This is a genomic window from Oxalobacter formigenes (assembly GCF_002127965.1).
Lineage (GTDB): Bacteria > Pseudomonadota > Gammaproteobacteria > Burkholderiales > Burkholderiaceae_D > Oxalobacter > Oxalobacter formigenes.
The window spans coordinates 1,670,008-1,900,693 of record NZ_CP018787.1; the positions used below are offsets into that span (position 1 = coordinate 1,670,008).

General features: G+C 50.3%; 183 protein-coding genes, 2 pseudogenes and 1 CRISPR repeat array (2 of these 186 running past the window's edge). Of the genes and pseudogenes, 104 read left to right on the forward strand and 81 right to left on the reverse strand.

Annotated elements, in window-relative coordinates; genetic code table 11:
• From BRW83_RS08065 to BRW83_RS08095, 6 genes are all read right to left on the reverse strand, one after another.
• Positions 1–370, reverse strand: the 5' end (the start) of a protein-coding gene (locus tag BRW83_RS08065) for a pesticin C-terminus-like muramidase (protein WP_005880207.1). It extends 1,745 nt beyond the left edge of the window; only the first 370 of its 2,115 coding nucleotides appear in the window; it begins with the start codon at positions 368–370; the stop codon falls past the left edge of the window.
• A gap of 297 nt (positions 371–667) precedes the next feature.
• The gene (locus BRW83_RS08070) at positions 668–4,537 is read right to left on the reverse strand and encodes a PAS domain-containing protein (protein ID WP_005880206.1); all 3,870 of its coding nucleotides are present in this window, start codon (positions 4,535–4,537) and stop codon (positions 668–670) included.
• Positions 4,538–4,895: 358 nt separating this feature from the next.
• The gene (locus tag BRW83_RS08080; protein ID WP_005880204.1) at positions 4,896–5,564 is read right to left on the reverse strand and encodes a RusA family crossover junction endodeoxyribonuclease; all 669 of its coding nucleotides are present in this window, start codon (positions 5,562–5,564) and stop codon (positions 4,896–4,898) included.
• Positions 5,561–6,031 (reverse strand): hypothetical protein, encoded by a 471-nt coding sequence (locus tag BRW83_RS08085; protein ID WP_231284469.1) that lies wholly within the window; start codon positions 6,029–6,031, stop codon positions 5,561–5,563. Before BRW83_RS08085 ends, BRW83_RS08080 begins: the two co-directional genes overlap by 4 nt.
• A gap of 411 nt (positions 6,032–6,442) precedes the next feature.
• On the reverse strand, positions 6,443–7,039 hold the full coding sequence (locus BRW83_RS08090) for a hypothetical protein (protein ID WP_005880200.1): 597 nt from the start codon (positions 7,037–7,039) through the stop codon (positions 6,443–6,445).
• Between the two features lie 97 nt (positions 7,040–7,136).
• The gene (locus BRW83_RS08095) at positions 7,137–8,384 is read right to left on the reverse strand and encodes a YdaU family protein (protein ID WP_005880197.1); all 1,248 of its coding nucleotides are present in this window, start codon (positions 8,382–8,384) and stop codon (positions 7,137–7,139) included.
• A gap of 505 nt (positions 8,385–8,889) precedes the next feature.
• Between BRW83_RS08095 and BRW83_RS08100 the strand changes: the two genes are divergently transcribed.
• From BRW83_RS08100 to BRW83_RS08120, 3 genes are all read left to right on the forward strand, one after another.
• Complete coding sequence (locus BRW83_RS08100) at positions 8,890–9,627, forward strand: LexA family protein (protein WP_036602748.1); 738 nt, start codon at positions 8,890–8,892, stop codon at positions 9,625–9,627.
• A 1,074-nt stretch (positions 9,628–10,701) separates the two neighbouring features.
• Positions 10,702–10,956, forward strand: a complete 255-nt coding sequence (locus BRW83_RS08115; protein ID WP_036602743.1) for a hypothetical protein — start codon at positions 10,702–10,704, stop codon at positions 10,954–10,956.
• A 4-nt stretch (positions 10,957–10,960) separates the two neighbouring features.
• Positions 10,961–11,218: a hypothetical protein gene (locus tag BRW83_RS08120; RefSeq protein WP_036602741.1), complete on the forward strand. Its 258-nt coding sequence runs from the start codon at positions 10,961–10,963 to the stop codon at positions 11,216–11,218.
• A 216-nt stretch (positions 11,219–11,434) separates the two neighbouring features.
• Here the strand turns inward: BRW83_RS08120 and BRW83_RS08125 are convergent, their stop codons facing one another.
• Positions 11,435–12,619, reverse strand: a complete 1,185-nt coding sequence (locus BRW83_RS08125) for a phage tail protein (RefSeq protein ID WP_145814944.1) — start codon at positions 12,617–12,619, stop codon at positions 11,435–11,437.
• Between the two features lie 43 nt (positions 12,620–12,662).
• Complete coding sequence (locus BRW83_RS08130; RefSeq protein WP_005880186.1) at positions 12,663–12,842, reverse strand: hypothetical protein; 180 nt, start codon at positions 12,840–12,842, stop codon at positions 12,663–12,665.
• Positions 12,843–13,015: 173 nt separating this feature from the next.
• Here BRW83_RS08130 and BRW83_RS08135 point away from each other — a divergent pair, with 173 nt between their 5' ends.
• Positions 13,016–14,170 carry an RCC1 domain-containing protein gene (locus tag BRW83_RS08135; protein WP_145814943.1) on the forward strand — a complete coding sequence of 385 codons (1,155 nt, stop codon included), beginning with the start codon at positions 13,016–13,018 and terminating at the stop codon, positions 14,168–14,170.
• A 109-nt stretch (positions 14,171–14,279) separates the two neighbouring features.
• On the opposite strand, the gene BRW83_RS08140 is transcribed toward BRW83_RS08135, so the two are convergent.
• On the reverse strand, positions 14,280–14,801 hold the full coding sequence (locus BRW83_RS08140; protein ID WP_050757774.1) for a GNAT family N-acetyltransferase: 522 nt from the start codon (positions 14,799–14,801) through the stop codon (positions 14,280–14,282).
• Between the two features lie 191 nt (positions 14,802–14,992).
• Between BRW83_RS08140 and BRW83_RS08145 the strand changes: the two genes are divergently transcribed.
• Positions 14,993–15,583 (forward strand): HD domain-containing protein, encoded by a 591-nt coding sequence (locus BRW83_RS08145; protein WP_005880179.1) that lies wholly within the window; start codon positions 14,993–14,995, stop codon positions 15,581–15,583.
• 323 nt (positions 15,584–15,906) lie between these two features.
• Here the strand turns inward: BRW83_RS08145 and BRW83_RS08155 are convergent, their stop codons facing one another.
• Complete coding sequence (locus BRW83_RS08155) at positions 15,907–18,894, reverse strand: autotransporter domain-containing protein (protein ID WP_005880177.1); 2,988 nt, start codon at positions 18,892–18,894, stop codon at positions 15,907–15,909.
• Between the two features lie 455 nt (positions 18,895–19,349).
• On the opposite strand from BRW83_RS08155, the gene BRW83_RS08160 reads away from it, so the two are divergent.
• Entirely contained in the window at positions 19,350–20,804 is a 1,455-nt protein-coding gene (locus BRW83_RS08160) for a phage tail protein (RefSeq protein ID WP_050757700.1), read from the forward strand.
• Positions 20,805–20,982: 178 nt separating this feature from the next.
• Here the strand turns inward: BRW83_RS08160 and BRW83_RS08165 are convergent, their stop codons facing one another.
• Together BRW83_RS08165 and BRW83_RS08170 are read right to left on the reverse strand one after the other, a co-directional pair.
• A complete protein-coding gene (locus BRW83_RS08165; protein ID WP_005880173.1) occupies positions 20,983–21,753 on the reverse strand; it encodes a class I SAM-dependent methyltransferase in 771 nt (256 codons plus the stop codon).
• Between the two features lie 66 nt (positions 21,754–21,819).
• A complete protein-coding gene (locus tag BRW83_RS08170) occupies positions 21,820–22,572 on the reverse strand; it encodes a class I SAM-dependent methyltransferase (RefSeq protein ID WP_005880171.1) in 753 nt (250 codons plus the stop codon).
• A gap of 251 nt (positions 22,573–22,823) precedes the next feature.
• Here BRW83_RS08170 and BRW83_RS08175 point away from each other — a divergent pair, with 251 nt between their 5' ends.
• The 3 genes from BRW83_RS08175 to lnt all read left to right on the forward strand — a co-directional run bounded on the left by BRW83_RS08175 (position 22,824) and on the right by lnt (position 25,810).
• Positions 22,824–23,708 (forward strand): HlyC/CorC family transporter, encoded by an 885-nt coding sequence (locus tag BRW83_RS08175; RefSeq protein ID WP_005880168.1) that lies wholly within the window; start codon positions 22,824–22,826, stop codon positions 23,706–23,708.
• A gap of 132 nt (positions 23,709–23,840) precedes the next feature.
• Positions 23,841–24,164 carry a hypothetical protein gene (locus BRW83_RS08180; protein WP_005880165.1) on the forward strand — a complete coding sequence of 108 codons (324 nt, stop codon included), beginning with the start codon at positions 23,841–23,843 and terminating at the stop codon, positions 24,162–24,164.
• Positions 24,165–24,259: 95 nt separating this feature from the next.
• A complete protein-coding gene (gene lnt / locus BRW83_RS08185) occupies positions 24,260–25,810 on the forward strand; it encodes an apolipoprotein N-acyltransferase (protein WP_145814942.1) in 1,551 nt (516 codons plus the stop codon).
• A gap of 105 nt (positions 25,811–25,915) precedes the next feature.
• On the opposite strand, the gene BRW83_RS08190 is transcribed toward lnt, so the two are convergent.
• Complete coding sequence (locus tag BRW83_RS08190) at positions 25,916–26,185, reverse strand: Txe/YoeB family addiction module toxin (protein WP_005880161.1); 270 nt, start codon at positions 26,183–26,185, stop codon at positions 25,916–25,918.
• Entirely contained in the window at positions 26,182–26,385 is a 204-nt protein-coding gene (locus BRW83_RS08195) for a type II toxin-antitoxin system Phd/YefM family antitoxin (protein ID WP_198341923.1), read from the reverse strand. The genes BRW83_RS08190 and BRW83_RS08195 overlap by 4 nt, the downstream gene beginning before the upstream one ends.
• Before the next feature lie 381 nt (positions 26,386–26,766).
• On the opposite strand from BRW83_RS08195, the gene BRW83_RS08200 reads away from it, so the two are divergent.
• Both BRW83_RS08200 and ric read left to right on the forward strand, forming a co-directional pair.
• Positions 26,767–27,414, forward strand: coding sequence for a Crp/Fnr family transcriptional regulator (locus BRW83_RS08200; protein ID WP_005880157.1), 648 nt, complete (start codon positions 26,767–26,769; stop codon positions 27,412–27,414).
• A gap of 15 nt (positions 27,415–27,429) precedes the next feature.
• On the forward strand, positions 27,430–28,155 hold the full coding sequence (gene ric / locus BRW83_RS08205) for an iron-sulfur cluster repair di-iron protein (RefSeq protein WP_005880155.1): 726 nt from the start codon (positions 27,430–27,432) through the stop codon (positions 28,153–28,155).
• Between the two features lie 73 nt (positions 28,156–28,228).
• Here ric and cycA read toward each other — a convergent pair whose 3' ends face one another.
• Complete coding sequence (cycA, locus tag BRW83_RS08210; protein WP_005880153.1) at positions 28,229–29,677, reverse strand: D-serine/D-alanine/glycine transporter; 1,449 nt, start codon at positions 29,675–29,677, stop codon at positions 28,229–28,231.
• 294 nt (positions 29,678–29,971) lie between these two features.
• Between cycA and BRW83_RS08215 the strand changes: the two genes are divergently transcribed.
• Both BRW83_RS08215 and BRW83_RS08220 read left to right on the forward strand, forming a co-directional pair.
• The gene (locus BRW83_RS08215) at positions 29,972–32,155 is read left to right on the forward strand and encodes a hypothetical protein (protein ID WP_036602736.1); all 2,184 of its coding nucleotides are present in this window, start codon (positions 29,972–29,974) and stop codon (positions 32,153–32,155) included.
• Positions 32,152–32,679, forward strand: a complete 528-nt coding sequence (locus BRW83_RS08220; protein ID WP_005880148.1) for a hypothetical protein — start codon at positions 32,152–32,154, stop codon at positions 32,677–32,679. The genes BRW83_RS08215 and BRW83_RS08220 overlap by 4 nt, the downstream gene beginning before the upstream one ends.
• 131 nt (positions 32,680–32,810) lie before the next feature.
• Here the strand turns inward: BRW83_RS08220 and BRW83_RS08225 are convergent, their stop codons facing one another.
• The 3 genes from BRW83_RS08225 to BRW83_RS08235 are packed head-to-tail and all read right to left on the reverse strand — an operon-like array spanning position 32,811 to position 34,056.
• On the reverse strand, positions 32,811–33,080 hold the full coding sequence (locus BRW83_RS08225; RefSeq protein WP_145814941.1) for a hypothetical protein: 270 nt from the start codon (positions 33,078–33,080) through the stop codon (positions 32,811–32,813).
• A 29-nt stretch (positions 33,081–33,109) separates the two neighbouring features.
• Positions 33,110–33,406, reverse strand: a complete 297-nt coding sequence (locus tag BRW83_RS08230; protein ID WP_005880146.1) for an AzlD family protein — start codon at positions 33,404–33,406, stop codon at positions 33,110–33,112.
• Positions 33,403–34,056, reverse strand: a complete 654-nt coding sequence (locus tag BRW83_RS08235) for an AzlC family ABC transporter permease (RefSeq protein WP_231284536.1) — start codon at positions 34,054–34,056, stop codon at positions 33,403–33,405. The genes BRW83_RS08230 and BRW83_RS08235 overlap by 4 nt, the downstream gene beginning before the upstream one ends.
• Positions 34,057–34,491: 435 nt before the next feature.
• Between BRW83_RS08235 and BRW83_RS08240 the strand changes: the two genes are divergently transcribed.
• On the forward strand, positions 34,492–34,764 hold the full coding sequence (locus BRW83_RS08240) for a CD3324 family protein (protein ID WP_005880142.1): 273 nt from the start codon (positions 34,492–34,494) through the stop codon (positions 34,762–34,764).
• A gap of 124 nt (positions 34,765–34,888) precedes the next feature.
• On the forward strand, positions 34,889–35,596 hold the full coding sequence (locus BRW83_RS08245) for an SAM-dependent methyltransferase (RefSeq protein WP_005880140.1): 708 nt from the start codon (positions 34,889–34,891) through the stop codon (positions 35,594–35,596).
• A 191-nt stretch (positions 35,597–35,787) separates the two neighbouring features.
• Here BRW83_RS08245 and BRW83_RS08250 read toward each other — a convergent pair whose 3' ends face one another.
• The gene (locus BRW83_RS08250; RefSeq protein ID WP_081442187.1) at positions 35,788–36,762 is read right to left on the reverse strand and encodes an Abi family protein; all 975 of its coding nucleotides are present in this window, start codon (positions 36,760–36,762) and stop codon (positions 35,788–35,790) included.
• Between the two features lie 516 nt (positions 36,763–37,278).
• On the opposite strand from BRW83_RS08250, the gene BRW83_RS08255 reads away from it, so the two are divergent.
• Both BRW83_RS08255 and rhuM read left to right on the forward strand, forming a co-directional pair.
• Entirely contained in the window at positions 37,279–38,634 is a 1,356-nt protein-coding gene (locus BRW83_RS08255) for a deoxyguanosinetriphosphate triphosphohydrolase (RefSeq protein WP_196793295.1), read from the forward strand.
• A gap of 313 nt (positions 38,635–38,947) precedes the next feature.
• The gene (gene rhuM / locus BRW83_RS08260) at positions 38,948–40,249 is read left to right on the forward strand and encodes a RhuM family protein (protein ID WP_231284467.1); all 1,302 of its coding nucleotides are present in this window, start codon (positions 38,948–38,950) and stop codon (positions 40,247–40,249) included.
• A 144-nt stretch (positions 40,250–40,393) separates the two neighbouring features.
• Here the strand turns inward: rhuM and BRW83_RS08265 are convergent, their stop codons facing one another.
• Positions 40,394–40,606, reverse strand: a complete 213-nt coding sequence (locus BRW83_RS08265; protein WP_036602728.1) for a hypothetical protein — start codon at positions 40,604–40,606, stop codon at positions 40,394–40,396.
• Between the two features lie 104 nt (positions 40,607–40,710).
• Here BRW83_RS08265 and BRW83_RS08270 point away from each other — a divergent pair, with 104 nt between their 5' ends.
• Positions 40,711–41,901: an iron-containing alcohol dehydrogenase gene (locus tag BRW83_RS08270; RefSeq protein WP_005880133.1), complete on the forward strand. Its 1,191-nt coding sequence runs from the start codon at positions 40,711–40,713 to the stop codon at positions 41,899–41,901.
• A gap of 111 nt (positions 41,902–42,012) precedes the next feature.
• A complete protein-coding gene (locus tag BRW83_RS08275) occupies positions 42,013–42,258 on the forward strand; it encodes a type II toxin-antitoxin system CcdA family antitoxin (RefSeq protein WP_036602725.1) in 246 nt (81 codons plus the stop codon).
• 51 nt (positions 42,259–42,309) lie between these two features.
• On the opposite strand, the gene BRW83_RS11745 is transcribed toward BRW83_RS08275, so the two are convergent.
• Positions 42,310–42,459: a hypothetical protein gene (locus BRW83_RS11745; RefSeq protein WP_155811806.1), complete on the reverse strand. Its 150-nt coding sequence runs from the start codon at positions 42,457–42,459 to the stop codon at positions 42,310–42,312.
• Between BRW83_RS11745 and BRW83_RS08280 the strand changes: the two genes are divergently transcribed.
• A complete protein-coding gene (locus BRW83_RS08280; RefSeq protein ID WP_391561035.1) occupies positions 42,443–42,562 on the forward strand; it encodes a CcdB family protein in 120 nt (39 codons plus the stop codon). The two genes, BRW83_RS11745 and BRW83_RS08280, sit on opposite strands and share 17 nt — an antisense overlap.
• Positions 42,563–42,965: 403 nt before the next feature.
• Here BRW83_RS08280 and BRW83_RS08285 read toward each other — a convergent pair whose 3' ends face one another.
• Positions 42,966–44,495 carry a serine hydrolase gene (locus BRW83_RS08285; protein WP_005880129.1) on the reverse strand — a complete coding sequence of 510 codons (1,530 nt, stop codon included), beginning with the start codon at positions 44,493–44,495 and terminating at the stop codon, positions 42,966–42,968.
• A gap of 580 nt (positions 44,496–45,075) precedes the next feature.
• Between BRW83_RS08285 and BRW83_RS11750 the strand changes: the two genes are divergently transcribed.
• Positions 45,076–45,270, forward strand: coding sequence for a hypothetical protein (locus tag BRW83_RS11750; protein WP_157661016.1), 195 nt, complete (start codon positions 45,076–45,078; stop codon positions 45,268–45,270).
• Between the two features lie 37 nt (positions 45,271–45,307).
• Complete coding sequence (locus BRW83_RS08295; RefSeq protein WP_036603626.1) at positions 45,308–45,733, forward strand: RrF2 family transcriptional regulator; 426 nt, start codon at positions 45,308–45,310, stop codon at positions 45,731–45,733.
• Between the two features lie 102 nt (positions 45,734–45,835).
• Here BRW83_RS08295 and BRW83_RS08300 read toward each other — a convergent pair whose 3' ends face one another.
• Positions 45,836–46,549: an FkbM family methyltransferase gene (locus tag BRW83_RS08300; RefSeq protein WP_005880126.1), complete on the reverse strand. Its 714-nt coding sequence runs from the start codon at positions 46,547–46,549 to the stop codon at positions 45,836–45,838.
• A gap of 169 nt (positions 46,550–46,718) precedes the next feature.
• On the opposite strand from BRW83_RS08300, the gene BRW83_RS08305 reads away from it, so the two are divergent.
• Positions 46,719–47,618: a tetratricopeptide repeat protein gene (locus tag BRW83_RS08305; protein WP_005880125.1), complete on the forward strand. Its 900-nt coding sequence runs from the start codon at positions 46,719–46,721 to the stop codon at positions 47,616–47,618.
• Between the two features lie 87 nt (positions 47,619–47,705).
• On the opposite strand, the gene BRW83_RS08310 is transcribed toward BRW83_RS08305, so the two are convergent.
• The 3 genes from BRW83_RS08310 to BRW83_RS08320 form a co-directional block, all read right to left on the reverse strand.
• On the reverse strand, positions 47,706–48,722 hold the full coding sequence (locus BRW83_RS08310; RefSeq protein ID WP_145814939.1) for a DUF2806 domain-containing protein: 1,017 nt from the start codon (positions 48,720–48,722) through the stop codon (positions 47,706–47,708).
• Positions 48,723–48,851: 129 nt separating this feature from the next.
• The gene (locus tag BRW83_RS08315; protein WP_005880122.1) at positions 48,852–49,751 is read right to left on the reverse strand and encodes a tetratricopeptide repeat protein; all 900 of its coding nucleotides are present in this window, start codon (positions 49,749–49,751) and stop codon (positions 48,852–48,854) included.
• Positions 49,752–49,781: 30 nt separating this feature from the next.
• Positions 49,782–50,645, reverse strand: coding sequence for a hypothetical protein (locus BRW83_RS08320; RefSeq protein WP_145814938.1), 864 nt, complete (start codon positions 50,643–50,645; stop codon positions 49,782–49,784).
• A 519-nt stretch (positions 50,646–51,164) separates the two neighbouring features.
• Between BRW83_RS08320 and BRW83_RS08330 the strand changes: the two genes are divergently transcribed.
• Complete coding sequence (locus BRW83_RS08330) at positions 51,165–53,213, forward strand: immunity protein Imm33 domain-containing protein (RefSeq protein ID WP_005880119.1); 2,049 nt, start codon at positions 51,165–51,167, stop codon at positions 53,211–53,213.
• Between the two features lie 48 nt (positions 53,214–53,261).
• On the opposite strand, the gene BRW83_RS08335 is transcribed toward BRW83_RS08330, so the two are convergent.
• Positions 53,262–56,468 (reverse strand): PAS domain-containing hybrid sensor histidine kinase/response regulator, encoded by a 3,207-nt coding sequence (locus BRW83_RS08335; protein WP_005880118.1) that lies wholly within the window; start codon positions 56,466–56,468, stop codon positions 53,262–53,264.
• 529 nt (positions 56,469–56,997) lie between these two features.
• Between BRW83_RS08335 and BRW83_RS08340 the strand changes: the two genes are divergently transcribed.
• The 4 genes from BRW83_RS08340 (at position 56,998) to BRW83_RS08350 (ending at position 63,527) form a co-directional block, all read left to right on the forward strand.
• Positions 56,998–57,213, forward strand: coding sequence for a hypothetical protein (locus tag BRW83_RS08340; protein ID WP_086131806.1), 216 nt, complete (start codon positions 56,998–57,000; stop codon positions 57,211–57,213).
• A gap of 195 nt (positions 57,214–57,408) precedes the next feature.
• Entirely contained in the window at positions 57,409–58,077 is a 669-nt protein-coding gene (locus tag BRW83_RS08345) for a tetratricopeptide repeat protein (protein WP_145814937.1), read from the forward strand.
• 124 nt (positions 58,078–58,201) lie between these two features.
• Complete coding sequence (locus tag BRW83_RS11755; protein ID WP_005880115.1) at positions 58,202–58,360, forward strand: hypothetical protein; 159 nt, start codon at positions 58,202–58,204, stop codon at positions 58,358–58,360.
• Positions 58,361–58,601: 241 nt separating this feature from the next.
• Positions 58,602–63,527 carry an AIDA repeat-containing protein gene (locus tag BRW83_RS08350; protein ID WP_005880114.1) on the forward strand — a complete coding sequence of 1,642 codons (4,926 nt, stop codon included), beginning with the start codon at positions 58,602–58,604 and terminating at the stop codon, positions 63,525–63,527.
• A gap of 93 nt (positions 63,528–63,620) precedes the next feature.
• On the opposite strand, the gene BRW83_RS08355 is transcribed toward BRW83_RS08350, so the two are convergent.
• The 5 genes from BRW83_RS08355 to BRW83_RS08375 form a co-directional block, all read right to left on the reverse strand.
• Positions 63,621–64,205, reverse strand: coding sequence for a manganese efflux pump MntP (locus tag BRW83_RS08355; RefSeq protein WP_005880113.1), 585 nt, complete (start codon positions 64,203–64,205; stop codon positions 63,621–63,623).
• A 169-nt stretch (positions 64,206–64,374) separates the two neighbouring features.
• Positions 64,375–64,590 carry a hypothetical protein gene (locus BRW83_RS08360; protein WP_005880112.1) on the reverse strand — a complete coding sequence of 72 codons (216 nt, stop codon included), beginning with the start codon at positions 64,588–64,590 and terminating at the stop codon, positions 64,375–64,377.
• A 158-nt stretch (positions 64,591–64,748) separates the two neighbouring features.
• Entirely contained in the window at positions 64,749–65,690 is a 942-nt protein-coding gene (locus BRW83_RS08365; RefSeq protein ID WP_005880111.1) for a tetratricopeptide repeat protein, read from the reverse strand.
• The gene (locus tag BRW83_RS08370; protein ID WP_086131830.1) at positions 65,632–67,341 is read right to left on the reverse strand and encodes a hypothetical protein; all 1,710 of its coding nucleotides are present in this window, start codon (positions 67,339–67,341) and stop codon (positions 65,632–65,634) included. The genes BRW83_RS08365 and BRW83_RS08370 overlap by 59 nt, the downstream gene beginning before the upstream one ends.
• 240 nt (positions 67,342–67,581) lie before the next feature.
• The gene (locus tag BRW83_RS08375; protein ID WP_005880109.1) at positions 67,582–68,775 is read right to left on the reverse strand and encodes an MFS transporter; all 1,194 of its coding nucleotides are present in this window, start codon (positions 68,773–68,775) and stop codon (positions 67,582–67,584) included.
• A 472-nt stretch (positions 68,776–69,247) separates the two neighbouring features.
• Between BRW83_RS08375 and BRW83_RS08385 the strand changes: the two genes are divergently transcribed.
• Both BRW83_RS08385 and BRW83_RS08390 read left to right on the forward strand, forming a co-directional pair.
• Complete coding sequence (locus BRW83_RS08385) at positions 69,248–69,526, forward strand: type II toxin-antitoxin system RelE/ParE family toxin (RefSeq protein ID WP_005880108.1); 279 nt, start codon at positions 69,248–69,250, stop codon at positions 69,524–69,526.
• 11 nt (positions 69,527–69,537) lie between these two features.
• Positions 69,538–69,837, forward strand: a complete 300-nt coding sequence (locus BRW83_RS08390) for a HigA family addiction module antitoxin (RefSeq protein ID WP_005880107.1) — start codon at positions 69,538–69,540, stop codon at positions 69,835–69,837.
• A gap of 145 nt (positions 69,838–69,982) precedes the next feature.
• On the opposite strand, the gene BRW83_RS08395 is transcribed toward BRW83_RS08390, so the two are convergent.
• The 3 genes from BRW83_RS08395 to rfaD all read right to left on the reverse strand — a co-directional run bounded on the left by BRW83_RS08395 (position 69,983) and on the right by rfaD (position 73,723).
• Entirely contained in the window at positions 69,983–71,050 is a 1,068-nt protein-coding gene (locus BRW83_RS08395; protein WP_005880106.1) for a porin, read from the reverse strand.
• Between the two features lie 323 nt (positions 71,051–71,373).
• Positions 71,374–72,453, reverse strand: coding sequence for a porin (locus BRW83_RS08405; RefSeq protein WP_036602709.1), 1,080 nt, complete (start codon positions 72,451–72,453; stop codon positions 71,374–71,376).
• A gap of 259 nt (positions 72,454–72,712) precedes the next feature.
• Complete coding sequence (gene rfaD / locus BRW83_RS08415; protein WP_005880103.1) at positions 72,713–73,723, reverse strand: ADP-glyceromanno-heptose 6-epimerase; 1,011 nt, start codon at positions 73,721–73,723, stop codon at positions 72,713–72,715.
• A gap of 395 nt (positions 73,724–74,118) precedes the next feature.
• Between rfaD and BRW83_RS08420 the strand changes: the two genes are divergently transcribed.
• Positions 74,119–74,508, forward strand: coding sequence for a YgiW/YdeI family stress tolerance OB fold protein (locus BRW83_RS08420; RefSeq protein WP_005880102.1), 390 nt, complete (start codon positions 74,119–74,121; stop codon positions 74,506–74,508).
• A 278-nt stretch (positions 74,509–74,786) separates the two neighbouring features.
• Complete coding sequence (locus tag BRW83_RS08425; RefSeq protein WP_005880101.1) at positions 74,787–75,434, forward strand: hypothetical protein; 648 nt, start codon at positions 74,787–74,789, stop codon at positions 75,432–75,434.
• A gap of 1 nt (position 75,435) precedes the next feature.
• On the opposite strand, the gene BRW83_RS11760 is transcribed toward BRW83_RS08425, so the two are convergent.
• Entirely contained in the window at positions 75,436–75,582 is a 147-nt protein-coding gene (locus tag BRW83_RS11760) for a hypothetical protein (protein ID WP_155811805.1), read from the reverse strand.
• Positions 75,583–75,777: 195 nt separating this feature from the next.
• On the opposite strand from BRW83_RS11760, the gene BRW83_RS08430 reads away from it, so the two are divergent.
• Both BRW83_RS08430 and BRW83_RS12080 read left to right on the forward strand, forming a co-directional pair.
• Complete coding sequence (locus tag BRW83_RS08430) at positions 75,778–76,158, forward strand: YgiW/YdeI family stress tolerance OB fold protein (protein ID WP_005880100.1); 381 nt, start codon at positions 75,778–75,780, stop codon at positions 76,156–76,158.
• Positions 76,159–76,238: 80 nt separating this feature from the next.
• Positions 76,239–76,373, forward strand: coding sequence for a hypothetical protein (locus BRW83_RS12080; RefSeq protein WP_257789310.1), 135 nt, complete (start codon positions 76,239–76,241; stop codon positions 76,371–76,373).
• A gap of 70 nt (positions 76,374–76,443) precedes the next feature.
• On the opposite strand, the gene BRW83_RS11765 is transcribed toward BRW83_RS12080, so the two are convergent.
• Positions 76,444–76,614, reverse strand: a complete 171-nt coding sequence (locus BRW83_RS11765; protein WP_155811804.1) for a hypothetical protein — start codon at positions 76,612–76,614, stop codon at positions 76,444–76,446.
• A 94-nt stretch (positions 76,615–76,708) separates the two neighbouring features.
• Positions 76,709–78,409 carry an ABC transporter ATP-binding protein gene (locus BRW83_RS08435; RefSeq protein ID WP_232451483.1) on the reverse strand — a complete coding sequence of 567 codons (1,701 nt, stop codon included), beginning with the start codon at positions 78,407–78,409 and terminating at the stop codon, positions 76,709–76,711.
• Between the two features lie 206 nt (positions 78,410–78,615).
• Between BRW83_RS08435 and BRW83_RS08440 the strand changes: the two genes are divergently transcribed.
• A complete protein-coding gene (locus BRW83_RS08440; protein ID WP_005880098.1) occupies positions 78,616–79,524 on the forward strand; it encodes a hypothetical protein in 909 nt (302 codons plus the stop codon).
• A 499-nt stretch (positions 79,525–80,023) separates the two neighbouring features.
• On the opposite strand, the gene BRW83_RS08445 is transcribed toward BRW83_RS08440, so the two are convergent.
• The 13 genes from BRW83_RS08445 to BRW83_RS08500 all read right to left on the reverse strand — a co-directional run bounded on the left by BRW83_RS08445 (position 80,024) and on the right by BRW83_RS08500 (position 91,715).
• Positions 80,024–81,313, reverse strand: coding sequence for an FkbM family methyltransferase (locus BRW83_RS08445; protein ID WP_005880097.1), 1,290 nt, complete (start codon positions 81,311–81,313; stop codon positions 80,024–80,026).
• A gap of 84 nt (positions 81,314–81,397) precedes the next feature.
• Entirely contained in the window at positions 81,398–82,621 is a 1,224-nt protein-coding gene (locus tag BRW83_RS08450) for a hypothetical protein (protein ID WP_050757698.1), read from the reverse strand.
• Positions 82,622–82,648: 27 nt separating this feature from the next.
• A complete protein-coding gene (locus BRW83_RS08455) occupies positions 82,649–83,779 on the reverse strand; it encodes a Gfo/Idh/MocA family protein (protein WP_157661017.1) in 1,131 nt (376 codons plus the stop codon).
• Between the two features lie 37 nt (positions 83,780–83,816).
• Positions 83,817–84,965 (reverse strand): ATP-grasp domain-containing protein, encoded by a 1,149-nt coding sequence (locus BRW83_RS08460; RefSeq protein WP_005880093.1) that lies wholly within the window; start codon positions 84,963–84,965, stop codon positions 83,817–83,819.
• A gap of 112 nt (positions 84,966–85,077) precedes the next feature.
• Complete coding sequence (locus tag BRW83_RS12040; protein WP_196793274.1) at positions 85,078–85,533, reverse strand: DegT/DnrJ/EryC1/StrS family aminotransferase; 456 nt, start codon at positions 85,531–85,533, stop codon at positions 85,078–85,080.
• Between the two features lie 29 nt (positions 85,534–85,562).
• The gene (locus BRW83_RS12045; RefSeq protein WP_005880092.1) at positions 85,563–86,141 is read right to left on the reverse strand and encodes a DegT/DnrJ/EryC1/StrS family aminotransferase; all 579 of its coding nucleotides are present in this window, start codon (positions 86,139–86,141) and stop codon (positions 85,563–85,565) included.
• A gap of 7 nt (positions 86,142–86,148) precedes the next feature.
• Complete coding sequence (locus BRW83_RS12135; RefSeq protein ID WP_406616389.1) at positions 86,149–86,604, reverse strand: GDP-mannose 4,6-dehydratase; 456 nt, start codon at positions 86,602–86,604, stop codon at positions 86,149–86,151.
• A 16-nt stretch (positions 86,605–86,620) separates the two neighbouring features.
• Positions 86,621–86,884, reverse strand: coding sequence for a GDP-mannose 4,6-dehydratase (locus BRW83_RS08475; RefSeq protein ID WP_257789326.1), 264 nt, complete (start codon positions 86,882–86,884; stop codon positions 86,621–86,623).
• A 785-nt stretch (positions 86,885–87,669) separates the two neighbouring features.
• Positions 87,670–88,578, reverse strand: coding sequence for a tetratricopeptide repeat protein (locus BRW83_RS12015; RefSeq protein ID WP_005880089.1), 909 nt, complete (start codon positions 88,576–88,578; stop codon positions 87,670–87,672).
• A gap of 46 nt (positions 88,579–88,624) precedes the next feature.
• Positions 88,625–88,891, reverse strand: a complete 267-nt coding sequence (locus tag BRW83_RS08485) for a hypothetical protein (RefSeq protein WP_186447505.1) — start codon at positions 88,889–88,891, stop codon at positions 88,625–88,627.
• A gap of 160 nt (positions 88,892–89,051) precedes the next feature.
• A complete protein-coding gene (locus tag BRW83_RS08490) occupies positions 89,052–89,840 on the reverse strand; it encodes a tetratricopeptide repeat protein (RefSeq protein WP_231284466.1) in 789 nt (262 codons plus the stop codon).
• A 167-nt stretch (positions 89,841–90,007) separates the two neighbouring features.
• Positions 90,008–90,289 (reverse strand): hypothetical protein, encoded by a 282-nt coding sequence (locus BRW83_RS12025; protein ID WP_231284465.1) that lies wholly within the window; start codon positions 90,287–90,289, stop codon positions 90,008–90,010.
• A 22-nt stretch (positions 90,290–90,311) separates the two neighbouring features.
• A complete protein-coding gene (locus BRW83_RS08500; protein ID WP_005880082.1) occupies positions 90,312–91,715 on the reverse strand; it encodes a hypothetical protein in 1,404 nt (467 codons plus the stop codon).
• Between the two features lie 370 nt (positions 91,716–92,085).
• Here BRW83_RS08500 and BRW83_RS08505 point away from each other — a divergent pair, with 370 nt between their 5' ends.
• Positions 92,086–93,021, forward strand: coding sequence for a tetratricopeptide repeat protein (locus BRW83_RS08505; protein WP_005880081.1), 936 nt, complete (start codon positions 92,086–92,088; stop codon positions 93,019–93,021).
• Positions 93,022–93,039: 18 nt separating this feature from the next.
• Here BRW83_RS08505 and BRW83_RS08510 read toward each other — a convergent pair whose 3' ends face one another.
• Positions 93,040–93,606, reverse strand: a complete 567-nt coding sequence (locus BRW83_RS08510) for a chromate transporter (RefSeq protein ID WP_005880080.1) — start codon at positions 93,604–93,606, stop codon at positions 93,040–93,042.
• Positions 93,603–94,232 (reverse strand): chromate transporter, encoded by a 630-nt coding sequence (locus BRW83_RS08515; protein WP_196793294.1) that lies wholly within the window; start codon positions 94,230–94,232, stop codon positions 93,603–93,605. Before BRW83_RS08515 ends, BRW83_RS08510 begins: the two co-directional genes overlap by 4 nt.
• 400 nt (positions 94,233–94,632) lie before the next feature.
• Between BRW83_RS08515 and BRW83_RS08520 the strand changes: the two genes are divergently transcribed.
• The 7 genes from BRW83_RS08520 to BRW83_RS08550 all read left to right on the forward strand — a co-directional run bounded on the left by BRW83_RS08520 (position 94,633) and on the right by BRW83_RS08550 (position 105,595).
• A complete protein-coding gene (locus tag BRW83_RS08520) occupies positions 94,633–95,292 on the forward strand; it encodes a tetratricopeptide repeat protein (protein WP_005880078.1) in 660 nt (219 codons plus the stop codon).
• A gap of 143 nt (positions 95,293–95,435) precedes the next feature.
• Complete coding sequence (locus tag BRW83_RS08525; RefSeq protein ID WP_425596298.1) at positions 95,436–96,215, forward strand: class I SAM-dependent methyltransferase; 780 nt, start codon at positions 95,436–95,438, stop codon at positions 96,213–96,215.
• Positions 96,216–96,517: 302 nt separating this feature from the next.
• Entirely contained in the window at positions 96,518–97,504 is a 987-nt protein-coding gene (locus BRW83_RS08530) for a hypothetical protein (RefSeq protein WP_005880076.1), read from the forward strand.
• A 478-nt stretch (positions 97,505–97,982) separates the two neighbouring features.
• Positions 97,983–99,428 (forward strand): MATE family efflux transporter, encoded by a 1,446-nt coding sequence (locus BRW83_RS08535; protein WP_005880075.1) that lies wholly within the window; start codon positions 97,983–97,985, stop codon positions 99,426–99,428.
• 418 nt (positions 99,429–99,846) lie between these two features.
• Positions 99,847–101,241 carry an MATE family efflux transporter gene (locus BRW83_RS08540; protein WP_005880074.1) on the forward strand — a complete coding sequence of 465 codons (1,395 nt, stop codon included), beginning with the start codon at positions 99,847–99,849 and terminating at the stop codon, positions 101,239–101,241.
• Between the two features lie 127 nt (positions 101,242–101,368).
• Entirely contained in the window at positions 101,369–102,217 is an 849-nt protein-coding gene (locus BRW83_RS08545) for a nitroreductase family protein (protein ID WP_005880073.1), read from the forward strand.
• Between the two features lie 33 nt (positions 102,218–102,250).
• The gene (locus BRW83_RS08550; RefSeq protein WP_005880072.1) at positions 102,251–105,595 is read left to right on the forward strand and encodes an autotransporter domain-containing protein; all 3,345 of its coding nucleotides are present in this window, start codon (positions 102,251–102,253) and stop codon (positions 105,593–105,595) included.
• A 197-nt stretch (positions 105,596–105,792) separates the two neighbouring features.
• On the opposite strand, the pseudogene BRW83_RS08560 reads toward BRW83_RS08550, so the two are convergent.
• Positions 105,793–106,212, reverse strand: a pseudogene (locus BRW83_RS08560) (autotransporter outer membrane beta-barrel domain-containing protein); the annotation flags it as partial.
• 565 nt (positions 106,213–106,777) lie between these two features.
• Here BRW83_RS08560 and BRW83_RS11770 point away from each other — a divergent pair.
• Positions 106,778–110,323, forward strand: a complete 3,546-nt coding sequence (locus BRW83_RS11770; protein WP_005880069.1) for an SEL1-like repeat protein — start codon at positions 106,778–106,780, stop codon at positions 110,321–110,323.
• Positions 110,324–110,480: 157 nt separating this feature from the next.
• Positions 110,481–114,203 (forward strand): tetratricopeptide repeat protein, encoded by a 3,723-nt coding sequence (locus BRW83_RS11775; RefSeq protein ID WP_187367761.1) that lies wholly within the window; start codon positions 110,481–110,483, stop codon positions 114,201–114,203.
• Positions 114,204–114,277: 74 nt separating this feature from the next.
• On the opposite strand, the gene BRW83_RS08680 is transcribed toward BRW83_RS11775, so the two are convergent.
• A complete protein-coding gene (locus tag BRW83_RS08680; RefSeq protein ID WP_186447504.1) occupies positions 114,278–114,625 on the reverse strand; it encodes a DUF488 domain-containing protein in 348 nt (115 codons plus the stop codon).
• Positions 114,626–114,776: 151 nt separating this feature from the next.
• Positions 114,777–115,241, reverse strand: coding sequence for a GNAT family N-acetyltransferase (locus tag BRW83_RS08685; protein ID WP_005880063.1), 465 nt, complete (start codon positions 115,239–115,241; stop codon positions 114,777–114,779).
• A gap of 211 nt (positions 115,242–115,452) precedes the next feature.
• On the opposite strand from BRW83_RS08685, the gene BRW83_RS08690 reads away from it, so the two are divergent.
• From BRW83_RS08690 to BRW83_RS08750, 13 genes are all read left to right on the forward strand, one after another.
• On the forward strand, positions 115,453–116,562 hold the full coding sequence (locus BRW83_RS08690; RefSeq protein ID WP_005880061.1) for a tail fiber protein: 1,110 nt from the start codon (positions 115,453–115,455) through the stop codon (positions 116,560–116,562).
• A gap of 185 nt (positions 116,563–116,747) precedes the next feature.
• Positions 116,748–118,208 carry an NAD-dependent succinate-semialdehyde dehydrogenase gene (locus tag BRW83_RS08695; protein ID WP_036602694.1) on the forward strand — a complete coding sequence of 487 codons (1,461 nt, stop codon included), beginning with the start codon at positions 116,748–116,750 and terminating at the stop codon, positions 118,206–118,208.
• Between the two features lie 107 nt (positions 118,209–118,315).
• Positions 118,316–119,470 carry an SEL1-like repeat protein gene (locus tag BRW83_RS08700; protein WP_186447503.1) on the forward strand — a complete coding sequence of 385 codons (1,155 nt, stop codon included), beginning with the start codon at positions 118,316–118,318 and terminating at the stop codon, positions 119,468–119,470.
• 199 nt (positions 119,471–119,669) lie between these two features.
• A complete protein-coding gene (locus BRW83_RS08705) occupies positions 119,670–120,503 on the forward strand; it encodes a thymidylate synthase (RefSeq protein WP_005880054.1) in 834 nt (277 codons plus the stop codon).
• 160 nt (positions 120,504–120,663) lie between these two features.
• Positions 120,664–121,518 carry an oxidoreductase gene (locus BRW83_RS08710; RefSeq protein ID WP_005880052.1) on the forward strand — a complete coding sequence of 285 codons (855 nt, stop codon included), beginning with the start codon at positions 120,664–120,666 and terminating at the stop codon, positions 121,516–121,518.
• A 136-nt stretch (positions 121,519–121,654) separates the two neighbouring features.
• Entirely contained in the window at positions 121,655–122,233 is a 579-nt protein-coding gene (locus BRW83_RS08715; protein WP_157661018.1) for a hypothetical protein, read from the forward strand.
• A 347-nt stretch (positions 122,234–122,580) separates the two neighbouring features.
• On the forward strand, positions 122,581–126,018 hold the full coding sequence (locus BRW83_RS08720) for an autotransporter outer membrane beta-barrel domain-containing protein (RefSeq protein WP_005880048.1): 3,438 nt from the start codon (positions 122,581–122,583) through the stop codon (positions 126,016–126,018).
• Between the two features lie 259 nt (positions 126,019–126,277).
• Positions 126,278–126,889, forward strand: a complete 612-nt coding sequence (locus tag BRW83_RS08725; protein ID WP_005880046.1) for a YdcF family protein — start codon at positions 126,278–126,280, stop codon at positions 126,887–126,889.
• 112 nt (positions 126,890–127,001) lie between these two features.
• On the forward strand, positions 127,002–127,427 hold the full coding sequence (locus BRW83_RS08730; protein WP_036602691.1) for a rhodanese-like domain-containing protein: 426 nt from the start codon (positions 127,002–127,004) through the stop codon (positions 127,425–127,427).
• A gap of 495 nt (positions 127,428–127,922) precedes the next feature.
• Positions 127,923–128,216: a response regulator gene (locus BRW83_RS08735; protein WP_036602688.1), complete on the forward strand. Its 294-nt coding sequence runs from the start codon at positions 127,923–127,925 to the stop codon at positions 128,214–128,216.
• Between the two features lie 122 nt (positions 128,217–128,338).
• On the forward strand, positions 128,339–128,875 hold the full coding sequence (locus BRW83_RS08740) for a tetratricopeptide repeat protein (protein ID WP_186447501.1): 537 nt from the start codon (positions 128,339–128,341) through the stop codon (positions 128,873–128,875).
• A 129-nt stretch (positions 128,876–129,004) separates the two neighbouring features.
• On the forward strand, positions 129,005–130,423 hold the full coding sequence (locus tag BRW83_RS08745; protein ID WP_232451484.1) for an SEL1-like repeat protein: 1,419 nt from the start codon (positions 129,005–129,007) through the stop codon (positions 130,421–130,423).
• Between the two features lie 142 nt (positions 130,424–130,565).
• Positions 130,566–130,838, forward strand: coding sequence for a metal/formaldehyde-sensitive transcriptional repressor (locus BRW83_RS08750; RefSeq protein WP_005880040.1), 273 nt, complete (start codon positions 130,566–130,568; stop codon positions 130,836–130,838).
• Between the two features lie 16 nt (positions 130,839–130,854).
• Here the strand turns inward: BRW83_RS08750 and BRW83_RS08755 are convergent, their stop codons facing one another.
• Positions 130,855–132,729, reverse strand: a complete 1,875-nt coding sequence (locus tag BRW83_RS08755; RefSeq protein WP_196793273.1) for a heavy metal translocating P-type ATPase — start codon at positions 132,727–132,729, stop codon at positions 130,855–130,857.
• A 255-nt stretch (positions 132,730–132,984) separates the two neighbouring features.
• Between BRW83_RS08755 and BRW83_RS08760 the strand changes: the two genes are divergently transcribed.
• From BRW83_RS08760 to BRW83_RS12090, 9 genes and pseudogenes are all read left to right on the forward strand, one after another.
• Entirely contained in the window at positions 132,985–135,375 is a 2,391-nt protein-coding gene (locus BRW83_RS08760; protein WP_005880036.1) for a hybrid sensor histidine kinase/response regulator, read from the forward strand.
• Between the two features lie 431 nt (positions 135,376–135,806).
• Positions 135,807–136,241, forward strand: coding sequence for an RrF2 family transcriptional regulator (locus BRW83_RS08765; protein ID WP_005880034.1), 435 nt, complete (start codon positions 135,807–135,809; stop codon positions 136,239–136,241).
• A gap of 70 nt (positions 136,242–136,311) precedes the next feature.
• Positions 136,312–136,476 (forward strand): hypothetical protein, encoded by a 165-nt coding sequence (locus BRW83_RS11780; protein WP_155811803.1) that lies wholly within the window; start codon positions 136,312–136,314, stop codon positions 136,474–136,476.
• A gap of 59 nt (positions 136,477–136,535) precedes the next feature.
• Positions 136,536–137,468, forward strand: coding sequence for a cysteine synthase A (gene cysK, locus BRW83_RS08770; protein WP_005880032.1), 933 nt, complete (start codon positions 136,536–136,538; stop codon positions 137,466–137,468).
• Between the two features lie 20 nt (positions 137,469–137,488).
• Positions 137,489–139,873 carry a PatB family C-S lyase gene (locus tag BRW83_RS12030; protein WP_232451485.1) on the forward strand — a complete coding sequence of 795 codons (2,385 nt, stop codon included), beginning with the start codon at positions 137,489–137,491 and terminating at the stop codon, positions 139,871–139,873.
• 276 nt (positions 139,874–140,149) lie between these two features.
• Entirely contained in the window at positions 140,150–141,838 is a 1,689-nt protein-coding gene (locus BRW83_RS08780) for a hypothetical protein (RefSeq protein ID WP_005880026.1), read from the forward strand.
• A gap of 82 nt (positions 141,839–141,920) precedes the next feature.
• Entirely contained in the window at positions 141,921–142,796 is an 876-nt protein-coding gene (locus tag BRW83_RS08785; protein ID WP_005880024.1) for a tetratricopeptide repeat protein, read from the forward strand.
• Between the two features lie 30 nt (positions 142,797–142,826).
• Positions 142,827–142,910, forward strand: a pseudogene (locus BRW83_RS12085) (SEL1-like repeat protein); the annotation flags it as partial.
• Between the two features lie 21 nt (positions 142,911–142,931).
• Complete coding sequence (locus BRW83_RS12090; protein ID WP_257789327.1) at positions 142,932–143,051, forward strand: hypothetical protein; 120 nt, start codon at positions 142,932–142,934, stop codon at positions 143,049–143,051.
• A gap of 23 nt (positions 143,052–143,074) precedes the next feature.
• Here the strand turns inward: BRW83_RS12090 and BRW83_RS08795 are convergent, their stop codons facing one another.
• The 6 genes from BRW83_RS08795 to BRW83_RS08820 form a co-directional block, all read right to left on the reverse strand.
• Complete coding sequence (locus tag BRW83_RS08795; RefSeq protein WP_005880022.1) at positions 143,075–143,677, reverse strand: hypothetical protein; 603 nt, start codon at positions 143,675–143,677, stop codon at positions 143,075–143,077.
• Between the two features lie 7 nt (positions 143,678–143,684).
• Positions 143,685–145,004 carry an AAA family ATPase gene (locus BRW83_RS08800; protein ID WP_005880020.1) on the reverse strand — a complete coding sequence of 440 codons (1,320 nt, stop codon included), beginning with the start codon at positions 145,002–145,004 and terminating at the stop codon, positions 143,685–143,687.
• A 1,125-nt stretch (positions 145,005–146,129) separates the two neighbouring features.
• Complete coding sequence (locus BRW83_RS08805; protein ID WP_005880018.1) at positions 146,130–146,387, reverse strand: hypothetical protein; 258 nt, start codon at positions 146,385–146,387, stop codon at positions 146,130–146,132.
• 67 nt (positions 146,388–146,454) lie between these two features.
• Positions 146,455–147,231 (reverse strand): trans-aconitate 2-methyltransferase, encoded by a 777-nt coding sequence (gene tam / locus BRW83_RS08810; protein ID WP_005880016.1) that lies wholly within the window; start codon positions 147,229–147,231, stop codon positions 146,455–146,457.
• Between the two features lie 125 nt (positions 147,232–147,356).
• On the reverse strand, positions 147,357–147,839 hold the full coding sequence (locus BRW83_RS08815) for a hypothetical protein (RefSeq protein ID WP_145814932.1): 483 nt from the start codon (positions 147,837–147,839) through the stop codon (positions 147,357–147,359).
• 241 nt (positions 147,840–148,080) lie between these two features.
• Positions 148,081–148,545 (reverse strand): anti-virulence regulator CigR family protein, encoded by a 465-nt coding sequence (locus tag BRW83_RS08820; protein WP_005880012.1) that lies wholly within the window; start codon positions 148,543–148,545, stop codon positions 148,081–148,083.
• Positions 148,546–148,808: 263 nt separating this feature from the next.
• On the opposite strand from BRW83_RS08820, the gene BRW83_RS08825 reads away from it, so the two are divergent.
• From BRW83_RS08825 to BRW83_RS08840, 4 genes are all read left to right on the forward strand, one after another.
• Positions 148,809–151,700: an EAL domain-containing protein gene (locus tag BRW83_RS08825; protein ID WP_005880010.1), complete on the forward strand. Its 2,892-nt coding sequence runs from the start codon at positions 148,809–148,811 to the stop codon at positions 151,698–151,700.
• 118 nt (positions 151,701–151,818) lie between these two features.
• Positions 151,819–153,390, forward strand: a complete 1,572-nt coding sequence (locus BRW83_RS08830; RefSeq protein WP_005880008.1) for an LA2681 family HEPN domain-containing protein — start codon at positions 151,819–151,821, stop codon at positions 153,388–153,390.
• Between the two features lie 59 nt (positions 153,391–153,449).
• Positions 153,450–154,160 carry a YjjG family noncanonical pyrimidine nucleotidase gene (locus BRW83_RS08835; RefSeq protein WP_005880006.1) on the forward strand — a complete coding sequence of 237 codons (711 nt, stop codon included), beginning with the start codon at positions 153,450–153,452 and terminating at the stop codon, positions 154,158–154,160.
• Between the two features lie 123 nt (positions 154,161–154,283).
• The gene (locus BRW83_RS08840) at positions 154,284–155,630 is read left to right on the forward strand and encodes an MATE family efflux transporter (protein ID WP_005880004.1); all 1,347 of its coding nucleotides are present in this window, start codon (positions 154,284–154,286) and stop codon (positions 155,628–155,630) included.
• A 288-nt stretch (positions 155,631–155,918) separates the two neighbouring features.
• Here BRW83_RS08840 and BRW83_RS08845 read toward each other — a convergent pair whose 3' ends face one another.
• Positions 155,919–157,934: an ATP-dependent DNA helicase gene (locus BRW83_RS08845; RefSeq protein WP_005880002.1), complete on the reverse strand. Its 2,016-nt coding sequence runs from the start codon at positions 157,932–157,934 to the stop codon at positions 155,919–155,921.
• 601 nt (positions 157,935–158,535) lie between these two features.
• On the opposite strand from BRW83_RS08845, the gene BRW83_RS08850 reads away from it, so the two are divergent.
• Both BRW83_RS08850 and BRW83_RS08855 read left to right on the forward strand, forming a co-directional pair.
• On the forward strand, positions 158,536–159,021 hold the full coding sequence (locus tag BRW83_RS08850) for a hypothetical protein (RefSeq protein ID WP_036602679.1): 486 nt from the start codon (positions 158,536–158,538) through the stop codon (positions 159,019–159,021).
• Positions 159,022–159,230: 209 nt separating this feature from the next.
• Positions 159,231–159,677: a hypothetical protein gene (locus BRW83_RS08855; RefSeq protein WP_145814930.1), complete on the forward strand. Its 447-nt coding sequence runs from the start codon at positions 159,231–159,233 to the stop codon at positions 159,675–159,677.
• A 151-nt stretch (positions 159,678–159,828) separates the two neighbouring features.
• Here the strand turns inward: BRW83_RS08855 and BRW83_RS08860 are convergent, their stop codons facing one another.
• The 5 genes from BRW83_RS08860 to BRW83_RS08880 form a co-directional block, all read right to left on the reverse strand.
• Entirely contained in the window at positions 159,829–161,865 is a 2,037-nt protein-coding gene (locus BRW83_RS08860) for an acyltransferase family protein (RefSeq protein WP_005879998.1), read from the reverse strand.
• An 82-nt stretch (positions 161,866–161,947) separates the two neighbouring features.
• A complete protein-coding gene (locus BRW83_RS08865) occupies positions 161,948–163,024 on the reverse strand; it encodes an RnfABCDGE type electron transport complex subunit D (protein ID WP_050757694.1) in 1,077 nt (358 codons plus the stop codon).
• Positions 163,021–164,301, reverse strand: a complete 1,281-nt coding sequence (gene rsxC / locus BRW83_RS08870; RefSeq protein ID WP_005879994.1) for an electron transport complex subunit RsxC — start codon at positions 164,299–164,301, stop codon at positions 163,021–163,023. Before rsxC ends, BRW83_RS08865 begins: the two co-directional genes overlap by 4 nt.
• Positions 164,298–165,227 carry an FAD:protein FMN transferase gene (locus BRW83_RS08875; protein WP_005879993.1) on the reverse strand — a complete coding sequence of 310 codons (930 nt, stop codon included), beginning with the start codon at positions 165,225–165,227 and terminating at the stop codon, positions 164,298–164,300. The genes rsxC and BRW83_RS08875 overlap by 4 nt, the downstream gene beginning before the upstream one ends.
• 21 nt (positions 165,228–165,248) lie before the next feature.
• Positions 165,249–165,566 (reverse strand): hypothetical protein, encoded by a 318-nt coding sequence (locus tag BRW83_RS08880; RefSeq protein ID WP_145814929.1) that lies wholly within the window; start codon positions 165,564–165,566, stop codon positions 165,249–165,251.
• Positions 165,567–165,842: 276 nt separating this feature from the next.
• Here BRW83_RS08880 and BRW83_RS08885 point away from each other — a divergent pair, with 276 nt between their 5' ends.
• The 4 genes from BRW83_RS08885 to BRW83_RS08900 all read left to right on the forward strand — a co-directional run bounded on the left by BRW83_RS08885 (position 165,843) and on the right by BRW83_RS08900 (position 169,715).
• Positions 165,843–167,354, forward strand: coding sequence for a hypothetical protein (locus BRW83_RS08885; RefSeq protein WP_036602676.1), 1,512 nt, complete (start codon positions 165,843–165,845; stop codon positions 167,352–167,354).
• A 47-nt stretch (positions 167,355–167,401) separates the two neighbouring features.
• Entirely contained in the window at positions 167,402–168,310 is a 909-nt protein-coding gene (locus tag BRW83_RS08890; RefSeq protein ID WP_005879986.1) for a tetratricopeptide repeat protein, read from the forward strand.
• Between the two features lie 150 nt (positions 168,311–168,460).
• Positions 168,461–168,772, forward strand: coding sequence for a hypothetical protein (locus tag BRW83_RS08895; RefSeq protein ID WP_005879984.1), 312 nt, complete (start codon positions 168,461–168,463; stop codon positions 168,770–168,772).
• Positions 168,773–168,959: 187 nt separating this feature from the next.
• Positions 168,960–169,715 (forward strand): SEL1-like repeat protein, encoded by a 756-nt coding sequence (locus BRW83_RS08900; protein ID WP_186447500.1) that lies wholly within the window; start codon positions 168,960–168,962, stop codon positions 169,713–169,715.
• Between the two features lie 243 nt (positions 169,716–169,958).
• On the opposite strand, the gene BRW83_RS08905 is transcribed toward BRW83_RS08900, so the two are convergent.
• Entirely contained in the window at positions 169,959–170,315 is a 357-nt protein-coding gene (locus tag BRW83_RS08905) for a hypothetical protein (RefSeq protein ID WP_005879981.1), read from the reverse strand.
• Positions 170,316–170,793: 478 nt separating this feature from the next.
• On the opposite strand from BRW83_RS08905, the gene cas1f reads away from it, so the two are divergent.
• The 5 genes from cas1f to cas6f are packed head-to-tail and all read left to right on the forward strand — an operon-like array spanning position 170,794 to position 177,319.
• Complete coding sequence (cas1f, locus tag BRW83_RS08910) at positions 170,794–171,759, forward strand: type I-F CRISPR-associated endonuclease Cas1f (RefSeq protein ID WP_005879979.1); 966 nt, start codon at positions 170,794–170,796, stop codon at positions 171,757–171,759.
• Positions 171,756–174,710 (forward strand): CRISPR-associated endonuclease Cas3'', encoded by a 2,955-nt coding sequence (locus BRW83_RS08915; protein ID WP_005879976.1) that lies wholly within the window; start codon positions 171,756–171,758, stop codon positions 174,708–174,710. The genes cas1f and BRW83_RS08915 overlap by 4 nt, the downstream gene beginning before the upstream one ends.
• 3 nt (positions 174,711–174,713) lie before the next feature.
• A complete protein-coding gene (gene cas7fv, locus BRW83_RS08920) occupies positions 174,714–175,688 on the forward strand; it encodes a type I-Fv CRISPR-associated protein Cas7fv (protein ID WP_005879974.1) in 975 nt (324 codons plus the stop codon).
• Between the two features lie 12 nt (positions 175,689–175,700).
• Positions 175,701–176,729 (forward strand): type I-Fv CRISPR-associated protein Cas5fv, encoded by a 1,029-nt coding sequence (gene cas5fv, locus BRW83_RS08925; RefSeq protein WP_005879972.1) that lies wholly within the window; start codon positions 175,701–175,703, stop codon positions 176,727–176,729.
• Complete coding sequence (cas6f, locus tag BRW83_RS08930; RefSeq protein WP_005879970.1) at positions 176,726–177,319, forward strand: type I-F CRISPR-associated endoribonuclease Cas6/Csy4; 594 nt, start codon at positions 176,726–176,728, stop codon at positions 177,317–177,319. The genes cas5fv and cas6f overlap by 4 nt, the downstream gene beginning before the upstream one ends.
• Positions 177,320–177,449: 130 nt before the next feature.
• Positions 177,450–179,879: direct repeats of the CRISPR family, unit length 28 nt; unit sequence GTTCACTGCCGTATAGGCAGCTTAGAAG.
• A gap of 6 nt (positions 179,880–179,885) precedes the next feature.
• Here cas6f and BRW83_RS08935 read toward each other — a convergent pair.
• The gene (locus tag BRW83_RS08935; protein WP_050757692.1) at positions 179,886–180,332 is read right to left on the reverse strand and encodes a winged helix-turn-helix transcriptional regulator; all 447 of its coding nucleotides are present in this window, start codon (positions 180,330–180,332) and stop codon (positions 179,886–179,888) included.
• A gap of 130 nt (positions 180,333–180,462) precedes the next feature.
• Between BRW83_RS08935 and BRW83_RS08940 the strand changes: the two genes are divergently transcribed.
• From BRW83_RS08940 to preA, 8 genes are all read left to right on the forward strand, one after another.
• Positions 180,463–183,054 (forward strand): heavy metal translocating P-type ATPase, encoded by a 2,592-nt coding sequence (locus BRW83_RS08940; RefSeq protein ID WP_005879964.1) that lies wholly within the window; start codon positions 180,463–180,465, stop codon positions 183,052–183,054.
• An 8-nt stretch (positions 183,055–183,062) separates the two neighbouring features.
• Positions 183,063–183,587: a cysteine hydrolase family protein gene (locus tag BRW83_RS08945; protein WP_005879963.1), complete on the forward strand. Its 525-nt coding sequence runs from the start codon at positions 183,063–183,065 to the stop codon at positions 183,585–183,587.
• 278 nt (positions 183,588–183,865) lie between these two features.
• The gene (locus BRW83_RS08950; RefSeq protein ID WP_036602672.1) at positions 183,866–184,954 is read left to right on the forward strand and encodes a porin; all 1,089 of its coding nucleotides are present in this window, start codon (positions 183,866–183,868) and stop codon (positions 184,952–184,954) included.
• Positions 184,955–185,710: 756 nt separating this feature from the next.
• A complete protein-coding gene (locus BRW83_RS08960) occupies positions 185,711–185,959 on the forward strand; it encodes a hypothetical protein (RefSeq protein ID WP_005879959.1) in 249 nt (82 codons plus the stop codon).
• A 94-nt stretch (positions 185,960–186,053) separates the two neighbouring features.
• Positions 186,054–187,343: an oxalate/formate MFS antiporter gene (oxlT, locus tag BRW83_RS08965; protein WP_005879957.1), complete on the forward strand. Its 1,290-nt coding sequence runs from the start codon at positions 186,054–186,056 to the stop codon at positions 187,341–187,343.
• Positions 187,344–187,647: 304 nt separating this feature from the next.
• On the forward strand, positions 187,648–189,258 hold the full coding sequence (locus BRW83_RS08970) for a sigma 54-interacting transcriptional regulator (RefSeq protein ID WP_005879955.1): 1,611 nt from the start codon (positions 187,648–187,650) through the stop codon (positions 189,256–189,258).
• Positions 189,259–189,472: 214 nt separating this feature from the next.
• The gene (locus tag BRW83_RS08975) at positions 189,473–190,687 is read left to right on the forward strand and encodes an FAD-dependent oxidoreductase (protein WP_005879953.1); all 1,215 of its coding nucleotides are present in this window, start codon (positions 189,473–189,475) and stop codon (positions 190,685–190,687) included.
• A gap of 17 nt (positions 190,688–190,704) precedes the next feature.
• A complete protein-coding gene (gene preA / locus BRW83_RS08980; RefSeq protein WP_036602669.1) occupies positions 190,705–191,958 on the forward strand; it encodes an NAD-dependent dihydropyrimidine dehydrogenase subunit PreA in 1,254 nt (417 codons plus the stop codon).
• A gap of 125 nt (positions 191,959–192,083) precedes the next feature.
• Here the strand turns inward: preA and BRW83_RS08985 are convergent, their stop codons facing one another.
• Positions 192,084–194,720: an autotransporter family protein gene (locus BRW83_RS08985; protein WP_005879948.1), complete on the reverse strand. Its 2,637-nt coding sequence runs from the start codon at positions 194,718–194,720 to the stop codon at positions 192,084–192,086.
• Positions 194,721–194,740: 20 nt separating this feature from the next.
• On the reverse strand, positions 194,741–195,226 hold the full coding sequence (locus BRW83_RS08990) for an ESPR-type extended signal peptide-containing protein (RefSeq protein ID WP_036602666.1): 486 nt from the start codon (positions 195,224–195,226) through the stop codon (positions 194,741–194,743).
• A gap of 942 nt (positions 195,227–196,168) precedes the next feature.
• Between BRW83_RS08990 and BRW83_RS08995 the strand changes: the two genes are divergently transcribed.
• The gene (locus tag BRW83_RS08995) at positions 196,169–197,035 is read left to right on the forward strand and encodes a hypothetical protein (protein ID WP_005879944.1); all 867 of its coding nucleotides are present in this window, start codon (positions 196,169–196,171) and stop codon (positions 197,033–197,035) included.
• A gap of 56 nt (positions 197,036–197,091) precedes the next feature.
• Positions 197,092–197,967 carry a hypothetical protein gene (locus tag BRW83_RS09000; protein WP_005879942.1) on the forward strand — a complete coding sequence of 292 codons (876 nt, stop codon included), beginning with the start codon at positions 197,092–197,094 and terminating at the stop codon, positions 197,965–197,967.
• A gap of 8 nt (positions 197,968–197,975) precedes the next feature.
• Here BRW83_RS09000 and BRW83_RS09005 read toward each other — a convergent pair whose 3' ends face one another.
• From BRW83_RS09005 to BRW83_RS09015, 3 genes are all read right to left on the reverse strand, one after another.
• Positions 197,976–199,232, reverse strand: coding sequence for a type II toxin-antitoxin system HipA family toxin (locus tag BRW83_RS09005; protein WP_005879940.1), 1,257 nt, complete (start codon positions 199,230–199,232; stop codon positions 197,976–197,978).
• On the reverse strand, positions 199,229–199,453 hold the full coding sequence (locus BRW83_RS09010; protein WP_005879938.1) for a helix-turn-helix domain-containing protein: 225 nt from the start codon (positions 199,451–199,453) through the stop codon (positions 199,229–199,231). Before BRW83_RS09010 ends, BRW83_RS09005 begins: the two co-directional genes overlap by 4 nt.
• A gap of 188 nt (positions 199,454–199,641) precedes the next feature.
• The gene (locus tag BRW83_RS09015; RefSeq protein ID WP_036602664.1) at positions 199,642–200,019 is read right to left on the reverse strand and encodes a DUF1622 domain-containing protein; all 378 of its coding nucleotides are present in this window, start codon (positions 200,017–200,019) and stop codon (positions 199,642–199,644) included.
• 241 nt (positions 200,020–200,260) lie between these two features.
• Between BRW83_RS09015 and BRW83_RS09020 the strand changes: the two genes are divergently transcribed.
• The gene (locus tag BRW83_RS09020; protein WP_231284462.1) at positions 200,261–200,929 is read left to right on the forward strand and encodes an NAD(P)-dependent oxidoreductase; all 669 of its coding nucleotides are present in this window, start codon (positions 200,261–200,263) and stop codon (positions 200,927–200,929) included.
• 11 nt (positions 200,930–200,940) lie between these two features.
• Positions 200,941–201,396, forward strand: coding sequence for a pyridoxamine 5'-phosphate oxidase family protein (locus tag BRW83_RS09025; RefSeq protein WP_036602661.1), 456 nt, complete (start codon positions 200,941–200,943; stop codon positions 201,394–201,396).
• Positions 201,397–201,468: 72 nt separating this feature from the next.
• Here BRW83_RS09025 and BRW83_RS09030 read toward each other — a convergent pair whose 3' ends face one another.
• The gene (locus BRW83_RS09030) at positions 201,469–207,510 is read right to left on the reverse strand and encodes a DUF3320 domain-containing protein (protein ID WP_196793272.1); all 6,042 of its coding nucleotides are present in this window, start codon (positions 207,508–207,510) and stop codon (positions 201,469–201,471) included.
• Between the two features lie 299 nt (positions 207,511–207,809).
• On the opposite strand from BRW83_RS09030, the gene BRW83_RS09035 reads away from it, so the two are divergent.
• From BRW83_RS09035 to BRW83_RS09075, 9 genes are all read left to right on the forward strand, one after another.
• Positions 207,810–209,195, forward strand: a complete 1,386-nt coding sequence (locus tag BRW83_RS09035; protein ID WP_005879925.1) for an FAD-dependent oxidoreductase — start codon at positions 207,810–207,812, stop codon at positions 209,193–209,195.
• 304 nt (positions 209,196–209,499) lie between these two features.
• Positions 209,500–210,921, forward strand: a complete 1,422-nt coding sequence (locus BRW83_RS09040; RefSeq protein ID WP_036602658.1) for a S8 family peptidase — start codon at positions 209,500–209,502, stop codon at positions 210,919–210,921.
• A 17-nt stretch (positions 210,922–210,938) separates the two neighbouring features.
• Positions 210,939–212,843, forward strand: coding sequence for an autotransporter outer membrane beta-barrel domain-containing protein (locus tag BRW83_RS09045; RefSeq protein WP_050757690.1), 1,905 nt, complete (start codon positions 210,939–210,941; stop codon positions 212,841–212,843).
• A 746-nt stretch (positions 212,844–213,589) separates the two neighbouring features.
• Complete coding sequence (locus tag BRW83_RS09050) at positions 213,590–214,882, forward strand: MdtA/MuxA family multidrug efflux RND transporter periplasmic adaptor subunit (RefSeq protein ID WP_005879921.1); 1,293 nt, start codon at positions 213,590–213,592, stop codon at positions 214,880–214,882.
• A 21-nt stretch (positions 214,883–214,903) separates the two neighbouring features.
• The gene (locus tag BRW83_RS09055; RefSeq protein ID WP_005879919.1) at positions 214,904–218,002 is read left to right on the forward strand and encodes an MdtB/MuxB family multidrug efflux RND transporter permease subunit; all 3,099 of its coding nucleotides are present in this window, start codon (positions 214,904–214,906) and stop codon (positions 218,000–218,002) included.
• Between the two features lie 12 nt (positions 218,003–218,014).
• On the forward strand, positions 218,015–221,110 hold the full coding sequence (locus BRW83_RS09060; protein ID WP_005879917.1) for a multidrug efflux RND transporter permease subunit: 3,096 nt from the start codon (positions 218,015–218,017) through the stop codon (positions 221,108–221,110).
• A 13-nt stretch (positions 221,111–221,123) separates the two neighbouring features.
• Positions 221,124–222,761: an efflux transporter outer membrane subunit gene (locus tag BRW83_RS09065; protein ID WP_157658862.1), complete on the forward strand. Its 1,638-nt coding sequence runs from the start codon at positions 221,124–221,126 to the stop codon at positions 222,759–222,761.
• A complete protein-coding gene (locus BRW83_RS09070) occupies positions 222,752–223,411 on the forward strand; it encodes a hypothetical protein (protein WP_005879913.1) in 660 nt (219 codons plus the stop codon). Before BRW83_RS09065 ends, BRW83_RS09070 begins: the two co-directional genes overlap by 10 nt.
• A 105-nt stretch (positions 223,412–223,516) precedes the next feature.
• Positions 223,517–223,924: a hypothetical protein gene (locus BRW83_RS09075; protein ID WP_005879911.1), complete on the forward strand. Its 408-nt coding sequence runs from the start codon at positions 223,517–223,519 to the stop codon at positions 223,922–223,924.
• Positions 223,925–224,272: 348 nt separating this feature from the next.
• On the opposite strand, the gene BRW83_RS09080 is transcribed toward BRW83_RS09075, so the two are convergent.
• The 4 genes from BRW83_RS09080 to BRW83_RS09095 all read right to left on the reverse strand — a co-directional run bounded on the left by BRW83_RS09080 (position 224,273) and on the right by BRW83_RS09095 (position 228,133).
• Positions 224,273–225,085, reverse strand: a complete 813-nt coding sequence (locus BRW83_RS09080; protein ID WP_186447498.1) for a tetratricopeptide repeat protein — start codon at positions 225,083–225,085, stop codon at positions 224,273–224,275.
• Between the two features lie 252 nt (positions 225,086–225,337).
• Complete coding sequence (locus BRW83_RS09085) at positions 225,338–225,619, reverse strand: hypothetical protein (RefSeq protein ID WP_145814927.1); 282 nt, start codon at positions 225,617–225,619, stop codon at positions 225,338–225,340.
• 18 nt (positions 225,620–225,637) lie between these two features.
• Entirely contained in the window at positions 225,638–227,044 is a 1,407-nt protein-coding gene (locus BRW83_RS09090) for a hypothetical protein (RefSeq protein ID WP_005879905.1), read from the reverse strand.
• A gap of 240 nt (positions 227,045–227,284) precedes the next feature.
• A complete protein-coding gene (locus BRW83_RS09095) occupies positions 227,285–228,133 on the reverse strand; it encodes an MBL fold metallo-hydrolase (protein ID WP_005879903.1) in 849 nt (282 codons plus the stop codon).
• 412 nt (positions 228,134–228,545) lie between these two features.
• Here BRW83_RS09095 and BRW83_RS09100 point away from each other — a divergent pair, with 412 nt between their 5' ends.
• A protein-coding gene (locus BRW83_RS09100; RefSeq protein WP_005879901.1) for a response regulator crosses the window boundary here: on the forward strand, positions 228,546–230,686 show its 5' portion. 148 nt of this gene lie beyond the right edge of the window; only the first 2,141 of its 2,289 coding nucleotides appear in the window; the start codon lies at positions 228,546–228,548; its stop codon lies beyond the right edge, outside the window.

The window sequence follows — 230,686 nt, forward strand, 5'->3', positions numbered from 1 at the left end:
CAGCAGAAAAAGGGTTCTGTCCGGTCGACGGAGCCTGAAAAGTCGGCTTTTTATCGGAGTCAAACTCATCCCCGTTTATCGGATACTTGCTGAAGAAATCCGGAGAATCCGGTTTTTCCGGGTCGATCCTGCCCGGTTCTCCCTCAACCTTCGGACTCAAACCCGCCTGTGCCTGTCTTTCCCTCTGTGCCTTTTCAGCATAATAAGAAGGCGTCCGGAAAAACGGGGTATGCGTGTCTTCAGGGTCGGGCAGTTTGTCGGTCAGGCCGAGTTTATACATATGGTAAGCCGCAATGTTCTTGCGGTCGGGGGAATATTTCGGCAGGCCATCGTCGTCGATTTCCATGCCGAAGGGGTTGTTTGGGTTCATAAAAAGTTCCTTTCGTTTAGGGGCATGTCTGCTTTTCCGAAGTCATGCCGGGTGTTGATAGAATAAATATCTGTTTTTTACGCATTCGTTTATGCCCTTTTCAGACATAAATAACGGTCTTTCCGTTTACAGGCAAAAACAGGACTCTTTTCAGCATGTGTCCATATCACCCATCCGAAATCGAAAACCTTGTGCCTGTTCGCCCAAAAAACGGGTGGCAAATCCCTCCCTGCCATCCGTTCAGGCATAAAAAAAACGGCAAATTGATTTGCCGTTTTTTATGAAGGCGTGACAGCCTTACACGAGATACTCCGCCAGCGTATCGAGTAACAGGGTCATATCGACCGGTTTGGAAAGGTGACCGTTCATGCCGCTGGCGATGGACTGGCGTGTATCCTCATCGAAAGCATTCGCCGTCATGGCGATAATCGGAACGCTCCTTGCATCCTCCCTGCCCGAGATACGGATATTCTTCGTCGCTTCCAGGCCGTCCATCACCGGCATGCGCACATCCATCAGAATAGCGTCATAGTGCCCCGCCGGATGCGACAGGAAGGCGTCAACCGCCAGCTTGCCGTTGTCCGCCGTTTCCACGACAAACCCGTGCATTTCCAGAAGCGATATGGCAATCTCGCGGTTCATTTCATTATCTTCCACCACCAGCACCCGCTTGCCGGAAAAATCCCTTTTGTCCAGCTGGATTTTTTCAGAACGCTTTAGAGGCAGCACATCAGAAACACTGGCAAACGGCAAAGGCAAGGTAAAGTAAAACTCCGATCCTTCCCCCAAACGGCTTTTCACTTCGAGCGTCCCGCCCATCATCCTGACCAGATTGCTTGAAATCGCCAGTCCCAGACCCGTTCCGCCATACGCCATCGACGTGTTTTTCGATCCCTGCTCAAAAGAACGGAAAATCCGCCTGATCGCTTCCGGCGCAATGCCAATACCGGTATCCGTCACCGAAAAACGGATATACGCCACCCCATCCTTTTCATCGACAAGCGTGCTTTGCGCAATAATCGACCCACCCGGTTCGGTAAACTTGATCGCGTTGCCGATAATATTGATGAACACCTGCGAAAACCTCAGCACATCCAGATAAACCGGGCGTCCCGTCGGAAAATGCCGTTCAAACCGCAAGTCAAGCTGCTTTAACGTCACCTGGGAACGCATCATGTCGTCAAGCGAAATCGCGACCTCTTCCAGCAAAACCGGTTCCGGATTCAATTCCACCTTGCCGCTCTCGATACGCGACATGGCCAGCACATCATTGATCAGATTCAGCAAATACCGGTTCGACTGCTCGATCTTGACCAGACAATCCAGAACTTTCTCCCGATCATCGAGAGCAGACCGTGCAATCGTCGTCATCCCGGCAATCGCATTCATCGGCGTACGGATTTCATGCGACATCCTGGAAAGGAAATCCGTCTTCGCCTGACTGACGGCATCCGACTTGGCCTTCATGATAAAAGACGAAACGACCTGAGACACCTCCTTCAAGGTCTTTTTATGCAGGGGCGTCCAGACAAAACCGGGGGCGGCGACTTCAAAACAGAAAGCCCCTCCACAAACACCGACATCCCAGATCGCACTGCGCAGGCAGGACGCCATACCGCTGTCCGGATGAAACGCCGTCTCCGACAAACCGTCCGCGTCGTATTCATCCGGCAGGGAAGCGATCCTGCCCGGTTTCAGATAAAAAAGACCGTCCAGAGAAGAATCCTGTTTCCGGCGCGTCCACTGATACGTATAGGAAAAACTCTGGTAATCGTGATCAATATCGACAATCGACACCCGGTCCAGCCCGAACTGCTTGCCCAGCTTGGCCAGAAACAGGTTGACCGCATCGTCCAGGCGTTTTGCCTTGCCCAGCAATTCCAGCGCCAGATCAGCCAGGTTCTCCGTCCCGGGCGAACCGAAACTGTCGATCGTATTCAACAAATGCGAATCGGGATACAACTGCGTCAACATCACACCGAGCTCATTGGACGTATCCAGATAACAGGCCGCCCGTTTCTTGCCATTCGTTTTCACATACTGCAAGGTACTTTCCGCACAACGGTACAAGCCACTGAACTCGTTGACCACCGCCGTCACACACATCCCGATACTGACGGAAATCTCCAGACCACTCCCGGCATTCGAAAACAGCTCCGTTACCTTTGTCGCGATCATCCCCCCGATAACGGTTGCCCCTGCCTTGTCGCAATCCCGGATAAACAGCATGAACTCATCGCCACCGAGGCGCAACGCAATATCGTCCACCCCGATACTCGCCTCCAGAATATCCGCCACCTCACGCAAGACCATATCGGCAAAAACACTGCCCTCTTCCTGATTGATCCTGGCAAAATCATCCATATCCAGAATCATCAGCGCACAGACCTGATCCACCGGCTTGGTATCCATAATCTGCCGGATCATCCGCAAACCGGTTTCACGCGTGTAAAGTCCCGTCAGCGCATCCCTTGAACGGGCATAATCCAGTGCCATTTCCATTTCGTGCGACTTCGTAATATCTTCCACGATCCCGATGGCATAAGCCGGACGGTTTTTTTCATCATACTGGACAACCGACAGGGTCTGGCGTATCCAGGTTTTTCCGTCTTTAAGTCGGAATTCACCCGTCACGGGCGACATGCCGTCATCAAGCCTTTTATAAATGTCGTAATACAGGGAAACATCCTCGCTGAAAACATTCTCGTCGGCAAAACCGCCCGGAAGATCGTCGTAGCGCTCGTTCAAGCCATACGCCTCGCACAGACGTTTCGGCAAAACGATGTAACGATCGACGGGATAATAAAAAAACTCGTTGATCGACGTACCCGCAAGCACGAGGCGAAGCATCTCGCTCGTGCCCTTGTTCATCTGCAAAAGCGTCCTGTTTTCCTGCTCCGCTTTCTTGCGATGATCGATATCCAGATAAACACTGCGGATACAGACACTTTCCCCGTCCGTGGCCATCACTTCAGCCGTGCCGATAATCCAGCACTTCGAGCCATCGGTTCGGACAAGGCGATACTCGTAATTGATCTTGGCTCCCGGGTGCGTCAGCTTCGCCACCTGCGAAAAAATCATCGTCCGGTCTTCTTCGGCAACAAGGGAAACGATATTCCAGTCTTTTTTGGCCCAGAATGCCTCCGGCGTACAGCCGAAAATCCGGATCGCCTCCTGATTGGCCCTGACAAACGTGACAGTGCCATTTGCATTCAGCCAGTATTCCACAATACCGCACATCACCGTCTGAAACAGGTTCTCGACAATATCCGTTTGCCGTTTTTTTTCGGCAATTTCCCGTTCAAGGCGCTCTTTGGCCTGCCTTTCCTCCGTCACATCCCTGACCACCGACATACAGACCGGACGTCCATCTGTGGACACCCCCTTCTTGCCGATATCGTTCACCCAGATATAAGAACCGTCGCTTTTTTCCATACGGTACTGGACTTCATACTCCTCGCCCCGGGAAAACGCCATCTCCACCGCCTGGCAAACCCGTTTACGGTCGTCCGGATGAATCCCGTTAATCACACGGCCGTCTATCGATTTGACAAAACCGTCATAATCGAAACCCAGATAATCCAGCATATTCTGGTTGACGTAATAAAACGGAAACCCCTCTTCCAGATAACCTGCCATCATCCCGCCCGGAATGCTGCGGCGGATAATATCGAACGACTCGTTATGGATATGGTCGGCAGAAAAAAGACGGGGAAAAGTGGCATTGCTGTTCACATACAACTTCCCGTCGGGAACGTCATCGATCATGGAGATATGCATCGAAACAATCTTCCAGACATCGACATTTTCAGGACCATACCTGCGGCACAAAAAGACAATATGTCGTGTTGCCTGCGCCAGATTCGATGATTTTGACGAAAACAGCAATCTGGATGTGCCCGACAGTTCAACCATATCGCTGCCCACTTCCCGACACTTTTCGAACCGGGCCACCACCCCGTCATTATCCGGAACCGAATCAACCAGCGCATAAAGACCCGATGCCACCTCATCAAGTCCGCTCGCTTCATACGCTATCAATGCCTCTGTCCAGTAAATATCCTCATCCAGAAAAGACAGGGCTTTATCCACATCCCTTTTAACCAGAAGCGCCTTCAAAAAAGCGTCAATCGTCATTTCCGCAGCATGTTTTCGAGCGTTCATCATCAGGGAACCTTAACAAAATATCCGGGGAAAATCACAAAAACCGGCATCGGCCAACCGGAAAAACAGCAGCAATTGTGAAATTGTGGATTCAAACGGCAGAAAAGCTTTTTCAGTCCTGTCAAAAAACCTGTTTCAAAAACAGTCTTCAACCACTTCAGACGACAGAACAAAACCGGGCACCGAAACAAATCGCCCGGTACCGTCAACAGGCGAGAAAAATAAAACCGGCAGTCTTTTTCCCATTGTAGAATATTTCCACAAGGCTATAAAACAAAAAACGGGGCCAAAGCCCCGTTCATGAAAAAATAGTCCGCAAAAAACCTGCGACAAACAAAACACCATCGTTTCCACCCATGCCCTAATCCAGTTTCACCAGAAACTGCGGCTGCAACGTCACCCAGTCATTTGTCCTTTTTCCATCGGCATATTCACAGATCAGCCTCTCGAAATGATCCTTTTTGCTCGACCCGACCAGATAACGGCGAACCCTGGCCATCCTCCCCGTCGGGGTCATCACGCGACAATTCACCAGAAACCGCTTATCCAGCGGCAAATTTCCGGATGCCTCATCCACATCCTGACTGTCATCCGCCACCGGCTCCACAAGATCTTCAATCGGCTCCACCGTCACGAGAACCCGCGCATCACCATCGGGCACAGCCCTTTCCCCCTCGATACGGCGGATCAGATTGTCATTTTCGTAAACAATCCCTTCCATCGCATCGAACAGCACCTTCTGGGCATTATCCAGATCCATACACTGCACCGAATCGTCCCATCTCGCCGGATTCATCCTCTGACGTCTTACCCAGTCAAGCGGACGTTTCGGGTACAACACATACGAAACCGCGACCCGTCCGGGAAAAGGGCAAAGAACCCCCGCTTCCCGGGCCGCCCTCCTGACCCGATTCTGATACGCCCTGGCCTCCGGAGAAACAGTCGTAACCGGCGCAGCGCATCCGCGGGGTAAATAAGTACGCCAGTAACGATTGGCCGAAATCGGGTACGGCAGCGTCAACTCAATCATCTCAACTCCTGAATACGGAACAGCCACTCATCCATGCCTTCACGACGGAAACGTACTGCAGCCGGACCGATGGCAGGCGTCAAAGCCCGATGATGCTCACTCTCAGCCTTGCGGCGTTTGCGGATAGCGGTAACCCGCACCCTCACCGGCTTCGGTTCATCCCGTTCAAAACCGACACCCCAGATACGCACCATCGTCGTATCCAGAACACGCCACCCCGCAACACGCACACCACGCCCCTCGATCACCATCTCGTTGATACGATTGCGAATCGTATCGTTTGACAGTCCCAGCTCGGAAGCCAGATCGGAAATCGTCATCTGGCAACGTGCGAGAGCGGCTTCGATCCTGTCCTTTTGTTCATGAATCAAACGGGAACATTTTCCCGTCTTGGCCAATTGCGACTGTCTGGTCTCATTACCGGCCAAAAACACTCCATTCCTGTCCGATCCCCGATTCCTCATCATTCATCCTCCCACTCTTTAACGGCTTGCACCGACTGTTTTAATTTTGATAATTCAAAAAAAACTGTTTCAAATTCAATCCACTTCAAAACACTTTTCAGATAAAATCCGGTATAATCTCAAGTACCTGCGTATTACAGGCCCATTCGTTATAAAAAATTCTCCCTAGGGAAAACTCACAAAAAAAACGCAACACCAATTAAAAAAACAAAAACACGTCACTCAATACACTTTTTAACCTTGCCAGCGCAAAACAGGCAACCCGCACTTTTCGCACGTGAGATAAAAAAACACGTGCCCTTTGTAGCGTCCCTGCCAACGTCTGAAATGGCAATCATGCCGTCATGACTGTTACGCTTGATGTATTTCACACCGGGCCTTCATAAAACGAGCCTTGCCCTTCATAAACATCCGTCATTCATCCCCAACATCCCTTTCCACCGTTCCCATCGTCAGACGTTTCAGCCGTGCCAGGTGCTTTTTTGCCGTTACCGCATCCGTCAAAGACTGTCCCGGCGGAACCAGTTTCAAAGATGCCTTCGGCACCGGAGGCAAAACGGCTTCCATATCCCGTTTTTCCAGCCAGAGCCGGCTCCAGCGATTCTTTGCCAGTTGCCAGGACATAGATCGCAAATCAAAAAAACCGAACTCCACAGCCGCCCAGTAAAGGGCCTTGTCCGGCCAGACATCCTCCCCGTATTGACGGCAGGAGATCAGACGCTGCGCAACTACAAACGCCTTTTCAGGATCGGGAGGCGGACGGCACAGTCCCAAAAACTCGGGCAAACTGGGGGGCCACGGCTTGAAACGGCATTGATCCAGACCAAAGCGGACTTCCCTGAGCGTCAAACCCGACAAGGCTTTCGCCCAGAGCGACTTCACATAAGCAATATCCGTTCCCCGCCACATATCGGCAAAACGACCCCCGTAAAGTGCCTCGAATTCCGAAAAAAGCGCCTCGATCCCGGCAACCGATACCGTCTTGCCTGATTTCCCGTTATTTATCCCCATCGCATTTCCTTTTCCCGCAAACCGGCATCGGCCCCTGAAACCCACTCACCATTAAAGAAAAACAGGAAAAATCCGGAACACCCACAAACCGGCCTTTTCATTTTTCACCGTCATCCTCTCCAATCATCGTGACTGCACCATCCAGAGTAAAAGGAACTCCGGAAACAAAAGGCGCAATCCCGTCGGGCTGTCGTCCAGTCAACTCGTTCAATGCTTTCGTGCGTTGTTCGTGAACACAAACCCGTCCATGAGCACGCGCACCCCGTACTTCAATCGAATTGGCATCTCTCGCCCAGCGTTCGACAATCTTCACCACATAAGCCATTCCGATCCTTTCATAAGGCCTGGCCCTTCTCGCTTCAGAACACGCCGCCACAACCGTATCTACATCCACTCCCTGCCTTGCCAGCTCCATCAGACGAGGATCTCCCGGAGCCGCCACAATTCCCGCCTCACGCATTGCCTTTGCAAGAGAAACGCAATCCTTCTTCGTTTTACCGGAAGCGTCCTCGCCTGTTTGCGCAACATCCGCCCCCGGCCCGTCTTTGACACCACCTGAAAAATCCTTGCCGGAAAAACCATCCGTTTCATCGAAAGCCATATCGGCGTGCCTGTCGTCAGAAAAAAGAGCCGGTCCGTCATCACTTGGGTTTTCATCTTCGTCACAAAGAGCAGCTCCGCAAAAATCCGCTTGATCCCCTTCCGGAAACGATGTTGCCGGATTGCCGCACCCCTTTTCATTCTGGTTATGGTTATGGTTATGGTTATGGCTATGGATAGGTTCACGAGACGAACCACTCTCCACACCCCCTTCCGGTTCAACCGGATGTGGTCCATCCGTAGCACGGTTCGTGCACGAAAATGGTTGCAACGCTGAAACGATATGCGTATTATTCACTCTGCACACTTCAAACACTTTGTCAGATTCATGGACAGGATCAAAGAAAGCCCCCTTTCCGACCAGCTCTTCCATTCCGGTTTTGATGCATGGAGAATGAGCCGGTATTTCTTCCAGTTTTTGACGTTTTCTTTTTTCCCGTTCAAGTGCAATCTGCCGGTTGATTTCCGCCTGTTTAAGAGCCTTTCCAATTTCAAGAGCTGCCCGGGCGTTGGTCAAACCGGTCGAAGTGGTTTCCCAGAACTGTGCACAAACAAAATCGATCGCCTTGCGTTCAATGGGAGTTGCCGCCCGAAGCAGCCTGTAAAGGGCTTTTTTATCGGCTGGCAAAGGTTTTCCCGTTGCATAAAATGCATCCAGCATCAACCGGTACGCACCATGCTCGGCCAAACTCAAATGTCCCGTATCGCGCTGGTAATCGCCGATATAATGCTTGTAAAAATTCATGGTGTCCTCCTGTGTCTGTTGTGCCTTTTCATATTGTCAGGACAGTTCATCCATTCGGAAATGGCTGCCTGGACAAACCGTTTTCCTGAAACAGGCAAATTGAAACCTCCAACAGACCGGAAAAGACTTTTTTTGAAAAAAACAGAAAAATTCATTATTCGATTCTTGAAAAAAACAGGGTGTCATTCAATGAGGCCCCCCAAAAAGACAGAGGCAGATGATCCAATAGCGCTACTATTTGATTTTTCTCAACCTTCATATGGTTGTTTGATCGTTTAATTTTTCGAAAAGCAATATATGAAATATAAAAACAAAAGATGAAAAAACACGATTAATTATTGTTTTTTATAACTTTATTAATAAAATAGTTTTGTAAATCCAGGTACGTCACAGACCATAAAAGTTGTATAAATGTGATATCTGCTATAATAGACCATATAAGGCCTCGCATCAAGCCAGACAAGGTCTGTTTCCAGGCTTCAAATAATGGGACATAACACGCTTTATGAAGAGAAAATCCAAGGAAATCGTTGCTGAACGACTTGACCAGCTCATGAAACAAACGCCACATCTGGGAACCCAGATGAAGCTGGCCAACAAAACAGGAATAGGCCAGACCACCATCGGCCGGATTCGCCGTGGCGAAGTCAATGCAACAGCAGAAAACCTCCGTGCCATTGCAGACGCGTTCGACGTGCCCGTGGGTTATCTCTACGGTGAAGAAACCGTTCATGGCATCCGTGTCGACATGGATATCAGGCAACCCTCGCCTGCCCCCAAAAGAACGATGGGCACGACTCGCGGCTATTTTGGGCCTCCTCCCGACAAAATCGGACAGCTCCCGCTCATCTCATGGGTTCAGGCAGGTAATTGGACGGAAGCGATCGACAATTTTGCGCCGGGCGATGCCGAAGAATGGATTCCCTGCCCTTTCAAGCACAGCCAGCATGCCTTCGTATTGAAAGTCGTCGGAAAAAGCATGTACAACCCCGGTAATGACAAATCGTTCAACGACGGCGATTACATTGCCGTCGACCCCTGTCGTGAAGCCCGGAACGGAAGCATGGTCGTCGTTCGCCTCGATGATGACCATACGGCAACATTCAAACAACTCCTCGTTGAACCGAACGGTGAAAGAATGCTCATGGCATTGAATCCGTCCTGGCCCAACAGGATCATCCATATCCATGCCAGCGCCACCATATGCGGAGTCGTCATCGGAAAATGGACGGCAGAAGACTGATGTTGCAAAAAAGGCAAATCGCCATTTGCCGGAAACAGCCAGACAAGCATTGTTGTTTTTACATCTGTCAATAACAGGTTTTATTCCGGTCTTCCCGGAAAAAAACCTGTTTATCCGGGCTTTACACCTCTTCATCCGGCAAGTATTTTCATCAGAAAAATCCTGTCCCTGTTTTCAGGCATCCGCCGAAAATCCATTCGATCCCATTTCCTGAAAGCATAAAAATCCGATAATGGACTGATTGGAAACCACAATCGACTATATTTCCAAAAATCAACATTTTATGGTTTAAGCACCTGTTTTTTAAATAAAAAAATTTATACTGAAAGATTATTGCGCTAATCTGCCGGACTGATGTACATTAACAATACGGCGATCGTAACGCCTCGTAACCACCCTTCAGGCTTCGTCTCAAGCGGTGTATTCAACGAATGGAAAGAGGGGAAAAATTCCTGTTCATTCCATTCATTGGCCCTTTCAGACAAAACCTGTTTCGAACTGAAAAATCACTTTCGCGACCTATCGTATAAACTTTCAGTCGATCAACATAAACCAGTCCATACCACATGGCGAACACCAGAAAAGCCATCCTGTGTTTTCTTTTCCGAAGTGAAATCGGCAAAACCGTTAAAAGAAATGAACCCCGTTTAAAAACAGCATTACTGACAAAAAAAACGATATAAAAATCCACTTCACCAACCTGCACAAAACAGAACAAAAGCCACAAAAAGGCAGCTTTTTGGTCATTCGCTTTCCATTTCGGTCTTTCACGGCAAATCCTGTCGGCAATCAATCTGAAAGTGGAATCAAACCCCGCCATCCCGCTCTAATGAAAACCTCACGTTTGCAAACTTGCAATAAGCTAAAAGGCACGGTACATTACAGGCCAAGGTGCTCGTAATCACCTGTAACCAAACTTGAGGCAACTCAAGTGTTTCTGTTCGTCTGTCAGACGGGCGGAAGTACGGCTAAATAAAACACTCCCTTGTGGAGGAATAAGCCTGCCGGTTGGTTACGACGGTTACGAGCTCCCGCCCGACCCCGCTTTTGGGTCACTATGAACGGGAGCTTTACATGACCAGCCATGATTCCAATCCCCCGAAAACAGTCGTCAATATCGATAAACTCGCCATCGTCAACGATGCCCGAAAAATCGTCGAAGTCGTATTGAATCTGGCCATAGAAGCCAACAGGGGCTTATCCGCAGAAGAATGCGAAGTTCTTGCCGCCGTCACCCGTCTTATCGACGAAAGTGCAGACGCCTGTCTTGAACACATGTATGAAAGCGCCCGTTCAGATCCTCCTGACAAAACTTCATCGACGGAATAAAAACATGAAAAAATGGGACATACTGATACGACACAAACCTTACATCACCGACCTTGGAAAGAACTGCACAATGGAATTTCACATGATTCACGCCGTAGTCGGCCGTTACATTGTCTGGTTACCCATGGCGGGCGTTGACCGGCACTTCATCGCTGAAGAAGGAAACGACCTTGAAGAACTCATGAAAAAATACGACATTCCATTTGAACGTATCCAGCGACTCGGCCCCTTTATGGAAGAAGAAACGGAAAACGACCAGTAAAAACAGACCTCTCCTTTTTCCGGTTATACCATCCAGGTATTCGTCCCCACCGGAACCTCCCTTCAAATCGGAATATTTCCGACACCGCTATAAAAATATCCACCTCATCCATTGAAATGTGACTGATTAGTTTTTGTTAAACAGTTGTTCAAGTATTTAATAATAAACAAAAAAAATCCGGCAAAGATTCCCTGAAAAAAACCGGCATCCCGTTTTTCAGCTATTATCGGATGAACCGGCATACCCGCAGGCATACCATCCAATCTGCCCCGTCATAAACCCCGGGTCGACCGCAGAAAAAGACGTGGTTGTTTTACTCCTTACACAAACAAGGTCAGATACCCGGGAGGTATTTGTCGTTATGACACTTGTGACGCCAGTATTCGTCCATTGCTTCATCGCGACATAATCGGTACTGTCAAAAGGCAGCAAGAGTGAAATCGTTCCCATCGGGCTGATCCCACCCTGTTCCACCCAGCCATCCGACCATTTCCGGTACCAGCCACAATCACTACGATGCGCATCACAAACATATCGGAGGCGGACGTCATTGACTGTCTTGTCCAGCTTGTTATCGACTGCCTGTGACAGGCGATGAACATCCCTGGCCAGCCCGGCCACATCGACAAGGCCCGGATTGCTTGCCGCATCAAAAGCCTTGATGCAGGCAAGCAAGGTCAGGGCTGCTGGCTGTACGGTGTCAGATGCGCCGTAGATGAGGTTTGATTTTGAAGCGTCAAAACCGATTTCTTCATAATTCGGGGCTGAATTGTCACTGCTGCCGCCACCTATATTACCGATTCCATAAAACGCCCCACCCGGTATTTCTCCTGCAGCCGCCTTTGCCCTGAATTTGCCTGTGATATTCGGCAAACCTGCCTGAACCCTCTGCCCCGGTCTCGCACTTCCCTGCGGGAACCTTCCGATCAGATCAGGCAAATTAAACGTCGTTTCCCCATTCCCTTCACCGAAAACCGTCCCGATAGCGGCAAACAAATCCGGATAGGTTTCCCTCCCCACTTCCGCCCCATCCGCCTTCAGATACCCTGACGGAAGCGCTGCCATCGCAAAATAGTCGATTGATCCGATTGGCCTTCCCCTTTTGGCAATCTCCACCTCAAGCGCTGCCAGTTCCTCCCTGTCCGCCTTGGCAGACAGGGCCACCTGAACCTCTGTCCTGTCAGCCTTATCCAGTAATACTTCCTGCATATCTGCATGACTGGCCAAAACAGACAAATCAATCCCCATCGTCTTTCGCGCCTTATCCCTGTCCGAACTATCCTCCCCGAACAACTCCGCCAGAAAATCGCGCAAGCTGCCCAGTGCGAGCTTCATCTCACCCGTCGTGGTCCGCGGCGTTTTCGTCCCCGACAACACATCCTTTTCCGGTAATCTCGTCATCGTCTTCCCCATAAAAAAACCCCGCCCGGAAGCAGGGTTTGAATCAATCGGCTTTTTTCGGGCGCACTTCGCCCGACAGCTGTATTTTATCAAGCATTTTTTCTTCGGTCAGCCTGTGCAACACATTGATTGCAAAAAATAATCCGTCTTTAAAAACTGGCAAAAAAACAGAGAAAACAGCCTTGCAGCCCTTTAAATATCCTATTTTCGGATAAAACAACATTTTCGAAAATTTGCAAAATGTTGATAAAGTGCAAACACTTTTTCAGGGTGACCACTATTCTTGACTTATGGAAAGAAACGGAACCGCTTCAAACAAAAGCCTATCTAACATAAGCCTGACCCGCTCCGTATTCAATGACCGTTTTTTTAACATACAGGAATAAAGGTGCAGCCATGTCTCCTCACCGAACCAGCCTGATCAGCTTTCTATTGATTGCCTTCCTCCTCATTGCAGGAAAACCGGCATACGCCAATGAACCCGTTGGAAAACGCCTCTCGGCCGGTGCCACCCAAAGCCTTTACGTCGATCCTGAAGGGCAGCTCTGGGCATGGGGCAATGTCACCAACGGCAAAAAGAAAAGCGTCAAACCCGTCAAAATCATGGACAACGCCAAAAGCGTATCGGCCTCCACTGGCGTCAGTTACTCATACGCCGTCAAAAAAGACGGCACGGCCTGGGCATGGGGAGACAACACCTTCGGCCAGATCATGCCGAACACCAATTCCTCGACCGCCTACATCTCCAGACCCGTCAAAGTCATGGATAACGTCCGCATCATCGAATCCGGCAACGCCACCGTCTTCGCCATCAAAAACGACAACACCCTGTGGGGTTGGGGCGCACCCGGCCGCAGGCGTGGCGACATCATACATGCCAACTCGTCCGTCCCGTCCAAAGTACTCGACAACGTCGCCATGGCCAGCACCTCCATCTCGCACACCATCGCCGTCGATGAAGACAACGTCTTCTGGGGCTGGGGCGACAACCGGTGTCCTTCATACCCGGAAAAACGGCATCTCCCGCTGAAAGTCAACCTCGACGCCCTGGGGGGCCGCAAAATCACCAGCATATCCAATACCATGGGCCAGACCTTCGCCGTCACCTCCGACGGACTGCTCTGGCAATGGGGAGCCGACCGCAGGACACACCGCACATGCCTGACCGACAACATGATCCGTCCCGTCCACATGCAAGGCATCGACCACGTCAAAGCCATCGCCCCGGGCAAGGATTATCTCCTGATCCTCAAAAAAGACGGTACTGTCTGGAGCTGGAACTGGGCGAAAAGTCCGCTCAGGCACATCCCGAAATACCGGCAGATCCCCCTGACCGGCATCATCGAAATCGCGGCTGGCGACCACCACTTCCTTGCCCTGAAAAAAGACGGCACCGTCTGGGCAGCCGGAGCCAACCAGTATGGCCAGCTCGGCAACGGCAGCACGAAATACAGCGATGTCCCCGTCAAGGTCGAACTGCCGCAGCAAATGATCTGGCACCAGACGGCAATGGACCTCTTCGCCGAATATGCCAGCGTCATGATCGACTGAAACCGGCCATCCGACCCGGAAAATTGTCCTCATGGCAAAGCCGTAACAAAAAACGGGTGAAAAACATTTCTCACCCGTTTTGAAATACCCCCCAAGCGGCTTTCCATCCTCACAAGGTTTTCAAAAACAAAAGCGAATCCCGGTCCGGAAACACATAATCGATCGGCAATTCATCCCGGGTAATCTCAACAAACCCCATCTTGCGATAAAACGCATGCGAACGTGTCGCCACCCCCGGCGTATCCAGCACAAGCGACTCAAGACCGTTTTCAGCCGCACAATCCATCAGACGGGCAAACAAGCCGACAGACACCCCATATTCCTTCCCCCTGAACGATTTCGCCACAAAAAACTTCTTCATTACCCCACAGGCCTTTTCCCTCACCTGCAAGCCAAGCGTACCAATCACCCGGTTTTCACCGTCGATCGCCACCCAGAAACCACCGCCAGTGGCACCGTAATGGGTATCGATATCTTCCAGATCCGGCTGGTCAGCCAGCGTCAACCCCACCTTCGCCTCATCATTTTCAATCGACAAAACCAGCGCAATCACCTGATCCCGGTACACATTCTCATAAGAAACGATCTTCAAAAAACCTCCGCCCTTCAAAGTTCCTTCATCCTTTTCCATCAACCACATCCCGTCTGCAGAACAAACCGGACACACTGCTCCTTCCATCATATCCTGCTGAGTCCTGTTTACAAACAAACGAACTCACCTTACCATCAAACCATGCCATCACACAGCCAGTCTGGCGTTCCACACCAACAGGCACAAACTCCCCTCCCGTACTGAAAAAAAGAAAACATAACAAAAGCAAAATGGAACCACTCGAAAAACAGCTCGAATTCATCAAAGAAGCCGAAGGCCTGAAATCCGTCGTGCGCGAAGCATGGGCGTCAACCGGACGCCGGGAAAGCACGGCCGAACATTCATGGCGACTGGCCCTTTTGGCCGGACTCCTTGCGCCCTCATTCAACGTCGATATCGGCAAAACCCTCATGATGTGTCTCATCCACGATCTGGGAGAACTCTACATCGGCGACATATCAGCCGCCGCCCTTCCTGACGAAACCGGAAAACATCTCGCCGAGGAACGCGACGTCAAACACGTCCTGTCCCTGTTGCCAACCGAACAGAAAGAAACACTTTTCGCACTCTGGCAGGAATACAATGACAATACCAGCCCTGAAGCCCGGCTCGTCAAGGCGCTGGACAAAGCCGAAACCATCATCCAGCACAATCAGGGAAAAAATCCCCCGGACTTCGACTACGAATTCAATCTCGAGTATGGAAAGCCCTACTTCACCGGCCATCCCCTCCTGCGACAACTGCGCGACATACTCGACACGGAAACCGCCAGCCATGTCCGGGAAAAGACAGGTGCTCACGGAAAACAAGTAGAACCGTGATCAGACTCAGGCGAAAACAAAACAAACAATCTTGAGACAGCAAGCGGTACAAAATCCGGGAAAACGATATGTTCAACATCGTGATCCCATCGGCCTTCCCCGTCAGGCCGAATCCGCACAGCAAAACCAGCCGATTTCAAAAACCGGTTTCATCAGAGACAAACATCAAAACAAACACCTGTCTTCCCCATTCACATCCCGGATAAACAGGCCGTCCATACCGTAAAAAAGGAACTGACCGATCCCACAAAAAAGCCCTCTGAAAAGAGGGCATTGAAACAGGACAAACTTTTATATCAAAAAACCATCAGTAAGCCAATGACCTAAAACGCATAATTCACCATCACCCGTCCGGCAACCCCTTCCCGCTGCCCGACAACCCCCTTCACTGCCGCGTCCACCGTCCAGCCACTGGTTTTCCCCGGCTTGAACTGAATGCCGATTTCACCCACACCGGAGTCCCCCTTCATCGACAGCTCCTCCAGATTCAGGCCATAAACCGTTCCCTTTGCCGTGCCGGAAAACTCATGCTCCCATGCCAGTCCGACATACGGCGTAAACTGCTTGTTCCCGGTAAAATTCAGCCGGGCGCCCAATTTCGTGCGATGACTGTCGATATCGTCGAAATGATACGGATCGTCCGCCACACTCGCGTCATATCCTTTCAGACGCGTCCACTGATACGCGGCAGACACATCCAGACTCATCCTGCCACCCAAAGCCGTCACATAACCCGCCCCGACACCGGCCCCAACATACGTCGCCGTCGCATCGTAAGCTCCGCGCTTGCCTTCAGCACTATATAAATTGCTTTTGAAATCCGTATTCACACGCCCGAGCTTCGCATTCACCTGCCCGTAAGCGCCCTTTAAAAACCCTTCATTCTGCTGATATTTCGCCATCAGGCCAAAGCCATAATAATGCGACTTGCCATCCCCTTTGGCCTCACGCGTACGGTCGTCGATACTGCCCCAGCCCGCTTCCACATACGCACTGCCGATCACATCATGATCTTTCGAGCCATCCAGTTTTGCCGCCACACCCAGCAAAACGCTCTGGCCGCTGGCAGAAGAACTGCTTGTACTCCCCGTATCGTAGCGGAAATCCCCGGCCGACATCGCCCCATAAAAACCCGCACCCCGGCTTGACGACACCTCCATCGCCCGGTCCAGTCCGTCACCCAGCGCAAAATCCGTGCCCTGATTCAAAAACCCCATCGTCGCCATCCGGCCCGTCGAAAACACACTCGTCGACTGTTTGACCGCCACCACATCCTTCACCACCGCCGACATATTGCCGGAATCATCCAGATTCAAATCGATCCTGTATTCGAGCGAAACCCCCTGAACCCCGCTGATCTCCTTCTGCTTCGCCCCCGTCATATCGATACCGGCGTCATTGCTGATCAGCGTCACACCGCTGCCGATATCCAGAACAGGCGCGCCCGCTGCCACCGCAATACTGATATTGCTGTTGGACAGATCCGTCCTGTTATTGTCCAGCAAGGTCAAAAGCGCTTGCCCACCCGCGCTTCTCATTCGCATCATCGACGGCGTCACGATAAACTGGAAATTCTCGAAATCCGCCACATTCTGCGCAACCTGTCCGGACGTCCATATCTGCAAGGTATTGCCCGTCTTCACATCCACACCCGAATCCGGTGCATCCGTGAAACCGCCATACAGGAAAGCATCCCTGATATCCGCATTACCCTTGATCACCACCGTATTGCCCGTTGCGTTGCCCTTGCCTTTAACGGCATAGCCTCCGACAATCTTGCCCGTCACCTTCCCATCCGTCACCGTGACCGTATTGCCCGTCGCACTGCCATCGAACGACCTTCCGCCCGTCACGTCGCCCGATACCAGCACCCCCGTCAGATCGACCGCATTGCCTGTGGCATTTCCCGAAAAAGCCGACCCGCCATAAACATGGGAAACCGAGCCTTCCGTCATCGTGACCTTATTTCCCGAAACAAGTGACGTGCCTTTCTCATCCAGACCGCCATAAAGCAGGCTGACCGTGCTTTTATCGGCAATCACACTGTTATTTGAAACGCTCGCACCGGCCAGAGAACCAAAACCATACCCTCCGGAAACCGTACCCGCCATGGCCGTCACCTGATCCAGCGTCACCGTATTGCCCGTCACAACCCCTGCTGCAACCGCACCGGAAACGTCACCGCCCACCGTTTTGCCGCGAACCGACACGGAATTGCCGGTAGCATTCCCGGAAACCGACACACCGCCCGCAACAGCCCCCGTCACATCCGTGTCAACCAGATCAATCCTGTTGCCCGACACCGTTTTCGAACCGGTCGTGAAACCGCCATAAACATCCCCTGCGACCGTACTGCCGGAAATCCCGACCATATTGCCGTCCACACTGCCGGAAACTGATTGTCCGCCCGTCACACTTCCCGCCATTTTCGTGCCATCGGCAATTACCCGGTTCCCAGACACCGTGCCCGCCCCTTCTCCCCTGCCGCCGACAACCTCCTTGCCGACCGAGCCGCCTGACACGATAACCTGATTATTCAATACATTCCCGCCGGAAGAAATACCGCCGAAAGCAATCCCCTTGGACACCGTATTGACCAGCGTCACCGAATTGCCTGATACCGAACCGGACCCGTCACCATAACCGGCATAAATCTCGTCACCAACCGTACTGCCGCTTACCAGTACATGATTATTCGACACATTACCATTACCGAGCGAAGCGCCACCCATCAGGTCGGTTCCCACCGAACTGTTCTCAATCGTCACCCGATTGTCCCGCGCATCCCCACCCGTACTGAAACCGCCCAGAACCGAAAGCCAGACATCCACGCCATTTTTGAGCGACACCGAATTGCCGACCGCACTGCCGTTACCTTCCGTATCCGCGCCATAAACCGTGCCGACATGAATGGCGCCGTCAATAAACACCTGATTTGCCCTTGCGTCCGTATCCCCGCTAATGCCACCCATGACATACTGGCTGACACCAGCCTTCGCATACACCGTATTGTTTTCGACGGTTTTGTCCGTCGACATACCCCCGAACATGCTGCCGTCCACCTTTCCGATATTCGTTACCGTATTGCCCGACGCAGCATCGGGGAAAAGCGCGCTGCCCGCCATCAGCGGATTGGAACGCAAGGGACCGGATTCATAGACAATATTTTCGGCATGAGCAACAGGCGACACCATAATGGACAACATCAGCGCCGCAACAATCGCATTCGGGCGGAAGAGAATGGAATCCTTGCCGGATTCCGGCGAAACAGAGTGAGACATTTTTTGGGGTATAGGCTTGAAGGAATCCATGATATTCCTCCTGAAAAACCGTTAACAAGCTGTTTAAATATGTTTATTTTACTCCAATTAGTTTCCTTAAAGAAACATTTTCCCATTGAGTGACAGAAAAAATTGTAACAAGGATATTTTTAAACCCCGACATAAAAAACCGGCTACCTGAAAAAAACAAAACCGCCCAATAAATTCATTAAAAAACAAATACCTGAAAAGAAAAAATCCCCAGAAAAATGCTATGAAATTGCAATGAAAACGATCCTCGGGACGAACACCAGAACCAGGCGAACCGCAGGCAAACATCATCTGCCTGACACTTCCCATCCCGACACGATCACCTTTTTAATAAACAGGCTGACCGAAGAAAAACAGCCTGTTACCATCTTTACCGGCGCGCCAACAATTCGCTGTACTGGATTAACTGACCACTTCCCTTCACGGAAAGTGACGGGAGCTTATTGGGAGATATCATGAATACACCAACACAAGGCAAAACCGGCGCAACAGTCCCGCAAAACGACTTCAAACCCTTCGCCACGAATAGAGATGCCAACATCATCGGACAGGCCGAATACGAAACACTCGCCGCATTGGGCAACGGCTTTGCAAAAGGACTGGCAAAATCGTCCGAACTGAACAAGGTCATGCGGCAAAGCTCGTCCATCACAGCCGCCCTCGCGCGGTTTGCCGCCGCCAAAACCGGAGAAGCCCTCCTTGACAACGGCGACATCGACAGCCTCTGCCGGCAAATCGAAACCGCGATCGGTTCGGTTTCGTCCCTGTTGATCGCCGAAGCACAAGGATCGGCAGACGCATTGACCGCGCACTTCACTCCAGAAGTTAAAGAACTGGAAAACGGCCTTACGGTACACGTGCGTGCCAGGGAAAAAAATACGGGAACCAGCCCGAGCTTCAATGCCGATGAAACCGGAGCGAAACCCGTCGTCAAGGGCAACAACCTGCCGCTGGCAATCGGTGACATCGCCGGAGCGGGACACTGGCTTGAAATGCAATACGATGAAGCACTGGACAAATGGGTGCTTCAAAACCCGGCCAAAGGCATCACGCCGCAAAGTGGAGTACCAATCGGAACCATCGAATACTTCGCCATGCCAACCCCACCGGCTGGTTACCTGAAAGCAGACGGCGCGGCCGTGGGACGACAAACGTATCCGGAACTGTTTGAAACAATCGGGACGACCTTCGGGGAAGGCGATGGATCGACCACGTTCAACCTGCCTGACCTGATCGACCGGTTTGCGCAAGGGAGCAAGACGCCGGGGCAGAAGATCGAGGCGGGGCTGCCAACTTTTCAGGCGAAATTGGTATCAAGACCGTTTGGCGATAGTGTAAATCCCGGAAGTATATGGGGTATCGGAAATGCTGCTGTAACGAAATTGGCAAGTGGCAGTATTATTTTGAATGCCGGTGTTGGAAGTCAGACATCCAACGGCGATGTAACGACAATAGATGCATCACGTTCAAATCCCATCTACGGCGCATCCAATACTGTCCAGCCGCCTGCCTTGACCCTGCTGCCCTGCATCAAGGCCTTCGATGCCGCGACGAACCCCGGCCTGATCGACATCACCGAGCTGGCCAATGAGGTCGCAACCCACAAACATGTCACCGAAACGTTCAACGACGGTACGAACTGGTACCGGAAATGGTCGGATGGCTGGGTGGAACAGGGAGGAACCACATCCGGAAACAATACCCCGCAAATTAACCTGCTCGTTCCCATGCAGGATGCCAATTACTTTGTAACACGATCCATCATATCCGGCTATGACAGCAACGTTACCTCTGCAAAGACATGGACAGCCGTCACTACCGTAACGGCCACACAAATCGGCTGGTTCAGTGACGCTGCAAACCAGCAATCGAACAGATGGTATGTATCCGGATGGGCAGCATCGGCATAATCAGGAAAGCCACCATAAAGATGTGAAAAAAGCGCACCATACAGGTGCGCTCTTACTGTTCAATCCCTTCTTCTGCCTCTTGAATCAAAGACAGATCACATTCCACCTGACATATCGTTCAAACCATAAAAAAGCCGTTCAAATGAACGGCTTTTTCAATCAAGCTTCAAAATACCCCTCAAGGCATAACCGGCTTCTCCGCCGAAAACCGCAATCGCACATAATCGGCAACCCATGTCCCGTCCGCCTGCATCAACTTCGGCTTGCAGTGTTCGATCACGTCATTGACAAAGTCTTCCCGGTTTTCCGCATCAAACGAGGCCAGAAAATCCTTCGCAAACGTCGAGACCCAGCCCCCCACGTCCCCCGGCAAAGGCGTCGGCCGCTCAAACAGTTCAATCGATTCCACGACAAAACCAGCACCTTCCAGCAACTTCTTCGTTTCAGGAACATCCAGAAAATGCCAGGGCTTCGGCAAGGCATACCCATCCAGACCCCGGCGGCCAAACGCATATTCAATCCCTTCCCGGATGGCCTTCACATTCCCCTTGCCGCCACATTCCACCACAAAACGGCCGCCCGCTTTCAGCGCCCGGAAAACCCCCGCCATCACCTTGTCAAGATGCACCATCCAGTGCAGGGCCGCATTCGAAAAAACCGCATCGAACTCCGACTCGAACGTCAGCGCCTCGGCGTTCATCACACGGGCATCGACCCCGCGCGCTTTTGCCGCCGCCACCAGTTCACGGGAAGAATCCACCCCGACAACCTCACACCCCATCAAAATCATCTGCTGCGCCAGATACCCGTCCCCACAGCCTACATCCAGAATCCGCTCATGAAACTTCGGTGCCAAAAGCCGAAGCACCGGCATCCCCAGCTCGGAAACAAAACGCGCCTCTTTGGCATAAGAATCCGCATCCCACGTCTGCATCAATTTTGAAACCATGCTCACCCCGGTAAAAAGAAAAACCTACACACACGCCTTGCCATTCAAACCGCAAAAATCCCTTCATCAGGATTTGACCGCATGAAACCGCAAGCGGACATAATCCGCAAACCACTTGCCATCCCGGAACAAGGTCGGTCTCGCCAGCTCCATCAACTCATCCAGAAACGCCTCGCGCTCTTTCGGATGCAGGCAGGACAAATAATTATTCGCATACACCGACATCCACTCACTGACCGTCCCCGGCAGCGTTGTCGGCCTCTCGAGCGTTTCCATCGACTTGAGTTTCATCCCATGATTCTCAATCAAACCCGTCAGGCTGTCATGCGTATAAAAAATCCAGGGATGCAGATTCTCGATTTCAATCCCCCGGCGTTCCAGAGCCGTCTGGACAGCCGCAATCACATTTTTGAGATTATTCCTGTCGCCGGTTTCACCGACAAAACGGCCGCCTTTTTTCAGCGCACGCGAGACCCCCTCGATCGCCCGGTTCGCATGGCGCATCCAGTGCAGCGAGGCATTCGAAAAAACCGCGTCGAACTCATCCCTGAACGTCATCGCCTCCGCATTCATCAGCCGTGCATCCACATTGCGCTGCCGTGTTGCCTCGACCGCCTGTGAATTCACGTCAATAGCAACCACCTCGCAGCCCATCTTCACCATCTCTTCGGCCAGCACGCCCAGACCACAGCCCATGTCCAGAATCCGCTCGCCCGGCTTCGGATCCAGAAGCTTCAGCACCGGCTCACCCATGCCCGTCATCAAAGACGCCATCCTGATCTGAATTTCCTGAAAATCCTTTTCCACTTCGCCTGACATATCGCACTCCGTTTTAAAAAATAAGTAACAAAACGGTCACTTGTTGTCCCGGCCCCTTTTGATTATCCCTTCTCGCCGGTTGCAACCGCTCCCAAAATCCGACAGATGCATCCAATTAGTCCTCAAAAACACAGAAAAACCATCTAACTCAACTTTAACACGTGAAAAACGATCTGTTTCAAAATATTGTCCATTTTTACAATTCGTGTATCCTATAGCTTTCCAACACAAGGAGTCCCGTTTAAAAAGCCATGCCCGAGCGACCTGAACCCTGGCAAAATGCCACCAAACCGGCCGTGTCCCTTCTGGACAGACTGGCCGCATTCATCTCCCCTGAACCCGATTCCCGTACCGAACTGCTGGAAATCCTTCACGATGCCCAGGAACGCAAACTGATCGACTCAGAATGCCTGTCCATGATCGAAGGCGTCTTCAAGGTATTCGAATCAGCCGTACGTGACATCATGGTGCCTCGTTCCCAGATGTACGTCATTGACATTACGCGCCCCATCGATGAATGGATCGGCAACGTCATCGAAAATGGTCATTCCCGCTATCCGGCAGTAGAAGGCGAAACGGACGAAGTCATCGGCATCCTCCATGCCAAAGACCTCCTGCACTACCACGAAGAAGGTTTTTCCGTTCGTGAAATCCTGCACCCCGCCGTCTTCATCCCCGAATCCAAACGCTTGAACGTGCTGCTTCGCGACTTCCGTAACAACCACAACCACATGGCCATCGTCATCGACGAATTCGGCAGCATCTCCGGCCTTGTCACCATCGAAGACGTGCTGGAACAAATCGTCGGCGACATCGAAGACGAATTCGACGAAGAAGAAGATGAAGACAAAATCGTTCCCCTGAAAGCCGGAACCAATGGCCCCCGCTGGCGCATTCCGGCCTTAACTGAAATGGAAGACTTCAACAAAACGCTCGGCACCGGACTCGAAGACAACCGCGTCGACACCATCGGCGGCTTCGTCGCCAACCATCTCGGTCGCGTCCCGCACAAGGGCGACACCTTCGACATCGGCGATCTCCACTTCGAAGTCCTGCGGGCTGATGCACGTCAACTTCACACCCTTCTCGTCGAAAAAAACGCAGCGATGCAGGAAAAAAATCCGGTAACGCTGTAAAATACGCACATTGCTTTTCCGGGGTCCTTGAAAATACAGAAAAAGGACCCAATTTGCCGATTAACAGTTACAATCTGTTGACTCCGGTAACGGAAGGCAGGCCATTAAACATTAGCCAAAAATGAGGTATTTATGAAGACTGACAAAGACATCGAAAAAAACGATGCCGACGATACCGGCATCTGCCTGAACTATATCGACAACGAGGCTGACGACCCGACGTTCGAACTGAACACGACCGGCCGCAGCATGAACCACCTTGATGCCCAGTGCGAACCCGATCCGTTCACACCGCCATCAATGGAAGCGGTTGCCTATCAGGACCCGCTCGGAGACGTCGAACTCGGCGACATGGACGACACCGGCATTTGCATGGGTTACATCGATCCCGATATCGACGACCCGACCAGTGAAGTCGATATGAGCGGTAGCGAAGTAAACCGCCTGTACAACTAGACACCGCCGCTCCCCTTGCGGGAACGGATGGACAAAGGGAACCTTTGACGTTCCCGGGGAAAAAATTTTCCCGAAGAAAGGGACACCGACGGCCAATGAAACGATTAAAGCCCTTAATGCTTCCACTAATCGCTGTCATTGCCGGCGCGTGTAACACTTTCGCCTTCGCCCCATACCATTACTGGATCGTCCAGATCCTCGCACTGGCCATACTCGCCAGCCTGGTTATCCGCACCGACAGGGCCAAAACCGCTTTCATCCTCGGCTGGGCCTACGGCTTCGGCAGCCTTGTTTCAGGCATCCACTGGCTTTTCGTCAGCATGCACCAGTACGGTGGCATGAATGCCCCCATGGCCGTGACCGCCGTCGTCCTGCTCTCGCTCTTTCTGGGCATACTGGCCGGTTTTGCCACAGGCCTGACCCGTTTTTTCATGAAAAGATGGAACGCGACAAACACCGTCACCGTCTTCTTCATCTTCCCTGCCTTCTGGGCCATCTTCGAATGGGTACGCGGCTGGATCGTCACCGGACTGCCCTGGGTCGTCACCGGCTACGCCCACACCGACAGCCCACTGGCCGGATACGCCCCCATCGTCGGCGTCTATGGCATCTGTTTTGTCGCCGCCATCGTCGCCGGAGCCATCGCGCTCTTTTTCACCATCGGGCGCGACCACTGGATAAAACTTCTGACCGCATCCATTTTGCCCATTGTCGTCATTCTGGTGGCAGGCCAGTTCCTGCGCCATGTCCAGTGGACAGAACCCGCAGGCCAACCCATACAGGTACGCCTGTTGCAGGGCAACATCCCTCAGGAATTCAAATTCACCCCCGAACAAATCACCACGGCGCTCACCATGTATGCCGACGCCATCACCGGCAAACAGGCTGACCTGATCGTCACCCCCGAAACTGCCGTACCGGTCTACATCCAGCAATTGCCGACCGGTTACCTCGAACACCTTGCGCAGTTCGCCGCCCGCAGCTTCTCACACATCGCTTTAGGCATCCCGCTGGCCGACAGTCCGAAAAACTACACCAACAGCCTCGTCGTTATCTCACCCGACGACCATGGAAAAACAGGGCAATTCGGCTACCGCTACAACAAGCACCACCTCGTTCCCTTCGGTGAATTCGTCCCGACCGGATTTCGCTGGTTCGTCAACATGATGCGCATTCCTCTGGGCGACTTCACCCGTGGCGACCCGCTGCAAAAACCGTTTGCCGTCAAAGACCAGTGGATCATGCCCAACATCTGCTATGAAGACATCTTCGGCGAGGAAATCGTCGACCAGATCCGCAATGAACAGGAAATCGGCAACAGCCAGCCCACCATTTTGCTGAACGTCTCCAACATCGCCTGGTTCGGCAACACCATCGCCCTGCCCCAGCACCTGCAAATCTCGCAAATGCGCTCGCTGGAAACCCGCCGCCCCATGCTGCGCGCCACCAACACCGGCGCCACCGCCGTCATCAACGCCCAGGGCAACATACAGGCTACCCTCACCCCCTACACCCGCAGTGAGCTCGACGTCACCGTACAGGGCTACCATGGCTCGACCCCGTACATCCGCTACGGCAACCTGTTGATCCTCGCCATCGCCGTCCTCTTTCTGGCCATCGGCAAATTCGCGTCCAGACAGCGATAAACATCTCACCAAACCACAGCCGAAAAAAAACCATCCAGGATCCTGGCAATGGCTTTTTAACAGACAAGCCTTTTATCTTTTAACACCCGGCTGGTAACAAGCTCTTCAAAAACCTTCATAGTGAGACCACATAGAGAGCATTCTGGCCACCTTTTCCTCTTCAAAAACCTCATAAACCAGTCTGTGTCTGATATTGATCCTTCTTGAAAATACCCCTTGCAGATCGCCCACCAGCTTTTCATAGGCAGGGATAGTACCAAACGGGTCATTTCTCAACACGTCAATCAGGTTTTTCGTTTTTTCTTCCGGATGAGCCGCTTTTAACTTCGGTATGTCCATTAACGCATAGTTGCAGTACACAATCCGGTAACTCACCACGTCACCTCATCTGCAGGCTGGCTGTCAGACAATGGCTCTTTCATCCCTGCCAGAATCTGTTCCTTCAGCCCGGGAACCGACGAAACATAAAGCGTCTCGATAAGGCTCCTGTAATCCGCCTCACTGATCATCACGGCATGCCCGTCTTTTGTACTGATGTTAACCGGCTGGTTGAATTTGATCACCTGTTCGAGCACGGAAAAATATTTTTCCGAAATGACGTGATATTCATATTATTCATAGCCTTACCTCAATAAAACATTGTGCGTACATAATAATGTACACTTTAAAATAAATCATGCACCCCTTTTGGCCTCCATTGACATCTCTATCAAGCCTCTCTCCGTTACTTACAGGCAACATATCAGAAGGATACCGTATCGATTGCCCGTCCCTGAAATCCTTCAAAGCCGCTCCCTCCAAACGCCCTCATGACATCATTCACAAGAAACCCGTCGTTTTTTTCAGGCATCCCTCCAATGTTGCCACAGCTCAATATTTATCACCCTGTGTAACAAATGTGACAGCACAAACCCGTACCTTGCGTTACCTTAGTAGCGACGTCATTCAGGCAACATATGACCCCAGATACAAAAAAGCTGATCAACATGCCGGTCTTTGCGCATCTTTCCATGGAAAAACTGGAAGAATTCCTTGAAAAGACGCCCTGTCGGCTAGCGCATTACGAAACGCGCGAACACATCGCCATGCAAGGCGCCCCCTGCCGGGCATTTATCTTGCTGTGCGAGGGGCAGGTTCGCGCCTCCATGATCGGCACGGACGGCAGGCAGATTACCATTGAAGACCACGAAGCCCCCATGCTGCTGGCCTCCAACTTCGTATTCGCCACACACAACCATTTCCCTGTCGACATCATCGCGATCACCCCATGCGAAATCATGGTCATTGAAAAAGAACCGTTCATGGAACTGATGTGTACCGAACCGGTCGTTTTGCAGAATTTTTTGCGCATCCTCTCCGACCGGAGCCATATCCTCAGCCGGAAACTGGGTTCCCTTGTCCTCCTGAAACTGAAAAACCGGATCGCTGCCTACCTTCTCGAACATCAGGAAATACGCAACCAGCAGGAAGTGGCCGACTATCTCGGCGTGGCACGTCCCTCACTGGCCCGCGTACTGGCCGAACTGGCGCAGGAAGGTTCCGTCCTCTTCGAAAACCGCCGTGTCACCATCGCAGACCAGGCCAAACTGGAAAAATACCTGTAATACCCCTGAACAAACATGAAAAAATTCCACACCATGACCACAGGCCAGATCGTCGCCTGCAACTACCAATATGCTGCCATTTTCAGGCATTACGGCATCGATTTCTGCTGTCAGGGAAACGTCCCGCTTAAAAAAGCCTGCGAAAAAGCGGGCATAGACAGCCAGACCCTGATAAAAGAACTCGAAAAAGAAGATCCGCGTGCCTACTTCACCGTCGACTTCCAGAGCTGGCCCACCGACCTCCTGCTTGACTTTATCCTCAAATTCCACCATCGACGCTCACGCAGTGAAGGCGCGCTTATCAACGAACTGGCCGAAAAAGTCCTTTCCGTACATGGTGTAAACCATCCTGAACTCCGTGCCATCCGCCAGCTGGTACAGGAAGCCATGATCGACCTTGAAAACCATCTCGGCAAGAAAGAACAAGTCCTTTTCCCCTACCTCTACGAAATGACGCAATCCCTTGCCCGGGGATTGCGTCCCGGTTCATTCCATTGCGGCACCATCAAAAGCCCGATCGCCGTCATGATGGCCGAACACGAAACCGAAGGGGAACGCTGGCGTGAAATCCACCGCCTGACCGACGGATACACCACCCCCGACGACGGCTGCGCCACCTACTGGCTCTTCATGGAACGACTGAAACTTTTCGAAGAAGGCCTTCACCACCACATCCACCTTGAAAACAACATCGTCTTTCCCCGCGCCATCGCCATGGAACAAAGCATCCGGCAAAGTTGACCGGAACGGAAAAGAACGTTCCCCCATAAAAAAAGCTCCTCACATGAGGAGCTTTTTCAAGGCCTTCAATCCATCAACCGTTCCCGTGACCTTCGTCGATCTCCTTTATCCCCTTCGCCATCTCGGCCACATTCCCCTTCACCCTGACATAACCGATCGCCAGCGCAACCAGCCACACAGGCACCGCCATCAGCGCCAGCCGCGTATCCGGCTCGAACGTCAGGAGCACGAAAACGAATGCGAAAAACGCCAGGCAACACCAGGTCATCCACACCCCGCCCGGCATCCTGAAAATCGACGCCTTGTGTTTTTCAGGACGCTTTTTCCGGTAAACCAGATATGCCATCAGAATCACCGTCCATACAAACATGAATAGCGTCGCCGACACCGTCGTCACCACCGTAAACGCCGTAATCACATTCGGCATCACGAAAATCAGCGCCGCACCCGACAAAAGACAAATCCCCGAAAACGTCAGCCCGGCCGCAGGCACGGCATGCTTTGACAGGCGTGAAAACAGCTTCGGAGCCACCCCCCATGTCGAGAGGCTATACAGCATACGCGACGTCGAATACACCCCGCCGTTAGCCGACGAAGCCGCCGACGTCAGCACCACAAAATTCACGATCCCCGCCGCCGCAGGCAGCCCGATCATCGAAAACATCCCCACAAACGGACTCTTGTCCGGCGACACCGTACTCCACGGAGTCACCGCCATAATCGCCATCAGGGCAAACACATAGAAAAAGATAATCCGGATCGGAATCGAATTGATCGCCTTCGGCAAGGTCTTTTCAGGGTCCTGCGTTTCCGCTGCCGTCGTCCCCACCAGCTCGATCCCCACAAACGCGAAAATCGCGATCTGGAAACCGGCGAAAAAGCCCATAATCCCTTTCGGGAAAACCCCGCCATACGTCCAGAGATTCGACAGCGCCGCCTCGACCCCGTCAGGAGAGCGGTAAGACGTCGCCATCAGGAAAAAGCCCACCACAATCAGCGCGACAATCGCGATAATCTTGATCAGCGAAAACCAGAACTCCGTCTCCCCGAAAAGCCGGACCGACAGCATATTCAGCGAAAACAGCAAAATAATCGTGGCAATCGCCGGAATCCACCCCGGCAAATCCGGCCACCAGAAATGCACGTACCCCGCAATCGCAATCACGTCCGCCACCCCGGTCACCACCCAGCAGAACCAGTACGTCCAGCCCGTGAAATACCCCGCCCAGGGGCCAAGGAGATCAGATGTAAAATCCGAAAAAGAACGGTAATTCAGGTTCGAGAGCAACAACTCCCCCATCGCCCGCATCACGAAAAACAGGAAAAACCCGATCACCATATAAACCAGAATGATCGAGGGGCCCGCCACACTGATCGTCTTGCCCGATCCCATGAACAGGCCTGTGCCGATCGCCCCGGAAATCGCAATCAGCTGAACGTGCCGGTTGCTCAGATTACGCTTTAACCTCTTATGCTTGACCACGACCGGCTCGGAGTCATCTTTAACAATATCTTCAGTCATCAAAACATCAGTATCAACACGCGGGACACGCCGCTACCACCATCTCTTCAAATGGACCATCGCAAGAGATTAAAGCCTTTGTCGGCAAAAAGCAAAAAAACACAAACAGAACAACAACAACCCGCCAAAACACCCGCCCTTTTCCCCACCATAAAACAGACCATATAAAGCTTGCAATATTGACAAATAGTCCTTATATGGTTTATAATCAGAGTTAAAGCAGAGTCCGCTATATCAAAACGGACCGGGTCAGACCGTATCAGGTTGCAAAAAACAAAAACAACACGGCCGGGCATGAACACCAGATCACGTCCTTTTGCCCTGAAGCCGGAAAAAGAAAGCGGAGGTGAACGAATGGAAGGCATTATCAACATGGGCTACGGGGACAATACCAACCCGTGGGACATCCTGAAAACCGGGTGGAAAAACCTCACGGGAAGCGACAGAAAAGCCAGTCCGGCCTATCCCGCACCGTCAGCCACAACAGGCACGGCAACCAATCCCTACGCCGACCCATACACCCGGAACCGCGCCATCTCTGACGCCATCGAAGCGGGTCGCCGTTCGTCGGCAAGCCTGACACCATCCGATACGGAAACCAGCCGTCCGGCCTACAAAACCGACGTCATGGACATCATCCATGACGCCGCCCTGAAAAACCTGCCCCTGATCGCTTCCAACCCGTACAAGGACATTCCCTTCTACAAAAACAATGCCGTCATTGAAGAGTGGTACCGGAAAATCAGGGCCACCCCACGTGATCGGGAACAGGCCAGTTCCCGCATTGATACAGGCCGCTACCGTAGCGGACTCGAAGGCACCATCGCAGGCGAACCCTACGCACGCAGGGCATACGCCGTGCCCGAACGCAAAACGGCTCCCGCAGTCCTTCACAGTGAAACCGGAATCGACGCACAGACCTATACACCCGCCATCGAAAAACTGCGCCCGTTTGCCGCCATGGAAAGCCATTTCGATCCGGAACGCCTGAAAAAAACCGAAGAAGCCATCGGCCGTTTTTTGAATGGCGCACAGGCAAAACCGGCCCAACAAACAAACGACAAATCCATCAACACAGGCACATCAACCGACGGAGGCCAGCATGCCGATCTTCCAGCCAACAGAAATTCAGGTACCGGAATTTACACCCCATCCGGCGCAGCCGGTCAGAAAACGGCAGCCTTTGCCGGTACGGGCGAGCTCCCACCCATTACGAGCGAGACCGAACAGGCGGCACAGACCGGAGCCGATCTGCACGAGGGCATCAAAACGGCCGTCCCCGACCTAGGCGTCGGCGCCATCGTCGCAGGCGGCAAAGTCATCAAAGACGGAGTCAATCTGGCGGCTGCGCTCACCGGAAGCGATTCACTCAGGGATTTCGGCGAACACATCGAAAAAAACACCGAAAAATTTATCGAAAACAGTGGATCGGAAGCCTTGAACCGTCAGCGCAAAGCCATCAGGCAAACCCTGAAGGACCCGAACGCCAGCGGAGCCGACCTTGCCAAAGCCTTCATTGAAAACCCCTACGGCACCCTTTTTGACGCCGGAACCGAAATGGCCGGCGTCGCCCTGCCTGCTGGCGGAGCCAAACTCGCCCAAAAAGGCATCCAGCTGGGCATGAAAGCCGCCCCCAAAATAGCCGAACTGGGTGCCAAAGCCCTGCCCTACGTCCCCCACACCATCCAGACCCTGCAAGGTGTTGGTGACAGTCTGAACAAAAGCGAGGGAGAATCCGCAGGCAATCGTGCCTTGAAAGCATTTGGCGCAGGCGCCATCACGGCCGCCGGAAGCCTTGCCTCCGGTGGTGGCATCGCCGGTGAAATCGGCAAACGCCTCACCAACCAGATCACCAATGGCGCTGTCAGAACCGCCACTGATATGAGTGCCGCTATCGGCAAACAGGCGCTTCTGGGCGCAACCCAAAACGCTGCCGGACACGTCAGTGACAAGGCGGTTGAAGGGGAATTGCCTGACGCCAATGAACTCGGCAAACTCGCTGTGAAGGGGGCTGTTGACGGTACGGTTGCCGGTGCCAGTTTGCATCATGCTGTCGTTCCTACCGAGGGCAAGGCGGGCAGGCAGATTGTCGATGCTGCCAATAAAAACAAGAATGCACATACGATTGAAAAGCATGGCAAGCAGACGACTCGTGAAGAGCAACTGCTTCGCGCCAATACCGGTCAGGCTCCGGACGGCAGTCGAGACAGACGTTTGAATGATTCCACCCGTTGGCTACGGAATGTAGATACGGCGGATGGGATTGCGGTTGCCAAAAAAAGATGGGAAGAAGAACGACGTTTAAATCCACAAAAAAAAGGTGGACAAATTATAATTGAATTCGATAAACCTGTTGGTGAGGGTTATTTAAGAGGTACTGATACTTTGATCAAGAGTAATGAAGCAGTTTTCAGGTTTAATGAAAATGGTGATTTAGTAACTTCATATCCACTTTTATCCAAGAATAGAAAAAAATGAATTTTTTAAAAAATTGGTTTTATCCTGCTAAAGACAAGCCTGAAAAAAAGAAGGTGTGTTGGCTTCTTTTAGGAAAAATACTAAATGAATTACTTTTCTTATCTGAAAAAGAAACTGATCAAATAGCTGATTTGGATGATACTAACCCAAAAGTCTTGCAGGAGATCATAAGAGAATTCATTGTTCCTAATTATCATTACTATTCCCGTGAAAATCAGGAAAGAATTAAAGACAGCCTTATGTATTATCTGATAACGGATAAAGAAACGCTGGAAAGAATTTTTCCATCACATTATGTTCCTATTGATTCAACTTCAGGCGAATTGTTTTATACCCTTGTCTGGAAAGAGTTATATGGAACAGATTATCCCGGCCCGATCAATCCAAGTGATTATGAAGAGGATTGCAGTGCCAAATATGTTAATTCACTTACTCAAGATAGTGAGCTATATAAGAAATTCAATCCAAATGACGAGAGACCTTCCGTTGCCAACGTCATCGCTCGCTTAAAACAAAATCCTTAACGTTCTTTCTTCAATTTTGAAGTACAGCACTATCAAAAAACGCTAAACCATCAATTGTCACGTCTTACGTCCCCCACACCATCCAGACCCTGCAAGGGGTTGGTGACAGCCTGAACAAAAGCGAAGGCCAGTCATTTGGACAAAGAGTATTGAAAGCCCTTGGCGCAGGCGCCATCACGGCCGCCGGAAGCCTTGCCTCCGGTGGCGGCATCGCGGGCGAAGTCGGCAAACGCCTCACCAACCAGATCACCAATGGCACCGTCAGAACCGCCACCGATATGGCGGCCGCTGTCGCCAAACAGGCGCTTCTGGGCGCAACCCAAAACGCTGCCGGACACGTCAGTGACAAGGCAGTTGAAGGGGATTTGCCTGACGCCAATGAACCCGGCAAACGGGCACAAACCCCGCCAAAAACCCTTTTACCAAAAATTCAGAAAAACTGCCGCAACAGGGCAGCTGAGGCGATGCTGATCACGATGGCGGGAAGGAAACGCAACTTGATTGACGCGACCAGCGTAATGCCCAGCGCGGCCAGATCGACCGGATCGGTCGAGGCGAAATACGGGGCGATGACGGAAATCAGCACGCAGCCCGGAACGGCTTCGAGAATAACCCGCAGCCGCGGCGACAGCGTCCGGTTCCGCAGAGCCAGATACCCCACAATGCGCGTCAGGTAAGTCACGCCACACATCAGCGCAATGGTGATCACGAATGCCGTATCGATCATGAGACCTCCGACAGGATCAGCGCCGCGATCACGCCTGCGGCCGCCCCGGCGGGAACGTACCATGCGCCCGGGATGTAAAGGTATGTCAAGAGCGCCACCACAAGGCTGACCGCCCAGGGCAGCGACGAGCGGACGTTTTTCCACATGCCCTTCAGGAGCACAAAGAACACGGCCGGAAACGCCATGTCGAAGCCGAAATCCTTCACGTCGCCGATCAGAGGCCCAACCACCGCCCCGAGCGTCGTGAACGACACCCATGTGACATACAGCGCCAGCGCGGCGCCGATATAAAACGGGAAAGAAAATCCGGTGGCTTTTCCGTCTTCCCGTTTGCGGGCGGCATCCGAGAGCGCAATCGCCCAGCTCTCGTCACACATGAAAAACAGGGCAGGCAAGACCTTCCGTTTGGGAAGATGGTTCAACAGCGGCGCCAGAACGGCACTCATCAGGATATGGCGGCTGTTGACCAGCAAGGTCACGGCCACGATCAGGAAAATATGCGGCGGCCATGTCCACAATTCCATTACGGCGTATTCGGCACCCCCGGCAAAACTGAATCCCGTCAGCATGGGTACCCCAAGCACCGGAAACCCTTTCTGCTGCGCCTGTGCGCCCAGCACAAGCCCGAACGGAATAAAGCCGATCATCATCGGGATGGAGGCGATAATCCCCCTTTTCACTTCTCCCCAGCCGGATAAGCCGGGTTCCGGTTCGTCAGCCGCAGGGTGTGCGGCCTGACCGGGAATGGTTTCAAGAGACATAAGCTTACGCAATGTTAACCGGTTCCCTGTCGGTCACTGCCGGAACCGGTGAAAAAGATTTCATTCTAGCCACATTTGCGCCCATTTGACAATCCGTCGGGCAACGCCATCCGGTAAGCACCTGTTAATGGCCCGGTTTGACATCCACCCGATTGCGACATACGATTGCCGCTGAAACTTCTTTTATCAACCTGACCAAAAGGTACTGGATGTCAAACCAACAGGATATTGTCCGTTTATGCACCGCAAGGGATATTGCATAAGGACACAAACCGGCCTGCAATAGCCCTTGCCCCAACCCTGACCATCAACAGGAGGAGCATAATGGGCTATAAAAAAGCACAGGACGCACTGCCGCATCAGCTGCTGTGCGCCATACAGGAGTATATCGAGGGAGAAACCCTTTACATCCCGAAAAAGGAAGCCAATAAACTTTCATGGGGTGCCAAAACACAAACCCGGGAAACCATCCGCGCCAGAAACCGCGACATCATCGCACAATACCGTGACGGTTCAACTGTCACCGAGCTGGCCCGACAGTATTTCCGGTCTGTCAAAACGATATACAAAATCATCAGCGCCGCGAAAAACGGCTGAGAAAACGAACGAAGCGCCGGGCGAAACCCCGGCGCTTTTTCTTTTCCCAAACGAAAAGGAGGATGCCTTCGCCCTTGCGTCGCCCTACACTGTTTCCCGTTAAAACAAGAGGAAACAAGACAAAATGAAAACCCCATTTACCGACGGCTACGACCGGCAATTTTTGATCGATACCATGATGGGCCCAAACGCCATGCGCATTACCGAAGAACTGGCAGGAGAGCTTCCCATCACTCCCGGCATGCGCATTCTCGACCTCGGATGCGGCAAAGGGATATCGTCCATCCTGCTCGCCGAAAAACATGGCACGACCGTCTTTGCCGCCGACTTGTGGATATCCCCTACTGAAAACGCAGGTCGTTTCGCCAGAGCCGGGCTGGATACGACCATCATCCCCCTCTGGGTCGACGCCACGAAAGACATCCCGTTTGCCCATGACTATTTCGACATGATCGTCAGCGTGGACGCATACCAGTACTTCGGCGGCAACGAAACCATGCTGACGAGACTGTTGCCGTTCGTGAAAAAAGGAGGCGTCATCGCGGTGGTCGTCCCCGGATTCATCGGCAACTACGACGAAGACAATTTGCCGAAAGAAGTCGAACCCTTCTGGGCTCCTGACTGGTATTTTCACTCGTGCAACTGGTGGAAAGCCCTTTGGGAAAAAGAACCCGGCATCAAAATCACCTCGCTACGCGAGATGGACTGCTGCCAGAAGGCGTGGGATGAATTCATGGAATGCCCGATGGCGCAGGAAAAAATGATTCCCATCATGGAAGCAGGCGCCGGAAACTATTTCAACCTGATCCAGATCGTCGGGCAAAAAATATAAGCACAACGGGTTGATGACATTGCTCATGGTAAAACCTTGCCGATATTCAGAATAGTCCGCATACTGATTTTTTGCTTTTGGCAAAACAGAAAAACCGTAACGAAGCATTCGTCAAAAAGCTGCGCCAAAAGAAAAGCCTGCCATTCCCGACGGCGGACAAACATATACCAAAACACGGGATATTATTTAACTTAAATCCAAAAAGGATGTTTTTGCCAGTTTTCTGGCAGTCCCATACTTTTAAAATGGATTTTTCCGCTAAATTCATTAAGCACCAAGTCTTCAATACGTTTGTGCCATTTTGATTGGGGAGCGATTTTTTTCATGAGTATTCGGCAAATCATTAAAAAAGCAGCCGTTCTGTTAAGAACAAAGGAAGGGACAATACGTTTTTTTTGATTTATCCATTTATTAAGGTTGGGCTCATAAGTAAAAAACCACTCTTTACTAGACGGAGCGCGAACAGATTTATCAAGCCAGTTTTTATTCCACACTCTGGCATGATGTGCGCAGGAATTTCTGAGAGAAAGAATGCATTGAAGCCAATTTAATGAAACGGATTGATCCAATCCCAAATCGCTCGCAACAGCCTTTTTAATATCAGATGGAGCAGCACTGAATAAAATATTGACGATCATCCCCAATTCCATAGTATGAACCGCCATCCAGACAGGAAGATGGTCATCGGAATAGGTATCAATAAAATGCTGGACGAAATCAAATTGCTTGCAACGAAAATCTGTGCTTCCCCGCAATTTGTTTTTAGTAACGAAATGCGTAATCTGATCTTGTTTCAGCGAAGAACTTTTGATGTAGTTTATATAACCAAACGGGCCAAATTTTGCAGAGTAATAATGAGCGACACGGCTACGCAATGCGACTTCAATACGTTCAATGGCATCAAGAAAAAGCAGACGTAATTTTCTGTCAAAAAGATAGTAATTCCATACCTGGTCAATCGTTGTGCCGCTTCTTATTCTGTCGTTACGACTTCCATCAGGTTCTACTTCCCGAAACGGAAACCAATAGGCACTTAAACGATAATAGCCAACCGAAATCAAACGTGAAACAATCGTTTCTTCTGGTCCCTGCAGACCACGCAAGCGTAACAATTTTGCCTGATGTTCAACAGGCATAAAGGGTTTTACAAAAGGGATCTGTTTCATACAGGCAGATAAGAAAACCCCCTCCAATTTACACTATCACTATCATGTCAACAGACTACATAGGCTAAGTGGGAGGGGCGGTATGTTTAAGATTATACAAGCAACGCGCGCGCGGGACAAGAATTCAAAAATCTGTGGAAACACCTCGTGATATATGACAAACAAAATATTACTCAAAGAAAAGAATTTTTTCAGTCAATTTTTCATACAATCGTAGTGCTGACCTCCATAATAAACCAGTCAATGGAAAAACCGTCCAGATAAGTTTCTGTGGCAGTCCCTCTTCTGTTATGTTTTAACATTTCTGAGTAAGAATGGATATTGTTTAACCAAAAACGCCCCGATATACTGGTCTGATAACGAATCCGTAACCATTCGTTTGCGAAAAGAGCAATTTTTTCATATACCGGCAATACATTTGTGCTGAAATGAAAACGGCATGGGGCATGGTTACTGTCATTTACGATGGAGAAATTGCCCTTTCCGGAAACGAATACCGTCCAGAAAGACAAACACATGAGCGAAAACATGACCCGGACAAAAAAAGAACAATGGGCAAAACTGCTCGCCCCCATCCGCCACGGCATGACCGATCCTGCGAAAGTCCATTTTGACCGGGCGCGCAGCCCCTACCTTGCCGACTACGACCGCATCCTCTTTTCCAATTCATTCAGGACACTCGCGCGCAAAACACAGGTACACCCCTTCTCGGCCAACGACCACGTCCATAACCGGCAAATGCACTCGCTCGAAGTCTCCAGTGCAGGCCGCTCGCTCGGCATCATGGTCGGCTTCTTTCTGGAAGAACGCGGCGAACTGCCGGAATCCATCAGCCCGGAAAATATCGGAGAAATCGTACAGGCCGCCTGCCTCGCCCACGACATCGGCAATCCCCCGTTCGGGCATGGCGGCGAATCCGCCCTTCAGGACTGGTTCAAGAACGCCGAAAACAACGAAGCCTTCTTAAAAGGCCTCACCGAACGGCAAAAAGCCGACTTCAAGACATTCGACGGCAATGCACAGGGCTTCCGGGTCGTTACCGCCATCGAAAACTACAAGGACAACGGCGGCCTCCGGCTGACCTATCCGACACTGGCCTCCCTCGTCAAATACCCGCGCTCGGCGTATGACGCCATCGGCGAAGCCTCGACCAAATTCAATTTTTACCAGTCCGAAAAACAGACCTTCGACACCGTCTTTACCGCTTTGGGCCTGAAACACGGCCATTACCGGCGCCATCCCCTGTCGTATCTTACCGAAGCGGCAGACGACATCTGCTACCGCATCATCGACATGGAAGACGCACTGGAACTGAACATCATCAGCCTGCAAGACATAAAAGACGTGTTGGCACCCGTTTACCCGAAACTGCGGATCAACGAAAAAAGGCTTGAATCGATGGATTCCGACCGCAGGCGTGCAGGGCTCATCCGCGCCAAACTCATCGCCTTCATGATCGACGCCATCTTCACCGCCTTCAAAAACAACTATGATGCCCTCCTTGACGGCGAACCGGTCAAATCCCTCATCGACTGCGCCGAAGAAGACGTCAATGAATACATGACCCGCGCGAAAGACCACTTTTTCAACGTGATTCTGAAAAACCATTCGAAAATCGCTCTGGAGATCGGTTCGTACACCCTCTACAAGCGTCTGCTGGACACCTTCATCCCGGCTGTCCACCAGCTGAAAACCGGCAAGGAAATCAGCTACCGTGAACAACAGGCCATCACCCTCATGGGTGTTTGTGCTCCCAGAGAAGAAGACGACCTCTATACCGCCTACATCCGCGTCATGGACTTCATCACCGGCATGACCGACACCAAAGCCACCTTCCTCTCCAGACAACTGCTCGGCACCACGGAAAACTGATCATGTCTTAAAAATTCAAATTGCCGCCATAAAGAATGTGACACCGACAATCAACACGCCGGAAAATTTTGACATTTTTCCGGCATTTTTCTTGTCTTTCCAATTCCGGTCATCCCTTATTCAATCGGAATCATCAATTTCCTTCTGAAAACCGGTTTCATACTCTCACTCTCTTGCCTATCCTCTTTATGTAGCTTGCTTTAAATACCTCATTAAAACCATTTATTCAACACCATTATCAATTTCACATTGAAATCATCAAATATTTTGATTAAAATTCCGTATTATCAATTTCAATATTTGATTGACGCTCATGAAAATAAAACAACTGGTCAGTATGTACGGGGGTCAAACTGCATTGGCTGGTTTGCTGGGAATCAGGCAAAGTGCCGTTGCGTACTGGGTCAAAAACAATAAGATTCCCGGAAAATGGCATCAGGAAATGCTATCAATTGCACAAAAAAAAGGCATTGATATTTCAGCAGTCGATTTGCTGGCCGTCGATCTTGCTGACAAATCATCAGGTACACCTCTCATCAACGAACAATCAGGCCAGCCGGGTCAATATCATGTTGCGCCTTCCGCAAGCCTTCATGAAGGTGCGGAACAATTTTTATTTTATGCATCGGAAGATGGAAACATCAAAGTTCAGGTATTCGTCAGGGATGAAACGGTATGGGCCTCACAAAAAGGCATGGCGGAAATTTTTGATGTAGATGTTCGAACCATTAACGAACATCTTCAAAACATATTTAAAACCAGAGAGTTGGATGAATCAGCAGTTATCCGGAATTACCGGATAACTGCTGATGACGGAAAAAATTACAATACAAAATTTTATAGTCTGGATGCCATCATATCCGTGGGATATCGTGTCAGTTCATACAAGGCGACTCAATTCCGGCGTTGGGCCACGTCCGTACTCAGGGAATACCTGATCAAGGGATTTACCCTGGACGATGAGAGACTGAAACAGGGAAGCACACTTTTTGGCAAGGATTATTTTGATGAATTACTCGAACGCATCCGGGAAATCCGTGCTTCAGAACGCCGGTTTTATCAACGCGTAACGGATATATACAGGGAATGCAGTATTGATTACGACCCGGAATCCCCGATAACGAAAGAATTTTACGCTCATATACAAGACAAGCTTCATTACGCCATCCACGGACATACCGCTGCAGAACTCAAAATGATTCGTGCCGATGCGACAAAACCGAAAATGGGACTGACCAGCTATAAAAACGAAAAAACAGGCGGAAAAATCACAAAACTGGACGTCACCATCGGAAAAAACTATCTTACAGAAGAAGAAATCAGGGAACTCGAGAGGCTTGTCAGTATGTACCTGGACTGGGCAGAGGGATTTGCCAGAAGGCGCATCCCGATGACAATGAAGGACTGGGCACAAAGACTGGATGGATTCCTGAGTTTCAATGAATATCAGATACTTAATGATTACGGAAAAAAAAGACGTGAGCTTGCCGACAGGCACGCGCTTGCCGAATTTGAAAAATACCGGATTATTCAGGATAGGGAATTCCTCTCCGACTTTGACAAGCTTGCCGATGAAATAAAAACAAGAGGGCGACTTCCCAAAAAGAAAGCTTAGCTCCATTTTGTTTTTACCATCTTGTGCACCAATTCCGTTTGCCATTCGGCAAACAGATGACTTCAACAGCGTCACCTCAACCAGAACAGGCCATCCGGATTTTCGGACAAGACGGAAAACCGAGCGTTTCATCACACTGTTTCATCATAAAAAAAGCCCCTCCATAGCGAAGGGGCAGTAAAACGGGACAATTTCTTTTAAAGACCGGCTAACAGCCAAAAATACACCGTTCACCCGTAGCGTGCCATCCCCTTTTCCTCCAGCAGAAGCAGCATTGAAAATTGGCGTCAAAACCTCCCACCTGTCTGGCATGGCTTCGGGAAAGAAAAACCTGACACGGAAAACGTCTTTTTTCATCGGAAAATCTCCCTATTTAAACAACAACTTTCCCAATATCAAAAGCCCGGCTTCAAAAACTCGCCACTCACCTGTACCATAGAGACAAAAAGGAGAAAAAACACATGGACAACTTCACCTACTTCAACCCCACCCGCCTCTTCTTCGGCAAAGGCGAGGAAAACCATGTCGGCGACCGTGTCCGCAGGCTCGGCTGCAAAAAAGTGCTCGTCCACTACGGCAGCGCTTCCGCCGTCAAGTCCGGCCTGATCTACCGTGTCACCTCCTCACTGGAGCGGGCAGGCATCACTGCGGTTTCCCTCGGTGGCGTGCGCCCGAATCCCCGAAGCGGACTGGTACATGAAGGCATCGAACTGTGCCGCAAGGAAGAAGTGGACTTTATCCTCGCCGTCGGCGGCGGCAGCGTCATCGATTCCGCCAAGGCCATCGCGCTGGGTGTCCCGTACAAGGGCGACTTCTGGGACTTTTTCGAAGGGAAGGCCTTCCCTTCCTCCGCCCTGCCCGTCGGCACCATCCTGACCATTGCCGCCTCGGGTAGCGAATCCTCGCCTGTCACTGTCATTACCCGTGAAGACGGCATGTTCAAGCGCCCCTACTCCAGCGACCGGATCAGACCGGTGCTGTCCATCCTGAACCCTGAACTCACCTTTTCCCTGCCGCCATTGCCGACGGCTGGTGGTGCAACCGACATCATGTCGCACGTGCTGGAACGCTACTTCACCAATACCAAAGGCGTCGAACTGACCGACCGGCTGTGTGAATCCATCCTGTTGACCGTCAAGAACGAACTGCCCCTTGCCCTGAAAGATCCCGAAGACTACGACCGCCGCGCCAACCTCATGCTGGCAGGAACCATGGCCCACAACGACATTTGCGGCATCGGGCGCGAACAGGACTGGGCGACCCATGCACTGGCGCACGAGCTCTCCGCCCGCTATGACGCACCGCACGGCGCGACGCTGGCCGTCGTCTTCCCGGCATGGATGGAATACGTCATGGATCACGACGTCAACCGCTTTGCCCAGATTGCCGTGCGCGTCTGGGGCTGTGACATGGACTACCAGCATCCCGACATCACTGCCCGCTACGGCATCCGCGCATTCAGGGCCTTTCTGAAAATGGTCGGCATGCCGACGAGTTTTGCCGGTATCCGTGCAAGAGAAGACGACATCCCCGAACTGCTCGACCAGCTCCAGATCGGCAACAGCACCATCGGCTCCTTCGTCAAACTCGACCGCAACGACTGCGAAAAAATCTACAAACTCGCCTGTCGGGAACCTTATAACGACTTGTAATTACCCCAAATCGGGTCGGGAAACTGGCATCCCAAACATGTATGCGCATAAAAAAATATCGTTTTTATGCGCATACATGGCAGATCAAGGCACTAAAAAAGAAGGCCTGTTATGGAAACATCCCGTTCATCCTCACCGCCTTCGAAAAACAGGCAACCTGAGCTGGAGAAACAATCTTTGAATAAATCACGCGAAATGAAAATCAGGCTTTCCCGGGAAGCCGAAACTGGCATCATGAAAGCCATTGCTGAAAAACGCGCCGCCATCTGGCAGAAAGAAAACGAAAAAGCGATTGAAAGTTCCAATGCATATGTGGAAAAGCACGGGTTGCCGCCGGAAAAATACAGAATGTTTTAATGACCCCTTAACGATCCCGCCTTTGTCTCCAATCCCCACTGAAACGGTTAGTTAGTCAATGTCCAGTCCGGCCGGTTCTCCCTGATGGACACCGGAATGGTCATTCTGCCAATGCTGCCCCCAAGCCCCGAAACCGGCAAACAGTCTCAACCCTCTCCTTGAAATCGGTGGCGAACCGTATGTCATGGTGACGCAATACATGGCCGCTTTCCCGGCCAGTACGCTCAAAAATGAAGTATCGAATGCCCATTTCCGGCAGGACGACGTTTCTGCCGCACTCGATCTTCTGTTTCACGGATTCTGACGGATAAGCCAGTTTTTCCGGCATACTTTTGTAACAGAAAACCTGAATCAGACAACACCCGTTCATTCAAAATACAGGCTGCCAGTCATTAGCCGGACTGTCACCCCTTCAAAAAACACGTCTCATGAAAATCACGGGAGTAAAAAAACGGTAAAACCACGACAGTGTGGCTCCCGCAGGCGAAATCAACCGTCAATGCCCGATAAAAGCATCCCACAGACGAACTCACCTTGCAGGACAAATTCCGCGCAGTAATGCCAGCTTGCCAGCAAGTCAGCGACAAACGGGAAAAGAAATTTTTCGCATGCACAGGCAACGCAAAAAACAGGACACCGTTCTGCCATGACAAGCCAGCTCCCCTTTACCGCAGAACAGTAAAGGAAAGGCGACCGTCATAGCGGTATCAATACAAATTGGCGGCGATACCAACCAGTTTTTCAAGCAATTTCTGCATATCGGGAATAATCGGATGCGATTGCATCTGATATCGCCCGGCAACCAGGTCAAGTCTGGGCGCCGTCACCCAAACGCTGCCCTCCGCATCTTCCCAGACCGCGATTTTAAGGGGCAATTCCAGACAAATCGCCGGATTGGCCTGCATCAATTTCGTCCCGACAGACGGCGAGCCGAACACCGTCACCACCGCCGGTGCCATCGACATACCGGCCTCTTCAGCATTTTTCCCATGATCGAACGTCGCGAAAACCGGAATTCCCATTTTCTTCAATGCCCCGCGCAAGCGCAAAACCGATTCCGCTACATCGAAAACGCTTTCCTGTGTATAAAACAGCTCGTCATCGACACCGGACGCCAGCTTCTTCCCGAAAGCCGATGCAATACGCCGCGCCAGATTCGACAAATCCACCCCTTCCCGGTTACACATCAACGTCACGCAAACCAGCTCGTTTGGATCGGTAAAACGGGACAGAAATGCCGAATAGCCCGGAACCGTCCCCTTGATATCCATCAGTCCCCTGTGATGCTGGAACTGCCATCCCGCCATGGCCGGAACGACTTTCCCGCTCGCCAACACCGTCGGCTTGTAAATCAGAGCCCGGTTTTCCGGTTTTTCAATCAGAATGCTCCCGGCCAGAGCGATATCCCAGGTACTGATATCTTCCGCAGAGGCCCAGATATCCGCAAACCCTTTCAACGTACCGGAAAGAAAAGGAGAAGTCGCCACCAGGCCGTCCGGAATCAGGCGTGTACCCGCCGCCGGTTCTGCCGGATCGATAAACCGTCCCTCCTTCGTAAACAGACTGTGCCGCGTATTCTCCGGAGTGATTTTTTCATTGTCCAGCTTCGGAAAATCCTCCCTGAACATCGTTCGCCGCAACCCCAGATACCGGATCTGGTTTTCCGTCACGAAATCGTGATAAGACTGTCCGGCAGCCTTTTCGACGATTTGTGCCAGCAGCAGAAAATTCGTCGCAGAGAGTTTCACGTCCGTCCCCGGTTCAAAAGCCAGAGGCGTTTTGGCAACCATCTTCACGAGCTCCGCCGGTTCATACATTTTCTGCGGATCGAAACCGGCACTGTCACGGTAATCGGCAATCCCGGACGCATGCTGAAGCAGCTCAAACACGGTAATCGCACGCCATGCCTGCGGCAAGCTGTCCAGCCACTGCGACACAGGAGACTCCAGCTTGAGACGTCCACGCTCAAAAAGCTGCATCACCGCAACGGCATTGAAAGCCTGTGAAATCTGGGCGGCAGGCCAGATCGTTTTGGCCGACGCCAGCTGTCCCGTTTGTGCATTCGACACACCATATCCCACAATCCTTGGAATATAAGGCGCCTGGACAATCGCCAGCGTCATACCGGGAATCGATTCCTTCTCCATAAAATCGACAATCATCCGGTCAATCGGAATACCCTGATATTCCACCCTGAAACTGCCGCGTCCTTCGTTCGGTAAAGTCAAAATATTCATTTTTCCGCCCCTTCCGGTAAATTAAGCCCGACAATGCGATATTGGCATGCCGCCCTATCATCCCCGGGCATTACGCATACCGGCAAGAACAGCCGGTTTGTAAAAACGATATATAAATAACGCCGCAGGAAAATACTCTATTCTGAATTTGTCAGTCCTGTGACAAGGAAGTTCGCCCGAATTCCCTTTTTTTCAGGTAAAAACATATAAACGGTCGAAACATGTCATCGTCAAAATCGTTTGATGCCACAAAAGCCACAAAAAAAAAGCCCCGTCTTGAAACGAAGCCAGAGCAGATACCCTGAACATGGACTGAATGAGTCGTCATTTTTGACCGGAATGACAAAATCATACAGGGCGATAGCACTTCGGCCGGCAAAAAGCCCGTGCGCATCGAAAAACATCATCAGGGAAATCAAAATAACAACGTTTCAATCACTTTTACACATAAATAAAAGCCAGCCATAAAATTTCCATACGTAAACCAGACTCATCCATACTATAATTAAAACATCAAATAATGTTGATATATTGACAATTTTTTCCGGAAATATGCTATAATATAAAGAGGAAAATAAAAATGGCTCAACGCTCAACGCTCAACGCTCAACGCTCAACGCTCAACGCTCAACGCTCAACGCTCAACGCTCAACGCTCAACGCTCAACGCTCAACGCTCAACGCTCAACGCTCAACGCTCAACGCTCAACGCTCAACGCTCAACGCTGATTCGCTGTTTTTCCCTCACCTTCTCCCTGCAAACCAGCCCGTTATGAAACGGGGCGATGAAACAGGTGTATGGGGAGAAAAGCCATGAGAATCGCGACCAAGGAACGTTACGCCCTGAAACTGATGGTCGATCTGGCATTGCAGGACAAGGATGAATATATCTCCATCAATTCGATTTCAACCCGGCAGGGCATCTCCATTGCGAGCCTTCGCGCCGTCGCCCGGGCCTTGACAGCCGCAGGACTGATCGAGACAAACACCGGACATTTGTATCACTACCGCCTGAATCGTGATGCTGCACAAATACCCATACCGGAAATCCTGAGAGCCACCGATGGTAAATTCGCCTGCACGGCCTGCTCTGAAATCGAACCGGAAAAGTGTACCCGCCACCGGGTCTGTGCAAATGTTCTGTTCTGGGAAGGGATGCAGGAATCAGAGTTCATCGGCACAAAATCCGGCCAGACTCTTTGTGATCTGACCGATTTTTGCAGAAACAAGACAAACTGAATACCCGATTGGCTCCCATAGCTGAAAGCGGGCTGCGATTATCCATCGACAGAACACTCCCGGCACGCCTCATCCGTTGCAAACCGGTTTTCAGGGAAAGAATTATTTTTCCAGACGGAGATTTTCCAGAATCAAATCATCATCATTGATGGATACCTTGAAAAAGGGATGACGCGCGACTGCGGAAAAGAAAGCGCAGGCACAACCTTCACGCATACGGTCATGAAGTTCAACCCCCAGCATTCTTGTTTTGGGCAACCATGAATCCACGTCGCCTTCGAATACATCCTTTTCGGCCCCTTCAATATCGATCTTGAGGATATCGATACCCGTCATGCCGAACTGGCCCATAATGTCATCGATCGTAATGGCCCTGACGACATTACCCTGATCGCCCCCGTCCGGCTCTGAACATTCAAACGTTTGCCTGCCCCAGTTGCCCCAGCCATTGTCTTCAACTTTCAGGAAAGTATTTGCGCCGGATTTCCTGCCCCACAGACCTGCCTTGACCGGAATGATATTGGGATACGGACGAATGTTTTCGAGCATGGTGTCGAAATTATCCTGATCGGGTTCGATGGCGATGATACGTGCATCCGGATAAAGACGGGCAAAATAAACAGAAGTGCATCCGATATTGGCGCCTGCATCAATGATATTGACCGGATTGTCGACCAACAAGTCCTTGTACTGTTCCTTGACAATCACGTTATAAAAAACCGTTCTGTCAGACGTTTTTTTTCTGAGTTTCAAACCGAATTCTTTCTGATACTTCCATATACTGAATGCGCGTTTGATATTCCCTGTCAGTCCCATTGTGATAGCCCCTGAATTAATTTATTAAATATTATATTAACAACAAGAAAAATCCAGATTATTTGAGCATATCCATTTAATTTTATGACTTTCCGTTGCGTCCGCATCCTGATATCATCATAGAGTTAACGGCGAAGTCCCTTTCTGCAATTTTTACAGAGGCAAAACCATGCAAGAAAAAAAACAGACGCAAAGCTGGTTCAGCAAATACGCCACCCTGCTGATTCTGGTCATCCTGATCGCACCTGCCGGACTGGTTTTCGCAAGTCCGCAAGACGCCGCCAAAGGCATGGCGCTCTATGAAACGAAACACTATCAGGATGCTTTCCCGCTCCTGAAAAAAGCCGCTGAAGAAGGCGACGTGACCGCCCAGCTCTACGTTGGCAACATGTACCGTGAAGGCCTCGGCGTCAAAAAAGATTACGCAAAAACCATTCCATGGTTTGAAAAAGCCGCCAATGCCGGCAATGCCAAAGCGCAAACCTACCTCGGCATCGCCTACAGCGAAGGCCTTGGCGTCGCTCCCGACTACACCAAAGCCGCCCAGTGGTTTGAAAAAGCCGCCAACCAGAACTACGGCCCGGCCCAGACTTTGGTTGGCGTTATGTATTACAAGGGAATGGGCGTTGAACAAAACTTCGGAACCGCCAAAATGTGGCTTGAAAAAGCATCTGCACAGGGCGAAAAAGACGCACAGTCCTTCCTCGGCCTCATGTACCTTGAAGGCGACGACAACAACAAGAACCCGAAAAAGGCCGTTGAACTCCTGACAAAGGCAGCCGATCAGAACGAACCGCTGGCCCAGACCGTACTCGGCATCATGTACATCCAGGGCAAATTCGTCAAACAGGACTACAAAAAAGCGGAAGAACTGCTGACCAAAGGCGCCGAAGCCGGCAATACCGACGCAGCGACCTTCCTCGGCAACATGTACTACCGTGGCCAGGGCGTTGACAAGGACAAGGCCAAAGCCGTCAAATGGCTGGAAAAAGCCGCCATCCGTGGCGACGTCGATGCACAGGAACTGCTCCACCGCATCCACTACGGCACCCCCGGCGCACCGAAATAATCCGGCATTCGTTTCAGAAGAAAAAAGCACCCTTTCGGGTGCTTTTTTATACATTTTTCTCTTTCAAGAATAATCAAAATTTTTTAATTAATCCGGCCTCCCAACTACAGTAACTTTAACAAACTTATTTGACGCATCCATTTTAAATATAGTGACTTCATCATTAATTATTAGATCAATATACCTGAATAGCAATTTAGAAAAATTGATCGCTTTATCTAAAGTCACATTTTTTGAAATTTTATATAAATCCTTGCCGACCGTAGTTAGTTTCCCGACGGGTAAATCATGACTCTTTTCTATAATAAAGGATAAAAAATATTCACCGTATTTCAATTCGTGTTGTTGACATATTAAATCTATCTCGTTATTAAGAGATAACGTCCCGGTCGTTGCCATTTCAAAATTTGAAATAAATCCCAACTCCCCAAGAACAGATATATTATTAATATCATATTCTTTCTTTTTACCATCAAATTTATTATCAAACTTCCATACGCTCAAGAAATATTGGTCATCAATGACATAATCACAGAGTTCAGAAAAAATTTCAGCTTCAGCCATTGACACATTCTTCAGTACATCAAGCGTCCTTAAGCTAATAGATCCTGGCCTGATTATTTCTTCAGCCAGAATATTTCCCCAAAGCTGCTGCAACTCCTTCTCACTAATAAACTGGGCTTCATGTCTCCAGCGATTGAATAAGGTTTGCGAAGGAATTTCATTTTCTGAATATTCAGGTATATCCGGTTCAGACTGAATTCTCTCGTATGCAATCCCCAAACTGGCCAGCAGGTTTTTTTCACTCTCCTCCATCATCGGACGCATGAGGTCAAGATCGCCATTTTCCTTGTGACTTCCGTTCCGGGGGGATGAGGCAGGCAACAAATGTCTGGCTTCCTGATATACCTCGCAAGCCTCCCTGAACGTTTTCGCTCGGGATAAAACTTTATATCTTTCAATATCCGCTTCCCGCTTTCCAAAAACAAGATTGAACAATCTTGACAGCCCGGAAACAGTCCCTTTGGATATTATCGTGCTGGCCTCGGTCACATCGGCTTTTATGTCGACCTTTGCCTGAACAGGAAGAATTGAATCGCTCAATTTAGAAGGATTTATTTTGTACACTCATCAATATTACACTTTTTACAACCCGCTTTTATCCATAAAATTACCTGAAAGAAAAAAACCTCTCCACAAGATGGAGAGGTTTTCAAATAACACGCATATCGTTCATTTCTGTTTTTTCTGTCGCGCCTCGAAATCCATCAGAGCCTTGACCAGAGTATCCGACTTTTTGCTATCGGCCGCCTGTTTATAACAAGCGTGGGCTTTTTCAATGTCTTCAGGAACAATAATGCCTTCTTCATAAAACGTTCCCAATTGATACTGCGCGGCCGGGTTGCCCTGTTTTGCCGATTTCTCATACCAGTCAAAGGCCGCTTTCATGTCCGGGGAATCAGCATATTGATTGAATACACCCATCAGGACTTCCCCCAGATCGTTTCCCTGATCCGCTGATTTTTGCGCCCATATCCGGGCAGCCTTCCTGTCAGCCAGAACGCCCTGCCCCGTATAAAGCAGGAACGCCATAACCGCCTGTGAATTCGCATCACCCAGTTCAGCCGCTTTTTCCGCCCACTTTGCGGCTTCGCTGAAGTCTTGCAGGGTTCCTTTTCCGGAATAGTACATTGTGGCCAATGATCGCGTTAAATATTTCTTGTCAGATTCAGTCAAATCAGTTTTTTCACTTTCATCGGACGCTTTTTTAAACCATTTCAATGCTTCTGCAAAATCCTGCTTCACACCTTTTCCCATTACGAAACACGAACCGGCCAGTAAATAGGCATTGTTATTACCACCTTTTGCTGATTTTATATAATGCGTACATGATCTCCCAAAATCTTGATTAACGCCTTCACCTTTACGAAATATTTCTCCAAGATAGAATGCGGCACTGGAACTGCCGCCATCTTCAGCTTTCTCCAATAAGGGAATTGCTTTTTGATATTCCCCATTTTTATAATGTTGAATACCTTTATTTTCGCTTTCCGAATCAATATTGCCTGTACACGCCGTTAAAAAACTTAAGGTAATAAAAATAAGTGCGAATTGATAGATGGTTTTCTTCATTTATAAATATTTTGTAATTTGAATAATCGATTATTGCCTTCCATTATTTTTTATATTATTACCCTTATTTTTAAAATAATCTACAGTGCCATCTATTAAATTATCACTCAGATTTCCACCCACAACATCCTGAATCGTTCTTAATATCAACCCTTCAGTCCCATTTCGGGTCTTACCGGTTATTACCGTTCCCAGCATTCCCTTCAGAGCGCCCTTGAATATATCCCCCAAAACCCCCTGTCTGGCATATTCCTTTGCCATGATGTATCGCGCTTCTTCCGGGTCACGCACTTCTTTTTTGATACGCACGTAATCCGGGTCGAGCAGCATGACCCCTTCCGGCTTAGCCGACAGTCTGTCCATCTCACTGTCGACCCTCTTTGTGTAAGCGGCCATTCCCCCTTCGACCCCACTGATGACAAGCGCCGCCGTTCCTCCCTTGACCCTGCTAGCGACGGCAGCACCGGCCAGCGTATGCGGCAATTCATTCAAAAATGCTCCCGCTCCCTTGACAGACAGATAACCGGGATTGTCCAGACTGGCATTTTCATTGTCCTGACTTCTTGATTCCAGATGGCCTTTTACTTTATCCCTGAAATATTTTTTGAGTTTGAAGCCGCTGTATCCAGTCAGGTCTCTCACATAGTTCCTGCCATTGAACTGATTTTCAAAAAGAGAATAAGGCGCAGGCAAAAACAGGGCATTGTTTATTTTCCTTGCATCTTCCAAAAGATCCAGAGTGGTAGCCGCTTCGTTCCCCAGTTCGTATCCCCCGGCCATACCCGAATGGTACATATCCCTTAATCCCTGACCGAATGCCGATTTGTCCCGGTCTTTAATGCTTTGCGCCCAATCCCCCTGCATGGCATTGTCACTTTCGCGTTTGGCTCCCATGTACATCCCGAGTATGCTTTTTTGCTCTTCTCCGGGTGCAGAAAGGCCGTTGGCAAAACGCTGTTCCTTTTCGTTTCCTTTGAAAAATCGTTCCAGAAAGGCAGCGGTTTCTTCTATCCGTCTTTCGGATTCTTCGTCTGTCCTGCTTTTATGGCCGATGGTGAAGCTTCATCAGGCATGAAGACCTCCTTTTTCGGATTAATCATATATGGCTATTACAAGCCTTATATGGTTTACATCAAATCAAGAGAATAGCCAGCCGATGTCGAAACAATAAATCCCTGTCGCTTCGTCACAGGTCAATGTCTCTGACAGCAGTCCGCTTTCAGGACAAAGCCGCCCTCATCCCTTGATATTTTCGATATCCCTGCCGCTGGCCCATCCATTCTTTTGACATTTCGTAAATCAATACTTTGCGCTTGCGTTCCAATAAAGAAAACGGAGAACCCGAAAAATCGCAATAAACAGACGGCAATCGGTTCCTATAATCGAAAACGTCACCACATCCGGGAGTCAATCATGAACCACATTCGCTCACAGGATTTTGAATCGGACAGGGAAAAACGGGCAGTATTGAATGATGGCCTGCGTCAAACACTGATGCAGCTCGACCATGACAACCGCATGAATGGCATCATCAGCCTGCTTGCCGATCTCGATGGCGCACGCGAAGACTTCGAAACAGCACTCTGGGCCGCTTATGCCTTCAACAATCTGGATACTTACGAATCCTATCTCGAAGCGGAAAAATGGCTCAAGGGAGTCGAACGCGAAGGTATCCATAGCGGCATCTGGCATTACCGCTATTCGGTGGCGCTCGCCTATCAGGGCAAATACGACGAAGCCCTGAAAATCAGCGAAAAAGGCACCCGAGTCGAACCCGACTATCCGTGGGGCTGGCTGCAACTCGCCCGCATGCAATACCATGCCGGACAGAAAAACGATGCGCGTTATTCCATTGAAATCGGGCTGAAGCTCATTCCGGGCGACTATGAATTCCTGACCCTGAAAGACGCCATCGACAACGGACAGGACAGTGAAAGCGTACTCGGCCACTACCTGTCTTCTGCCGACGATACCACCGCCGAGCGCTCCCGGCGCATTGCCCGTCTGGCCCACGAAAAGAAACAGTATGAAACCAGACAGGCGAGAAAAGCCCTGATCGGAAGGCTGAACCGTTATCACGCGGAAAAAAAATTCGACAAGATCGTAGAGGAAATCCAGAACATCCGTCCGGCCGAGCGCGGTTACGAGCTGACGCTGTTGCTTGCGCGCGCCAACAATAATCTGGGCGAGCATGAAAAAGCCATCGTCCAGTTGAACACCATCACCCATCAGGGTGAAAACGATCCCGGCTGGCATTTCCAGATGGGTGCGGCCAGATACTACCTCGGCAAGAAAACCCTCGCCAAAGGCTCGTTCGAACGCGTTCTGGAACTCGACCCGGACGATGGCGACGCCTGGCAATACCTGATCTGGAGCTGCAAGGCGACCGGCGACACCTCCCCATTGCTTGAAACCAATGCCACCGTCCCCGGAATTGGCAATGCGACAACCTCTGGCCAGCTTCCCGAACTCTACAGCGAGGAAGAGTTGACGGCTGTCGAAAACTACATCGTCCAGACCTTCGGCGAATACGATTTCGTCTTCCACGAAGTCTTTTCACCGGATGTTCACGTCGATATCGCCATCATCAACCCGACCCGGGCAAGACCGTTCCATACACTCGTCACGATCGGCATGGGCGCGCACCGCATGAACGTTCCGTCCCACCTCGCCGACAAGAAACTGGAACGCGCCGAAATGATGATCTGCCTCCCGTCCAGCTGGGATATCGCCAACGACGACGAAAAATGGTACTGGCCGATGCGCTGGCTCAAAGTCATGGCAAGACTGCCGATCACCAACGACACCTGGCTTGGCTGGGGTCATACCGTCCCGCATGAAAAACCGTTCGCCAACAACACGGAACTGTCTTCCATCATGCTGATCAATCCGGGGCTGTTTTTCATGGACAGGGAACAGACGCCCTGCCGGTTGCCAAACGGCGATGAAGTCAGGTTCTACCAGATGGTGCCGCTTTTCGAGGATGAACTGAACTACAAACAGACGCACGACGCCGACAAACTGATCGCCCTGCTGGACGAAGACGCCATCATCGTCGATGTCAACCGACATTCCGTTTGCACGTCATCCGACAGGAAAAACTGGAAAATCAAACGAGAAAACATCAAACACGTATTGAAAGACTGGAAAGGACCGGAAGGCTGTCTCGCCACCGACCGCATCATGGTCGACGGCAGCAGGATCGGATACATGTACCGTGAAGAACCCGATCCGGACATGCCGGACTCCGGCTGGCGGTTCACCGCCGGTGACGAATCGTCCGACTACATGATGGACCCCGACAAGGCAGGCATCTACTCACTGAACACCGTCTGCAACTACGATCCGGACATCATCCCGCTTCTGGATGCCCCCTACGGCACGGCTTACTATCGCGACGAAACGGGCCACTTCCACCAGACGGACATGGAAGATGGAGAGGATGACGAACCCTTCCAGTAAACACCTCTTCACCAACAGGAAAACCGGCTTTAAAAAAGCCGGTTTTTCTTATTTCAGCCAGCGGTTCAACACCTGATAGAGAACGGACAAATCAATCGGCTTGGCGATGTGTTCGTTCATACCCGCATCGATGGCTTTTTTGATATCTTCCGGAAAAGCGTTCGCTGTCATGGCGACAATCGGGAGCGTCAACACGTCATTACGCGGCAACTCCCGGATATGATGTGTCGCGACATAACCGTCCATCACCGGCATCTGGATATCCATCAACACCATGTCGTAGTACCCTTCCGGTGATTTTTCGACTTTCGCCACCGCTTCGGCACCATCCTCGGCCGTCTCGACCATTGCTTCCGTCATCTTCAGGATCTCGGCGGCGATTTCCAGATTCAGTTCATTATCCTCCACCAGCAAAATCCGCTTGCCGGTAAAGTCCGTCCTCATCGACGCATCGCTTGCGTTTTCCGGTTCCCTGTTCAAAGCCGTCAGGATGGAAACCAGCTTTTCCGTTCCCAAAGGCCATGCAATCACCGCATCGACTTCCGGAACCCGGGCAATGCCGTCCGGATTGTCCGAACACAATACCAGTCTGACAGCATGTTTTTCACGCAGTCGGACCCGGCGGGCAAACTCGGACGCCTCCATATCGACAATTCCGCCATTCATAAGAACAGCGTAATAAGGATGATCCGATTCATCCGCATCGACAATCCGGCCCAGTGCCTCGCGGGCCGACCCGATTTGCTTGGTCACAACACCCAGTCCGTTCAACATGGCAACTGTTATTCTACCGCGTTCGGCATCATCGTCCACCACCAGAACCGGCTGCCCCCTCAAAAAGCCCGTATCCATCCCCGAATCGACCGGCTGATGCTTCAGATGGACCGTTATCGTGAACGTCGAACCGACGCCCCGCTCACTCTCGACATCAAACGAACCGTTCATCATCTCGACAATCGCCTTGGAAATCGGCATGCCCAGACCGGTGCCCGAAATCTTGGATGTCATACTGTTGTCTTCGCGTTCGAACGGCACGAAAATCTTCTTCAGGTATTCCTTCGACATGCCGATCCCGTCGTCCGAAAAAACGAGACGATAGCAGCCGTAACCGGCAAACGTGGACGGCGACTCGGACACGTCAATCCCGATATGGCCCCCGGCAGGCGTGAACTTGACCGCATTGGACAGGATATTCATGAATACCTGTTGCAGGCGAAGCTGGTCCCCTTCCACCCTTTCGTGAACATCGGAAGCCACAGACATCCGTACGGCATGCTGGCGCGACTTCAGATCTGGCATCACAATATCGACCACGTCTTTCAACAGCGACACCAGATTGAAGCGCTCGGAGACCAGCACAATCTTGCCCGAATCGATTTTCGACATATCGAGCACATCGTTGATCAGGCCGAGCAAATGATGCGACGCGACCGTAATCTTGGAAAAATATTCCTTCATCCGGTCGGGGTCATGCCGGTATTTTTCCGCAATCATCGCCAGCCCGATAATCCCGTTCATCGGCGTGCGCATATCATGGGACATTTTAGAGAGGAAATCCGATTTCGCGTTATTGGCCTTTTCGGCAACCATCAGCGCATCCGTCAGCGTCTGGCGAACCCTTTCCTCTTTCAGACGCATCTCATGAATATCACGCACGGTCAGAAGCAGACGGTCGTGGAAACCATTGAAATAACTGACCTTGCCTTCCTTGTAACGGGGTGGATTATCGGTGGAACGGTAATAAAAAGAATAATTCCCGCCTTCCCTGTCCAGATTGACCTTCATGCGACGGATATTGAACTCTTCTTCAATCCGGCTCCGGTCATCGGGATAAACGAACTTCTCAATAAACAACCGGTTGCCTTCAAACAAATCGCCGGACAAGGGCATACCCCGCGTATCGACATCATCCGAAAAACGCATCGTATATACATTCCTCTCCACATCCCCCACGCTCATCAGGTCGTAATCGTTATTCATGATGTAATCGTAAATGGCGTGCAACTGGATGTTTTCCAGCTCGATATTCTTTTCCCTGGTGATATCCTCGGCCACCCCGACGACAAAAACCGGTTTTCCGTCCTTTACCGTCACTGTCGACAGGGTCGTGCGGACCCAGACATCCGAGCCCTTGATTTTCAGCTCACAGGAAGACGTTTTTCCACCGCGATGAATCCGTTCATACATCTTCATCACACTGTCACGACTGACGGGGTCGACAAAATCCTCAACAAAACTCACAGGCATATTCTCGTACCGCGCCTTGCAGTGATACAGCCTCTGCGCGCGTTCCGGAACGACAAGCAGCCTCTCTTCGGGATAATAGTAAAACTCGCTCGTTCGGGTATGTTCGAGAGAAATCCGCAAAAGTTCGTTACTGGCCTGAACCTGCTCGGCCAGCATCGCTCTTTCGATCTCCGCTTTCTTGCTATCGTCGATATCGAGAAAAACGCTCTGGAAAACCGTTTCGCCGTCCACGTCCAGAATGACTTCGGCGCAGCCGATAATCCAGCAAGGCGTGCCATCCTTTTTCAAAAGACGGTATTCGAAATGGGCCTTGTCCCCCACCTCTTTCAGCCCGGACACTTCCCCGAAAACCTGTGTCCAGTCTTCAGGCGCGACCAGCGACGGGAAATGCCATTCCTTCCTGTTCCAGAATTCCTCCGGTTCATAACCGAAAATACGGATCGCCTCATGGTTGGCATTTTTGAAAACCACATTGCCGTTTTCAACAAGCCGGTACTGGACGATCCCGCACATCACCGACTCGAACAGCGAGTTATAGCGGTTTTTCTCTTTTTCAACCTCGATCAGCCGCTGTTTCTTCTGAAGGTTCTCTTCCTTGAGCTGCGCCAGTTCACTGATATTCTGGTGATATCCGCGCAATTCGATTTCGCTGCCTTCGCGACGGTACACCTTGCCGCCGCAACGGATATGAATATTGCCCCATTTCGGGTGATGCCAGAGATACTGGACTTCCGAAAACTGCCCTGTTTCCAGCATCTTCGCCACACTCGTTTCGACGTAATCCATCGCCTTCGCATCGATACGCGAAAACCAGTGCGAATAACATTCTTCAGCCGCAGGATGATCGTCAAGACCGAGCAACTGGAGCATCATGTCGCTGGCATACATCCGTCCGACACCGGTTCCTGTATCCACACAAATCGACCAGAGCCCGGTATTGCTGGTATTCAAGACCTCCTGAACCCAGTCCGGATTGCCGAACAACTGGTTTTCCGTTACGGTTTTCATAATAAATGTCCCAGTTCTTTTTCAACCCTGATCGTCATGAGAGAAACACTTTTCCTGATAATGATGCATACAGGAAAACATTTTAAACGTTCCGGAAAATAAAAAAAAGTTGCAGAACTGTTAATTTTTTTTACAGAATCAGGCAAAAATGGCCAGGATGCCTTTTTTGTGAATCAGACAAGCCATGACCGGACGAAAAAAGACCGGGCAAAAAAAGCGTTTTTCAGACCATACACTTCATTCATGACAGGACAGTTGCAGATTTATGATATATTCCCGAATCAACAAAACACTTCTTTCAGTCAAAACACTTTTTCTGCAAATTGACTCCTTATCTGAAAAAACTCGTTTTCCTGACAAGCTTTCTGATCCTCTCCCTGGCCCATGCCGGTGAAGTGTTGAAAAAGACGAAAAACGCGTCATCGAACTGATCCGGGCCAGCGCAGCCCGGAATTGTCCTGCCGGTTTATACAATCTGGCTTCGGCATACCAATACGGTTTGGGCATTCCAAAAGACGAAGAAAAGCGCATGCAATACCTGACTGAAGCCGCCAGCCTGAATTATTTGCCCGCCGTGTTCGATTTGCTTGCCATTCATGAAACCGTTCTTCCGGGAGAAAAATCCAGTGAAGAAAAGATTTCGCACTGGCGCAGCAAAATCGACATCGCTTGTCGGCTAACCGAAGAAAAATCCCTGATCTACCTGATAAAAACCGACCTTTTTCCTGAACAAAAAGGACCTTGAACCGCTGGAAAAAACTGGCATGACAGCAAAAAAATATTCGTCAAACCACAAATCCCCCATATTGACAACAGCATTCCCGATTTTTTGAACAACACTCAACATTTATCAGAACATTGCCCATCCGTTAATTTTATTCTTCAGGAAACACATCCTTACAGGAAATTTTCTTTCACTTCTTTTTTAACGGGAAATAAAATGGCAAACAAAACTTTTCAGAAAACCCTGCTGGGTTGCTCCATCGCCCTGATGTCCGCTTTCGTCGCCGGCAATGCCAGCGCGGCCAAAAAAGTCGACGACACCTACTCCAGACTGAACCAGTGTATCGGCTACTACAACCAGAGCCAGTACACCCAGGCAATCCCCTGCTTTACTCCACTGGCAAAAGCCGGTAACGATCAGGCACAGACCTATCTGGGCATCATGTACCAGCACGGTTTCGGTACCCAAAAAGACATGGCAACCGCTGCCATGTGGTATAACAGGGCCGCCCGTCAGGGAGACAAATGGGCCTACGACAACCTCAAAGCCATGGGTAATCCGAAACTGGCAACCGGCAAAACCTGGGCGGATTACAGAAACACCGTCGAACAGAAAGCCGCTGCGGGTGAAGCCTCGGCCCAGACCGCTCTGGGCAGCCTGTACTACTTCGGTGTCGGTGGCGTCAAACAGGACTACAACACCGCCAAAAACTGGTATGCCAAAGCCGCCGTCAATGGCGATGCAGCCGCCATGAACTACCTCGGTCGCATGTATTACTACGCACTGGGCGTCGAACAGAATTCCATGATGGCCAAACAATACCTGAACGCAGCCGCCAAAGCCGGTAACGTTCAGGCAAAAAACCTGCTGAAAAAAATCAAATAACCCCCTATCTTCCTCAAACCAATAACAGCAACTTTACGGCCGGATAAGATCCGGCCTTTTTTATACGGAAACCGCCTCCCTGACGCTTCGCCAGACCCTAACGAGCGCCAACATCGATTCCGAAATGACCTTTATAAGACAGCGCTACCACAGCTCGTCCAATGAAGACAAAACCGTCAAAACTCTCGAAGCGGGCCTCAAATACACCAAAGGCAACACCAGTGCCGCCCTCCGTTACAACGGCATTCGGAAATACCCTTTCGGATCACACCGTCCGGGCTGAAATCGGGTTCGTTCTCTGAAAAATCAAAAAATCTTTCCACCCACCCTCTTCTCCTTTATTGGCATTGTGCCAACTCAAGTGATTTTTTCTGCCTGCCGCCATTATTTTCAACAATCAGCCCCCATAACCGGACAGCCATTTTCCAACACAAGCACATTATTACTAAATGTTATATAATCCATAATCTTGAGTAATATCAATTACTTGCAAGCAAGATATAAGAATTTCCATGAGGCAATAAATGAACCGCAATCACCGTACCGTCTGGAATGAAAGCACACAGAGCTGGACAGCCGTATCCGAGCTGGCAAAAGGCCGCACGAAAGGCAATGGCAAGGCGAAAAAAAATGTCGTGGCCGCCATGATGCTGCTGACCCTGCACAGCCAGCTGATGCCCGTTGTCCACGCCTACACGCCCAACGTGTCCGGAACGACGGTCAATAACGAGACACTCGATGCAGGCGAGGTCCAGAACGTCCTCTCCGGCGGCATCGCCAACAGCACGACAGTCAATTCCAGCGGTTCGCAGTCCGTTCTTGACGGCGGCGTCACCAACGGCACGATCGTCAACGCCAACGGCACACAGGGAGTCAGCTCCGGTGGTGTCGCCAATAGCACCTCCGTAAACACCGGCGGGACAATGTTTGTCAATGACGGCGGCATTGCCTCCGGTACCCAGGTGAATTCGGGAAGCTTTTACCAAATCAATTCAGGAGGCATCGATAGCGGGACGGTTGTATCTGGTGGATTGGACCGGGTTTTCGGCACAGCCAATGACACAACCGTGAATGGCGGCGTGCAAACCATTTTCGGGGGCGGCGTTGCCAACAGCGGCACCATTAACTCGGGGGGTTCCCAGCTTGTCAACGGCACCACCCACGACGTCACGATCAATTCCGGAGGGACACAGACCATCGCAGGTGGCGGCACGACCAGTGGTTCCCTCATTTATGGCGGCCAGCAAACCGTCAACAGTGGAGGCACCGCCACCAGCTCCATCATCCATTCGGCAGGCATTCAGGATCTTAATAGCGGTGCAGCAGCCAGTGGCACAACCCTTACCAGCGGCGTACAGCGTGTCTCAAGCGGCGCGTCAGCCAGCCAGACTACCATCAATGGCGCAGGTACCCAATATGTGTATGCGGGAGGTGTCGCCAATGACACTTCCGTCACCTCCGGTATCCAGACAGTCGCCGGGAGCGCCAACAACGCCAACGTATCGTCCGGTGGACGGCAATATGTCAACTCGGGCGGCCGGACCAGTGGCACCATCGTCAGCTCAGGTGGCCTGCAAACCGTTTCTGCCGGTGGCATTGCATACAACACGGTTGCCGGTGGCGTCGCCGGATCGACAGGTGGACAGCGCGGCCAGCAATCCGTTTACGGGACGGCCGAAGGCACGACACTCAACAGCGGGGGTTACCAGGTCATCGCCTCGTCAGGCATCGCCAACAGCACGACCGTCAACAGTGGCGGTGAACAGGGCGTCATTGGTATTGCCACGAATACTACAGTCAACAGTGGCGGAAAACAGGACATCCGCAACAGTGGAACCGCCAGCAATACGACGCTGTCCGGTGCCGGGGCAGTCCAGATCGTCAGCTCTGGCGGAACTGCCATCAGCACGACGCTTTCTGCCGGTGCAGACCAGACGGTTTCCAGTGGCGGCGTCACCAGCCATACCAATGTCATCAACGCCAACCAGACGATCGAACGCGGTGGCAGCGCCAGCGATACCGTCCTGAGTGCAAACGGAAGGCAAAACCTTTCCGGAACGGCCACCAACACCACGATCCATTCCGGTGGCACGCAATGGATGTTCAACAGTGGAGTCGCGGAAAACACCGAGATCAACAACGCTGGCAACCAGTATGTCCAGAACGGCGCTTCCGCCAACAGCACCACCATCAACGCAGGCGGGAAACAAACCGTGTTCAATGGCGGTCAAACCACGGCCACCACCGTCAATAGCAGCGGGGAACAAATCGTATCCAGCGGCGGAAGCGCCAGTGGAACCCTCGTCACCTCCGGCGGCAAACAAACGGTCGCTTCCGGCGGCATAGCCGACAATACGACCATTGATCCAAACGGTGTCCAGAACCTCAGCGGGACAGCCAACAGCACAACCATCAATCAGGGAACGCAACATATTCACTCCGGCGGCCTGGCCACGAACACCACCATCAATTCCGGGTACCAGATGGTCTATTCGGGTGGTTCCGCCAGCGATACCGTCATCACCGGGGGTGGACAGCATGTCTATGGCGGAGCCGCTGCCGAAAACGTCACCATCAACAGTGGCGGACAGCAATACAGTTACAGCGGCGCCATACTCAACAACACCACCGTCAACACCGGTGGCATACAAACCATCAACGGTACCGCCACCAGCACGACCGTCAGCGGTGGCCAGCAAAACGTCTATACAACAGGGGTCGCCAGCGGCACTACCGTGACCGGTGGCGGCCTGCAGACGATCATCAACGGAGGCCGCACCTATGACACGGACATTATTTCAGGGACACAACGGATCGGCGCTGGCGGCATCGCCACGAACACGACGATTGACCGGGGCTCGCAAACCATTGAAGGCACCGCCAACACAACGATTCTGAATTCCGGTGCGACCCAGAACATCTACAATGGGGGCATTGCCAACGACACCACCGTCAATTCCGGTGGCCGGCAACTCATTTCCAGTGGTGGGAGAGCCAATGAAAGCGATATCCGCTCGGCAGGCAGCCAGACCATCCAGACCGGCGGTCTTGCCAGCGCGACCACCATCAATGGCGGAACGCAAACCGTCATCTCCGCTGGCTCTGCCAATGACACGACGATCAACAGCGCTGGCCTGCAAACCGTTTTGAATGGCGGCATCGCCACCAGCACCGTCATCAACAGCGGTACCCAGAACATCTCCAGTGGTGGCTCAGCCAGTCTCACGACGATCAATTCTTCCGGAATACAGTCCGTGGCGGGAAGCGCCAGCGACACCACCATCAACAGCGGCGGCCACCAGATGGTCCAGAGTGCCGGCATCGCCAGCGACACAAACATCAGCTCGGATGGCCAGCAATCCGTCAGCGGAACAGCCAGCAATACCCACATCTCGGGCGGGGGCTTGCAGAACGTTTACGATGGCGGATCGGCCAGCGGCACGACGATCAGTTCAGGCGGTGACCAACACGTCTTTTACGGAGGCGACGCCCGTGCCACCGTCATTGATGGCGGCTTGCAGGTTGTCCTCGGCCAGGTTGTCGATACCACCCTGAACTCCGGCACACAGACGATCGGAAGCGGAGGCGGTGCGCGCAGCACGACCGTCTGGTCAGGTGAAGTCAATATCCAGTCAGCAGGCATAGCCAACGATATGATTGCCTATGGAGGGAATATCAGCATTTCTTCCGGCGGGATCATAAACGGCACCACCGAAATCAATGGCACGGCCACCATCGGAGGGGAGCTCATTACCAATGAAGGCACCCTCCTCGTCAATCAGGACATGGACAACACCATCGATACGTCCATGACAGGAAGCGGCGATCTGGTCAAAACCGGTACCGGAACCCTCACGTTAAACGGCATCAACACCTACACCGGCGGTACCACCCTTTCAACCGGCACCCTGCTCGTCGGCGGAACAGCCGCTGAGAACACAGCGCAAATTGCCGGGCCGGTTAACGTCAATGGCGGATTTTTGGGCGGATTCGGAAGCATTGCTGGAGCTGTGACCGTCAACGACGGGGGAACCCTGAAACCCGGCAACGGAACAGATGACGGTACCCTTTCCGCCGGCAGCGTCCATTTCGCCAGCGGTTCCACCTTCGATACCGGCGTCAACCACGACAGCACCCACAGCAAACTCGTCGCCAGCAATACACTGGGTTCCGGCGCGGTGACCATCGACACCGGCAGCCATCTCGCCATCCATGCAGCACCCGGCAATTGGAGCCCGCAGACGACTTACACCATCATCGAGACCACCAATGGCGTGGTGGGAACCTTCACCAGCGTCACGTCCGACCTCGCTTTTCTGAACCATTCCGTCGATTATGGCGACCCCAACCTGGTCAAACTCACCATGACCCGGAATGACACCGGCTTCGGTGACATCGGTTTGACATACAACCAGAAAAACACCGGATATGGCGTCGAAAGCCTCGGCACGGGCAATCCCGTATACGACCAGATCGTCGGCATGGACAGAAAAGAGGCCATCAACTCTTTCGACAACCTCTCCGGCGAAATCCATGCCAGCACTAGGAGCGCCCTCCTCGAAAACAGCCGTTATGCCCGCGACAGCGTCATGAGCCACCTGAATCATGTCTCACTGCAAATGCCCGAAGCGAACCGTCTCCTCTGGACAAACGTATGGGGACACGACGGGCACCTGAAAGACGACGGCAACGCCACCCGGACAGACAACAGGGGATTCGGCCTCATGCTCGGCTCGGACATCTATCGTGACGGGAAAAACACCCTCGGTGCAGCCATCGGATACGAACATACGCGTCTTTCCGCCGGAGGCGTGCGCAACTCGACCTCCGACGTCAACGCCATCCATCTGATGGGATACGGGCAAACCCGCCTCGGCTGGATCGACCTCAAGGGAGGCGCGGGCTACAGCTGGTACCGGATCGATACCGAACGGAACGTTTCCGTCGGCAATATCCAGTCCCAAAACACCGCCAGATACGATGCGAACATGATCCAGCTCTTCGCCGAAGGCAGCCACCGTTTCGAGATGACGGAAAAAACCAGTGTCACCCCATACGCCCAGCTGACATGGCAACGCATCCATACCGACAGCTTTACTGAAAAGGGAGATGTCACCGCACTGCACGGCCACAGCAGCAATGACAACGCCCTTGGATCGACACTGGGCGTACGGGGAGAACAGACCATCGGCGAGAAAAGCCGACTGTATGCCGACCTTGGCTGGCAGCATCGTTATGGCAGCGTCGAACCGGATACCGACCTGAACTTTACGGGAAGCCGTACCTACAACATCAAGGGCGTCCAGAACAACCGCAACAGCGCACTGGTCGGCTTCGGTGCGCAGATCGAACCGCAGAAAAACATGAACCTGCAACTGGGATACGAAGGCGCATTCGGCAACCGGATCAAGGACCATGCCCTTCAGGTTCGTTTCAACATCGCCTTCTGACAAAAGGCATCATGACAATAAGAAAAACCTCCTGCATATCACATGCCGGAGGTTTTTTTATGAATCATGAACGGACAAAATTGGGCGATTCACTCAAAACGGAACACTTGAATAAAGCACCTTGATGCCGACAACGATCAGAATGAGGCCACCCCACAGATCGGCACGGATTCGCTTCGTGACGAGATTGCCAAAGCGAATGCCGACAAACACCCCCGAAAATGACAAAACGAGCGTCACGAAACCGATAACAAAAAGGGGATAGATCATTGAAGACAAGGTACTCATGCCCATAAAGGCAAACGTAATGCCAACTGCCAGCGCGTCAAGACTGGTCACCAGCGCCATCCCGAAAACAAACTTCGGATTGCTCGCGTCAAAGGGCTTGCTTTCCCCATCCTCTTTGACCTTGAACGATTCGCGAAGCATGCGGATGCCCAGAAAAGCCAGAATCGCAAAAGCGATCCAGTGATCCACGTTATCGATCAAGCCGCGAAAATGAAACGCTCCCAGCCAGCCCACGAGCGGATTGACAATCTGGAAGAAACAAAAAGACAGCGCGATCATCAAAATAGGCCGCCATTGAACCCGCTGCAAGGACACGCCACTGGCAATGGAAACGGCAAAACCGTCCATCGCCAGACCGAAGGCAAGACCCCAAATTTCAAAGCCGGACATAAAAAAACCAGGAAGAGGTAATTCCGAAAACAGAACTGGCAAACAGCTGTTTCGGAACAAGTAAAACAGTCGGAAACCGGGAAATACCTCAAGAGGCACCCTGTCAGTAAAGCGATGATATAACGGGAGAAAAAAATAGCAAAATTAACAGACAGCCTGAAAATTACTTTCAGTAATATAGAGGAGAAACGGGAAAGAGTCCGTTAAAAACCCGGTTATGTCTTCTAACCGGTATTTCAGCCATGCTCTTCAGAGTTGGGCGAGCATGCAGGACTCTCACCGGGATTTTGACGATCTGGTTCCCGAGGTTCTGGTACAGGTAATCCGTCACGTTTTGCAGGGTCTTTTCCGGGTCATTGGGGTCGATGATTTTTTCGGGAGTCATGGGGTTCAGCGCGTCCTCTTGTTTCCGGCATTCCCTTACTGTCCCGGCTAGAGTTCTTGACGCTTCAGGTCTCCTTCGATGACGCTATTGTTTTTCGAAGAACCCGAAAGCAAAAAAGCCGGAATAATTTCCGGCTCTTCGGTGTATACAAGAACACATTACTGTTTTTTGCCCGCTCTTTCAGCCATGTCTTTCCAGTATTGTGCTTCTTTTGGGTCTTTTTTCACACCAAGTCGACCGGTCTCGTATATGTAGCCGAGTTCTTTCATGGCATTGACGTTTCCGTTTCTGGCAGCCTGCTTGTACCAGTAGAGTGCTTGTTCTATGTCCTTTTGGATACCTTTTCCGTATGCATATGCATTTCCCAATAAAGCCTGTGAATATGTACTGCCTTTTTGAGCCCCAAAAATGTAATACTGAACTGCATGGTTCAAATTCCTTTTGACACCATCTCCCCTGGAATACATCATACCGATATCGGCATACGAATCATAATCTCCATGTTCGGCCGCCCTTTGATACCATTTCATGGCTTCTTTATAATTCTTTCCGATACCTATGCCGTTTACAGTCAAATAACCCATTTTTGCTTCAGCATCAGCATCTTCTTGTTCAGCAGCTTTTCTATACCACTTGACTGCTTCTGGAAGATTTTTCAGGATACCGTTACCCTGTTCATACGCCAGTCCCACGTTAAATTGAGCAATAGCTAATCCGGATTCTGCCGATTTCATATAGCACATAAATGCTTTTTCAGCATTTTTGCTGACGCCAAGGCCATGGTTATACATATAAGCGACAAGATTTAATGCTTCTGGATCATCATGTACATCGGGTTGCATAAGAAAGGTCATGGCTTCCTTATATTGTCCAGCATCGAATAGCCTATTTCCTTCCATGAGATTATCGGCAATTGCATGATTGCCGAGGAAGAAAAAAAGACAAACAAATAAAGCTTTTAAGATAGTTTTCATCATTTCATAATAAAGAAGCAATGCTGATTCATTATCATCAGCATTGCTAAGTTCGGTCAAGAAATTATTATCTTTGAGATCGTTTTTTATCTTCAGTTTTTCTATTCGAATATCCATCAGCAACATACTTCGCCCCTGCCTCCTGCCCTTGCCCCACCCCGAAATCCGCCAGAACAGACGTGACCCACCTCTTCAATTCTTCGGGACTCCTGACCTGCGCAGGTGGCTGGAAAGGGATGTTGAGTAGCGAAAGCATCCCCAGAGGTATCCCGTACATCAGCGATTCCCCCACATGGGCCTGTCCTGTCTTGTCCAGCAGTTTCGCGTGCAGGTTGGCCGAGACGCTGGCTGCTGACATCCCGGTTAACGTCGCCAGACTGTCGACTTTGCCCAGTAAGGCCGTTACCGGAATTTTGACGATCTGGTTCCCGAGGTTCTGGTACAGGTAATCCGTCACGTTTTGCAGGGTCTTTTCCGGGTCATTGGGGTCGATGATTTTTTCGGGGGTCATGGGTTTCATGGCGTCCATTTCCCGCTGGTATGTTTTCAGTGTGTCCTGCACGGCTCTCAGGGCTTTGGGGTCGCCCCCGGTCATGCCATAGACCATTTCCCCCATCAGGGAGGCGAAGGAGTAGAAGGCGGTTTTGGCTTCCAGAGGCGCCATTTTCATGCCTTTTTCGAAGGAATAGGCTTGCCGGCTTCCGTGTTTGGGGTCGTAGGTGTATCCCTGTGCTTCGTTGAATTCCTGTATGGCCCGGCCGACGGTTTCATTGTCCATGTTCTGGAAGATGGCCGGGATCAGTTTGCCGGTGGTCTGGTCGGGTTCGCTAACGGGGCGGCTGCCGTCTTCGCCGTGGACGGGGTTTTTCGGGGCAAGCGCCTTGTTGACGTAGCCGGTGACCGCTCTCCCGGCCTGCCTCTCTGCTTCGGCATAGCTTTCATCCCGGGCTCCCGCTACCCGGTTTCCGTCTTTTCCGTGGATGTCACTGTCCTTGCCCAGTCCCTTGTTGGCATAGCCGGTGACCTTGTTTACGGCAAAGCGCAGGAGTTCTCTCATGCTCAAATCCTGCGGATCATAGACATGCGCTGTCCTTTCGAGAATGTTTCCGGTTTTCACGTCTTTGGCCGGTTCATCCGCATATTGAATCGCCTTCTGTATTGACGGCACCCCATCGCGTTCGGGACGGTATTCAAGGGTGCGATAAGCGTTTGACGGATTGTCTTTATCATCCAGACGGAGTTCCAGTGTTTGGGCTCCTTCCTGCTGTTTTTGTCTGAGCTGGCTTTCCAGTTCGATCCATTGCCTGAAAACCGGGTCATGTCTGGCGTTCAGGATGAAGCTGATATCTTTCTGATCCTGTGTCATCCCATTGACCTTGTTTTTCCAGCCATGGATGTAGTCATCTCTTTCCGGGCCGGTCAAGGGACGTCCCAGTGGGCTTTTGGGGTCGTTTCCTGCACTGAAACGATTCATGAGCATGTCGTTTCGTCTGCTGGCGTCCAGTCCCTTGTACGGGTCGTCGGGGTCGGTTTTGAAGACGGGGGCCGGTTTGGTGTTGTCGATGTCAACTGCCTGTGGAGGCGGTTTCTGGAGGTTTTTTTGCTGTTCGGCCTGCGCGGCCTGTTGTTCCCGCAATATCCTTGCCTGTTCCCGTTCCTGTTCGCGCCGCCGTCTCTCGGCTTCCCGTTCCAGTGCACGGTTTTGTTCTTCGGGGTCGTAGCTGCCGGAATACATGTTTCCTATGGAGCTGAAGTAATCATCGTCTTCACCGCTCATGTTTTTCTCCTGTACATAAAAAAAAGCCTTCCGCTTCATGACATGAATGACGGAAAGCCTGAAAATAAAAAAGCCCTCCATCCGGAAGGCTTCTGAAAAAAGAAAACCTCCCGTCAGGAAGGCTTCGGTACAAAAAAGGTCTTTTCATTGGAAAGACCTGAAAACCGGGCGCATGTCGCCCGTCTCTTTTACTTATACAGGAAAAACAATCTTCGGTCAGCTATGGCATTCGTTTTTCCATCATTCTATCGGTACAGGCGACCCCGAGCGGGCGAAAAGCAGCACCACGGCAATCCCGAAAAGGGCGCAGAACGCCCCGGTCGCGAAAACCGAGGGATACCCCAGAGCCGTCGCCAGAAAACCCGTTACCGGACCGGTTGCCGCATAGGCCACGTCCTGAAACGCGGCATATCCGCCAACCGCCGTGCCACGCACCTGAATCGGCACCCGTTTGACCACTTCCACCCCGAGTGCCGGGAACATGAGCGAACAGCCGCAACCGGCCACCATCGCCCCCGCCAGTGCCATCCATGGCCCCGTCGCCGCCCAGATAATCATCAGTCCGACCGACTCGACGAGCAGCGAAACCATCGCCACCCTGATTCCGCCGATCTTGTCAGGCAAATGCCCGAACAGCACACGTACTCCCACGAACGCCGCGCCGAAACATGACAGCGTCAGCCCGGCATGCGCCCACCCGTACGAGGCGAACAACAGCGACATGAAGGTACCGATCACGGCAAACCCCGCGCCCTGCAAGGCCAACGCCAGCCCCGGCTGCCAGACCAGTTTTGCCACGGAGAGAAGCGATACCTTCGAACCGCCCGTCGTCTCGATCGGCCTGATCCGCCAGTCCAGCAAAAAAGCCAGAAGCGGCAGGACAAGCGTCGACACACCCAGCGCGACAAAACCGAAATGATGGTTCATCAAGAGGCCCAGAGGGGCACCCGCCGCCAGCGAACCATAAATCGCCATCCCGTTCCATGACATGATCTTGCCGGACTTCGTCGTCCCGATCAGGCCAAGCGCCCAGGCGAAATTGCCCGAAATCAGCAGGGACTCGCCCAGCCCAAGAAAAAGCCGCCCGACAATCAGGATGCCATAGCGCACCATGTCCGGCACCGGCAAAAGCGCCGACAGCAAATAGGCCAGCCCGGCCATCGAACAGATCAGCATGCCTTTCAAGGTCGTGCGTTTGGCGCCGACACTGTCGGCCTGACGGCCTGCATACGCCCTTGACAGGACCGTCGCGAAAAACTGGCAGCCGACCGCGACACCGACCAGCGTATTGGACAGATTCAGCTCGTTATAGACGAAAAGCGGAATGACGGGCAGCGGAAGGCCGACCGTCAGATAGGTGAGGAAAATGGCGAATGTGAGAGAACCGAGATGGCGGTTCTCTTCGGAAACGCGAATGGATTTGTCGACAGACATGATCGTAAAAAAAAGAAAAATAAGTTATCCAAAACCGGGAACGACCAGCGCGATGGAAGTGTTGTCGGTGCGCGTCCCAATTCTTCAAACAGCTTTTCTTTCTTCCCGTTTCCCTGCCGGTTCCATCCGGAAGAAGCCGTTATGCGGCCATTATAATTCAGCTTTCCGCCAAAAATCCAGACATCCCTCAAGGCAGACGGAAACCGGGAATCCTCACCTGCTCAAAACATTCACCCTTTGCTGATCAGGCACCATCGTCTGAAGAAACCCTGTTCGACAATCCATATCGATTCCTTCCCTTATCGACCAGACACACTGGCTGATTCCCTGAAACCGCAAACTGTTCCCTCTTTTTTAAAGATGAAAAAACCGCTGCCATGAAATGATGACAACGGATTTAAAAATCAGTCATATATTAAAATTAGTTAATATATCGTTTGACGTTTAACGTTTTTCGTTATATCATCAACACATGATTAAATCGTTCACATGTCCGGATACACAAGACCTGTTTGCCGGTAAAACCGTTCCCCGGTTTGTCAACATCCGGTCAGTAGCGGAACGCAAACTCCAGATGATTCACAGGGCTACGGGCATAAACGATTTACGAATTCCACCCAATAACCGCCTTGAAGCGTTAAAAGGCGATAGAAAAGGTCAATACAGCATAAGAATTAATGACCAGTGGCGCATTTGTTTCACGTTCGATAATGGACAGGCTTTTGATGTTTCGATTGTCGATTACCACTGAAAGGATTAAATATGGATAACATTATTAATGGCATGAGGCCAATACATCCGGGGGAAATTCTCAGAGAAGAATTTCTGTCCCCGATGAACTTGTCTTCCAATGCACTGGCCATTGAACTGCACGTCCCCGCGCCACGGATAAATGAAATTGTCCGTGAACGCAGAAGCATCACGGCAGATACCGCTTTACGTCTTGCCCGTTATTTTGGAACAAGTGCTGAATTCTGGATGGGCTTGCAAGATGATTACGATCTGAAAACCTGCCAGAGAAAACTCGATGAAACGCTTGGCCGGATTATTCCGCGCCAATGACAGCCTGATTTTATGAAAAACCCCGCCGGATGGTTTGTCCCAAAGACAGACACTCGTCAGTCGCTTATCCCCAGACATCAATAACACGGCAACAAATAAAAAAGACGGCAAACGCCGCCTTTTTTCACTTATCTGGCCATCACAATCAGAACTTGTGCGTGATACCGAACTGGACGCCGGTCATGGAATCATTCGCCGCACCATTGCTGTTATAGACCGAACCGACATACTCGTTACTGCTGTCGACATACACGACATTGGCGTAAAGCTGGGTGCGTTTGGACAGATCGTAACCATACCCCAGCGCATACTTGTTGGCATGGCCGTCGTGCGGTGAATTGTCCAGCTTGCCACGGTTATACGAAGCGATCAGCAGATTCGGCCCGATCCGGTATTGCAGGCCGGTCAGCCATTCCTTCTGGTTGCCGCGCACGGCGTAAAAGTCTCCCAGCGACTTGAACGTGCTTTGTTCGTAACCGAGGAACAATTTCAGATCGCCTATCCTGTACGTACCACCCGCGTTCCAGACAAAGGAGCGGTTCGAATCAGCCTTCAGCTCGTAATTGGCAATCAGAAGCAGAGGGCCATTGTCAAACATGAGATTGACGGCGTACCCGTCGTTACCGTACTGGCTGGCGAACTGCTTCAACAGCGTATTGCCGTGATCGTCACTGCCCAGTGTATAGGTCAGCCCGACAGTCGCGCCGGAAAAGGACGGGCTGTCATACCGGACGGTATTGTTCACGTACATGGAATACAGATAATTGTAGACCGAGAAAGAAGAAACGATACCGTTCTGGTCGAAAGGATCGAGCATCGTGAACGAATTGGCCGACATGTTCGGTACCCGTCCCAGACGGACATGGCCCCAATTGCCTTTCAGGCCGACATCAGCCATCCCGGTCCATTCGGTCTTGCTGTCGTCACCCAGACTCTGGCGCAGGCCCTGATCCCAGCTGTAATTGCCGGTCAGGGTGCCGTCATTGATCCTGAAACGTTGCAACAGTTCAAAAGTCGCTTTCATGCCGCCGCCAAGGTCTTCCGTTCCGTTCAAACCGATCCGGCTCATCGTGAAGCTGCCCATTCTGGCGTCGGAACCGGATTCCTTGATGATGCCGGTATCGGCGATACCGTAAAGCTGAATGTGGGTTTGCGCCATGGCAGCGCCGGAAAAGAGCCCGGAAATCATCAGGGCGGCAAGTAATTTTTTCATGTCCTGTCTTGAAAAGTGAATGGGAGAAGAGTTGATGTAAAAGCAACGATTTTAACAGAAGCGAACCTGAAAACCCTTCAAACAGGGTTGATCCGTCAAAAAATCAGACCGTCTGTGTCACTTCTGCACCAGTATCTGAACCTGATTTTGAAGCAGACGTTTTGTCCAATTCGGTATAAGACCATCGAATCCGTGAAAAAACATAAAAAAGCGTCTACCGTTTTCAAAACGATAAACGCCCCCTTTTTGCCGAAAACCTGTTATCCCGAATGAAACCTTGCGTCACCCCATTCTCTTCCAGCCGCAAGCGATATCACCCGATATCAGAACTTGTGAAGGATACCCATCTGGATGCCTGACATGGATTCACTGGATACGCCATTGTCGTTATAAAGTTCCCCGACTTCGTCATTGCTGCTGTCGATATAAACCAGATTGAGATAAAGACGTGTCCGTTTGGACATGTCATATCCGTAACCGAGTGCGACCTTCCAGGCATGGCCGCTTTGAATCGTCGATGAGTCAATTTTCGCCCAGTCGACAGAACCCAGAATGGAATGCTGGCCCATCTGGTATTTCATGCCTGCCAAAAATTCTTTCTGATCACCCGTCTGGCGCAAGGAAGTGTAGTTACCCTGAAGTGCCTTGAAAACAGTCTGTTCATATCCGGCATACAATTTGAGGTTGCCGAAATCATATGTGGCACCCAGATCCCAGACCCATGACTTGTTCGAGTCAGGTTGCCTGCTCGCCAGACCGAAAAGCATGAGAGGCCCCTGATCGTATTTCACGAGAGACGCAAAGCCGTCATTGCCGTTTTTCCGGATAAACCGTGCCAGATCGTTATCACCATGACTGTCCGAACCAAGGGAATACGTCGCGGCAAAACCGAGCCCTTTGAATTTCGGGCTATCGTAACGGATCGAATTGCTCTGGTACTTGTGCGCAACCAGATTATGGACCGCAAACGAGGCGACGATACCGTTCTGTTCAAACGGATCGATCGTCGTGAACGTTTCCACGGCAATGCCGTGAATCCGGCCAAGACGGACATGGCCCAACTGGTCGTTGGCAAGCCCCACAACCGCTTCACCGTTGAAAAGCATCGGCTTGTCATCGCCCAGCTCCTTGCGCAGATTCTGGTCCCAGCGGAAATTGCCGGATTTCGTGCCATTGATATTGAAGCGCTCTTCCAGTAAAAACGTCGCCTTGTTGCCATTGCCAAGATCTTCCTGCCCGATAAATTTGAGACGGGGCGCCATAAAACTGCCCATCGAGGCGTCGGAACCGGATTCCTTGATAAAACCGGCATCGAGATTGCCGCGGAGCTGGACAAAAGACTGTGCCGATGCGGCACCGGAAAAAAGCCCGAATGCGATCAGGGCAGCAAGCGTTTTTTTCATGGGGATATCAAAAGAGAACAGATAAACAAAATGTGTAAAAAATTGTAACGATTGTTACAAAAATGTGTCTCTCCGGCAATTATTTTTTTGCTTTTTGGCAAAAAATTAAACAGGAAGTGAACAAAAGGAAGTCCGATGTTGTTTTCAGGCGAAAAGAAGCGAGACGGACAGAAAAGTTGACGGCTGGAAAAAACAAAAAAGGATACCGTTTTTTTAACGATATCCCTGATTGTCTGGTTTGTTGTGTGTGTTGAAGGACCTAGCCCCTGGAAATTTCCCTGCCGGTAATCGTGCTCTGTTCCAGATACGGATCGTCCTGCATCATGTAATTTTTGACGTAGTCGGCGACGCCCTCTTCAAGGGAATGGAACGGCACATCACATTCCAGGCGTTTCAGCCAGCCCATATCCGCCTGCGTGAAATACTGGTATTTGCCTTTTAACGCTTCCGGCATCTCGAAATATTCGATTACCGGGTCTTTCCCCATCGCGGCATACACGGCACGGGCGAGATCGTTCCAGGTACGCGCCTTTCCCGAACCGATATTCAGGACGCCGTTCGCCTGTGGATTTTGCAAAAGCCAGTAGAGAACGTTCACGCAATCCTTCACGTACACAAAGTCTCGCGTCGATTCACCGTCCCCGTATTCAGGCCGGTCGGATTTGAAGAGGCGGATCGGCAAGCCTTTCATGATATCGCCGAACACCTTGGCAATGACGCTCTTCATATCGCCCTTGTGATACTCGTTCGGGCCATACACGTTAAAGAACTTCACGCTGGCGATACTGTCGAGCCGACGTTCACGGTAAGCCCACAAATCGAAAAGCTGCTTGGAATACCCGTATGCATTCAGGGGTTTCAACTGCACCGTCGTGCTGATATCGTCGGAAAAACCGAGCGAGCCGTCCCCATACGTCGCGGCGCTGCTGGCATTGATGAAGCGGATACCCCTGTCCATCGCACACCGGCACAGCAATTCACTGTACTTCACGTTATTTTGCATCAGGAAATCGACGTTCCTCTCTGTAGTAGCGGAACAGGCGCCCATATGGATAATGCCTTCCACCTTGGGGGGCAAACGGTTCGCATCCAGCATCTTGCGGAATTCGTCGCGATGCATGTAATCGGTATAACGGCGATTGACCAGATTGCGCCATTTTTCACTTGACGCCAGATTGTCGACCACCAGAATATCGTCGATATTCTCTTCATTCAGTTTCCAGATCATGGCACTGCCGATAAAACCGGCGCCACCCGTCACGATATACATACAATCTCTCCAGACAATAAAAACGCAGCAGAATGTCCCTGAAAACCCGATTTCATCAGGAAAAACCGGAGAACATGGACTTGTCGGACTATTTTAACCCTTAACACCCCGAAAAAATCGTCCGCGAATGAAATCCGGAACCGGAACACAGAAAATGGTGCCCACGATCAACAAACGGCAAGCACTCTCTGCATCAAACAGGAAATGACATTACAATCAAAGTGTTGTTCCTTTTCAGGAAAAAGGAAATCGAAAAAGGAAATCGAAACTTGTGGAGCCATTTGCATGTCAAAAAGACTGCATCGTCACGCAAGAAATGAAACGACTTCCGGAAGTGACTTTAAAGAAACGTGCCTTAGCAACAGAAACCGTCAATCAAAGAGAAAGGAAACGCCATGATCAAGAAATTCGTCTCCACCACCCTCGGTATTACGGGTCTTGCCGTCCTGATCGGTGCCTCCGGCATCATGTGTGCCATGAATACCGCACAGGCCCAGTATGTCGGCCCGAACCAGACTCAGACCTATACCACCGTTTCCCAGATCCTGAAAAATCCGGTCGACGACCAGTATTTCAACCTGAAAGGCAAAATCACCGACAAACAGGGTCATGAAAGATATACTTTCACCGACAGCACCGGTTCCATCCGCGCTGAAATCGACGACGACCGTTTCATGGGCGTAGAGGTCACTCCGAACTCCGTCGTCGAAGTCTGGGGCAAAGTCGATACCAGCCGCACCAAACCCGTCAAAATCGACGTCAAACGCCTGACCGTCATCCAGTAATCGGGCAATCAGGCCAATCCATCCCTGTAACGGCAGAGGCATTCTGCCGTTACAGACTTTTCCCGCTACAAAAACTGCTGAACCGGCATTCAGACAAATCAGACCGACACGCATTGCCTCCCTGGGCAGACACACCGGGAATCTTTTCCTGTCTCCCCTGCAATTGACCTGAATCATCCCTGCCAATTGCCAAGCCGCTGTTTTTCGGCTACATTGCCGCGTCGTCCTGAAATTCAGGCCATAAATCCTAAAGAAACCCGTCACAAACCGGCACTATTGTGAGACCTTTCCTATACTACGATGCACGCCTGAAAGGCGTCATCCTGACCGCAAATGGCGAACGTTTCGTCATCGAATACCTTGGCAAGGAACTCTTTCTTCCAGCCGATTCCGCCAATGCGGCCTACTATGACAAAATGCTGAAACAAGGCGAAAAAGAAGAAACGGGCCTGATCGGGCTCGTCTCACAGGTCAGAAAGAAAAACAACGTCGGCCATTCCCGGGCGCGTGGCTTTTACCGCTTCGACGCCTATCCCGACCAGACGCTTCAACGTGCATTCGAACTCGACGATTTCGACTACTTCGGGCAAGACCACAACATGAACTCCATCGGATGGCGCAACGAAGCCAATCCCAACGGATTTCTGGCTGCACGCGGCATCATTCCCGGCAAGGAAGGCCGCTTCATCTCCGACAGTACCGAACCCTATACCGTCAACATCCCGTTCGACTTCGTCGAAATCGCCACCCGCCTGAAACAGGATCCCGTCGACATACTGAAAAATTTCATAGCCGACGTCTGCCAGCTTCACTCAACAGACGAGCTGCCGCGGGCAGACGGCTTCAACAGCCGTGGGATGGAAGCGGAAAAGAAAGCCCGCGAATACCTGAAACAGGCCTACCGGCTGAAAAAAGACATCATCTGATTCAACAGAATGCCGGACAGTTCTCTGTCCGGCAAACCGGGATAATCCCTTCGCCAGGCCATTTCTTTTTGCCATCCATCCTGAAAACGAAAACCGTCACAGCTTCGTTCAACACCGCCTTTTTTTTACGGAAAACTTCCTTTTGCATCGATTCCGCCTGAACCAAAAAAAATTATCGGACGTCTCATGAGGATGACTTCCGTCATCGCATAAAAACGGCTGCCGTTTTAAACTGTCACAACCGTAACGGATGAGTTATATTGTTCATCCGTAATTGTTCATCCGTAAAAAAACAGCGTCATTTGAATTTTCACTGAAACACCAACAGACAAAGGAGCTTCCCATGATGTCTAAAAAACTGCTCACCGGCCTTTTCGCTGCGGGCCTTTCCATCGGAATGCTGGCCGTATCGTCCACCGCAAGCGCCCAGTACATCGGTCCGACCCGAATTGCGCCGACAACCGTCAACAAAGTCCTCAAAAGCCCTGTTGACGACCAGTACGTCCTGCTTTCCGGAAAAATCACGTCCCAGGTCAGCAAGGACAAATACACATTCACCGACAAGACCGGATCGATCGTCGTGGAAATCGACAACGAAGTCTTCGCCGGGCGTCAGGTCGGCCCTGATACACAAGTCGAAATCTGGGGCAAAGTCGACAAGGACATGTTCAAGGAACCGAAAATCGACGTCAAACGACTGGGCATTCCAAATCAAACAAAATAAGCGGTTTGCAAAAACGTTTGAATTTTTTCAAACGATCGTGGTCTAACCTGTCCATAGTCTGAAATGGAAAGGAGAACATCATGATCAAAAAAGGTTTTGGAATGGGCCTCGCCGTTGCATTTGCCGCCCTGCTGATCGCGTCCAGCGTCGTGTGTGCCATCAACACCACCGCCTCGCCATACGTGACCAGCACGCCGCAGATGAAAATCCTGTAAACGCCTTGTCCTGGACAAAGCCGGAACAGGAAGCGGCAAAGCCGCAAAATCGGCGTCAGACGGCCAATCGTCAGGTATTGACGTAGCCGTCTGATTTTCGGACAAACCGCAAAAACGGAACGGCAATGCCGTTCCCGACAGAGAATACATCCGGAAAGATCATGTATCCGGCAATTGCCGGGGCATCGAAAAAATGGACGATGCCTGTCGAAAACCGGAATCTGCCCTTGTCACCATCCACTCTTCATTTCAGGGGCAGACCTGACAAGATTCCTGAAATCCAAGACAACCGGCTGACACAAAATGTTAAACGCTCCCGAATGAGAGCTTACCTGTCAGCTTGTCTTGAATTGAGCGTCATGGAGCACCTTATACTGACCGCCTTCCTTATTCATCAGTTCTTCATGCGTACCGATTTCGACAATCTCACCCTGATTGATAACGACAATCTTGTTGGCATTACGGACCGTTGACAGTCTGTGGGCAATAACAAAAACCGTTCTGTCTTTCATCAGATTATCAATTGCCTTTTGCACGGTCGCCTCGGACTTGTTATCCAGTGCAGAAGTAGCCTCGTCCAGAATGATAACAGGAGCATTCTTGATAAAGGCCCGGGCGATGGCAATTCGCTGTTTTTGGCCGCCCGAGAGCAGAATGCCTCTTTCACCGATAAAGGTATCCAGTCCGTTTTTCAGGGAATTGACAAACTCCGTCAAATACGCCAAATCCAGCGCCTGACGGATTTCCTCATCCGTAGCGTCCGGCCTGCCAACCTTGACATTATCCCGAATCGTTCCGGAAAAGAGAAAATTATCCTGAAACACGATAGCGATATTTTTCCTCAGGCTTTCCAGCGTATAGTCGCGTATATCGATCCCATCGATCATAATCTGACCGGACTGGATATCGTAAAAACGTGGCAACAAATTGACGATAGTCGTTTTTCCTCCGCCAGAATTCCCGACAAGTGCAACGCACTCCCCGACATTGACATCCAGACAGACGTTTTTCAGAACGGGGGTATCTGCAATGTAATGGAAATGAACGTTTTTGAACTGAATCCGGCGAGAAACAGAATCCAATACCTTTGCATCCTGTTTAGTCTGGATAGCCGGTTCACTATCCAGAATACTGAAAGCCCGTTCAATAGCCAAAAAAGAAAGCTGGACAGCAGTATAGTTACTCCCCATATTTTTGATCGGAGTATAAAGCATCAACAAGGCGGCAATAAATGAGACAAAACCACCAGGTGTCAGCTGATGGATCAAAATCAGATAAGAACCATACGAGATCGTCGCGGCAATCCCGACGGATACCATAATGTGCATCATCGGGGTTAACCATGACGAACGTTGGGTCATTTTGATGCTCAAACGAAAGAGTGAATTCAGGATATCCTGAAATTTGGACTGCTGCTCACGCTGGTAGTTGTACGCCATAATGGTTTTATTACCGGCAAACGTTTCGTTATATGCCGTAATGACCTTTGCGCCAGATGTGATCGTTTCATTCATCAGGCTTTCTATCAACTTCCGGACTTTCGCCATCGGATAGAAAGTACACCCCAGGACAAACATGGCAATGAGAGACAACTGCCAGGAGTTATAGAAGAGGACACCAATTAACGAGATGGATGACACAAGTCTTGAAACAAAGACTTTCAGGTTGCCCAGAAGACCGGCCGATGCCAGTTCAGCATCCGTATTGAACCGGAAAACAATGTCTCCTGAATTCTGGCGATCAAAAAAAGACGTCTCGAAAGAAAGCAGTTTTCTGTAAAGAGCGGCTTTCAAGTCATTGGTAATACGCGTTCCGACCCATACATTGAGATAAGTCGCCAGATAATTGAGCAGGCCGCTGCAAACGGTAAAACCAATGATAAACAGTGGAACAAACCATTCCGTATTCCCGGCCGATTTTTCCACCAATACCATATCCATATAAGGTTTGAGACACCAGGCAATAACGGCATCGAGTGACCCGATAGGAATACATAAAGCCATCGCCAACAGTGCACGAAACCAGTACGGTTTCACAAACGGCCACATGCGGCGATAGTTAATGACAAAAGGGGAATTTTTAAATTTTCGAACATCAAGTTAAAAGGCCAGGAAAGCAGTTTTAATAACAGTTTGATATTATATAAAATTATATCAAATTACATGAAAGATAATAGCAATGTTTTTCACTTAATAATGTTTCTTGCTATAATACAGTCTATATTTTTATCGTATAAAAACTCATGAATAATAAAGATAAAATTTCCTTTGTTATTTTCACTCCCCTGTATGACGAAAATATCGGCGGTATTATTGTCTTGCACAAATTGTGCTCTATTCTTAATAAAATGGGACACTCCGCAAAATTATGGCATACAAAAAATCCCACGAAAATTAATACATTAAGGACATTTTTACAAAAACTACGCTATAAAATCAAATATACAATCAAACCTGAAAAATTTCAGTCCCCGTATCGACTTGAAATTGCCAGCAGGAAAGATGTTGAAAATTCCATCGTTATTTATCCGGAAATTATAGACGGCAATCCCCTTTGTGCAAAAAATGTTGTTCGGTGGATATTATACAAACCGGGAGCCTTTACAGGAAAAATTAATTACGGAGATAACGAACTCTTTATCTGTTATAACATGAAGTTTATAGATGAACATTTCAAATATAAAATATCCGGTACGCTTTCTATTACAGAAAATATGAAAGAAACATATCAACAAACAAATTATTCCTCACGAAAAGGGACATGCTACATGGTAAGAAAGGGAGATAAACGAAACTTAAACTACCATCCCAAAGGAGCTCTTAAAATAGATGGAATGTCCCATAAAGATATTTCGGCAATATTTAATCAATACGAATATTTCATATCTTATGATTTATATACCATGTACTCCAATTACGCTGCCATATGCGGATGCAAATCCATAGTGGTTCCCGAAGAAGGAAAAACTATCGAAGAAATTGCAGCGGAACAAAATGCCCGTCCCGGAGTAGCCTATGGCATGGAAAATATCGAAACAGCACTCCAAACACGACATCACTTGTTTGAAAACAATGAACAAAAAGAAATTCGAGAACAACACTCAGTCAAAAAATTTGTAGAAACATGCTACAAACACTTTCACATTGGATAAACTTTATTTTCACGTTATCCAAGGCCAATCCCTGAAAAGTATAAAGATATCTCCGCTTATACACAGCAGAATTTTCTTTATTTTACTATTTCAGCATTTGACATGTTTTTCTACCGATCAAATTCTTCTTTTCATTTTCCGGCTAATCCATTCTTTCAAGATCGGTTTATTTTAATTTTTCTTTGATTCCAATTTAACAATAACATCGCTAACAATCACAAAAATGACAATTTCGTTTCAACATACTGTTCCGCGCGAAAAGCAAACCGCGCACCCCATATTCAAACCATTAATGAATTCTGGTAATCCATAAAAGTCCGTAAATCTGTGACAAGCTCAACAAGCAAGTGAAGGATGAAACTTTCGATTTGTCTTTCCGGCACTTTTTTCAAATCCTTTATTAATCTTGAGAATTGATCTTGATTCTTGATTTTATAATCATCTCTCAAAAAAAATATATTATCAAAAATATCGGCAAAACATTATCATATGCTTTCTGTTATTTTGTTCGTTTCAATACTCCGCGGAACCATTCCTTCAAAACAGATTGTTGAACTCTCTCAGCTTCGATCACAATCGGCGATTCAATTTCGACTGGCATAGCAACATCTCTTGCGATTGCAAAAACGACACTCTCATCCCCGTGTACTGTACTATGAGAAAAATAAAATCGATAACTCGAATCAAGACTGTTGACAAATTCAGGCAACTCATAAAAATCAACCAGTTTATGATAGACACAAAGTGCAAGTGTCGGACGAAATTTTTTGATTGTATTTCTGGCTCCCCTCAGAGCCATCATTTCAGCCCCTTCAATATCCATTTTGATGTAATCAACTTTTTTCAGCTTTAAATCAGCAACAGTTTGATCAATTGACGTAGAAACAACCTGCCAGGAATCAGGTGAATCAGCCCTTTTCTCTTTTGGATTTTTAACATATACCTGAGTAGCAGGACCTTTTCCTTCAATCGACATCCATGTACCAGGATCATCCCATACTGGATTGGGTACGAGTGTAATATGAGAACTTAGCTGCGGATTTAACCGCATGTTCTCTTTGAATACTGTAATATTGTCCGGGAAAAACTCAAAAGAAATGACCTTTCCTGTAGCACCCACTCTATCAGCAAAATAAAGAGAAGTACCTCCAAAACAAGCCCCACAATCCAGTACCACATCTCCATTTTGAGGAGCATAAACATTTCTTTTTCCTCTGTATTCATACTGCGAGTAAATAAACTCGTTGAATATGCCAAAAGCCTCAGAAAAGAGTTCTACATCATATCCAATTTGGCGCAAATTGATCTTTTTCAGATTAACAGGTTCAGACAATGCCAGAGATTGAGTAGACTCTCCCTTTGCTTCCATATCAGATAAAAGTCTCATTGTTTCCCAAAAAGCATCAGAATCCAATGGCATGGGAACATATTTCCACCCTAATGCACGATAAGTTAATACCGTAAGAAGAAGTAACCTGGAATCGGTATCAGCCATTTGTTGATATAACCACTCCCAGTGAACTCCCCCTTGCTTACAAAAATCACGCGCATGTTCAACGAGTACATTGACAACCGATTCTTTCGAAGCATCGGCTTCTACTTTAATGCCGTAAGGTTCATCCGACATACCGAATGATTTACGAAAGTATTCCGGAACGTTCATATTGACAGCGCACCACCTTGCCACCGTGAGAAAATCTGTCAAAAAATTATCCGAAATATCGATAAGAGCATTGCTGGCAATGGGAGCGTTCTCAAATGCACGTCGGGCATTTTTTATATAAATCATTTTATAAGATTATCCTAACTTTCATTAAAAATTAAACCAGATACCTATCGTCCGGGTCTCATTTATCCTATCCACTTGTGGCATTTAATGATTTTTCGGATAGAAATCGTATTCATTCAAGCAGAAGCGTTCCAGTGCAGCCAGATAGCGTTTTTTACTGTACAACCTGTTCTGCATATCCACATAATGTCCGATAGCACTCTCTCTTAAACTTTCATCTCTCTCATACATCAAAATGCTTTCAACAATCTTTTCTTTCATTTCATCGTAGGAAGTAAAAATATTTTCCGTGTTGAAATCTTCACTTTCAGGGAAAAAGTGCTTATTGTATACAGCAAAGGCCACGCCCTGCATCAAAAAGGTTTGTGCAAAATAACCATCCAGCCCTTCTCCAAAAGTAATCATGAACCTCGATTGTGAAACCAATGAAACATAATAATCGAAAGTCATTCCTTTTATTTCCATCAATTCATATTCCGGCAATTCTTCCGCAAGCTTATTTAATATTTCAGACTTTTTTACATCAGTGTCAGGTGAATAAAGAATCCTTTTCTTCTTTTTTTCAAAAGGTATTATCGGATATAATGATAAATCAGTGAACGGCGGAATCAGTAAGGTTTTTAATCCATAACGATCAGAAAATTCCTGTGTGCAATATTGATCGTGGGCTGTTGTCTGGGTAATATTCGATGTCAGTTGATATAGCGACTGGAATTCCTGTCGTTCAGGCATTAGCAGAATATTCTGATTCATAATATTGATATGTAACTTTCCAATACTTTGAATATAATTCATTATCTGTTTTGAAAAACTTATTATATTGTGAAACCGGGCAACCGATTCTTCCGGAATGAACAGGATCAGTTCTTCCAGTTCTGAAAACAGACACAGTTGTGAAAATCGATATACAATAAATTCGTTGCGAAAATGAGTCTGTCGTACATACGTCCGCAAATTAACATTAGGACGTGTCATGACAACTACATCACATCCATGTATGTGTTTCAGGGATTTCAACTCTTTTGCAATAGTAAAAAACGAATAAATCCCTCCCGACATAAAATTACCTTCCGGAACCAGCATAACGATCAATTTCTTTGCCGAAAGATTTTCAGTCTTTATCAGACAATCCTGAATTAATGGAAAAAGGCGTTCATCTGTGATTGGTTGTTCAATTTCAACTTCTGCCTTCTTTTCGACAAATGTTTTTACAAACCATTCAAAAAGATGTTGCCTAAGGGTTCTTCTCCATGGTGCTACAATAATCCAGCATGTCAGCCAATAGGCCAGTCTTTTAGAATATTTCATTATGCACAGCATTCAGTAAGATGATAATCAGGATATGGCAACCCATTTTTTTTCCAATATCGATTGACTCACCGTATTCAAAAAAGCCAAACCTTCTATCGATTCATCCAGACCAAATACATATGATCCTTTCCGGTCTTTTTTTTCTGACAAAAAAGCAGACAAATCTTTTTCAAGATCACAATAATAATTTGCAAAGGCTTCTATGTATCCCGCAGGATGACCTGCCTTGAACCGGGTATAGCATTCATTATTAGCAATCGCAATATCCGGGTTGCCTCTATCCATCATACAACGCTCTCCTGTATCTTTATAAAAATAGAAGATTTCAGGATTTTCCTGACGCCATTCGATTGCTCCTTTATCCCCATAAAGATAAAAATGCAAACCGTTACGATTCCCGATAGCAGTTTTGCTATACCAGATATTAATAAAAACATTGTTGGTGTAGTTGGCCAATACATTGACATTATCAACAATGCCTTTGAAATTTCCATAATTGCTCGCGTGTGCGACCAAATTGAGCGGTTTCTCCTGGATAAGAAAATCAATCAAATGATGAACATGAATTCCCAAATCCAGGGAAATAGTAGGAATACGTCCATCTTGTAAGCGCCAGTTTTGCGGAACAACCGGTTTCCCATCGGGGGCTTTTCTTAAAAATCCTTCCTGAGGCATTTCGATCTTAACCTGCTGTATTTTTCCCAGTTTGCCACTGAGCACTATTTCCCTGATTTCCCTGACTATCGGGTATCCCGAATAATTATAGGTAACTCTTAAGAAACCGCCTTTTTCCTCAATCAACTTACGCAAACGTAATGCATCTTCCAGGCTGGAAACGAGTGCCTTCTCACAAATAACGGGAATTCCACTCATAATACATTTTTCCAGCTGCTCAATATGCTGATCTTGCGGAGTTAAAATAACAATTGCATCAATATTATATTTTTCATTTTTGATTAATTCTTTCAAAGACGGATAAATCCGCTCTTCGGAAAGACCATATGCACGCCCGGATTGTAGATTAATATCTGAGTTTCGGCTAAAACACCCCGCCACCAGTTTAAATTTTCCATCCATTTGAGAAGACACAACATGTACCCGGCCAACAGCAGAATTAATGGCTCCTCCGACAAAGGCAAGATTTATCTTTTTCATGCACTTTAAATTTTTCATATTCCGCTATAAATAAAAATTAAACTGAAAGTGAATATAACTTACGTTGCATAATAAGATCTTTTGTTTCATACATATCACGTTCATTGGCACATTTCAAAAACATTACTCCAACTCGACCAAAAGGACTTTTCTTTATGCGCTCTCCAGACTTTGCGAGGGAAATATAATCAATCATGCATACAGGCACCTGACAATTGATCGAATAAAAATCTTGTTCCCTGTCCGTAGAAATTGTATGCCTGAGTATGTAATTTTTTCCATTCTCATTAATTGATTTCCGTAAATTTCCCAGGAAACCATCAATATACATTTTTGCATATTGAAACCCGGAAGAAAGTTGAATCAATCTAGAATATAAATCACCCGGACAACGACGCGTAAGTTCGATTAGCCAGAATTTGTCATCATTACAAATGAATTGTGTATGCAATAATCCATCCTGAAGTTTTAAATCATTAACAATAAATTCAATACATTCTCTTATTTCTTTGAGAATATTTTTTTCGAATGAAAAATCTACATAACTGGTATCAACTACAAATTCATTGGCAGAGCCATATTCTGCAACGACAAAGTCATGAATTATTTTCCCGCCAGATATAAATGCCGTATGACTATAGAGGTTCCCTACAATATATTCTTCAACCAGACACTTTTTTGAAAGTGAATAGTTTCTGGCATTCATAACAGCATTTTCGAGCTCCCCTTTATTTTCTATGACAGATATACCTCTTCCACTATAGGCATCAACCGGCTTGACCAAAATCTTTCCTTTGGCATCCGCAATATTTTCGAAATCATATATTTGAGGAACCGGAAGTTTTCTGGAAAGTGAATAACACCTGAAATTTTCCTTGTTGAATAAGATATCTGCTTTTTCTATATCATCAATCAAAACATTTGGGTTATTGTTCTTTATTTTCGCACATGAAAGGTAAGAAATATCATTACACCCCGGTACAATAGCATAATAATCTTTCTCTTGAATATGATTGATTAGTATATCAGAGTCACTATAATCAAGCTTTATATAGTTTTTTCCTGCAATATTTGCCAAAAAGTCTGTTTCATTATTTCCGCAAACATAAACTTCGTTGGTATGTTTTTTCAACTCAGCGTAAATTGGAAAAGACGAAACATTAGTATCAAGAAGAAGAATTTTCATTACATTACATAAAACAAATATTTATAATTTTTCTAAAAAACGCTTTTTGGCTTATATTAATATTCAAATTGAATCTACATTAAACCTTCACCAGGAAAAATTTAATTTTCATTTATAATTCCGCACAAATTTTACTGATCACTTTATCTTCCATTCCGACAAAAAGCGGCAAACAGGCAATTCGGGAAGCAATATTTTCCGAAACAGGACAGTTTACTATTTTTCTGAGATAGGGAAGTCTATTCAAGCTAGGATAAAAATAACGTCGTGGAAATATATCTAACTTTTGCAAAAATTCAAATCTGGTTAAAAGCTCAGCTTCACTTTCAAACAGAACAGGATAATATGCATAATTATATTCAAGTCCACTTTTCTGTTTGGGTCGTTCATATTTATCTAAAATAAATGAGTCATAGATTTCAGAAATCCTCTTTCTTTCGTCGACTATTTGATTAATATAATTAAAATTGCATAACCCCATTGCCGCATTGAATTCATCTTGTTTTGCATTAATCCCGAGACAAAAATAATCATCACTCCGATGACCAAATCTTTTGATTAACTCCAATCTGCCAGACAGACTTTTATTTTTTACTATTATTCCCCACCTTCAATCGTATGAAACAATTTTGTTGCATGAAAAGAAAGTGTGGAAATATCACCATAAGAACAAAGTGCTTTTCCTTTGTATTTCGCTCCAAAGGCATGTGCGGCATCGTAAATAACTTTAAGTCCATGTTTTACCGCTATGGATTCGATTGCCTCGACATCACAAGCATATCCAAATACATGCACAGGCATAATTGCCTTTGTTTTTGATGTAATAGCCGCTTCAATTTTTGTGACGTCAATCGTGAAATTATCGGGTTCAATATCAACAAATACGGGAGTACAGCGTTCCCAAAGAATGGAAGATACCGTTGCAACATAGCTGAAGGGTGTAGTAATAACTTCGCCCTCCGATATATTCAATGCTTTTAGTGCCAGCTGTAAGGCTATCGTTCCATTGGTGACATAATGAAAATTATCAACCGAAAGATATTTTCGCATTTTCTCTTCCAGCTCCAATACATTCGGTCCCTGATTTGTCAGAATGCCTGTATCGAATATATCGGAAACCTTTTTCAGAAATTCGTCCTTGGGAGGCAAGAAAGGTTTCGTAACGTAAATACTCATAAATTCTCTATCTCATATCCGGTATCTGACAGACTTCATGAACAATCCGGAGATTGTTCCCTTCATTACTCGCACCGACATGACAGGTTTCGCCCGCTTTTCTTTTAAAAATCAGATCAATTGTTTTGCAATGATCCGGAAAACAGAACGAGTCTCTTACGTTTTGCTCTTTTCCATAAACCAAAACGGGTTCTTCTGCCAGGCGTTTCCGGATAATGGTCGTGATGAGTTCTTCGGAATACCGCTTCGGTTCGTAATTATCTGAACAGTTTGATGAGGTGACATTCATGCCATAAGCATGATGACAGGGCTGCGAATGAAGCCCGATCCGGCTTTGCCGGCCAGATAAGGAGCGCCTAGCGTCTAGAAGCGAGAGTGAGCGGTGTGTGTGTGTGGGGGGGGGGGGGGGGGGGGGGGGGTGATTTCTTGCGATGTTCCATATACTTGCGCATCCAGTGCACACGTATTTTCAGCAGGATTCAAGCTCCCACCACATTTGTTTCGATGAACGTTTTTGGATCTTTGACAGAGTTATCAACGCAGCTTTCTGCCGTAAAACGGACTTCCTGAATGTCAAGTTTTTCAAACACGGAATCAATCCCTGTCTCATGACAAATATCGTTGTTAAAAACGATATTTGTCATGGATTTACATTCCATGAGATTTTCAGGATTTCCTGCATCCATCAGTTTGTCCAGATTAATTATGTAACAATCAGGATATTTTTGTGAAAAACAAGAGATGAAATCTCAATCAATAAAACTGCTCTTTACCTGCCAGAATCAACTTCATTCAACTTGTTCATCATTAAAGACTTCAATCAATGCATATATCCAGATTGAAAACGCACCTGATTCTTTCCTTGATTAAAACGCTGTAAAAAAGGCGTATCACCTGAAAATAAAACGAATAACTTCTATAGATAACGTAGTCTACCATACACTCTTATTCGTTGGAACAACCTCATCATCATAATTAACGAAGTAGGAACGACACATGACAAAGCCATCACTTGATTTCAACGAAAGCATTAAAAGCGGCATAAATGAATTTGAACTGTAAATTCCTCATGACTGTAACGGGACATTTGAACCACGGCTTGTCAAAAAAACATCAAACCAGACTCACTTCAGATAAGACCAGAAAATTCCGGCTTGTACCGGACATCGGTTATCGGGATATTCGCTCCCTTTCGAAGGACTCTACGGCATTGATATCCCGATAGACGAGTTGACAGCGATAACCGACCAGCTGATTTTTTGAACTCAACGGGTGACAATTCCGTTCACTGGCAGCCGTGTATCCATTTACTCAGTACCCCCGAAAAAAAAGGACGATTCCTTTTCATAACAGGAAAGAGACCCTGTCCCGATTTACGATTGGATTGGATTCAAACACCATCTTCAGGATTTTATTCAAAACCCGCTTACATTGAATCCTGGACGCGCTTCACGTTTTCGCTGACCCGTTTGCTTGCGGATTCTGATCGCCTCTTCATGAATGAAAAAGGCTGGTTCATCACCAACAATCAGTCATCCAGCTTCACCCCGAAAAACCTCAGGCGGCGTCTGGCATCGGGATCGCCCTCTCCATTCTGCTTGCGGATTTCAATGGCTTTTTCCACCATTTCGCCTGCTTTTTTCCTGTCTTTTTTCTGGCCCAGCTGTTCGTTGGCATACACGCTGCCTAACGCATCGTAGGCATCGGCACTCCCGTTTTCCGCTGCCTTGTTGTACCAGTAGAGCGAACGCTCATCGTCGTTTTTGATGCCCAGGCCGTAACGGTAGGCTTCCGCCAACAGGAACTGTGCCCTGACGTTTCCCTTTTCGGCACCCATGATGTAATACTGGACGGCATGGGTCTTGTCCTTTTTGACGCCAAGACCTTCCTCATACAGGATACCGAGCTCTGAAATGGCATGAACACTGCCATGTTCAACGGCACGCCGGTACCATTGCATGGCCTGTTTGAAATCCTGTTTGACGCCTTTTCCGGTTACGGTCAGATAACCCATTTTGGATTCTGCATCGGGATATCCCTGTTCTGCAGCCTTGAGATACCATTTTATGGCTTCGTTGATATCTTTTTTAACACCAGATCCTGATTCAAAACTTAATCCAATATTGAAATCAGCAGCAGGAAATCCTTTTTCTGATGCTTTTCTATACCATTGATTAGCCAGTTTTGGATTTTGCCTAACACCTAATCCATTGTCATACATATAACCAATATGATTAAGTACTTCTGCATTTCTCTGAGCATCCGGTTTCAGGAAATAAGTCATCGCTTGCTCATATTTCGCTGACTCGAACAAACTCATCCCTGTTTTTGCATTATCTGCAAAAACACTGCTGCTTATACCTAAAAAAAAATAAAAAAAGAATATTTTTGAAAGAAATTTCATTTTGAAGAACAAATATGGATAAGGCTGTTTCATTATCTCCAGCCTTATCCTTTGACGTCAAGTCAAAACAAAGAGTGTTTTAACGACGTTTTTTCTTCATTTCATCATTGTGATATTTATTAACAGCCATATCCTTGCTGACATCCCGAACCTTATGCACAGCGACACTGGAAACCATCGACGCTGCATAATCCATCGCTTCTTTGGGTCCCTTGAATTTGATCGCATCCCTGATTGGCCAGAGCATCCCGCTCAGCAGGCCAAGCGGTACCGCGTACATCACCGATTCTCCGACATGGCTTTCCCCCGTTTCCTTTCGAAAATCGGCATGAAGCTGTGCGGTCATGACCGCGGTTGAAACACCTGTCAACTGGGCAATCGACTCCAGTTTTCCCAGAAAGAAATATGCCGGTACCTTGACAAGTCATATCCAACAAAAAATAAAAGGGCACAAACGTGCCCTTTTATTTCCTGAAGATCATTTATGTAGTGATCTTGATGTTAGCTCACTCTATATCGATGCCCAAAAGCCGCAACCGCCTCATCGCAGCCGGATCTAGCTGACCCGTTTGCTTGCGGATTCTAATCGCCTCTTCAATATATTTTTCACCTTTTTCCCTGTCTTCCTTCTGGTTCAACAGGCCATGTACATAAATACCCCCCAGTGCCTGCAAGGCATCGGCATTTCCCTGTTCCGCCGCTTTACGATACCAGTGCAGCGCCCGTTCAGGATCATCTTTGATGCCACGACCATATTGGTAGGCATGACCTAAAAGATACTGCGCTTTGGCATTTCCTTTATCAGCTCCCATAATGTAATACTGGACAGCACGGTTCTTGTTTTTTTTGACGCCATACCCCTCCTCATACATAATTCCTATTTCTGAGAAAACATTAATATTGCCATGCTCAGCAGCTGACCGATACCACTTCATAGCTTCCACAAAACTTTGTTTGGTTCCTTTTCCTGTCGCCGTCAGATAACCCATTTTCGCTTCAGCATTCGGATATTGTTGTTTTGCAGATTTACGAAACCATTCGATAGCCATATTTATATCTTGAGGAACGCCATAACCTTTCTCATAGAATAGTCCGACATTAAACTGCGCAGCGGCCTCCCCCATTTCTCCTGCTTTTTTATACCACTGAAAACTGATTTGCCTGTTTTTTTCAACGCCGAGCCCGTAATCATACATATAGCCAATACGATTGATCACGGCCGGATTCTTCTGGGCATCCTCCTTCATGAAATACGTCATGGCCTGCTGGTATTTTCCAGCTTCAAACAGCCGCATGCCTTCTCTGGCGTTGTCGGCAAAAGCCGAAAAACTGAAGAGAAAGAGAGTGAATATACAGAGGATTTTGAAAGATGGTTTCATTTGATATGACAGGTATGGATAAGGCTAATTTATTATGAACAGCCTTATCCAACTGGGTCAAGAAAAAGAATATGTATATTTAATTATTCTTTACCTCGTTCCTGCTCTGTATTTGTCAACTTATTCACAACCATTCTTTCCCCCACATTCTGCCCCTTGCGAATTCCGGCTGTTGCCGCCATCGTCATGACGTAATCCTTCGCTTCTTTCGCACTTTTGAACGACATGTTCAGCTTGAAAGGCAAGGCAAACGCACTCATCAAACCCAGCGGAATGGCATACATGACGGATTGCTGTATTTTGCTTTCGCCGGTTGAATCCCTGATATCGGCATGTAGCTTTGCCGTAAACGCTGCTGTTGACATACCGAATAATTCGGCGAAGGTATCAAGCTTGCCCCAAATGTAATAAGCCGGCACTTTGACAATCTGGTTTCCCAGTTTCCTGATACATATATCGGGTCACGTTTTGCATGGTCGCCTCAGGATTTCCCTCGACATAGATCTTGTCCACTGTCATGGGATCGAGCTTTTTCATTTCAGCCTGATGGGCATCGAGCAGAGCCTGCGTCTTCCGGATCGATGTCGGATCACCCCCAGTAATGCTGTGCACAACCTCCCCGAGAACGACAGCACCGGAAAGAAACATGATCTGCGTATCTTCGACAGCCTGTTTTGCTCCGTCCGTGACCATTTTCCACGGTATTTTCCGGCTTTCTTCCGTATTCCAGTTGCTCCAGTAACTCATGTTCGGGTGCCCCACCACCTCCCGCCCCTTTCCGGTGACGGTACTGTTCATCCCCATGTTTTCAGAGACGCTCCCTATGGCATTGCCATAGCTTTCGTCAGGGTGTCCGACAATACGGTTTTTATCTTCTCCCTGAATTTTGCTGTCACTGCCCATCGCCTTGTTGACGTACCCGGTGACCGCTTTCCCGGCCTGTCTTTCCGCTTCGGCATAGCTCGAATCCGGATGCCCTGCCGGATTCTTTTTCCACGATTCATTTCCTTCCATCGGGGCGATGGCGTTATCGTTCAGGTAGTCGTATGCGCGGCCTATGCTTTGATCCTGCGGAATATTCACACTCATGATCTGCGAAAGGAAATTGTCATCCACCTTCACGACCTTCACCGGTTCATCCGCATATTGAATCGCCTTCTGTATTGACGGAACCCCGTCGCGTTCGGGACGGTATTCAAGGGTGCGATAGCCGGTTGTCTGAGGATTTTTGTCACCCAGCCGGAGTTCAAGCGTTTGGGCCTTCGGTTGGGGAAGCCATTCCTGATATTGTCGTCTGGCCTGTTCGACCTGTTTTTTGACGTTGGGGTCGTATTTCATACTCTGACGTAACAGGATATAACGCATGTCTTCATTAGAATTGGTGACCCGGTTTTTCCACACATCGATGTATTCGTTTTGTCTGTCCCGTGACATTTCCCCGCCCAGATAATCCGTCGGTTTGCGATTACCGTTATCGTATTTGTGTAACAGGATGTCGGTTCGTTTCTCATCCGGTATGCCATCAAGTGGATCGTCGGGGTTGGTTTTCGGAAGAGGTTTCGGTTCGTTTTCCGTCAATACACCGGGTTTGGGGGCGGTTTGCTGAAGGGATTTCTGGAGTTCGGCTTGCGCGGCCTGTTGTTCCCGCAAGAGTCTGGCCTGTTCCCGTTCCTGTTCGCGTCGTTTTTTTTCTGCTTCTCTTTCCGCTGCCCGGTTTTGTTCTTCGGGGTCGTAGCTGCCGGAATACATGTTTCCTATGGAACTGAAGTAATCATCGTCTTCACCGCTCATGTTTTTCTCCTGTTTATGAAAAAAGCTTTCCGGTTCATGAGGTGATGGCGGAAAGCTTTAAAAATAAAAAAACCTCCATTCGGAGGCATGAAATAAAAAAGCCTCCCATCAGGAAGGCTTCAGGTATAAAAAAGGCCTCTTCCGTCCGGAGAAGCCCTGACATATCAAAAACGGGCGCAATGCGCCCTACCCCTTTCTTTTTACACGCCTTTTCCTCTTCTGTCAGCTATGCGCAACGCCGCATGAGGCATATTTCCCACTTCTCTGCACCACAAGCGCCATTTGCGTGCAAAGCCATCCGATATCGGACACTTCCTGTTATGATCCAGACAAGTTAATGACCTTTGACCCATAGCAAAATCGTAAAATCATGGCACTCCCTTCTTTCCCGTCATCCCCATTCATCAAGTGGCTCTCCCGTCTGGCGCTGGTCTGTTTCATCCTGCCCGCGATGCCGATCGAAGCCGTTGCAAAAGACCGGAGCGAAGGTGTGAAGCTTTACTATAACCAGCAATACAAAAAGGCCGCCCCTTTCCTGATGAAAGAAGCCAAAAAAGGCAATGCCAAGGCACAGGTCTGCCTCGGGATGATGTATCAGGAGGGTCTTGGCCTGAAACAGAACTACATGCTGGCCAGACGCTGGTATGAAAAATCGGCGAAGAAAAACCGGGCTGACGCACAAACTTTCCTCGGCATGCTCTACAGTCAGGGGCTTGGTGTGGCGAAAGATTTCGAAAAAGCCAAATATTGGTTCGACAAGGCCGCCGGACAGGGCTTTGCCCCTGCCCAGACACTCGTCGGCCTGATGTACGCCAAAGGCGTCGGCACCGCAAAAAGCATGTCGCAAGCGGAAAAATGGCTGCGGCTGGCCGCCAAACAGGGTGAACCGGACGCCCAGACCTATCTGGGCCTTTTGTACCTTGACGGCACTGAACTGCCGCAGGACGTAGGTGAAGCCGCGCGACTTTTGAAAGAAGCGGCCGTAAAAGGCGACCCGAACGCCCAGTCTGCACTGGGCATGATGTATTTTTCCGGCAAGGGGGTCGATCAGGACATGAACGAGTCGGAAAAATGGCTTGAAAAGGCGGCCATTGCCGGTAACGTCGATGCACAGACTTTCCTCGGCAACCTCTATTACAAGGGTATCGGCGTCGCGAAAGACGATACCCGCGCACGCTACTGGCTTCAGAAAGCGGCGATTGCCGGTGATCCGGACGCACAGGCCACATTAAATGATATGTTGAAAGACGATGCAGCGCCCGTTTTGCCCTTCGAGGACAAGAAGCCCCTTTCCGGTTCCCTGTAAAAACGGGCGGCCAAAACGCTAGAACACGCTGTAGAGAATAATCCCCGCCACCCCGGCCACGATCATGACGAGGATCGGGTCAAGCCGTTTGAAGCGCCGCATGAGAAGCAGCGAAACGGCGAAAATGCCGACGGCAATGTAATCGGTTTCGTCGAAATGTTCCGGCAACCCATCGCTGTGCCAGAAGGACAGGAACATGATCGACAGGCCTGCAAAAGCGATCATCGCCACCACGGCGGCACGCAATTGCAAAAGCACTCCCTTGATCAGCCTGAGCTTGCGGTACCGGTAATACGCGAAGGCCAGCGACAAAACGATAATACAGGAAGGCAACACGTTCCCGATCGTCGCGATGACCGCGCCGGGAATACCGCCGACCTGCAAGCCGACGAAGGTCGCCGAATTGATCGAAATCGGGCCCGGTGTCATCTGGGAAATCGTGATGATGTCCGAAAACTGGGCCATCGTCAGCCAGGGATGCACTTCGACGACCTGATGCTGGATCAGCGGCATTGCGGCGTATCCGCCCCCGATGCTGAAAAGGCCGATCTGGAAAAAGCTCCAGAAAAGTTGCCAGTAAATCATAGGCCGCCATCCCTGTCGCGTTGCCGGGTGCTTCGGGTCTGTTTCAGTCTGGACAGCTTCAGTTTCCTGAGCCGTTCGCCATAGACTGTATCGATCACCCCGATTGCGCCACAGACGAGGATGACGATGAAGACATTCACGTCAAAGAAAAAGACCGCCAGAAACGACCCGATAAGAATGACGTAAGGAAGCCATTTTTTCGGGGCAAGCACGCCCTTGCCCATTGTAATGACCACATCGATGATAATGGCGGCGACGCACGCCTGCATACCTTTCATCGCCATCGCGACATAAGTATTGCTTTTGAAAGCGGCGTAAAACATCGAAATGATGGTCAGGATGATCAGCGGTGGAAGTACCGTGCCGAGAACGGTGACGAACACGCCCATGATTCCGGCCAGCCGGTAACCGACGAGAATGGACGCGTTTACCGCCATCGATCCGGGGGCCGACTGGGCGATTGCCGTCAAATCCATCATTTCGTCCTCATCGATCCAGTGCTTTTCCTCCATGAACTTCTTGCGCATCAGGGGGACGATGACGAAACCACCGCCCAGCGTGAACATGCTGAGCTGGAAAGTGGCACTAAACAGATCCCAGTAAAATTTTTTGTCCCGGTTCATCATTATTTTCGGCAAGATCATTCAAAGGGCAGAACATGTATCTCCCGCCTGACAGACGATGCGGTCAACAAAGCCCGGGAACTGTCCGGTTTTCTTCACGGCAACGAACGAGGAAGGAATCCCTTCATGAAAAAAGGCATTTCTTCACTGCAATCTTTCCATTTTTTCATAAAAAGACGGCTTTCACAAATCCGGCCTCCTCCTTTGCCAACCGCAAAAAACCTGAGTCCGACAGCCGGAAAAACGGAAAAATAACTGGAAGTCAAATTTTCATTACAGATAACGTTTTTTGCATGTCATTTCCACTGATATCCGCGAAAATAAGCCAAAAAGACTTTTTCGATCATCAAAGCCCTGCTATCATTATGGACTTTCCCTTCACCTAGCGTAAGAAAGACAAACTATGTCCAGGGGTTCCAAAAACAAAAAGCTTTTTTTATGGCTCATTCTCGCCGCCACGATCATCCTGATCATCATCAGCCAGACTGCTTTCGCAGTCGGTGAGCGCGACCTTGAACAGGCGATGCAGTCCTATTCCGCCGGACAATACAAAGAGGCTGTTCCCCAATTCGAAAAAGCGGCAACGCTGGGCAACAACAAGGCACAAACCATGCTGGGTGTCCTGTATTTTCAGGGCAAGGGATGCGAAAAGGACTACGTGAAGGCCGCCGAATGGTTCGACCGTGCGGCCAATGGCGGCAATATCGAAGCGCAAACCTTCATGGGCATCATCAATCTTGAAGGCCTCGGTACTCCCAAAAACGAAAAAACGGCCTATTACTGGTTCGAAAAAGCCGCCCGTGGCGGTGAAACCAGCGCACAGAATTATCTCGGCACCCTGCTCATGAATGGACAGGGCACGAAAAGAGACTCTGCAAAAGCGGCTGAATGGTTTACCAAAGCCGCCGAAAAGGGTGACCTGAACGCCCGGAAAATCCTTGGCGCGATGTACTTTCAGGGCACAGGCGTTGCCAAAGACATGGTAAAAGCCCGGTACTGGCTGCAAAAAGCGGCTGATGACGGTGACATGGACGCAAAAAACATGCTCTCCGAACTCAAATAAAAAACGTGCGAACTGCCGGATGCGCCCAAACGTTGCATAAGCGCAAAACCGGCACCCCATAAAACGGCAAAATCCAATTACGTCAATGCAAAATACCGGCAAAGAGACGACACTCTTGCCAGTCCTGAAAACATGCCTTTTGCATGACCATGCCGCAGCACGTTTGTGACGGTAAAATCCATTCGCCCAAAATGAAAGAAAACAAATACGACTGCGAGCGTTTTTTCAAAAAATACAGCCAGATGCCCCGTTCGCAAAAAGGGCTTGAAGGCGCAGGCGAATGGCATGCCCTCGAAAAAATGATGCCTGACTGTTGCGGCAAGCGCGTTTTGGATCTCGGCTGCGGCTATGGATGGCACTGCCGCTATGCCATCGAACATGGCGCCGTTTCGTGTACCGGTATCGACATCTCTGAAAAAATGCTGCATCAGGCACAGAAACGAAACGGCTCGCTCTGGACAAATTACCGTTGTATGGCGATTGAGGATTTCGAATTCGAGCCGGAGAGCTTCGATGTCGTCATCAGCTCGCTGGCTTTCCATTACCTGGAATCTTTCGACGACATCTGTGAAAAAGTCCATCGCTGCCTGACTCCGGGCGGCAGTTTCGTCTTTTCCGTCGAACACCCCGTCTTCACTGCACAGGGTTCACAGGAATGGATACTGAACGAAAACGGCAGGCCAATTCACTGGCCTGTCGACAAATACTTTACCGAAGGCAAGCGACGTGCCAGCTTTCTGGGCTCGAAAGTCACCAAATTCCACAAGACCCTGACGACTTACGTCAATGGCCTGATCAGGGCGGGTTTCACCATTACCGGACTCGTCGAACCCCGGCCTGATGAAGCCATGCTCGACATACCGGGCATGAAAAACGAATTGCGCCGCCCGATGATGCTGATCGTTTCCGCCATCAAAAAATAAGACCGGCGACCGGGACACGCTTGCCAGTACACGCTTTTTTCTTCCAAGCCTCCCATTTCACGAAAGTTGCCTGCAGACAGGCATCTGTTCGTACCAGAAACAACATTTACCCATAAAATTTCCACAGGGAAACGAAATAGCTTCTCTTCCTTTGCTACGATAGAACGATCCCCGAAACAAACCGGCCATTGCCCGACCCGGGCGATACTGCACGTCACTGACCTGTTATCCCCTTCAAAAAATGACGGGATTGCCTGATTTTTCATCCAGACGTTTCATTCCATTCACAGAAGGAAGGCACCATGAAAAAAATACACTCTGTCATTGCCCTGTTGATCGCAACAGGCCTGCTGCTGGCGATCCCGTCAGCAAACGCCACCCAGAAATGGCAGGATATCCACGCGTCGACCACCATTACGAACAATAGCTATGCCGCAGGAGTATGCAAGCCTGCGTTATCGGACTGGCGAAAGAAAAACTGTTCGTCAAAAACCTGCACGGCACGCTGGAACGGGCAATGGAGAAACACGACTGACTCGTCCATTTTCAGCTCAAAATCGTATGCCTTGTGCGGATCGCATATGCTGGAACGCTCATCATGGCGTGAACAACCGCTTTCCTCGCGATCGCTGACCCGCGAAGAGAGCAAAAACGCCTGCAAATACAATAACAAAACGGTCACCAACGGCTGGCAATACGACGATGTGTGCCGTGACAAACTGGACATGAATACCGGCAATCTGGGTCACGTCACTATCATCGATTCGATCGACGATGCCAATACACAGGAAATTATCAAAGGCCTGAAGGGGGAGGCGTCATCGAAAAAACTGGCGGATGGCCGTTATATTTTCGTCTTGAGAAAATACGCGAACGATCCCGACAAGCTTGGCCTTGTCCTGCGGCGCTATGACCGCAACATCATCCAGCCCACCGGCCAGGTCTGCAAGAATGACAAATACAGTTATGCCGACAATATCCGGAAAACCGTTTCCAAAGGCAATCCCGGACACGTTCGCCATTCGCAATTGAACGGAGGCTGGAACCCGGTCTACAGTGCGGGTGAACTCTGGGTGAAAAATGGGCAAATAATCGTTGTCTCCAACGAATCCGGCCACTTCAAGCCGACAAAAGCCTCACTTGATGCCGTGAAGGAAACGCTGGATTACCTGTCGGTTCCCACCCAAAACATTCACTTTTACGATTTCGAAAAGGATAAAGAAGCACTGGAAACGTATAAAAAACAGTGTGCAGGCGGAAAAATACAGGGTTGGGACGAGTGCCTTTAAGCACGCGTTCGCTACCATTCATTTTCCCTCTGTCATCGAAAAGACAAACCGGAATGGTTTGTCTTTTCTTTGCTGTTTGCCATTGCACCCAAAATCCTTTTCACCACCGCATTGCCCGCGCCATACGTTTGTGTTTTAAAAAAAGTGTTATAATTCAATACGATTCAACTCAAAATCATTATCAAACCTCTTCAAAAAACGGCCATGAAACCGCTTAGTGTCTAAAGCCAGACCCGACAGGCAAACGCCTTTTTCCGGTCTGGGACTCCAAAAGAAAACAGCAATACAACCCTCGACTGACTTGTCAGCAACAGGAAAACCAAACTTCACAACCAATTACCGAGATTTCACGCTGCCGCATAAGTGTCACTATTCGTGCCACCTGTCGTGCCTTCGTTTTTGCCCACCCGGCAGACACCTCTGACCGTGCAGGCACCGCAAGCGATACGCCTGAAACTTGCCAAAAGCAAAAAATTTTATGAACTCAACTGCCCGGACACACACCAGGGGAGAAGAAGAACTCGCCAGGGGAAATATCCCCAAACTGTTTGTCAAATTCGTCATACCCGGCATGCTGGCCCTGTTCATGCTGTCGGCCCAGCTCTTCATCGACGGCCTTCTGATCGGCAACTTCATCGGCGCAAACGCCATGGGTTCCGTCAACCTTGTCATTCCGATATATGACGCCTTGATCGCCTGTGCGGTCGTCATCTGCGTCGGCTGCCAGTGCATCATCGGCATGAAACTCGGCTGTGACGACCTGCAAACCGCCAACGACACCCTGCGCACCGGGCTGGTATTCGCCCTCGTCGCCATCGGCATTGCCGGTGCACTCGTCACTATCTTCGCCCCGGAACTCGTTCGCCTGATGGGCGCCAACGATGTCCTGCAAGACGATGCTGTCACGTTCATCCGTGTTCTGGCGCCGTTTTTCCCGTTCCCGGTCGTCATGTACCTCTTCGACGCCGTTTTGAAATCGGTGGGCCGCCCGATCTACGCCACTATCGGCATGTCGGCCATGGTTTTATCCAATGTCGTGCTCGACCTGCTCTTCATACTCGCCTTTGAATGGGGCATTGCCGGCGCCGCCTTTGCCACCGGCCTCTCCTACCTGATCGGCCTTTCCGTTTACCTGCCTGCCCTGCTGCGCAAAAACAGTCCGGTCAACCTGCTGATCGGACGCTTTAAAATGAAACTGGTCGGAAAGCTGCTCACCATCGGCAGCGCCGAAGGCGTGACCGAACTGTCCGCCTGCGTCGTGACGCTCATGTTCAACCTCACCATGATGCATTACGCCGGTGAAAAAGGCATCGTCGCCTTCACCGCGATCAATTACCTGAACTACGTCATGCTCGCCAGCATCATCGGCATGAGCGAAGGCCTGCGCTCGATCATCAGCTACAACTATGGCTTGGAAGCCTTCAGCCGCATCCGCAAAACCCTGCGTCTCGCCATGAAAGTCACCGCCGGATTTGCCGTCGTCATGTTTTCAGGTTTCTTCTTTTTCGGGAACGAGATGATCTCGCTCTTTTTCAGTCACGGGGAAACCGACATCATCGCACTGGCTGCCAGCGGCACTGCCATCCTCGCCTTTTCCTACCTGTTCAACGGTTTCAACATCCTGACCGCAGGCGTGTTCACGTCCATAGGACAGGCCAAATATTCCCTGTTGATCTCGCTCTTGCGCGGCTGCATTCTCCTCTTCGTCTTCCTGATGTTTTTACCGTCCTTCATGGGCATCAAGGGCATCTGGCTGACCGTTCCGCTGGCGGAAGTCTTCACCTTCCTGATCGGCGGGGCGCTATACCTGAAAAAAATCCGGCGTATCGGTGAACGGGTTCCGGCACATAACGGTTTTGGCCACATGAAAAAAACAGGCTCAGCCAGCGAATTATCCCTTTCACGGCCACGGAATATTGCCTGAAAGAACCTGTTTTTTCATCACAAAAGTCCTTCTCCACGTCAAGGCTAAAAGCCTTATTTTCGAAAAATGTCAAAATCTGGTAAAATAAGCCGTTCAGAATGCTAAATGTGTCTAAAAACATAAAAAGTGAACTGAATGTCAATAAATTATTTTTTCAATCAACCATGAAACCGCTCTTTGTTTAGCACCAGGGGAAACGGGCTACCGCCTGTCACATCAACCTGATGTTTCCAGCGAAATGATGCAGGAAACGTGCTTGAAAGGTTTTTCGGCCAAAAAAGGGGCAATCCCTTCAAAACCGCAGTTTTAAGTTAACCGCATTTTGTTTCGTCGCTGCCGCCATACCGGCAGGATTCGCTGTACACAAGCCGATTGCAACCGATGAGCTTTTATAAACTCCGGAAAGCATGAGATTAAAATGGAACAAATGAAACAACAAACCGGGACAAAATCCCGGGGAGAAAAGGAACTTGCAACAGGCAGTATCCCGCAACTCTTCATCAAATTCGTCATACCGGGCATGCTGGCGCTCTTTCTGCTGTCTGCCCAGATTTTTATCGACGGTGTTTTGGTCGGCAATTTTGTCGGCGCCAACGCGATGGCGTCGATCAACCTCGTCATCCCGATCTACGGGTTTCTGATCGCGTTCGCCATCGTCACCTGTGTCGGCTGCCAGTGCATTATCGGCATGAAACTCGGTGAAGGCGACTTGCAGACCGCCAATGACGCCTTGCGCACCGGGCTGGTTTTCGCCTTCGTCGTCTCGTGGATCATCGGCGCGATTGTCTTCATCGTCTCGCCGGTCCTGATCACATGGATGGGCGGCAATGATGTCCTGATGGATGATGGCGTCACCTTCATCCGGGTACTCGCCCTCTTCTTCCCGATGCCGGTCGCCATGTTCATGTGCGATTCCGTCATCAAGGCAATGGGGCGTCCGATCTACGCGACCGTCGGCATGATCACAATGGTACTGACCAACGTCGTGCTCGATCTGCTCTTCATCGTCGTCTTCAAATGGGGCGTCGGCGGCGCGGCATTCGCCACCGGACTGAGCTATATGGCCGGTCTTGTCGTTTACATGCCAGCGCTATTGCACCGGTATACACCGGTCAACCTGTTTGCGGGACGCTTCAAGGTCGGCCTGATCGGGAAAATGCTCTACATCGGCAGTGCCGAAGGCGTGACCGAATTATCTACCTGTCTCGTCACGCTGATGTTCAACATCGTCCTGATGCATTACGCGGGTGAAAAAGGGATTGCGGCTTTCACGGCGATCAATTACCTGAACTTCGTCCTCATGTCATGCATCATCGGCATGAGTGAAGGCTTGCGCTCGATCATCAGCTATAACTACGGCATGGGCAACATGAGCCGTATCCGGAAAACCGTCCGGCTGGCGACCAAAGTCACGACCGCCTTTGCTGTCGTCATGTTCATCGCCTTTTACTTTTTCGGGCGCGAAATGGTCACGCTCTTTTTCAGGGCAGGCGAAACCGACATCATCCTGATGGCAGCGAACGCGACCGCCATTTTAGCGTTTGCCTACCTGTTCAACGGGTATAACATCCTGATCGCGGGTTACTTCACCTCCGTCGGACAGGCGAAATATTCGCTCGTCATCTCGGTACTGCGGGGTATTGGCCTCCTGTCGATCTTCATGTTCTTCTTGCCGACCTTGCTGGGCATCAAGGGCATCTGGTTGACCGTGCCATTGGCGGAAGTCATTACCCTGCTGGTGGCAGGCATGATGTACCTGAAAAAAATCAGGTGCCTTCACCCGAAGCCTGAGCTGGCAACGGCCGTGAAATAAACAGGTATGACTACAGGAAACGGGACCGTAAAGGTCCCGTTTTCACATAAGCATCTCTCGCGAAAAACCTGAAAAAAATACCCGATTTACAGTATGATCCAGATATTATCTGCACGGGATTTATGGCATGAAACCAGAAAACCATTCCATCCTCATCAGACATGAAACCTGCGACACCTGCCGGAAATGCGTACAGGTCTGCCCTGCAGGGATTCTGGTTCAGGAAAGGAAAAAAGAGCCGATCGGCGTAGAGCATTTGGAAAACTGCATCGTCTGTGGACATTGCGCCGACGCCTGCCCCACCGGTTCACTACAGCACAGCGCCTTTCCTCCGGAAACTATCCATCCCATCGACTATTCCCGAATGCCAACGCCTGAGCAGGTGATGCTGCTCATCAAATCCCGGCGCTCCAACCGCGCCCTGAGTGCCAAAACGGTTCCACGGGAAAAGCTGGAACAAATCCTCGAAGCCGCGCGCTACGCGCCCACCGCGTCCAACCGGCAACAGGTTTCCTGTACGGTAATTACCGACCCGGATACACTCCGGCAAATCGGCGACTTCACCATTAACGTATTCGATGCCGCTGCAAAAAAACTGATGAATCCGGTCGTCAGATTTCTTTTCCGGCCTTTCCTGAGGCAGGCTTACCAGTACCTTCCGACACTGCAGCGCCTGAAACAGCGGCATGAAGACGGTTACGATCCCATCCTGCGCAAGGCCACGGCCCTGATCCTGTTTCACACACCGGCGTCCTGCCATTTCGGGTGTGAAGATTCCAATCTCGCCTACCAGAACGCTTCCCTCATGGCGCAGTCACTGGGCGTTACCCAGATATACATGGGATACGTCATCCGTGCCATACAACAGGACAGCAGTGGCACCTTTTCCCGCATTACCGGCATTGACGAAAAAATCCACGCGATCATGGCACTGGGAATACCATCGTTCCGATACCTCAACTATACTGAACGGTAAGCGTATCCCTATCAATTCAGGCAGAACAGACTGATGGCATCCCTTTTCCTCCGCCGGTTCATCCATACCCTTGTTTTCAGCTCATTGCCGTTTGCCGTCATGGTGACGCCTGCCTGTGCAGGCACAAGCGAACTTGTCAGGGACGCTTCAGGCAAACCCATGTTCGAGTTACACTTTTTCGATCAGGGGGAACGATATGGCCAATACGAATCGGCGGAATATCCCAATGTCTCCAGCTGGACGCTTGACGCCGCGCAGAAAAAAGCGGTCGGCAAAGCCGTTTCCCTCTGGGCTGACATACTGGGGCCCGGCAGTGTCAACACGGCCCCTGTCACCATCAACATCGGCACATTCGATGATGAAAATGCCGATGCAGGAAGCGTTCAAAATCAGGATGCAACCGGAAACGCCGGATATACGGGAATGGCAGGCAGCCTGATCCTGAACCGGGCGGCAGAAAATGCGGCGCAAATCCGTGTCGGCACGTTTGATTTTTCCATTCCGGAACACTTCTCGCCCATACCCTCCACCGGCGGGACGGATCTTGTGGCCGTTTTATATCACGAAGTGGGGCATGCACTGGGTATGCTGTCATGGGCACAAGAGGAAGGAAACCAGTGGCAAGTGAAAACACCTTCACTGTGGGATACCCATCTTGTTGACCAGTATGGCACTCGTCTGGGGAAAAACATGCTTATCGTTCCCGGGAACGCCAGTGGCAGGCCCGGCACGGATTTCATTGTCGGTGCATTCAACCAAAGCGGTGTGGTCTTCCGTGGCGAACACGTCTCCGGGGTGCTCAATGGTGCGCTGGGCAACAGCCTGCCCATTGAAGGCTTTGAATGGGACATTTATGGCAACCTGTCTGCCGACCTGTCGCATATCGAGCTGGAACGTGGATTGATGAGTCACCAGAGTTACCGCAACTATACGACGTTCATGGAAGCGGAAATGGCAACCCTGCAAGACATCGGCTACACCATCGACCGGCGCAATTTATTCGGCTATTCGGTTTACGGCGACGATCTCACCCTGACCAACACCAACGGCTACTTTGCCCGTAACGCAGCCGGTACCGCTTACCTCCCGGGACAGGCCAACACCGCCACACTGGGCATCGGCCTTCACCTCTACGGCAAGCGTAACGACGTGACACAGGTGGCCGACCTGCTGGCAGGAGGGACAGCCGGAACCGGTATACGGGTAGATGGCAGCGCCAATACCGTACGCATCGACCCCGGTGTACAGATAGCCGCCAGCGGCGAATGGGGAACAGGACTGCTCGTGTCCTATGGCAAGGAACACACCGTCATCAGCCGGGGAGACATAGAGGCAGAGGGATATGGCGGCATTGGCGCGCGATTCGACTTCGGCAACAATGTGCTGGGCAATGAAGCCGAATACCGCGGTTCGTGGATTCGGCAAAGCAGAGGATACTCTCTTTCCGTCACCGGAGATGATGATAACGGCTTCGCCCTCAATCTGGACGGCCCGCTCGTAAAACGTTTCGATGTCTCGGGAAAACTGTCGGGCAGCGCCGCTGCCATTTACATCGCTGAAAACGCTTTCGTACAAAACATCAATATCATGGCAGGAGCCGATGTCAGCGGCAACATCGTTTCCCTCTGGAACCCGGAAAATCCCGACATCCAGTACACCGGCAACCGGGCAGACCTGCGCACAGCCCTCACCTTCGGCCTGAAAGCCGACGACACGGGTGCCGCTACCGTAACGCCCGATACGGCCTTCTCGATGGCCCTGAAAGGAGGCATTTATGGTGGCAATAGTATCGACATGAGTCTGGCCGCAGGCCGTCTGGACGTGGGGACGCTGGATGTCCATTCATTGCAAAATGACGGATACCTTTCCCTGTACGGCGTGAATGCCGACGGAAAAAGCGCCACTGTCATGGATAACTTCACCAACTCTGCCAGTGCGACACTGGAAACCGCCTTCACGTCATCCGGAAAAACCATCGGGATTACAGCCGCTTCGGCCAGCCTCGACGGGACATGGCGAATCCGTCCGGCAGCCAGCTTTTACCGCGACGATACCCCGATAACACCGGAATCTCCGGTTGCCGCCCCGACCGTCTCAGGCCAATTCAGTCACGTTACCCTTGCCGCCGCGGCCTCCCCCACCCTGCAATTTACTCTGTCTGATGACAATCCCTCCGCTCCCGCCGTTACGGCAAAACGTGAAGCCGACGCCTACAGCCGCTATGCCGGCAATGCCGGAGCCGCGTCCGTCGGCCGTGTCCTGCCCGCTATCGCAAACCAGGCCACAGGCGACATGAAAAATCTCTTTACCGCGCTGGATTTTTCCGCCATGAACGGCAACGACATCCGGGAGGGCCTGAAACAGCTGACGCCCGGAGCCTACGACACCGTTGCCCGTGAAAGTCTGGACAACCAGCATGAGCAAAACATGCTTTCCATCTCGCGGCTGCTTGACACAAGCGCTGAAAACACCTGTGCAAACATCCCGCCGGAGTCTTTTTCCGGAAAAACCCGTTGCAATGACTGGACCGTTTCCGTCCACCCGTTCGGGCGCGTCAGCCATCTGAAACCGCATGGCGGAAAAGCGGGTTACACCAGTTCCGGTGGCGGCATGACCATACAGGCCGAAAAAACCGCCTCAAACGGCCTATCGCTCGCCTTTGACGCCAGTCTCTCGGATCGCCGCATTACCTCCGAAGGGGGTTATTCCGCCAAAACCCGCACCCTCGGCGGTTATGCCGGTGCGAACGCCCTCTTCAAACCGGCACACTGGAACGGTTCCTACCTCATGGGCATCGCCCGGCTCGGCATTGAAGACGTCGAACTCGAACGGCGCATCGCCGTCAACGGCTACAACCGCAATCACACCGGCAAATGGACAGGTTTTACCGGCAGTGCACTGGCTGGCATCGGCAAGGACTGGAACAGTGGAAACCCTGAGAAAAACATAGCCGTCGGGCCGCTCGGCTGGCTGGAATACGCTGTCGTCACCCGGGGTTCCCTGACCGAAAGCGGCGAAGGTGCATCGAAACTTCACGTCAACTCCGATACTGTTACGAGCTTTTCTTCCGCATTGGGCATGCATGCCGCCTTCACGAACCGGACTCCAGAAGGCACGCTGCAATGGAACGCACTGGCCGCATGGCGCCACCAGTGGCAAAACGAAACGCTCCATACCACGGCCCACTTTGCCGGATATGGCGAAAACGGCTTTACGAGCGCAACGGGTATGACCGGAAAAGACAGCCTCATCGCGCAAATTGGCGTCAAGGCCACCGACACCAAAGGCCGCTTCGCCCGACTGATGGCTGGCAGTGAATGGTTCAGCTCGAAAACCGCCTCATATTACGCCAGTGTGAACGTCGGCCTTTCATTTTGAAAACACGCCTGAAACGTTTTCCGGTTCCTGACCAGTATCCGATACCATCCGCAAAAGGATAATCATTGCCAGTCGAGACCATCTTCCTGCTTTGAAGAGCGAAATGACCTGCGGGCAAGCCCCGAAAAAAACGGGACCGTAAAGGTCCCGTTTCCTGAACGCCGCCAACCCGGCAAGGCACTTCAATAACCGTTGTCTCAAAAGCGCCATCCAAACCGGGCACTCATTGTCTGCCATGTCTGGTGGCTGGATGCGTCAAGGGCATCATTCAGGCTGAACGACATGTTTTTCCTTTCCATCGTCAACCCGACACCCGCATTGACGGACGAACTGTCCATAACCGGCCGCGAAAGCGAATCCCTGACCGGCCAGCCTGCCAGAGCCACGTCAAAATGCGCATTCCTGTCCCCGGTTACCGGGACGAAAGACAGATCGCCGGATGGACGGAGAGTCCAGCCTGAAGATGTTTTGACCTTTGTTGTGACCGAAAAACCGATCGGGAATTCCCAGATATTCTGGCGCGATTTTCCCGTTTCGAAAACTGCGTCACGGCCAAGACGCGTCGTGAAACTACTTACATCCAGCGACGTGAAACGCACTCCGGCATAGGGACTGAATTCAAAACCATCAAAACAATTTCAAAAAATCCTCTTACCTGAAAGCACTAATTTATTTTCAGGTGATGAAACCGCTCATGAATCTCCTTCAACTTCATTTCAATCTCAGCTGGTTATGGCCTCTCATGCCCGCCCTTCTCTTTTTGTACTGGCAAACGCTCTGCATGCGACGACAAAAAAGGTATCGAATTCATGAAGAAAAAAGAGAATTCCCGTAAAACCGTCATAGTTCCCAACAAAAAAGGCTGCCATCCAACTGGCCATTTTCCTCATTCCGAACAAACCTTCCTTCCCGGCAATCATATCCCTGAATACGATCACCTGATTGACATGCAGGTCTTTCGCCGCATGAATCAGTGTGAGGTTCTGATTTCCGCCAACAGCCCCTGCAAAAGACGTTTTTCAAAAAACCTGTTCCATTTTTGCCGCACTTTCGGCTGAAAATTCCTGAAGTTTCCCGATTGAACTGAAAGTTACAACAAAACACTTCAAAACAGTTTTATTGCCTGATAGCATTATTCCATCCCGTCAATTTTCCGGTTCCTTATGGGAACCTTTCGCGCTCATGAATTCTTTTCAATGGCACATTGTCAAACTCAAACACCGCGCACTTCTGTCCAGCCTGATCGTCGCGGCGGCTTTCATTCCCTTTTCATCGACAACAGCAGGGACAGCAAACCCGCCCACCATTCAGAAAACTCCCGAACTTGCCCGTCAGGTCAATGAAACGCTTAACTTCGATCACAAAACAGAAGACATCCTGAAAACACTGACGGAATCAAAAAACCCGTCCGATAAAACCCTGATGGGAGCGTTTTACGGTTCCGGTGCAGGTGGAAAACAGGACTGGGGAAAAGCCCGGATGTGGTTTGAAAAAGCGGCCAGTGAAGGCGATGCGCACGCTGAATATTTTCTGGGTCTTCTTTACATGGGGGGTCTGGGCACCCCCAAAGATTATGACAAGGCGTTTCATTGGCTATTGTTGGCCGCCCGTAAGGACATTCCCGACGCACAGTACCAGTTGAGTTGGTTCTATGCCAACGGAAAAGGTACGAGCCAAAGTCTGCGTGAAACGGTTTACTGGATACAAAAGGCAGCCCACAAGGGGCATGTAGTAGCCATGCGAAGCATGGGAATGCTCAGTTACTCGGGATTAGGCATGCCCGAAAACAAGGTCGACGCTTTCAAATGGTTTGAAAAAGCGGCGAGTGCAGGCGATGCCGAAGCCCAATATCACCTTGGCATGTCCTATATGGCAGGCAAGGGAACGGAAAAAGACGGAAAAAAGGGAGAAGAATGGCTTTATCGTGCCGCGCTGCAAAATCAGACGAAAGCCCAGGATTATCTTTCCGTCCTTTATGTGCAGCGATTGCTTGATAAAAAAAACAGGCCGGGCGAAATCGAACAGGCAAGACAGTGGCTGGAAAACGCCGCCCGACGAAACGATAAAAATGCGATATACATGCTGAACGTCATTGAGCAGTATTCTCGCAAAACATCGAAAAATCAGGCCGAAACCCTCGACACCCTTCGTCGTCGCGCCGAACAGGGCAATGCCGATTCCCAATTCATGCTGGGAGAGGCCCTGCTTGCCGGAACGGGAATGAAGAAAAATCCGGAAGAAGCTGTCCGCTGGTTTGAAAAAGCGGCAAAACAGGGCAACATTGATGCACAGTCCGCCCTGGGATATATGCATTATTTCGGCGTCCATGTCCCTGTCGATTACGCAAAAGCCATTCCCCTGTTAAAACAGGGTGCCGATAAGGGGAACAGCCAGGCACAAACCGCTATGGGATTCGCCTATGCCAGTGGAACAGGAATTGCCAAAAACGAGCAAAAAGCATTTGAACTGTTTGAAAAAGCGGCCCGGAACAATGTCCGAAGTGCCCAGTTTTACCTCGGTGAAATGCTTGAAAATGGCATTGGAACCCAACGAAACGTCCCAGAGGGATTGGCATGGATCGAAAAATCGGCGAAGGCAGGATACGACCAGGCCCAGTTTACGATGGGAATAAACGCTCTCCGTGGCAAGGACAAGATGCAAAATATTGACGAAGCGCGCAAATGGATGCGTCTGGCCGCCAAACAGAATCATGCAGAAGCCCAGTACATGCTCGGCATGTCATATTTTCTGGGAGAACTGACACCGGAAAATCAAAAGGAAGGTATTTTCTGGTGGGACAAGGCCGCCGCCCAAAATCACGTCGAAGCCCGGCTCATGCTGTTCAAGTATCACTGCGATCCCAAAATGCATTATGCGGATCGTAAACGATGTTCCTCGATCTCTGAACAAATGCACGATATCCGTGACCCTGACGCGCTTTATTCCCTTGGAGAATTATTTTTTTTCGGTAATGACAACCATAAAAAAAACGTCCCGAAAGCTGTCGATTTTTTCAGCAAGGCGGCTGATCTGAACCATACAGAAAGCCAGTACATGCTGGGGCTGATTCTCTATTCCAAAACGGATGTCGGACAAAACAAAAAACAAGCCTGCCAGTGGTTTGAAAAAGCGGCAAGTCACAATCACCCGGAAAGCCAATATATGCTCGGAATCTGTGTTCTCGAGGGGAACCACACTTCCGCCGACAAAAAAAAGGCGCTTGAACTGATCAGACTGGCAGCCGACAAAAACGTCAGCATCGCCCAGAACAAAATGGGGTATCTGTATGAAACAGGCCATATCGTTCCGAAAGACATGAAAAAAGCCATCGAATGGTACACACTTGCCGAACAGAATGGATTTACGGATGCGGCTTACCATCTGGCCCTGTTGTACCTTGCCAGTTCCCCACCCCTGCAAAACGATCCGCTGGCTCTGCGTTATCTTGAAAAAGCGGCTAGCGCAAACAATACAAATGCTCTTTATAAACTGGGAACGTTTTATTTCCACGGTCAATACTCGGCCACAAAAGATCGGAAAAAAGCGGCGGAGTATTTCCGCCGTGCCGCCAAACTCGGCCATAAAAACAGCCAAATAGCCTATGCCGACATCCTCCAAAAAGGTAAGGGAGTTGAAAAAAACGAAAAACTGGCTTGCGAAATCTATGAAAAAACAGCCAAAGAAGGTAGCCCTTACGGACAATTCCGCTCAGGACTGTGCTATCAGACAGGTCTTGGAAATAGACCCAAAAATCCTGCCAAAGCGGTCAGTCTTTTTGAACAGGCAGCCAGACAAAACCTGCCGGATGGCCAGATTGCCCTGGCATACTGTTATGAAACCGGACAGGGCGTTGCCCAAAATCTTGCGCTGGCGTTCAAATGGTACAAAATGGCAGCTGAAAAGGGAGATGTCGGCAGCATGATCACAACCGGAAAGATGCTGGACAAGGGAGAAGGAACAGCACGCGACAGCAAACAGGCTTTTTACTGGTTTTCAAAAGCGGCTGAGAAAGGATCACCCGAAGCAGAAGTTCAGTTGGGCCAACTGTATTATGCCGGACGTGGCATTTCCGCTGACATGAAAAAAGCGGTTTCCCTCTTCGACCATTCGGCCAGACAAGGCAACGCTTTGGCTCAATACTGGATGGGTTATCTCTGTCTTCACGGAAAAGGGGTCGAAAAAAATGAGCCACTGGCTCGTGACTGGCTCGAAAAAGCCGCCGTCCAGAATCAGACAGGCGCCGCTTTTGAACTGGCAAAACAGTATTGGAATGGCAACGGCATCCCGTCCGATCCGGAACAGGCTATTGTCTGGTTCACCAAAGCCGCACAAAATAACGATGTTCAGGCACAAAGAGCACTGGCGTTCATTTATAGCGTCCATGGCGCGAAAAAAGGGATAAAGCCGGATGACCAAAAAGCCTTTTACTGGGCAAACAAAGCCGCCAGATATAACGATGATCCCTCGACCAGACTGTTGCTGGGAACGTTTTATATCTCGGGAAAAGGGACCGCTGTAGATGAAAAAAAAGGCCTTCTCCTTCTGAAAGAAGCCGCAGAGAAAAACTATCCCCAGGCAATGGCGATGCTGGGTGAGTTCTATCTTGAGAAAAAAGACAGGAAAGAAGCACAAATGTGGTTCAAGCGTGCTGCCGCCTCCGGTGATCAGAAGGTCATCGAAATAATGAAGAAAAAAGGCGTTTATCCGCAAAACCCCGTCCATCCCTGAAAACTCGTTAACGGAAAACTTGACACCAATGAACCCTTTGCCATCAGACAGCCATTTTTTCAAACGTTTTGTACGGGGATATATCCTGCCTTGCCTTTTCTTCCCCATCACGGTAGCCACAGCCTCTCCGGCTCAGCACCTTGTTTATCCGGAGATCATGGAAATGCCACAGGAGATAGACCAAACCCTGCTGGTCGATCATGACAGTGAAAAAATACTGAACAAACTGGCGGACTCAAACGCCCCCGCCATGAAAACACTCATGGGAGCCTGGTACGCTATCGGAGCCGGAGGCAAAAGGGACTGGATCAAAGCCCGCATCTGGTTTGAAAAAGCCGCCACTGAAGGCGACACAAGAGCCGCATATCCCCTCGGTCTTTTATACTCGGCCGGTCTGGGCACCCCCATCGATTACGACAAGGCCTTTTACTGGCTGTCAATCGCGGCACGCCAGAATATTCCGGATGCCCAGTACCGGCTGGCAGGACTTTATCAGGAAGGAAAAGGAACCGCCAAAAGCGAACGTGAATTCGCTTACTGGGTAAAAAAAGCCGCTGGAAACGGACACATTGACGCCCAGAGAGCCATGGGAATGATCCTTCATTATGGTCTCGGAGTTCACAAAAACCTTCCTGAATCGGTCAAATGGTTTGAAAAAGCAGCCAATGCCGGAAACGCAACCGCACAATATTATCTCGGCATGGATTATATGAATGGTAATGGCCTCGCCAAAAATGAAAGGGAAGGAGAAAAGTGGCTTTATCGCGCCGCCATGCAAGACCATCTTGAAGCTCAAACATATCTCGGCACCATTTATCTGAAACGCAAGCTTCAAAATGAAGGTCAGCCACCGGAAACCGCCCTTGCCATCCAGTGGATGGAAAATGCCGCTACGCGAAATGACCCGTACGCTATCCGGCTTCTATCCATGGTGTACAGGCATATTCCCGAACTGCAAAACAACGCCAAAGGCATGCTTCATCTTCGCCGCAGTGCCGAGATGGGGAATGCATCAGCCCAATTCGATCTCGGAAGAACCCTGTTTCAGGATAAAAACTCACCTGCAAAACGCAAGGAAGCTGTCGTCTGGCTTGAAAAAGCCGCGCAACAGGACGAACGTAGGGCACAGGCTTTTCTTGGTAACATGTATTACTATGGCGAGTTCGTTCCTGTCGATTATGTCAAGGCGCTCCCTCTTTTGATGAGGGCTGCCGACAAGGGAGACAGCTTTGCACAATACACGCTTGGTTTGGCTTATATCGATGGGAATGGCATTGCCAAAGATGAACGAAAGGCTTTTTCATGGTTGGAAAAATCAGCCAGTCAAAACAGGGCAAGTGCCCAGTATTTTTTAGGACTTATGTACCTTGATGGAACAGGGACACCTGTCAATGAGGAAAAAGGCATCCGTTTGCTCAAAGAATTAGCAAAGACAGGGTATGTCTATGCCCAATATAAGCTTGGTACCTACGCCCATAGCGGGCTTCATATGGCCAAAGATCTGGCAGAAGCGAGAAAATGGTACCAGTTGGCGGCCAGTCAGGATCATATCAAGGCGAAATACTGGCTCGGCATGTCCCTCTTTCAGGGCCCGGACAGTGAACAGGACAGGAAAAAAGGCGTTTACTGGTTCACCGAAGCAGCAAAACAGGATGACCCGGATGCGCAGCTTGAACTGGGAAAATCCCTGCTCTACGGCGATGGTATCGACAAAAACGAAAAGCAGGCGTGCACGTGGTTCAAAAAAGCCGCCAATAACCAACAGCACACCGGCCAGTATTACGCAGGAATGTGCCTTATGCGGGGCATCAATGGGCCGGTCGATATTCCGAAAGGAATGTCACTCATTGAAATGTCTGCGAATAATAAGGTCTCAATGGCCCAGTTCCAGCTTGGGAAACTGTATGAATATGGTTTGAAAGAGTTGCCGAAAGACATCTCGAAAGCCATTGGCTGGTACACACGTGCCGCAGAAAATGGACATGCAACTGCCCAATACCGGCTGGGAAAGCTTTATCTCAAAGCTGATACTCCACTCAAAAATATTCCGCTCGGCCTCGAATTCCTTGAAAAATCCGCTTCACAAAATATAACCAGTGCCATTTTTGATCTGGGTAACATTTACTATGACGGAAAAATTGTCAAACAGGATATGGCAAAAGCGTTGAATTACTTTCAGAAGGGAACCGGACTGGGCCATCTCCCGAGCCAGAATTTTGTCGGATTCATGATCGAGAATGGAAGCGGAGTTAAAAAGGATAAAGAAAAAGCATGCAAAATCTATGATGAAACCGGTCGACGCGGAAGTGCATATGGACTTTACCGCTATGGCTTGTGCCAGCTTTCCGATCCCGATCCATCCCCGGAAAACCAGAAAAAAGCGTTTATTCTTTTCGAACAGGCTGCCCGAAAAAATCTGGCAGACGCCCAATACTTTTTAGCCCTGTGTTACGAATATGGCAAAGGGACTCCCAAAAACCCTGGCGAAGCTATTGAATGGTACAGGCGTGCCTCGGAAAACGACAAACCGGAAGCACTGTACCAGTTGGGTATGCTTTATATCACCAGCCCGTCTCCTCGCCAAAACATACCGCTGGGTCTGGATTATCTGGAGAAAGCAGCCGCCCGGGATCTGTCGTCCGCATTCAACGAACTGGGCCGAATTTATTATGACGGGAAAATCGTCAGGCAGGATCTCAAAAAATCCGTCTTCTGGTATCGCAAGGGAGCACAATCGGGAGATACAAGAAGCCAGAATGATCTGGCTTATATGATGGAATACGGTAAAGGTCTTGAAAAAGACGAAAAGGCGGCCTGCACGATGTATGAAAAAACGGCAGGGGAAAAAAACGCTTATGGCCAGTTCCGTCTGGGGCTCTGCTATCTGAATGGAAAAGGCGGTAAAGCGAAGGATCAACGGGAAGCAGTCCGGCTCTTCGAATCTGCCGCCGGACAAAATCTGGCGTCTGCCCAATATTTTCTGGGAATTTACCATAAAGAAGGTAAAGGTGTCGTCAAAAACATGAATGAGGCTTTCAAATGGTACCTGACGGCAGCCGATAACGGTCACGTCAGTTCCATGTTTGAAGTCGGTAAAATGTTCGCTAATGGCAGAGGTACGGAACGCGACGACAAAAAGGCATTTCACTGGTTTGAGAAAGCAGCTGAAAACGGGTCTGATTCCGCTTTGACCCAGCTGGGCATTATGTATTATAAAGGCTTGGGCATTTCAGCCGACAAAAGCAAAGCCGCCTCCTTTTTTTTGAAAGCTGCCGAAAAAAACAATTCATACGCCCAACACTGGCTCGGCTATATGTACCTGTACGGTAAGGGGCTGGAAAAAAACGGGGAGCTGGCAAATCAGTGGTTATCAAAAGCGGCTGACCAGAATGAAACGGGCGCGATTTTTGAACTGGGAAAACAATACTGGTATGGCATGGGCGTCCCGGTCAATCCTGAAAAGGCAATCGTCCTGCTTCAAAAAGCAGGGAACGATGGCCATGTTATTGCACAAAGGATACTGGGCTATATTTATGCTGATGGCGGCCCGGAAAAAGGGATTCCCCTTGATTTCGAAAAGGCCGTCCAATGGTTTGAAAAAGCGGCCCGACAAGACGACGCCGCCGGGAAAATGGGGTTGGCATTGCTCACTCTGACCGGAAAAGGAACTCCAAAAAATGAGGAGAAAGGTATCCGGCTTTTGACGCAGTCTGCAAACATGAATTATCCATCCGCGATGGAACTGCTCGGGGATTTTTATCGTGAAGAAAAAGGTGATAAAAAAGAAGCGGAAAAATGGTATCGTCGTGCCGCCGAAACCGGCGACAAAACCGTTATCGAATCCATGAAGAAAAAAGGCGTTTATCCGGCAAACCCGTAATCCCGCCCAATACAAAAGGCAGCAGGTCCATCCACTGGCTGCCTTTTTCTTATACCAAACAGATTGTGTGCAACTCACTTCCCTGCAATCACGTCCCGAAGCACCACCGCATGATTGACATGCGGGTCTTTCGCCGCATAAACCAGCGTGACATTTTTCGTTTTCAGCATGTCACGGATTCTGGCAATCTCCGGATTGCCTTCCAGTTCTTCCCGGTACAGTTTCGAAAATTCCCCGAATTTGTCGGGCTCGTGATTGAACCATTCCCGCAATTTTGTGCTGGGCGCAATATCCTTCATCCAGTCATCAAGATGTGCCCGTACCTTTGAAATGCCGCGTGGCCAGAGCCGGTCTACCAGAATCCGGATGCCGTCCGTTTCAAGCGGCTGTTCATAAACCCGTTTGATCGCCAGTGACCGCATGTCCATTCTCCCTTCATGTCCATTTCGATGATACGGATACGGTGAAGTTCTACGTCTGAAACAGACTATAGCATGCCCATAACATCGTCAAAATGCCATTAAACAAAAAACGGCAACCATCAGGTTGCCGTTTTTCCGGATTCTGCAAGGCCTAGGCAAAGACCCGGGCCTTCTTTTCCATATAAACGAACTTCAGCTCGGGTGTCATTTCCTCTTCCTTGAAACGGACATAACCGAGCCCTTCATACAGTTTCAGGTTTTTCAGGCTGACATTGCTCGTGAAGAGTTCATAGCGCGGCTTCGGGCATGCCTTTTCAACGGCCACCAGAAGCTGGGTACCGATACCCCGTCCCTGCCTTTCCGGCAAGACCATGAGTTTCGCGATGTGCAGGGTATCGCCCTTTTCACGTGCACGAACCGAACCGATAATCACGCCCACTTCATCGACGGCTTTCAACACGATGCCTTCACGGTATTCCTTTTCCAGATCTTTCAGGGTCTGCATCAGCGGAGGGATTCTCTCATTACCCAGCAATCTGGCCTCGCTGCGGAACGCGCGATACTGGAGAGCCAGAATAATGCCCAGATCTTCAGGCTGTGCTTTCAGAATTCTCAAAACAGACTTCCCTTCCAGAAAAAGAAACACCAAAGACGGGACTATAACCGGAAATCACTGAAAATAAAATAAAAAAAGCGAAAAACCGGGCTGACCGAAGAGAAAAAATTTTATAAAATATTTCCGTCGGGCGCTTTTGCGCCCATTTTTTTTAAAATCACCCCAAAAGCCTCTCCCCGAAAACCGGAGAGGCTTTTTTTATGGAGAAAACATGACACTACTACCTGAAAAAGACCTTCTTGCAGGCACCAAAACACCCAAAACCACGACCGGCGAAATGAAAAACGCCCTTGGCAAAGTACGTGATTATCTGGCCGAACTGTTTGGCGACGACAGCATGGACAAGGAAAAGGCACGACAAACACTGGGCATTGACTTGTCGGCTCTTTCCGACAAATCGGATATCGAAGGCGCCCTGTCGATGAAAGCGGACAAGGCCGAACTGGAAAACAAGGCCAGTAAGGAGATAACCGATGCTCTTGAAAAGAAGATCAATACTCTTGAAGCGGAAATAGCAAAAAGGGGAATACCCGTCGGGTCAATCGATTATTTTGCCACTTCTACGCCACCCGCCGGATACCTGAAAGCGGATGGATCGGAAGTCGGACGGGAAACGTATCCGGAATTGTTTACGGCAATCGGCACAGTATTCGGTGAAGGCAATGGTGACTCGACGTTCAACCTGCCAGATTTGATGGGCCGGTTTGCACAAGGAAGTACGATTGTGGGGCAGAGAATCAAGGCAGGTTTGCCGGATCATAAACATATAGAAGGTTTTGCAGGTGTCAATCCGAATTCTTCTTATGGAGTCGCCACGACTGCGCCCCAGGGGAACATAAACACCCAGAGTGGAACCAGCGTTTCAAATCATCCATACACATCGCCAGCCTCTCTTTCAAACCCCATATATGGGGCATCAGATACTGTCCAGCCGCCAGCATTGACATTGCTGCCTTGTATCAAGGCCTTCGACGCAGCAACTGGTCCCGGACTAATCGACGTGACCGGACTGTCGCAGGAAATAGCTTTAAAAGCAGACAAGAAAAACCTGTTCGGTATTGGCCAGACCTATCATGATGTCACCCATGAAAGGCAGAATCACGTAATCTATACAAACACTTCATCAAAACCTCTTTTTGTATCCATATACGGTTATGCAACATACCCGATGCAGTTCATTTTGATGATAAACGACCTGTCTGCCGTCAATACATCCAATAATCCCCTCGGTTATGGCGGATTACAGGCTGTCGTGCCACCGGGCGCAACGTATCAGCTGAAAAATATGGTAACCATCGGACAATGGTTTGAGATGAGATAAACTGAAATGCCCTTTTCTGGAATGAAGTAAAGACAAACAGGTTTTCTTCGGACGAAAAAGCCTGTTTCCAAAAAATATTAACGTCAAATCCCGGTTCGTTTTGGTTCTTCGCATAGTCAGAGAATCCATGCAGGAGTATCCTTTGATTCAACAGAAAAAATCTGGTGAACAATGAGGAGACTGACATGAGTGCCCTTCACAACAGACTCAAAAAGAACGAATTTTTCAAACCTGAAGCATTCATTGACGGGGTATGGATCGATACGGGAAAAACCTTTCCCGTTTTCAATCCGGCCACTGGTGAAAAACTGGCCGACATGGCGTATTGCGGCAGAAACCAGACGGAAGTGGCTATCGAGGCAGCCCACAAAGCCTTTCAGAGCTGGCGCAAGACGACGGCCACCGAACGCGCAACCATCCTGAACCGCTGGTATGCCCTCATCATGGAAAACCGCCCTTTTCTGGGCGAACTCATGACCGCCGAACAGGGCAAGCCCCTGCCGGAAGCGCTGGGCGAAGTCGATTACGCCGCCAGTTTCATCCAGTGGTTCGCCGAAGAAGCACGGCGCGCCAACGGGGAAATCATTCCACCCGTCAAGCCGGATTCACGCATTTTTGCGACCCGTGAGCCGGTCGGCGTCGTGGCCGCGATCACGCCCTGGAACTTCCCGATGGCGATGTTGACACGCAAACTCGGGCCTGCGCTGGCTGCCGGTTGTACCGCGTTAATCAAGCCGGCCAACGAAACTCCCTTGTGCGCGAATGCCCTGTTGGCGATTGCACAAAAAGCGGGCGTTCCAGCCGGTGTCTTAAATAGCGTATTCGGGGATACGCATGCCATTTCAGACGCGATCATGGCATCGTTCGACGTCCGCAAAATCACCTTTACCGGCTCGACCGCTGTCGGCAAGACGCTGGTGAAAAATGCGGCCGATACCATGAAGCGCGTGTCGATGGAACTGGGAGGCAACGCGCCCATGATCGTGTTCGATGACGCCGACATCGACCTTGCCGTCAAGGGTACGATCGCCAACAAATTCCGTAATGCCGGACAGGTCTGCGTCGCCATTAACCGTCTCTATGTCGCCGACGGCATTTACGACCGTTTCGTTGACAAACTGGCCGCTGCCATCCGTGAACTCAAGGTCGGTGACGGTATGACGCCCGGTGTCACGATCGGCCCGCTGATCAATGAAAAAGGATTGGAAAAAGTCCGGCGACACGTAAAGGATGCACAGGAAAAAGGCGGAAAAATCATCGTCGGCGGCAAGCAAAGCCCGCTCGGCGGCACGTTCTACGAACCGACCCTGATTACTGATGCCAGCGACGACATGATGCTCGCTTCAGAAGAAACTTTCGGCCCGGTTGCCGCCTGCTTCCGTTTCAAAACGGAAGAAGAAGCCGTCAGGCGCGCCAACAATACGCCTTTCGGACTGGCGGCCTATTTCTATTCGAAAGACATCTCAAGGGTATTCCGTGTGTCCGAAGCGATCGAAGCCGGTATGATCGGCATTAACGATACGGGCGTATCCACTGCCGTCGCTCCGTTCGGCGGTGTCAAGGAATCCGGGCTCGGGCGTGAAGGTTCCGTTCTGGGACTGGAAGAATATCTGGAAGTCAAAACCCTGCATCTGGGCAATCTGTAACCCACAATCGCCGGATCATGCCGTATTGGTCCGGCGCTCATCTGCGCTACAATGACAGCAAAATAAAATTTCCCGTCATGACTCTATCCCTGTTCCGAAAAATTCATATGAAAGCTGCCTTTGCCTGCTGCGCTTTCCTGATAGCCTTGCCTTTTTCCGCAAGCCATGCAGGAAATATCGTCCATTCCGGGTTGCCCGGAGCGCCCGTTATTGTCGGGACGGAAAACCGGAAACCTCCGGAAACCGTCTCTGAAAACAATGTTCCCGAAGCAGCCCGTTCACCAGTCGATCAGAACGACGCAAAAACACAGTTTCATCTTGGGCTGATGTCGAAAAACGGCTATGGAGTCCCTGTCGACCCGGTAAAAGCCCGCGAATGGTTTGCGAAAGCGGCCGGACAAAATTACCAGCCCGCCCAATACCAGCTTGCCCTCATGCAATTTTCAGGCACAGGCGGCACAGAAAACAAAAGTGCCGCGATCGAACAATTCAAAAAACTGGCTTCTGAAGGATATGCTCCCGCCCAATACACGCTCGGATATCTGAACCTGAAAGGCGATGGCATCCCGCAAAATTCCGGAGAAGCCCGCTTCTGGTTCGAAAAGGCCGCCGCAAAAAACGATGTGCGCGCAACCGCTGCACTGGCATGGCTTTATCTGAAAGGCGTCGGCGCTCCCATCGATGAGAAAAAAGCCGCCGTCCTGTTTGAAAAAGCTGCCAATATGGGTGACGCATACAGCCAGGATCAATTCGGCATGATGCTCGGTCAGGGAACTGGCATGAATGCCGAACCCGAAAAAGCGTTTTTATGGATTGAAAAAGCGGCAAACCAGCAATATCCGGTTGCCGAATACCATATGGCCATGATGTACCTGACAGGTTCGGGAACGGAAAAAAATCCGGAGCTAGCCGTCAAATGGCTTGAAAAAGCCGCTTTCCACGGGAACGTCGATGCCCAGAATTTCTATGCCAGCCTGCTTTATCTCGGTTATGGAATCAAACAGGACATTCCCAGGGCCATCGGGTATTTTACCGAAGCGGCCGAGGGCGGACACGCCGAATCCCAGTTCTTGCTGGGAACCATCTACGTCAAGGGAAATGGCGTTTTAACGAACCTGAAAACTGCCCGAAACTGGTTTGAAAAAGCGGAAAAGAACGGACACCCCGATGCAAAAGCCGCACTGGAAAAACTGGATGAAATGGAAGGCAAAGGCCGTGCAACACCTGAAAAGACCGATACCGGCAATCACTATCCATCTTGAAAGCAAAGCCGGACAAGTGTATCTGTTCTTATATGTTAACCCATTCAGTCAACACATTTTGCAGTATCCCAAACTACAGGATCACGCATCGCCGGTAAGCTGGTAAGAGGAAATACTGCAATACCCCCTGATAACCGATTGCGCTACAATCAAGGTCATGGCAATTTGAACCCACATGCAAAAATAAAACGCAAAAAACATGGAACGACAATATCTGAACCTCTTGCAGGAAATACTGGACTGTGGCATTGACAAGGGCGACCGTACCGGAACCGGAACCCGTGCCGTATTCGGACGCATGATGCGGCACGACCTGAAAAACGGCCTGCCGCTTCTGACGACCAAACGCCTGCACATCCGTTCCATCATCCATGAACTGCTCTGGTTTTTGCAGGGAGGCACCAACGTCCAATACCTGAACGAGAACAAGGTCACCATCTGGGACGAGTGGGCCACCGAAAACGGCGAGCTGGGCCCCATTTACGGCGCTCAGTGGCGTGCATGGGAAGGCTCCGACGGCAGGATAATCGATCAGGTCGCCGGTGTCATCGACTCCATCCGCACCAATCCCGACAGCCGCCGCCACATCATCAGCGCATGGAACGTCGCCCTGTTGCCGAGTGAAAAAATGTCTCCGCAGGAAAACGTCAGGGCTGGCAAAATGGCTCTTGCTCCCTGCCATGTCATGTACCAGTTCCAGGTCGCCGCAGGACGCCTGTCGTGCATGATGACCCAGCGTTCCGGCGACATCTTTTTAGGCATCCCGTATAACACGGCTTCCACGGCTTTCCTGACCCACATGATCGCGCAGCAGTGCGATCTGGAACCGGGAGAAATCATCCATTCCATCGGCGACTTGCACCTGTACACAAACCATTTCGATCAGGCAAAACTGCAACTGTCCCGCGAACCGCGTGCCTTGCCGACCCTGAAACTGGACAAAAAACCGTCCATCTTCGACTACCGTTTCGAGGATTTCGAAGTCATTGGATACGATCCGCATCCGGCCATAGCTGCCCCGATTGCGGTTTGAAAAATATCTTCAAAAAAATGCCGGGTTGCCCGGCATTTTTTTTGTAAAAACGTCCGTTTTTCACTCAATTCACTATTCAAATCCGTTACACTTTCCCGACAAGCGCTTTTACAGGTACATCAACAGGCACCCTTAACCGACAAATCACAGGAGAGAAGACATGGAAAACAACAGCCCGAAAAACAGGAAAGTCTGGTTCATCACCGGCGCATCAAAAGGATTCGGACTGGAATTGACCAAACAGCTTCTCGCCACCGGGCATCAGGTTGCCGCCACCACCCGCCGCCTCGCCAATCTTGAAGGCGCGCTCGGCCGTGAAAACGACAACTTCCTGCCGCTGGAAGTCGACCTGATCAATGAGGTTTCAGTCAAAAATGCCGTTTCAAAAGCCGTCCGGAAATTCGGCACCGTCGACGTCGTCGTCAACAATGCCGGATACGGACAGTTCGGCTACATCGAGGAAATCAGCGATTCATTGTTGCGCAAACAGTTCGACATCAACGTATTCGGTACCGTCAACGTCATTCGCGCCGCCCTGCCTGTTTTGAGAAAACAACGCTCGGGACATATCTTCAACATCTCATCGATGGCCGGTTATACCGGTTTTCCCGGCAGCGGCATCTACTGTGCCTCCAAATTCGCCGTCGATGGCCTGTCCGAGTCCCTGCGTGATGAAGTCGCCGACTTCGGCATTGCCGTCACCTGCGTCAAACCCGGCAATTTCCGCACCGATTTTCTGGCCGACTCCATGCAGTTCGAAGACTCTTCCATTGAGGACTACACCGAAAAACGCGAAGCTTTCCATGTCCTGTTAAAAGGCATGAACCACAAACAGGGCGGCGATCCGGTCAAGGGCGTTGAAATCATCCTCTCCGTCGCCAACATGGAAAAACCGCCCCTGCACCTCTTCCTTGGTGCCGACGCCTATAAAGTCGCCGCCCGCAAAATCAAGAAAGTACAGGCCGACATGGATTCCATCGCCCCAGTCGCCATCGATACCAGCTTCCCGGAATAATCCGTCCCGTATCCGCGCCCTTTCCGTTGCCCGTAACGGAAAGGGATGCTTTTTCAATTGTTTACCGGCACCCAACTTGTTAAAATACGGTTTTGCCGAAACCGTTGGGAATTTGTTCCCGTAACCGATCATGTATATGACAAACCGTACGACAACCCGAAAACAGCCTCTGGCTTTTTTCTTCGCCCTTTTCCTCCTTCTTGCCATTGCCGTCGCCGCCCCGGTCAATCCGGCCCGTGCAGACAACCTCTCGCAAGGCCTGGAACTCTACCAGCAAAAAAAATTCAGGGAAGCTACTCCCTATCTTGAAAAAGCGGCACAGGAAGGCCATGAAGAAGCCATTGCCGCCCTGGATGTCATCTATGCCGCTGACGCGCCGGCAGTCCCGGCTGGCGACAAGGCTGCCGCCAAAGCCCAAACGGGCAAAACAGCTGATATAAAGGAAAAGGCAAAAGCACAGGAAACGGCCAAACCACAGGCTGAAGAAGCCGAAGGGAAAGCCCAGTTCGAACGGGCCACCGTCACTGAAGACAAACAGGACGCCGAAGACCGCTCTTTCATGCGCAAGGCATTCTTCCTCGGTACCGCGGTACTCGTTTTTCTCTTGTGGATCGTCCAGTATTTCCTCTTCCGGAAACTGAGAAACCAGCATTACCGGAAAATGACGCCGGAAGAACTGGCTGAAGAAGCGAAAAAAAACAAGAAGAAAAAGTAATGCCAGCCAAAAGCCGGTCAGGTTCATCCGGCTTTTCAACATGACATCAAAAGCCTGCTGTGCCGTCTGGCCAGCAGGCTTTTTCAATCCCGCTCTCAAGCCCTGAACCGGATTTATCTCCCGATTATCCGGCTCGCCAATCGTCCCGCCTCATACCCCTTCTTTGCCTCCAGTATTGCCTCTTTCACAACAGTTTTCCCTTTATCAACTATTTCCAATAGACAACAAAACATCCTGTAGGTATGCTGCATAAACAATATGTTTAAACACTTACATTGCCTTGTTTAAAAAACTTCGCAAGATATTGTTTTTCACGATACTTTTATAGCCTGAAAATGAGAGATTCCATGAAAAACCATTCGCACTCCTCCAGCCATTTGACCAAAACCGGCGGAGGAAAAGGAAAGCGCACCTTCTGTAAAAAGACGCTTGTTCTTGCTGTCAGTTCTGCCCTTGCCGTTATTGCCAGCCCGTCCCTTCTGAATGCCCAGTCAGTCAGCGGTCCTGCGTCAAACTCCGTCATCCAGTGGCAAGCCACCACAGCCGATGGTGACCGGACTATCCACATTCAATATCCGGATGGAACGCGTTATTACCAGTACAACTACACAGGAACGCCCTCTTTTACCGGCCGTCAGGATTCCCTGACAGGAAACGTATCCGGTGACTTCAAAGGCAGCGACTTTACCAATGCCGATCCCAATGCAACCGGTGCCAAGGGCGGTGCCCTGGTCAATACAGACAGCCTCGGTACCGTCAGCGGCAATTTCCTTGAAAATACCGTTCATTATGACCAATGGGGCCAATATGCACAGGGTGGAGCCTTGCATAACGAAGGTAACATCAATAGCCTCAGCGGCCAATTCGTCGCCAATCAGGCCGACGGTGGAACAAGCGGTATCGGCGCAGGAGCGGCCGTCTCAAACAAGAAACAAATCGGCTCCCTCAACAGCGACTTCATCGGCAATTTCGGAACAGGATATGAAACCCGCGGGGGCGCCCTGTTCAACGAGTCAAATGCCAGTATCGGAAAAATCAGCGGCAACTTCATGGCCAATATTTCCGGTGGATCGTATTACAACTGGGGCGGAGCCATTTACAATCTCGGCACCGTCGGGGACATCAACGCCAATTTCATCGGCAACATGGCCGCTCTGGACAGCGAAACCGACGGTTCTGCCAGCGCCATCGGTGGTGCCATCTACAATAAGGGCGCCATCAACAGCATTTCCGGCAACGTTCATGCCAACCATGCTTTTGCCTATAGTGCGAGCGGCGGAGCTTTCTATAATGACGTGGGCGGTACCATCCACTCCGTTTCCGGGAAATTCGACGGCAATTACGCTTCATCCGTCTCATCGACTTACGGCGGAGTCATCGCCAATTACGGAAACATCGACCGGATTACCGGCGACTTCACCAACAACTACGCCAAAGCCGAAGAAGCTACCGCCAATACAGTCTATGGCGGGGTCATCGCCAATCTCGGAACCGGAACGATCGGAAGCATTTCAGGCAACTTCAGCCAGAACACGGCCCAATCCACCTACAAGGCTTTCGGCGGTGTCCTTTACAGCAGCTTTGAAGGCATAACCAGTATCAGCGGCAATTTCTATAACAACTCGGCCATCAGTACCGGTTCCGCATCAATGGGCGGTGCGATCTACACGTCTGCCAATATTGCCAACATCAGCGGTAATTTCACCGGCAACAAGGCCGAAGCGTCAGGAGCGACGACATCATCATATGCACGGGGTGGCGCCATCTACCTGATGACAACCCGGACCAGTATCAGGGAAAGCGATAAATGGGGACAACTGGAACACGCCAAAGACCAGCACGTCACCAATAGCCTCTTTCAGGACAATGTGGCATCGTCCGCCAATGGCAAGGCATCAGGGGGTGCCATCAACAATTACGTCACCTATAACGCAAATGACCGTTACGTCGGCGCGACCCAACCCCAGGTTTCTTTTGAGGAGAGCCGCCTGCTGGAAGAATTCCGGCTCAAAGTCACCAACAGCAGCTTCATCGACAACAAGGCAAACGGTGTTACGGCACAGGGCGGTGCCATCTACAGTAATAACCATATGGAAGTCGTCGCCGATAACGGCGTCTCCGTTTTCAAAGGCAATACGGCCAACGGGCAAAGCAGCGCCATTTACATCGCCAAAAAAACAGGCGATGCGTTCAAGGACATCATCAAATCCACCCGTTCCATCGGAGGAGGAGGCACTTACCCTGACGAGCTGGTAAACCCGCCACCCCCCAACAAGCTGTACCTGACCGCCAGAAACAATGGCACCATCGCCATTTATGACGATATCGACGGCGATCTGGGCAAGGATGGTGCGCCCGGCTACAAGCTCATCTTCGGTGGCGACCATACCGGATCGTCCAATATCAGCGGCAAGATCCACAACGCCGATATATACAGCGGCGAAACCGTTGACGGCAGCAATCATATCGCCAACATCGCCAATGCCGGCGTGTTAAGCGACATGAACAATAACCTGACGGTCAATTCAGGCGACTTCAATATCCGGAACCTGAATTTCGACAACCTCAAACTGAACAAGCTGACCTTAACCGCTGGCAATCTCAACGTCAACAACGTCAAGGTCGATCTGGTCAACAACACGATGGGCACTATTTCGGCAACCGAATACGTCACGGGAAACACCGTCATCAACGTCCACTCATTCTCGCCCACCATTGACACCGTCGGCCTGACAACCACTGTCCATTTCGTCGATCCGCAAATTGCCGGACAGGTCGTCAACCAGTCGCCTTATACCTATGCGCCGATTTACCGGTACAAGGTCGGTTACGATCCTACGCCCGGTGACTTTACCTTCGTCCGTCCGGCCAACCCGGGTGGAGAAGACTTCAATCCGGAAGTCACCGTTCCGGGCATCGCCAACGTCCTGTTGGCTGCGATGTTAAACGATGAAATCTATTCCCGTGTCCTTTCCGACGCCGATACCTATAAAACCCTCCCTGCTCAGAAAAATGCCGATACATGGGTGAAGGCCTTCGGTTCGCGCGACAACGTGCACATGAAAAACGATTACCACGTCAATGCGAATTTCTCCGGCGTCATCGGTGGCGTCAGCAGTGGAAAAATCGGGGGCAAGGATAACTGGAGCCGCGTTTTCAACGCCTACGCTGCCTATGCGCACGGCGAACAGAACATCAACCGGGGCACGATCCGGCAGGACATCGCCTATCTGGGCGGCAGCGTCTTCACCTACAAGGGCGACTTCTTCGCCGGACTGACCGGCAACGTCGCCATCGCCCACAACAAGACGTCCGAATCGCTCGGCCACGACACCTTCAACAGCTATCTGGCGGGGTTTGGTCTCAAAACCGGGTACGACCTGCGACTGAACGACAACGTCACGTTCCAGCCGAACCTGTACGCCTCATTCACCCATATCAAGTCGGACGATTACACCAGCAAATCGAATGTGAATGTAAAATTCGGCAATATGAACGTGTATGAAATAGCGCCGGGTTTCAAGCTCTTCAAGGAATACGACAACAAGGTAAAAGGCTACATCCAGACCCGTTACGTCTGGACGAATACCAGCAGCAGCCAGAACGTCGTTTTGAACGACAGCATTGTCATGCCTGACGCCGGCATCAAGCCTTACGTCGAATACGGCATCGGTCTTGAAAAGAACACGCCCCACGACAAATATTCCGGTTACTTCCAGATCCTGCGCCGTGACGGTGGCCGTTCCGGCTGGAATGCCATCATTGGCGGAAAAATGAAGTTCTGACGTATCTGCCCTCCCTCTATGCCGCCAGCGACAGGATTCGCTGGCGGTTATTTATTCCCTGTTTCATCCGAAATCCCGCAACGCACGTTTAAAATAAAAAAACCTGACTTTTTCAAGACAGGCTTTGGCCTCTCTCACACCTCACTTCAGGCAATCTGACGGGAGGGGCGAGCACAGGAAAACCGGATTTTTTTGTGTTTTCGGCAGACGGTTTCTTTCCTGTCACAAACAAAACACCGGCTCGCGGTACAATATCGCCATGACTAAATGGATTAAAGTTGCGCTCGTTTCGTTTTGCGTATTTCTCATCTATATCTTTTGTTCCATCGCCTGGTTTTCAACCGTCGATGAAAAAAAGACTGCGGATGCCGCCATCATTCTGGGGGCAGCCGCATGGTACAAACGACCCTCGCCTGTCTTTGAGGAACGGATCAATCACGGCATCTGGCTGTACAAAAACGGTTACGTCAAAAAACTGATCGCCACCGGAGGCAAATCGAAAAACGCCCCCTTCTCCGAAGCGTTCGTCGCGCGGCGTTATGCCATGAAAAACCAGATACCGGAAGAAGACATCCTGATCGAGGAAGAATCGCTGACCACGCGTGAAAACCTTCAGAATGCCAAAAAACTGATGGAAGAAAACCATCTTTCCAGCGCAATTATCGTCAGTGACCCCATGCATATGAGAAGAGCTATGCAAATTGCAAATGACCTCGGCATCAAGGCATGGTCATCCCCTACCCCTTCGACCAAATATGCCAGCTGGCAGGCCAAAATCCAGTTTCTTTTTCAGGAAACCTGGCACATGATCGCCTACATCGTCTATCCATCCGCCTCACCGGAACCGTCAATCGACAAGGCTGAAGATTGAAAAACGTCAGAAAACCGTCTTTTCCGGCTTTTGGTACTTTCCGGAAATACGGTAAAATAAAAACTTCACACAACATGCTTCATGGCAACTTCCTGCCGTGTCCAAAACGACCATGAAAACGAATCCTGTCAGGCAGTGGTTTCAAATCCTCTTCGGTTTCCTTTTTCTGACGCTGGCCCTGGGCGTGCAGGCAAGCAATACCTACTCCACACCGAATGCTTACCCGCACACCGGCACCCTGTCGCCGTCGGAAGCGATGAAAATGATCCGGGAACATAAAAACCTGACCGTCGTTGACGTCCGTACCCGGGAAGAATTTGAAAAGGGTCATATCCCCGGCGCCATTTCCGTACCGATCCAGTCGCTTCCCCAGAACATGAATGCCATCCCGACAGGCCCCGTCCTGCTGGTTTGCAGAACCGGCCGTCGTGCACATTATGCCTATCACCTGATCCATGATGCACGCCCCGCGCAGCAATTGTGGTATCTGGAAGGGCGTCCGGTTTATTCCCCTGACGGAAGCTATACCTTCCAGTAAATTTTTCCATCGGCAATTTCCGCAGACAGGTTTTCAATAGCCTGTGCATGCATTATTCCCTCTATCCTGTACCGGACAAAAACGTCGTCAAAACAAAAAACAGGCAGACAAATCATATTGTCTCCATTTTTTCCCTGCGCGTTTTTGGCCGTTCGCTCTCTCTATACATAGCGTCCAGCCAAACCGTTTTTTCTGTATTCCTGCAAAAAAATTCTTTTCGCCACCTCTTCATTAGAAAATACAAATCCAGAAGAACGTCTGAAAAAAACGGGAGGACGGGATTTTCCATAATTACTACAAAGCAATAAATAGTAATTTATTGAAAAACAGAGTAATTTAACGTTCCTGACATCCATGAAACGAATTGCCGACGATCGTTTTAACCTTCAAACCCCGACCTGTCGTGACCGGATGGATTGAATCTGAAAATATCCCTCGCAAGGACTGACACCATGAGCCGGGCAAACTATCCTGAAACGATTTTAAACAATCCGAATGGAACGGCGATTTACGTCATCGATCGGGAAAGCCACAAGATTTTATATTTCAACGATTGTGTCAGGGACGTCGTCCCCGGAAGCGACAGTCGCCATCCACAAACCCGACAGACACGATGCAAAAACCATTCCCATCATTTCCATGTCCGCAAACACCTTCCCGGATGACATCCGGCTTGCCAAAACGTCCGGCATGAACGATCATTTTCCCAAACCCATAAACATTGGCCGTCTCGCCGACATCATGAAAAAATGGATGGCAAACAGCAAAATACCTTCTCCAGCCAAATGATTCTCCGATTATTACCCGTCGGCACGTCAATGGAGTGCTTGAGCCTGAAAAAAACAGGCTGTTCCCTGATGGCAATGACCCTTTGTTTCATTTTCCTTTCGGCGTGCAAACCAAAAACCATTTTGGACACCACTCCGCTGAAAGCGGAAATCGCGCAGGAATTTGCCAAAGCCGATAAAGGCGACGCGGCTGCCCGGTTCAATATCGGCCTCATGTACTTCAGGGGAGAAGGTGTCCCTCAGGATTACCGGCAGGCGCGCGTCTGGTTTGAAAAAGCGGCCATGCAAGGGCTCGGCGAAGCCCAATACAATATGGGAGCCATGCTGGAGCAGGGACTCGGCACAGAAAAGAATGCCGCCACAGCCAGAACCTGGTATGAAAAAGCGGCAGCACAGGGCAACGCTCACGCCCAGTACAACCTTGCCAGGCTTTACCTGACAGGCAAAGGCACGTCACAAAACATCGGCAAGGCAGGTGAATGGATGCAAAAAGCGGCAGCACAGGGAATGACAGAAGCAAAAGAACGCTTTTCCATTCTATTCGACAGTCAATCCGGCTCATTTAAACCGGCAAAAATCCAGTCATGGATTGAACAATCGGTCCAGACCGGTGGGGAAAAAGCGAAAATCCTGCAGGAAAAAATAAGAAGCCATAGCTGATACCCTCCTGCATTGACCGGCTGCCGTCTCCATCATTTTGTAAAAACCATCCTTCCCCGCTTTTCCCGAAACCGGCGGCCTGTCATAATGAATGAATCGACGTCTTTTCAAACAGTGAAATCCCATTTCATGAAAACCGGCTTTATTTCAATCTGCAAACGGGCGATTCCCGTCCTGCTCTTCTCATTCATGGCTTCCCTGTCGAATCCGGCAGCGGGACAAACCGACGCCGATGCGAAAACCGAAGGCATCAGGCTGTATCAGGAAAAAAAATACATCGAAGCCCTTCCCTACCTCAATGCGCCCGATGCCCAAAAAGACCCGCTTGTCCAGAGCGCGCTCGGCAATATGTTTTCAATGGGGCTGGGCGTCGACGTCAATCAGGAAAAAGCCTTCGACTGGTACCTGAAAGCCGCCAAACAGAATAACGCGATGGCCCAGCTCTACGTCGCCTATATGCTTGAAAAAGGACTTGGCGTCCGCAAAAACGACAGGGAAGCCTTCAACTGGTACAAAAAAGCAGCCGAACAGAACGTACCGAACGCACAATACAAACTCGGCACTCTTTACGAAAAAGGCATCGGCACCCGAATCAATCTGAAAGAAGCCCTGAACTGGTACCGGAAAGCCGCCGAAGGAGGCCTGTCGGGAGCGCAAGTCAAACTGGGCCGCCTGTACAGCGAAGGCATCGGCGTCAAACGCGACTATACCGAAGCCGCCCGCTGGTTCTACCCTGCAGCCGAAAAAGGGGACGTCATGGCACAGACTGCCCTTGCCTTCCTCTTTGAAAACGGGCTTGGCGTCCAGCAGGATGACGCCTTCGCTATCAGCTGGTACTCCAAAGCGGCCGAAAAGGGTTTCGCTCCTGCCCAGAACAATCTGGGTTACCTGTACGACAACGGCATCGGCGTCCTGCGTGACTACACCACCGCCAGAAAATGGTACGAAGCCGCCGCAAAACAGGGGAATGTGGAAGCCCAGTTCAACCTCGGCCAGCTCTACACCCTTGGCCACGGCACCGTTCAGGACTACGGCAAGGCCGCCGAATGGCTCGAAAAAGCCGCTGCCAAAGGCCACCCGAAAGCCCTGAACAATCTCGGCATGGCCAGTCTTGACGGCATGGGCGTTCCGATGGATCGCGTCAAGGCCGGAGAATACTTCCGGAAAGCCGCCCTGCTCGGCAACGCCCATGCCCAGTACAATCTGGCTACCCTGTACGTCCAGCATCCAGACGCACTGACAAAAGACAAGCGAAGCAAAACCGACGCTTTGGCCCTGCAATGGTTCAAAAAAAGCGCGGCTGCCGGTCACCCTGCCGCGATGGCCTATCTGGCTGACGTCTATACCTACGGCAAACTGGGACAGAGACCCAACCGGAAACTGGCCGCCAGCTGGAAACAGAAAGCCGATGCCGCCGAAGAAAAACGCAAAAGAGCACAGACCATCACTCCGCTGCCCAGAACCGAAGCGGCCAGACCCGCCAAAACCGAACCGGTCAAGCCCGTCACAAAGGATTTCAATCCCAACGACCGCGACTGGCTGGAATAGCCCGGTCCGGTGGCATGTCTGACGGATTGCCCGGAAGGTTGCCAGGCCTTCCGGTCTCCAATCGGCTTTTCCCCCTTCCGGACAAGCCATGTCGACGTTTTTTCTGGTACAGTATTTACGCGAACAACAAAAGGAACACGTCATGCACACTGTCCACCATAAAAAACATCTGTTGACGAGAGTCCGGCGTATCGCGGGCCAGACACAGGCGCTTGAAAAAGCGCTTGAAAGCGGATCGGACTGCAACGACATCCTTCAGCAGATTGCTGCCATTCGCGGTGCCGTGTCGGGTCTGATGACGGAAGTGATCGAAGGCCATATACGGGAACATCTTGCCAACGATGAAATCACTCCGGAAAAACGGTCGAAAGACGTGGAACAAGTCATCAAAACCCTCAAGTCCTATCTTAAATGAACATATCGCAGCCAGTTCAGGCTGCTTTATCCGGGACAATTTTGCGGTCGTATAACAGCCCCGCATTGAGTACCACCAGTACGGACCCGGCATTATGGACGATGGCCCCGGTAATCGGATTCAAAATTCCCATGACGGAAAGCGTGATCGCCACCAGATTGATCGCCATCGACAATACGATATTGAACCGGATCGTCCTGACCGTGACATTCGACAATTTTTTCAGGTAAGGTATTTTCGACAGATCGTCGCCCATCAGGGCAATATCGGCTGTCTCGACTGCAATATCGCTTCCCATGCTTCCCATCGCGACACCGATATCGGCCACTTTCAGGGCAGGCGCGTCGTTGACGCCATCGCCTATCATGCAGACGACACGATTATCCCGCTGCATCTCCCGGATGGCATCCACTTTCTGCACTGGCAAAAGCCCTGCGCCAATCTTTTCAATACCTGCCATACGGGCAAAATAACGTGCTGTCCGGATATGGTCGCCTGTCAGCAGAAAGACATCGGTTCCCATCCTGCCAAGAGCGCCTGTCATGTCTTTCGCGGCAGGCCGGAGCGTGTCGGACAAAGCGATCAGGCCGATACATTCCTTCCCGCGCGCGACCAGAACGACCGCCTTTCCTTCCGAAAGGAACTTGTTCATGACAGAAAGCCGGTTCCCGTCCATCATGATATCGAAATCGGCAAGGTGCGCGACATTACCGCACATGATATCCGCCTCATCGATACGCGCACGGATACCTTTTCCCGGAACCATCGTGAACCGGTCCGGACTGGAAAGAACGATTTCTTTTTTCCGGGCATAATCGACAACCGCCTTTCCGAGAGGATGTTCCGAACGCATCTCGGCAGAAGCCGCCATGCGGAGAAAACCGGTCGTATCGACGTGCGGAGAAAAAAGAATGACATCACTCACCGCCAGTTGTCCGTTCGTCAACGTGCCCGTCTTGTCGAAAGCGATGCTGTCGACACGCCCCATGATTTCCAGAGCGCGCCCGGACTTGACGAGAACGCCATTGCATGTCGCCTGCCCGATGGCCGCCATGATAGTGGTCGGCGTCGCCAGTACCAGTGCACAGGGACAAAAGACGACCAGTACGGTAACCGCCCGGGTGATGTCACCTGTCACGAAATACGTGAGCACCGCGACAAGCAGCGCCAGCGGTACCAGCCAGCTGGCCCATTTATCGACAATACGTTGCATCGGCGCCTGATTCTGTTCGGCCTCACTAACCATCCTGACGAGCTTCTGGACAGCTGAATCGTTCCCGACCCGTGTCGCCACATAATCGATTGTCCCGAAACAGTTGATTGTCCCGCTGAATACCGGATCGCCCCGCGTCTTGTCGACAGGCAAAGACTCTCCGGTCATGACGGACTGGTCGATTGAGGTATCGCCGCCAACGATTATTCCGTCGACAGCAATGGTTTCACCGGGAATGACCCGGATCAGATCACCCGTTTCAATCGCATTGACGAAAACGGTTTCCTCTTCATTTCCGATGACCCGTCTGGCCTGCACAGGAATCAGGTTGACGAGCTTTCTGATCCCCCGTTTCGCCTTTTCAACCGTCCGGTCTTCCAGTAGGCCGCCGATTGCCATAATGAAGGCCACCTCTCCGGCGGCAAACAATTCACCGATACAGATGGAAGCGATCATGGCAATGGAAATCAGCAAAGCCGAGGAAATTTTCCGTTCTTCCAGCAATCTCTTCAATGCACTGTAAAGAATAGGCGAACCGGAAATGAAAACAGTTACCCAGGCAGGGTCGAATACGACACTGACACCCGTTAACATCAGAATCAGGCTGGCCAATAAAAAAACTCCGCCAGTCACGGTCATCGGAAGACCCGCCAGCCTGTTGAAAAAATTCTCCATCATGATTGAGCCCTGCATTAATCCGTTATTCACAAATATACTATACTCCCCTATAGTATATTTGTGAATAACGGACACGCATCATGGATGACGATTTTTCCTGCCAGTCTTTCCGTTTCCTTCCGAAAATAAATTCAAAACACTTCGTTTAAAAATGGCATAATATATTGTTGTTTTCAAATACCATTTAATGAGTTATTACTGTCAGGGCAAGATGAAAACAATACCGTTTTTTCTTGTGCAACACCCGAACCATTCATGGAAACCGCTTTAATACCGGCCGATTTTATCGCCTGCCTTTGTACCGACACGGATGCGGTATGGGAAATCGACCTCGATACTCTTGAAACCATTATCTGGCACGACACCACCACACCGGAACTGGTCAATACAAGCATCGATCTGAACAAACTGCTTCTCATGTATCTCGACCGGTTCATCCACCATGCCGACCGTGAAAAATGCCTGACCGAAATGTCACCCGAATCGCTTCGCGCATTGGCATCGGGCGATAAAAAAAGCAAGCGATTCGATATCCGGCTGCTTTCCCGCGAAACCGGATTTGAATGGCATGAATCCTCCTGTCAGGTTTTCGAACGCAGTAATGGTTCGGGACAGACGGTTCTGTTCAAAAGCCGGTGCATCAACGCCCACAAACGGTGCACTATCGTCGAAACGGCCGTCAAGACCGAATACGATTACGTCGTCTATATCGAGGCCGATACAAACAGCTATATCCTGTATACGGCCAATTATGAGTCCGGCACACTCCTGCCGCCCGTCGTCGGGATGGACTACACTGAAGAAATGATCCGTTTCAATACGGCGCATTGTCCGCCTGGCGACCGTGAAAAGCTGATTGCCGAAATGCGGCTCGACAATCTTCTGGAAAAATTGTCAACCGCCAATGAACACGTCATTTATACGCAGATGTATGAAAATGACCGGCTGGCCTATAAAAAAATCCGTTTCAGTTTTTACGACCGTTCACATAACATCCTTCTGGCCACCCGCACCGACATTACCGAAATCATTAACGAAAGACAGCAGAAAAAACTGCTTCAGGATGCGCTGAACGCCGCAAACGTCGCCAACCGGGCCAAATCGGAATTTCTTTCCCGAATGAGTCACGATATCCGAACGCCGATGAACGCCATTATCGGCATGACTGCCATTGCAGGCGCCCATCTTGCCAATCAGGAACGCATGTCGGATTGTCTCCAGAAAATCACGACATCGTCACGCCTGTTGCTTTCCCTGATCAACGAAGTGCTCGATATGGCCAAAATCGAAAGTGGCCGTATTATCCTGTCCGAGGAAGAAGTCAACCTCGGCGACCTGGTAACGTCGCTCCTCTCCATGATCCAGCCCGACCTGAAAAAGAAAGGCCACCGTTTCGATGTCCATCTCTTCAACATCGATGAAGAATGGGTCATCTGCGACAGCCAGCGTATCCAGCAGGTCTTGCTGAATTTCCTGTCCAACGCCATCAAGTACACGCCGGATAACGGCCACATCGTTTTCGAGATAACCCAGTTGCCGTCATCTGAAAACGGATTTGGAAAATACCGGTTCATCTTCCGTGATAACGGAATCGGCATGACGCCCGGGTTTCTGGAAAAAGTATTCGAGCCCTTCGAACGGGCAGACGAAGTGTCCATCCAGTCCATTCAGGGCACCGGACTGGGTATGGCGATCGCCAAAAACATTGCCGAAATCATGGGCGGCCACATCGGGGTCGAAAGCGAACACGGCAAGGGAACGACTTTCACACTGACGATCCCGATGCAATATGGCCACCGTCAAAACTCCGTTGAAACCTTGCCCTGCCTGCCCGTTCTGGTCGTCGATGACGATGAAATCGTCTGTGAAAATACCTGCAAACGGCTCGATGAAATCGGCATGAAGAGCGACTGGGTCACCAGCGGCTTTGACGCCATACAAAAAATACTCGCTGCACAACAGCTTACCGACAACTACTTCGCCGCCATTATCGACTATCAGATGCCCGATATGAACGGCATCGAGACAGCGCGTGCGATCCGGAAAATCGTCGGGCCGGACATGACAATCATTCTGCTTTCTGCCTACGACTGGTCCGAGTATGAGAAAGAAGCGCATGAGGCAGGAATCGACGATTTCATCCAGAAGCCCTTATTGAAATCGCGTCTTGCCTATACCATGAAGAAGTTTTTGAATGGCAACAGGCAGCAAGTGCCAACCGGTGCCGGATCAGCCATCGCTGCCGCTTCCCATACAGGCAAGCGTGTTTTGATTGTCGAGGATAACCAGCTGAACATGGAAATCGCCACCGAACTGCTCACCATGGCTGGCGTTGTGACGGATACCGCCGAAAACGGAAAAGTCGCTGTCGAAAAAATGGCGGCTGCACCGATTGGCTATTACGACCTGATCTTCATGGATATGCAAATGCCCGTGATGGACGGCTGCGAGGCATCGCGGCAAATCAGGAACCTGGGCAGGCCTGACGTCAAAACCCTTCCCATCGTTGCCATGACGGCGAATGCCTTTGCCGAGGATATTGAAAAAACCCGGTTTGCAGGCATGAACGAACACGTCGCCAAACCGATCGACTATGAGCGGCTTGAATCCGTACTGGATCGCTGGCTGACAAAAGAAAAAAAATAAACCGGAAAATGGAAACAGGCTGAACCCGTCAAAAGAAAACGCGGCCCTGGCGAGGCCGCGTATGGGGTTTTTGATGGTTTTTTTTGACACCCCGTGGGTATCTCCATCAGGTCCCCGCAGTTTTATTTTAATCCAGATGGTTTACCGGTTTCAAGCCTTTTTTCCGGCCTTTTCACTTTTTCTCCCGATTCTTTTCCATTGATCCGCTGGCTATTTCCCCACACTTTACCATGCAAATCAAAAAATCTTCAAGCACCTGTTTTCAAACAATAATTTTTCAATTTTCATCTTCCGGACCCATCCATAAACAAAATGAAGACCTCATTTTTTCCATTTCGTTTAAAATTCCTATCTTTCATATAGGAAATGTGTATAATAGCTTTCATCTCAATATCCGGGCAAAATCCGGTACTATTTCGGAGCTCTGAAAAATGAAAATTTCAACCAAAGGACGTTATGCCCTGCGTTTCATGATCGATCTGGTCCAGAACGGCGGAGATTCCTACACATCGTTAAAAGACGTGACCCGGCGCCAGACCATATCGCCCAAATATCTTGAACAGATCGCCACATCGCTTTCCAAATCCGGCCTGATCCTGAGTGTGCGTGGACCGCAAGGCGGTTACAAACTGGCAAGATCTCCGGAAAAATACACCGTGGCCGACATACTCCGTCCTATTGAAGGGACATTTGCCTGCGTCGCCTGTCTCGAGCAAACGCCGAATGCCTGCCCCCGTTATGAAAGCTGCTCGACCGTCCATTTCTGGGAAGGGCTGCATGAAGTCATGACGAATTATCTGAACGGTACCACGCTGGCCGATCTGGCCGTCAAAAAACAGGGAGAGCCGTGCCCGAGTACACCGTAAACAATGAACCCCGTTTTTTCCGGACGATTCACGGATAAAACGCTTTATACTTCCATAAAAGGAGAACAAGATGAATCAGCCATACCAGCAACGACCTGACCATACTGCCGGAAAAACCGTTCCGGTGCCTGTATCCGCCAGTCTCCTTGCCCCCGGTATGTGTCACTGTTCTCCCGTCTTTGCCGACAATGCCTGTTGTTGCCCCGGTTTTTCACGAATGTGCAGCCCGCTGTAAATTCGATCCTGTTTGAGCTTTACCAAAATACCGTTTACTGATTATTTAAAGGAATCATCATGTCCAATATTGCAAAAAGCGCGACCGATCTGATCGGCAATACCCCTCTTCTGGAAATCTCCCGCTTCGGCAAACACGTCGATGCCGACGCTACAATTCTTGCCAAACTGGAGTACTTCAATCCGGCAGGGAGCGCCAAAGACCGTATTGCCAAAGCCATGATCGATGCCGCTGAAGCCGACGGCAAACTGATCCCCGGTTCCACCATCATCGAACCGACCTCCGGCAACACCGGCATTGCACTGGCTGCTGTCGGTGCCGCACGCGGTTACCGCGTCATCATTACCATGCCTGAAACCATGAGCGTCGAACGCCAGAAACTGATCCGCGGCTATGGCGCAGACCTCGTGTTGACCGAAGGCGCCAAAGGCATGAAAGGCGCGATCGAAAAAGCGCAGGAACTGGCCGCCACCATTCCGGGCGGCTTCGTGCCACTGCAATTCGCCAATCCGGCCAACCCTGCCATCCACAAGGCGACCACCGGCCCTGAAATCTGGCGCGACACGGACGGCAAAGTCGATATTTTCGTCGCAGGCGTCGGCACTGGTGGCACGCTGACCGGCGTTGGAAAATATCTGAAAGAACAGAACCCGGCCGTTCAGGTCGTCGCCATCGAACCGGCTGCTTCCCCTGTTCTGGCAGGCGGCAAACCGGGCCCGCACAAGATTCAGGGCATCGGCGCGGGTTTCATCCCTGAAGCGCTGGACGTCAACGTATTCGACGAAGTCATCGGAGTCCCGAATGATGCCGCTTTTGCGACCGCCAAAACGCTGGCTCATGCTGAAGGCGTACTGGTCGGCATTTCCTCCGGCGCGGCACTCTGGGCAGCATCCGAACTGGCGAAACGCCCTGAAAACAGGGGCAAAACCATCGTCGTGCTGCTGGCCGACAATGGTGAACGCTACCTGTCAACCGATCTGTTTTCGAACTGATCCGGGCAAACAGAACAATAATGAAAAAGAGACGATCAATGGAACTGGAAACCCTCTGTATCCATGGCGGACGGGCCGACACCGACAAAAGCGGTGCCATCTCGACGCCCATCTACCAGACCGCGACTTTTGCCCATCCCGCACTGGGCAAAAGCACCGGATTCGACTACACCCGCGATTCCAACCCCACTCGTGACGCGCTGGAAGCAACCATGGCGGAACTGGAAGGCGGTGCGCAGGCGCTCGCCTTCACCTCCGGCATGGCAGCCGCCACGTGTCTGATGGAAATGTTCAAACAGGGTGACCATATCGTCGCCTCCGATGACCTGTACGGTGGAACGTATCGTCTCTTCAACCAGATATCACTTAAAAACGGGCTGACTTTCGACTGGGCCGATACCACCGATCCGGCTAAAGTCGACGCCCTGATCAGGCCGGAAACGAAAGCGATCTTCATCGAAACGCCGACCAATCCGCTGATGCACGTGACCGATATCCGGGCCATCGCGCGAATCGCGCGCAAAAACCATATCCTCTTAATCGTCGACAACACTTTCCTGTCGCCTGTATTTTTGCGTCCCATCGAACTCGGTGCCGACATCGTTTTGCACAGCGCCAGCAAATATCTGGCCGGACACAACGATACGCTGGCAGGCATTCTTGTCTGCGACTCGGATATCATCGCCGATCGCCTGCGCTACCTGCGCCTGACGACCGGCGCGGCACTCGCGCCATTCGACAGCTGGCTCGTTTCCCGCGGCCTGAAAACCCTGTCGGTGCGCCTGAAAAAACAGGAAGAATCCGCCCGCCAGATTGCCGGATGGCTCGCCGCCTGCCCGAAAATCGGAAAAGTCTATTACCCCGGGCTGCCGTCCCATAAAGGGCACGGCATTTCCCTCAAACAATCCTCCGGCTTCGGCGGCATGATTTCCTTTGAAGTTGCAGAAGGAGCCGGTGGCGAAGGCCTTGTCAGAAACATCCTCGAACGCGTCAAACTGATCCAGTTCGCCGAAAGCCTTGGCGGAACGGAAACCCTGATCACTTACCCGACAACGCAGACACACGCCGCCATTCCGGAAGAAGAACGCAACGCGCGCGGCATTACCAATCGCCTTTTGCGCCTGTCAGTCGGACTTGAAAACGCCTGTGACCTGATCGCCGACCTGGCGCAGGCAATGGACGTCGATACCCCATCGACGTGCCCGTGCGCCAGCTGTTTTTCCCCTTACAACTTCGATGAAGTCATCGACCGAACCGGTACCGGCTCGCTCAAACACGACTTTGCCGAAGAACGCGGCAAACCGAAAGACGTATTGCCGATGTGGGTCGCCGACATGGACTTCCGCTGTCCCCCAGCCGTGACCGCCGCGCTGCAGAAAATGGTCGATCATGCCATCTACGGCTACAGCGAACCGAAATCCGGTTACTTCGAAGCCGTGCAAAGCTGGTTCTCGCGCCGTCATCACTGGGACGTCAAAAAAGAATGGCTCGTCAAGACGCCGGGCATCGTCTTCGCCATCTGTGCCGCCATCCGCGCATTGACCAAGGAAGGCGACGCCGTCATGATCCAGCCGCCGGTCTATTACCCGTTTGCCGCCTCGATCCGCGACAACCACCGCCAGCTCGTCAATAACGAACTCGTCTTGCGTGACGGACGTTACACCATCGACTTCGACGACTTCGAACGCAAGATCATCGAGAAAAAAGTGCGCCTCTTCATCCTCTGCAACCCGGCCAACCCGGTCGGACGCGTCTGGACGAGAGAAGAGCTGACCACGATGGCTGACATCTGTCTTGCGCACAACGTCGCCATCGTTTCCGACGAAATCCACGCCGACTTTACCTTCCCGGGGCATACCTATACCCCGTTCGGCTCGCTTGGCGAAAAATATTTGCAGGAAGCCATTATCTGCACCGCCCCGTCCAAAACCTTCAACATCGCGGGATTGCAGGTGTCGAACATTTTCATCGCCAACGAGGCATGGCGGCGCAAATTCACAAGCGAACTCGACGCAAGCGGCGTTTCCCAGATGAACACCGCCGGACTCGTCGCGGCACAGGCCGCATATGAAGAAGGCGAAGAGTGGTTGAACGCCCTGCTCGCCTACCTGACAGACAACCTGAACCTGCTGCGGACATTCCTTGCCGAGCGCCTGCCACAGGTTAAACTGATCGAACCCGAAGGCACCTACCTGCCCTGGCTGGACTTTTCCGCCACCGGCATGAAAGGCAAAAAGCTGGACAATTTCATCATCAAGAAAGCCCGGCTCTGGCTGGACGACGGTGAAATCTTCGGCCCCGGCGGTGAAGGCTTCCAGCGCATCAACATCGCCTGTCCGAAAGCGACCCTGAAACAGGCGCTGGAACAGCTGGCTGAAGCGCTGGAGAAACAGGCTAAAAAGTAGTTTCTCTCCTTTCCGGAAATCCGTCAGCATTGAACAGGCTGGCGGATTTTTTTGCCTCTTTTCCATCTTCATCACGGCTTGCCCCCAAAGATACATGCCGACAACATCACGTTCCGTACCATAGCTGACCGAAGAGTATTTATCCTGTATAAGTAAAAGAGACGGGCGACTTGCGCCCATTTATCGGGTCTTTCCTTTGGGAAGGCCTTTTTTATTTCTGAAGCCTTCCCTCATCACCTCATGAGCCGGAAGGCTTTTTTATGCACAGGAGAATTTATGAGTGGAATAGAAGACTACTTCGGCGCTGCCGGAGACATGTACTCAGGAAGCCAGGACCCCGAAGAGCAAAACCGTGCACTGAAACGTGAAACAGAGAGACGAAGGCGCGAACAGGAACGGGAACAGGCCAGAATATTGCGGGAACAACAGTCCGCGCAGGCCGAACTGCAAAAAAACCTCCAGAAAACGCCTCCCCAACCCGTTGACATCGACAACACCAAACCGGCCTCCATCGTCAAAACCGACCCCGACGACCCGTACAAGGGACTGGATGCAAGCAGACGAAACGACATGCTCATGAATCGGTTTAGCGCAGGAAACGACCCCAAAAGCCCCCTTGGTCGCACCATGGAAGGACTGGAAAAAGACGACTACATCCATGGCTGGAAAAACAGGGTTGGAGGTATGACACAGGATCAGAAAGATATCAGTTTCATCCTGAACTCCAGACATGACCCGGTTTTCAGGCAATGGATCGAACTGGAAAGCCAGCTCAGACAAAAACAGCAGGAAGGAGCCCAAACACTGGAACTCCGGCTGGATGATAAGGACAATCCGTCAAACGCTTATCGCACCCTTGAATACCGTCCCGAACGCGACGGGGTTCCGTCAATACAGAAGGCGATTCAATATGGCAATGCCCCGGTAAAGGTCGTGAAGGCGGATGACAATTTCCTTTCGCAGATCATGAGTGTGAATGTTCCACAAGATGAGAGCATGGGCCGCGCATACGACTACCTGAACGACAACGCCATCGCCCCGATGGAAGGAAACGAGTCATGGAAAAACAATCCCGTGGGGCATCCGGATTCGAGCTATGCCGAAGCGGAAAGACAGGCCGGGAAAGCGGTCACCGGGTACGTCAACAAGGCGATGGGCAGTGACAGCAAAATTCAGGGAGAAGATAAAAACCGTATTGTCGGACACCCTGACGAAAGCTATGGCAATGCCATCGGGAGCGTCTCTGAAAACATGGGGATGAACAGTACCGTCACCGGAAAGGGGCGGGAAGTGGTGGGGCACCCGAACATGAGTTACTGGAGCAACTGGAATACCGAAGAAAGCCGGAACAAGCCTCTCGAAATCGTCACTGACGGGGTCAAGAAAGGCGCCAGCGATGCGCAAATCCTGTTCCTTTCAGGTTCGGTTGTCGTCGGGAAAACCTTGTACGACCTTTTCGGGGGCGATCCGACATCTCTTCAGAAAACACAGAAATGGCTCGATGACTGCCAGCTTGAAGCACAAAAAAGGAAACCGCTTGAACTGAAAGAAATCTATGTAAAAGGCGATCCTGAAAAGACCATGCAAAACGTGACCCGATATATGTATCAGGAACTGGGGAACCAGCTGGTCAAGGTACCGGCATATTTCTTTCTGGGAAAACTGGAGTCGATTGCCCAGTTGACAGGTGTTTCAACCGCGGTCATGACCGCACAGCTTCATGCCGATTTTCGAAAGGAAACGGGGGAAAGCCATGTCGGAGAATCGGTGATGTACGCTGTGCCGCTTGGCCTGCTGAGCGGGATGCTCTGGCCAATCAGGGATGCGATCAAATTCAAGGGACCCAAGGAAGCCATGGACTATGTGGCATCGATGGTTTCCAGTGTCGCTGTGCATAAGGTTCGGGATGTCAGCAAGGATATGGCTGTTAATAGATTTACAGAGAATAATCAAAGAAAAGATTGATAAAAAACGTGGAGTCGATTTATTCTTGACCATAATGGATGAGCTTTAACATAATGTGACAAGCTCATCCATTCTTATTATTATGAAACGATTTTGTAAAGCACTTTTCCTCTCACTCCTGATGCTTGTAGGTATACATGCTCTGGCTGATAACGTTACTGAAGGTAACCGGCTTTATAGGGCAAAACAATATGAAGAGGCGATGAGCTTTTTCATGAAGCTGGATGCGCAGAAAAGTCCGGAAATCATGAATCGTATCGGTTTCATGTATGACGCTGGTCGGGGGGTGGAAAGAAACGGGAATATTGCTTTTCAATGGTATCGCAAGGCAGCTGAAACAGGATTGGCAAAAGCTCAATACAATCTGGGATTATGCTTTCAAAATGGAATTGGTGTTAAAAAAGATATCAACGAAGCCATAAAATGGTATCTCAAGGCCGCAGAACAGGGATATCCCGATGCGGAATCCAAAATGGGTTATCTGACCGTAACCGGGAAAGGCGTCAAACAGGATTTCAAACAGGCCATGCAATGGTACCGGCGTGCTGTAGAGCATGGCAACATACATGCCATCCCGGAGCTCGGTATCATGTATGAGGAAGGTCTTGGCGTCAAAAAGGACAAGACCCATGCTGTCCAGTATTACATTATGGGGGCGGAAAAAGGAAACGTCCGGGCACAGTTTTTGCTGGCGGAAGCCTACCGTTACGGCCGGGGCATCAAAAACGACGATGAGCGTTCGCTCTACTGGTACAAGAAGGCGGCGGAAAACGGCAGTGCCGATGCCTACGATGCGTTAGGCAGCGTGTATGCCAACGAACAGCTGGGGCAGAAAAAGGACAGGAAAAAAGCCGGGGAAATGGTGGAAAAAGCCATTGAAATCCGCAAGCAGAATGGAGAGGGCGATCCCGATGCCAGACGCCGCCTGAAGTTTTTCGGGGTGAAGCTGGATGATTAGCTTGCTCAAAAAGGAGAAGCCAAAGCGCAAAGTCTGTTGGGAACATCTTATGAATTCGGGACTGGCATCACCAAAGATAACGAAAAAGCGCTCTACTGGTACAAGGAAGCCGCCAGAAATGGCAATATCAATGCCATGAAAGAACTGGGTTCCATCTATGCCAAAGGTCGGCTCGGCCTCCAACCAGACCCGCAGGAAGCCCGGCGGTGGAATGACATGGCTGAAAAAGCCGAAAAAAAAATGACGTCTTTTTGAAAGAACCCGATTCCCGCTGAAGATCACTCGTACTGTTCCAGCACGATATTTAACCTTTCCTTCAGAAAATCCCCGAAATCGCACTTGAAGCGCACATGTTTTCTCTTCAGGTTGGCGAACAACCGGGAAAGCGTTTCCTCATTGATTTTGAAAGGCAGCTTGCCCTTTTTGTAATGTTCGAAACACGACACCTTGAACAGCGGCAGGTAAACGGCTGAACACATCGGCTCTGAAAAATGATGGTGTTCCTCGCAAACCTTCTGCCATTTGAACATCGATTTCCTGTCCATGTGCAGCGCCAGAAAATCCTCGAAATTCATCCTTGAAAACATGAAGTCCGGTATCACCGGCGGCTTGTTGTCGTACAGCCTTTTCTGGCTGTCCAGGTAAATGTCCTTGTCCACCCAGATCACGATCTCGGCGTTTTTCATCTGCCGCCGGATATCGCGGTACCGGTTCACCGCCGCCTTGTAGGCCCCCGTACCGATGACCTGCCCCGAGAACGCGAGCGGGATATGATTGGCCCGGAAAAAACGGTTCAGTTCCTGCAAATACACGTATTCGGACGAGCCTTCGCAGATAACGATAACCGTTTCAACCATGTGATGACGTTTCGTCTTGTTCATATATTCATCATATATAAGGGAACGGAATGCCTGAAAAACTGCCCGTCAGATATTGTTTTCTGAAATTCTCGATATTGGAAACGCCCCTGAAGTCTGAAATCCGCGACATGGCAGACCCCTTTTCCAGCGTCTTGCTGATGATTCCCACCTCGGAAACCCGGAGCAGGTTCGCATCGAGAATGTCCGTATTGTGAACCGTGAAAATGAGCTGGGCCCCTTTCCCGTTGTAGCGCCTGTCCTTGAACAGGCGCACCAGTTCGATCAGCAAAAGCGGATGCAAAGACCTGTCCAGTTCGTCGATCGCAACCACTCCGCCGGATTCCAGTGCCGCCAGAAAAACGCCCAGCAAACCGGCCACAATCTGTGTCCCGGACGATTCTTCAGTACGGAAATCGAATTCGACTTCCTTCCCTTCGACATCTTCATGGAAGGAGCGGATACGGTCCCGGTTCAGGATAATGTTCTCGCCCTCTTTTTCGAAACTCGTCAGGCGTTTTAAAAAATCCGGTTCCACATCCAGATACGTCCGCTCGTGCGGATCGCGTTCCAGCCGCTTGCGGCGGCGGTCGAGTTCCATCCTGACAATATGGATATCAAGGCTTTCCAGCAGTTCGGTAATCTTTGTGAAAGCGGTCTTCAGGGGATCGGGGTCATTCATTTTTTCCAGAACGGCCGCCAGCCGGTCGACTCCCCGCGAAAGATGAATCCCGTTTTCGCTGAAAACGGCGACATCTTCATGAAGATATCCGTAAACCGACGTCACCAGCGAATTCAGTCCCGGATAACGCGATCCGATCACCGAAAGAAATGTCCGTGTCTGTTTTTTCTGTGGCGTACTGCACTCGACGCGGAAAATCTCGTCCAGCCTGTCGGCCGGATAGGATGCCGTTGCCACAGCACCGAAAACGCACCGTCCGCGGTCAATCGAGAACAGCAGCGTTCCATCTGCCTTCAACGTCTCTTTCAGCACCTCGTCACGGTCGTATTCAAGCAAATAGACGAATTCCTTGCCGCCGATGACAAAACCCGCCTCGAAAATCGTCGACAGGTTTCCGTGATGCAGTTTGTCCGGCTGGTATTTGCCCCCGATATCGGAAATGGCGCAATCCCTGAAGACCCCCATCGCCATCAGCACATTCGATTTTCCCGAGGCGTTCGATCCGTACAGGGCGAGCGCCGGGACCAGCCGTTCCCCTTTTTTGGGTTCAGAGAAAAAAACGATATCCGATTCCTTAAAACCCGGAGGCGCTTTTTTTTCGGCGAAAGAAAAATTCACCTTCAAGTCGAGAATGGAGCGGAAATTGTGAATCCTGAAAAAAGAGAACACGAAACACTCCTTTCAAAAGCCTGGGCAAAAGAAAAAAAAGGTCAAATGACGGATTCAGTATACCGCATGAAAATCCCCGACAGACCATAAAATCGATTCCATTTGCTTCATGTCGCCCTTGAAAACGGCACTCAGGCGACTTTTGCCGTTTTCTCTCCGGACGCTAGCATAAACAGCCGCGTCCATTCTTCAATAAAACGGAACAGTGAATCCCTTTTTGCCTGCTTTGTCCGAATAATTCTATTCAATACAATGAATCGATCATCCGGGGGTTAACGGATAGATTGCCGGGCAACGAAAGGGAGAGATGTTTTAATTTTGCTGTCCGATCCAGCCCCCGGAATGATTACCTTACGCTTACCAGTGAAAAAGTCCCCGATCTTTCGGGGCTTTTTTATTTCTGCACCAGAGACAGGCTTCACATCCAGTCACTCGTGAATGATGCCAAAAAGGAAATGCCCGAGCATCGGCAAATATCACTTTCTGAACCAATACAGGGTGATTCCCGGCGAATTCCGACGGGAGTTCAAAAACGACATCATTATTGAACGAAATCCGACATATCCCGAATACCAGGCAGGACATTCCGGCAATGGATAGAATCAAAACCTGTCATTCGCCATGTATCTTCCCATGACGCCGTCTCTCTGCCCCATACAAGCCTGCACATTTGCATCAGGGTTAAACACGACACGCCCACTTATCCCACTCCGGTGCTTCCCGAGCCGTCCGCTTCTTTCAGGTCATACGTACACGCTTCCTCTGGACTTGTAACTGAATTCGTGTTCCCACGCGAGTACTGCATATGGGGTCACTTTTCCGTTCGCCGTGTAATTCAGGCGTCCTCCCACTTTCGCGCGATGACTGCTGATGGCATCCGGGTGATGTGTAATGAAAGAAAAAAGGAGAAAAAACACTTCAGTTTTATTGAAGCAAATGTCCTAAATTGCGTTGTTTATTAGATAAATAATTTCCAGTAATATACGCACATTGGTAAGCGAATGGACATTCCGGCAGTTTGGGATGATTCATATGTGAGCCATCTACTCTCTTTAAAAGCTCCCTTTGCCGGGAGCTTTATTTTTATGTTCTTCAGGAAAAAGACTCCGCCTTTCCCGTACAGGTTTATCCGAGGCGGAAACCCTTTTCACTGTAACAGTCTGCCGCTTTCAGTTTTGCGACCATCTCATCGGAAAGTTGCACTTCTTCCGATTCGACGTTCATCAGCAATTTGCCGAAACCGTCGCCTGTATTCAACACTTCGAAAAACAGGATATGGTCTTTCGTGTAAAAACCCAGTGCTTCTTCCGGCACGGGAATACCCATGTCTTCAAGCACTCTTTTCTGTATAAACTTGTCGCCCAGCTGATCCGGTTCACTCATCACAGTCGTCCTTTAAAAAATAACGGCCAATTGAAAAGCGCTTATTGTACTGGCAAGATCAGGCTTGTCAGCGCATCGCCACGAAAAAAAACCGCGGAAACGGCAAAAGCACGTTCCCGTCCCGCCTTTCAGGATAGGCTTGTCGAAGTTTTTGCAGATACCGCCCGAGAAAATCCCGCTTTTCCTGTTCGGCAAGCGGTTCCAGAAAAGGCTTGAGTCCTGTCGATTCCAGCCACTCGACAATCGACTCAGCCGAAGACATCACGTGAAAATAAACCGTTTTCCACATATCGACTCGTCGGCATCCCGATGCGACAAGCAAATCATAATACCTGTCGGCTGACAGCAAACGTGTCCGGAGGACTGACGTATCGCCGATTTTCTTTTTCCAGACTCCATTTGCCGCCACTTCCCGCATCAGGGCATGCGACGGTTCGTCCAGATTGTCCGGCATCTGAACCGCCAGCACGCCGTTTTCAGCCAGTTGCCCGACCAGACGGCCAATCAGCTCTTCATGGCCTGGAACCCATTGCAATGAGGCATTGGCAAAGATGACGTCACATGGTGTATCTGCCTGCCAACCGGCAATATCGGCTTCAATGAACCGGCACGACGGCAGCTGACTCCGGGCTTTTTCCAGCATGGCAAAGGAGGAATCCACCCCGACGATGCTTGCCTCCCGCCAGCGTTCTGCCAGCAAAGCCGTACTGTTTCCCGGGCCACACCCCAGATCAGCCACTACGGATGGATTGGAAATATCGATACGCGAAAGCAGTTCAATGGCAGGCCGCGTCCTTTCCGACTCAAAGCGCAAATAAAGCTCAGGATTCCAGTCTTTTTCCATATTTTTTTCGCTTTAACAAAACCGGATGACAAATTCATGACAATAAGGGTCATTAAACCGGAAAAAGCCGTCAGTTGACGGCTTTTGTCATTTCCCCTCTGAAGTTATCCACCGGGAGAGAAGAATCAGTCCGTCAGGGATTTTTCCGCTTGTACACCCAGAAACTCGACCCGGTAAAAGTCCGCGCTATCATTTTTTTCCGGTTGCGTTTTTTTCACTGCGCAAACCCTGAATTCATAACCGTCATGGGAAATGTTGGCACAAGCCTGCCAGATTTCCCCAAAATTTTCTGTCTGTTTTTCAAAACCGGCTTTTTTCAATGCGTCGAGAATTTCCTTGCCGAAAACGGCGCAAAGTTCATCGGCATTGTCGAAAACGCAATCTTCATAAGCCACGTCGTCTTTTTCAAGATCGAGGCTTTCCTCGTCTCCCGTCAGAGAGAAACACATCGAAATTTCAAGGCTCGGAAGACCTCCGTGAATATCCATATTGCTTTTGGCCATATCGATATAAGCCTGTACAGTCGACTCGTTCACCCGGCCGGAAAGATTCTCTTTCACGAACGCTTCAATCGTTTTTTTGCCTTTTTCACTGATCACTTTTCGCATACTCAACATTCCGTTTAACGACACCTGATTTTTCATCCAAAACCACCTCTCTAGCATGGTCTTTTTCATTTCGCAAGCAGAGAAAACAGAAAACAATCGGATTCTTCCGTTCGCGCAAAAACAAGGCATGCCCAACCTGTTACAGGTGGAATATCGTTTTTTTGGACTTATTCACCAACTTATCCACAGGAAATGGGGATAAGATCGTTTGGTAAATCTGCCACACTCATCAAAAAAGAATTTATCTGAAAACACCAGACAGGACATCAGCTACGACATTCGTTGCGATCGCCACCAGAATCAGGTCGGTTCCGGCAACACGCCATTCATATCCGGCATGACGCGGCAAACGGGAAAGCATCCGTGACGGTACCATTTTTTTGGCAATTCCCGGAGGAAGCGGCTTGCCACGCGCCAGATTCTTTTGTATGCCCGGAGGCAAGGATTTGTAACCTGTATAACGGTAATCCACCGCAAGGCGACGAGCCTCGGCCACTGTAACGCCTGCCATAACCAGAGAAGCAGTATCGACATCCGTTCCTTTTTTTCCCTTTTTGTCTTTTTTGACTTTTTTGGCTGCCTTCTTTTCTGCCTTCTCCGGCTTGCCTTTTCCTTCAGGCGGCTTCGCGAATGCGGGCGTGCCGATCATCGACAGTGACACCAGCGCGACAATTACCGTTTTTCCGGCTACAGATAAAATTTTCATCGTGAAATCCTTTCATCGAACATAAACAAACACGTGATTCAAACACCCGGTTCAAAAAACCTTTTTTAATGCCGAACTGGAAAAATACGTCCCGAGTTAAGCCCTTTCTTCTCAAAAATCCTGACTTTCCTTGCCATATGGCAATAATTTCAATACCCTGTCGGTATTGTCATTTAGATTACCTGTTTATAAAAAATATCCCGCTACAGTGCGGATATCCGGACAGTCAACCTGCCTATGCAGAATACAGGCTGAATGAAACGATGAAGCGATTATTATCCATATTGATGCTTATTGCGTGCCTTTTTTCACAGGCACTCGCCGAGAACGTTCCGGGCCCGACAATCAGGGTCGGTTTCCCGCCGATTCCAGGTTTCAACGAAATCAACAAGAACGGTACTTACAGCGGCTACAACGCCGATTACCTGAGAAAGATCGCCCAACAGACCAACTGGAAATATGAATTCGTCGTCGCACCCTGGTCAGACTGTCTGAAAATGTTAAAGGAAGGCAAAATCGACATTCTGGGTGGCATGGAACGGACACCCGAACGCGAGAAAATATTCCATTTCGCCCGTCTCGAATCTTTCCTGAACGATGTTTCCCTCCTTGCCCGTGCGGACGACACCCGTTTTTTGCACAATAATCTCAACGAATACCACAACCTGACCGTCGGCGTATTGAAAGAAAGCCAGGATATCGAATCCCTGAAAAAATACAGTGCCGCCAACGGCCTGTCATTCAGGCTGAAAGAATACGACAGCCTTCCCCGACTGAACGAGGCCTTTTTGAAGGGTGAATTCGACATTATCCTTTCCAGCGGCCTGAACAAGATAAACGGGCAGCAGATTCTCACTTCATTCTCGCCGACCCCGCTCTTTTATGCGGTGCGCAAAAACGCGCCGGAGATTCTTGCCGAACTGGACAAGGCGCAGTCCCATTTCAAAAGTGTGGACCGCTTTTACGATTATCGCCTTTACCAGAAACATTACGGTTTTACCGAATCCAACCGTCCGACACTGACCCGGCAGGAACGACATGCCCTTCAGGATATGCCGCCGATGCGTGTTGCGTTCGTCTCCGGATGGCGTCCCATTGCATACATGAACGAAGACAAACAACACGGCATCATTGCCGATCTGCTCGCATCGATTTCAGCCAGTTCAGGCTTGCGAATCCGGTATGTGATGGCCGCATCCCATGAAGAGGCACTCGGTCTCGTCCAGTCAGGGAAAGCCGATGCCGTTTCGTTCATCGTCTTGAACAACCAGCTTCCGAACCAGAACGATCTGAAACTGTCGATCCCGTTTTTGCAATCTCCCTTGACCATGGTCATGGCAAATGACCGGAACAAGAAACTGCCGGTCACAAAAGTGGGCATGACCCACATCATGAACAAGTATTTTGTCGAAGAGCTGCTCCAGAACACGCCGGGCATCGAGGAAACGGTCAGAAATTCGCCTTATGCGCTATTAAAAGCATTGAATGCCGGGAGGATCGACGCGGCCTACATCAACGTATACAGCGCCAACGCCTTTCTCTCATGGCCCGAGTTTTCCACACTTTCCTCACACGAACTGGCCGATTACACTGTCGAATTCGCCATCGCATTTTCACCGGAAACCGATACGAACGTCATTTCCGCCTTTAACAAATACATCCGGCAATTACGTTCGTTCAAAATGCAGGAATTCGTCATTGCAAACACGGCGCAACGGCCAAATACCACCTTGTTCACACTGATCCGTGAAAAACCGGTATCGGCTTTTTACATTTTTTCGCTCGTTCTTCTTTTGACGATCGGAGTCTTCAGTTTCATCATCATCACGCGCAATCGTGCCCACAAGAGAATCGCCGACCTGCTTTACTTCGATCAGATAACCCGCTTGCCCAATCTTGTCAGATTCAACGAACTGGCTGAAGAAAGGCTCAAAAGCAGTCCTGCATCCCATGCGCTCGTTTACCTGAACATCAACAACTTCAAGCACATCAACGATATCCACGATTTTTCCAGGGGAAACTTTCTCTTGTGTGCCGTCGCCGACAAACTGAATGCCTTCATCGATGAAGACCGGGGCGAACTGGCCTGCCGTATGACAGCCGACCATTTTGTGCTTTTACTGTCCGTAAAAGACCATGAAAACCTGGACGAACGGATCAGCGCACTGGACGGGCAACTGTCAAGCTTCAACAATATCGGACTGAATTCCCATATCTCCTTCAGTTGCGGCATCTATTTGATCAAGTCCGGCGACAATATCAATACCGCCGTCAACTACGCTCACTATGCGCAGGTCTCGCAAAGACGCGCCAGTTACAATACCTACACCTTTTTCGACGACAAGCTCATCGAACGCATCCGCATCAACCGCGCAATCGAATGTGAAATGAACGATGCGCTCGCCAGCGGCCAGTTCGTGCCGTATTTCCAGCCAAAAGTCAGCGTGGCGACAGGACAAATAGTCGGTGCCGAAGCGCTGACACGCTGGATTCATCCGGAAAAGGGACTCATCCCGCCAGATGAATTCATTCCCCTGTTCGAGAAAAACAATTTCATCATCCAGCTTGACCTGACCATTTTCGAGGAAGTCTGCATTCTCCTTCGCAAGCTTATGGACGAAGGAAAGAAAGTCTATCCGTGTTCATGCAATTTTTCGCACAATCATTTCATGGACCGCGCCCTGCCGGAAAAACTGCTGGCGATTACCACCCGCTACCGGATTCCGACAAACCTGCTGGACATCGAAATCACGGAAACAAGCGTCATTTACGATATCGACGCCGTTATCGACATCACCCGGAAACTGCGCGACGCTGGCTTCAAAATCTCGCTTGACGATTTCGGTGTCGGATATTCGTCAGTCAACCTGCTTTGCCAGATCGCCATCGATACCATCAAGCTGGACAAAAGTTTTCTGGATCAGGCCTCTATCCTCCCATGCCAACGAAGCCTGATCGAAGGCATCGTCGACATTGCAAACGATCTTGGCATAGACGTCCTGTGTGAGGGTATCGAAACCGAAATGCAGGCCGTCTTCCTGAAACAGGCCAATTGTGCATTTGCACAAGGCTATTACTATGGGCGGCCAGTATCGTTTGACGAGTTCTCACACCGCTGGCTGAACCGTTACGAGCAGGATATCCTCCTCTCATAAACGGAAACCGGGTTGTTCCCGTATTTCCTGAGCATTTTTTGACAAATTCAGGCGCAAGGCAGCCTCATTCATGGCATTATGAACCGGGTTCAACCGCATTCTACAGAATATAACGAGCATGGCACGCAAAAAAATATCCGTCGCACCCACCCGGACAAAAAACATGGAACTGGATGCACTCATCAAAAGCGTCCCCGGACGCAATCCGGCCCTTTTGCTTGACAAAATAGGCGTTCTGGTCGAACTGGCCGGACGGCAGAAAAACCCGGAAGCGACTGAAAAGGCACTGGAGTGGTGTGCCATTGCCAAAAGAAAAAAACTCAATGGCGTACAGCGCTGCCTGCTCGACTACTACACGGCAAATGCATGGATCAGCCGCCATCACGAGAAAAAAACAGCCACCCGCCGTCAGTCCACCCACTGGGAACAGCCTGAAATCGAACAGGCGATTTTCCACCTGCAAAAAGCCGTGAATGACCCGGCCTTTCCGTTTCTGGACGAGCTCTTGCGCTGCAAAATACTGACCGGCCTTGGCAACCAGTTCGCCTTCATGGGACACTTCATCAGTGCCCTGACATACTGGGACCGTGCCATCGAAATCGACCCGGCCTTCGGCATGGCACTCGGCAACCGAGGGAAAGGCATCGCCGAATATGCCGAACTGATCGCCGATGACGACAAAAAACCCGTTTTTTTCGGAATCGCCCTTGAAAACCTGCTGGCCTCGACAAGCGACACCGCCCGCTATTTCGGCGATGGGCAGGGCAAGGAATACTTCCGCGCCGAGCAGGAAAAAATCGAGGCCATGCTCTACAACCCGGACGATAAAACCAGCCTTGCATGCGCGACATCCGTCAAGGGCGGCAAAGCGGGAAAAAACAAAAGCGCCCGGAAATGGAAACTCTTGCACAAGCTCTACCTGAACCCCGTCAATGACCTGTGCCGGACGCCAGCCGCCGCATATGACCTGATGGAACAGCCTGAAACGATGCCGTCTTCCCTGCGCATGACGCCGCAGGCATTCCGCTTCCTTTTGCAAATCCGGCTGGAATACATCGCCGCTCGCCAGCTTGCCTGCGACAGCATCCATGCCAAAGCCGTCAGGAAAGTGAAAAAAAACGGCCTTGCGAATACGGAAAATGAACCACTGGCGTATTCACTGGCAATGGAATCCCTGAAACTGGCTTACCGTTCGGCATATTCCCTGCTGCCCAAAATCGCACAAGTCATCCGGCTTTACTTCAGGCTGAAACCCGACCATGGCAAAACCGGCCTCAAAAACGTCTGGTACCGGGACGGCAATCCTGCCAACGGGCTTGCCAGTGTTTTCACCCGTTCGGACAACTGGCTGTTGCGCTCCCTCTTCTGGCTGTCGAAAGAATTGCCGTCCGAACGCCTGTTGCCTTCCATCAATGCCGACAGCGACCGCCTGAAAACCATTGCAGATGAACTGGAAAACCGTTACCTCCGGGTCGTCGAACTCGAACCGGCAGACGACGCCATCGTCGACAACACGATCACACGCGACAAACTCGAAAAAGCCGCGACAGACGTACTTTCGCTTGTGCGCAACGCCATCGTTTACCTGACGCTCGCCTTGCACATTGAAGAAAAAAAACGGCGGCAAACGGAAAAGGACAATCCGGAATCGGCTGAATATGCGTCCGTGCAGACGTCGCTTAATGCATAAACAAATCGGTGCAGGTATAATTTTGAATGGCCCACAAGGCATTTCAAAACGGGAAAATCATGAAAAAAAATTATGACACCCTCCTGCTCGATGCAGACGATACCCTGCTCGACTTTGGCAAGACCGAAAAAGCCGCCCTTGAAAACACGTTCGACGAATACGGCCTGAAACTCACCGAAGAAATCCGGGCCATCTATAAAACGATCAACCATGAATTGTGGTCCGCTTTCGAACGCGGTGAAATCACCAAGGAAACCATCACCTCTACCCGGTTTTCGCGTGTCTTCGATACCGTGGGTTACCGTGTGGACGGACGCACTTTCCATCTCGATTACCAGAAAGCACTCGGACGCGGTTACTTCCTGATCGACGGCGCAAGGGAACTGTGTGAAAAACTGGCTGGCAAGTACCGCCTCTACTGCGTCACCAACGGCGTCGCCGCGACCCAGTACAGCCGCCTTTCCGGCAGCGGGCTGGACAATTATTTCGACAATATCTTCGTATCCGAGGAAATCGGCCACCAGAAACCGAGCCGGGATTACTTTTCCGCTGTCTTCAAGTCTATCGGCCAGTTCGACCCGTCCCGTACGCTGATCGTCGGCGATTCGCTGACATCCGACATACAGGGCGGCAAAAACACCGGGATCGATACCTGCTGGTACAACCCGTCCGGCAAAATAGCTGAACCGGCCCTGAAAGCCGATTATGACATCCGCAAGCTCGATGAACTCTTGCCCATACTGGAGAAAAGCGTTGCGGAAATACGGTGAAGACAAGCGAAAACGGCTGCTCCATCCTTTGACACAGCAGGCACAACTCGCCTGAGATGACAGACGTCATTGAACAGGCATGAGACTGAAAACCCATCCCTCAAAGGCAAAACAAGACCATCCATGAGCCAGCCGACAAGCTACCCTGACCATTACCGCAAACTGATCACACTGGGCGTCCCGATCATCATCGGACAGATCGGCATGATCATCCTCGGCTTTGCCGACACCATCATGATCGGGCACCACAGCACGGAAGAACTCGGCGCAGCCAGCTTCGTGAACAACCTGTTCAACCTCGTCATTATCGGCAGCACCGGCTTTTCCTATGGCCTGACCCCTGTGATCGGCCAGCTCTTCGGCCATAACGACCGGTCCGCCATCGGTGGCAAGCTCAAAAACGCCCTATTGGCCAATTTCATTGTCGCCCTCGTCTTCATACTGGGCATGACCGTACTGTTCTTCAACATCGACAACCTGAACCAGCCTGCCGAACTCATCCCCCTGATCAAGCCGTATTACCTCGTCCTGCTCGGCTCGCTCATCTTCATCCTGCTGTTCAACGCTTTCAAGCAATTCGCCGACGGCATCATGGACACGAGGACGTCCATGTGGATTCTGCTCATCGGCAACCTGATCCACATCGTCCTGAACTACGCCCTGATTTACGGCGCGGCAGGCCTGCCGGAACTCGGCCTCTTCGGTGCGGGCATCTCCACCCTCTTCTCGCGCTTTCTGATGATGGCGATCTTCATTGGCATCTTCCTTTACCTGCCCCGCTACCGCGAATACAGACAAGGGTTTTTCTGCTCGCATTTCAACCGTGCCGACTTCCGCCAGCTCAATGCGATGGGCTGGCCGCTCGCCCTGCAAATGGGTATGGAAACCGCTTCGTTTTCCCTGACCACCATCATGGTCGGCTGGATTTCCACCATAGCGCTGGCCGCCCATCAGGTCATGCTGACGATCTCCACCATTTTCTTCATGATGTACTACGGCATGGGCGCGGCCACGGCCATCCGGGTCGCGTATTACAAGGGGCAGGAAAACCTGCCCGACTTGCGCCGCGCCGCCTTTTCAGGCTTTCACCTCATCATGGTCATGGCCGTCATCGCCACCGGCATCTTCTGGCAGTTCCGCCACAGCATCGGAACCCTGTTCACCGACAACACCCTTGTCACGGCCACCGTCGCCAGCCTCTTCATCCCCATGATGATCTACCAGTTCGGCGACGCCCTGCAAATCGCTTTCGCCAACTCACTGCGCGGCATTTCAGACGTAAAAATCATGATGGTCTTTTCATTCATCGCCTACTTTGTCATCTCGCTGTCCGCCAGCTACGTCTTCGGCTTCGTGCTCGGTTACGGCATCGTCGGCATCTGGATGGCCTTCCCGTTCGGGCTGACCAGCGCGGGCATCATGTTCTGGCTGCGCTTCCTCTGTAAAACCCGCAAGCCTTTAGCGAAATGATCATAAAACCGTTATAAATCAATATCTTGCCGATAGCAGCCAATCCGAAAATCGCCTAGAATAGGCACATGACCAATTTCTCCGGCTTTTTGCCGGGAAGAGAACAAGGATGGAAAAGAAACTCCTGTTGATAGCCGCCACATTTCTGGCAAAACTCGTCTGGCGATTCGGGAAAATAAGCTCAGGCCCCTTGCGCCTGATCGTCTTCTGGATCGTTCAGGCGTTCGTCATGGCGATGTTCAGGCTCATCCGGAAAACCATTACCGAAAAACGCCCCTTCAAAACCGGTCAGGAACCCGCCTTTTCCGCTGCTGGAGGACAGGCGAGAAACTCGCAGGCATCCTTTTCCTCTCGCGTGCGCGAGAACGCTGGCAGGCTCTGCCAGATACGGCGCCCATAAGACTTGGATATCAGGCGGGGATCGCAGATCATCAGAACCCCCCTGTCCCGTTCGTCACGAATCAGGCGCCCTGCGCCCTGTTTCAGGCTCATGATCGCTTCGGGCAGCTGGAAATCCATGAAGCCGTTGCCGCCATCCTTTTCCAGCGCCTTGATGCGGGCAGACAAAACGGGATCATCCGGCGGTGCGAACGGCAGCTTGTCCACGACGACAAGTGAGAGGGCATCCCCCCGGACGTCAACCCCTTCCCAGAAACTCTGGCTGCCGACCAGAACACCGTTTCCGGATCGCCGGAAGCGTTCCAGAAGATCGGTCTTGCCTGATTCTCCCTGAACGAAAAGCGGAAACGGCAATTCCTTTTCCCTGAAGATTTCCCGCAAGCGTTCAGCAATCCGGTTCACCGCCCGCAAGGTCGTACAGAGAATGAACGCCCCGCCCCCCGCCGCCTCGATCAGCGGCATGGCGGCCTCGATCACGGCATCCGAATAATCAGGCGATTGCGGCAATGGCATTGTCCGGGGAACGTATAAAAGGGCATGCTCGCCGTAATTGAACGGGCTTGGCCATGTTCTCGATTCTGCTTCCGAGAGCCCCATACGGGAAGCGAAATACGTAAAATCCTGCTTGATCGCCAGCGTCGCCGAGGTGAAAATCCACGCGCGTGGCGTGCCTTCCCGCTGCTTGTTGAACACTTCCGCAATCGACAACGGCGTCAGGTGCAACTGAAGCGAGAGGCCGAAGGTTTCGACCCAGAGCACGTCTTCCGTCTTTTCCTCACCCTTTGCCAGAGAAAGCCATTTCCGGATGAACGCCCCCATTTCCGCGCACCGCATGCGACAGGTTTCCAGTAATTCGGAGCGCTGTGCCTGCGCTTTCAACGGTTCATTCAATTCCTGCAAGGCACCTCTCAGTGCCTCGACTGCCGCGATGAATTTATCCTGTTTCGCAATCTGGTGAACCGCCTGCCGGGTCATGCCTTCCGGCAGAGTCAGCCGCAAGTCCTTCGACGCCTTGTCCAGCTTGCCGACCAGCTCGACCCAGTCCGCCCCGTCACGTGCCTGCGCCAGTCCCTCCACCTGCGTATCCCGACACAATTCATGAATCTGGCTCGTCGAAAAAAACTCGCCAAAAAACGTCGTCGCCGTATCGGGCAACTGGTGCGCCTCGTCGAAAACGACTGTATTCGCCATCGGCAAGAGTTCGGCGACCCCGGTATCTTTCAGGACCAGATCGGCAAAAAAGAGATGATGGTTCACGACGACGACATCCGCCTGCTGTGCCGCCTTGCGCGCCTTCATGACAAAACAATCCTGATAATGCGGGCATTCCATCCCCGGACAGTTTTCCTTCGTCGACGTCACCAGCCCCCAGATCGACGCCGTTTCCGGCACGCTCGCCAGATCGGATTTGTCACCGGTATCGGTCATTTTGGCGAACTTGACGATCTCGCGCAGATACACCGTATCCGCCTTCGTCGCCATACGTCCGTATTCAGCCGTGCGCGCCAGATGCAAATGGCAAACGTAATTGGAACGCCCTTTCAAGAGCGCGACCGTAACCGGCGAAACAAGTGCTTTTCTGACAGTCGGAATGTCCCGGAGAAAAAGCTGGTCCTGCAAATTGCGCGTTCCGGTCGAAATGATGACCTTGCCACCCCACATCAGTGCCGGAACCAGATAGGCAAAGGTCTTGCCCGTTCCCGTCCCCGCTTCGGCCACCAGCGTCTCGCAACGGACAATCGCCTTTGCGATGGCCTGCGCCATCTCGAGCTGCATCGGCCGTCCGTTATATCCGTTGACCACTTTGGCGAATGGGCCATCCGGCCCCATCAGGCGAACGAGATCCTCCTCATATACCTTGAGGTCGTCTGAATAGACGAGATGGGCAGGTGAATCCGAATCCAAGAAACGCTCCAGAAACTGTCAGAAAGGCCTGTATATCGAGACAAAACGGAAGTAACGCGACAGGCATGAAAAAACAGCTGCCATTTTACCCCATGATGTCCTGCCTGCCTTCCCCGGCGTCGTGCCGAAAACAGACACTTCCGCTTCCGATGATGGAAAGTTGTCAAAATGTAATCTAGAATATCTCCTGAAAACAATAACTTGCGAACTTTAAAAAGCGTGTGTTTCCTGTTTTGGCTGAAAAAACCTCATCTCCGACACGTCACAGCAAAGGAAATCCCTGAGTGAAAAAAATTAAATACTGTATTGCCTTGTTGCCGGTATTTCTCCTTTCCGGTTGCTTTGTGACCAGCAAGGCACCATCGTGCGGATGAAATCCGAACGCGAAAACCATAACCGGCAGATCCGTGAATGGACAAGCAATATGAACCATCCTGGTCGCCAGATCCAGTCCTCTGGACGACAATTCCCACGTTTACCGGACCCCGGAAGAAGCATATAACGATTTCGGGCATGGTTATAAATGGCCATTCCGGACTGGATTGCAGGCAAAGCCTGTCCGGACAGGCTTTGCAAGGATTTCAGGTAAAAACACATTAAAATGAAAAAAAACGCTTACGCCATCATTCTGGCATCCACCCTCCTCACAGGATGTGCAAGCATTGAGGATTTCAGGAAAATGACGCCTGACGAGCGCGCAAACATGGTTTGTGAAGCCGACAGCAGACTGAGACAACTCCGGAAAGAAAAAGACCTGCTAACGCAATCCATCCAGTCCTCACAAGAAGCCCTTTCCCGGGGATACAGGCTGCACAGGGAATGCAAGGACATCGAGGTATATGGCGATTCGACCACCGTCTGCAAGGAAACACGCGGGAAAACCATCTGCAAGGAACACCGGCCTGTTTCGACCAGAACGGAATGCAATGACATTCCTGTTGCCATCGATTCGAAACTGGAAAAAGAAAACATCCGGAACTGGACAAAAAGCACCCGGCAACTCGACAAGGAAACCCGTTCCGTCCGGACTGCCTGTTATTCCCGCATCGTCAAAATGACGCCAGAACAGGCGTATGAACATTATTGACGGCACACCTGATCCTGTAAAAACAAATCCCGCTGCCAGCCCCTGCCATCCGCGATGGGGAGCGTTCCCTTTTTCACCCCGGAATTAAAAAAACATCAAGCCATCAGTATGGACAATCCCATATGCTGTATCACCTGTCTTTTCGTTTCAATCATGAAACCAGGCTGAAAACCATAGCTGTTGTTACGCCACATCCGGAGAAACCGAAAATGAAAACAAGCTCTTATTGCATTTTCTTGCCACTGTTATTCCTTTTCGGTTGCACGACAGTACAGGATTTCAGGGAAATGACGCCAGAACAAAGGGCAAAAGCAGTATGCGAGGAAGAGGCAACGGTCAAACGCCTCAAAAATGAAAGAAATGACATGGCATGGAATATCGAATCCGCACAGGAAGAAATGCTTCGCGGATACACTTTCGACGAGGGATGCCAGCCATTCGCCTCTTCCGGTAATTTCGACAGCAATCCGGGCCCGTATTGCGACAATTTCACGATGCCAGCCAATCCCGGCACACAAAAGCAGGAACTCGAAAACTGGAAAGCGACACTGAACCGGCTTGATAATGAGCTTCAGGTTGCCCGCTCATCCTGTTATTCGCGCGTGGTCAACATGACGCAGCAAGAAGCCTACAAATTCTATTGCGGCGACAATTGAACTTGCAAGAACATTCTTTGGCATCATTGACGAACCGGTGAATGACCAAACCGGTTCAGCTCCTTTGTGACGTGCAGACACAATCGATAAATCGAACCAGATTCAAAAATTGAGAGCCAGGCTGTCTCTGACAGTTGATCGGACAAACGGTTTATTCTTTATCATTTAACAGCGGGATCTTCTCAACTACTTTTTTTGCACCCCAGTAACTTAAATGGGGTCCGCCATTGTAATAGCCCCCTTCCTTGCCGATGATTTTGCAGTGATGTGGTGAATCACAGAAAATGTCCGTTTGCCTGACCTTGTACAAATTTTTCTGGTCGGGAATATACCTGTCGAGTCTGGCATTATATTTCATCGCCTCCTCATACACTCCACCTTCGGAATACGTTACAGGCAAATCAGCCGATTTATGTTTTCTCATCCATGTCGTTACTGTTTTCTCCACACTCTGCCCCGGGTTTACCGGCATATAAATGAGTGTAACCTTATGTCCCAAAGACAACAGGGCCTTGATATTGTCCGCATAAGATTGCCATATTTCATCCTCTGCAGATGGATCGATCGTCCCTCCAGCGAAGCCGTCCCGGGCTTTTCCGACAGGATCGTCGAGTCTGGGTTTCCCTTTTACAAAATTATCCAGTGCGGCGGATATCACGATATTCTTCTTATCCTTGAATCCCCGAATCGTCTCCCATCTTTTCTCATTCACGATGGAACACTCCGGTGCAGTCCCAAACCACCATTTGGATGAAATAAACGGACACTGTCCATGCGTCAGGACAATGAGACCTTTATTTTGCTGCATCAGTTTTTCATGCAAGGCATAATCGAGTGAGCCTTCAAAACTGTCGCCAATCGATACCCAGCTTTCATCACCGAAACGACAGGCTTCTTCGCTCGTTCTGCCGAAACACATCTGCACCTGCTTGCCTGAAGCAAGATGTGTCCCGGGTTCCGGACTCGTAAGACGTGTGGATTCCGGAATTTTGTATATGTCATACAGTTTTTCAAGGCCTGCCAGTTTGTTGCCGAAACCGTCATGTGCAATGGCGGTGAATGCAAATGCACCACAAGCCGTCCAGACAGCGACGAGAAATCCAAGCTTGAGCGGCCCCATCCGTTTTTTTCTGAAAGGTGATTCGATGAAGCGGTAAGACAACCATGAAAGTACCAGACAAACGAGACAGAGCAGGACAAATTGTTCCGTCCGTATGCGTTCATACTTGATATACCGGAAATAAACGAAAAGAGGCTGGTGCCACAGGTAAATGGAATAAGAAATGACACCGATGAAAACAACCGGTTTCCACGAAAAAACAAACGTCACACCATCACGGTCGTGAGAAAACAGGATAAACAGGACTGTTCCGAGAACCGGTATCAGCGTAATGAATGAAGGATGTGCAACTTTGTCATCAATCAGGAAAAGACCGCCAAGCACAAGCAAAATGCCTGCCATCGGCAACCATCTCCAGACAGGATGATTCCGGATTTTCCCAACCAGAACATCCCGTTCGATTAGAACGATAAGACCGCCGAACATCAGTTCCCATGCACGCGTTGGCAACAGATAAAAGGAAAAATCCGGATAACGGCCGGTTGTCCACTGCGCAAAACAGAGAGAAACAACTGATAAAACCACCAAAATCCAGAATGTATTCGAACGGAAATAACGATAAACAAACCAGAAGAAAACCGGATAAAGCATGTAAAACTGCCACTCAACCGCCAGACTCCAGGTATGCAATAATGGTTTGTAAATACTGGAATCCGACATGTAAGCCGTATCGCCATAGAAAAAGAAATTGGAACCAAAATAAAGCGCCGATTTGAGAGACTGCGCAAACTGCATAAGCTCTGCCGGGAAAAGCAGCAGATAAGCGCCCACTGTGGCAACCCCCAGCACGATGAGAAAAACCGGGATGATTCTTTTTGCCCGCCGGATGTAAAAATCACGGAAAGAAAAAGTCTGGTTGTCCATGGCAGACTTGATCATTGCCGTAATCAGGAAACCCGACAGAACGAAAAAAACATCGACCCCGAGAAAACCACCCCTGAACAGATTTTGTCGGGTAAAAAAAGTATGTTCAAAAAGAGGATAGGAAACAAGATTCACATGATAAAAGAGCACAGCAATCACAGCCAGCGCCCTTAATCCATCCAGCTCCTTCCGATACTGCAACATATAAGCCCCAAAGGTTTAAAAAAAGGAATCATTTTAGCTTATAAGACATAGGCTGAAAACAACTCGGAAATAAACAGATTGTTCATTCCACAGCAACATCTGGCCGGGGTTGACGCCAGAAAAAACCACCGATGCACCAGACAATATACGCAAAGACCAGATACATGATCCATTCGCGATGATGCAGCCAGATCACGATACCCGTCGTTGCCAGAATCGCCGCTGTCAGCCCCATCCCCTGAGCGATCCGCGCTGCAAGACGGTTCTTCCCTCCCCACACACGTGGACGGAATACCCAGTCAACCGGAACGACGAAAGCATTCAACAGGAGAATGGAATAAGACATGTATTCATGCTTCACTCCAAAAGCGATACACATCACTGCAACCGCACCGATCATGGCGCCGTAATACAGCCGTCCGATGAACGTGGAAGAACTCGTGGGCATATCCGTTGCCATGAAAATGGCGCCGAGCAGCACCCCCGCCAGTGAAAAACGGTACTCCCCGTCAGGCAGCAGCATGAAAAGCACCGTAAACGACACCGTCAGCGCAACAGGAATATGCCAGCTGATCCGGTTTTTAAGCAGCAGGTAAACCCCGCCGAGCACCAGCAGGACGACGGAATACTCCCCGATAGCGCCGCTTCCCCTGAAAATCAGGCTGTCCAAAAAGGTGTCCGGCAGCCAGTCAAGACTGGAAACATGGACGGCATCATACCGGTACCAGATCGCCCCGGAAGTCATGATCGCCGGGAAAAACACCGTCATGAATTCCCGGCCGACCAGTGCCGGATTGAAACGGTTGCGCCCCAGTCCACCCGCCAGCAACTTCCCGAACAGGACTGCCATCGCCCCGCCGAACGCGACAATATAAAGTGGCGTGAAGGGTGCCAGCGTGCACGCCAGCAAGGTACCCGTCACCAGCGCGGAACCATCGGAAAGGGACGCCGTCTTGCCGACATAAAGCCGGGAAAACAAAAATTCGGTCGCAACGGCACTGCCGCAAGCGACGAGAATCACCATAACCGGTTCCATGCCGAACGCCAGCCAGGCCATGAAACAGACCGGCAACAAGGCAAAAAGCACGTCCGCCATGATTTTTGAAACCGAATCGGTCGTGCGCAAAAAAGGAGGAATTGGCAAGTGTGGTAGCGTCATGACGGGCTCCCTTCCCGAAGCCGGGCCTTGCCCGAGAAAATCGAGGCCATCAACGGCACATTGGAAGGACAGACCGATTCGCACGCTCCGCATTCCACGCAGAGGTTCAAATCATGCCGCTTCATCATGACGAGATTTCCGAGCCGCCAGCCTTCGGCGTACTTCAGCGGCATCAGCCGCATGGGACAGGCGTCGATACACCGGCCGCAACCGATACAGTTTTCCCGATCGACCGTTTGCCGTTCAAACACCAGCACGCCATTCGTCCCCTTCGTGACCGGCGACGACCAGTCCGTCACCAGCCTGCCCATCATCGGGCCACCGAGAACGATCGTATAACGATCTGACGAAACACCCATCTGTTCCAGCACATACCCGACCGGCGTACCGATCGGCACCTCGATATTGCCGGGATGTCCCACCCCTTCTCCCGATACGGTCAGAATGCGCGAGACGACAGGGCGTTTTTCCACCACCGCCTGATACGCGGCATAAACCGTCGCCACATTGCTGACGACAATCCCTTCTCCTGCTGCGTGTCGCGGTGGAGCCAGTTCCAGCCCGGTAACGGCACAGACCAGTTGCCACTGGCTGCCCTGCGGATACCCGCCTGACACCACCTTTACACGGAAGCCGGCATAACGCGGCTGCGTCAGGAAAGGGGCAAAAACCGCTTCCAGTTCCCGGTTCTTTTCCTCAATCGCAATCACGACCTCTTTTGCACGCAAAAGCGTGTTGACCAGCCGAATGCCTTCGAAAAACGCTTGGGTACGTTCGCGCATCACGGCATAATCCGCCGTCAGATAAGGCTCGCATTCGACCCCGTTGACAATGAAGGTCTTGATATCTTCACCGGCAAGACGATATTTGAGCGCCGCAGGAAACTGCGCACCGCCCGCCCCGACGATCCCGGCAGCTTCAATCGCCTGTAAAATAGCTTCGGGAGGCGGATCGCCCCTTTCTTCATCCGGCAATGCAATGCATTCGTCCTGAAAATCATTTTTCAAAACCAGCATCGGCACCTTTTCCCCACCTGCTCCGGAAAAGTCCCTGACACCGACCACCGTGCCGGAAACCGGCGCATGCACATTCGCCGAAAAGGCATCCTTCAATCCGGCAATCAACTGATATTTCAACACCCGTTCGCCTTCACGCACGACAGGACGGGCAAAATGGCCGCGATAAGCCGAAAGAGGCATATACAGAAAAGGGGAATTCGCCAGCTCTCTGACCGGCTGCCCCTTCGTCATTTTCGTCAACGCCGCTTCCCGGTTCATACCGGCACCTCCCAATCCGCCCCGAAACCGGCTGAACGCGTAATATTTCCCGCCTCATCCATCAAAAACCCCTCAATGGAAAAATCCTTTTGCAAGAGCTGCATTTTTTCCAGAAAACCGGCAGCCGATTCATTGAACAGGCCGGTCGAAACCATATCGCCCAGCATCGCACTTTCCGTCACCACACCGACCATTTTATTGGATGAGGGATAACCGGTTTGCGGATTCAGGATATGCCCGTAGCGTTTCCCGCCGATTTCCACAAAACTGTCACCCTGCGCCGACGTGGAATACACGCCATTGGCAATATCGGTCACAAAAAGCGGATCATCCGTACCCGGAACGTCCACCCCAACCTGCCACGACGGGTGCGCGGCATTATTGACCGCCGCCATCGTACTGCCTCCGGCATTCACGATAGCGTCCGTGATTTTCATCTCCCGCATCTTTTCAACCAAACGATCCACCGCATAGGCCTTGATGAAAGAACCGGTCACGATTTCCTGCCCCTCCGCAATCCGTACCCTGTTCCCGTCGATGTCGATCATCCCGTCATTCACCAGCGGCAAAACCTGTGCCAGCTCGTCTTCCGACGGAACACGTTTGACATCGTCCTTGTAAAACCCCCACAAACGGACGAGCGGCATCACCGTAATGGCGTACCGTCCGTCGAAAAATCCGGAAAGCTTTTTGGCCTGCCGTAAAATCCGGACAGTCTCATCGTCCACCGTCACAAAAGACCCGGCATTCTTGTTGATCCGGTCGAAAAAAGACCCGGCCTGATACGAGTTGTATCGCTTGTCGACCGATTCAAGCAACCCGAAAAGCGAATCCATCTGCTCCTCGCTACAGATGGCGGGAATCTTGATGCGGATTGAAGAATGGAACAGAAAACGCGTCTGGACCTTGTACAGGAACTCGTCCATCAAATGAAACCCGTGTACGGATTACTTGGATGCGTGCGCTTTTTCAGGCTTGGCCTTTTCCAGTTTCGATTTCTTTTTGGCTTTGGCCTTGGCCTTTTCCTTCGCTTTGGCTTTTTCCTTGTCAGCCTTTTTCTTGCCCATCTCCATATCCTCCGCGGCAGCGGCGTTCTTCGCCTTTTCAGCGTCCAGTTTTTCCGCCTCTACTTTGGCCGCCTCCATTTTGGCGGCCTCGGCTTTTGCCTGTGCATGGGCTTCATTCGTCCGGTAACCGACCGCCACCAGAACCACCCCGAAAAGAAACAACGCGACATTTTTGACCGACTGCGTTAACCGTCCCATGATTTTTTCCCTGACTGATAGTGAAGAATAATAAAAAAACAAGATGATTTTTTTATCATACCGCAAATAAGCATTTCAGGTCGGCAACAAACGCTTCCTTTCACACGCTCCGACATCCCCCGCTACAAACCGGCAAACATCGGTCGGCTTGGCCCTTTTCTTCGCAATAAACCATATACGGCTTATAATAGCCATATATGAACATTACGAAAAATCGGAGTTCGAATGCACACATCAGGCCAGTCGAATCAGGCCGCATCAGGGAAAGGAAAAACAATGGCAAACAATGAATTCAACTGGGGAGAAGGCCTGTTTTATGACGGGACAGGCGACGGTAAGAGGAAGCGTAAAAAAGACCCGTATGAGAACCCGTTGGGACTCTCGAGCGAGACGCCCGGCATGATCCGTGATACAGAAGAAACCCTGCGCCAGAGTAAAGAAACGGACAATGCTATTGGTGAGACAGCACGACTGGCAAGCAAACCTCTGCCGTCTGTCAAAATACCCGACCCCGTCATCCCACCCGAGCCTCAAACAGAAATCCCGCCCGCACAAACCGATACCGCCCCTCAGAAAAATTCAGTAAACCTGTTTGGCTACGGAACAAAATCCTGCGATACCCGTCCCACTGAAGGAGAGAAAAGAGACAAAAACTATGAAGACAGCCTGAAAATCGACGGAGGAAACGAAGGCTACACCATGCCACCCATCAAGCCCTCAACAGGAAACGTCGAAAGCTACCCCGGAGAAAGAGAAAAACTACAGGAACACAACGCCAACGAAGGCTTCACCATCGGCAATAAAAGCCGGACAGACGAAGAATCCGAAAGACGAATAGAAGAAACCGCTGCCTTTTTGGAACGGTTTTTCAAGGGAAACGAAAAAGAGCAGCGTTATGCCAACGGCCTCCCGGCGCCGGGAGAGGAACACAAAAGCATACTGGTAATGTACACGGACGCCAAAAGCAAGAGCGACAATGCCATGCAGGGGGATTGGGGCAAAACCGTCAAAAACCTGAATGGCTCCAGCTTCGGGCAGGGGGTGATGGATGTTTATCACGGTGGGGCGCGGGGAATGTACGAACTGGGCAATGAAGGCCTGACCATTCTGGGCGAAATGAACAAGCCAAAACCTTTCGTCCCGTTCCCCTATCCGACCACACCCTATGCCCTTCTGGACAGGCTGCAACAGAATTTCCCTGAAGACAAGAAACTGGATAGCCGCTACGAACTGTACAAAATGAAAAAAAACCTGAGAGCTGGAGCGGAAGAACACAGACAGGCCCAGAGCAGTGACTATAAAGCTGCCGGATGGTCTCGTCATCAGGGGTATCTGGGAGTGTGGGGACTGGGAGAATTTGCCAGAGACATGCCTGCCATATTTATGGCAGGAAAGATACTCATGTCAGCGGGAAAAAAATGGACAGGATTATATAGCGCCCTTGAAGGAGGGGTGAGCGAACTGACGGATCATTACGATAAGGAAGTGGACAAATACATGAAGATGCCGCAACAGGAAATGGAACGGTATCCGGAATATATACAAGCCAAAAGAGAAGGAAAAAGTGAAGAACAGGCGCGATTTCGGGCAGCCGATCCGAGAGCGAAAAGAGGCGCCCTGATGTCCCTTTTTACCGGTGTGATCAAAGGCATGATGAAATACGGAGTGAACTACCTGACCGGCTCGGCAGCGGATGGGATTGTCACAAGATACGTGCAGGATTTTCTGGGTGGGAGAGCGGTTGATTATTTCGGTGATTATATGAAAGGGGGAGAAGAAGATGAATAATAATGGTAAGATTTAAAAATGTTTTAATATTTAAAATAAAAATCTAAATGAAAAAAAATATTTCACTCATCTTTTTTATATTTATTTCTTTATTTTCTTTGACTGGATGTCAAAATGAAGATAATAAAGAGTTAACAGATGAAAAAACAGGAATTGAATACTATAAAAAAGGTGACTACGAAAAATCATTATCCTTTCTGAAGAAAGCCGCTGATTCCGGGAGTATCAAAGCTTCCCGGTATTTGGGAAAAATGTATCAGTATGGCAAAGGTGTCGATAAAGATTATCCGCTTTCTTTCAAGTGGTATTTAAACGCAGCCGAAAAAGGAGACAAAGAATCATCCGGTATGGTTGGCGCCAGTTACTATTTGGGACAAGGCGTAAAACAAGACTACAAGGAATCGTTTAGATGGTTGTTAAAGGCATCTGAAAAAATTGATGAAAAAAAACCAACTGAACGGGACGGAAAACTCATGCTTCTTTTGGCTAATTTATATTTTACGGGAAAAGGTACACTTCAGGATTTCAGTGAGTCAGCAAAATGGGCGAGAAGAGCTGCCGAATTGGGAAATTCCGAGTCACAAGCCATGCTTGCATTCTTCCTCTATTCCGGGCAAGGCATTTTACAGAACAGAACGGAAGCGAAAATCTGGGCAGAAAAGTCTGCCGGGCAGGGGGATAGCCTTGGACAAGTCATAATGGGAATGCTTTATCAGTATGGCGGCGGAACAGATGAACCGGATATGAAGAAAGCAATCGACTGGTACGAAAAATCAGCTGAAAAGGGAAATCCGATTGCACAATATCAACTGGCAACCCTTTACGAAAATGGGAATGGCTTGCCGAAAGATCTGGAAAAAGCAAAATACTATTATGAGCAATCGGCTAAAAGCCAATCGGAAATACCAGTGAAAGCTTTGGCGGAATTCAAGGCCAAACAGAAAAGACAAAATTAAATCAATCATAAAAAATAATCTTTCTGAAATCCTCTTCAAAAAAATTGAAGAGGATTTTTTTATCGTGAACAGGTTCAAGGTGTTTTATAGTGCCTTTGAAGAGGAACAGGCGAACTGACGGATCATTACGATAAGGAAGTGGACAAATACATGGGGATGCCTCAAAAAGAAATGGAACGGTATCCGGAATATATACAAGCCAAAAGAGAAGGAAAAAGTGAAGAACAGGCGCGATTTCGGGCAGCCGATCCGAGAGCGAAAAGAGGCGCCCTGATGTCCTTTTTTACCGGTGTGATCAAAGGCATGATGAAATACGGAGTGAACTACCTGACCGGCTCGGCAGCGGATGGGATTGTCACAAGATACGTGCAGGATTTTCTGGGCGGGAGAGTTGTTGATGAAATTATGGAGAAACCATCTGAAAAGCTGAGGAATATTTATAAAGACTATAAAAACGATTAGAATTATTCAATCCAATGGCAATAAAAACAAAATAAATCAATTCATTTAATTTGTGATAATGATGAATAAAATATTTCAGGTTTTTTATATCGTAATTCTTTCTTTTTTTATTAGTTCCTGCCACGAATCAGACAACAGAATATCAGAAAATAATGGTGTCAATCTCTACAAGGCAAAGCAATATGAAATGGCATTGCCTTTACTTGAAAAGGCTGCCAATGCAGGAGATCCTCAGGCGCCATTCTATCTCGGCATAATGTTCGATGAAGGATCAGGAGTAATCAAAGATCAGAAAAAATCATTTGAATGGTTTGAAAAAGCGGCAAAAAATGGTAACACTGACGCGTTTTTTGTTATTGGCAGCAGGTATTTATATGGTTCTGGCGTTGAAAAAGATTATAAAGAAGCCCTGAAATGGTATAAAAGGAGTGTTGAAGAGGGCAAAAAAGACGACAAGACAATCTATTTCATGATCGGATCGATGTACTACAATGGTTTGGGTACCTTGAAAGATACCAGCGAGGCAGCCAAATGGTATGAAAAAGCGGCAGAAAAAGGAGATGCTTTTTCACAGGCAATGCTCGCCATGCAATATTACAGTGGTCAGGGTATTTTGACGAATATGGAAAAAGCCAGATACTGGGCCGAAAAATCCGCGGAACAGGATTACGATGCCGGACAAATGATGATGGGGATTCTGAGCCAGTATGGAACACCTGAACCAGACATGAAAGCCGCAATTGACTGGTATGAAAAAGCCGCCAGACAGGGAAACCCGATTGCACAGTTTCTATTGGCGAGAAGTTATGAAAATGGAAACGGCGTGCCAAAAGATCTGGAAAAAGCCCATGCTTATTATAAACAGGCTGCCGGTGGCATGAAGTCGGATGACCTGGCCAGGGAGTTTATGGAATTTGAAGCAAGACAGAAAAGACAGAAATAAACGACATCATCGTTATCTAAAAATCCTCATCATTTAATGAAGAGTATTTTTTATTTTTAATGAAACGAAATAACAGAATTACAAGAACGTTTTTATGTTCCCGTTTTTTACGGATGAATTCAATCCCTTCAGAAATTTAAAATCCGTCCATCAACACAGCATAAAAAAACCTGCCATAAAAGGCAGGTTTCAAAATCAGACATTCCTTATCGGGCCGGATAAAATGGTCTTTTCAAGCCGGATTTACAAAATCCCGTAACCGAAACATTTCGCGATTGAATCGACAGTCATCAGGGTCGTCACCAGCATCCCGAATACCCAGGCGGACAGGGGAATCCAGAAGGATGACATGAACTGTCCGGTATAACCCACCTTCTTTTCCCTGTAACGTGTATAGACATAAAAACCGCTGCCGATAATCAGGTACCAGAGCATCGATGAATTGTTTGAATTAAGAATACCCTTTATGGCCTCGATCTGGTCGCTGGCGGGCTGTTTCTGAAGATAGTAAAGATAAACCTGCGCTCCAAGCAGCAGGATGGCATTCGCTATCGCCACCCACTGAAATTTCAGTTTGCGCAAAAATTTAATGATATGCATGTTATTTCAGTAGGCCCTCTTAAATTCTGAAGTTTCAAAAGCGACGGCTGTTTTTCTGATAGTCGTTTATTTGTTCAATTGACGCACCACAGAAAAAATCAACGAGATTCAGTTTATCGTTGATTGCCTGAATGGAAAATGCTGAAATGAAACAGGACACAAAGTCACTTCAATTATGTTTGAACCGGAATGTTATCTTATTGCACTCCCCAGTCTACTTTCTTATTTTACACGTTTTACATCCTGTTATCGCTTCTTAATCGTCCCATCTTTTTTTGTTCAATTAAATAAACCATTTCCCATACCAGTCTTATTCAGTACACATTGCCATATAATGAAATAGTCTTTCATGTTTCTATTTAGTTACCCCGTTGCAACATATTCCTTTGTGCAACTGTTTATACTAACTGTAACGGTAATACCCGGCAATAGATAGAATATCGAACTTGTAAAATAACTTTTACCAGCGGGCGAATTCATGGAGCAACTAACCGATTTAAAATCAATTCTCCATTCCAAACGGGCCAATCTTTTTTATCTCGAACATTGTCGGGTGATGCAAAAAGATGGACGTGTTCTTTACCTTACTGAAGCCAAAAACGAAAATCAGTACTGGAATATTCCCATTGCCAACACCACAGCCATTTTGCTCGGTACAGGTACATCCATCACTCAGGCCGCTATGCGTATGTTTGCCAGTGCCGGCGTACTGGTTGGCTTTTGCGGAGGTGGCGGCACTCCCTTGTTTGCTGGCAGTGACATTGAATGGTTTACCCCGCAAAGTGAGTATAGGCCAACTGAATACATACAGGGTTGGTTATCTTTCTGGTTTGATGACGCCAAACGTCTGGCTGTCGCGAAACAGTTTCAATTGACACGACTCGAGTTTATCCGCACAGTCTGGGAAAACGACAGAGACTTGAAAACAGAAGGATTTAATAAGGACGCACAGGATATTACACAAGCCCTGAGCAGCTTTGAAAAGAAAATCCCGCTGATGCAAAAAGTGGGCGATCTCTTACTTGAGGAAGCAACTGTTACCCGACAACTTTATAAAATCGCTGCCATCCGATGTGATGCCCGTGGATTCGTTCGTGCCCCTGAACAGGGAGATTTGGCCAATAGGTTTCTCAATCACGGCAATTATCTGGCATATGGGCTGGCAGCCACCACACTGTGGGTATTGGGCATCCCGCATGGCTTCGCTGTCATGCACGGCAAAACACGGCGCGGCGCTCTGGTTTTTGATGTTGCTGACCTGATCAAGGATGCCATCGTCCTGCCCTGGGCTTTTATCTGTGCAAAAGAAAAGATGAAAGAACAGGAATTCAGGCAGCAGATTCTCCAGAAATTCACAGAACACAAAGCTCTGGATTTTATGTTTGATTCGGTCAAGAAACAGGCTTTGCAACCGCTTTCAATCAATAGCGGAGGCGTTGCATGATAGTGACATTTGTTTCCCAATGTGAAAAGAAAGCGTTGCCTCGCACCCGTCGTGTACTGGATGCCTTTGCCAATCGCATTGGAAACAATACGTGGCAAACCGTAATAACAGAAGACGGTTTAATAGCCGTCAAAAAACTGCTGCGTAAAACAGTCACCAAAAATACGGCAGTTTCATGCCACTGGATACGTTCCCGCCGACGCAGCGAATTACTCTGGATCGTCGGTAATCGCCAGAAATTCAATAGCGAAGGTATCGTTCCGGTCAACAGCACCCAAAAAGATGTTTTTATGGATATCACGACAATGAAACCCAAACAGAATGAATTTTACGCAAACACGCATTTACAACCATTGGCTCTGCACAGTTTTGCTGTGGGATATATTGCCCGAAAATTGCTTGAACAAGCCGTAAATGACGATGACTATGGCCAGTTGGCCAATATTGCCTTTCTGGCTGGCATTTTGCACGATTTGGGCAAACTGGAACTTCAGTTTCAGGGTTGGGTAAAAAAAGGCAAACAAAAAGAGCCTGACGATGATGGCCAACATATCGATAATTCGACATTCAGCTTCGATAAACATCCTCGCCATAACGAAATTTCTCTTTTCCTGTTCAATCTGTTTGAAAACCAGTGCAAAGGGATTAACAACCCCTTAAAAACCGCCTTGCAGCATGTGATTTACTGGCATCACGCCAAACCCTGGCGTCAGAATGATCAATTTACCGGTGTGGTTAAAGCATATGACATCCTCCTGAAAAACATTTCCCGGGAAAAAATAGAAGAACTGGCTCAAACTACACTTCAGCTTCTCAAACGCATTCATCATATTGCACAGCATTATGATGAATCGCTCAATCAGATAGAAAAGAACCTGCCCTGGTCAATGGAGTTTTTTAACACACAGATTGAAGACTTCTGCTATCAAAAAAACGGTACGCCATTCCCGGAATTCAAAACGTATATGTCACCAGATTTTGAGAGATTACGCCTCAATATCGCAACGAATGCACAGCATAATATTTTGCGTGCCTGTGTCATCAGTGCCGACCGGCTGATTTCATCCTTAAGCGCAAACGACCTTTCAGACTACATCAGCCAGAACCGGCTGGACGAGTTGCTGGAGAATATGCAGGAAGAATCCACTGATTTATCCAGCCATCTAGCAGACGCTCTGACCCGTTTTCCTGATAGTGAACGTACCCGGAAACAGGGCGAAGTCGTCCGGAAACTGGCAGAAATTGACGATATTGCCGTATTGGCTGGTGCTGCCGGTTGTGGGAAAACAAAAATTGCTCTGGAATGGGCAAAACTCAACAATGCACAAAAGATCATCTGGGTCTGCCCCCGTGTGCAAGTATGTCAGGGAATTTTTGAAGAACTGACCACACAATACATGCCGGAAGCAAAGATAGAAATATTCACCGGCGAATTCAAATATACCCATAGCTGGGAAAAGCCCACGCCTGAAAAGGACTATTTTTCAGGCGACATTATCGTCACCACAATTGACCAGATACTGGGATCAATTGTTACCCATACCAAAGTAAACAGCCTGCTGCCATTCATGAATGCTCATGTCGTTTTCGATGAGTACCACGAATATATCGGTATGGAAATTTTCAATCTCCTGTTTGCCGAACTCGTTGCCAATAAAAAGATGCGCTCGAAAGGAAACAAAAACACCCTGCTCGTTTCCGCCACACCTCATTACCTGTATCTCGAAAAAGTTCTGGATATCGACACCACTTATGATGCTGTTGAAATGCCGTCCTTTAATCCAAGCCAATACAAAATTGAATTTGTTGAATTCGATGAAAGCGACAAATTAAACAGTCCTTTCTATCAAGCATATGCCGATAACACCTTCATTATCAGCAATACGGCGCAAACAGCCCAACTCGGTTTTATATACCGGCAAAAAACTGAAAAAAGCGTCCTGTTTCATTCAAAATTCAAAAGAAGTGACAAAAAATACTGGTTTAACGAGGTTTATGAATCGTTCAGGAAAAACGGCACCCGCAAATTTGACGTCCTGAGAAGTGGCCCGATCGTTCAGGCATCCCTCAACATCAGTTGTGACCATATGGTCAGCGAAATGAGCCATCCTGAAAATATCCTGCAACGTCTGGGACGACTGGACCGCTTTGGCGATAACACCGATATCAATGTCCTGAAAATCGCCATTACCGACAATATCAAACGCGGAAAGCAAACCGATTCATCCGCACGGTTCCTTGCAAAACTGCATGGATTGCGCTCGACAAAAGTATGGTACGAGTACCTGTCAGACAAACTGGACGACCGAATATTTACGCTGCCGGAAATATATCAGCTCTACAAAGCGTTTTATGACGACGAAACGATCAGATCCATCATCAGCCAGGACCTTGATGACGCGCTCAACAGCAGCATCCAGTTAATCAACAAAAAGGTAACCGAGCCGACCCGGGTCATCAAAATAAAAACTGCGGAACGAAAAACAAAAATCAGCAAAAACTCGCTTCGTGGAGACAATCGTTTTGTGCAACTGGCACAACTCGACGTCAACGATTTCAATCATCCTGTCTTCATTAATGAATACGCTTACCAGCCACCATTAAATGATTCAAATGAAGCTGATAACCTGACCGAATCGCTTTCATTCATCCAGAACCTTGGACTGTTTGATTTCATTGCTCAAAAACATGGAAATATCGATACTATCCATCCTGTTAAAGGGATTCCAGAAAAAAAAATGTCTGCACGTAAAACCGTTCTCGAAAATTATTCCAGAGACCCCGATTATCCACTTTATTTAAGTTATATCGAAGATGATCTGAACAAGGTCGGCGGCTCGTCTGCCCGACATAGTGAGGCCGTTTATTATGCCATTTGCGACAAACAGCCGGTAGGTGCTATCGGCCTGAAAACCATTTCAACCCTGAATCCTAACCAAACTGAGGAGTAAATCATGTCAAACAAAGTAAGCGGTATCAAAAGCGTTGATTTCAAAATCACGGCTTCAGGTTATGGCGTTGTCAACTGGAATGGTCCAACCACTCTGCAAAGTGACGGACGCATCATTGATAACCATACCATGCCAAAACTTCGTGGTTACTCCAACCTGACAGGTAAAGAATCAGAAAGAGGCTATAAGCTGAAAAAAGACCCTTCGGAAATAAGCTTCAAAGAAACACCCATGTATATCAGTCAGAATTGCATTCGACATCATCTCTTCAGGGATCACGCTTTTGATTTGCATTATGCCAATGACAAAAATCTGATAGATGTTCTGGCGTCGATAACCGGATTAATTCGCGGGTATGTTGTCCCTGCAAGCCAATGCAAACGTACCAGTCCATTATTGATCACCGACTTTATTGACCAGCTAGGCAATGGCAATTTCGAACAAATGGGTCGCTCAGGCACCAAGGAAAAAGAAGTCAATAAAAAGGGAGAAGAAGCCAGTAACTCCTTCTTTTCAAAAACGACATTCGGAGAAACCGCATATATTGCATACGGCTCGATCAGTATTGAACAACTGGAATTTATCTCACTGGATAAAAAATTCGACCGGGCATCCATGATTATCAAGGAAGGAGACGGAGAGAAAATCGCCGAACAGGTCCAGAAATTCATCAAGAGCCTGGATCCTTCACGCGTGCCCCAAGCCACATTCCATCCGAACTATGTCAGAAAAGGAACCATTTTTCAGGAAGGTGAAGTCGGCATCTTACTGGACAATACCGCAATCGATATTCTCGTTAATGAAACACTGAACATGCTTCGTGATCTTTCCATCAAACAGGCCAAAGGTTATATGTATGTTGAGGAAGTGGAAGTTGACTATAACGACAGCAACCGGATGATGCGCATCAAACGCCATCCGGATCAGGTTAACCCGGAACCCCAAACCGGTTATGCCGTCTATTTTGAAGCGAAATAATGAGGTGTATTCATGCGAATTACCATCGAATATGAATCATCCTGGCGAAATTCGTTTCTGGATGGCTCAAATAATGAATCATTACCCAGACAGGGGCGTAATTTCATTGGATCCATGACAGCTTTGGGAAAAGAAGGTAACTTTAAAACCCGCGCCGTTACCAAAGATACCGTCATGGGTATACTGAACCGTTTGATTGGCGAACAACGGAAACTGTATCAGGCCCGGCAGGACAAGGACTATTATTTTCAGGATATAGAAGCGGTTTTAACAGATGACGATATTTGCGATCGTACACAGTCTCAAAACGAAATAGTTTATTTACGAAACATTTCAGGCAGTACCGATCAGAATGCCTTTACAGGTATGATCAAATCCGGCGATCCAGCCTTTGATTCAGATTTTTCGCAGAAATTATGGGGGATTTTGTGGTTTGATCTCAATCAGGTAGTGGACTTCATACTGGATGAAAAAATTGAAGTTGATAACCAAACTGAGTTAAATCCACTTAATGTCATTGAGAAACTGGAAAATATCTTTGGTGAAAAAGCGATCGATGTAAGCGAAAAGGTTCAGTCCTGTCTGGATACATTCCATCAGTTCTTTCCTGACATTGAATATAAATTAACCGCAAAAAATCAGCTTGTACTAATCAGTCTATATACCTCTGCTTTGTATATCCAGATTCAGCGTTTGGAGAAAAAGTATGATATGAGCAAAGCCCTCACAAAATCAGGAGGATTAAGCGGCATTTCCAAACGTGGTTTCACAAAAAAAGACTTCATGGATCGTTACACCACCGGCAAAAAAAAGCTGATTTGGGGAAATCCATATGTCCTGAGAGAAAGAAAAAAAGGTGAAGGAGAAATTTCCCATCCTTTAACTAAAGCCAATGGCACACTGGAAATCAATCTCAATATTACGAGAGAACGAGCCAGAGATCTCGAACAGAAAATTCTTGATGCCGGAGTATCTTCTTTTTATCTGGGCAAAAAGGGACTTGCTTATGTCGCCAGTATCGATACGAGGGAAAATCCATGAAACACTATATTGAAATCACATTGACAGGCAGCCCTGATTTTCCCCTTTATCATTTATGGTCCAAACTGTACACCCAGTTGCATCTGGCTCTGGTAGAAAACAGGGATGCCAGTGATCAGGTAAATATCGGCGTCTCTTTTCCTGAATACTACTTTAATGAAGAAAAAGGAATGGGCTTTCTGGGGACAAAGTTGCGTCTGTTTGCTGAAGATGAAACGAGCTTGCAGAAAATCGACATTCAGAAATGGTTTGTGCGTTTAAACGATTGTATCCACATTACTCCTGTTTGCAGGGTACCCCTGAACGAAATCACTGGTTATGCAACTTTCAGTCGAAAACACATTAAATCCAACGCCGAACGCCTCGCACGTCGTCAAATGAAAAGGCATAAGGATTTATCATTTCATGAAACAGTACAGCGTTATCAGAAAAACCTGGCAAAATCACCTTTGCCCTTCATACAACTTGAAAGTTTAACTAACTCTCACCCATTCAAATTATTTATTGAAAAGAAACCGGCGATAAATGCAAGCTTGAAAGTCTTTACTACTTATGGATTAAGCGCAGAATCAACGATTCCTGAATTTTAACCAAAGTTTTTTCAGATCTTTAAAAATCAAATAAAATCAACCGGTTATAAGAATATTAAAAAACTTGGGTTAAACAGTGATTTCCGGCTCAAGTTATTGTTATAACTTTATTTTTTATTTTTTATATACAGTTCACTGCCGTATAGGCAGCTTAGAAGAGATTATTGATATCGGACTCATCTTTGAATTGGTTCACTGCCGTATAGGCAGCTTAGAAGAAAAGGGCAAACCAATACCAGATATAAAAAAAGTTCACTGCCGTATAGGCAGCTTAGAAGTTTTCTCATAATATAAATTATGCGAAATTTATGTTCACTGCCGTATAGGCAGCTTAGAAGAATGATCATTCCGTGTTCAACAAACGAATGTGGTTCACTGCCGTATAGGCAGCTTAGAAGTTATTCGACGGCCCAAGATGTTGCGTCTGCATGTTCACTGCCGTATAGGCAGCTTAGAAGTGTTTATGTCGATGAAGTTTTACCCGGTGATAGTTCACTGCCGTATAGGCAGCTTAGAAGTCTTAAAAAAGACTATAACACGACTTTGGTGTGTTCACTGCCGTATAGGCAGCTTAGAAGTTACATGACCAAAGATCAGATCAGAAGAGGGCGTTCACTGCCGTATAGGCAGCTTAGAAGTGTTCCATCTTCAAAGCGGATACTATCGCCGTGTTCACTGCCGTATAGGCAGCTTAGAAGATAAAAAAACGGGATTTCTCCCGTTTAACTTGGTTCACTGCCGTATAGGCAGCTTAGAAGGATCACAGTAGCAGAAAGTTGCGAGAAACACGGTTCACTGCCGTATAGGCAGCTTAGAAGAAGCGACGCATATCCAAACCACTGATTACACCGTTCACTGCCGTATAGGCAGCTTAGAAGAAACGGATCAAGAACACTACCGACAGACTTAAGTTCACTGCCGTATAGGCAGCTTAGAAGAGCTGTTTTTTATTTTGGTAATATCACCATCAGTTCACTGCCGTATAGGCAGCTTAGAAGAGACATTACGGGTGGTCAGTCGATAACAGGAAGTTCACTGCCGTATAGGCAGCTTAGAAGTAATGATTATCTTATTGTGAATGGCGTTAAAAGTTCACTGCCGTATAGGCAGCTTAGAAGAGACAGAACATGGCTAGTTTCTCATGTCATCGGTTCACTGCCGTATAGGCAGCTTAGAAGTTCATCCTGAGTTGTATCGCCAGTAACATAAAGTTCACTGCCGTATAGGCAGCTTAGAAGGTTTGCATCAGCTGGCTTGAAAAATGAAATCCGTTCACTGCCGTATAGGCAGCTTAGAAGTGTCCTTTTCTGGCGATGTCTGCCAGAAAGTAGTTCACTGCCGTATAGGCAGCTTAGAAGCGTAAAATTTCTGATCTTTTCAAATTCGGCTTGGTTCACTGCCGTATAGGCAGCTTAGAAGTTTAAAGAACAACAATGGATTGCAGAGTGATCGTTCACTGCCGTATAGGCAGCTTAGAAGATATGCTGCGTCTGTTGGGTCAAACGATAAAAGTTCACTGCCGTATAGGCAGCTTAGAAGATTAAAACGGCCGATTTTCAGGCTATGGGCGAGTTCACTGCCGTATAGGCAGCTTAGAAGTGTTTAAGCCGGGCATGCGTGACGGTACCATCGTTCACTGCCGTATAGGCAGCTTAGAAGTTGATTTGTGTGAATGTGAGAGGTTTGACAACGTTCACTGCCGTATAGGCAGCTTAGAAGTTTCCGAATCGCAGAAAGCGCAGATTGTTTCAGGTTCACTGCCGTATAGGCAGCTTAGAAGAAGAATGCTCATGTTGATGACTCAGATTGGTTGTTCACTGCCGTATAGGCAGCTTAGAAGAATTGAAGAAAAACCAAAAGGCCAGAGCGATTGTTCACTGCCGTATAGGCAGCTTAGAAGATAGAGCTTGCTCTTACTTTGGAGGTGATTCTGTTCACTGCCGTATAGGCAGCTTAGAAGTTGAAGCATGGACTTTCCTGACCCGTTGTAACGTTCACTGCCGTATAGGCAGCTTAGAAGGATTACGGAAATGAAGGATACAAAAAGGGTTTGTTCACTGCCGTATAGGCAGCTTAGAAGACAGGGAACTGACCCCGCCGTCGCCATTATGCGTTCACTGCCGTATAGGCAGCTTAGAAGCAGTTGAACATGCGCCGGATCGGAATAAATGAGTTCACTGCCGTATAGGCAGCTTAGAAGAAAAGGCGGGAAAAAAGGTCAGGCACTTATCAGTTCACTGCCGTATAGGCAGCTTAGAAGATTATTGAAAACATTGAAAATATGGGATATGGGTTCACTGCCGTATAGGCAGCTTAGAAGAGACTGCCGGGGAGGGAACACGACAGCGCTTTGTTCACTGCCGTATAGGCAGCTTAGAAGAAGCTAAATATTGCTCTTTGGTGACACCATGGGTTCACTGCTGTATAGGCAGCTTAGAAGCGAAGCGGGGTTTTCTCAAAAATTAAGCTGTTGTTCACTGCCGTATAGGCAGCTTAGAAGTCAATGATTTGCGCGAACGTTCGAAGGATCTGGTTCACTGCCGTATAGACAGCCTGGATGTTTGAACTAACCGAGACGTTTTCCCTTTCCGTTCCCCTTTTTCCCTTTTTTCCCCTGTTTTTCCTTCGGCGGTACCATAGAACAGTTGACTTCCTTCCCCTCTTTTCCAAGATAGCCGGTTCCCCATTCATACATGGATTCCAGCACAGGACCGATGCTCCTGCCGAAATCGGTCAGGGAATATTCCACTTTTGGCGGGACAACCGGAAAAACCTCACGGTTGACCAGCCCGTCGGTTTCCAGTTCCCTGAGTTGCTGCGTCAGCATCTTTGGCGTGGCGCAAGGCACTTCTTTTCTGAGCTGCGAAAATCGGAGCGTACCGGAGGTCAGTTTCCATAAAATCAGCGATTTGTATTTTCCGCCGATAAGGCTGATCGTCGCCTCCACCGGACAATGCGTCTCGATGGACGTTTTGCATGAAGAGGATGTAGCGGCTGGATGGAGGTCTTTCATGACAGTTCGGTATCCTTTTGGGTACTATATACCAAAAAAGTGCATTCTTGCGAAAATAATATTAACAGCTACAATTATATCGACATTGACGCTAATTTGAAAATACCTGTCCCAAAACACGAGGGCTACCATGCAAAAAGAACAATTCGACATTACCGGCATGACCTGCTCGGCCTGCTCCGCACGGGTCGACAAGGCCGTGGCTGCCGTTGAAGGCGTCAAAAACGTCAGTGTCAACCTGCTGAAAAACACGATGAGTGTTTCCTACGACGAATCGGATAAAGATAACAGGGCCGACATTGAAAGGGCCGTCATAAAAGCCGTCGAAAGCGCCGGTTACGGCGCTATCCCGCGTAACCGCACCAAATCGGCCGACACGGCTGGAGACGACCGTACTGACGCCGCCACCCTTGAGCTGAAAGCCATCCGGACACGCTTGTTCGTCTCGATCCTCTTCACCGTTCCGCTGTTCTACATTTCGATGGGCCATATGGCAGGTCTGCCGCTGCCCGCGATTTTCCTCGGCACGGAAAATACCCTTGCCTTCGCGTTCACCCAGTTTCTCCTGACGATCCCGGTCATTTTCGTCAATTTCCATTTTTACCGGATCGGGTTCAAGACGCTCTTTACCGGTGCGCCGAATATGGATTCCCTGATTGCTATCGGTTCCGGAGCGGCCGCCGTCTCGGGCATTTACGCGATCTATAAAATCGGTTTCGCCCTCGGCCAGGGTGACATGATGATGGCGCACGATTTCGCCATGAACCTGTATTTCGAATCGGCCGCCGTCATCCTGACCCTGATCACGCTCGGCCGTTATTTTGAAGCCCGCGCAAAAGGCAAAACGTCCGAAGCTATTTCGCGCCTGATGGAGCTCGCCCCCAAAACCGCCACGCTTTTGAAAGACGGCGTTGAAGAAACCGTTCCTGCCGACACGGTTGCCGTCGGCGATATCCTCGTCGTCAAGGCAGGGGAAAGCGTGCCGGTGGACGGTGTCATCACGGAAGGGCATGGTGTCATCGACGAATCGGCCCTGACCGGCGAAAGCGTCCCGGTCGAAAAACTCGCCGGCGATACCGTTTCCGGCGCGACGATCAACCAGTCCGGCCATTTCCTGATGCGTGCCACACAGGTCGGCGACGACACGACACTGGCGCAAATCGTCAAACTGGTCGATGAAGCCACGTCTTCCAAAGCGCCGATTGCCCGGCTCGCCGACAAAATCAGCGGCATCTTCGTCCCGGTCGTCATCGGCATTGCCATCGTCGCCGCCGTTGTCTGGCTCCTGTTGGGCTATGGCACCGAATTCGCCCTGTCGATCGCCATCTCGGTACTCGTCATTTCGTGCCCCTGCGCGCTGGGTCTGGCAACACCGACTGCCATCATGGTCGGCACAGGACGCGGCGCCGCTAACGGCATCCTGTTCAAGTCGGCCGAGGCGATCGAAAAACTGCAAGGCATCGATACTGTCGTCCTTGACAAGACCGGCACCGTTACCGAGGGCAAACCGGTCGTGACCGATATTGTCCTTGCGTCAAGCATCGCTGAAAAAGAATTCCTGACTATTGCCGCATCACTGGAAAAACTCTCCGAACACGCGCTAGGCATGGCGATCGTGAGAGAAGCCGAACGGCAAAACCTCATACTTGAAAAAGTCACCGGTTTCACCCAGACGCCCGGTCAGGGCATTTCCGGAAACATCCATGACATCCATTATTCCGCCGGGAACGCCCGGCTGCTGGCCGCGCTGGACATCACGCCCGACAGCCCATGGCAGCAAAGAGCCGAAGAGCTGGCTGAAGACGGCAAGACCGTGCTTTACTTCGTCCGCGAAAAGACCCTCATGGGCCTGATCGCCGTGGCCGATACCATCAAGCCGTTTTCCCGTGCCGCCATCGAAAAACTGCAGGCGATGGGACTCGACGTCATCATGCTTACCGGCGACAACGCGAAAACGGCCGCCGCGATCCAGCGACAGACCGGCATTGCCCAGGTGCTGGCCGAAGTCCTGCCGCAAGACAAGGAACGCGAAATCCGGCAACTTCAGGAAAAAGGCAAAAAAGTCGCCATGGTCGGCGACGGCATTAACGACGCACCTGCCCTTGCCCGTGCGGATGTGGGCATTGCCATCGGGGCGGGGACGGATATCGCCATCGAATCGGCCGACGTCGTCCTGATGAAAAGCGACCTGATGGATGTGGTTACCGCCATCGACCTGTCCAAAGCCGTCATGCGTAACATCCGGCAAAACCTCTTCTGGGCATTCATCTACAACATCATCGGCATCCCGGTTGCGGCTGGCGTGTTTTATGGCGTTGCCGGGCTGACCTTAAACCCGATGATCGCAGCGGCGGCCATGAGTTTCTCCTCCGTTTCCGTCGTTGCCAATGCCCTGCGTTTGCGATTCTTCACGGTCAAAAAACCGGATATGCCGGAAAATGCCTGCGCACTGGCAAACGCTTTGCCTCCTGTTCATACTGAAATCATCATGACCCACCCTGAAAGGAAAAACACCATGAAAAAAACCATCCATATCGAAGGCATGAGCTGCGGCGGCTGCAAGGCTTCCGTTGAAAGAGTCCTCTCGGCTGTCCCCGGCGTTTCCGGTGTCTCGGTCGATCTCGCAGCCAAAACGGCGACCGTCAATACCGACAGCGCCTCCGACGATGCCTTGCGCACTGCCGTAACAGGTGCCGGTTTCGCCGTAAAAGGCATCGATTGAGGTTCAACATGAAACCGTCCGGAAAAGCCCTGATCGTCATTGACGTGCAGAACGATTATTTCCCCGGGGGCAAACTGCCCCTGTGGAATGCGGATGAAACGCTTTCCCATATCGTCAACGCCATTGCCGATGCCGGAAAACGGGGAATTCCCGTCATACTCGTCAAGCACGCCGCCGATCAGGCGAAGGGAGCGGGCTTTTTCATTCCCGGCACCACTGGCGCGGACATTCATCCGGATATCCTGAAAGCCGCGCCTGACGCTCCCGTGATCATCAAGCACCGGGCCGACGCATTCAACGGCACGAACCTCAATGCCGTACTGGACAAATCGGGCATTGAAAAAATCCTCATTTGCGGAATGCAGACGCAAAATTGCGTTGGCCTCACCGCCATCTCGAAAAACGCCCGGCGCTACAAAACGGCGATCCTGCCGGATTGCTGTACTTCCGAAACGAAAACGGTACACGCGATCGCCCTGTCGGGCTTCGGAGACATCGTTCCCGTCGTTAGCCGCGCCCTGGCATTCGGCTGATTTCTGCCGATAGCAGGTTTTCAACACCGGTCATCATAAAATAAATAATTGGCGACGATCTTCTTTCAATGTCTTGCATCTGATCATAAAACAACGAATCTTCAACTGTTTCCGGGTAAATTCGCCAGAAACAGACCTGAATTCTCAACAGTTTCTTTCCGGAATACTAGAATAAAAAAGGATGTTTTCCGATCGACCGCTCTCGCTTATTCAGCTGACGGATGACAATCGATGGTTGTCGGACTTTCTCCATATCTTATTCATTCCGGACAGAAAAAATGAAAAAATCGCTTCTCGCACTGGCCCTTCTCGGCACATTTACCGGCATGACATATGCCCAGTCAAACGTCACTCTTTACGGTGTTGTCGATACCGGCCTGATCAAGGAAACCGGTACCGATGTCCGCATGGGCAGTAACGTTGAAAGCCGTCTCGGTTTTCGTGGTGTGGAAGATCTCGGTTCCGGTCTGAAAGCGAGCTTTGAACTCGAACACCGCTTTAACCTCAATGATGGAACCGGCTCCGATGCATACAACTTCGATGATCTGGCTCATTCAAATAAAACCCCGGACTGGCGTGGAGCCGCCAACGTGGGACTGAAAAGCGACCTCTGGGGAGCCGTCCGGCTTGGTCGCGTCAACGACCTTTCTGTCGAAACCTATCGCCGGATCGATCCGTTCAACCAGTATGGCGTGGGTGCCTCGCTGTCAAAAACGCCCCTGTATTCCGAACAGCTCTCCAATACCATCCGTTACGACAGCCCGGACTGGAAAGGCTTTTCTTTCGGCGCCACCTACTCTCTCGGGGCGGACGATCATGACAATATCGATTACAAGCTGAACGGCAACGACGGTTTTGCCGTCAACCTGAAATACGATAACGGCCCGCTCCTCTTGCTGGCGAACTATGACCGGCTTGCCGATTCGAACAAATCCTGGCTCTGGAATGCGGGTGCGGCCTATCAGTGGCAAAACCTGACTTTCTCCGTGGGTTATCAGGATTCGACCCTGAAACTGCAGGACTTTGACGAAGATGCAGGCGACATCGACCATTACGGCACCAAACAGAAAAACTGGCTTGTCGGACTGCAGTACAAAACCGGTCCGCATACCGTCAGCGCTTCCTATAACTATGGACGGGTCAAAACGGAAGGCAACAGCAACAAGGTCAATAAATATGCCCTTGGATATACTTATTCCCTGTCGAAACGGACATCGCTTTACGCCAATATCGCCTATTCCGACTATGACAATGAATGGCTGTCCAACTATTACCGTAACGACATGGCTGTCATGAACGATAGTGAAAACGAAGCGGCCAATGCCTCCGTGACCGGTATCCAGATCGGTATCACACACCGTTTCTGATACGGTTTTGCCTCCATAAAAAAAGAACGGTATATCAACCGTTCTTTTTTTATGGGATTTTTTCTCCCTCCAGACCATACGCTGGCAACACACTTTTTTTGACTTGTCCGGTTTGACATGACCCGTTAAATCCCTTCCGCGCTCAAAAAAACCATATAAGCCGTACCATGTGAGTTAACGACGATATTCCGCACGAAAAAAGCTTTCATCGTGCATCACACAATCCCAAACTCACTCAGTCATCAGCAACACACCATGCATCGTTTCACTGGACTGTTCCGCCGTTCTTGTCCGGAAAAACCCCTGGCTCCCCTTTTGGACAATCGTCCCGAACCGGCTGCATGCGTGCCCGGGAATAGATGACCATCCCGGATTCACCGTCTCTGCAAGGAGAAGAGCATTTGGCTTTTTTCGATTCAGCTTACGTCACTCGCCCCTGTTCAGCCTGAACAGTTTTGTTCCGAAAGAACCCTCTTGAACCAGCGGAAACATAAAATTCCGCAAAAATTGTCAATTAACATGTCAATGACAGTAAAAAAAGTGTCATTGACACCTCGAAGCTTATAAACAAAAACTGTCAGATATTTTTCCGGTACGTCTTTATCCCCGTGAACGGAACAACCTGCTTCATCATTTCTTCCCGTACACACTCTCTGTGATACGCGACTCGTCCTGCTGCGATGCCTTCCGGCAGATATCCCGCTCCGGCAGGCAAAGCCGTGGCATTCTCAAAAAACCGGAACCATTTGTTTTTAAATGAAAAAAACAGGCAGCAAGAAAAAAGAAAAACAGTCGGGAATGACAAATGAAAAAAAGGAAAACTCTCCTAAAGGAGAGTTTTCCTGTCAAAAAAGAAGAATAGATCTGATGACTCAGTCTGCCCTTTCTGAATGCATAATCCGTGCCAATCCTGAAATTGATCATAAAAATAGAAGAAATATTCAGATTTTCCTTGAGTTGGCACAAAAAATGCAGGGTAAGTCCCTGATCTTTGCTTTTGCATAGAGCGGTACTGACCGGCAAACATTCATTTAATAACGGATGACGCCGTGTCAGGGAATTATCTTTTTGGAAAGTTATGATTTAGGAGAGTAGATTTATGGCTACCCAAGAAAAGTACCCCAATCGGTGGGTACAGCTTGTTCTAGGTATCATTTGTATGGCGACCATCGCCAACTGCCAATATGGATGGACTTTGTTTGTCGCTCCAATTGAAGACAAATTCCATTGGGCCCGTACGGCCATTCAGCTGTCGTTCACCATTTTCCTGTTCTTTGAAACATGGCTCGTGCCACTCGAAGGATGGGGCGTTGACAAATTCGGCCCTCGTCCAGTCATCATCTTCGGTGCCATTTTGAGCACGATCGGCTGGATTCTCTGCTCGAAGGCAGAAAGTCTGGGCATGCTGTATTTCGCACAGGTTTTGACCGGTGCCGGTGCTGGTGCCGTTTACGGTACCTGTTCAGGTAACTCGCTGAAATGGTTCCCGGACAAACGTGGTCTGGCCGCAGGTGCAACAGCCGCAGGTTTCGGTGCCGGTGCAGCCGTTACCGTCATTCCTGTCGCCAACATGATCAACACGGCAGGCTATGAACAGGCGTTTATGGTATTCGGTATCATCCAGGGCGTCATCATTGCATTCTGCGCACTGTTCATGCCACGTGCCAAACTGCCTCCTGGAACAACAGCCATTCCCAGAGTCATTTCTTCCAAGAAGAACTTCACCCAGGTTCAGATGATCAAACAACCGATTTTCTGGCTGATCTACGTCTGCTTCGTCGGTGTCGCATCCGGCGGTATCATGGCAACAGCTTCTTTCGGCCCTGTCTCCCGCGACTATGGTCTCGACAAGATCCCTGTCACCCTGCTCGGTGTCACCATGCCGCTGCTGACCATGGCCATGTCCATCGACAACATCTGTAACGGGGCAACCCGTCCTCTCATGGGTTTCCTGTCCGACCGCTTCGGCCGTGAAAACCTCATGCTGATCGTCTTCGGTGGTGAAGCCGCAGCCCTGATGGGACTCGTGTTCTGGGGCCGTGAACCGTTGGGCTTCATGTTCTTCGCCGCCATGACCTTTGCATGCTGGGGTGAAATCTTCTCGCTGTTCCCATCCATGTGTGCCGATACATTCGGTTCCAAGTTCGCAGCAGGTAATGCCGGTACGTTATACACGGCAAAAGGAACCTCGTCCCTGCTCGTTCCGCTGGCAGCCGGTCTGGCCAAGGGCGGCAACTGGAACCGCACCTTCATCCTGTCGGCCTGTATTGCGGCAGCCTGTTCCATCCTGTCTTTCTTCGTCCTGAAACCATGGCGCCGGAAATTCATCGAAGCCAACAACAGGGAAGTTGAAGCACAGGAAGCAGCCGCAGCTGGTTCTTCGAAGTAAATTTTGCCCGGGGTGGAAAAGCCTGACGGCTTTTCCGTCCTGCCCGGCATTCACATAAAGCGGTAATACCGAGTATTACCGCTTTTTTCTGTCTGGCCCACACCGTTTTCTCTCTCGTCTCCCCGAAAGTCCTCCTCCACGTCAGGCAAATATGATAAGCTTGCCACCTTGTGCAAAAAAACGGTTTTATACTTCCCCCGGGGAAAAGCCAGACTTGACCCGGTCGAACGCACCGGGTCAAGGAGTGCGACGCATAACGCCCCACCCTGATATATCCTTGTTGGTCACTGCAAACATTTAAGACATGACGGCAATCCATTGCAATCATGACGGTCTTTACAATGTGGAAGACAGTCATGACAATGATTTTTTTCATTTTCTGGTCCAACTGACAGATGCTGTCATAGCGGCCGGAAATATCCCTTATCTGGCCGAGGAAACGGCCAACCGTCTGCACGCCTTTTTCGGACTGGACTACATCAGTCTCGAAATAGTTGATCAGGCTTCCTTCAGTCTGGATGCCCATTCATTCACGTTCGATGCGAACAACCGGCCGTCTTACGACACCATGAGCAAGTCCCTGCATGCCACCCTGCTGGGCAGCGCCTTGCGCAAACATGAGAAAATCCTGTTCAACCGTGACGCCATTGTCAGTAACGCTGAAAAATACCCTTTCATCGCCACGCTTGCCCGGCAGGGACTTCAGGTCATGCTCTACCTGCCGCTGATATCGGCAGGAAAACTGATGGGGACACTTGCCATCGGCACGTTCAAACCCTGTCATTTCACTCCCGAAATCATGGGGCTCTTAAACCGTGTCAGTGCCAGACTGGCTCTCGGGCTGGATGTGCTCATTACACATGAAAAATCAGCGGAAGAAATACCTGTCTCCCCCAATGAAAGCCTTATTAGCGGGCAGGATAACAACCATCCCCATTCCGTCATCGGTCACAGCGTCGCCATCCAGTCCATCCTGCAACAAATCGACATTGTCGCATCCAGCAACGCCACCATCCTGCTGCAGGGTGAAACCGGTACCGGCAAGGGATTGATCGCACAAACGATACACAATCTTTCCAATCGCAAAAACCGTGACATGGTCAAAATGAACTGTACGGCGATCCCTTCCGAACTGATGGAAAGCGAGCTGTTCGGACATGAAAAAGGCGCGTTTACCGGCGCGTTGAACCGCCGGATCGGCCATTTCGAACAGGCAGACAAAAGCACGCTATTTATGGATGAAATCGGCGATATGCCGCTGGACTTGCAACCGAAACTGTTGAGCGTTTTGCAAGAGCACCAGATCAGGCGTCTGGGCGGTTCCGTTTCCATCCCCATCGATGTCCGCTACATCGCCGCCACGAACTGCGACCTTGTAGGAAAAATCGAAGACAAGACGTTCAGAAGCGACCTGTTTTACCGCCTGAATGTTTTTCCGATTACAGTCCCTCCCCTTCGCGAACGGCCGGAAGACATTCCACTTTTGTCCCGGTTTTTCATCCGGAAATTCGCGAAAGAAATGAACCGGCACATTACTGGCATCCCGTCCGACACGCTGGCGCTGATGACCCGCTTGCCATGGCCGGGCAACATACGCGAACTTGAAAACGTGATGGAACGGGCCGTCATCTTAACGAGCGGCAAAACGCTCAACCTGACACCTGAATCGCTTTTGAATTACACCTCCCAGAACAGCCCTCTCTCGGTCCAGTCCCCCGGCAGGCTGGATATTCCTGTTTCGCCCATACCGCAAACGGACAAAGACACGATTATCCGGGCACTCGAGGAAACAGAAGGAAAAATCGGGGGCAAAACAGGTGCCTCCGCCAGACTGGGACTCAAACGGACGACCCTTCTCGCCAGAATCAAACGCTTGGGGATCAACGTCGACGACTTCCGCAAAAAACAGGACTGATCATCTGTCATACAGGGATGCGAACTGTTCCAATACAAGCGTAACAAGCCGGATTCCTTTTTCCTGACGCTTCTCCCTTCCGGGAAACTCGCCATTCTTCAGAAAAGCCGTCATTTTTTCTTCCGTTTTCCGGGAGCATCGACTTCTTCCCTGCGCTTTCCTTTATACTGGCAAAGATTGCCTTGCAGAAAACAAGTAAATACGAGGAGACTGTATGAGCCGCACCATCTGCGTCACTGACGATACTCCACTGGAAAAAGACTTCGATTCCCGCACCGCACTGGCCGAAGCGTCGCGGTGCCTCCTCTGCCATGATGCCCCTTGCAGCGAAGCCTGTCCCGCCGGAACCGATCCCGCCCGGTTCATCCGTTCACTGCGCTTCAAAAACATCTGGGGCGCGGCCGAAACGATCCGCGAGAACAATCCCCTTGGCGGAAGCTGCGCACTTGTCTGTCCCGTCAATGAACTGTGCGAAAGCGCATGCGTGCGTGCCGGACTTGACCAGCCGGTCCGGATAGCGAAACTCCAGCGTTTCGTCACGGAGCAGGAACGCAAAATGGGCATGCAAATCCTGAAAACCGGTCCATTCAACGGCAAGACAGTCGCCTGTATCGGAGCAGGCCCCGCCTCACTGGCCTGCGCCAGCGTTCTGGCACAACAAGGCTACCATGTCACGATTTTCGAGCAGTCGTCCCAATCCGGCGGCATGCTTTCCCTTGGCATCCCGCGCTTTCGGTTGCCACAGGAAATCATCGATTTCGATCTCGCCCAGATTGAAAAACTGGGTGTTGAATTCCGGTACAACACGACCGTTTCCGCAAGCGACCTCGACGGGCTGACAAAACAGTTCGATGCCGTTTTCATCGGTGCCGGACTCTGGAAACCCAAAACGCTTGACCTTCCCGGCAAAAGCCTTGACGGCGTCATCCATGCACTCGATTACCTGCAAAACGCCCGACGGTATGAACCCTCCGAGAAAGGAAACCGGATCGTCGTCATTGGCGACGGCGACGTCGCGATGGATTGCGCCACGACAGCACAGGCACTGGGAGCCGATTCCGTCAAACTGGTTTTCTGCCGCCCTATCGCCGAAGCCTCGGCCAACATTGCCGAAACCCTGCTTGCCGTCAGTATGGGCATTCCTGTCGTGACTGAATTCTTCCCACAGAAAATCAATGGCAAAAACGGCCGTGTCACCGACATCAGTTTCACCGGAGCCGACAATGAGTCCGTCATGAACCTCTTGACCGACAAGCTCATCCTTGCCGTCGGTCAGGAAAGAAGCGAGGAACTCGCGAGCGTATCCAGACAAAAAGGCCTCTTTTCCGGAGGCGACTGGGCCAATGGCGGCAAGACAGTCGTGGCAGCCATTGCCGAAGGCAAGAAAGCGGCCGCATCCATCATCGACTATCTGGATCTGAGAGCGTAATTCAACAGGAGAAAAACATGGCACTGAAAAAAGACCTCTCCATCGACTTTCTGGGCGTCCATTGCGAAAACCCGTTTTTCCTGTCGTCTTCCCCGGTCGATTCCGATTATGAAATGGTCGCCAAAGCCTTCGAGTCCGGCTGGGGCGGCGTGGCGTACAAAACCGTCGGTATCTTCCTGCCGGACGAATGTTCTCCCCGCTTCGACATCACCGGCCATCCCGGCGGTGCATGGGCTGGCTTCAAGAACATGGAAATGATTTCGGACAAGCCGCTGGAAGTGAACCTGAAAAACATGGCGCGCTTAAAACGCGAATACCCGCACAAGGTCATGATCGCGTCCATCATGGGCAGCAACGACGATGAATGGCGGACCCTTGCGCAAAAAGTGACCGACATCGGTGCCGACATCATCGAATGCAATTTTTCCTGCCCGCAAATGACCTCCTCGACAATGGGTTCCGACGTCGGCCAGAGCCCCGAACTCGTCGCGCAATATACCGAAGCCGTCTGCCGGGCGACACGCCTGCCCGTACTCGCCAAAATGACACCCAACATCGGTCACATGGAAATCCCGGCCATTGCCGCCATCCATGCCGGTGCAAAAGGCATCGCGGCAATCAACACCGTCAAGGCCATCACGAACCTTGACCTTGAATGCCTCTCTCCCATGCCGGTCGTCAACGGCAAGTCCTCGATCTCCGGTTATTCCGGTCCTGCCATCAAGCCGATTGCCCTGCGCTTCATCGCCCAGATGAAACAGCATCCCCAACTGAAAGACATACCCGTCTCCGGGATTGGCGGCATCGTCACATGGCAGGATGTACTCGAATTTTTGCTCGTTGGTTCAAGCACGATTCAGGTCACAACCGCCGTGATGGAATACGGCTACCGGATCGTCGAGGACATGGCGAGCGGCCTCTCACACTTCATGGAAGAAAAAGGCATTGAAAAACTCTCCGACCTTGTCGGGAAAGCCTTGCCGAACATCGTTGCTGCGGATGACCTCGACCGCGACTTCATGGTCATTCCCGGCATCGACCAGACGAAATGCATCGGTTGCGGCCGCTGTTATGTCTCGTGCTTCGACGGCGGGCATCAGGCCATCGACTGGGACGAATACACGCGCACCCCGACGATCAACAACCGCTGCGTCGGTTGCCATCTCTGCCTGAACGTCTGCCCGGTGGAAAACTGCATCCTTCCCGCAAAAACCGGATTCAAGCCCGGCCGGAAACCCCATCCTGTCACGGTCAAACGGCACTACAGTTAATCCGGGTAAAACAATCCTGCCTGACGATGGGGAAATCGTCAGGCTTGCCCTTCATCTCCGAAAAAAAAGGGACGCATTGGCATCCCTTTCTGTTTTTTTTGCCAACCCTTCTTCCGTGACGGTTCTCAGAAACTGTGCCGGACACCTATATTAAGCGCCCCGCCCTCTCTCGACCCGTTTTCGCCCTGTGACCCGAAACCTCGCTGGTAACGGATGTCCCCGAACACCGACGTCGATTTCGATACCCATCCCTGGATTCCCAATCCGATTTCTCCCCATGTCCTTCCGTATCGCTCGCTCACTCTCGTGTAGCTACCGTCTCCATTTCCTATTTTCACGCCGTCCGGGTTCAGAAAGTCGTAATACATGTTCAGCAGCGCATAGAGTTGACCTTTCTCTTTTTCCTTCTCCACCAGCGGCCTCGACATCCTCAACCCCAGCCTTCCCCTCAGACTGTCCGCTCCGTATCCGTCCACTTCCGATACGGCATCCGTGAAGCTTTTGTATTTCGTGTACTGGTAGCTCAACTGGCCCTGTCCTTCCAGTAACCAGTTGCTGTCATTTTTCCACAGCGGGTATCCTCCTTCTGCCGACAATCCCACTCTCCATCCTGTCTGTTTTACGGCATCTCCTGTTTTGTCCCAGTTCTTTGTCGCGTATTTGTTTTTCACCCACGCCAATTGGCCCACTACGTCTACGTATGCTCCGTTTTGCCAGGTCTTTGTCAGGTAGCCGCCCAGGGCCCAGTTGTCCGATTTCAGGTTCCCGGTATCACGGTTCAGCTCTGCCTGCGGTCTCATCCGGTCTTCCAGATCCGCATCTCCCCTTGCGTAATCAAACGAGATGGCTGCCCTTACATTGCCTCCATCTCCTGTCTGTCTTGCCATTATCTCCTGGCCTATCTGGAGTCCGTATATGTCCGCGTCGTATCCAAACCGGGTCTTGCCGTCTTCGTCCAGACGACTGTAGTAGGTTCTTGCCCAGCTCTGTTTCTCCAGCGGCAAGGTCCTGTGTTCTCCCACTCTCTGGTGCAGGCTTGCCAATTGGAGCTGCCCCATTTCGGTGTTGATTCTCTGCCCCGATATGTAATTCGATACTCCAGGACGGTAGATGTCGGCTCTCACGCATGAATTGTCCAGCCGACAATCGAAACGGCTCACCAGATACCAGTTCTCATCCGACGCTGCCGCTCCTCCTTTTTGCAGGGCATATTCATATGCTCCCGCCTGCACACTCGATCCCAGCGCAAAGGTCCCTGCTGAAGTCCCTCCTACTTCAACAACCTGAATACCCTGACTGGTCTGTCCTCCTGTTCCATTGACATTCGTCACGAGCAACCGGGTCATCCCATTCGCATTTCCTCCAACGTGCAGCTTGTCTGTGGCCGAACTGTCTCCGCCCAAAACCGTATTCAGGTTGACCACCCCGCCATTTCCTGTGTAGTCTCCTGCTACAGTGAGGCGGTTTCCGGCTGTGCCGGCAGCGCCAACGTTGACGGTTCCGGCATTGCCAAGGCTCGCCACGGTCTGGGCCAGTCCGTTTGCGTCAAGGGTTCCTCCGCTTCCCACGGTGACGGCCGAGGCGCTGCTGAATGCGTTTGCCACGCCTGCACGCAGGGTTCCTCCCGATACGGTGGTCGCTCCACTGTAGGTATTCGCTTCACTCAATACGGTCGTCCCCGACAGCTGGTTGACGACACCATTCCCGCTTATTTTCGTCGCAAAGGCGTAATCGGTGTCCGTATGGTTGAAGACCAACGCCCCCCGGTTTCCCAATGACACTGTCGGCGTATCCAGTACGCCAGCCGCTACGGCGGTTTCTCCTTGTGCTGCACCGATATTGATGGTAGCGATTCCGTTACCTGACCCTGCCTGTACCCCGGAAGCTTCTACTGTTCCTCCATTGCTGACGGTCAGTGTCGCAGTTCCGGCATTGCCAACAGTCAGATTGCCTGTATTCGTCCAGTTCGAACCGGCTCCATCCACTGTCACCGTACCGGTGCTGCCCGAAATCAGGCCTATAAAACCGGTGACATTGGAAACCACACCGCCATTGCGGATCGACAGTTCTCCGTTACCGGAATAGCCGACAATCATAGTACTGTTATGCGTCAGGCCCGAACCGGCTACATCCACCGTCACCTTGCCCGTGCTGCCAGCGGCATTCCCTATAGTAGTGGCGTACTGTACATTGCTGGAGTAAGAAACATTGCCGCCATTACTGATCACCAGTTCTCCATCTCCGCTATTGCCAACAATCAGACTGCCGCCATACGTCCAGCTCGAGCCTGCCCCGTCGACTGTTACCTTGCCGGTGCTGCCCGAATTATTGCCTATCAAACCATCGGTATTGGAAACCTTGCCGCCATTTTCGATGATCAGGGTACCCGTTCCAAAATCGCCGACAGTCAAATTGCCGGCATTCGTCCAGGTCGAACCGATTCCATCTACTGTCACCTTGCCGGTACCGCCCGCATTCTGTCCTATATAGCCATTGCTATTGGAAACCTTGCCGCCATTGCTGATGGACAAGGTGCCGGCTCCGGCCAGTCCAATAGTGATGCTACCGATACTCGTCCAGTTTGAACCGGTCCCGTCCACCGTCACTGTGCCGGTGCTTCCCGAATTGATGCCTACATATATCGGGCCAACGGGACTGGAAACCATGCCCCCATTACGGATAATCAGTTCGCCCGTTCCATAGTTGCCCACATACAGAATGCCGTTGCTCGTCCAGCTCGAACCGGTTCCATCCACTGTCACCTTGCCGGTACCGAAAACACCTATGACACCACCGCCACTACTGTAACCTGTCCGCCATTGCTGATGCTCAGTTCACCGGCACCATTGTTGCCGACATAAAGATAATTGGCATTCGTCAAGTTTGAACCGGCGCCATCCACCGTCACCGTGCCGGTGCTGCCTGAATTGTTGCCTATATACATCTGGCCACCGGAACTGGACACCTTGCCGCCATTCCCGATGGTCAGTTCACCCGTACCGGAGTTGCCGACAACAAGGCCGTTGTTAACATTCCAGGGACTTGGATACGTACCCGGCACCGTCACCGTCGCACCACCATCGATGACGGTCTGTGCCTTCGCCTGAGGCATGCCTATCACCACACTACCCAGCCATACCCCAGATATCAGGGCATTCCGTAATGCAGTCCCGCTTCCACCCGTTCCCCGGCACTTCACCAGTTCCGAGGCGGCCTGCCATACCCCAAGGCTCCTGTTAAATACCGTCCTGTAAACCCTGTTCATCATCTTTTTCTTCCAGTTTTATTTAATTCCACCCTTCGATCAGTCTTTCGTAAATGACCTGATCGACATCGCACCATTTCCTTCACCGTTTTTTACAAAGAACAAGCAGCTCATGTGATGCATCTCCTGTCGCAGAAACGCCGTACCTCGGAAAACCGCTTGCCAAACGGAATCCATCTAAAAATGATGAACGGTCCATGTAAAAAAACACCGGAAAACAAAGGACATGTTTTCCATCTTTTCTTTACAATATTTCTTTAAATGAACATTTACACATATTCAATTTATAATTCCACAAATATATAATATTGCCTTGCAAAACAACAATATATTTAAATGTTAAACACTCATTTATTTCATTTTTCGCAAGAAAAAATGAATTGAAGGCAAACTGGGCATGCAGCTTTTTTACGGTGTGCGTCGTGATACTTCATCCGCCATCCTGTCCGGGAATAATGTGAAAGACAGATTACTCAGGTCAGGCACTATCCGGATTCCCTGACATCGTCTGGTTCATCCACGAGGTGAACGTTTTGTGCAAGCCCGGATAAATCGCAAGTGAAAGAGAGCCTGCGCCCTGTTTTTTTCGCTCCGCCTGAGAGTAACAATTTGTACTTTAAGCCCGAGGCCTTTCGCTTCCGGCTCCAATAGTGGTATGGGAAAATGCAGCTCGTTCAGGGAAAAAACCCTACGAACCGTTCCATTTGCGTTCCCTGAAAACACGCTGTTGGCAAGGCTGACGACCGTAATGCACGTGTTGCCACGTCATGCTGCCTCTTGTATTGCCACATCATTACACCGATGTTCCTGTCGTTTGCCGATGGCATTTTTCCTGCAAAAACCGGATTCAGGCCAGATCTTGACGCTCATCTGGTTACCGTCAAACGGTATTGCGGTTAAAATGGATAACATAAGACCGGCACAATAAAAACAGGACGATCCATCATGGGAAAAACGACGATATTCGACTTCATGAAAGCCTATAAGGCGGCACTGAAGAAAAAAGACGGAAAGAAAAAATATTACTGGGGCTTCATGGGCGACATTTTAGGCGAGCTCATCCTGCCGACCGATGAGGAAATCATCGAATTTGCCAACCGGGATTTATCCAGTACCGTCGCCCTGCGCTTTTTCCTGCAACCGTGGATCATGCCCGACTTTTTCCTGTTCACGGAAGAAAGCAAGGAACGCATTCGCGACACGCTTGCCTGGTACCTGCATCAGCCGGAAAAGGAACTCGACAGCATCGTCAACGCGTTCCAGATACCGATCCGGGTAGAATCGTCCAGACAACTCTATACCGTTATCTGGCAGGAATTCTTCCTCTCCGACTTCCCCGACCCGATCGACCCGAACGAATACGAGGAAGACACCAGCCCCGAATTCATCAATTCGCTCTACAAAATGGCCGAACGTCCCGACTGGTCCGATACCTCGTACTATTCCAATCCTGAACGCATCGGCACCGTCAAGAAAGACCTGATCGAGTGGTACACCCCGGACAGGTCGCTGGAAGAAATCCAGCGATGGGCATTGACAGGCATCCGTCCGAACAATATCCCCGGCCTCATATCGGACGCGACCAAATGGCTCGACTGGTACGACATGAACCGGGGTAACGAACGGGCACTGAAACAGTTCGGAGAATTGCAGGAAAACGGCCTGTACGTCGACCGGCTGACGCTGACCTTCGATAAAGACATCGGCATCGGCTTTTTTGCAGGAACGACCAAACCGGTCAAGACAAGACGGGCACGTTTTCTGTTCGACAAACTCGGCAACCTGCTCGCCAACTATCCGATTCTGAAATAAAGAGACAACCGTCCGGCTGTCTCTTCTGATACAGCAGGATAACATCCTGAAAAGCCATGTTCGGCCTGATAAAAGACTGGTACGACAAGCTGATCCTCTGGATTGACTGGCCACCCCCGAAACCCCGGCCCGGCATCCGATATGTCCATTGGGAATTTCTGGGCGACATTCTCGACGATCTGACCATGCTTACAGATCAGGAAACCGGGCACTTTTCAGAAAGGGAGTTTTCAGATCCTGAGGCTATCCGCGAGCTGATCCGGAGCTGGATACTCCCCGATTTTTATCGTTATACCCCCGCCAGTCAGGAAAAAATCAGAAATACCCTCGCCTTCTATCTGGCAACCCGTTCTGACAAGCTCGAATGGATTTTCCCCTCCTTTGCCATCCCCCTTAACGTCCCGACCGCCCACCTTTTTTACAGTCTTGTATGGGAAGCACTATACAAAGAAGCTCCCCCCGTTGATATCGATAAGGAAAAATATGAAGAATGCGAGCGGCTTTCCTTCATCAACTCGCTGGAAAAAACGATGGAATCCGGTTCCACTGAAGAAGAGTATCCTTTTCCGGAACGCAAGGGACTCATCCTGCCAGAACGTTTGAATCGCCACCACTCCGGCCTGTCGCTTCCATCCCTGCAGCAATGGGTCACAACCGGTATCCTGCCCGATAACACGAAAGCCCTGCCCGCTGATGCCGCCCGCTGGACAGACTCTGCCGATCCCGACTACATACGCCAAACCGCATACGCCCGTTACCAGAGAAACAGGGAAAATGGCGCTCACCTCTCGCGCCTGACCCTTCATTTCAACCAGACAGTCGGGGAAGGCTACCTGAAAGAAAACCCCGACACCTTAATCAAAACCCGAAAAGCTCGCTTCCTGTTCGACAAACTCGGCTTTCTGACCGATTGCTATCCCTTACTTCGATAAAGTGGTTTTCAGGCAATTTTTTCCATAAGCTTTTGAATCGTTCGCACCCGGACACCGATCGTTCTCCTGATTTTTTTCAACACCGGATGATAAAGATTTTGGTCGTTCAATTCTTCCAGAAGCCTGTCCGCTTCGATTTCTATACCATTCGCCATTCGTAATAAATCATCAGACAATATCCTTTTTGCCACCCGGGTGTCCGGTACCATTTTTTGCCAGTCTTCCAATCGTATGGTATCTGGCAGAGAGCGCTCACCAATTTTCATGGCCATATTCTTTGCAAGAGAATATACATCTGTACATACGACATCGTAAACCGGAGCCAGAACGGGCGTCTTGCCCTGATATAGCAGGGAATAATTTTTGGCATGAGCATCCGCGTTTCCCACCAGATAATGAAAAATCACCCTTTGCTGAAAAGCACGACGATCGGCAGCCGGCCTCTGCGTTACATTCTGGATCAACGCCTGTGAACTGGCTATTCCCGGCCCACCTTCCGATTCATATTTAATTTCCGGCGGCACACCCAGAGCCTGACAGAAATCTTCCTGATGCAAGCGTAAAATCCTGCCATTCTCTTCGCGCACACGGTCATAACGTTCAACAAGAATGAATCCGGTATTTCCTGCCATGCCTTTGGAAACGACAGGCGCATCCAATCCCACGCGCCCCGCCAGCATCATACAGAAAACCTCGTTTTCAACCGTTCCGCTCAATCCTTCGATAAAAGGTTTGAGAATATGTGTGGTCGGAAGTCCGTTTTTGGGCAAAAAAATTTGCCCGTCAATGAAACAAACGGCCAGTTTATCCTGTGCCCCGGCAAGAGATAAGCGAATTCCTTCCACACCTCCAAGCAATGGTTTTTGCCGTAACAGGTCCAGCAGTTCAGCAAGACGTTTCCCGTCGAGTACCTCGACAGTTCCGGTAGAAAAATCGGGCAACGGTTGTCCTTGCGGTAACAGGGAAAGTGCACCTGCACATTCACCACCGATTATCTCCAGCAAACCGAAAACATTTTCATCAGAAACACCCAACACAGCCGCAAGACGACGTCGCGCACGTTCGTCCGGCAACAAACCGGCAAAGTACGGACGAGCGATCCTGTCCGGGTAAGGCTCATCACGTAAAGGCATCGATACTGAAATTGCCATCCCGTTTGAATCCAGATAATTACTGTTATATTTGAAAACAAGTTGGCCATTCTCATTTTGCGCCAGCGTACCCGCCATCTTTTCATGAAGGTAAACATCAAGAATGCGACTCATTTTTCGTCTCCTCTTCCGGAAACATCCACAGACAACCCAAGGGTTTGCATGACAGAAAACGCAAGACCGATTCGACAACTGTCCTTTCCTTTTTCCAGCTCACGTAAAAACCGGACACCCACACCGGCAAGCGCAGCCAGTTGCTCCTGTGTCAACTTCTGACGCTTCCGTTCGATACGAACAAGATTGCCAAGTGCAATATGATTTTGAACTGAAGTCATTTTCGTCCCTTTCGGGATGATATTATCATAAAAATAAATAAATTATCCAAAAAAGTACCGATCGGGTTTATTTATTCACTAAAGAGTTATTCTCCACAAAAATAATCCCGTTCGGGATTATTCAAAAATGGCTTAACGGATGCGCTCAATGAAAAGAACCCCAAAAATAGCGCCTTGATGTCACTCCTTCATTTTTCCGCCGAAACAGAAGGCAAACCCGAACCCTCTTCCGGTTTCGCCTGCATCTCGATTTCTTTCGTCAGGAAGTAATTCAGGAAAGTCCGGATCAGCGCGATTCCGAACAGTTTGATGAGCCCCTCGATATCGGGATCGACCGTCGTGTTCAGGATATCGGCCGCGAGCTGGAATTCCAGCGCCATGGCAAGCCAGCGTCCGAAAGTGAGCTTGACTTCGGTATTGATGACAAACTCCTGACGTGACCGGATGCCGACGTAAACCGTTTTGACAAAACCGATGAGCACGCAAATGACCGAGGCAGTTTCAAGCACAAACTGCAAAATGCCCACTACATAAACCAGACCTTCTTTCAAAAACACGATATCCATTTCACCCTCTTCCACCAGCCGTTTTTATCCCGAAACCGCAGATTCCGATAAATTCACCCGATCCCACTTTTACCTGAACAAGCTTGCGCCTGCTTTAATCCGGAACAGACATTCGGTTCAAAACTCATCTTTAATCCATCTCAAGCGGCCAGACCGATCAGCCTCTTATCATTCAGGAACCAATCCTTTTCCGGACACTCCAAGAGAAATCCGGATATTCACCTGCAAGCGAGCCAATACCATGCGACTGGACAAACCCAATATGAGACTGGTCATTTTCGGAGGCGGCGGAATGATCGGCCGTCCCATTATCGAAGAGGCATTGAGGCGCAATCACGAAGTGATTGCCGTCGATCCTTTTCCCGACCGGATTCCCATCAAAAACCCGAACCTGACGATCATCCAGACGGACGTCTATTCCGTCGATCGTGTCAGTGAACTGGTCAGAAAAGCCGACGCCGTCATCGTCTCTCACAATCCTGCTTTCGAGCAACCGGACCTTTTCGATTCCGTCCTCAAGCTTTACCCGTTCATACTGGAAGGCGTCAAGGAAGCGGGCGTCCCGAGAATCCTCTTCGTCGGCGAAGCAGGGACCTTGTACGTCGAGCCGGGCATCATGCTCATGGATACCGGCGCCATATCGGGTGACGAAGCCTCCGGCATCCGCATGCTGGGCGGTTTTTATCTGGATGTTTTGAAACACGAACACGATATCGACTGGGTTTATTTTTCACCGGCGGCAGACATCGTCCCCGCCCCCCTGACAGGGTCTTACCGGCTCGGCGAAAACGACCTGATCGTCAATCCGGACGGCTTCAGCCTGATTTCCAGCGGGGATTATGCCAGCGCCCTCATGGATGAAATCGATGCGCCGGTTCACCATAACGAACGTTTCACCATCGGATATTGAAAGGCACCCTCATGAAAAAAGCATTCCATTTTCTGGAAAAACAGGAAGACATGGCATTCGCCACCTGCGACAAGCACCACAACCCGAAAGTCCGCGTCCTCGAATTGATGAAAACGGAAGGACATACCCTGTACTTCGCCGTTTCCCCCCTGTCGGAAACCTATGCCCAGTTGCAGGACAACAACCGCGCCGAGGCGCTCGCATGGAAAGGCGGCATATCCGTCCGTCTGGAAGGAAAAGTCCATTTCGACGTTCCCGACGAAACCTGCCGCGACATTTATAACGAGAGCAAGTTGCTCCAGCGCCTCTATACCAGTTACAAGGAACTGGCCTACCTGCGCTTTGTCGCCGGACGGATGGTGTACTACGACCTGTCCGAGACCCTTCCCATCGAAAACACTTATGATTTCGACAAGGAAGACCTGCCGGTTGCGCCCGATCCAAGCGTACTGGAAAACCGGAAATAAACTAAAAAAGCGTTAAAAGCGGAATGAATTGTTCATTCCGCTTTTAGAGATGCTCTTTGAAAATGACATGTATTAAAGAATTGATTCCAGTCTTTTTCGTGCCTGGCTGGTTACACGTTTAATTCCTAGAATTTTAATCATTTCAGAAATTTTATCTTCACTTTTCACAAAAGTTGAAAGTGCCTGTAATTCTTCGCTTGCAATAGTATCTACCATGCGAATATCATTTTCACTCACAGGCAGCCGATATGTATTCCAGTTAAGACGTTGTGCCTCTGAAAGCCAGACAAAATTACCTCCTGCTTTATCTTCTCCCAGATAATAATACTGATGCACTATTTTTAGCACTCGTTCCCGAATAACCCTGCCAGCCTTATTAAAACCATGAACCTTTGCCATTCTTTGAAAAAGAGTAGCATCCAGAATAGGTGCTTCAGCAATCAGTATTTCATGAACGAATTCTTTCAAAAACTGTTCGTATTCAGGAGTTGGTGTATAAAAAAGTGAAGGATCAGATTTCAGACACCATTTATCAAAATCACTTACTTGATACTTTCCCGGTAGAGAAGGTTCTGGATTATTTGAAGCGGACTCTGAAGAAGCGAACTGAATCAAAGAATCATGTTTTTCAGAAACATCATGTTTAACTTCCGATTGGCTATCATGATTGACCGTATGCAAGAGTAAACTATTTTTAGGAATATCGAGATTTTGTTTCACACCAATAACAGAAGTAATGAATTCCGGTTCAGGTAAACAAGAAATTTTTAATTTATCTTCTTTACGGGAATTTTCAAGTATTTCGTCAATAGCGTTATGCAATCGTTCTAATGCACTCTCTTTGTCAATCCACCATTCAGTAGACCATAAACGCAATAATTTCCATCCAAGACTTTCCAGAATTACGCTACGAACCTTATCCCGATCACGTGCTGTTGCAGCACTGTGGTAAGTAGCGCCATCACACTCAATTCCGACCAGATAATCACCTGGTCTGTCTGGATGAACAATACCCAAATCAATACGAAAACGGGAAACCCCGATTTGTGGAACGACTTCCCAGCCTTTACGGCGCAATCCATCTGCAACGGCTTCCTCGAATGGGGAATCATAAGTCCCAACAGATCCTCGAACTTCTTGAGCCAACGCAAGAGGACCCCGTCGAGCAAATTCAATAAAGAGTTTCAGATCAGCTACTGCACGCGCATGAGTACGATTAAGATCAATCATTGACGAATCAAACGAACTGAATACCAGCATTTCCTGACGAGCACGGGTAACCGCAACATTCAACCGACGCCACCCGCCATCACGATTTAATGGACCGAAATCCATTGACATGGTCTTCGATTCCGCTTCAGTTGGCCCAAAACCAATTCCCAGCATAATCACATCTCGTTCATCCCCCTGAACCGTTTCCAGATTTTTGACCACGACCGGTTCTTCCTGTTCTTGCTGGAAAAAAGTTTCTATTTCCGGATGTCGTTGTCGCTCACGGTCCAGTAAATCATTAACCAGTTTTTGTTGTTCGACATTAAGCGTTATGATTCCAATGGATTTACTTGAGTGTTTATCAAGCAAGCGTTTCATCGTTTCGGAAACCATAGATTCAGCTTCAATCTGATTGTGACGTCCCTTTCCTCTCGCATATATTCCTTTGACATTCCGCCATTCAACTGCACTGTTTTTCTTTTTTGCAGCCGGAAATGTAATGAGATTGCTATCATAATAACGCCGATTAGAAAAAGTAATCAGACTCTCATGACGGCTCCTGTAGTGCCAGTTCAAACTATGGTTATACATTCCCGCAGCAAGACATTCATCCAGAATACTTTCCATATCTTCTTCAGTATCGTCATCGACATCGCCAGCCCCACGATCAAAAAAACTGGTAGGCGGCATTTGACGGGGATCGCCCGCGACCACAACCTGTTTACCCCTTGCAATAACACCAATAGCGTCCCAGGGCGCAATTTGGGAAGCTTCATCGAAAATAACCAGATCAAAAAGAGCGAGTTCAGCGGGCAGGAACTGTGCGACAGACAGTGGGCTCATCAGCATACATGGAGCCAGTTTTGACATGGTATCACCCATTTCGTATACCATTTGACGCACCGGTTTATGGCGACGTGATTTTTGCAGTTCATGTTTGAGAAGTGCAAGTCCACCCTGTTTACTGATATCTTTTTTAGCCGGAATCATTTCACACAATCGCGCACGAATATATCTCACAGATAACGCTGACAATTTATCAATTTGTTGACGATATATCTCAATATCACTCATATGTTCTGCAGGAACAAAATTATGTAATACCGGTTCTGAATCGATTACCCAGGAAGCAAACCAGCGGCAATACGCAGTTTCAAAAATTTCAGCAATTATTAAGTCATCATTGCATTGCTGCGCCAGAATTTCCACTATCGGCTCAAGACCAAGTGCCATTGCTTCTTCACTTACTCGATACCAATCACACCATGCTTTCAAACTGGACTGATTATTTATAATTTCTTCGGCGCACTTATAAAGAGACTGTCTGGAAGACGGGCTCTTAGATTGACCCAGCAATGTCAAAAACTCTTTTTCTAGTGTATTAAATGATAATAATGTCCGTTTCAGATTGTATGTCAGAGATCTAACAAGTCCCTGATCATTCAATAAATCATTGGCCTCAATGAGCAATGTCCTGACCGTTTTTCGAACTTCGGCAAGTTGCTGTGGGAACGACACGAAACGAAGCATCCGGTTTCGAATCTCTTTAGCTACTGTAATAGTTTTTTCCAGTTTTACCTTATCTGTTGATAAACCATTCCACCCCGGAAAACCCGTCAGTAATTCGGATAATTCCTTTAATTGTGAAGTCTTTTCCTGTAGCTTTTTAATAAGCGGTATATCAATATCCAAATTTGGAGTTTTAGCAAGCAAAGCCCGATGAACGACTGTATCAATAACTTTCTTTCGGGCAAAATCAGCAAAAAACCAGAATTTTTTCGCTGCGTCGGCCAATGCAATTTCGACTCCGCGAATATCGACTTGTTCCCAACTGTTTTCCGGATAAATCACGGAAAGCTTTTGCTCCAGTTCAACTATTTCTGCAAGCAATCCCAAAACTCGCGTTCCTGCTTCGATACGATCAACGACATTGCACTCAAACATAAAACTGAAATTTGAACCACTTGTGGTAGCAAGCAATTCACAGAATTCCACGACTTCCTGCAAATTTTGTGTATTATCAGAATCGCACGGAATTGGAACGACATCCAATAATGCTTTTGAAGCTTTATCTATCGAATCAATAGCTGGAAGAATCTGTCTTGCTGCTGAAAAAATAGCCGATTGCCAGCCATTGGTCCAATCCGATTGATTAATCAATGCAAAATAAAGTCCATGCTGGCTGACAATATCCTTGTTCAGTTCAAGGCGCCGCACAATATCGCGAAATTGTGCCATTTGCTCGGCACTATGTTTTATACCCGCTGACCATGTTAATTGTGGTGTTGCCTTGCCAGCTTCCTTGATAACACGTCCAATCGCCTGATATAACGTCAAACCATTAGGCCAACGTCGGTGAAGTAATTCAACGACCTCATTTAACTTATCACGTAAATGCTGTACTTTTAGCGTCTCTTCTTTCCATTCAGTTGCAGACATTGCATCGCGAGTATCCCAGGCTCTTTCAAGCTGTTTTAAAAAATCCAGCTTCGATGTTTTATTGGAGTGTAATTCCAAGCAGAATTCCCCAAGTCCTTTCGATTCCAACCGGCGGTATACTACATCCAACGCTGCTTTCTTTCCCGCAACAAACAATACACGACGTCCCAAAGCAAGATTATGCGAAATCATATTGGCAATCGTTTGAGATTTCCCTGTTCCAGGCGGCCCATCCAGCACAAAATCACGCCCTTTTGCAGATGCTACTATGGCAGCAATTTGTGAAGAATCTGCTGGCAACGGCAAGAATAAATCATTTACTTTGATATTTGAATCAAGCTCTTTTGTACCAATAAAGTTACCGTTAACAGGTAAATCGACATCCTTCTGTCCACGTTCAAGCAGATACTTGACCAACGGACTTTGCATTAACTGTTCAGAACGATCACTAAGATCTTTCCACATCAGATACTTGGCAAATGAAAATGTACCGATTGCCACATCACGTGTCACTTCAAAACCCGGCATATCTCGTACAGCCCGACGTACAATATCCCAGATTCCATTTACATTAATTCCACTTTCATCGACAGGGAGTGCGCCATCCAATCCGTTGATAGTCAAGGCAAAATCGTTACGTAATAGTTCCAGTAATGTCAGATTAAAGCGCGGTTCCTCTTCGAGTAAACGCATGGTTATGCCTGTTACCACACTCTTTCTATCCAATTGAACCGGAAGTAAAATCAATGGGGCCGAATAAGTTTTTGGATCATCTGCTTTTTTCTTCCATTTCAGAAAACCTACTGCTAAAAAGAGAGTATTCGCCCCTCCTTCTTCGAGATCATTTTTTGATTTTCGATATAACTCAACCAATAGTGCATCAAGACGACTTTGTTCCGTCAGTGAAACAACTTCATTACGTTCAAGCGCTTGTCGTGAATATTCTTCATACAAATTTTCATGATTTTGCTGTTCATAAAGCAGTGCATCACGTCCATTACTTTCCAGATCAGGCAAAGGAACGATTCGAATACGCTTTCCTTCAGCCAGTTTATCTTCAAGTTTTGCCGGATCAGAACAAATCAAACGAATACTTTTTGAGCCGTTCGGCAAATGCAGTAATCTGTTTCGAGTAGTCAAATCGAGCAATTTGCGTCGCCAATGTTCAAGACGATTGACTTTATCATTTTCCGGAGCATCACTTACTTCAACATCAAATGAAGGTAAAAGAGGCGCTTCTTCAAAAGCATTCAACACGTTTTCTGATTCAGTTTCTTCAATCCCTGATTTACAAGGAAGACTTTTGCTTGACAACGGTTTAATTTTTTGCATCCTGGCACGTTGTACGTCGATAGCCACAAGAAAATCTTCATCGGTCAAAGATCGAGATGCATTCTCAACAGCCTGACTGAATGAAACTGGCTGTGCACTAGTAGCAAGTGTTGTCTCAAATACAAGCATTTCATTAAGATCAATGCGCTTGCGTATTGCAGATACATCTTCTGTCAAAAGTTGTGAAAATTCCTGAGGTTGCAACCACAAACCGACAAATGCATGCCCTTTTATCAGTATTAAAAGCGGATTCAAACGGAGCTGTTCCAGCGCTGAAGCGAATAACAAACTGGTATCAATGCAAGTAGCAACCAGACCATCAAAAATTGCTGTAGGAGTGCGTACCTTTTGCCCTTCACTTTCAAAACTTGCCGGTGGAAGAGCATAACTGAGGCGAAGGTTACATACTGCGGTCCAGAGAGCCGAACACAATTCCCAGATACGACTTCGAGATTGACTGGTATAACCATCTAACTGATCATTTTTGCCTGCCCGACGCAGCACATCTGATGTTGTTTTGATCAGTCGATCTACAGCAGGATCATTTGGCATAACAAACGCTGGCAACAACTCAACCATTGGAGAACCGCCCCATTCATTCCTGGCCAGAATTTCAAGAGGACAATGCGAGGAAAGTAATGTCTCGTTCCCTTGAGTAAGATGCAAAATAAGTTCACCCTGCACACTTTCTGTCAAATTCGCTAACCATTCTGCATTCAACTTCAAATCCCGGTCCTGTTCATGAATATGAACAACCGATTCTGGCAATAGCCGGTCAATTTTCCAATTTTTGCTTTCTATAATTTCTGGCGACGCAGTTAGGGATAATGTTAAATCCTGATAAGTTTTATCAGATTCGTTATATAGAGAGAGTTCCCGTAACAATGGCACGGCATTTTGATGTGAAGCAAAACCAATTTTTGTGACAACACTTATTTTTGCCTTGATATCCATAAATACTCTCTTTGTTATATCGAAGTTCTTTATGCTGATATTTTCGATGTCTATCAATTCATCATAGCCAATTGATGTCATTGGAAAATGTTCTTTATAAGTAATTTTATCAATTATCACTATATGTTTATAGTTGAAAGATTTTGAATTAAAAAATCCCACGGAATGACTGGGCATTCTGTAGGATACTTTCTACTTATATTCATTACCCGACAAGGACAAAATGTTTTTCATTTTTCCATATATAAATGTTTCTTTTATACAAATAGAAACAATCCGGAATCAGGTCATGAAACTTTTACGGCAGGTAAAAAACAGCCTCTTCAAAAATCAGCCCTTTCCTGCAGGAAATCCCATACCGGGTTAAACTTGTTGCTGACTCAGGTTAAAACCGCCTTTGCCAAAACATGCCAGCATGGCATTCCTGTCACATAACGCGCCAATGCGTTGAACAAGAAAAAGAAGAGGAAAGCAAAATGGAAAAAGTCGATGCCATCATTATCGGATTCGGAAAAGGCGGCAAAACGCTCGCCGTCGATCTCGCCAAACGGAACTGGAAAGTCGCCATGATCGAACGTTCCGACAAAATGTACGGCGGTACCTGTATCAATATCGGCTGTATTCCGACCAAGACCCTCGTTCATCAGGCCAACGAAACCGGATGCCTCACACACGGCGACAAGGCAGCTGAAAAACGGCATTACACACAGGCCATCGACAGGAAAAACGTCCTGACTGCCATGCTGCGCAACAAGAATTACCACAATCTGGCAGACAACCCGAACATCACCGTCCATGACGGCGAAGCCAGCTTCATTTCCGGCAATGCCGTGTCCGTCAAGCTGGCGAATGGCGATTCCCTGGAACTCACGTCGGAGCATATCTTCATCAATACCGGTGCGCGTTCCATCATCCCGGCCATCGACGGTGTCACAGACAGCAAGCGCGTCTATACCAGCACGACCATCATGCAGCAGGAACAGCTGCCGAAACGGCTGGCCGTCATCGGCGGCGGTTACATCGGGCTGGAATTCGCTTCCATGTATGCCGGATTCGGTTCGCAAGTCACCGTGCTGGACAACCATGCCGACTTCATCCCGAAAGAAGACCGCGACGTGGCTGCAACCGTCAAGGCCGTACTGGAAAAGAAAGGCGTCGAATTCCGCATGAACGCCAAAACGGAAGCCATCAGGGATGTTGACGGTGCCGTCAAATTGACTTGCCACGATACCGAAAGCGGATACAGTTTCGAAATCGAGACCGACGCCGTCCTGCTCGCGACGGGACGCCGCCCGGAAACGGCTGCGTTGAATCTCGGTGCAGCCGGAATCGAAACCGATTCCCGTGGCGCCATTGTCGTCGATTCGCATTTGAAAACGACCAATCCGCACGTATGGGCTGTTGGCGACGTCAAGGGTGGCCCGCAATTCACCTACATTTCACTGGACGACTATCGCATCATCCGGGACGACCTGTTCGGCGACCATCGCCGCAATACCGAAGACCGCGCACCGTTCGCCTGGTCCGTCTTCATCGACCCGCCGCTATCCCGTATCGGACTGGGCGAAGACGACGCGAAGAAACAGGGCATCGATGTCGGCGTCGTCCGTCTGCCAGCCGCTTCCGTTCCACGCGCCCATACGCTGGAACAGACCGACGGCCTGTTGAAAGCCGTCATCGACAAAAAAACGGGAAAAATACTCGGTGCCACCCTCTTCTGCGTGGATTCGTCGGAAGTCATCAACGTAGTGGCAATGGCGATGAAAACAGGCCAGCCTTATACCTTTTTGCGCGACTTCATCTTCACGCATCCTTCCATGAGTGAAGCATTGAACGATTTGATGAGCCAGCCGATGGCCTGATGCGCTGCGGCCGCCTGTCCGGACCGGATTATGGATTCACGGGATTTTTTCCGTGTTTCCTTCCGGGTCGTGCCCGCTTTCATGTCACGCAAAACCCCTTGAAAATGACATGAAACCGTCTTCTCCGTCTCCTTCTCTTCCTGTCCACCACAAATAACAGTTTGTATCTGAAGGACTTAACGTTTTCCAAAACGAACTGTCATTTGGAAAAAGATTCCCCAAAACCGGTCTTTCCCGCAAGAAATATGCGAAAATTTCCTCTTATGGAGAAAATCACACAGCCTGATTGCGGGGATATACGCCAATGAATGCCGGAAAAGGACTGCAAACCTGTTTGTTGGCCATACTGGCCTCCTTGCTCATTGCCGGACCGGTACACGCCCTGACGCCCAATGATTTCGAAACACAGGAATACCGTAACAGCACGGGGCTTTGGGTCATCAACGCATCACAAGCCTATGCCAAAGGATACACAGGCAAGGGAATCACTCTGGGCGTTCTCGATACAGGCGTGAACAGCGGACATTTCGAATTTCAGGGCAAGGATATCGTCTGGGTTCCCTGCAAGGGCTATATCTACGACTGGGTGACAAACGGCCACGGCAGCCATGTGGCAGGCATCATGGCCGCCAACCGGGACGGGGCCGACATCCCCGGGAACATGCACGGGGTAGCCTTCGACGCCAACCTGATCGCCATGGGAACCTTTCTGGATGGCGTGCACGAATCCCCGATGGGAGAGCTGATCAAAGCGGTGCTCGCGCGGCCGGACGTCAAGATCGTCAACAACAGCTGGGGCGATTCCCTGTTTTTTCTGGATGCGCTCTTTACGGCCAAAAGCAACGAGGAAAAAACCAAGACCCTGACCGAATTGCGGGACGTCATTTCGGGTTACAGGGCCGACTCCTTTCTGGAGAACCTGGCACAGCAGGACAAGCTGATGGTCTTCGCTGCCGGAAACGCCGGTCACCGCGGGCCTTCGGCTCCGGCCTCGTTCCGCAGTTTTTTGCCGGATCTGGACAACTGGATCAGCGTCGTTGCGCTGGATTCCACCGGCGGCCGGATCTCCATGGCAAGCGATGGAAAAACCAAAGTACTGACCGATTCTGCCATACCGACCTATTCGGAACTGGCGATGGGCGCGGAAGAATACACGCTGGCTGCTCCGGGAACCTGGATCAATTCCGTGGACGCTACCGGCGGATACACGGAACTCATCGGAACCTCCATGGCGGCCCCATACGTTTCGGGAACCCTGGGGCTGGTCCAGCAGGCCTTTCCATGGATGAGCGCCCGGCAGATGGCCGACACGGTGCTTTCCACCGCCGACAGGAGTTTCAACGCCCCGAAAAGCATCATCTCGATTGGTGAAGACAGAGTGACCGATTCCGGTACGGGCAAACCGATCACGAAATTGGAGATACGTCTCCAGCTCGTGGATAAGGGGAACAACTACTGGGACCGCAATCAGACGACGGTAGCCATCCCTTCGGCAGGCACTCCGGAAAGAACCCGCCTTGAAACCTACCTCCGGCAGTATTATCAGGAAAACGAGACACTGGTTTACGGGTATTACGGGATCAAGACTCCCGACGAGTTCATCGCCGCATTTTTCGCGACCGAAGATAATCCGTATGAGATCACCCTCTCCGACGGCACCCTCTATGGCACGCTTTACGGCTCCATCCAGAAGGTCCCCTTCGACCAGATTTCGGACAGGGGATAGTCGATGCAGGCAAAGCCGTGGACGGCCTCTCGCAGCTCAATGCCAACCGCATGAGCCCTGCCGACCTGTCTTCCGAAAAAATCAAAGGCTATACCGGCAAAACGGAACTGCTCTATGGCGTGGATACGAAGGGTTACGTCTCGGCATGGAATAACGACATCTCGCAGGAACTCTGGCATGAAAACCGGCACGATTTCATCATGCCCGAGTTCCTTGAAAAATATCCCGATTATGTCGATACCATGAAAAACCAGACTTCCGTCGGGCTGTTGAAAAACGGCGAAGGCACCCTGTATCTGACCGGCACCAACAGCTATACGGGCTCCACAGTCATCGAGGGAGGTACGCTGTCGATTTCCCGTCGACCCGATCTTTCCGGTGGACAACTCACCGCCAGTGACGTTTATGTATTGCCTGAAGGGACTCTTCAGGGAAACGGCACCATCAGCCAGAGCGTCTCCAACTGGGGTACCGTCAATCCCGGCAACAGCATCGGTACGCTGACGACCGGAAACTACACCCAGCATTCAACCGGTACGCTGATGATGGAATTCGATGCCGCCGGACATACCGACCGGCTGGTGGTGACCAATCAGGCACAAATCGACGGTTCACTGGCTCTGGTTCCACAAGCCGGTTACTACAGCGCGCCCGTTTCCTTTGCGTTTGCGGATCTCGTTTCTGCGGGAGCGCTGTCCGGTTCACTGCCCACATCATCCGTTGCACCGGAGCTCGGCCTCCACTCGCCGACCCTTTCCATGCACATCACCAACAGCGGCGGCTCCTATTCCATCACGCCCTACCGCACCGCTGACGCCTACAGCCGCCATGCTGTTGACAACAGTGGTGCCTCTCTGGGACGCGTGCTCGCTGCCAATGCCGCTGACGCCAGAGGGGACACCCAAAACCTTTTCGCTGCCCTGGATTTTTCATCTCCCGATGGCAGCACCGTCCGCGACAGCCTTCTTTCCCTGTCTCCACAAGCCTATGGCCAGTCGGCGCTGGCTTCCCTCTCGCTGGAACGCCAGCTTTCGCAAGCCGTCCTCTCCCGTTCCGTATCCAAAGGCACCGACAATAACGGCAACCGTGTTTTTGCCATGCCTCTCGGCGGCCATCTCGACGCCCATGACGGCAATCAGGGATACCGCAGCAACTATACCGGCATGATCGCCGGGGCGGAAATGACGAACAAGGGGACGACAGCCGGGGTGCACGTGGCGGCACTCCACCAGTCCACCCGTTCGGGCGACGCAAAAATTGAGGGTGAAGGCCTCTGGGCCGGTGTTCACGGTACGGCCGCTCCTGCAACATGGAACGGCTGGCAGCTTTCCGGACTGGCCCGGCTCGGCGTCTTCAAGGCAGACATGAACCGCAGCATTCACGCGGGATCGTACAATCGTTCTGCCGAATCGGACTGGACACAATTTTCCGGCACAGCGGTGGCGCACGTGGGATACAAATTGCCTGTCGGCGACAAGCGGTTCACGCTTTTGCCTTTTGCCGGAGCCGATTACGCCTTGCTGCACCAGCCGTCCATTTCGGAAGACAAGGGAGAGGCCGCCCGCCTGAAAACGGATTCACAGACTTACCAGTCTCTCCGGGCGGTTTTCGGCCTCAAGGCCGAAACAGCAGAACAGGATACGGCATCGGCAGGCTATACATGGCGCGGCAATGCCACGCTGGCCTATAACCGTGAATTGCTCAGCCATGCCGGGAACACCGAAGCCCGTTTCATCGAAATGAATGGCGATTTCACGACCGACGTGCGCTTTGCCACCCGGTCTTCGGTCTCCACCTCGGCAGGCGTGTCGCTGACGTCATCCAAAGGCACCACACTCGATTTCCAGCTCACGTCCGAATTCGCTCCCGGACACGGCACGTCAGTCGGGGGCTTCGGACGGGTCAGCTGGCCGTTCCAGTGATAACCGCTCCATTCTTTTAAAACTCGCAAAAACCGGAGGCAACAACGGTCGTCCCACTGCCAGCAGTATAACGATGACAAGAAAACATAAACGACCTGATGAGCCAACCGGTCGTCTGAACGAAACCTCCTCACCTGAAAATCCCGCTTTGGATGTTTCCCTTCGGGATTGTTGTATACCTGGCGGGAACTCGCCAAAGAAACGGCAGGAACCTGTTTCCTTTCCGAATCTGCGCCTTAACCCCGTCTATCCGTTTTCGGAACATAAAATTCAACATTAAAACCTCATCCTCCTGACAAGACAGAATCACCTGACGCAAATTATCCTGAACATTATATCTGACCTGTTTTCCGATAAAGACCGGCGATGGTGATCACCGGTTCAGGCGGAAAACGGTAGCCCGGCACGAAATGTTCCGGGGCCTTTTTCATTTTGCAATCCCGAACATATTTACGATCGAAAACAGTATAAGTGTCTGCTTTTTTTAACGTATTTTCGTTGTCGAAAGACTAATTTGTAAAACTATGTAACAGATTGAAAAATCCCGCTTGAATGCCTGAAATAAGTGGACATACAATGCTCCGTAACAAACGTTTCATAAACATACAGTTTAATGGACGGATTGAAAAACACCTGTCAGCTGTTTGCAGACCGGCCACCCTTTTACAGTGGAGATACATCGACCGCATAGAAGCTTTTCGTTTTACCGTTACAAACTTCCTTTAAAAGTCACGTCTGGTGCAAACATGCTTCGTCTTACACAAAAATCCCGCCGCCTTCTCATCATTGCCATAGCCGTTCTTGCCACCCTGCTCGTCATCTGGGGCATTTACTGGATCGTCGCCAAAAACCGGGGAGCGCCGCAACGTGGCGGAGTGGTTGCCGTCGGGGTTTCGACAGTCCGGCAAGGAGACGCACCCTTGCAGCTCAATGCACTCGGCACCGTCAATTCGACCTATACCGCCGTCGTCAGGAGCCGCGTGGACGGCCAGCTGATGAAAATACACTTCAAGGAAGGCCAGATTGTGAAAGAAGGCCAGCTTCTGGCCGAACTCGACGCCCGTCCTTACAAGGCCGCCCTGTTGCAGGCCGAAGGCCAGCTGATGCGCGATTCCGCCCTCCTTCAAAACGCCAAAATCGACTTGCAGCGCTACCGTCAGCTTCTGGAACAGAATTCGATTGCCAAACAGCAGGTCGATACGCAAGCCGCCCTCGTCAAACAGTATGAAGGCACCGTCCGGCTCGATCAGGGTGCGGTCGACAACGCGAAACTTCAACTCACCTACAGCCGCATCACCGCTCCGATTTCCGGCCGCGTCGGCCTGAGACAGGTCGATCTCGGCAATATCGTGCACGCCACCGATACCAACGGCATCGTCACCATCACGCAGGAACAGCCGATCAACGTCGTTTTCGCCGTACCTGAAATCGATCTTTCGCAAGTATTGAAAGCCCGTGCGACCAACCCGAACCTCACGGTCGAGGCATGGGACAGGGACAACAGGAACAAATTGTCCGAAGGCACGATCCTCGCCATCGACAACCAGCTGAGCACCGATACCGGCACGATCAGCCTGAAATCGAAATTCGACAACAAACAGCATGAGCTTTTCCCGAACCAGTTCGTCAACGTGCGCCTGCATCTCGGCTCGCAAGCCAATGCCATCACGATCCCGACCGTTGCCGTCCAGCTGGGCAAGCTCGGCCATTACGTCTATCGGGTCAACGAAGACCAGACCGTCTCGCTGACGAAAGTGAAAATAGGCGCCACATCCGGTGAAAACACCATTATCGAGGAAGGCCTCGAACCGGGACAGATCGTCGTGATAGACGGGCTGGACAAACTGCGCGACCGCTCGAAAATCAGGGTTGTCGACCGTAGCGCCGAAGCCGCCACACTCGAAGCAGGCAAAAAACCGGCTGAACAGAAACCCGAAACACCAGCAAAAACCGGTGAAAACGGTGAAGCCGGAAAAACAGCTGCCCCAGCCGCCACAAGAGGCGAGGCCGGAAACGGAACTGCCGCACCCCGGCAATAACACAGAAAGCCTGAGGCCGGCATGAATCCTTCCCGCCCGTTTATTCTCCGTCCGGTCGCGACCATCCTTTTCATGGTCGCGATCCTGCTCTCGGGGCTCGTCGCATGGCGTATGCTGCCGGTTGCGGCACTCCCTGAAGTCGATTACCCGACCATTCAGGTCGTCACCTATTATCCCGGCGCGAGTCCGGAAGTCGTCACTTCGACGATTACCGCCCCGCTGGAACGGCAGTTCGGCCAGATGCCGGGGCTGGAACAGATGTCGTCTTCCAGTTCCAACGGCGTTTCCGTCGTCACGCTGCAATTTTCCCTTTCCCTGACGCTCGACGTGGCGGAACAGGAAGTGCAGGCAGCCATCAACGGAGCAACGAACCTGCTTCCGTCCGATTTGCCGAACCCGCCGATCTATAACAAGGTCAACCCGGCCGATACGCCGATCCTGACGATTGCCGTCACGTCTCCGACGCTGCCGATGACGAAACTCGAAGACCTTGCCGATACGCGTCTGGCGCAAAAACTGTCGCAGGTGCCGGGCGTCGGCCTTGTCTCCATCAGCGGCGGACAGCGTCCTGCCGTACGCATACAGGCCAACTCGAAAGCACTCGCCGCCAAAGGCCTGACGCTGGAAAACGTCCGTACTGCTGTCGTCGGTGCCAACGTCAATCAGGCAAAAGGCAGCTTCGACGGCCCGTTGCAAGCCTCGACCATCGACGGCAACGACCAGTTGAAAACCGCAACCGAATTCGCCAATATCATCATCGCCTACCGCGACGGTGCGCCCGTGCGCCTGTCCGACGTGGCGACCGTTTTCGACGGTGCGGAAAACGCGCGCCTTGCCGCATGGGCAGGCAATACCCCCTCCGTCATCCTGACCGTCCAGCGTCAGCCGGGCGCCAATGTCATCTCCGTCGCCGACCGGATCAAGGAAATCCTGCCCGCCCTGCAAAACAGCCTGCCCGCCTCGGTCGATGTGAAAGTCCTGTCCGACAGGACGACGACTATTCGCGCCTCGGTGGAAGACGTCGAGTTCGAACTGGTGCTCGCCATCGCGCTGGTCGTCATGGTCGTGTTCGTCTTCCTGCGGAACATGACGGCGACGATCATTCCGGCGGTTGCCGTACCGCTTTCGCTCGTTGGCACCTTCGGTGTCATGTATATGCTCGGGTTCTCGATCAACAACCTGACCCTGATGGCCCTGACGATTGCCACCGGCTTCGTCGTCGATGACGCCATCGTCATGATCGAAAACATCGCCCGCTACATCGAAGAGGGCGACGACCCGATGGAAGCCGCCCTGAAAGGCTCCAGGCAAATCGGCTTCACGATCATTTCCCTGACGGTATCCCTGATCGCCGTACTGATCCCGCTGCTCTTCATGGGCGACGTGATCGGGCGGCTTTTCCGGGAATTCGCCGTCACGCTCGCTGTCTCCATCCTGATTTCCGCCGTCATTTCGCTGACCCTGACGCCGATGATGAGCGCGCGGCTGTTGAAACACGTTCCTGAAGAAAACCAGAACACATTCTTCAGGGCCAGCGGCCACTTCTTCGACCGGGTGATCGCCGAATACGCCAAATGGCTGAACTGGGTGCTCGACCGCCAGAAACTGACCCTGATGGTCGCCGTCGGCACCATCGTCGTCACGGCGCTCCTGTACATTGTCATCCCGAAAGGCTTTTTCCCGCTTCAGGATACGAGCGTGATCCAGGGTGTTTCCGAAGCGACGCAATCCATTTCGTTTGACGCGATGACCCGCCGGCAGGAACAGGTTGCCGACCGCATCCTGCAAGACCCTGCCGTCCTGTCCCTCTCATCCTTCATCGGCGTTGACGGCACGAATGCCGCCCCGAACAACGGCAAAATGTTGATCAACCTGAAACCGAAGAGCGAACGCGAAGACATCAATACCGTCATGAACCGCCTTCAGGATACCGTCGCCGACATTCCGGGCATGACGCTTTACCTGCAACCGGTTCAGGACATCAGTATCGACAGCCGTTCATCCCGCACACAATACCAGTTCACCCTGCAGGCCAACAGCCAGAAAGACCTGTCCGAATGGACGCCAAAGCTCGTCGAACAGTTAAGGCAAATCCCCGAGCTGACCGACGTCGCCAGCGACTTGCAGGAAAACGGCTTGCAGGCTTACGTCAACATCAACCGCGATACCGCTTCCCGGCTGGGCGTGACGACGGCGGACATCACGAACGCTCTTTATAACGCCTTCGGCCAGCGGCTCGTTTCGACCATTTACACCCAGACGAACCAGTACCGCGTCGTGCTCGAAGTCCAGCCGGACGACCGGCTCGACCCGTCCGCCATCCGGGGCATCTACGTCAGGACGTCCAGCGGTACCCCGGTTCCGCTGGATACGATGGTCACGATCGAGCAGCGTCCGGCCATCCTCGCCATCAACCATCTGGGCCAGTTCCCGACGGCAACCGTTTCCTTCAACCTCGCCAAAGGCGCGTCGCTTTCCGAAGCGGTAGACGCCATCGCGGAAACGGAAATGGAAATGGGCATGCCTGCCAGTATCCAGACACAATTCCAGGGTGCGGCGATGGCTTTCCAGTCGTCCCTTTCCTCGACGCTCTGGCTGATCCTCGCCGCCATCGTCACGATGTACATCGTGCTCGGCATCCTGTATGAAAGCTATATCCACCCGATCACGATCCTGTCCACCCTGCCGTCCGCCGGTATCGGTGCGCTGCTGGCCCTGATGCTGTTCGGCAAGGATTTGTCCGTCATCGCCATCATCGGCATCATCCTTTTGATCGGCATCGTCAAGAAAAACGCCATCATGATGATCGACTTCGCGCTGGTTGCCGAACGCGAGCAGGGCATGTCGCCCCGCGAAGCCATTTATCAGGCCTGTCTCTTGCGTTTCCGCCCGATCATGATGACGACGATGGCCGCCCTGCTGGGTGCCTTGCCGCTCATGTTTGCGATGGGTATCGGTTCCGAAATCCGCAACCCGCTCGGCATCACGATGGTCGGCGGCCTGCTGGTCTCGCAGGTACTGACGCTCTTCACAACCCCGGTTATCTATCTGTATTTCGACCGGCTGGCACGGCGCGTCGAGCGCCACCGTGACGCACTCACCGGTTCTGCCGAAGACTGACGGGAGAAACCGATGAAATTCTCCGAAATCTTCATCCGGCGCCCCGTCGCAACGGTCCTGTTGACCATCGCGATCCTGCTGGCGGGAGCGGTGGCGTTCAAGTACCTGCCGGTTTCCCCGTTGCCGCAAGTCGATTTCCCGACCATTCAGGTCAATGCCAGCCTGCCGGGCGCCAGCCCTGAAACGATGGCCGCCACTGTCGCCACCCCGCTCGAACGCTCGCTCGGACGGATTGCAGGCATCACGGAAATCACCTCGACCAGTACGCTGGGCTCGACCAGTATCGCCCTCCAGTTCGATCTTGACCGCGACATCGACGGCGCGGCACGCGACGTGCAGTCCGCGATCAACGCCGCCCGGGCGCTGTTGCCGACCGGCATGCCGTCGAACCCGACTTACCGGAAGGTCAACCCGGCCGATGCGCCGATCATGATCCTGTCGATGACTTCCGACTCGCTGACGCGCGGGCAGATGTACGACGCAGCCGATACCATCGTCGGCCAGAAACTCATGCAGCTTGAAGGCGTCGGCAACGTCATCGTGGGAGGTGGTTCGCAACCGGCCGTGCGCGTCGAACTGCATCCGCAACAGCTCTCTAACTACGGCATCAGCCTTGAAGATGTCAGAAACGTCATTACCAGCACCAACGTCAACCGTCCGAAAGGTTTCCTGCAAAACGACGAACATGCATGGAAAGTCGAAGCCAACGATCAGGCCAGAAAAGCCGCCGACTACCAGCCCCTGATCGTCAGCTACAAAAACGGCAAGGCCGTGCGTCTTTCGGACATCGCCGACGTCAACGATTCCGTGCGCGACCTGCGCAATGCCGGGATGGTCGGCGACCAGCCCTGCGTCATGCTGATCATCTTCCGCGAACCGGGTGCCAACATCATCGAAACCGTCGGACGCATCAATGAGATCATGCCGCAGTTGCGTGCCTCCATTCCTGAAGCGATCAACCTGAACCTCGTCATGGACAGGACGCCGACGATCCGCAGTTCTCTGCGGGAAGTTGAAACCACGCTGGTCATTTCCATCGCGCTCGTCATTCTGGTCGTTTTCCTGTTCCTGCGGAACGGGCGGGCGACAGCGATTTCGGCCATTTCCGTCCCCGTCTCGCTTGTCGGGACATTCACGGTCATGTATCTGGCCGACTTTTCGCTGAACAATCTCTCGCTCATGGCTTTGACGATCGCCACCGGCTTTGTGGTGGACGACACGATCGTCGTGCTGGAAAACATCATGCGCCATATAGAGGGGGGCATGAAACCCATTGACGCCGCCCTCAAAGGCGCAAGGGAAGTGGGCTTTACCGTCATGTCGATCAGTATCTCGCTGATCGCCGTCTTCATCCCCATCCTGTTGATGGGCGGCATTATCGGTCGCCTCTTTCGTGAATTCGCCATCACCCTGTCGGCGACGATTCTCGTCTCGCTCGTCATTTCGTTGACGACAACGCCGATGTTGTGCGCACTCTGGCTGAAATCGAAAGACAAGCGCAAACCGGGCAGACTCTACAATGCCAGCGAACACCTGTTCACCAGCCTGCAAATGGCTTACGGCCGCACCCTGAAATGGGCCATCGACCACCGGCGCACCATGATGCTGATCCTGATCGCGACCGTCGCCTTCAACGTTTTCCTGTACATCGTCGTGCCGAAAGGCTTTTTCCCGCAACAGGATACCGGACGGCTCATGGGCATGATCCGGGCTGACCAGAGTATCTCTTTTCAGGCCATGCAGAAAAAAATGCAGACCTTCATCCAGAAAATCAGTGAAGATCCGGCCATCGATCAGGTCACGGGCTATACCGGCGGCGGCCAGCGCAACAACGCCCGCATGTTCATCGGCCTGAAACCCCTGTCAGAACGGGACGACACCGCCGATCAGGTCATTGCCCGCCTGCGCAAGAACCTAGCTTCAGAGCCGGGCGCCACCCTCTTTTTGCAATCCATTCAGGACATCCGCATGGGCGGACGCATGTCGAACGCCCAGTACCAGTACACCCTTCAGGGGGATAACCTGACCGAACTGCGCGAATGGACACCCAAAGTCTTCCGCGCACTCTCCAAATTGCCGATGCTCGCTGACCTGAACACCGATCAGGAAATCAAGGGGCTGCAAACCATGCTCGTCTTCGACCGCGACGCGATGGCACGCCTTGGCTTGACCCAGAAAGTCGTCGATGAAATCCTCTACGATGCTTTCGGGCAGCGACAGGTATCGACCATCTATAACGAACTGAACCAGTACAAGGTCGTCATGGAAGTCGCGCCGCAATACTGGCAAAGCGCCGAAGCGCTGAAGAACATCTACATCCAGACGCCGGGGAGTGGCCCGACCCCGCTATCGGCCATCGCCCGCTGGGAACCGGTCAACGAATCACTTTCCGTCAACCATCAGGGGCAGTTCGCCTCCACGACCCTCTCGTTCAACCTGCCTCCGGGAAATTCCCTCTCCGACGCAACGATGGCGATCGAACAGACCCTTTCCGATATCGGCCTGCCCACATCCATCGTCGGCAGCTTCCAGGGAACCGCCAAAACCTTTCAGGATTCCATGAGCAGCCAGCCCTGGCTGATCCTTTTCGCCCTGATCGCCGTGTATATCGTGCTGGGCATCCTCTATGAAAGCTTCATCCACCCGATCACGATTTTGTCCACCCTGCCGTCTGCCGGTGTCGGTGCCCTGCTCGCCCTGATCCTTGCGGGAAGCGAGTTTTCCGTCATCGCCCTGATCGGCGTGCTGCTACTGATCGGTATCGTCAAGAAAAACGCGATCATGATGATCGACTTCGCCCTCGTTGCCGAGCGTGAGGAAGGCCTCTCACCTGAAAACGCGATCTTTCAGGCTTGCCTTTTGCGTTTCCGTCCGATTATGATGACCACGACAGCCGCCCTTTTCGGCGCGCTGCCACTGGCGCTGGGTCGGGGTGACGGGGCTGAAATGCGCATCCCGCTGGGGATTTCCATCGTCGGCGGCCTGATCCTGTCGCAACTGCTGACCCTGTATACGACACCGATCGTTTACCTGTATCTTGACAAGGTTCGCCAGCGGGCCGCCAGACGCCGCGCGCTGAAAAAAATGAATGCTTCAAAAACCGTATGACCGGACTCCGCCCATGAAAACCGATTTGCCAGGCAAAAACGCCATACCGAAGAACAGAATGACCATCAACCGGCTGTTTGCCTACACCCGGATTCCCCGCATCCGGCCAGCCCTGACCATGGCCCTGTGTGCCGCCACCCTGGCCGGTTGCGCCGTCGGCCCCGATTACGTCCAGCCGCCAATCGACGTACCTGCCACCTACAAGGAAGACAGCCTCTGGAAAACCGCCAAACCCTCGGACGAATACCCGCGCGGCGCATGGTGGAGCGTTTTCAAAGACCCTGAACTCGACCGACTGATGGTTCTCTTAAACAAGCAGAACCTGACCATCGCGCAGGCAGAAGCCCAGTACCGGCAGGCGCAGGCCCTGTTGCGACAGGCACAGTCCAGCCTCTTCCCGAGCCTGTCGCTGGACGCCTCCAGAACACGCGGTTTCCAGTCCAATACCAGCACCTCGGCCAGTACGCAAAACGCCTTCGTCGGCAACCTGTCATGGGAAGTGGACATCTGGGGTGGCGTCCGCCGCAACGTCGAAGCGGGCGAAGCCGGACGGCAAGCCAGTGCTGCCCAGCTGGAAGCCATCAAACTGTCGTCACAGGCGCAAATGGCCACGGCCTACCTGCAACTGGTCATCACTGACCGTCAGGTCAAACAACTGGAAGAAAGCGAAACCCTGCTGGCCGAATCGCTCCGGCTGACGAAAAACCAGTTTGCCGTCGGTATCGTCTCCGACGCCGATGTGGCGCAGGCGGAAAGCCAGCTGAAAACGGCACAGGCCGCCACCGTCGACATGAAACTGGCGCGCAGCCAGCTCGAACACTCAATCGCCGTCTCTATCGGACAAGCCCCGTCCACCTTGACCATCGACATGGCGAAAGCCGACCCCTACCTGCCGCAAATCCCGGCCGGGCTGCCTTCGGCCCTGCTCCAGCGCCGTCCTGACGTCGCTTCCGCCGAACGCAAGGTCGCGCAGGCCAACGCCCTGATCGGCGTCGCGAAATCCGCCTTCTTCCCGGCCCTGTCCATCTCGGCCTCCGGCGGCTTCCGCAATTCCTCCTTCGCCGACCTGTTCACCGTACCGAACCGCATCTGGTCGATCGGCCCGCAAATCGCCCTGTCCATCTTCGATGCAGGCCTGCGCAGCGCCCAGACCGATCAGGCAATCGCCGTCTATGATGAAACCGTCGCCGCCTACCGCCAGAAAGTGCTGATCGCCTTCCAGGAAGTCGAGGACAACCTCGCGGCACAAGCCATGCTCGGCGACGCATCCGACATGCAAACAGCTGCCCTGAATGCGGCGAAACGGGCCGAGACCATCACCATGAACCAGTACAAGGCCGGCGTCGTCAGTTACATCAACGTGCTGATCGCCCAGAACACCCGCATCGCAGCAGAAAACACCCTGTACAACGTCAAAAAACGCCAGTTCACCAGCAGCGTCGCCTTAATCGCCGCCATTGGCGGGCAATGGGAGACGCCAAAGCAAACAGCAAAATACCGGCACGGCATCACCGGAAAAAATGGAGCAGAAAACGGAAATGAAAAGTTAGGGACGTTTTGTTACCGGATCAATGATTCCTCATTCGGGACTGATTCGGTAACTTATCGACAAATATTCAAATCTGACAAAAGAGAAAATACATGGATATAGTGGCGATATACGAAAATATTTATCAAAACAATATTGCATTGCGTACATTGCTTCAACTGATTCCAGGTGGTTCATCCGTGGATACGGCCCTTAGCGGAACCTTATCCCTCATAAAAGAAAAGCGAAGAAAGGAATTTTTTGATGAACTTGCAAACGGTAATATTGAATTAACCGAAGACATCATTAAAAATGAAGACTTCCTCCACTGTTTTTTTATCACGCATCAGGCAGCACTCAGAACAAGAAAAACGGAAAAAATACGCTTTCTGGCTCGTCTTCTGAAAAGGAGTTTAGAAAACGAAACATTTTCGAATATCGATGATTATGAAGAAATGCTGAATATTCTTGATGAATTGTCGTACCGTGAAATAAGCATTTTATTGCTTCTTGATGCATATGAAGCGAAATATCCTCATGCACCGGGAGAAAACGATCTTCAACGTGCATATCATTTTTGGACCAATTTTGAGAATGATGCTTCAAAGAACTTTCAAATTACAGAATTGGATACATTCATGATCAGGTTATCCAGAAGCGGTTGTTATGAGCTATTCACTGGCATTTACCATGAGGATACACGTGGCAAAGGCAAAACCACTCCTTTTTTTCAACGAATCAAGGAGATTGTCACTCTTGATGAAAATTCGTGAAAATTTTTCTGAATAAAGCATTCGGAATATCTTGCTGACGTCATCCTTGACGGCATAACTGTACTGTCATTGTTGTGTGAATTAAAACAGATGATTTTCTGACATATGCGTGAGGTTCCCTTGAGAAAAACCTGCCTTTCAGTTATCGCCCTGATTCTCTTTTCTGCCCTGTGCCATGCAGAAAACCTGATACCGGTCATGACGGACGGCGAGCCCTACATGATGGAGTATGATGCCGACTCCGTTACCAGATCAGGAAGCGTCGTTCATTTGCAGACGAAAATAACAGACTCCGTAAACGGAACAGTCTTACGTTACAGCATGGAAATCGATTGTCAAAAACTGAACGCCAGAAATACCCGTGTTGCCATGTACGATCCCGGAGCGGATTCCCCCTATTTTGAGAATGATATCGATCTCCCGATACCCGACATTCCGGGTTCTTTCATGGACCAGTTCATTCACATGATGTGCGAATCTCCGGACAATACGACGTCATCCTTCAATCCATAAAAAAACCGCGACATCGTGGTGATTGACGCAGTTTTTCAATCACACAAGGCGCTTTCTTTCAAATGCGTCATTCTTTCTCACATTGATGCCAATCCCTTCGCGCTTTCCAGCAAATAAAACGCCGGAGAAAGCAAAAAAAGACCGACAAAAAACATATCCGGTGAGCTTGTTAACAAGCGAACATAAAGGCAACAGGTTTTTTACCCATAAGACACTGGATTCATTCCAGATGTCACAAATAAAAAAGCCGGCATATTTCCTGAGGTGCCCCCAAAAGTTGATCTAATGTTCAACTTTTGGGGGACACTTTATTCATCCTGATTTTTTATTCTTCCATTTACAAGGAAATCAATTGCCTAACTTGTATTTGATCCAGTCGAATATTGTCCAGCTTGAAGGATCGACTTCGTGTGTACGGGCGCGCGTTTCGGCTGCCCTCTTTTGCCAGTAGTCCCATTTCGTCGGGCTTTTCGGCAGTCCGTATTTTCCGTTCAGGTAGGCTTTGGCGAGCATGTCCATGGCCAGCGCGCTGTCGTTTTCAGCGGCCTTGTGGAACCAGTAAACGGCCTGTTCATCGCTTTGCGGAACGCCTTCGCCATCGGCGTAGAGGTTTGCCAGTGTGTATTGTGCGGCTTTCGATTCCTCGTTCGCCGCTTCTTTTATCAGGGCAACGCCCTTTTGCTGGTCTTTGGGGCCACCTTTTCCATCAAGATAGAGATTTGCCAGATTCGCTTTGGCCGGAAGATATCCCTGCATGACTGCTTTTTCATACCACTTTCGGGCTTCGGCATAGTCTTTTTTGGTTCCTGTGCCTTTTTCGTAAAAAAAACCGATATTAAATTGAGCAGTTGGGTTATCTTTTTGGGCAGCTTTCAATATCCATTCAAATGCGATTTTCTCGTTTTTAAAGCCAGTGTTTTCATCGTCATAAAGCGATCCAAGATTATTCATCGCAGACAGATATCCCTGATTGGATGAATACTCATACCATGTTTTTGCCTTGGCATAATCCTGTTTGACGAATAATCCCCCCTCATACATAAAACCCAAACCGAACTGGCTTTTTGCGTCGCCCAGTTTTGCTCCTTCAAGATAGAGAAAAAACGCCTTTTGATAATCCTGCTTGACTCCATACCCCTCACGATACAAATATCCCAGCATCCCGTATGAATCCGGATGTTTAGTGGATAACGATTTTTTCAAATATGAATAGGATTGGGAATATTTTTTCTGTTCATAAAGTTGCTTGCCCGTTTCATACGATCCAGCAAATGCCGATGTCGAATGTATAGAGGATACGGCCATCAGGATTATCAAAACAAGATTTTTTATTTTCATGTCAGTATTTTGTTTTTCGACCTATTCTGAAAATGTAGAACGCTTTCCTTACGGTTGCAATCTATTCGGACAATTTTATTCCTGAGTTTTATTCTTCTCATACTGACCTTTCTGAAGATGAAACTCATTCACCATCGAACTGAACCGTTTCTTCAAGGCGTCCCCAATGATTTTCATGAAGGTTTTGTTTCCCGCCCCTCTTCCTTTTGCAGCCCGTTCCATCTGAGTGTCGATGGTACGCCCTCCTATGGTGGTCTGAAGGGCTATTTTGAAAGCCAGTTCCCAATTGTGGCTTCCGGTTTCTTTCACGATGTTGGCATTGGCTTCAGCCAGATTGACAGTGAAATCTTTGGTCATTTTCTGAATGGTTGCCACTCATCCTGCCATGCCTGCCCCGGCTAACAGGGAGCCTCCTGCTGTTCCTGCCAGCAGATAGGGCCCTTTACCACCCAATGTTTCATAAAAGAACCGGGTGGCATTTTCTGCCGTTTGCGGATCGTCTCCTTTTACGACCTGTTTTGCGAGTTTCTCGATAGGGACGCTTTGGGCAATGTATCGGTCGCTTTGTCCGATGAGGTCGATCATTTTGTCGTCAACTTCGCTGACCACTTCGGGATTGATCGGCTGGCCATCGTTAATGGTGGCAATAGCGTGATTGATGAGCGATCCGAGTGCCATCACCTGTTTGCTTGTTTCCGTATCATATTCCTGAATAAATGCATCCCTGACGATTTCGTACTTTTCCTTTCCGTTGACGTCGGTTTCGATGGGTTCGGCGGCGGCTTCGGCCAGTTTGCGATTGGCGTCGTGTCCGAGGATGGCCTGATAGGCAGGCTGATAATCCTGTCGTGAGTGGGTGACGGGGTTTTGCATGGCATTTTGTGCAACGTCGGCTGTCCAGTTCAGCAGGTGGTTTTCGTCTTCGGTTTCCTGTTGCTGGCGGCGAATGTCAGCGGTTTTTCCGGCGAGTTCTCCGGTAGCCCGGTTGACTCCCTGCCGGATAGGCTCAAAGGCATTGGGATGTTTTCCTTCGGGATCGGGCTGGGCGGCGATGTTGTCGGCGTTTTCGTTCTGGCCTATCTCCAGTAAATAATTCAAGGGTACACTTCCTGTTTCGTTTGGTCCGGTTTGCGCATTCGGGTTTTGATTGTTGATGGCAAGGAGGTTTGTTTCTCGCTTTCGGGTATAGCTTGACGGATTTTTCAGGTCGAGTGTTTTGGCGGGTGTTCCTTCCTGAACGCTACTTGCCCGGTTCGGAAAGGGAACGCTGTTTGTCGGGTTGCCTTGTTTTTTGAGTAGTTCAAGGTTTTTCTCTGCGTAGGGATCGTCGATTTTGATGGTGCCGCTCCCGTTTCGGTTCGTTTGGGCATTTCCGGTTATGTCTTCCTCCGGCTGGCTGTTGCCCACTCCCCTGATCCCGATTTGCAGTGGGGGTTCCTGTTCCTGTTCTTTTTGTTCCTGTTGTTCTGCCTGCAAGGTGCTTCCCGCTTGTATCCGGGCAAGGACTTCGCGCCCGAAGTTCAGCTCTTGCTGTTCTGTTTTCGCGGCAGGCTGATTTTCTGCCTGCCGGATTGCCGGTTCCAATCCGTTATTCTGCGCCACTCTTCTTTTTTCTTCTTCGCTCAGTGTGATGTCAGGCATTTTGTAGCCAAAGGCTTTTTCGAATTCGTCTGCACTGATCGGTTGCCCGATCATGGCAAAGCCTTTCAGTACGGACGGCATGGCACTCCCTGTCCAGTCTTTTTCCATTTTCAGCTCCTGTTTTTCTGTCTGTTTCGTCATGTCATCCTAATGACTTTTGCTTCAGACTGTACACTTGATACACTTTTCGGTCAGCCTGTCTGTACCGGCTTGTGTAAAAAAACAAATGCCATGGCTGACCGAAGAATTTATGTAACGTAAGATATGGCGAGCGTAAATCTGATCAGGTAACCGGAAAAGCCAGGACGGACGGAAAAAGAAAAACCGGCATTCCTGAAATGAAATGCCGGTTTTTCCGGGTTCGACAAGCGTCGTTTCCGTTCACTCAAAAGCGATCACTTTCCCCGACCCAAGGGACTGGACTGCATCGTCGCCGAAGCGTGATTTGAAATAAGCGATGGCCTTGTCACCCGTACAATGACCGCCGTAAAACCGGAAGTCCGCTGTCCTGATGTCATCCGTAAAATCCGCGGCCTCTTTCAATACGGCTTCACTGGCATTACCCAGATGCAGGCCACCGATCACGGCCATGAGATTTTCTTCGGGAAAGGCTTTATGAACCGCCTTAAGGATATTGGTGTAGCCTGCATGCGCACAGCCCATCACCACGACCAGCCCTTTTCCCGTTTTGACAACCAGACTACCGTCGTCAATCAGCGGCACTGGCCCCGTCCCGTCCTCATTGAAGAAATTGCCCTGTGTCGGGGCGAAGCTGCCCGGTTCACGCGGGATGTCGGTGAAAAAATACAAGTCATCGTCAAGCTGTTTCGTATTGTTCACCGGCACGAAAACCGGCGAAACATGCATGCGTGACATGTAGGGAATGCCCGTAATCCGGAGCGGTTTGTCAGGCCGTACCTGATAGGATTTGTGCCAGATATAGGGATGACCGAAAACAGGCGGTTTGCCTTTTAAGCGTGGATAAAACATCAGTCCGCCCGTATGGTCTTCATGACCGTGCGAAATGACGATACCGGAAAGGTCGTCAAGGCTTTCGCCCATCCGTTTCGCATTTTCCAGATAAACATCCGTCGTTCCCGTATCGAAAAGCCAGCGTTTCCCGTTCGGCAGACGGATCAGGATGGACAAGGCATGTTCACAGACAAATTCTTCTGACGAAACCGTGTCGTCAGCCAGAACGGATAAAACCGGATTTGGCGCAGCAGGCATATGACCCCCTGAAAAAAGCATATCAAAAGACAGGCATCACAATAAGCGTGAATCCTGTTTTCATTATCCTTCATCCCGATTGCCGTGTGTCAATTTTCTGACACCGGCAACGTATACATCCAGAAAACCGCCGTCTGGATAAACTGTTTTTTTTTGATGCATTTTTATACATAACGTATAAGCGCGATACAACCGCCTTAAACAAACCAAACAAAAAGGTAAAAAAATGTATAAATGGAAAAATTAACCGAAATTAACAGGAAAATAAAGAAAGTTAAAAGATGATAAAAAGACGAATATAATCGGATCGTGTATCAAGAGCACTTTTTGAAACCGGTTGCCTCGGCAAAATAACCCAAAATTTCTGACAATCGGAAATGTTTAAACATTGCATTCCGGAAGGACTTGAATAATGGGGAATTTTTTATCGGACAGTTCCCATCCCGGTTCCCAAAAACTCGCAACATGGACATCCATCCTGTTAATCGGCCTGTTGATCATCTACTACATTTTTACCCTGTTCAACACCGATAAAATCCTGGACCAGATTGAAATGATCAGCAAGCAACCCTATCCCACTGCTATCGCAGTCGGGGAAGTCAATGCCGATCTGTCCCGTCTGCACAGATTGTCAGAACGTTTGACCGTAACGCGTGATCGCGAGGTCATCGAAGCGGTTCGTCATGACTACCGGTCCGTCAATGCTTCACTGCTCAAAAATCTCGATTTCATGGTGGAAAACTATACCTATAATCCGGGGGATGCCGTCAAATTGCGGCAGACATTCTTCGATTTGCGTGCGGAAGAGAAAAGCTTACTCGCGCTTGCCAGCATACCGGATTTCACCGAAAACCAGGCAATCGCTTTTCTCGAGACCAATATCTCCCCGAAAATCGGGGAAATGTACAGCATCACCACGGCCATCACTAACGGGTCCAGGTCGAATTTTGCCCAGTTCGTCAATACTTCCAACGATTTTCGCGACAGCACTTATATTTTCTCCAGCATACTCATTTTTGCCGTAATAAGTGCTCTCATCATCTATCTGCTGATACTGAAAAGAAAAGAGGAATACGAAGCACAAATGCGGCAGATTCTCCGGCAGGCACTGGAATCGGCACAGACTGCGAATGCCGCCAAGTCACAGTTTCTGTTCAATATGTCCCACGACATACGCACCCCGATGAATGCCATCATCGGGATGACAACCCTTGCCCTCATCCATTTGAACGAACCGCAGAAAATCAGGGACTATCTTGTCAAGATTTCGTCTTCTTCAAAACATTTGCTGGAATTGATCAACGACGTGCTGGACATGAGCAAAATCGAAAACGGAAAAATCGCATTGAATGACGAGGAATTCGTCTTGCCTGAACTGATCGAACATTTTTGTACCATCATCCTCCAGCAAGCCCATACCAGACATCTGACGCTCGACATAAACACCGATCTGATTCATGAGAAAGTCACAGGTGACACCCTTCGTATTAACCAGATGCTTTTGAACATCGCGGGCAATGCCCTGAAATTTACACCGGCAGGCGGGAAAATCGACATACAAATCCGTGAATTGCCTCCACAATATGCAGGTTACGGAACCTATCAGTTCATTATCAGCGATACCGGAATCGGCATGCCTGCCGACTTTATAGAAAAGATTTTCGAACCATTTGAACGTGCACACAACTCGATCGGCAATAAAATCGAGGGAACCGGCCTGGGGATGGCCATTACCAAAAATATTGTCGACATGATGAACGGCCGCATCGATGTGGAAAGCGAACCCGGTAAAGGGACGACATTCACGGTAACGGTTCCCCTCAAATTGCAGAATGCCGAAAACGACACATTCGACTTTTCCGGCTTGCGGGAATTTCGCACACTCATCGTCGATGATGACAGGAGCATCTGCGAAAGCACGACACAAATGCTCGATGAAGCCGGAATCAGGAGCGAATATGTCCTCACCGGCATCGAGGCCGTCGGGAAAGTGGTGGCGGCTCACGAGATGAACCGGGATTACCATTTCATCATCATCGACTGGAAAATGCCGGAAATGGACGGACTGGAAACCACCCGCCAGATACGGCGCGTTGTCGGCAATGACATACCCATCATCATTCTCACCGCTTACGACTGGACTGACATCGAGGCCGATGCCAAAGAAGCGGGAGTCGATATGTTTCTGGCCAAGCCCCTCTTCAAGTCCCGCCTGTACAAGGTCATGCACGACATCATCTCAGGTGAACAGGCTCCTTCCCTGGCACTGTTGGACACCCGGACAGAAATCGTTCCCGAAAGCCGTATTCTCCTCGTGGAAGACAACGAGCTCAATATGGAGATATCCTGTGAATTCCTTCAATACTGCGGCATTACCGATATAGAAAAAGCATGGAACGGCGAAGAAGCCGTCTGCATGTTCAAAAATGCTCCCCCCGACTATTACAAGATGATTTTCATGGATATCCAGATGCCGAAAATGGACGGGTATGAGGCCACACGGCAAATACGGTTTATCGAGCATTCGGAAAACCGGTTGCACACCCCGATCGT

Bases quoted from the DNA above. Each gene is read 5' to 3' on its own strand.
- BRW83_RS08070 (WP_005880206.1), bottom strand. From the start codon at position 4,537: ATGATGAACGCTCGAAAACATGCTGCGGAAATGACGATTGACGCTTTT.
- BRW83_RS08080 (WP_005880204.1), bottom strand. From the start codon at position 5,564: ATGATTGAGTTGACGCTGCCGTACCCGATTTCGGCCAATCGTTACTGG.
- BRW83_RS08085 (WP_231284469.1), bottom strand. From the start codon at position 6,031: ATGATGAGGAATCGGGGATCGGACAGGAATGGAGTGTTTTTGGCCGGT.
- BRW83_RS08090 (WP_005880200.1), bottom strand. From the start codon at position 7,039: ATGGGGATAAATAACGGGAAATCAGGCAAGACGGTATCGGTTGCCGGG.
- BRW83_RS08095 (WP_005880197.1), bottom strand. From the start codon at position 8,384: ATGAATTTTTACAAGCATTATATCGGCGATTACCAGCGCGATACGGGA.
- BRW83_RS08100 (WP_036602748.1), top strand. From the start codon at position 8,890: ATGAAGAGAAAATCCAAGGAAATCGTTGCTGAACGACTTGACCAGCTC.
- BRW83_RS08115 (WP_036602743.1), top strand. From the start codon at position 10,702: ATGACCAGCCATGATTCCAATCCCCCGAAAACAGTCGTCAATATCGAT.
- BRW83_RS08120 (WP_036602741.1), top strand. From the start codon at position 10,961: ATGAAAAAATGGGACATACTGATACGACACAAACCTTACATCACCGAC.
- BRW83_RS08125 (WP_145814944.1), bottom strand. From the start codon at position 12,619: ATGACGAGATTACCGGAAAAGGATGTGTTGTCGGGGACGAAAACGCCG.
- BRW83_RS08130 (WP_005880186.1), bottom strand. From the start codon at position 12,842: ATGTTGTTTTATCCGAAAATAGGATATTTAAAGGGCTGCAAGGCTGTT.
- BRW83_RS08135 (WP_145814943.1), top strand. From the start codon at position 13,016: ATGTCTCCTCACCGAACCAGCCTGATCAGCTTTCTATTGATTGCCTTC.
- BRW83_RS08140 (WP_050757774.1), bottom strand. From the start codon at position 14,801: ATGGAAAAGGATGAAGGAACTTTGAAGGGCGGAGGTTTTTTGAAGATC.
- BRW83_RS08145 (WP_005880179.1), top strand. From the start codon at position 14,993: ATGGAACCACTCGAAAAACAGCTCGAATTCATCAAAGAAGCCGAAGGC.
- BRW83_RS08155 (WP_005880177.1), bottom strand. From the start codon at position 18,894: ATGGATTCCTTCAAGCCTATACCCCAAAAAATGTCTCACTCTGTTTCG.
- BRW83_RS08160 (WP_050757700.1), top strand. From the start codon at position 19,350: ATGAATACACCAACACAAGGCAAAACCGGCGCAACAGTCCCGCAAAAC.
- BRW83_RS08165 (WP_005880173.1), bottom strand. From the start codon at position 21,753: ATGGTTTCAAAATTGATGCAGACGTGGGATGCGGATTCTTATGCCAAA.
- BRW83_RS08170 (WP_005880171.1), bottom strand. From the start codon at position 22,572: ATGTCAGGCGAAGTGGAAAAGGATTTTCAGGAAATTCAGATCAGGATG.
- BRW83_RS08175 (WP_005880168.1), top strand. From the start codon at position 22,824: ATGCCCGAGCGACCTGAACCCTGGCAAAATGCCACCAAACCGGCCGTG.
- BRW83_RS08180 (WP_005880165.1), top strand. From the start codon at position 23,841: ATGAAGACTGACAAAGACATCGAAAAAAACGATGCCGACGATACCGGC.
- lnt (WP_145814942.1), top strand. From the start codon at position 24,260: ATGAAACGATTAAAGCCCTTAATGCTTCCACTAATCGCTGTCATTGCC.
- BRW83_RS08200 (WP_005880157.1), top strand. From the start codon at position 26,767: ATGACCCCAGATACAAAAAAGCTGATCAACATGCCGGTCTTTGCGCAT.
- ric (WP_005880155.1), top strand. From the start codon at position 27,430: ATGAAAAAATTCCACACCATGACCACAGGCCAGATCGTCGCCTGCAAC.
- cycA (WP_005880153.1), bottom strand. From the start codon at position 29,677: ATGACTGAAGATATTGTTAAAGATGACTCCGAGCCGGTCGTGGTCAAG.
- BRW83_RS08215 (WP_036602736.1), top strand. From the start codon at position 29,972: ATGAACACCAGATCACGTCCTTTTGCCCTGAAGCCGGAAAAAGAAAGC.
- BRW83_RS08220 (WP_005880148.1), top strand. From the start codon at position 32,152: ATGAATTTTTTAAAAAATTGGTTTTATCCTGCTAAAGACAAGCCTGAA.
- BRW83_RS08230 (WP_005880146.1), bottom strand. From the start codon at position 33,406: ATGATCGATACGGCATTCGTGATCACCATTGCGCTGATGTGTGGCGTG.
- BRW83_RS08235 (WP_231284536.1), bottom strand. From the start codon at position 34,056: ATGATGATCGGCTTTATTCCGTTCGGGCTTGTGCTGGGCGCACAGGCG.
- BRW83_RS08240 (WP_005880142.1), top strand. From the start codon at position 34,492: ATGGGCTATAAAAAAGCACAGGACGCACTGCCGCATCAGCTGCTGTGC.
- BRW83_RS08245 (WP_005880140.1), top strand. From the start codon at position 34,889: ATGAAAACCCCATTTACCGACGGCTACGACCGGCAATTTTTGATCGAT.
- BRW83_RS08250 (WP_081442187.1), bottom strand. From the start codon at position 36,762: ATGAAACAGATCCCTTTTGTAAAACCCTTTATGCCTGTTGAACATCAG.
- BRW83_RS08255 (WP_196793295.1), top strand. From the start codon at position 37,279: ATGAGCGAAAACATGACCCGGACAAAAAAAGAACAATGGGCAAAACTG.
- rhuM (WP_231284467.1), top strand. From the start codon at position 38,948: ATGAAAATAAAACAACTGGTCAGTATGTACGGGGGTCAAACTGCATTG.
- BRW83_RS08265 (WP_036602728.1), bottom strand. From the start codon at position 40,606: ATGAAAAAAGACGTTTTCCGTGTCAGGTTTTTCTTTCCCGAAGCCATG.
- BRW83_RS08270 (WP_005880133.1), top strand. From the start codon at position 40,711: ATGGACAACTTCACCTACTTCAACCCCACCCGCCTCTTCTTCGGCAAA.
- BRW83_RS08275 (WP_036602725.1), top strand. From the start codon at position 42,013: ATGGAAACATCCCGTTCATCCTCACCGCCTTCGAAAAACAGGCAACCT.
- BRW83_RS08280 (WP_391561035.1), top strand. From the start codon at position 42,443: ATGGTGACGCAATACATGGCCGCTTTCCCGGCCAGTACGCTCAAAAAT.
- BRW83_RS11745 (WP_155811806.1), bottom strand. From the start codon at position 42,459: ATGTATTGCGTCACCATGACATACGGTTCGCCACCGATTTCAAGGAGA.
- BRW83_RS08285 (WP_005880129.1), bottom strand. From the start codon at position 44,495: ATGAATATTTTGACTTTACCGAACGAAGGACGCGGCAGTTTCAGGGTG.
- BRW83_RS11750 (WP_157661016.1), top strand. From the start codon at position 45,076: ATGGCTCAACGCTCAACGCTCAACGCTCAACGCTCAACGCTCAACGCT.
- BRW83_RS08295 (WP_036603626.1), top strand. From the start codon at position 45,308: ATGAGAATCGCGACCAAGGAACGTTACGCCCTGAAACTGATGGTCGAT.
- BRW83_RS08300 (WP_005880126.1), bottom strand. From the start codon at position 46,549: ATGGGACTGACAGGGAATATCAAACGCGCATTCAGTATATGGAAGTAT.
- BRW83_RS08305 (WP_005880125.1), top strand. From the start codon at position 46,719: ATGCAAGAAAAAAAACAGACGCAAAGCTGGTTCAGCAAATACGCCACC.
- BRW83_RS08315 (WP_005880122.1), bottom strand. From the start codon at position 49,751: ATGAAGAAAACCATCTATCAATTCGCACTTATTTTTATTACCTTAAGT.
- BRW83_RS08320 (WP_145814938.1), bottom strand. From the start codon at position 50,645: ATGGGAGCCAAACGCGAAAGTGACAATGCCATGCAGGGGGATTGGGCG.
- BRW83_RS08330 (WP_005880119.1), top strand. From the start codon at position 51,165: ATGAACCACATTCGCTCACAGGATTTTGAATCGGACAGGGAAAAACGG.
- BRW83_RS08335 (WP_005880118.1), bottom strand. From the start codon at position 56,468: ATGAAAACCGTAACGGAAAACCAGTTGTTCGGCAATCCGGACTGGGTT.
- BRW83_RS08340 (WP_086131806.1), top strand. From the start codon at position 56,998: ATGCAATACCTGACTGAAGCCGCCAGCCTGAATTATTTGCCCGCCGTG.
- BRW83_RS08345 (WP_145814937.1), top strand. From the start codon at position 57,409: ATGGCAAACAAAACTTTTCAGAAAACCCTGCTGGGTTGCTCCATCGCC.
- BRW83_RS11755 (WP_005880115.1), top strand. From the start codon at position 58,202: ATGACCTTTATAAGACAGCGCTACCACAGCTCGTCCAATGAAGACAAA.
- BRW83_RS08350 (WP_005880114.1), top strand. From the start codon at position 58,602: ATGAACCGCAATCACCGTACCGTCTGGAATGAAAGCACACAGAGCTGG.
- BRW83_RS08355 (WP_005880113.1), bottom strand. From the start codon at position 64,205: ATGTCCGGCTTTGAAATTTGGGGTCTTGCCTTCGGTCTGGCGATGGAC.
- BRW83_RS08360 (WP_005880112.1), bottom strand. From the start codon at position 64,590: ATGACTCCCGAAAAAATCATCGACCCCAATGACCCGGAAAAGACCCTG.
- BRW83_RS08365 (WP_005880111.1), bottom strand. From the start codon at position 65,690: ATGTTGCTGATGGATATTCGAATAGAAAAACTGAAGATAAAAAACGAT.
- BRW83_RS08370 (WP_086131830.1), bottom strand. From the start codon at position 67,341: ATGAGCGGTGAAGACGATGATTACTTCAGCTCCATAGGAAACATGTAT.
- BRW83_RS08375 (WP_005880109.1), bottom strand. From the start codon at position 68,775: ATGTCTGTCGACAAATCCATTCGCGTTTCCGAAGAGAACCGCCATCTC.
- BRW83_RS08385 (WP_005880108.1), top strand. From the start codon at position 69,248: ATGATTAAATCGTTCACATGTCCGGATACACAAGACCTGTTTGCCGGT.
- BRW83_RS08390 (WP_005880107.1), top strand. From the start codon at position 69,538: ATGGATAACATTATTAATGGCATGAGGCCAATACATCCGGGGGAAATT.
- BRW83_RS08395 (WP_005880106.1), bottom strand. From the start codon at position 71,050: ATGAAAAAATTACTTGCCGCCCTGATGATTTCCGGGCTCTTTTCCGGC.
- BRW83_RS08405 (WP_036602709.1), bottom strand. From the start codon at position 72,453: ATGAAAAAAACGCTTGCTGCCCTGATCGCATTCGGGCTTTTTTCCGGT.
- rfaD (WP_005880103.1), bottom strand. From the start codon at position 73,723: ATGTATATCGTGACGGGTGGCGCCGGTTTTATCGGCAGTGCCATGATC.
- BRW83_RS08420 (WP_005880102.1), top strand. From the start codon at position 74,119: ATGATCAAGAAATTCGTCTCCACCACCCTCGGTATTACGGGTCTTGCC.
- BRW83_RS11760 (WP_155811805.1), bottom strand. From the start codon at position 75,582: ATGCAAAAGGAAGTTTTCCGTAAAAAAAAGGCGGTGTTGAACGAAGCT.
- BRW83_RS08430 (WP_005880100.1), top strand. From the start codon at position 75,778: ATGATGTCTAAAAAACTGCTCACCGGCCTTTTCGCTGCGGGCCTTTCC.
- BRW83_RS12080 (WP_257789310.1), top strand. From the start codon at position 76,239: ATGATCAAAAAAGGTTTTGGAATGGGCCTCGCCGTTGCATTTGCCGCC.
- BRW83_RS08440 (WP_005880098.1), top strand. From the start codon at position 78,616: ATGAATAATAAAGATAAAATTTCCTTTGTTATTTTCACTCCCCTGTAT.
- BRW83_RS08445 (WP_005880097.1), bottom strand. From the start codon at position 81,313: ATGATTTATATAAAAAATGCCCGACGTGCATTTGAGAACGCTCCCATT.
- BRW83_RS08450 (WP_050757698.1), bottom strand. From the start codon at position 82,621: ATGAAATATTCTAAAAGACTGGCCTATTGGCTGACATGCTGGATTATT.
- BRW83_RS08455 (WP_157661017.1), bottom strand. From the start codon at position 83,779: ATGAAAAAGATAAATCTTGCCTTTGTCGGAGGAGCCATTAATTCTGCT.
- BRW83_RS08460 (WP_005880093.1), bottom strand. From the start codon at position 84,965: ATGAAAATTCTTCTTCTTGATACTAATGTTTCGTCTTTTCCAATTTAC.
- BRW83_RS12045 (WP_005880092.1), bottom strand. From the start codon at position 86,141: ATGAGTATTTACGTTACGAAACCTTTCTTGCCTCCCAAGGACGAATTT.
- BRW83_RS12015 (WP_005880089.1), bottom strand. From the start codon at position 88,578: ATGAAACAGCCTTATCCATATTTGTTCTTCAAAATGAAATTTCTTTCA.
- BRW83_RS08485 (WP_186447505.1), bottom strand. From the start codon at position 88,891: ATGACCGCACAGCTTCATGCCGATTTTCGAAAGGAAACGGGGGAAAGC.
- BRW83_RS08490 (WP_231284466.1), bottom strand. From the start codon at position 89,840: ATGCGGCTGTTTGAAGCTGGAAAATACCAGCAGGCCATGACGTATTTC.
- BRW83_RS12025 (WP_231284465.1), bottom strand. From the start codon at position 90,289: ATGTCAACAGCAGCGTTTACGGCAAAGCTACATGCCGATATCAGGGAT.
- BRW83_RS08500 (WP_005880082.1), bottom strand. From the start codon at position 91,715: ATGAGCGGTGAAGACGATGATTACTTCAGTTCCATAGGAAACATGTAT.
- BRW83_RS08505 (WP_005880081.1), top strand. From the start codon at position 92,086: ATGGCACTCCCTTCTTTCCCGTCATCCCCATTCATCAAGTGGCTCTCC.
- BRW83_RS08510 (WP_005880080.1), bottom strand. From the start codon at position 93,606: ATGATTTACTGGCAACTTTTCTGGAGCTTTTTCCAGATCGGCCTTTTC.
- BRW83_RS08515 (WP_196793294.1), bottom strand. From the start codon at position 94,232: ATGATGAACCGGGACAAAAAATTTTACTGGGATCTGTTTAGTGCCACT.
- BRW83_RS08520 (WP_005880078.1), top strand. From the start codon at position 94,633: ATGTCCAGGGGTTCCAAAAACAAAAAGCTTTTTTTATGGCTCATTCTC.
- BRW83_RS08525 (WP_425596298.1), top strand. From the start codon at position 95,436: ATGACCATGCCGCAGCACGTTTGTGACGGTAAAATCCATTCGCCCAAA.
- BRW83_RS08530 (WP_005880076.1), top strand. From the start codon at position 96,518: ATGAAAAAAATACACTCTGTCATTGCCCTGTTGATCGCAACAGGCCTG.
- BRW83_RS08535 (WP_005880075.1), top strand. From the start codon at position 97,983: ATGAACTCAACTGCCCGGACACACACCAGGGGAGAAGAAGAACTCGCC.
- BRW83_RS08540 (WP_005880074.1), top strand. From the start codon at position 99,847: ATGGAACAAATGAAACAACAAACCGGGACAAAATCCCGGGGAGAAAAG.
- BRW83_RS08545 (WP_005880073.1), top strand. From the start codon at position 101,369: ATGAAACCAGAAAACCATTCCATCCTCATCAGACATGAAACCTGCGAC.
- BRW83_RS08550 (WP_005880072.1), top strand. From the start codon at position 102,251: ATGGCATCCCTTTTCCTCCGCCGGTTCATCCATACCCTTGTTTTCAGC.
- BRW83_RS11770 (WP_005880069.1), top strand. From the start codon at position 106,778: ATGAATTCTTTTCAATGGCACATTGTCAAACTCAAACACCGCGCACTT.
- BRW83_RS11775 (WP_187367761.1), top strand. From the start codon at position 110,481: ATGGAAATGCCACAGGAGATAGACCAAACCCTGCTGGTCGATCATGAC.
- BRW83_RS08680 (WP_186447504.1), bottom strand. From the start codon at position 114,625: ATGCGGTCACTGGCGATCAAACGGGTTTATGAACAGCCGCTTGAAACG.
- BRW83_RS08690 (WP_005880061.1), top strand. From the start codon at position 115,453: ATGACACTACTACCTGAAAAAGACCTTCTTGCAGGCACCAAAACACCC.
- BRW83_RS08695 (WP_036602694.1), top strand. From the start codon at position 116,748: ATGAGTGCCCTTCACAACAGACTCAAAAAGAACGAATTTTTCAAACCT.
- BRW83_RS08700 (WP_186447503.1), top strand. From the start codon at position 118,316: ATGAAAGCTGCCTTTGCCTGCTGCGCTTTCCTGATAGCCTTGCCTTTT.
- BRW83_RS08705 (WP_005880054.1), top strand. From the start codon at position 119,670: ATGGAACGACAATATCTGAACCTCTTGCAGGAAATACTGGACTGTGGC.
- BRW83_RS08710 (WP_005880052.1), top strand. From the start codon at position 120,664: ATGGAAAACAACAGCCCGAAAAACAGGAAAGTCTGGTTCATCACCGGC.
- BRW83_RS08715 (WP_157661018.1), top strand. From the start codon at position 121,655: ATGACAAACCGTACGACAACCCGAAAACAGCCTCTGGCTTTTTTCTTC.
- BRW83_RS08720 (WP_005880048.1), top strand. From the start codon at position 122,581: ATGAAAAACCATTCGCACTCCTCCAGCCATTTGACCAAAACCGGCGGA.
- BRW83_RS08725 (WP_005880046.1), top strand. From the start codon at position 126,278: ATGACTAAATGGATTAAAGTTGCGCTCGTTTCGTTTTGCGTATTTCTC.
- BRW83_RS08730 (WP_036602691.1), top strand. From the start codon at position 127,002: ATGAAAACGAATCCTGTCAGGCAGTGGTTTCAAATCCTCTTCGGTTTC.
- BRW83_RS08735 (WP_036602688.1), top strand. From the start codon at position 127,923: ATGGAACGGCGATTTACGTCATCGATCGGGAAAGCCACAAGATTTTAT.
- BRW83_RS08745 (WP_232451484.1), top strand. From the start codon at position 129,005: ATGAAAACCGGCTTTATTTCAATCTGCAAACGGGCGATTCCCGTCCTG.
- BRW83_RS08750 (WP_005880040.1), top strand. From the start codon at position 130,566: ATGCACACTGTCCACCATAAAAAACATCTGTTGACGAGAGTCCGGCGT.
- BRW83_RS08755 (WP_196793273.1), bottom strand. From the start codon at position 132,729: ATGATGGAGAATTTTTTCAACAGGCTGGCGGGTCTTCCGATGACCGTG.
- BRW83_RS08760 (WP_005880036.1), top strand. From the start codon at position 132,985: ATGGAAACCGCTTTAATACCGGCCGATTTTATCGCCTGCCTTTGTACC.
- BRW83_RS08765 (WP_005880034.1), top strand. From the start codon at position 135,807: ATGAAAATTTCAACCAAAGGACGTTATGCCCTGCGTTTCATGATCGAT.
- BRW83_RS11780 (WP_155811803.1), top strand. From the start codon at position 136,312: ATGAATCAGCCATACCAGCAACGACCTGACCATACTGCCGGAAAAACC.
- cysK (WP_005880032.1), top strand. From the start codon at position 136,536: ATGTCCAATATTGCAAAAAGCGCGACCGATCTGATCGGCAATACCCCT.
- BRW83_RS12030 (WP_232451485.1), top strand. From the start codon at position 137,489: ATGAAAAAGAGACGATCAATGGAACTGGAAACCCTCTGTATCCATGGC.
- BRW83_RS08780 (WP_005880026.1), top strand. From the start codon at position 140,150: ATGAGTGGAATAGAAGACTACTTCGGCGCTGCCGGAGACATGTACTCA.
- BRW83_RS08785 (WP_005880024.1), top strand. From the start codon at position 141,921: ATGAAACGATTTTGTAAAGCACTTTTCCTCTCACTCCTGATGCTTGTA.
- BRW83_RS12090 (WP_257789327.1), top strand. From the start codon at position 142,932: ATGAAAGAACTGGGTTCCATCTATGCCAAAGGTCGGCTCGGCCTCCAA.
- BRW83_RS08795 (WP_005880022.1), bottom strand. From the start codon at position 143,677: ATGAACAAGACGAAACGTCATCACATGGTTGAAACGGTTATCGTTATC.
- BRW83_RS08805 (WP_005880018.1), bottom strand. From the start codon at position 146,387: ATGAGTGAACCGGATCAGCTGGGCGACAAGTTTATACAGAAAAGAGTG.
- tam (WP_005880016.1), bottom strand. From the start codon at position 147,231: ATGGAAAAAGACTGGAATCCTGAGCTTTATTTGCGCTTTGAGTCGGAA.
- BRW83_RS08815 (WP_145814932.1), bottom strand. From the start codon at position 147,839: ATGCGAAAAGTGATCAGTGAAAAAGGCAAAAAAACGATTGAAGCGTTC.
- BRW83_RS08820 (WP_005880012.1), bottom strand. From the start codon at position 148,545: ATGAAAATTTTATCTGTAGCCGGAAAAACGGTAATTGTCGCGCTGGTG.
- BRW83_RS08825 (WP_005880010.1), top strand. From the start codon at position 148,809: ATGAAGCGATTATTATCCATATTGATGCTTATTGCGTGCCTTTTTTCA.
- BRW83_RS08830 (WP_005880008.1), top strand. From the start codon at position 151,819: ATGGCACGCAAAAAAATATCCGTCGCACCCACCCGGACAAAAAACATG.
- BRW83_RS08835 (WP_005880006.1), top strand. From the start codon at position 153,450: ATGAAAAAAAATTATGACACCCTCCTGCTCGATGCAGACGATACCCTG.
- BRW83_RS08840 (WP_005880004.1), top strand. From the start codon at position 154,284: ATGAGCCAGCCGACAAGCTACCCTGACCATTACCGCAAACTGATCACA.
- BRW83_RS08850 (WP_036602679.1), top strand. From the start codon at position 158,536: ATGAAAAAAAACGCTTACGCCATCATTCTGGCATCCACCCTCCTCACA.
- BRW83_RS08855 (WP_145814930.1), top strand. From the start codon at position 159,231: ATGAAAACAAGCTCTTATTGCATTTTCTTGCCACTGTTATTCCTTTTC.
- BRW83_RS08860 (WP_005879998.1), bottom strand. From the start codon at position 161,865: ATGTTGCAGTATCGGAAGGAGCTGGATGGATTAAGGGCGCTGGCTGTG.
- BRW83_RS08865 (WP_050757694.1), bottom strand. From the start codon at position 163,024: ATGACGCTACCACACTTGCCAATTCCTCCTTTTTTGCGCACGACCGAT.
- rsxC (WP_005879994.1), bottom strand. From the start codon at position 164,301: ATGAACCGGGAAGCGGCGTTGACGAAAATGACGAAGGGGCAGCCGGTC.
- BRW83_RS08875 (WP_005879993.1), bottom strand. From the start codon at position 165,227: ATGGACGAGTTCCTGTACAAGGTCCAGACGCGTTTTCTGTTCCATTCT.
- BRW83_RS08880 (WP_145814929.1), bottom strand. From the start codon at position 165,566: ATGGGACGGTTAACGCAGTCGGTCAAAAATGTCGCGTTGTTTCTTTTC.
- BRW83_RS08885 (WP_036602676.1), top strand. From the start codon at position 165,843: ATGGCAAACAATGAATTCAACTGGGGAGAAGGCCTGTTTTATGACGGG.
- BRW83_RS08890 (WP_005879986.1), top strand. From the start codon at position 167,402: ATGAAAAAAAATATTTCACTCATCTTTTTTATATTTATTTCTTTATTT.
- BRW83_RS08895 (WP_005879984.1), top strand. From the start codon at position 168,461: ATGGGGATGCCTCAAAAAGAAATGGAACGGTATCCGGAATATATACAA.
- BRW83_RS08900 (WP_186447500.1), top strand. From the start codon at position 168,960: ATGGCATTGCCTTTACTTGAAAAGGCTGCCAATGCAGGAGATCCTCAG.
- BRW83_RS08905 (WP_005879981.1), bottom strand. From the start codon at position 170,315: ATGCATATCATTAAATTTTTGCGCAAACTGAAATTTCAGTGGGTGGCG.
- cas1f (WP_005879979.1), top strand. From the start codon at position 170,794: ATGGAGCAACTAACCGATTTAAAATCAATTCTCCATTCCAAACGGGCC.
- BRW83_RS08915 (WP_005879976.1), top strand. From the start codon at position 171,756: ATGATAGTGACATTTGTTTCCCAATGTGAAAAGAAAGCGTTGCCTCGC.
- cas7fv (WP_005879974.1), top strand. From the start codon at position 174,714: ATGTCAAACAAAGTAAGCGGTATCAAAAGCGTTGATTTCAAAATCACG.
- cas5fv (WP_005879972.1), top strand. From the start codon at position 175,701: ATGCGAATTACCATCGAATATGAATCATCCTGGCGAAATTCGTTTCTG.
- cas6f (WP_005879970.1), top strand. From the start codon at position 176,726: ATGAAACACTATATTGAAATCACATTGACAGGCAGCCCTGATTTTCCC.
- BRW83_RS08935 (WP_050757692.1), bottom strand. From the start codon at position 180,332: ATGAAAGACCTCCATCCAGCCGCTACATCCTCTTCATGCAAAACGTCC.
- BRW83_RS08940 (WP_005879964.1), top strand. From the start codon at position 180,463: ATGCAAAAAGAACAATTCGACATTACCGGCATGACCTGCTCGGCCTGC.
- BRW83_RS08945 (WP_005879963.1), top strand. From the start codon at position 183,063: ATGAAACCGTCCGGAAAAGCCCTGATCGTCATTGACGTGCAGAACGAT.
- BRW83_RS08950 (WP_036602672.1), top strand. From the start codon at position 183,866: ATGAAAAAATCGCTTCTCGCACTGGCCCTTCTCGGCACATTTACCGGC.
- BRW83_RS08960 (WP_005879959.1), top strand. From the start codon at position 185,711: ATGAAAAAAACAGGCAGCAAGAAAAAAGAAAAACAGTCGGGAATGACA.
- oxlT (WP_005879957.1), top strand. From the start codon at position 186,054: ATGGCTACCCAAGAAAAGTACCCCAATCGGTGGGTACAGCTTGTTCTA.
- BRW83_RS08970 (WP_005879955.1), top strand. From the start codon at position 187,648: ATGACGGCAATCCATTGCAATCATGACGGTCTTTACAATGTGGAAGAC.
- BRW83_RS08975 (WP_005879953.1), top strand. From the start codon at position 189,473: ATGAGCCGCACCATCTGCGTCACTGACGATACTCCACTGGAAAAAGAC.
- preA (WP_036602669.1), top strand. From the start codon at position 190,705: ATGGCACTGAAAAAAGACCTCTCCATCGACTTTCTGGGCGTCCATTGC.
- BRW83_RS08990 (WP_036602666.1), bottom strand. From the start codon at position 195,226: ATGATGAACAGGGTTTACAGGACGGTATTTAACAGGAGCCTTGGGGTA.
- BRW83_RS08995 (WP_005879944.1), top strand. From the start codon at position 196,169: ATGGGAAAAACGACGATATTCGACTTCATGAAAGCCTATAAGGCGGCA.
- BRW83_RS09000 (WP_005879942.1), top strand. From the start codon at position 197,092: ATGTTCGGCCTGATAAAAGACTGGTACGACAAGCTGATCCTCTGGATT.
- BRW83_RS09005 (WP_005879940.1), bottom strand. From the start codon at position 199,232: ATGAGTCGCATTCTTGATGTTTACCTTCATGAAAAGATGGCGGGTACG.
- BRW83_RS09010 (WP_005879938.1), bottom strand. From the start codon at position 199,453: ATGACTTCAGTTCAAAATCATATTGCACTTGGCAATCTTGTTCGTATC.
- BRW83_RS09015 (WP_036602664.1), bottom strand. From the start codon at position 200,019: ATGGATATCGTGTTTTTGAAAGAAGGTCTGGTTTATGTAGTGGGCATT.
- BRW83_RS09020 (WP_231284462.1), top strand. From the start codon at position 200,261: ATGCGACTGGACAAACCCAATATGAGACTGGTCATTTTCGGAGGCGGC.
- BRW83_RS09025 (WP_036602661.1), top strand. From the start codon at position 200,941: ATGAAAAAAGCATTCCATTTTCTGGAAAAACAGGAAGACATGGCATTC.
- BRW83_RS09030 (WP_196793272.1), bottom strand. From the start codon at position 207,510: ATGCCCAGTCATTCCGTGGGATTTTTTAATTCAAAATCTTTCAACTAT.
- BRW83_RS09035 (WP_005879925.1), top strand. From the start codon at position 207,810: ATGGAAAAAGTCGATGCCATCATTATCGGATTCGGAAAAGGCGGCAAA.
- BRW83_RS09040 (WP_036602658.1), top strand. From the start codon at position 209,500: ATGAATGCCGGAAAAGGACTGCAAACCTGTTTGTTGGCCATACTGGCC.
- BRW83_RS09050 (WP_005879921.1), top strand. From the start codon at position 213,590: ATGCTTCGTCTTACACAAAAATCCCGCCGCCTTCTCATCATTGCCATA.
- BRW83_RS09055 (WP_005879919.1), top strand. From the start codon at position 214,904: ATGAATCCTTCCCGCCCGTTTATTCTCCGTCCGGTCGCGACCATCCTT.
- BRW83_RS09060 (WP_005879917.1), top strand. From the start codon at position 218,015: ATGAAATTCTCCGAAATCTTCATCCGGCGCCCCGTCGCAACGGTCCTG.
- BRW83_RS09065 (WP_157658862.1), top strand. From the start codon at position 221,124: ATGAAAACCGATTTGCCAGGCAAAAACGCCATACCGAAGAACAGAATG.
- BRW83_RS09070 (WP_005879913.1), top strand. From the start codon at position 222,752: ATGGATATAGTGGCGATATACGAAAATATTTATCAAAACAATATTGCA.
- BRW83_RS09075 (WP_005879911.1), top strand. From the start codon at position 223,517: ATGCGTGAGGTTCCCTTGAGAAAAACCTGCCTTTCAGTTATCGCCCTG.
- BRW83_RS09080 (WP_186447498.1), bottom strand. From the start codon at position 225,085: ATGCTGGGATATTTGTATCGTGAGGGGTATGGAGTCAAGCAGGATTAT.
- BRW83_RS09085 (WP_145814927.1), bottom strand. From the start codon at position 225,619: ATGACCAAAGATTTCACTGTCAATCTGGCTGAAGCCAATGCCAACATC.
- BRW83_RS09090 (WP_005879905.1), bottom strand. From the start codon at position 227,044: ATGACGAAACAGACAGAAAAACAGGAGCTGAAAATGGAAAAAGACTGG.
- BRW83_RS09095 (WP_005879903.1), bottom strand. From the start codon at position 228,133: ATGCCTGCTGCGCCAAATCCGGTTTTATCCGTTCTGGCTGACGACACG.